General features: G+C 62.8%; 213 protein-coding genes, 7 pseudogenes and 1 riboswitch (2 of these 221 cut by a window edge). Of the genes and pseudogenes, 96 read left to right on the top strand and 124 right to left on the bottom strand.

Going from position 1 to position 227,135, the window contains the following annotated elements:
• From GYA95_RS09110 to GYA95_RS09075, 8 genes are all read right to left on the bottom strand, one after another.
• A protein-coding gene (locus GYA95_RS09110; protein ID WP_015270279.1) for a DUF3618 domain-containing protein crosses the window boundary here: on the bottom strand, positions 1-299 show its start. 508 nt of this gene lie to the left of the window's left edge; 299 of the gene's 807 nt are visible here — the first part of the coding sequence; it begins with the start codon at positions 297-299; its stop codon lies off the left edge, out of view.
• Positions 296-724, bottom strand: a complete 429-nt coding sequence (locus GYA95_RS09105; protein WP_015270278.1) for a phage holin family protein — start codon at positions 722-724, stop codon at positions 296-298. The genes GYA95_RS09110 and GYA95_RS09105 overlap by 4 nt, the downstream gene beginning before the upstream one ends.
• Complete coding sequence (locus GYA95_RS09100) at positions 724-1,311, bottom strand: hypothetical protein (RefSeq protein WP_043935605.1); 588 nt, start codon at positions 1,309-1,311, stop codon at positions 724-726. Before GYA95_RS09100 ends, GYA95_RS09105 begins: the two co-directional genes overlap by 1 nt.
• A 241-nt stretch (positions 1,312-1,552) precedes the next feature.
• The gene (locus tag GYA95_RS09095; RefSeq protein WP_015270276.1) at positions 1,553-2,077 is read right to left on the bottom strand and encodes a hypothetical protein; all 525 of its coding nucleotides are present in this window, start codon (positions 2,075-2,077) and stop codon (positions 1,553-1,555) included.
• Positions 2,078-2,184: 107 nt separating this feature from the next.
• On the bottom strand, positions 2,185-2,481 hold the full coding sequence (locus GYA95_RS09090) for a DUF6555 family protein (RefSeq protein ID WP_015270275.1): 297 nt from the start codon (positions 2,479-2,481) through the stop codon (positions 2,185-2,187).
• A 112-nt stretch (positions 2,482-2,593) separates the two neighbouring features.
• A complete protein-coding gene (locus tag GYA95_RS09085) occupies positions 2,594-3,307 on the bottom strand; it encodes a DUF72 domain-containing protein (RefSeq protein ID WP_015270274.1) in 714 nt (237 codons plus the stop codon).
• Entirely contained in the window at positions 3,307-3,603 is a 297-nt protein-coding gene (locus GYA95_RS09080; RefSeq protein WP_161551374.1) for a hypothetical protein, read from the bottom strand. Before GYA95_RS09080 ends, GYA95_RS09085 begins: the two co-directional genes overlap by 1 nt.
• An 18-nt stretch (positions 3,604-3,621) precedes the next feature.
• Positions 3,622-3,840, bottom strand: coding sequence for a hypothetical protein (locus tag GYA95_RS09075; protein WP_013972583.1), 219 nt, complete (start codon positions 3,838-3,840; stop codon positions 3,622-3,624).
• Positions 3,841-4,080: 240 nt separating this feature from the next.
• Between GYA95_RS09075 and GYA95_RS09070 the strand changes: the two genes are divergently transcribed.
• Entirely contained in the window at positions 4,081-4,947 is an 867-nt protein-coding gene (locus GYA95_RS09070; protein WP_015270273.1) for a patatin-like phospholipase family protein, read from the top strand.
• 30 nt (positions 4,948-4,977) lie between these two features.
• Here the strand turns inward: GYA95_RS09070 and GYA95_RS28155 are convergent.
• From GYA95_RS28155 to GYA95_RS09050, 4 genes and pseudogenes are all read right to left on the bottom strand, one after another.
• Positions 4,978-5,106, bottom strand: a pseudogene (locus GYA95_RS28155) (MaoC/PaaZ C-terminal domain-containing protein); the annotation flags it as partial.
• 405 nt (positions 5,107-5,511) lie between these two features.
• Entirely contained in the window at positions 5,512-6,015 is a 504-nt protein-coding gene (locus GYA95_RS09060; protein ID WP_015270272.1) for a peroxiredoxin, read from the bottom strand.
• 90 nt (positions 6,016-6,105) lie between these two features.
• Entirely contained in the window at positions 6,106-6,525 is a 420-nt protein-coding gene (locus GYA95_RS09055) for a DUF6691 family protein (protein ID WP_015270271.1), read from the bottom strand.
• Between the two features lies 1 nt (position 6,526).
• Positions 6,527-6,964 carry a YeeE/YedE family protein gene (locus tag GYA95_RS09050; RefSeq protein WP_003258763.1) on the bottom strand — a complete coding sequence of 146 codons (438 nt, stop codon included), beginning with the start codon at positions 6,962-6,964 and terminating at the stop codon, positions 6,527-6,529.
• 239 nt (positions 6,965-7,203) lie between these two features.
• Here GYA95_RS09050 and GYA95_RS09045 point away from each other — a divergent pair, with 239 nt between their 5' ends.
• Positions 7,204-7,626: a hypothetical protein gene (locus GYA95_RS09045; RefSeq protein WP_015270270.1), complete on the top strand. Its 423-nt coding sequence runs from the start codon at positions 7,204-7,206 to the stop codon at positions 7,624-7,626.
• A gap of 18 nt (positions 7,627-7,644) precedes the next feature.
• Here the strand turns inward: GYA95_RS09045 and GYA95_RS09040 are convergent, their stop codons facing one another.
• Together GYA95_RS09040 and GYA95_RS09035 are read right to left on the bottom strand one after the other, a co-directional pair.
• The gene (locus GYA95_RS09040; RefSeq protein ID WP_015270269.1) at positions 7,645-8,286 is read right to left on the bottom strand and encodes a dTMP kinase; all 642 of its coding nucleotides are present in this window, start codon (positions 8,284-8,286) and stop codon (positions 7,645-7,647) included.
• A 91-nt stretch (positions 8,287-8,377) separates the two neighbouring features.
• Entirely contained in the window at positions 8,378-9,166 is a 789-nt protein-coding gene (locus tag GYA95_RS09035; protein WP_015270268.1) for a helix-turn-helix transcriptional regulator, read from the bottom strand.
• Positions 9,167-9,328: 162 nt separating this feature from the next.
• Between GYA95_RS09035 and GYA95_RS09030 the strand changes: the two genes are divergently transcribed.
• Positions 9,329-10,150, top strand: coding sequence for a carbon-nitrogen hydrolase family protein (locus tag GYA95_RS09030; protein ID WP_015270267.1), 822 nt, complete (start codon positions 9,329-9,331; stop codon positions 10,148-10,150).
• 99 nt (positions 10,151-10,249) lie between these two features.
• A complete protein-coding gene (locus GYA95_RS09025; protein WP_015270266.1) occupies positions 10,250-11,572 on the top strand; it encodes an APC family permease in 1,323 nt (440 codons plus the stop codon).
• Between the two features lie 260 nt (positions 11,573-11,832).
• On the opposite strand, the gene GYA95_RS09020 is transcribed toward GYA95_RS09025, so the two are convergent.
• The gene (locus tag GYA95_RS09020) at positions 11,833-13,476 is read right to left on the bottom strand and encodes an acetolactate synthase large subunit (RefSeq protein WP_013972567.1); all 1,644 of its coding nucleotides are present in this window, start codon (positions 13,474-13,476) and stop codon (positions 11,833-11,835) included.
• Between the two features lie 170 nt (positions 13,477-13,646).
• Between GYA95_RS09020 and GYA95_RS09015 the strand changes: the two genes are divergently transcribed.
• From GYA95_RS09015 to GYA95_RS08965, 11 genes are all read left to right on the top strand, one after another.
• Positions 13,647-14,528 (top strand): LysR family transcriptional regulator, encoded by an 882-nt coding sequence (locus GYA95_RS09015; protein ID WP_015270265.1) that lies wholly within the window; start codon positions 13,647-13,649, stop codon positions 14,526-14,528.
• An 80-nt stretch (positions 14,529-14,608) separates the two neighbouring features.
• Complete coding sequence (locus tag GYA95_RS09010) at positions 14,609-15,793, top strand: MFS transporter (RefSeq protein WP_043935602.1); 1,185 nt, start codon at positions 14,609-14,611, stop codon at positions 15,791-15,793.
• 387 nt (positions 15,794-16,180) lie between these two features.
• Entirely contained in the window at positions 16,181-16,480 is a 300-nt protein-coding gene (locus GYA95_RS09005; RefSeq protein WP_015270263.1) for a hypothetical protein, read from the top strand.
• 14 nt (positions 16,481-16,494) lie between these two features.
• The gene (locus GYA95_RS09000; RefSeq protein ID WP_015270262.1) at positions 16,495-17,460 is read left to right on the top strand and encodes an endonuclease; all 966 of its coding nucleotides are present in this window, start codon (positions 16,495-16,497) and stop codon (positions 17,458-17,460) included.
• Positions 17,461-17,606: 146 nt separating this feature from the next.
• Positions 17,607-17,915, top strand: a complete 309-nt coding sequence (locus GYA95_RS08995; RefSeq protein ID WP_015270261.1) for a hypothetical protein — start codon at positions 17,607-17,609, stop codon at positions 17,913-17,915.
• 48 nt (positions 17,916-17,963) lie between these two features.
• Entirely contained in the window at positions 17,964-18,515 is a 552-nt protein-coding gene (locus tag GYA95_RS08990) for a YbhB/YbcL family Raf kinase inhibitor-like protein (protein ID WP_013972562.1), read from the top strand.
• Between the two features lie 555 nt (positions 18,516-19,070).
• Positions 19,071-20,126, top strand: a complete 1,056-nt coding sequence (locus GYA95_RS08985; RefSeq protein ID WP_015270260.1) for a 3-deoxy-7-phosphoheptulonate synthase — start codon at positions 19,071-19,073, stop codon at positions 20,124-20,126.
• An 80-nt stretch (positions 20,127-20,206) separates the two neighbouring features.
• The gene (locus tag GYA95_RS08980) at positions 20,207-20,488 is read left to right on the top strand and encodes a peptidylprolyl isomerase (RefSeq protein WP_015270259.1); all 282 of its coding nucleotides are present in this window, start codon (positions 20,207-20,209) and stop codon (positions 20,486-20,488) included.
• A gap of 11 nt (positions 20,489-20,499) precedes the next feature.
• Entirely contained in the window at positions 20,500-22,428 is a 1,929-nt protein-coding gene (locus tag GYA95_RS08975) for an extracellular solute-binding protein (RefSeq protein WP_043935600.1), read from the top strand.
• Entirely contained in the window at positions 22,425-23,483 is a 1,059-nt protein-coding gene (locus GYA95_RS08970) for a microcin C ABC transporter permease YejB (protein WP_015270257.1), read from the top strand. Before GYA95_RS08975 ends, GYA95_RS08970 begins: the two co-directional genes overlap by 4 nt.
• Positions 23,483-24,499 (top strand): ABC transporter permease, encoded by a 1,017-nt coding sequence (locus tag GYA95_RS08965; RefSeq protein WP_015270256.1) that lies wholly within the window; start codon positions 23,483-23,485, stop codon positions 24,497-24,499. Before GYA95_RS08970 ends, GYA95_RS08965 begins: the two co-directional genes overlap by 1 nt.
• On the opposite strand, the gene GYA95_RS08960 is transcribed toward GYA95_RS08965, so the two are convergent.
• On the bottom strand, positions 24,456-25,361 hold the full coding sequence (locus tag GYA95_RS08960) for an RHS repeat-associated core domain-containing protein (protein WP_085986362.1): 906 nt from the start codon (positions 25,359-25,361) through the stop codon (positions 24,456-24,458). The two genes, GYA95_RS08965 and GYA95_RS08960, sit on opposite strands and share 44 nt — an antisense overlap.
• A gap of 143 nt (positions 25,362-25,504) precedes the next feature.
• Between GYA95_RS08960 and GYA95_RS08955 the strand changes: the two genes are divergently transcribed.
• The 6 genes from GYA95_RS08955 to GYA95_RS08930 all read left to right on the top strand — a co-directional run bounded on the left by GYA95_RS08955 (position 25,505) and on the right by GYA95_RS08930 (position 32,444).
• Entirely contained in the window at positions 25,505-26,887 is a 1,383-nt protein-coding gene (locus tag GYA95_RS08955; protein WP_161551373.1) for a sigma-54 interaction domain-containing protein, read from the top strand.
• Positions 26,888-27,156: 269 nt separating this feature from the next.
• Positions 27,157-28,548, top strand: a complete 1,392-nt coding sequence (locus GYA95_RS08950) for a GntP family permease (protein WP_015270253.1) — start codon at positions 27,157-27,159, stop codon at positions 28,546-28,548.
• A 10-nt stretch (positions 28,549-28,558) separates the two neighbouring features.
• On the top strand, positions 28,559-29,329 hold the full coding sequence (gene hbdH, locus GYA95_RS08945) for a 3-hydroxybutyrate dehydrogenase (RefSeq protein ID WP_015270252.1): 771 nt from the start codon (positions 28,559-28,561) through the stop codon (positions 29,327-29,329).
• Between the two features lie 55 nt (positions 29,330-29,384).
• On the top strand, positions 29,385-29,864 hold the full coding sequence (gene eco / locus GYA95_RS08940; protein ID WP_015270251.1) for a serine protease inhibitor ecotin: 480 nt from the start codon (positions 29,385-29,387) through the stop codon (positions 29,862-29,864).
• A 143-nt stretch (positions 29,865-30,007) separates the two neighbouring features.
• Positions 30,008-31,960, top strand: a complete 1,953-nt coding sequence (locus GYA95_RS08935) for an acetoacetate--CoA ligase (RefSeq protein ID WP_015270250.1) — start codon at positions 30,008-30,010, stop codon at positions 31,958-31,960.
• Between the two features lie 208 nt (positions 31,961-32,168).
• Positions 32,169-32,444, top strand: coding sequence for a peptidylprolyl isomerase (locus GYA95_RS08930; RefSeq protein WP_013972552.1), 276 nt, complete (start codon positions 32,169-32,171; stop codon positions 32,442-32,444).
• Here the strand turns inward: GYA95_RS08930 and GYA95_RS08925 are convergent.
• Entirely contained in the window at positions 32,441-33,067 is a 627-nt protein-coding gene (locus tag GYA95_RS08925; protein WP_161551372.1) for a LysE family translocator, read from the bottom strand. The genes GYA95_RS08930 and GYA95_RS08925 overlap by 4 nt on opposite strands.
• Positions 33,068-33,198: 131 nt before the next feature.
• Between GYA95_RS08925 and GYA95_RS08920 the strand changes: the two genes are divergently transcribed.
• Entirely contained in the window at positions 33,199-34,008 is an 810-nt protein-coding gene (locus GYA95_RS08920; RefSeq protein ID WP_015270248.1) for a helix-turn-helix transcriptional regulator, read from the top strand.
• A gap of 210 nt (positions 34,009-34,218) precedes the next feature.
• Positions 34,219-34,833, top strand: a complete 615-nt coding sequence (locus GYA95_RS08915; RefSeq protein WP_015270247.1) for a LysE family translocator — start codon at positions 34,219-34,221, stop codon at positions 34,831-34,833.
• Here the strand turns inward: GYA95_RS08915 and GYA95_RS08910 are convergent.
• A complete protein-coding gene (locus tag GYA95_RS08910; RefSeq protein ID WP_015270246.1) occupies positions 34,799-35,506 on the bottom strand; it encodes a metallophosphoesterase in 708 nt (235 codons plus the stop codon). The genes GYA95_RS08915 and GYA95_RS08910 overlap by 35 nt on opposite strands.
• 75 nt (positions 35,507-35,581) lie before the next feature.
• Here GYA95_RS08910 and GYA95_RS08905 point away from each other — a divergent pair, with 75 nt between their 5' ends.
• The 3 genes from GYA95_RS08905 to GYA95_RS08895 all read left to right on the top strand — a co-directional run bounded on the left by GYA95_RS08905 (position 35,582) and on the right by GYA95_RS08895 (position 37,156).
• Positions 35,582-36,097 (top strand): DUF3016 domain-containing protein, encoded by a 516-nt coding sequence (locus tag GYA95_RS08905; protein ID WP_015270245.1) that lies wholly within the window; start codon positions 35,582-35,584, stop codon positions 36,095-36,097.
• Positions 36,098-36,173: 76 nt separating this feature from the next.
• Positions 36,174-36,917: a carbon-nitrogen hydrolase family protein gene (locus GYA95_RS08900; protein WP_015270244.1), complete on the top strand. Its 744-nt coding sequence runs from the start codon at positions 36,174-36,176 to the stop codon at positions 36,915-36,917.
• Positions 36,914-37,156 (top strand): hypothetical protein, encoded by a 243-nt coding sequence (locus GYA95_RS08895; RefSeq protein WP_015270243.1) that lies wholly within the window; start codon positions 36,914-36,916, stop codon positions 37,154-37,156. Before GYA95_RS08900 ends, GYA95_RS08895 begins: the two co-directional genes overlap by 4 nt.
• Positions 37,157-37,160: 4 nt before the next feature.
• On the opposite strand, the gene GYA95_RS08890 is transcribed toward GYA95_RS08895, so the two are convergent.
• The 8 genes from GYA95_RS08890 to GYA95_RS08855 all read right to left on the bottom strand — a co-directional run bounded on the left by GYA95_RS08890 (position 37,161) and on the right by GYA95_RS08855 (position 48,907).
• On the bottom strand, positions 37,161-37,661 hold the full coding sequence (locus GYA95_RS08890; RefSeq protein ID WP_015270242.1) for a methylated-DNA--[protein]-cysteine S-methyltransferase: 501 nt from the start codon (positions 37,659-37,661) through the stop codon (positions 37,161-37,163).
• Between the two features lie 319 nt (positions 37,662-37,980).
• Positions 37,981-39,621 (bottom strand): fatty acid--CoA ligase, encoded by a 1,641-nt coding sequence (locus tag GYA95_RS08885; RefSeq protein WP_043936142.1) that lies wholly within the window; start codon positions 39,619-39,621, stop codon positions 37,981-37,983.
• Between the two features lie 11 nt (positions 39,622-39,632).
• Positions 39,633-41,411, bottom strand: coding sequence for an acyl-CoA dehydrogenase C-terminal domain-containing protein (locus tag GYA95_RS08880; RefSeq protein ID WP_015270240.1), 1,779 nt, complete (start codon positions 41,409-41,411; stop codon positions 39,633-39,635).
• Positions 41,404-43,869: an efflux RND transporter permease subunit gene (locus GYA95_RS08875; protein WP_015270239.1), complete on the bottom strand. Its 2,466-nt coding sequence runs from the start codon at positions 43,867-43,869 to the stop codon at positions 41,404-41,406. The genes GYA95_RS08880 and GYA95_RS08875 overlap by 8 nt, the downstream gene beginning before the upstream one ends.
• Positions 43,870-43,884: 15 nt before the next feature.
• Complete coding sequence (locus GYA95_RS08870; RefSeq protein WP_100413732.1) at positions 43,885-44,880, bottom strand: WD40/YVTN/BNR-like repeat-containing protein; 996 nt, start codon at positions 44,878-44,880, stop codon at positions 43,885-43,887.
• A 21-nt stretch (positions 44,881-44,901) separates the two neighbouring features.
• The gene (locus tag GYA95_RS08865; RefSeq protein ID WP_015270237.1) at positions 44,902-46,260 is read right to left on the bottom strand and encodes a DUF1329 domain-containing protein; all 1,359 of its coding nucleotides are present in this window, start codon (positions 46,258-46,260) and stop codon (positions 44,902-44,904) included.
• A 38-nt stretch (positions 46,261-46,298) separates the two neighbouring features.
• Positions 46,299-48,254: a DUF1302 domain-containing protein gene (locus tag GYA95_RS08860; RefSeq protein ID WP_015270236.1), complete on the bottom strand. Its 1,956-nt coding sequence runs from the start codon at positions 48,252-48,254 to the stop codon at positions 46,299-46,301.
• Between the two features lie 74 nt (positions 48,255-48,328).
• Entirely contained in the window at positions 48,329-48,907 is a 579-nt protein-coding gene (locus tag GYA95_RS08855) for an RBBP9/YdeN family alpha/beta hydrolase (RefSeq protein ID WP_015270235.1), read from the bottom strand.
• 307 nt (positions 48,908-49,214) lie between these two features.
• Here GYA95_RS08855 and GYA95_RS08850 point away from each other — a divergent pair, with 307 nt between their 5' ends.
• Positions 49,215-50,273 carry an AraC family transcriptional regulator gene (locus GYA95_RS08850; RefSeq protein WP_015270234.1) on the top strand — a complete coding sequence of 353 codons (1,059 nt, stop codon included), beginning with the start codon at positions 49,215-49,217 and terminating at the stop codon, positions 50,271-50,273.
• Between the two features lie 152 nt (positions 50,274-50,425).
• Here GYA95_RS08850 and GYA95_RS08845 read toward each other — a convergent pair whose 3' ends face one another.
• The 7 genes from GYA95_RS08845 to GYA95_RS08815 form a co-directional block, all read right to left on the bottom strand.
• Complete coding sequence (locus tag GYA95_RS08845; protein WP_015270233.1) at positions 50,426-51,436, bottom strand: YeiH family protein; 1,011 nt, start codon at positions 51,434-51,436, stop codon at positions 50,426-50,428.
• A complete protein-coding gene (locus tag GYA95_RS08840) occupies positions 51,433-51,759 on the bottom strand; it encodes a Rieske (2Fe-2S) protein (RefSeq protein ID WP_015270232.1) in 327 nt (108 codons plus the stop codon). Before GYA95_RS08840 ends, GYA95_RS08845 begins: the two co-directional genes overlap by 4 nt.
• Positions 51,756-52,409: a DsbA family oxidoreductase gene (locus GYA95_RS08835; RefSeq protein WP_015270231.1), complete on the bottom strand. Its 654-nt coding sequence runs from the start codon at positions 52,407-52,409 to the stop codon at positions 51,756-51,758. Before GYA95_RS08835 ends, GYA95_RS08840 begins: the two co-directional genes overlap by 4 nt.
• Positions 52,406-53,719, bottom strand: coding sequence for an MFS transporter (locus GYA95_RS08830; RefSeq protein ID WP_015270230.1), 1,314 nt, complete (start codon positions 53,717-53,719; stop codon positions 52,406-52,408). The genes GYA95_RS08835 and GYA95_RS08830 overlap by 4 nt, the downstream gene beginning before the upstream one ends.
• A 194-nt stretch (positions 53,720-53,913) precedes the next feature.
• Positions 53,914-54,963, bottom strand: coding sequence for a beta-keto acid cleavage family enzyme (locus GYA95_RS08825; protein ID WP_015270229.1), 1,050 nt, complete (start codon positions 54,961-54,963; stop codon positions 53,914-53,916).
• Positions 54,964-55,017: 54 nt separating this feature from the next.
• Positions 55,018-55,866, bottom strand: coding sequence for a TauD/TfdA dioxygenase family protein (locus tag GYA95_RS08820; RefSeq protein ID WP_013972530.1), 849 nt, complete (start codon positions 55,864-55,866; stop codon positions 55,018-55,020).
• 13 nt (positions 55,867-55,879) lie between these two features.
• A complete protein-coding gene (locus tag GYA95_RS08815; protein WP_015270228.1) occupies positions 55,880-56,860 on the bottom strand; it encodes a quinone oxidoreductase family protein in 981 nt (326 codons plus the stop codon).
• A gap of 229 nt (positions 56,861-57,089) precedes the next feature.
• On the opposite strand from GYA95_RS08815, the gene GYA95_RS27870 reads away from it, so the two are divergent.
• Positions 57,090-57,296, top strand: coding sequence for a hypothetical protein (locus GYA95_RS27870; protein WP_015270227.1), 207 nt, complete (start codon positions 57,090-57,092; stop codon positions 57,294-57,296).
• 166 nt (positions 57,297-57,462) lie between these two features.
• On the opposite strand, the gene GYA95_RS08805 is transcribed toward GYA95_RS27870, so the two are convergent.
• Entirely contained in the window at positions 57,463-57,882 is a 420-nt protein-coding gene (locus GYA95_RS08805) for a MerR family transcriptional regulator (RefSeq protein WP_015270226.1), read from the bottom strand.
• A gap of 111 nt (positions 57,883-57,993) precedes the next feature.
• Between GYA95_RS08805 and GYA95_RS08800 the strand changes: the two genes are divergently transcribed.
• Both GYA95_RS08800 and osmE read left to right on the top strand, forming a co-directional pair.
• A complete protein-coding gene (locus tag GYA95_RS08800; RefSeq protein WP_015270225.1) occupies positions 57,994-59,229 on the top strand; it encodes an NADH:flavin oxidoreductase/NADH oxidase family protein in 1,236 nt (411 codons plus the stop codon).
• Between the two features lie 80 nt (positions 59,230-59,309).
• On the top strand, positions 59,310-59,666 hold the full coding sequence (gene osmE, locus GYA95_RS08795) for an osmotically-inducible lipoprotein OsmE (protein WP_015270224.1): 357 nt from the start codon (positions 59,310-59,312) through the stop codon (positions 59,664-59,666).
• A 1-nt stretch (position 59,667) separates the two neighbouring features.
• On the opposite strand, the gene GYA95_RS08790 is transcribed toward osmE, so the two are convergent.
• Positions 59,668-59,997 carry a hypothetical protein gene (locus GYA95_RS08790; RefSeq protein ID WP_015270223.1) on the bottom strand — a complete coding sequence of 110 codons (330 nt, stop codon included), beginning with the start codon at positions 59,995-59,997 and terminating at the stop codon, positions 59,668-59,670.
• Between the two features lie 164 nt (positions 59,998-60,161).
• On the opposite strand from GYA95_RS08790, the gene GYA95_RS08785 reads away from it, so the two are divergent.
• On the top strand, positions 60,162-60,383 hold the full coding sequence (locus tag GYA95_RS08785; RefSeq protein WP_080604868.1) for a hypothetical protein: 222 nt from the start codon (positions 60,162-60,164) through the stop codon (positions 60,381-60,383).
• Positions 60,384-60,411: 28 nt separating this feature from the next.
• Here the strand turns inward: GYA95_RS08785 and GYA95_RS08780 are convergent, their stop codons facing one another.
• The 3 genes from GYA95_RS08780 to GYA95_RS08770 all read right to left on the bottom strand — a co-directional run bounded on the left by GYA95_RS08780 (position 60,412) and on the right by GYA95_RS08770 (position 62,802).
• On the bottom strand, positions 60,412-60,834 hold the full coding sequence (locus tag GYA95_RS08780) for an anti-virulence regulator CigR family protein (protein WP_015270222.1): 423 nt from the start codon (positions 60,832-60,834) through the stop codon (positions 60,412-60,414).
• Positions 60,835-61,092: 258 nt separating this feature from the next.
• Positions 61,093-62,361: a cation:dicarboxylate symporter family transporter gene (locus GYA95_RS08775; RefSeq protein ID WP_043936141.1), complete on the bottom strand. Its 1,269-nt coding sequence runs from the start codon at positions 62,359-62,361 to the stop codon at positions 61,093-61,095.
• 27 nt (positions 62,362-62,388) lie between these two features.
• On the bottom strand, positions 62,389-62,802 hold the full coding sequence (locus tag GYA95_RS08770; RefSeq protein ID WP_161551371.1) for a VOC family protein: 414 nt from the start codon (positions 62,800-62,802) through the stop codon (positions 62,389-62,391).
• A gap of 90 nt (positions 62,803-62,892) precedes the next feature.
• On the opposite strand from GYA95_RS08770, the gene GYA95_RS08765 reads away from it, so the two are divergent.
• The gene (locus GYA95_RS08765; protein WP_161551370.1) at positions 62,893-63,750 is read left to right on the top strand and encodes a LysR family transcriptional regulator; all 858 of its coding nucleotides are present in this window, start codon (positions 62,893-62,895) and stop codon (positions 63,748-63,750) included.
• Between the two features lie 9 nt (positions 63,751-63,759).
• Here the strand turns inward: GYA95_RS08765 and GYA95_RS08760 are convergent, their stop codons facing one another.
• The 9 genes and pseudogenes from GYA95_RS08760 to GYA95_RS08720 form a co-directional block, all read right to left on the bottom strand.
• On the bottom strand, positions 63,760-64,947 hold the full coding sequence (locus GYA95_RS08760) for an HlyD family efflux transporter periplasmic adaptor subunit (protein WP_061302352.1): 1,188 nt from the start codon (positions 64,945-64,947) through the stop codon (positions 63,760-63,762).
• A complete protein-coding gene (locus tag GYA95_RS08755; RefSeq protein WP_100413727.1) occupies positions 64,937-67,099 on the bottom strand; it encodes a type I secretion system permease/ATPase in 2,163 nt (720 codons plus the stop codon). Before GYA95_RS08755 ends, GYA95_RS08760 begins: the two co-directional genes overlap by 11 nt.
• The gene (locus GYA95_RS08750) at positions 67,089-68,360 is read right to left on the bottom strand and encodes a TolC family protein (protein ID WP_015270220.1); all 1,272 of its coding nucleotides are present in this window, start codon (positions 68,358-68,360) and stop codon (positions 67,089-67,091) included. The genes GYA95_RS08755 and GYA95_RS08750 overlap by 11 nt, the downstream gene beginning before the upstream one ends.
• Positions 68,360-76,743: pseudogene (locus GYA95_RS28470) on the bottom strand (Ig-like domain-containing protein). Before GYA95_RS28470 ends, GYA95_RS08750 begins: the two are co-directional and overlap by 1 nt.
• Positions 76,744-77,124: 381 nt before the next feature.
• The gene (locus GYA95_RS08740) at positions 77,125-77,436 is read right to left on the bottom strand and encodes a hypothetical protein (RefSeq protein ID WP_015270218.1); all 312 of its coding nucleotides are present in this window, start codon (positions 77,434-77,436) and stop codon (positions 77,125-77,127) included.
• A 129-nt stretch (positions 77,437-77,565) separates the two neighbouring features.
• On the bottom strand, positions 77,566-77,898 hold the full coding sequence (locus GYA95_RS08735; RefSeq protein ID WP_015270217.1) for a hypothetical protein: 333 nt from the start codon (positions 77,896-77,898) through the stop codon (positions 77,566-77,568).
• A gap of 311 nt (positions 77,899-78,209) precedes the next feature.
• A complete protein-coding gene (locus GYA95_RS08730; RefSeq protein WP_158239717.1) occupies positions 78,210-78,365 on the bottom strand; it encodes a hypothetical protein in 156 nt (51 codons plus the stop codon).
• A 410-nt stretch (positions 78,366-78,775) separates the two neighbouring features.
• Positions 78,776-80,587: a DAHL domain-containing protein gene (locus GYA95_RS08725; protein WP_015270216.1), complete on the bottom strand. Its 1,812-nt coding sequence runs from the start codon at positions 80,585-80,587 to the stop codon at positions 78,776-78,778.
• Entirely contained in the window at positions 80,584-81,510 is a 927-nt protein-coding gene (locus GYA95_RS08720) for a cytochrome-c peroxidase (protein ID WP_015270215.1), read from the bottom strand. Before GYA95_RS08720 ends, GYA95_RS08725 begins: the two co-directional genes overlap by 4 nt.
• A gap of 171 nt (positions 81,511-81,681) precedes the next feature.
• On the opposite strand from GYA95_RS08720, the gene GYA95_RS08715 reads away from it, so the two are divergent.
• Both GYA95_RS08715 and GYA95_RS08710 read left to right on the top strand, forming a co-directional pair.
• Complete coding sequence (locus tag GYA95_RS08715) at positions 81,682-83,049, top strand: HD domain-containing phosphohydrolase (protein WP_015270214.1); 1,368 nt, start codon at positions 81,682-81,684, stop codon at positions 83,047-83,049.
• A 130-nt stretch (positions 83,050-83,179) separates the two neighbouring features.
• A complete protein-coding gene (locus GYA95_RS08710) occupies positions 83,180-83,845 on the top strand; it encodes an SOS response-associated peptidase (RefSeq protein WP_015270213.1) in 666 nt (221 codons plus the stop codon).
• Positions 83,846-83,976: 131 nt separating this feature from the next.
• Here the strand turns inward: GYA95_RS08710 and GYA95_RS08705 are convergent, their stop codons facing one another.
• Positions 83,977-84,306 carry a hypothetical protein gene (locus GYA95_RS08705; protein WP_224765924.1) on the bottom strand — a complete coding sequence of 110 codons (330 nt, stop codon included), beginning with the start codon at positions 84,304-84,306 and terminating at the stop codon, positions 83,977-83,979.
• 607 nt (positions 84,307-84,913) lie between these two features.
• On the opposite strand from GYA95_RS08705, the gene GYA95_RS08700 reads away from it, so the two are divergent.
• Both GYA95_RS08700 and GYA95_RS08695 read left to right on the top strand, forming a co-directional pair.
• Positions 84,914-86,500 carry an ABC-F family ATPase gene (locus tag GYA95_RS08700; protein WP_013972511.1) on the top strand — a complete coding sequence of 529 codons (1,587 nt, stop codon included), beginning with the start codon at positions 84,914-84,916 and terminating at the stop codon, positions 86,498-86,500.
• Between the two features lie 184 nt (positions 86,501-86,684).
• Entirely contained in the window at positions 86,685-87,878 is a 1,194-nt protein-coding gene (locus GYA95_RS08695; RefSeq protein WP_015270210.1) for an MFS transporter, read from the top strand.
• On the opposite strand, the gene GYA95_RS08690 is transcribed toward GYA95_RS08695, so the two are convergent.
• Complete coding sequence (locus GYA95_RS08690; protein WP_015270209.1) at positions 87,840-88,886, bottom strand: alpha/beta hydrolase family protein; 1,047 nt, start codon at positions 88,884-88,886, stop codon at positions 87,840-87,842. The genes GYA95_RS08695 and GYA95_RS08690 overlap by 39 nt on opposite strands.
• Before the next feature lie 200 nt (positions 88,887-89,086).
• Between GYA95_RS08690 and yghU the strand changes: the two genes are divergently transcribed.
• Positions 89,087-89,929, top strand: coding sequence for a glutathione-dependent disulfide-bond oxidoreductase (gene yghU / locus GYA95_RS08685; RefSeq protein WP_013972508.1), 843 nt, complete (start codon positions 89,087-89,089; stop codon positions 89,927-89,929).
• Positions 89,930-90,053: 124 nt separating this feature from the next.
• Here yghU and GYA95_RS08680 read toward each other — a convergent pair whose 3' ends face one another.
• Positions 90,054-91,379, bottom strand: a complete 1,326-nt coding sequence (locus tag GYA95_RS08680) for a sigma-54 dependent transcriptional regulator (protein WP_015270208.1) — start codon at positions 91,377-91,379, stop codon at positions 90,054-90,056.
• A 342-nt stretch (positions 91,380-91,721) separates the two neighbouring features.
• Between GYA95_RS08680 and GYA95_RS08675 the strand changes: the two genes are divergently transcribed.
• The gene (locus GYA95_RS08675) at positions 91,722-91,988 is read left to right on the top strand and encodes a hypothetical protein (RefSeq protein ID WP_013972506.1); all 267 of its coding nucleotides are present in this window, start codon (positions 91,722-91,724) and stop codon (positions 91,986-91,988) included.
• A gap of 108 nt (positions 91,989-92,096) precedes the next feature.
• Here the strand turns inward: GYA95_RS08675 and GYA95_RS08670 are convergent, their stop codons facing one another.
• The 4 genes from GYA95_RS08670 to cobW all read right to left on the bottom strand — a co-directional run bounded on the left by GYA95_RS08670 (position 92,097) and on the right by cobW (position 98,621).
• Positions 92,097-92,663, bottom strand: a complete 567-nt coding sequence (locus GYA95_RS08670) for a vWA domain-containing protein (RefSeq protein WP_015270207.1) — start codon at positions 92,661-92,663, stop codon at positions 92,097-92,099.
• Between the two features lie 101 nt (positions 92,664-92,764).
• Entirely contained in the window at positions 92,765-93,787 is a 1,023-nt protein-coding gene (locus GYA95_RS08665) for an ATP-binding protein (protein ID WP_015270206.1), read from the bottom strand.
• Between the two features lies 1 nt (position 93,788).
• Positions 93,789-97,550 (bottom strand): cobaltochelatase subunit CobN, encoded by a 3,762-nt coding sequence (cobN, locus tag GYA95_RS08660; RefSeq protein ID WP_161551369.1) that lies wholly within the window; start codon positions 97,548-97,550, stop codon positions 93,789-93,791.
• Positions 97,551-97,553: 3 nt separating this feature from the next.
• Complete coding sequence (gene cobW / locus GYA95_RS08655; protein ID WP_015270204.1) at positions 97,554-98,621, bottom strand: cobalamin biosynthesis protein CobW; 1,068 nt, start codon at positions 98,619-98,621, stop codon at positions 97,554-97,556.
• Between the two features lie 100 nt (positions 98,622-98,721).
• A riboswitch (cobalamin riboswitch) is annotated at positions 98,722-98,934 on the bottom strand.
• A gap of 473 nt (positions 98,935-99,407) precedes the next feature.
• On the opposite strand from cobW, the gene GYA95_RS08650 reads away from it, so the two are divergent.
• The gene (locus GYA95_RS08650) at positions 99,408-100,427 is read left to right on the top strand and encodes a branched-chain amino acid aminotransferase (protein ID WP_013972500.1); all 1,020 of its coding nucleotides are present in this window, start codon (positions 99,408-99,410) and stop codon (positions 100,425-100,427) included.
• A gap of 230 nt (positions 100,428-100,657) precedes the next feature.
• Here the strand turns inward: GYA95_RS08650 and GYA95_RS08645 are convergent, their stop codons facing one another.
• A complete protein-coding gene (locus GYA95_RS08645) occupies positions 100,658-101,086 on the bottom strand; it encodes a multidrug/biocide efflux PACE transporter (RefSeq protein ID WP_015270203.1) in 429 nt (142 codons plus the stop codon).
• Positions 101,087-101,178: 92 nt separating this feature from the next.
• Between GYA95_RS08645 and GYA95_RS08640 the strand changes: the two genes are divergently transcribed.
• Positions 101,179-102,042 (top strand): LysR family transcriptional regulator, encoded by an 864-nt coding sequence (locus GYA95_RS08640; protein WP_015270202.1) that lies wholly within the window; start codon positions 101,179-101,181, stop codon positions 102,040-102,042.
• Between the two features lie 480 nt (positions 102,043-102,522).
• Here GYA95_RS08640 and GYA95_RS08635 read toward each other — a convergent pair whose 3' ends face one another.
• The 4 genes from GYA95_RS08635 to GYA95_RS08620 form a co-directional block, all read right to left on the bottom strand.
• Positions 102,523-103,563: an RHS repeat-associated core domain-containing protein gene (locus GYA95_RS08635; RefSeq protein ID WP_015270200.1), complete on the bottom strand. Its 1,041-nt coding sequence runs from the start codon at positions 103,561-103,563 to the stop codon at positions 102,523-102,525.
• 237 nt (positions 103,564-103,800) lie between these two features.
• A complete protein-coding gene (locus GYA95_RS08630; protein ID WP_015270199.1) occupies positions 103,801-104,694 on the bottom strand; it encodes a DUF2950 domain-containing protein in 894 nt (297 codons plus the stop codon).
• Complete coding sequence (locus GYA95_RS08625) at positions 104,691-106,148, bottom strand: DUF3300 domain-containing protein (protein ID WP_015270198.1); 1,458 nt, start codon at positions 106,146-106,148, stop codon at positions 104,691-104,693. Before GYA95_RS08625 ends, GYA95_RS08630 begins: the two co-directional genes overlap by 4 nt.
• 189 nt (positions 106,149-106,337) lie before the next feature.
• Positions 106,338-106,997 (bottom strand): VIT1/CCC1 transporter family protein, encoded by a 660-nt coding sequence (locus GYA95_RS08620; RefSeq protein ID WP_015270197.1) that lies wholly within the window; start codon positions 106,995-106,997, stop codon positions 106,338-106,340.
• A gap of 122 nt (positions 106,998-107,119) precedes the next feature.
• Between GYA95_RS08620 and GYA95_RS08615 the strand changes: the two genes are divergently transcribed.
• Both GYA95_RS08615 and GYA95_RS08610 read left to right on the top strand, forming a co-directional pair.
• A complete protein-coding gene (locus tag GYA95_RS08615) occupies positions 107,120-107,371 on the top strand; it encodes a hypothetical protein (RefSeq protein ID WP_015270196.1) in 252 nt (83 codons plus the stop codon).
• 81 nt (positions 107,372-107,452) lie between these two features.
• Entirely contained in the window at positions 107,453-108,172 is a 720-nt protein-coding gene (locus GYA95_RS08610; RefSeq protein WP_015270195.1) for a TorF family putative porin, read from the top strand.
• Here the strand turns inward: GYA95_RS08610 and GYA95_RS08605 are convergent.
• On the bottom strand, positions 108,169-109,041 hold the full coding sequence (locus tag GYA95_RS08605; RefSeq protein ID WP_015270194.1) for a DMT family transporter: 873 nt from the start codon (positions 109,039-109,041) through the stop codon (positions 108,169-108,171). The two genes, GYA95_RS08610 and GYA95_RS08605, sit on opposite strands and share 4 nt — an antisense overlap.
• Before the next feature lie 108 nt (positions 109,042-109,149).
• Complete coding sequence (locus GYA95_RS08600) at positions 109,150-109,560, bottom strand: RidA family protein (RefSeq protein ID WP_015270193.1); 411 nt, start codon at positions 109,558-109,560, stop codon at positions 109,150-109,152.
• Between the two features lie 210 nt (positions 109,561-109,770).
• On the opposite strand from GYA95_RS08600, the gene GYA95_RS08595 reads away from it, so the two are divergent.
• Positions 109,771-110,094, top strand: a complete 324-nt coding sequence (locus GYA95_RS08595; protein ID WP_015270192.1) for a hypothetical protein — start codon at positions 109,771-109,773, stop codon at positions 110,092-110,094.
• Positions 110,095-110,138: 44 nt separating this feature from the next.
• Here the strand turns inward: GYA95_RS08595 and GYA95_RS08590 are convergent, their stop codons facing one another.
• Together GYA95_RS08590 and GYA95_RS08585 are read right to left on the bottom strand one after the other, a co-directional pair.
• On the bottom strand, positions 110,139-110,351 hold the full coding sequence (locus tag GYA95_RS08590; protein WP_013972488.1) for a PLDc N-terminal domain-containing protein: 213 nt from the start codon (positions 110,349-110,351) through the stop codon (positions 110,139-110,141).
• Between the two features lie 224 nt (positions 110,352-110,575).
• The gene (locus GYA95_RS08585) at positions 110,576-111,046 is read right to left on the bottom strand and encodes a hypothetical protein (protein ID WP_015270191.1); all 471 of its coding nucleotides are present in this window, start codon (positions 111,044-111,046) and stop codon (positions 110,576-110,578) included.
• Between the two features lie 160 nt (positions 111,047-111,206).
• Here GYA95_RS08585 and GYA95_RS08580 point away from each other — a divergent pair, with 160 nt between their 5' ends.
• Positions 111,207-112,214 carry a GlxA family transcriptional regulator gene (locus tag GYA95_RS08580; protein WP_013972486.1) on the top strand — a complete coding sequence of 336 codons (1,008 nt, stop codon included), beginning with the start codon at positions 111,207-111,209 and terminating at the stop codon, positions 112,212-112,214.
• A 308-nt stretch (positions 112,215-112,522) separates the two neighbouring features.
• Here the strand turns inward: GYA95_RS08580 and GYA95_RS08575 are convergent, their stop codons facing one another.
• Entirely contained in the window at positions 112,523-113,275 is a 753-nt protein-coding gene (locus GYA95_RS08575) for an anti-sigma factor family protein (protein ID WP_015270190.1), read from the bottom strand.
• On the bottom strand, positions 113,272-113,793 hold the full coding sequence (locus tag GYA95_RS08570) for a sigma-70 family RNA polymerase sigma factor (protein WP_015270189.1): 522 nt from the start codon (positions 113,791-113,793) through the stop codon (positions 113,272-113,274). Before GYA95_RS08570 ends, GYA95_RS08575 begins: the two co-directional genes overlap by 4 nt.
• Positions 113,794-113,917: 124 nt before the next feature.
• Between GYA95_RS08570 and GYA95_RS08565 the strand changes: the two genes are divergently transcribed.
• The 4 genes from GYA95_RS08565 to GYA95_RS08550 all read left to right on the top strand — a co-directional run bounded on the left by GYA95_RS08565 (position 113,918) and on the right by GYA95_RS08550 (position 117,417).
• Positions 113,918-114,970: a catalase family peroxidase gene (locus GYA95_RS08565; RefSeq protein ID WP_015270188.1), complete on the top strand. Its 1,053-nt coding sequence runs from the start codon at positions 113,918-113,920 to the stop codon at positions 114,968-114,970.
• A complete protein-coding gene (locus GYA95_RS08560) occupies positions 114,967-115,500 on the top strand; it encodes a cytochrome b (RefSeq protein WP_015270187.1) in 534 nt (177 codons plus the stop codon). Before GYA95_RS08565 ends, GYA95_RS08560 begins: the two co-directional genes overlap by 4 nt.
• Before the next feature lie 84 nt (positions 115,501-115,584).
• Complete coding sequence (locus tag GYA95_RS08555; protein ID WP_015270186.1) at positions 115,585-116,790, top strand: MFS transporter; 1,206 nt, start codon at positions 115,585-115,587, stop codon at positions 116,788-116,790.
• Positions 116,791-116,871: 81 nt separating this feature from the next.
• Complete coding sequence (locus GYA95_RS08550) at positions 116,872-117,417, top strand: cupin domain-containing protein (RefSeq protein WP_003248033.1); 546 nt, start codon at positions 116,872-116,874, stop codon at positions 117,415-117,417.
• 94 nt (positions 117,418-117,511) lie between these two features.
• Here GYA95_RS08550 and GYA95_RS08545 read toward each other — a convergent pair whose 3' ends face one another.
• Positions 117,512-118,123 (bottom strand): 2-hydroxychromene-2-carboxylate isomerase, encoded by a 612-nt coding sequence (locus GYA95_RS08545; RefSeq protein WP_015270185.1) that lies wholly within the window; start codon positions 118,121-118,123, stop codon positions 117,512-117,514.
• A 31-nt stretch (positions 118,124-118,154) separates the two neighbouring features.
• A complete protein-coding gene (locus GYA95_RS08540) occupies positions 118,155-118,886 on the bottom strand; it encodes an SDR family oxidoreductase (protein ID WP_015270184.1) in 732 nt (243 codons plus the stop codon).
• A gap of 89 nt (positions 118,887-118,975) precedes the next feature.
• On the opposite strand from GYA95_RS08540, the gene GYA95_RS08535 reads away from it, so the two are divergent.
• Both GYA95_RS08535 and GYA95_RS08530 read left to right on the top strand, forming a co-directional pair.
• On the top strand, positions 118,976-119,539 hold the full coding sequence (locus tag GYA95_RS08535; RefSeq protein ID WP_015270183.1) for a TetR/AcrR family transcriptional regulator: 564 nt from the start codon (positions 118,976-118,978) through the stop codon (positions 119,537-119,539).
• On the top strand, positions 119,526-120,119 hold the full coding sequence (locus GYA95_RS08530) for an eCIS core domain-containing protein (protein ID WP_043935589.1): 594 nt from the start codon (positions 119,526-119,528) through the stop codon (positions 120,117-120,119). The genes GYA95_RS08535 and GYA95_RS08530 overlap by 14 nt, the downstream gene beginning before the upstream one ends.
• A 170-nt stretch (positions 120,120-120,289) precedes the next feature.
• Here the strand turns inward: GYA95_RS08530 and GYA95_RS08525 are convergent, their stop codons facing one another.
• On the bottom strand, positions 120,290-121,282 hold the full coding sequence (locus GYA95_RS08525) for a bile acid:sodium symporter family protein (protein ID WP_015270181.1): 993 nt from the start codon (positions 121,280-121,282) through the stop codon (positions 120,290-120,292).
• A 119-nt stretch (positions 121,283-121,401) separates the two neighbouring features.
• Here GYA95_RS08525 and ampC point away from each other — a divergent pair, with 119 nt between their 5' ends.
• Positions 121,402-122,544, top strand: coding sequence for a class C beta-lactamase (gene ampC, locus GYA95_RS08520; protein WP_015270180.1), 1,143 nt, complete (start codon positions 121,402-121,404; stop codon positions 122,542-122,544).
• A gap of 301 nt (positions 122,545-122,845) precedes the next feature.
• A complete protein-coding gene (locus GYA95_RS08515) occupies positions 122,846-123,178 on the top strand; it encodes a hypothetical protein (protein WP_003253895.1) in 333 nt (110 codons plus the stop codon).
• Between the two features lie 46 nt (positions 123,179-123,224).
• On the opposite strand, the gene GYA95_RS08510 is transcribed toward GYA95_RS08515, so the two are convergent.
• The 6 genes from GYA95_RS08510 to GYA95_RS08485 form a co-directional block, all read right to left on the bottom strand.
• Positions 123,225-123,536: a hypothetical protein gene (locus GYA95_RS08510; protein WP_023663278.1), complete on the bottom strand. Its 312-nt coding sequence runs from the start codon at positions 123,534-123,536 to the stop codon at positions 123,225-123,227.
• 140 nt (positions 123,537-123,676) lie between these two features.
• Positions 123,677-123,865: a hypothetical protein gene (locus GYA95_RS08505; RefSeq protein ID WP_003253897.1), complete on the bottom strand. Its 189-nt coding sequence runs from the start codon at positions 123,863-123,865 to the stop codon at positions 123,677-123,679.
• A 138-nt stretch (positions 123,866-124,003) separates the two neighbouring features.
• Positions 124,004-124,324: a YbjQ family protein gene (locus GYA95_RS08500; RefSeq protein WP_015270179.1), complete on the bottom strand. Its 321-nt coding sequence runs from the start codon at positions 124,322-124,324 to the stop codon at positions 124,004-124,006.
• A 114-nt stretch (positions 124,325-124,438) separates the two neighbouring features.
• Positions 124,439-125,323, bottom strand: a complete 885-nt coding sequence (locus GYA95_RS08495) for an O-acetylserine/cysteine exporter (protein WP_015270178.1) — start codon at positions 125,321-125,323, stop codon at positions 124,439-124,441.
• A gap of 140 nt (positions 125,324-125,463) precedes the next feature.
• A complete protein-coding gene (locus GYA95_RS08490; protein WP_015270177.1) occupies positions 125,464-126,219 on the bottom strand; it encodes a class II aldolase/adducin family protein in 756 nt (251 codons plus the stop codon).
• Positions 126,220-126,242: 23 nt separating this feature from the next.
• Positions 126,243-127,286: an ABC transporter substrate-binding protein gene (locus tag GYA95_RS08485; RefSeq protein WP_015270176.1), complete on the bottom strand. Its 1,044-nt coding sequence runs from the start codon at positions 127,284-127,286 to the stop codon at positions 126,243-126,245.
• 176 nt (positions 127,287-127,462) lie between these two features.
• On the opposite strand from GYA95_RS08485, the gene GYA95_RS08480 reads away from it, so the two are divergent.
• The 3 genes from GYA95_RS08480 (at position 127,463) to GYA95_RS08470 (ending at position 131,326) form a co-directional block, all read left to right on the top strand.
• Positions 127,463-129,415, top strand: coding sequence for an oxidoreductase (locus GYA95_RS08480; RefSeq protein WP_015270175.1), 1,953 nt, complete (start codon positions 127,463-127,465; stop codon positions 129,413-129,415).
• Positions 129,416-129,454: 39 nt separating this feature from the next.
• Positions 129,455-130,054: a helix-turn-helix domain-containing protein gene (locus tag GYA95_RS08475; RefSeq protein ID WP_015270174.1), complete on the top strand. Its 600-nt coding sequence runs from the start codon at positions 129,455-129,457 to the stop codon at positions 130,052-130,054.
• 69 nt (positions 130,055-130,123) lie between these two features.
• Complete coding sequence (locus tag GYA95_RS08470) at positions 130,124-131,326, top strand: NAD(P)/FAD-dependent oxidoreductase (RefSeq protein WP_015270173.1); 1,203 nt, start codon at positions 130,124-130,126, stop codon at positions 131,324-131,326.
• 154 nt (positions 131,327-131,480) lie between these two features.
• Here the strand turns inward: GYA95_RS08470 and GYA95_RS08465 are convergent, their stop codons facing one another.
• Complete coding sequence (locus GYA95_RS08465; RefSeq protein WP_003258995.1) at positions 131,481-132,092, bottom strand: FMN-dependent NADH-azoreductase; 612 nt, start codon at positions 132,090-132,092, stop codon at positions 131,481-131,483.
• A 133-nt stretch (positions 132,093-132,225) separates the two neighbouring features.
• Between GYA95_RS08465 and GYA95_RS08460 the strand changes: the two genes are divergently transcribed.
• Entirely contained in the window at positions 132,226-133,128 is a 903-nt protein-coding gene (locus GYA95_RS08460) for a LysR substrate-binding domain-containing protein (protein ID WP_015270172.1), read from the top strand.
• Positions 133,121-133,480, top strand: coding sequence for an MmcQ/YjbR family DNA-binding protein (locus tag GYA95_RS08455; protein WP_043935581.1), 360 nt, complete (start codon positions 133,121-133,123; stop codon positions 133,478-133,480). The genes GYA95_RS08460 and GYA95_RS08455 overlap by 8 nt, the downstream gene beginning before the upstream one ends.
• A gap of 120 nt (positions 133,481-133,600) precedes the next feature.
• On the opposite strand, the gene GYA95_RS08450 is transcribed toward GYA95_RS08455, so the two are convergent.
• Positions 133,601-134,014 carry a DUF1294 domain-containing protein gene (locus GYA95_RS08450; RefSeq protein WP_043935580.1) on the bottom strand — a complete coding sequence of 138 codons (414 nt, stop codon included), beginning with the start codon at positions 134,012-134,014 and terminating at the stop codon, positions 133,601-133,603.
• Positions 134,007-134,837 (bottom strand): undecaprenyl-diphosphate phosphatase, encoded by an 831-nt coding sequence (locus GYA95_RS08445; protein WP_015270169.1) that lies wholly within the window; start codon positions 134,835-134,837, stop codon positions 134,007-134,009. The genes GYA95_RS08450 and GYA95_RS08445 overlap by 8 nt, the downstream gene beginning before the upstream one ends.
• Before the next feature lie 299 nt (positions 134,838-135,136).
• Here GYA95_RS08445 and mcpP point away from each other — a divergent pair.
• The 12 genes and pseudogenes from mcpP to GYA95_RS08390 all read left to right on the top strand — a co-directional run.
• Positions 135,137-135,898 (top strand): annotated as a pseudogene (gene mcpP, locus GYA95_RS28445) (methyl-accepting chemotaxis protein McpP); the annotation flags it as partial.
• A 138-nt stretch (positions 135,899-136,036) separates the two neighbouring features.
• Positions 136,037-136,771, top strand: a complete 735-nt coding sequence (locus tag GYA95_RS28440) for a methyl-accepting chemotaxis protein (protein WP_404940922.1) — start codon at positions 136,037-136,039, stop codon at positions 136,769-136,771.
• Positions 136,772-136,956: 185 nt separating this feature from the next.
• On the top strand, positions 136,957-137,523 hold the full coding sequence (gene pnuC / locus GYA95_RS08435; RefSeq protein ID WP_015270167.1) for a nicotinamide riboside transporter PnuC: 567 nt from the start codon (positions 136,957-136,959) through the stop codon (positions 137,521-137,523).
• The gene (locus tag GYA95_RS08430; protein WP_043935579.1) at positions 137,520-138,089 is read left to right on the top strand and encodes an AAA family ATPase; all 570 of its coding nucleotides are present in this window, start codon (positions 137,520-137,522) and stop codon (positions 138,087-138,089) included. The genes pnuC and GYA95_RS08430 overlap by 4 nt, the downstream gene beginning before the upstream one ends.
• A 298-nt stretch (positions 138,090-138,387) precedes the next feature.
• Entirely contained in the window at positions 138,388-138,822 is a 435-nt protein-coding gene (locus GYA95_RS08425) for a hypothetical protein (RefSeq protein WP_015270165.1), read from the top strand.
• A gap of 1 nt (position 138,823) precedes the next feature.
• Positions 138,824-139,402, top strand: coding sequence for a hypothetical protein (locus GYA95_RS08420; protein ID WP_015270164.1), 579 nt, complete (start codon positions 138,824-138,826; stop codon positions 139,400-139,402).
• Between the two features lie 48 nt (positions 139,403-139,450).
• Positions 139,451-140,902 (top strand): hypothetical protein, encoded by a 1,452-nt coding sequence (locus GYA95_RS08415; protein ID WP_039612960.1) that lies wholly within the window; start codon positions 139,451-139,453, stop codon positions 140,900-140,902.
• 62 nt (positions 140,903-140,964) lie between these two features.
• Complete coding sequence (locus tag GYA95_RS08410) at positions 140,965-141,645, top strand: C39 family peptidase (RefSeq protein ID WP_015270162.1); 681 nt, start codon at positions 140,965-140,967, stop codon at positions 141,643-141,645.
• Positions 141,646-141,691: 46 nt separating this feature from the next.
• Positions 141,692-142,444 (top strand): hypothetical protein, encoded by a 753-nt coding sequence (locus tag GYA95_RS08405; protein ID WP_015270161.1) that lies wholly within the window; start codon positions 141,692-141,694, stop codon positions 142,442-142,444.
• A 46-nt stretch (positions 142,445-142,490) separates the two neighbouring features.
• A complete protein-coding gene (locus GYA95_RS08400; RefSeq protein WP_015270160.1) occupies positions 142,491-143,771 on the top strand; it encodes a transporter in 1,281 nt (426 codons plus the stop codon).
• A 135-nt stretch (positions 143,772-143,906) separates the two neighbouring features.
• A complete protein-coding gene (locus GYA95_RS08395) occupies positions 143,907-146,108 on the top strand; it encodes an LTA synthase family protein (protein WP_015270159.1) in 2,202 nt (733 codons plus the stop codon).
• Positions 146,109-146,201: 93 nt separating this feature from the next.
• Positions 146,202-146,930: a DUF899 domain-containing protein gene (locus GYA95_RS08390; RefSeq protein ID WP_015270158.1), complete on the top strand. Its 729-nt coding sequence runs from the start codon at positions 146,202-146,204 to the stop codon at positions 146,928-146,930.
• Between the two features lie 184 nt (positions 146,931-147,114).
• Here the strand turns inward: GYA95_RS08390 and ureG are convergent, their stop codons facing one another.
• The 9 genes from ureG to GYA95_RS08345 form a co-directional block, all read right to left on the bottom strand.
• Positions 147,115-147,738: an urease accessory protein UreG gene (gene ureG / locus GYA95_RS08385; RefSeq protein ID WP_010953755.1), complete on the bottom strand. Its 624-nt coding sequence runs from the start codon at positions 147,736-147,738 to the stop codon at positions 147,115-147,117.
• A gap of 11 nt (positions 147,739-147,749) precedes the next feature.
• On the bottom strand, positions 147,750-148,424 hold the full coding sequence (locus GYA95_RS08380; RefSeq protein WP_015270157.1) for an urease accessory protein UreF: 675 nt from the start codon (positions 148,422-148,424) through the stop codon (positions 147,750-147,752).
• Positions 148,424-148,969: a HupE/UreJ family protein gene (locus GYA95_RS08375; protein WP_013972451.1), complete on the bottom strand. Its 546-nt coding sequence runs from the start codon at positions 148,967-148,969 to the stop codon at positions 148,424-148,426. The genes GYA95_RS08380 and GYA95_RS08375 overlap by 1 nt, the downstream gene beginning before the upstream one ends.
• 17 nt (positions 148,970-148,986) lie before the next feature.
• Entirely contained in the window at positions 148,987-149,490 is a 504-nt protein-coding gene (gene ureE, locus GYA95_RS08370) for an urease accessory protein UreE (protein ID WP_015270156.1), read from the bottom strand.
• Positions 149,491-149,500: 10 nt separating this feature from the next.
• Positions 149,501-151,204 carry an urease subunit alpha gene (gene ureC, locus GYA95_RS08365; RefSeq protein WP_013972449.1) on the bottom strand — a complete coding sequence of 568 codons (1,704 nt, stop codon included), beginning with the start codon at positions 151,202-151,204 and terminating at the stop codon, positions 149,501-149,503.
• Positions 151,201-151,518 carry an urease subunit beta gene (locus GYA95_RS08360; RefSeq protein WP_015270155.1) on the bottom strand — a complete coding sequence of 106 codons (318 nt, stop codon included), beginning with the start codon at positions 151,516-151,518 and terminating at the stop codon, positions 151,201-151,203. The genes ureC and GYA95_RS08360 overlap by 4 nt, the downstream gene beginning before the upstream one ends.
• A gap of 19 nt (positions 151,519-151,537) precedes the next feature.
• Positions 151,538-151,840: an urease subunit gamma gene (locus GYA95_RS08355; RefSeq protein WP_015270154.1), complete on the bottom strand. Its 303-nt coding sequence runs from the start codon at positions 151,838-151,840 to the stop codon at positions 151,538-151,540.
• Positions 151,841-151,849: 9 nt separating this feature from the next.
• Positions 151,850-152,683 (bottom strand): urease accessory protein UreD, encoded by an 834-nt coding sequence (locus GYA95_RS08350; RefSeq protein ID WP_015270153.1) that lies wholly within the window; start codon positions 152,681-152,683, stop codon positions 151,850-151,852.
• Between the two features lie 555 nt (positions 152,684-153,238).
• Entirely contained in the window at positions 153,239-154,153 is a 915-nt protein-coding gene (locus GYA95_RS08345; protein WP_015270152.1) for a site-specific integrase, read from the bottom strand.
• A 214-nt stretch (positions 154,154-154,367) separates the two neighbouring features.
• Here GYA95_RS08345 and GYA95_RS08340 point away from each other — a divergent pair, with 214 nt between their 5' ends.
• A complete protein-coding gene (locus tag GYA95_RS08340; protein WP_015270151.1) occupies positions 154,368-155,549 on the top strand; it encodes an NnrS family protein in 1,182 nt (393 codons plus the stop codon).
• 172 nt (positions 155,550-155,721) lie between these two features.
• Here GYA95_RS08340 and GYA95_RS08335 read toward each other — a convergent pair whose 3' ends face one another.
• The 5 genes from GYA95_RS08335 to GYA95_RS08315 form a co-directional block, all read right to left on the bottom strand.
• Entirely contained in the window at positions 155,722-157,983 is a 2,262-nt protein-coding gene (locus tag GYA95_RS08335; protein WP_015270150.1) for an ATP-dependent DNA helicase, read from the bottom strand.
• Positions 157,980-159,629, bottom strand: a complete 1,650-nt coding sequence (locus GYA95_RS08330; RefSeq protein WP_015270149.1) for a VRR-NUC domain-containing protein — start codon at positions 159,627-159,629, stop codon at positions 157,980-157,982. Before GYA95_RS08330 ends, GYA95_RS08335 begins: the two co-directional genes overlap by 4 nt.
• A gap of 311 nt (positions 159,630-159,940) precedes the next feature.
• The gene (locus tag GYA95_RS08325; protein ID WP_015270148.1) at positions 159,941-161,296 is read right to left on the bottom strand and encodes an aminotransferase class I/II-fold pyridoxal phosphate-dependent enzyme; all 1,356 of its coding nucleotides are present in this window, start codon (positions 161,294-161,296) and stop codon (positions 159,941-159,943) included.
• On the bottom strand, positions 161,296-162,681 hold the full coding sequence (locus tag GYA95_RS08320) for a hypothetical protein (RefSeq protein ID WP_043935577.1): 1,386 nt from the start codon (positions 162,679-162,681) through the stop codon (positions 161,296-161,298). Before GYA95_RS08320 ends, GYA95_RS08325 begins: the two co-directional genes overlap by 1 nt.
• Positions 162,682-163,193: 512 nt before the next feature.
• Complete coding sequence (locus GYA95_RS08315) at positions 163,194-164,216, bottom strand: zinc-dependent alcohol dehydrogenase family protein (RefSeq protein ID WP_015270146.1); 1,023 nt, start codon at positions 164,214-164,216, stop codon at positions 163,194-163,196.
• Positions 164,217-164,422: 206 nt separating this feature from the next.
• On the opposite strand from GYA95_RS08315, the gene GYA95_RS08310 reads away from it, so the two are divergent.
• From GYA95_RS08310 to GYA95_RS08300, 3 genes are all read left to right on the top strand, one after another.
• On the top strand, positions 164,423-165,337 hold the full coding sequence (locus GYA95_RS08310; RefSeq protein ID WP_013972367.1) for a LysR family transcriptional regulator: 915 nt from the start codon (positions 164,423-164,425) through the stop codon (positions 165,335-165,337).
• A 364-nt stretch (positions 165,338-165,701) separates the two neighbouring features.
• Entirely contained in the window at positions 165,702-166,280 is a 579-nt protein-coding gene (locus GYA95_RS08305; protein ID WP_015270145.1) for an NAD(P)H-dependent oxidoreductase, read from the top strand.
• A 164-nt stretch (positions 166,281-166,444) separates the two neighbouring features.
• Positions 166,445-166,828, top strand: a complete 384-nt coding sequence (locus GYA95_RS08300) for a MerR family transcriptional regulator (RefSeq protein ID WP_003256870.1) — start codon at positions 166,445-166,447, stop codon at positions 166,826-166,828.
• A gap of 69 nt (positions 166,829-166,897) precedes the next feature.
• Here GYA95_RS08300 and GYA95_RS08295 read toward each other — a convergent pair whose 3' ends face one another.
• The 11 genes and pseudogenes from GYA95_RS08295 to GYA95_RS08245 all read right to left on the bottom strand — a co-directional run bounded on the left by GYA95_RS08295 (position 166,898) and on the right by GYA95_RS08245 (position 181,478).
• Positions 166,898-169,507: an efflux RND transporter permease subunit gene (locus tag GYA95_RS08295; RefSeq protein WP_161551368.1), complete on the bottom strand. Its 2,610-nt coding sequence runs from the start codon at positions 169,505-169,507 to the stop codon at positions 166,898-166,900.
• Positions 169,508-169,540: 33 nt separating this feature from the next.
• Complete coding sequence (locus tag GYA95_RS08290) at positions 169,541-170,377, bottom strand: outer membrane lipoprotein-sorting protein (protein WP_015270143.1); 837 nt, start codon at positions 170,375-170,377, stop codon at positions 169,541-169,543.
• A gap of 51 nt (positions 170,378-170,428) precedes the next feature.
• A complete protein-coding gene (locus GYA95_RS08285) occupies positions 170,429-171,712 on the bottom strand; it encodes a DUF1302 family protein (protein ID WP_161551367.1) in 1,284 nt (427 codons plus the stop codon).
• Positions 171,713-171,714: 2 nt separating this feature from the next.
• Complete coding sequence (locus tag GYA95_RS08280; protein ID WP_015270142.1) at positions 171,715-172,479, bottom strand: SDR family NAD(P)-dependent oxidoreductase; 765 nt, start codon at positions 172,477-172,479, stop codon at positions 171,715-171,717.
• Positions 172,476-173,213 carry an SDR family NAD(P)-dependent oxidoreductase gene (locus GYA95_RS08275; RefSeq protein ID WP_015270141.1) on the bottom strand — a complete coding sequence of 246 codons (738 nt, stop codon included), beginning with the start codon at positions 173,211-173,213 and terminating at the stop codon, positions 172,476-172,478. Before GYA95_RS08275 ends, GYA95_RS08280 begins: the two co-directional genes overlap by 4 nt.
• Before the next feature lie 9 nt (positions 173,214-173,222).
• A complete protein-coding gene (locus GYA95_RS08270; RefSeq protein ID WP_015270140.1) occupies positions 173,223-176,093 on the bottom strand; it encodes an aminotransferase class III-fold pyridoxal phosphate-dependent enzyme in 2,871 nt (956 codons plus the stop codon).
• Between the two features lie 43 nt (positions 176,094-176,136).
• Positions 176,137-177,247: pseudogene (locus GYA95_RS08265) on the bottom strand (beta-ketoacyl synthase N-terminal-like domain-containing protein).
• A complete protein-coding gene (locus tag GYA95_RS08260) occupies positions 177,244-178,542 on the bottom strand; it encodes a beta-ketoacyl-[acyl-carrier-protein] synthase family protein (protein ID WP_015270138.1) in 1,299 nt (432 codons plus the stop codon). Before GYA95_RS08260 ends, GYA95_RS08265 begins: the two are co-directional and overlap by 4 nt.
• On the bottom strand, positions 178,539-179,465 hold the full coding sequence (locus GYA95_RS08255; protein ID WP_015270137.1) for a beta-ketoacyl-[acyl-carrier-protein] synthase family protein: 927 nt from the start codon (positions 179,463-179,465) through the stop codon (positions 178,539-178,541). The genes GYA95_RS08260 and GYA95_RS08255 overlap by 4 nt, the downstream gene beginning before the upstream one ends.
• A gap of 157 nt (positions 179,466-179,622) precedes the next feature.
• On the bottom strand, positions 179,623-180,897 hold the full coding sequence (locus GYA95_RS08250; RefSeq protein WP_015270136.1) for a beta-ketoacyl-[acyl-carrier-protein] synthase family protein: 1,275 nt from the start codon (positions 180,895-180,897) through the stop codon (positions 179,623-179,625).
• An 11-nt stretch (positions 180,898-180,908) separates the two neighbouring features.
• Entirely contained in the window at positions 180,909-181,478 is a 570-nt protein-coding gene (locus tag GYA95_RS08245) for an acyl carrier protein (protein ID WP_015270135.1), read from the bottom strand.
• 287 nt (positions 181,479-181,765) lie between these two features.
• Here GYA95_RS08245 and GYA95_RS08240 point away from each other — a divergent pair.
• From GYA95_RS08240 to GYA95_RS08230, 3 genes and pseudogenes are all read left to right on the top strand, one after another.
• Positions 181,766-182,083: pseudogene (locus GYA95_RS08240) on the top strand (divalent metal cation transporter); the annotation flags it as partial.
• Positions 182,035-182,253: pseudogene (locus tag GYA95_RS08235) on the top strand (ATP-dependent zinc metalloprotease FtsH); the annotation flags it as partial. The pseudogenes GYA95_RS08240 and GYA95_RS08235, both read left to right, overlap by 49 nt.
• A 27-nt stretch (positions 182,254-182,280) precedes the next feature.
• The gene (locus GYA95_RS08230) at positions 182,281-182,706 is read left to right on the top strand and encodes a potassium channel family protein (protein WP_015270132.1); all 426 of its coding nucleotides are present in this window, start codon (positions 182,281-182,283) and stop codon (positions 182,704-182,706) included.
• A 140-nt stretch (positions 182,707-182,846) separates the two neighbouring features.
• On the opposite strand, the gene GYA95_RS08225 is transcribed toward GYA95_RS08230, so the two are convergent.
• Positions 182,847-183,401 (bottom strand): Hsp20/alpha crystallin family protein, encoded by a 555-nt coding sequence (locus GYA95_RS08225; protein WP_015270131.1) that lies wholly within the window; start codon positions 183,399-183,401, stop codon positions 182,847-182,849.
• Positions 183,402-183,595: 194 nt separating this feature from the next.
• On the opposite strand from GYA95_RS08225, the gene GYA95_RS08220 reads away from it, so the two are divergent.
• Positions 183,596-184,321, top strand: a complete 726-nt coding sequence (locus GYA95_RS08220; protein WP_015270130.1) for a ferredoxin reductase domain-containing protein — start codon at positions 183,596-183,598, stop codon at positions 184,319-184,321.
• Here GYA95_RS08220 and GYA95_RS08215 read toward each other — a convergent pair.
• Positions 184,296-185,027 carry a helix-turn-helix domain-containing protein gene (locus GYA95_RS08215; protein WP_024086875.1) on the bottom strand — a complete coding sequence of 244 codons (732 nt, stop codon included), beginning with the start codon at positions 185,025-185,027 and terminating at the stop codon, positions 184,296-184,298. The two genes, GYA95_RS08220 and GYA95_RS08215, sit on opposite strands and share 26 nt — an antisense overlap.
• Positions 185,028-185,261: 234 nt before the next feature.
• Between GYA95_RS08215 and GYA95_RS08210 the strand changes: the two genes are divergently transcribed.
• Both GYA95_RS08210 and GYA95_RS08205 read left to right on the top strand, forming a co-directional pair.
• Entirely contained in the window at positions 185,262-185,720 is a 459-nt protein-coding gene (locus GYA95_RS08210) for a hemerythrin domain-containing protein (RefSeq protein WP_015270128.1), read from the top strand.
• A gap of 57 nt (positions 185,721-185,777) precedes the next feature.
• Positions 185,778-186,347 carry a GNAT family N-acetyltransferase gene (locus GYA95_RS08205; protein WP_015270127.1) on the top strand — a complete coding sequence of 190 codons (570 nt, stop codon included), beginning with the start codon at positions 185,778-185,780 and terminating at the stop codon, positions 186,345-186,347.
• A 185-nt stretch (positions 186,348-186,532) separates the two neighbouring features.
• Here the strand turns inward: GYA95_RS08205 and GYA95_RS08200 are convergent, their stop codons facing one another.
• The 3 genes from GYA95_RS08200 to GYA95_RS08190 are packed head-to-tail and all read right to left on the bottom strand — an operon-like array spanning position 186,533 to position 189,481.
• Positions 186,533-187,141, bottom strand: a complete 609-nt coding sequence (locus GYA95_RS08200; protein WP_043935573.1) for a hypothetical protein — start codon at positions 187,139-187,141, stop codon at positions 186,533-186,535.
• 55 nt (positions 187,142-187,196) lie between these two features.
• The gene (locus GYA95_RS08195) at positions 187,197-188,564 is read right to left on the bottom strand and encodes an MBL fold metallo-hydrolase RNA specificity domain-containing protein (RefSeq protein ID WP_015270125.1); all 1,368 of its coding nucleotides are present in this window, start codon (positions 188,562-188,564) and stop codon (positions 187,197-187,199) included.
• A gap of 2 nt (positions 188,565-188,566) precedes the next feature.
• Complete coding sequence (locus tag GYA95_RS08190; RefSeq protein ID WP_015270124.1) at positions 188,567-189,481, bottom strand: universal stress protein; 915 nt, start codon at positions 189,479-189,481, stop codon at positions 188,567-188,569.
• 186 nt (positions 189,482-189,667) lie between these two features.
• Between GYA95_RS08190 and GYA95_RS08185 the strand changes: the two genes are divergently transcribed.
• A complete protein-coding gene (locus tag GYA95_RS08185) occupies positions 189,668-190,216 on the top strand; it encodes a GNAT family N-acetyltransferase (protein ID WP_015270123.1) in 549 nt (182 codons plus the stop codon).
• Between the two features lie 27 nt (positions 190,217-190,243).
• On the opposite strand, the gene GYA95_RS08180 is transcribed toward GYA95_RS08185, so the two are convergent.
• The gene (locus GYA95_RS08180) at positions 190,244-191,170 is read right to left on the bottom strand and encodes a universal stress protein (RefSeq protein ID WP_015270122.1); all 927 of its coding nucleotides are present in this window, start codon (positions 191,168-191,170) and stop codon (positions 190,244-190,246) included.
• A gap of 372 nt (positions 191,171-191,542) precedes the next feature.
• On the opposite strand from GYA95_RS08180, the gene GYA95_RS08175 reads away from it, so the two are divergent.
• The 3 genes from GYA95_RS08175 to GYA95_RS08165 are packed head-to-tail and all read left to right on the top strand — an operon-like array spanning position 191,543 to position 193,658.
• Positions 191,543-191,791, top strand: coding sequence for a hypothetical protein (locus GYA95_RS08175; protein WP_223997932.1), 249 nt, complete (start codon positions 191,543-191,545; stop codon positions 191,789-191,791).
• A gap of 2 nt (positions 191,792-191,793) precedes the next feature.
• Positions 191,794-192,615, top strand: coding sequence for a helix-turn-helix domain-containing protein (locus GYA95_RS08170; RefSeq protein ID WP_015270120.1), 822 nt, complete (start codon positions 191,794-191,796; stop codon positions 192,613-192,615).
• Complete coding sequence (locus GYA95_RS08165) at positions 192,600-193,658, top strand: MgtC/SapB family protein (RefSeq protein ID WP_015270119.1); 1,059 nt, start codon at positions 192,600-192,602, stop codon at positions 193,656-193,658. The genes GYA95_RS08170 and GYA95_RS08165 overlap by 16 nt, the downstream gene beginning before the upstream one ends.
• A 192-nt stretch (positions 193,659-193,850) precedes the next feature.
• Here GYA95_RS08165 and GYA95_RS08160 read toward each other — a convergent pair whose 3' ends face one another.
• Positions 193,851-195,479 (bottom strand): mechanosensitive ion channel family protein, encoded by a 1,629-nt coding sequence (locus tag GYA95_RS08160; RefSeq protein ID WP_015270118.1) that lies wholly within the window; start codon positions 195,477-195,479, stop codon positions 193,851-193,853.
• Positions 195,480-195,840: 361 nt separating this feature from the next.
• On the opposite strand from GYA95_RS08160, the gene GYA95_RS08155 reads away from it, so the two are divergent.
• Positions 195,841-197,166, top strand: a complete 1,326-nt coding sequence (locus tag GYA95_RS08155) for an SDR family oxidoreductase (protein ID WP_015270117.1) — start codon at positions 195,841-195,843, stop codon at positions 197,164-197,166.
• 412 nt (positions 197,167-197,578) lie between these two features.
• Here the strand turns inward: GYA95_RS08155 and hutH are convergent, their stop codons facing one another.
• From hutH to GYA95_RS08135, 4 genes are all read right to left on the bottom strand, one after another.
• Positions 197,579-199,102, bottom strand: coding sequence for a histidine ammonia-lyase (hutH, locus tag GYA95_RS08150; protein ID WP_015270116.1), 1,524 nt, complete (start codon positions 199,100-199,102; stop codon positions 197,579-197,581).
• Positions 199,103-199,114: 12 nt separating this feature from the next.
• Complete coding sequence (locus GYA95_RS08145; RefSeq protein WP_003256804.1) at positions 199,115-199,948, bottom strand: quaternary amine ABC transporter ATP-binding protein; 834 nt, start codon at positions 199,946-199,948, stop codon at positions 199,115-199,117.
• Positions 199,945-200,796, bottom strand: coding sequence for an ABC transporter permease (locus GYA95_RS08140; RefSeq protein ID WP_015270115.1), 852 nt, complete (start codon positions 200,794-200,796; stop codon positions 199,945-199,947). The genes GYA95_RS08145 and GYA95_RS08140 overlap by 4 nt, the downstream gene beginning before the upstream one ends.
• Positions 200,797-200,871: 75 nt before the next feature.
• Positions 200,872-201,840, bottom strand: coding sequence for an ABC transporter substrate-binding protein (locus tag GYA95_RS08135; RefSeq protein WP_015270114.1), 969 nt, complete (start codon positions 201,838-201,840; stop codon positions 200,872-200,874).
• Positions 201,841-202,039: 199 nt separating this feature from the next.
• Between GYA95_RS08135 and GYA95_RS08130 the strand changes: the two genes are divergently transcribed.
• Entirely contained in the window at positions 202,040-202,954 is a 915-nt protein-coding gene (locus GYA95_RS08130; protein ID WP_015270113.1) for a LysR family transcriptional regulator, read from the top strand.
• A 22-nt stretch (positions 202,955-202,976) separates the two neighbouring features.
• Here the strand turns inward: GYA95_RS08130 and GYA95_RS08125 are convergent, their stop codons facing one another.
• Positions 202,977-205,529 carry a bifunctional diguanylate cyclase/phosphodiesterase gene (locus GYA95_RS08125; protein WP_161551366.1) on the bottom strand — a complete coding sequence of 851 codons (2,553 nt, stop codon included), beginning with the start codon at positions 205,527-205,529 and terminating at the stop codon, positions 202,977-202,979.
• Positions 205,530-206,075: 546 nt separating this feature from the next.
• Complete coding sequence (locus tag GYA95_RS08120; protein ID WP_015270111.1) at positions 206,076-206,312, bottom strand: hypothetical protein; 237 nt, start codon at positions 206,310-206,312, stop codon at positions 206,076-206,078.
• 896 nt (positions 206,313-207,208) lie between these two features.
• Between GYA95_RS08120 and pdxR the strand changes: the two genes are divergently transcribed.
• From pdxR to GYA95_RS08080, 8 genes and pseudogenes are all read left to right on the top strand, one after another.
• A complete protein-coding gene (gene pdxR / locus GYA95_RS08115) occupies positions 207,209-208,714 on the top strand; it encodes a MocR-like pyridoxine biosynthesis transcription factor PdxR (RefSeq protein WP_043935571.1) in 1,506 nt (501 codons plus the stop codon).
• 111 nt (positions 208,715-208,825) lie between these two features.
• Positions 208,826-209,896: a sugar phosphate isomerase/epimerase family protein gene (locus GYA95_RS08110; protein ID WP_015270109.1), complete on the top strand. Its 1,071-nt coding sequence runs from the start codon at positions 208,826-208,828 to the stop codon at positions 209,894-209,896.
• 33 nt (positions 209,897-209,929) lie between these two features.
• Entirely contained in the window at positions 209,930-211,195 is a 1,266-nt protein-coding gene (locus GYA95_RS08105; RefSeq protein ID WP_015270108.1) for an MFS transporter, read from the top strand.
• Positions 211,196-211,631: 436 nt separating this feature from the next.
• A pseudogene (locus GYA95_RS08100) lies at positions 211,632-212,122 on the top strand (GNAT family N-acetyltransferase).
• A gap of 478 nt (positions 212,123-212,600) precedes the next feature.
• Positions 212,601-214,010: a circularly permuted type 2 ATP-grasp protein gene (locus GYA95_RS08095; protein ID WP_015270106.1), complete on the top strand. Its 1,410-nt coding sequence runs from the start codon at positions 212,601-212,603 to the stop codon at positions 214,008-214,010.
• Between the two features lie 3 nt (positions 214,011-214,013).
• Positions 214,014-214,964: an alpha-E domain-containing protein gene (locus tag GYA95_RS08090; RefSeq protein ID WP_015270105.1), complete on the top strand. Its 951-nt coding sequence runs from the start codon at positions 214,014-214,016 to the stop codon at positions 214,962-214,964.
• Positions 214,961-215,740 carry a transglutaminase family protein gene (locus tag GYA95_RS08085; protein WP_015270104.1) on the top strand — a complete coding sequence of 260 codons (780 nt, stop codon included), beginning with the start codon at positions 214,961-214,963 and terminating at the stop codon, positions 215,738-215,740. Before GYA95_RS08090 ends, GYA95_RS08085 begins: the two co-directional genes overlap by 4 nt.
• Positions 215,741-215,781: 41 nt before the next feature.
• Positions 215,782-216,501 carry a proteasome-type protease gene (locus GYA95_RS08080; RefSeq protein ID WP_015270103.1) on the top strand — a complete coding sequence of 240 codons (720 nt, stop codon included), beginning with the start codon at positions 215,782-215,784 and terminating at the stop codon, positions 216,499-216,501.
• Between the two features lie 53 nt (positions 216,502-216,554).
• On the opposite strand, the gene aroE is transcribed toward GYA95_RS08080, so the two are convergent.
• The 5 genes from aroE to GYA95_RS08055 are packed head-to-tail and all read right to left on the bottom strand — an operon-like array spanning position 216,555 to position 220,393.
• Positions 216,555-217,373 (bottom strand): shikimate dehydrogenase, encoded by an 819-nt coding sequence (aroE, locus tag GYA95_RS08075; RefSeq protein ID WP_015270102.1) that lies wholly within the window; start codon positions 217,371-217,373, stop codon positions 216,555-216,557.
• On the bottom strand, positions 217,370-218,602 hold the full coding sequence (locus GYA95_RS08070; protein WP_015270101.1) for a CaiB/BaiF CoA transferase family protein: 1,233 nt from the start codon (positions 218,600-218,602) through the stop codon (positions 217,370-217,372). The genes aroE and GYA95_RS08070 overlap by 4 nt, the downstream gene beginning before the upstream one ends.
• The gene (locus GYA95_RS08065) at positions 218,599-219,054 is read right to left on the bottom strand and encodes a MaoC family dehydratase (protein WP_003256790.1); all 456 of its coding nucleotides are present in this window, start codon (positions 219,052-219,054) and stop codon (positions 218,599-218,601) included. Before GYA95_RS08065 ends, GYA95_RS08070 begins: the two co-directional genes overlap by 4 nt.
• Positions 219,051-219,449, bottom strand: a complete 399-nt coding sequence (locus GYA95_RS08060) for a VOC family protein (protein WP_015270100.1) — start codon at positions 219,447-219,449, stop codon at positions 219,051-219,053. Before GYA95_RS08060 ends, GYA95_RS08065 begins: the two co-directional genes overlap by 4 nt.
• On the bottom strand, positions 219,446-220,393 hold the full coding sequence (locus tag GYA95_RS08055; RefSeq protein WP_015270099.1) for a ketopantoate reductase family protein: 948 nt from the start codon (positions 220,391-220,393) through the stop codon (positions 219,446-219,448). Before GYA95_RS08055 ends, GYA95_RS08060 begins: the two co-directional genes overlap by 4 nt.
• Before the next feature lie 93 nt (positions 220,394-220,486).
• Here GYA95_RS08055 and GYA95_RS08050 point away from each other — a divergent pair, with 93 nt between their 5' ends.
• Positions 220,487-221,398 (top strand): LysR family transcriptional regulator, encoded by a 912-nt coding sequence (locus GYA95_RS08050; RefSeq protein ID WP_015270098.1) that lies wholly within the window; start codon positions 220,487-220,489, stop codon positions 221,396-221,398.
• A gap of 226 nt (positions 221,399-221,624) precedes the next feature.
• Here the strand turns inward: GYA95_RS08050 and GYA95_RS08045 are convergent, their stop codons facing one another.
• A complete protein-coding gene (locus GYA95_RS08045) occupies positions 221,625-222,107 on the bottom strand; it encodes a GNAT family N-acetyltransferase (RefSeq protein WP_015270097.1) in 483 nt (160 codons plus the stop codon).
• Between the two features lie 191 nt (positions 222,108-222,298).
• Between GYA95_RS08045 and GYA95_RS08040 the strand changes: the two genes are divergently transcribed.
• The gene (locus tag GYA95_RS08040) at positions 222,299-223,735 is read left to right on the top strand and encodes an IS1182 family transposase (protein ID WP_137137428.1); all 1,437 of its coding nucleotides are present in this window, start codon (positions 222,299-222,301) and stop codon (positions 223,733-223,735) included.
• 348 nt (positions 223,736-224,083) lie between these two features.
• On the opposite strand, the gene GYA95_RS08035 is transcribed toward GYA95_RS08040, so the two are convergent.
• Positions 224,084-224,518 carry a rhodanese-like domain-containing protein gene (locus tag GYA95_RS08035; RefSeq protein ID WP_015270095.1) on the bottom strand — a complete coding sequence of 145 codons (435 nt, stop codon included), beginning with the start codon at positions 224,516-224,518 and terminating at the stop codon, positions 224,084-224,086.
• Between the two features lie 95 nt (positions 224,519-224,613).
• On the opposite strand from GYA95_RS08035, the gene ftrA reads away from it, so the two are divergent.
• Complete coding sequence (ftrA, locus tag GYA95_RS08030) at positions 224,614-225,573, top strand: transcriptional regulator FtrA (RefSeq protein ID WP_043935568.1); 960 nt, start codon at positions 224,614-224,616, stop codon at positions 225,571-225,573.
• A 125-nt stretch (positions 225,574-225,698) separates the two neighbouring features.
• Here ftrA and GYA95_RS08025 read toward each other — a convergent pair whose 3' ends face one another.
• Both GYA95_RS08025 and leuA read right to left on the bottom strand, forming a co-directional pair.
• Positions 225,699-226,415 (bottom strand): SDR family NAD(P)-dependent oxidoreductase, encoded by a 717-nt coding sequence (locus GYA95_RS08025; protein WP_015270093.1) that lies wholly within the window; start codon positions 226,413-226,415, stop codon positions 225,699-225,701.
• 298 nt (positions 226,416-226,713) lie between these two features.
• Positions 226,714-227,135: the 3' end of a 2-isopropylmalate synthase gene (gene leuA / locus GYA95_RS08020; protein ID WP_015270092.1), read on the bottom strand. The gene runs 1,276 nt beyond the window's last position; only the last 422 of its 1,698 coding nucleotides appear in the window; its start codon lies beyond the right edge, outside the window — the gene reads right to left on this strand; it ends in the stop codon at positions 226,714-226,716.

The following is a 227,135-nucleotide window of genomic DNA, read 5'->3' as shown; positions in this document are numbered from 1 at the left end:
GGCCCATGGTGCGCAGGCCCGGGGTTGAAGGGGCGGTTCTGGTTCAGGCCCAGCCAGGCCAGGCCCAATACCGTCAGGGTTGCGGGTACGGGGTTGTTCTTGAGGGTGGTGCCAAGGTTCTCGAAGAACTCGCCGCCATTGCCCTTGGCATAGGCCAGGACCCGGTCGACCATCTGGCCCGGGCTCAGGCGCTGTTCGAGGGCGTCCACCAGATCGCTGATGTGCTCGCGCTTGGCGTTGATTTCCTGCTCGAGCAAGTCAGGGTCTTTGTGCGCTTCATGTTCGAAGGAAGTGGTCATGGCAGTTTCCTCTTCAGCGTGTCCTTGTCCTGCTGCATGGCATGCAAGGTACGGTCAGGGGCCAGGTGCGTGGGTTCGAACCGTTTCTTGCCCGACTGCAACATGATGAACCCGATTACCAAGGTGACCGCGCCCACGATCAGGGCTGCCAGCCAGGGTTCGAGCACCATCGCCAAGGCGTAGACTGCCGCCAGCAACAGCATGACGAAGCCCGCCAGCATCACGATCGCACCCGCTGCCACCGCAGCCGTGCCGGCTTTGAGGGTGGCGAGGTTCTGCTGCAGCTCTGCCTTGGCCAGCGCCAGCTCCTTGGTGAACAGGTCCGGTACTTCCCGCATCAGCTGGCGCAACAAACCGCCAACACCGACGGCGTCGTCTTCCGCCGTGTGCAAGCTCGGGGTGGTATGCAAGGGTTCTTTGTTCATCATTCACCTCCTTTGAGAGGATCGCGTTCGAACGGGCTGCCACTGACCGGCGTGCCTGCACCAGGGCCGACTGGGTCGACTGGGGTGAAAGGTTCACGGGTGGATACGTCGCTACCACGATCAGGCACTGGCTGCGCGGGGCGGGACTGTTGCCAATCACCGGACGACGCAGGGGTGGTGGACTCATGGCTGGTGCTGGCTCGCATGAAACGCGATACGGCAAACCCGATCGCGACGCTACCGGCCAGGAATAGCGCCGGGTTGCTCCTGGCCAACTGAGCACCACGCTGCAGCAGGCTTTCGGCACTTTCATGGCGTACCTGTTCGGCGAACTCACCCACGCACTCTGCTGCCTGGTTCAGGTACTGCGACAGCCCGAGACTGTCCTTGCCTTGCAGCGCAGCTGCCGCCGAACGCGCACCTTCCTCGAGCGAATCAAGCTGATCGGCTGCGTTATCGCGGTAGTGTTCGAACTGCTCGCTGCCTTTGTGCCTGGCCTCGCCAAGCAGCGCACCGGCGTCATCGATCAAGGCATGTTCCTGGGTGCTACCGGGTGGAGACGTCGAGCTTTGATTAGTCTTGTCCATCGTTTCGCCCTCGAAGCTGATTGTTGGGTGGATGCCGTCTTTACTGGGGCATTCATTCGAGGGACGCAGGTGGGGCGGCAGGAGTTCAGCGTTTGTGATCTATGACACTTGTCTGGAGACCCAAAGAAAATGGCGCAATCAAACCTGGTTATTGGTACCGGAGCAAAGGCTTTGAAGGTGGCGGTAATCAGCGTCGACAACGATTGGAGTACCGCTTTGTCTCGGGGTGCAGCCGCGCCGCTCACGCCAGCTGGATGAAGACCGCGTAAATACCGAGAATCATCCAGAAGACCAGGAATATCCAAGGCGTACGCAGCGAAAATAACAACGACTTGCGGTGCCCGGCCAGGGAGGTTTCCGCCTCGCTGAACAGTGGCGATTCGTCATATGCCAGGCCCATCAATGGCTCGCTGCGCAGAAGGTGGCTCTGTTTCAATTGCCAGTGCTCGATGATCTTGTAGGCCGCGCGAATGCCCGGCCAGGCATTGAGTGAACTCAACACGCCCAGCAATGCGAGAAACGGGGGAACCACCAGCGTGAACATCTCGCCCCAGCTCTGGTTGAGGTTACTCATTGACGACACGAAGGCGATCACCAGAAACGACTGGGCAGCTAGATAGGCGTCAGTGCGGTTGGCAAGGATGCTGGTCTCGTACTGGATTTCACGGCGGTAGAAATCCAGGCGTTCCTTTGGCGAGCCGAACATGCGGGCGTTCCGCTCGCTGATCTCGTGTTCAGGGGTGCCTGGAGTGATGATTTGCGGCACGTACTGGCTCCTGAAAGTGAGAGTGATGGTGCCTCGAAACTTGGGAAGCGAACCCATGAGCGCAAGCCTGCCTGAAGACTTCAGGCAGGCCTTGCGCACAACAAGCTTCAGGTATTGCCGGTACCGCTATTGGAAAACTTCTTCACATCAATGGTCGGTGCGACGAACTCCGGCCCGTCGCCCGATACCCGCCAGCGCACATTGCCGATGCCGTAGCGCTCAGCCATTGGCCGGCTGACCTTCTTGATCTTGTGCTGGCCGAACCGTGGAATGATACCCACGCCGGCATCGCAACTTGCCCAGTGCCAGGCTTCGGCGTTGTCCATACGCTCGAGCCGGATGATGAAGGTGCGAAATTCCCCATGAAGCTCGTACTCGATCACATACAACTGCTGTCCAGCCATTGCACTCTCCTTCACCAATTCAGACTAATGGAGCGAGCGACGTGTAAAAAGATTCATTAATTTTGACTGATTGGTCATCGCTCTTTTCCATCGCCATGCTTCCATCACTTCCTCAGCGCAAATGCCGCTCCAAAGCCAGTGCATTGGCTATCGCAGCGCCGGAGGCGGTGTTGTCGAAAATGCACCAGGTGGGCACTCCGGCGGCAAGGCTGTGCTGCAAGCGTTCAGCCAGACGCTGCAGATATTCGTCGGGATACTCGCTGTGGTAGATCCTCGGTTCGCCATGCAGGCGCCAGTAGACCAGCCCCGGCCAACCTCCCGGTTGCGCATCGGTAACGAAGCGCGACGGGCTCGCGGCAACCTGGGCGATGCGCAAATCGACCAGCATCGGCTGCGCCGATTGCCAGCTGGCGTGCCTGGGCTCCAGCGCTACCGGCCCGTCATACCGTTGCCGCAGGCTTTCGAAGAAACGTCGCGCATGCTGGGGGTCATGGCCAAGCGATGGCGGCAGTTGTACCAGCAGGCAACCCAGGCGGTCGCCCAACTGACCGCATTGAGCAAGAAACCTGTCCAGCGCGTCCTCGCACCCGCAGAGCCGCTGCTCATGGCTGATGGCCTTGGGCACCTTCACCGCAAAGCGGAAATGCTCAGGTACGGACGCAGCCCAACGGGCATAGGTTTCCGGGCGATGGGGCCGGTAGAAGGAACTGTTGATTTCCACTGCATTGAAGCGGGTGGCGTAGCGTTGCAGGTGGCTGCCGGGCTGCGCAAATGCCTCGGCGTAACGGCTCGACAGGCTCCAGCCAGCGCAACCGAGATAAATCATCAGCTACCTGCCGGTTCGCCATGCAACGCCTCGCCCTCACCCGCGACGCGTCGGGCATATCCCACACCCCACAGCAACGCACGCCTCATGGTTTCCCCCGCGCGTTGGTCGTAGATCCGTTCGCACAGCACCGAACCGTCGGTGCGATAGACACCAATGAACAACTGCGTGGCGCCTGTGCGTGACAAGCGCGTCTGCACTTCCAGGCAAGTGCCGGTTCCGAGCGTTTCCTCATGGGTTTGATGGTGCAGGATCGGGTCGCACCACTTTCTATAGGTTTCACCTCTTCTTTTCATCTGCCAGCCCTCACCTTTTCATGGTTGCTGATAATGCCCCGGTGACGTGCCTGGCTCATGGTCGTGCTCCAGACGTTGCACCTGCACGTCAGTGAAAGATGACGCTTCGTTGCGGTGCAGGCCTTGGAGGTAATCGCGCGCTGCTTCGCGGCTCAGGTCCTCCTGGTCGCTGCGCAATTCGCAGGTGCCGGGTTGGTTGTCGAGGATGTAGCTGATCAGGTACAGGTACTGGGCCATCGCTGTAACTCCTGCTGGCTGAATGAAATCGGGCGACTCAGCTCGATTGATCCTGGCTTGAGTGCAGCCGTTCAGCAGCGACGACGACCGGCTCAGGTCATCGTGCAGACGGCCAGGCAGGTTCTCGGTTCGGTATTGCCGGGCAAGAAATGAGAGGTGGGCGGCACTGGCAGCACCCAGCCCCGCCGGCACCCGGCCAACTACACTCAGTCGACACACGTCTGTGCAGAGACAGCAATCATGCCTACGCAAACCGCAATCGTGTTCGCTGGCGGCGGCAGTCTGGGTGCGGTCCAGGTGGGGATGCTGCGGGCCCTGGTCGAAGCCGAAGTCCAGTTCGACATGGTGGTTGGCGCCTCGGTAGGCGCCATCAACGGTGCCTACTTTGCAGCAAGGCCCAACGCTCAGGGTGTCGAGACTCTCGCCGAATTCTGGCGAGGCCTGAGCAGAACCGACATCTTTCCGTTGTCCTGGCTCGATACCTGCCGAGGCCTGCTCAAACGGCGTGGTTTCCTGCTGCAACCAGCGGCCTTGCACCGATTGCTTGGCAAGGCGCTGCCGATCCATCGCATCGAGGATGCGAAACTGCCCCTGCATATCGTCACCACCGACCTGCTCAGTGGTGCCGAGACAGTGCTGTGCAATGGCGAACTCGAGCAGGCGCTACTGGCCAGCGCCGCGATACCGCTGGTGTTCCCTTGCGTGCAGATCGGCGGCCAGTTCCTGGTGGATGGCGGTGTGGCAAGCAACACGCCTATTTCGACTGCCGTAGCGCTGGGCGCCAGCAATGTCGTGGTAATTCCCACCGGGCTCAGCTGCGCCTTGACTCAACCGCCCCGCGGCCTTGTCGCCTTGGCCCTGCACACTGTCAACCTGATGAGCATGCGCCAGCTTGTGAGTGACATCGAACACTTCCGCACGCTCACCAGCCTGCATATCGTTCCGCCCTTGTGCCCGGTCGATGTCTCGGTATTCAACTTCGACCAGACCGAGTCGTTGCTGGAGCGGGCCTATGAGCAGACGCTTCGGTGGCTGGACCACGGCGGGCTCGAACGGACCAAGGTGCCGGGTGCCCTGACCGTTCACTCGCATGCCCATGAGCATTGAATGATGTGGACAGTTCGAGGCCTTACGCCTGACTGCGCAGGTATGCCAGCCGCTAGCAGCCAGCCCAGCAAAAAAGGTTTCTTGTGCAGCATCGGGGTCCGTATGGAATGGCTGGGGGTCGAACTCCGAGGCGAAACTCAGGATCCGCTCCTGGGTCATTTCATACGAGCCGCTCATGAAGGACTCACCTACTTGCAAGTCCTCGAAAAAGAGCCTTTCAGGTGCAGAAGCCATGAGTTACCTCCTGGGTATGCAGGCAGCGACGGCAAAGCGAAACGTCTGGAACTGGCGCCAGTTTAGCCCTTCCCTACCTGCCTCCAGAAGACACGTTGTCCTAGTGGCGTGAGGCGCAACACATGAACCTTTGATTTAGCAGGGTCCAGTAGGAGCAGCCTTGTGCTGCGAAGAGGCCGGTATAGGCAACAGATATGCAATGCCAGTACGGGCCTCTTCGCAGAACAAGGCTGCTCCTACAAAGAACGCGTCAAGCGAGCGATATTTGTTTTCTGCGTGATAGCGCATCCCAAAGGGCTAAGCTATCTCCCACATGAACTGTGTATGCCTTCAGAGCTTACAAACAGCCAACATGCTCGCAGCATCGCTGCACTCGAACTTGCCGGGTGCTTCGACCGCGATGTGCCTTACCACCAGATCGTCGACCAGCATGGCATAGCGTTGCGAGCGCCGGCCCATGCCGCGCGCCGAGAGGTCCTGGATCAGGCCCAGCGCCTCGCTGAATTCACCATTGCCATCGCCGATCATCATGACCTCATCGCCCACCTGCAGGCTTACACCCCAGGCATTCATGACGAACGCATCATTGACCGAAACACAGAGAATTTCGGCAACCCCGACAGCGAACAGGTCCTGGGCCGCGGCCACGTAGCCCGGTACGTGCCGCTGCGAACAGGTAGGCGTGAAGGCACCAGGCAAGCCGAAGATAACCACTTTTTTCTGCTTGCAGCGCGCGTGCAGGGAAAACGCGTTCGGGCCGATTGCACAGCCGCCCTCGCCGTTGCTGTACTGGTAAAGCGTTACGTCGGGCAGTGTATCGCCGGTCTTGATCATCGTTTTCTCCGTGGGGCGGTAAATGGCCAGGCATGATGCAGCATCCACCAAGGTGCGTACATACAGCGGCCTGCTCTGGAAAGCTGGATGTCAGCTACCACGACGCGCCTCAAGCCACTGGAACAACCCCATGCCAACCAGCATCGCAGCGACGAACAGCCAGGCCTGCCAGTACCCTGCAGGCAGCAGCACCAGGGCCGGCCCCGGGCAGATGCCCGAAAGCCCCCAGCCAATGCCGAATACCAGGCTGCCGCCGATAAGGCGGCGGTCCACATCACGTCGGCCAGGCAATTGCATCGCCCCACCCAGCAGGGCCGTTGGATGACCGCTCGCCCAGCGCATCGGTATCCATGCTGCGGCAATCGCCCCGATCATCACCAGCGCCAGCGAAGGGTCCCATTGCCCTGCGATGTCGAGAAAGCCGAGCACCTTGGCGGGGTCGGCCATGCCTGCCAGCAACAACCCCACGCCGAACAGCAGCCCGGCGATGAAACCACTGAACACCGGCATTTCAGGCCCCTTGTACGAGATGGCGGACCACATACACCGTGGCAAAACCGGTAGCCATGAAGCACAGCGTTGCCACCGCCGAACGGGGTGACAGGCGCGACAGGCCACAGACGCCGTGGCCGCTGGTACAACCGCTGCCGTAGCGCGTCCCCAACCCTACCAGAAGGCCCGCCGCGATGAGTGTCCAGGATGCCGTGGTGAAACGGGCTGACGGCAGCGTGGCAAATATCCCCCAAAGCAACGGGGCTGCCAGCAGCCCCAAAAGAAAGGCAAGCTTTTCTCTGCGCCCTTCCCCGCCTCGCTGCAGCATCGAACCGAGCAAACCACTGATTCCTGCAATACGGCCATTCACCACCGCGAACAGCCCAGCCCCCAGCCCGATCAACACACCACCGGCCAGCGCGGACCATGGTGTAAAGGCCAGCCAATCAATTGCCATCGTATTTCTCCCGGAACAGGAACAAGAGAACAATTAACGGTTCAGTAAGAAAGTTGAAGAATACCACGACCCCTATGCCGACAATTTCAATGAGATTAGCCAGCCTATTCAAAGTGCATGAAGCTGCACTTGTTTGATGCAGGTCAAATTCGCGACCAGATGGCCGCCTAGACTGCAATCATCCAGGCATACCAAGGCCTTGAGGCACGTCGTATATATCCATAAAAGTGGAGTTCGCCATGCAAACGCAATTGAAGTTGGTTCTTGCTGTTGTTCTGGCCGGTAGTGCATTCATGGCGCATGCCGAAGACAAAAATCAGGCTGGCGACGCCTCCACCAGCGCCCCAGCCGCCAGTACAACTTCCGGGTCGTCCATGCACAAGGCGATGAGCGAGCAAATGCACAAGATGCAGGTTGCTCATGACAAAGCCGCAGCCGCGAAGACCCCTGCCGAGCGCCAGGCCGCCATGCGCGAGGGCATGAAGACAATGAAGGAGAGCATGGCCATGCTGCACCAGCAACATGCTGCGGGCTGCATGGGTTCGGGCATGGGAATGTCGGGAGCCAAGGGTGGCATGGGTATGGGCGACGGAATGATGGACATGATGATGAAGATGATGGATCAGCAGTCGTCGATGATGGATATGCCCATGAAGCAGTAACCAGTACTTGCTGTTGTTTCAGCACTGATCGCACTGCGGTCGATGACGTGGTCGAAGCACGCCATCGATCTCGGCCACTATCTGCCGCGTTGCATCCTCGATGGCCCCTTCATTACGGCACAATACCCAGCCGTGTTCCGCAACCGCACGCTCGAACGCCTCGGTACAGGCAACCTGCTCGTCCAGGCTATGGATCACCGTACTGCCCAGCCCGCGCGTCCGTGCCGCGGCTCTTGCCCATGAAGTACCGGGGGCCGTGACAACGCCGACATGCAAATCGGGCACCTGTACATTTCGTTCGAGGTTCAGGCGCAGAATCTCGTCGAACGCCACGCTGCGGCGAAATGCGGCATCAGACGGGTACCAGCGATCGATCAGGATGATGCTGCCCGCTGGCTGCCTGGGCAGCACGTGTCGGGAAATCCAGGCACGGCTTTCGGCGAAGCGCTCGCATACCCTCAACTCCAGGTCCCGGGAGGGGTTTCTGACCAGTTGATTGACAAGGGCCATGGTTTCCCCCCGGTAGGGGTCGCTTTTTTTCTCGCAAAGCCGGATCACTTTCTTGTTGTCAGCCCGCAAGGCCTTGGTAACCGCCTCCAGAAGCGTGGTCTTGCCAGTGCCCTTGGGCCCATCGATGGAAACAAACAGCGGGCGGGTCATTTTTAATTACCAGTCGAATCTGAAGATGCAGCGCAGGCCTGGGTGCGACAGTATTCATCACAAGCCAGTGGAGCCATGCAGCTAGCCTGAATCAACCCAGCTGGGCCTGAAGAAACAGCGAAAAAAGCTCCGACTGCGATTTGATACCCAACTTGCTGTACATATGCTTGCGGTGCACTTTCACTGTCTCCACGGAGATTTCAAGCTTGCGCGCAATTTCTTTGCTGGAACACCCGCTCAGCATCAGCCGCCCCACCTCCAGCTCACGCCCGGTCAGCGGCGACTCCATCTGCTCGACCCTGTCCTCCATGCGGCTTTGCCAGTGCGGCGCAGGTTTGGTGGCCTCTTCCAGCAACTCCCGCTCGAACGTCATCCGCTGACGCATCAGCGCAGTGACCCATGGCCGCAACAGTTCCAGCAGGGTGACCTGTTCGATGCTGAACCGGCGCTTGCTACCCAACGACAGGCACAGCGTGCGCTGCGCATCCAGCTGCACGTTGAACTGAATTTCATCGGCAACCACGTTAAGCCGGAAATAGCGCTGGTAGTAGTCCGTCTGCTCGAAACACTCAGGGGCCACATCCGACAGGCGCACCAGGCCAGTTCCCCCGGATTCTCGGCTGGCCACGTAGAAAGGGTCCAGCAGGTACAAGCCCTTCAGGTAGTCCTGGAACAGCGGGTCAGGGTTGCCGTCTGCACTGGGGCACTCGGCGAACACCTGCGGGCGCCCTGCGGAAAACAGCAGCGCAACCCAGCTGTCGCAGGCAACGTACTCGTTCAGCAACCGCACCAAGGCTGTCCAGAAGTGGTCCTTGTCGAGGGTTTCGATCAATTGGCCTACCGATCGGTGCCAGGCGATGTCGTGCAGCGTAAAATTCATCCTCTACCCCTGTTGGGTTACCACGTGGGCGTAATACCCCCCGCCATGATGACCACCCCATAATCCGGGCTAGCTTACGCTGAGCGAACCTGTACCGGGATCGTTTTTTACACCCCATGCCGCCAGGGCATGGCGGTCGAAGCTGTTAGTCGAGGATTGGAAATGAAGGTAGAGCTTGTCCAACTGGCCGGTCGCGATGGCGATACCGCGTACAACCTGCAGCGCACCATCAAGGCGATCGGCAACTGCGGCGCCGATACCGATCTGCTGGTCTTTCCGGAAACCCAGCTGATGGGCTTCCCAACCGAAGAAAATATCGGCCGCATCGCCGAGCCACTGGATGGCCCGAGCATCACGGCAGTCCAACAGGCCGCACAAGCGCAGAATGTTGCCGTGGTCGTCGGGATGGCCGAAGCCGCAGACGACGGTCGTTTCTACAACACCACCGTGCTGGTCACGCCTGAAGGCGTAGCGCTCACCTATCGCAAGACCCACCTTTGGGCATCGGACTGCGGGGTTTTCACCCCTGGCGACCGTTTTGCGACAGCCCTGTTCAAAGGCATCCGTGTCGGCCTGCTGATCTGCTTCGACATCGAGTTCCCGGAAACCGCCCGTGCCCTGGGGCAGCTGGGCGCAGAACTGATCATCGTCACCAACGGCAACATGGACCCGTACGGGCCCACCCACAGAACCGCCATCACCGCACGCGCCATGGAAAACCAGGCCTTCGCGGTCATGGTCAACCGCGTGGGTGATGGTGATGGCGGCCTGGTCTTCGCCGGCGGCAGTGCCGTCGTCGACCCGTACGGCCAGTTGCTGTGCGAAGCCGGCCGTGGCGAGTGCCGGATAACCGTCGAGCTGGCCATGGACCAACTGCAGCAGTCACGGCGCGATTACACCTACATCGCCCAGCGCCGCATCCAGCTGCCGGGTGAACAGGTCGAGCACGCCAACGGCCTTCGCGAACTGATCATCCCCTCCTGAAAATTCCACCCTTCCAGGCTCTATTACTGGAATGCAAGGCCGCCAGGGACGGCAGCGTGTTCGACTCTGAATAACAATCACAAGCTGGAGCAAGCAGTAATGGCCACACTCAAGCGAACGCTTTCGCTGGGCTCGGTGGTGCTTTTCGGCATCGCCTACATGACCCCCATCATCGTCCTGGGCACATTCGGTATCCTGGCCGAGACCACGGGAGGGAGGGTACCTGCAGCCTACCTCGCTGCAGCCATCGCCATGCTCTTTACCGCCTTGAGCTACGGCCACATGGCGCGCGCCTTCCCGGTCGCCGGGTCCGCCTATACCTATGTGCGCAAATCGATCAGCCCGCAGCTGGGCTTCATCACCGGTTGGGCGGTGTTGCTCGACTACCTGTTCCTGCCCATGGCGATCTGGCTCATTGGCGCGGCCTATCTGCACTCGGCGTTCCCGGGCGTGCCACAAGCCATTTGGGTGCTGGCATTCATCGGCATCACCACAACGATCAATGTGATCGGCCTGCGGCTGGCCAAGACCGTCAATGGCCTGTTGATGCTCATTCAGCTGCTGGTGCTGGCGGCGTTCGTTGCACTGGCGGTGCACTATGTCTGGGGCGACCCCACGGTACCGCTGTGGACACTCGAGCCGTTCTACAAGGAAGGCACCCAGTTGCCGCTGATCATGAGCGGTGCGGCGATTGCCTGCTATTCATTCCTGGGCTTCGACGCGGTCAGCACCCTGACCGAAGAAACCAAGGAACCACGCAAGAACATCCCGAAAGCCATCCTGCTGATCACCCTGATCGGTGGCGGGCTGTTCATCGCCTGCAGCTACTTCGTTCAGCTCGCTCACCCGTCCACCGACTTTGCCAACGCCGACGCGGCGGCTTATGAAATCGCCCAGAACATCGGTGGCGACATCTTCGTCAGCATCTTCCTGCTGGGGCTGATCGTCGGCCAGTTCACTTCTGGCCTGTCGGCACAGGCCAGCGCCTCCCGGCTGCTGTATGCGATGGGGCGTGACGGAGTGCTGCCCAGGTCATTCTTCGGAAGGTTGAGCGAACGCTTCAGCACGCCGGTGCCCAGCATCATCCTGTGCGGGGTGGTCGCCCTGCTTGCCTTGCGCATGGACGTGACGACCTCCACCTCGTTCATCAACTTCGGTGCATTTCTCGCGTTCAGCCTGGTCAACCTGGCTGTGATCTTCCACTACTGGGTCGCCATGCAGCAGCGTGGTGCGAACGCGCTACTGATGTACCTCGCGTTCCCCTTGGTGGGCTTTGCATCCACGTTGTGGCTGATGGCAAGTCTTGATCACCTGGCGATCTACCTGGGGGCAGGCTGGCTCTGCCTCGGCGTGCTCTACCTGACGGTGATTACCCGTGGTTTCAAGCGCAAGCCCCCGGAGATGCACTTCGAGGAAGCCTGAGCTGTCCACTCTGGTCGATACGGCGCTTTGAGCGATGCTCTGGATGGCACCGGCGGCGCCGGTGTTTGCGGTGGCGGATTCTGAGGCAGGTAGCTAGCCGTGTAGTAGCGGCCTAGCGTCGCGATGGGCTGCATGGCAGCCCCGGCGATTGTTGCGTTGATGCTGAAATCCGGGGGGCCGCTTTGCGGCCCATCGCGACACAAGGCCGCTCCTACACAGGTTCGGCGCCAGCCTTGAGGTGGCGCCGATCCTGTCAGGCCTTACACCGCCAGCGCGCGCTCACGCAGCTCGCTGTTGAGGATGCGGTCGTTCTCGCTGTAATCGACCGGGCAGTCGATCACGTGCACGCCCGGGGTCTTGATGCAGTGCTCGAGCAGCGGCAGCAGGCCTTCGGCGCTTTCCACGCGGTGGCCGTTGGCACCGTAGGCTTCGGCGTACTTGACGAAGTCCGGGTTGCCGTAGTCCAGGCCGAAATCGGTGAAGCCCATGTTCGCCTGCTTCCAGCGGATCATGCCGTAGCCGTCGTCACGCAGGATCACCACGGTGATGTGCATGCCCAGGCGTACCGCAGTTTCCAGCTCCTGGCTGTTCATCATGAAGCCGCCGTCGCCACAAACCGAGATTACCGGGCGGTCCGGGTGCACCAGGTGCGCGGCCATGGCCGATGGCAGGCCCGCGCCCATGGTCGCCAGGGCGTTGTCCAGCAGTACGGTGTTCGGCTTGTGCGCCTTGTAGTTGCGGGCGAACCAGATCTTGTAGATGCCGTTGTCCAGGGCAACGATGCCTTCGGACGGCAGCACGCGACGGATGTCGGCGACCATGCGCTGCGGGTAGACCGGGAAGCGGTTGTCGTCGGCACCTTCGGCGATCTGTGCTTCGTTGGCTTCACGGATCGCCATCAGGCGGGTGAAGTCCCAGTGCGACGTGTCGTTCAGCGCTTCGCTGATCTGCCATACGGCGTTGGCGATGTCGCCGATCACTTCCACCTGCGGGAAGTACACGGCATCGACCTCGGCGGAGCGGAAGTTGATGTGGATGACTTCGGTGCCGCCACGGACCATGAAGAACGGCGGCTTCTCGATCACGTCGTGGCCGATGTTGACGATCAGGTCGGCGGCTTCGACGGCGCGGTGCACGAAGTCACCCGACGACAGCGCGGCGTTGCCCAGGAAGCGTGGATGGCGCTCGTCGACCACACCTTTGCCCATCTGGGTGGTGATGAACGGGATACCGGTCTTGTCGATCAGCTGCTTGAGGACCTTGGCGGTCATCTTGCGGTTGGCGCCGGCGCCGATCACCAGGATCGGGTTGCGGGCATTCAGCAGCTTTTGTACGGCTGCGTCGATCGCCACGTGCTCGGCCAACGGGCGGCGGTGCAGGCTTGGCGGGATCGGCAGTGCGTCGGTCTGCTCGGCGGCGATGTCTTCCGGCAGCTCCAGGTGCACGGCACCCGGCTTTTCTTCTTCAGCCAGGCGGAAGGCTTCACGCATGCGCGAAGGGATGTTGTCGGCGGAAGCGAACTGGTGAGTGTACTTGGTGATGGGGTCCATCATGCCGCACACGTCGATGATCTGGAAACGGCCCTGCTTGGACTTCTTGATCGGCTTCTGGCCGGTGATCATCATCATCGGCATGCCGCCCAGGTAGGCGTAGGCGCTGGCGGTGACCAGGTTGGTGGCGCCAGGGCCGAGGGTCGACAGGCTGACGCCGGTCTTGCCGGTCAGGCGACCATAGGTGGCAGCCATGAAACCTGCGGACTGCTCGTGACGGGTAAGTACCAGCTTGATCTTCGACTTGCGCAGGGATTCGAGCAGGTCGAGGTTTTCCTCACCAGGAATGCCGAACACATACTCGACACCTTCGTTTTCCAGGCATTGCACAACGACATCGGCGGCCTTGGCCATTTGGGGTACTACCTCAAAATCTTTGTGGGATTGCAGATTTATTAAGCTGCGTGACTGAGATGTTGCAGGATGTCTCAGTGGCGCGCATCGTAGGCCCTCTGGTTAATAATAATAAATATATTGTTATGATGCTTGGCATCACAGCTTGTTATGAACGGTAACCCCCCTCAATGAACCTAAAGGCATTGCGCTGCTGCGTCGAGATCGTGCGCCAAGGCAGCTTCACCAAAGCCGCGCAGCACCTGCATATCGCCCAGCCGGCACTTAGCATGGCCGTTACCCGCCTGGAAGAAGAACTGGGCGTCACTCTGTTCAACCGCACCACGCGCAAAGTCATCCTGACAGCCGAGGGCGAACGCTTCCTGCCACGTATCGCATCGGCCCTGCGCGAAATGGATGTGGCGCGGCAAGAACTGCGTGACATGGCCGACCTGAAGCGCGGCGAAGTGCGCCTGGGAATCCCGCCGATGTTCGGCCTGCACTATGTACCCGGCCTGATGAACGCCTTCCGCCAGCTGTACCCGGGTATTGCCATGACCGTGTTCGAAGGCAGTGCAGAGGACATTGGTCATCGCCTGGAACAACGGGAGATCGACCTGGCGCTGCTGGAGTCCCGGCGCGTGCCGCCCGACAAGGAATCGATCCTCTTGGGCAGCGATGAGATGCTAGCGTGCATGCACCCTGACCATCCCTATGCTGGCAAGGCCTTCCTCACAGCCGAGGACCTGCGCAATACCGACATGGTGGTGTTCGACCGCACCTTCGTGCAGCGCCACCTGCTGGATGCGTTCTTCGCCGAACATGGCATCACGTACCAGGTAGCGCTGCAGAGCAACTTCGTATCGCTGGTGGTACAAGCCGCGCTGGACAACATGGGCGTGGCGACCCTGCTGCGCTCGGTGCAACAGCGCACACCGGGCATCGTCGGCGTACCGTTCCAGCCAGCGCAGCAGATGAGCTTCCGCTTGTGCTGGCGCTCGGGGGAATACCTGTCGCTGGCCAGCAAGCGCTTCATCGATTTTGCCGCGCAGACCCATTACCTGGAACGTTGACTCCACCCTGCTCGACGTCACTATCGCGAGTTGACTATGATCCCACCTTGAACGTTTCAGCATGTTTCACAAGGATCCAGATGTCAGTTCAGGAATTACCCCCTCTCTCTAGCAAAAGTACCGTCGCGAAGATGGAAGCTGCCATGGCACTGGGCAGCTTTGCCATTGGCACCGGCGAGTTCGCCATCATGGGGCTGATGCCCGATATCGCCAGCAATCTGCAATTGAGCGAGCCCCAGGTGGGCCATGCCATCAGCGCCTATGCGCTGGGGGTGATGGTTGGCGCCCCGACACTGGCGATCATCGGTGCCAGGCTGTTGCGCAAGCACATGCTGCTGTTGTTGATGGCGCTGTATGCCCTTGGCAACCTGGCTACCGCCTTCGCCCCCTCGTTCGGTGGCCTGGTCGCCTTCCGCTTCATCAGCGGCCTGCCCCACGGTGCCTACTTCGGCATCGCGGCGGTAGTGGCATCGAGCATGGTGGCCAAGGACCAGCGGGCGGGGGCCGTGGCCCGGGTGATGATGGGGCTGACCGTGGCCATGTTGCTCGGCAACCCGGTTGCCACCTTGCTGGGCCAGTACTTCGGCTGGCGCTCGGCGTTCGTGCTGGTCGGCGTGATCGCCCTGTGCACCATCGCCCTGGTTTGGCGCTTCGTGCCCCAGCGCCACGATGAAGTGCGCAGCGACCCGCGCAAGGAACTGCAAGCCTTCACCCTGCCGCAAGTGTGGATGGCGCTGGGCATCGCCTCGATCGGCTTTGCCGGCATGTTCTGTGTGTTCAGCTACCTGGCGCCGACCATGTTGCAGGTGACCCAGGTGTCGCCGCAGTGGATTCCATTCGGCCTGGCGGCATTCGGCGTCGGCGGCATCGTCGGCAACATCGCCGGTGGCAAGCTGTTCGACCGCCTGCAGTTCCGCGCCGTCGGGCTGGTGCTGGTGTGGTCGATTGCCGTGCTGCTGTTCTTCAGCTTTGCCGCACAGGCGCTGTGGAGCCTGCTGCTGGGCATTGGCCTGGTCGGCACCATGATTGCCCTGGCGGCGCCGTTGCAGATCCGCCTGATGGACATTGCCCATGAAGCGCCAAGCCTGGCGGCGGCGTCCAACCATGCGGCGTTCAACCTGGCCAATGCGCTGGGGCCGTGGCTGGGTGGCATGGCGATTACCGCAGGTATGGGCTGGACCAGCACCGGGTACATTGGCGCGGCTACGGCGCTGGTCGGGCTGGGGATCTACCTGGTGGCACGGCGGATGAAGGGTGGGCATTAAGGTTGAGGCCTGACAGATAGCGTGAACGGGGCTGCCATGCAGCCCATCGCCGGCAAGCCAGCTCCCACAGAGACCGCACAATGCCTGAAATTTGTGCGGTCCCGGCGGCACCGCTTAAGAAGCCGGATGGGGCAGAAACCCAGATCTTCCAGTTCTCGCTGGGACAGACCTTCTGATGCCTGACTCCGTGTAGGAGCAGCCTTGTGCTGCGAAGAGGCCAGCACGGCCGACGGAAATGTAGAGGCATGATTGGCCTCTTCGCAGCACAAGGCTGCTCCTACAGAGACCGCACCGAGCTGGCGTTGAGCATTACCCGCTTTTACCCCTTTGACAGTGACCTTGCTTAAGCTGCCTAGGACTCGTACCCCCGCCTAGCAGGACATGCCCATGCCACCCTTCACACCATGCTTCCCCACTTCACTGCGCCCCGACGAAGTCCCGGTCGCGCTACTCGACCTGGTCCAGGAGCGCCTGGCCGGGCAGCTTAGCCCTCGCTTCACCGTGGTACTGGGCGCCGTCGGTACCGGCTTCATCGAGCGCCTGCTGCGCATGGCCACCCAGCTCAAGGCGATGCACGACTCGGCCACGTTCAGCAGCATGGGCAGCGACGACCCGCGCCGCCCACTGGTGTGGATCGGCGAGCTGGCCAGCCCCAGGGAAATGATTACAATGCATGCCCCAACCTGAAATATGTTTTTCCCATGAAATCACTGCTTTACGCCGTATCCTTACTGTTTTCCTTCACCCTCCCTGCCCTGGCCAGCCCGCCGGCGACCTTCACCGAGGCCAAGGTGGTGGCCAAGCAGAAGGTGTACATGGACCAGGCCAGCAGTGCCATGGGCGACCTGTACTGCGGTTGCAAATGGGCCTGGGTGGGCAAGTCTGGCGGGCGTATCGATGCCGCCTCGTGCGGCTACCAGACCCGCAAGCAGCAGAACCGCGCCGAACGCACCGAATGGGAACACATCGTGCCGGCCTACACCTTCGGCAACCAGCGCCAGTGCTGGAAGAATGGCGGCCGCGAACATTGCGTGGATGACGACCCGGTGTTCCGCGCCATGGAGGCCGACCTGTTCAACCTGTACCCGGCAGTGGGCGAGGTAAACGGTGATCGCAGCAATTTCAACTACGGCATGGTTGCTGGCAATGCAGGGCAATACGGGCAGTGCACCACCAAGGTGGACTTCGTGCAGCGTGCTGCCGAACCACGCGACGAAGTGAAAGGCCTGGTCGCCCGCACCACCTTCTACATGTACGACCGTTACAAGCTGAGCATGTCGCGCCAACAGCAGCAGTTGCTGATGGCCTGGGACAAACAGCACCCAGTGTCGGCCTGGGAGAAAGAGCGTGACCGGCGCATTGCCGCGATCATGGGGCATGCCAACCCCTTCGTGACCGGGGAACGCAAATGGACCGCCAACTACAAGCCAGTCGGCAGTGGCGTGGTGCAAGCGGTGCCGGCGAAGGCTGCCAAGCCAGAGGCAAAGCCGAGCCTGGCCAGTGCCGGGTCGGTGGGGGCGGTGCTTGGCAACCGCAACAGCCATGTCTATCACCTTTCCGTCGGCTGCCCAGGCTATACCCAGGTTACCGCGAAGAACCAGGTCACCTTCGCCACAGAGGGTGAGGCGCAGGCGGCGGGTTATCGCAAGGCGGGCAACTGCCGCTGATCGCCTTCCTCGGGGCCTGCGCGGCCCCCTTGCAATCGAGCGGGCTGCACAGCAGCCCGCAACAATGACCATCCGTCGCCCAGACGGCACCTCACTCCCCGCCCCCAGCCCAACGAATGACAGATCATCCGTAAAGGAGAGGTTCCATGATCCGCATTCGCCCACTTTCACTGTGCCTTGCCCTCGCCCTGGTCAGCGTCACTGGCACCAGCTTCGCCGCCACCGACACAGACACCGACAGCCGCCCGCAAACCGACCAGTACGGTGGCAAGACCGCCGGTGAAGACAGCAGCGTCAACAGCCCAGGCAGCAGCGAAACCAATGACAGCAGCGACACCGGCAGCAACAGCGATGCCGCCGACGGCGCCGCTGGCGGCTCGAACAGCACCGGCGAAGCAACCGGCTCCGGCGCCGGGCACACCGGTGGCACCGCCGAGGACCAGGACAGCCATTGAGGCCGGCCTGGGCTACACTGCGCCGGAACGCCCTGCCAAGGATTCACCATGAACCTCAAACCCTGGCTGCTCGCCGCCCTGCTGCCGTGCAGCGCCTTGGCCGTCGCTGGCAGCCAGGGCGCGCTGTCGATCAGCTCATCGTCGTTCACCGATGGCGGCGTGATCGCCTTGCAGCAGGTTGGCCCGGACCCGGCCTGTGGTGCTGGCGAAGAGCGCACCCCGCAACTGAGCTGGGACAACCTCCCCGCAGGCACTCAGTCGCTGGCACTGATCATGTTCGATCCGGACGGCGGCAAGGGTATTGGCGTGGTCCACTGGATCGCCTACAACATCGACCCGGCCCAGGATGGGCTGAAGGAAGGCGTCGCCGGGCTGACCGGGCAAGGCGTGACCGTAGGGCGCAACTCTCGGGGCACGCTCAGCTACCGCGGCCCCTGCCCACCCGCCGGCGACAACCCGCACCACTACGCGCTGACGCTGATCGCCACCGACCTGCCACTGGGTACCCTGCCCGAAGGCCTGGACCGCAGCGGCCTGCTGCAACTGCTGCAAGGCCACGCGCTGGGGGCGCAGAGCCTGGTCGGGCGCTATGGCCACTGAGCCTGGCCGTACCGGAACAATTAAACACCCCCATAGCATTTATCCATTGAATGGCCCAGCCGAACTGAAGTAAGCTCGGGCTCATTCACTGGAGAGCAACATGCCGAAACACACCCGCAACCACGCCAACCACACCGGCCGCACCCTGCGCCCTGTGCTGGCCGTTGCCGGCTGCGTGGCACCTGCCAGCTATTACTTTGGGTATTGGTTTAGCCACTAGGCGCCGATACCCACACGGCGCCCACCTTCGAGGGGCCGCCGAACATGAGAATACTCAAACCCCCGGTCGGCTCCCCGACCGGGGGTTTTGCTTTTCAGGCCTTTGAACAACACCGATTCACATTGAGGACAGATTCATGAACTACGCCACTTATTACTACGCAAACACCTACGCCTGGCGATTTAGCCAATCCCGTTCGGGCCAGCCTGCCGCCTCCGTTCGGTCTTCCACAGGTGGCAATGCAGCAGCCAATACGAATTCAACGATTTGTCGAACACCTCGATAGGGCCGACGACGCGGGCCAGAACCCGCCGTCCGCCCAGGGAAAAAACGCCATGCACGCTTCCAGCCTCGCCCTGACCCAGCCGCAAGCAGCCAACACCACCGTCAGCCAGCGCCTGCCCAGCCCGCACCTGCTCAAGCAGCAAATGCCGCTGTCCAGCGAACTTACCCAGCAAGTCCATGCCCACCGCCAGGCCATCCGCGACATCCTCGAAGGCCGCGACCAGCGCCTGCTGGTGATCGTTGGCCCGTGCTCGATCCACGACCCGCGCTCGGCCCTGGAATACGCCGACCGCCTGGCCGCCCTCAGCCGCGAAGTCGACGACAAGCTGCTGCTGGTGATGCGCGCCTACGTCGAAAAACCCCGCACCACGGTCGGCTGGAAGGGCCTGGCCTACGACCCGCACCTCGATGGCAGCGACGACATGCACGCCGGCATCGCCCTGTCCCGCGGGCTGATGCTGAACATGATCGAACGCGGCCTGCCGGTTGCCACCGAACTGCTGCAGCCAATGGCCGCCGGCTACTTCGATGACCTTCTGGCCTGGGCCGCGATTGGCGCGCGCACCACCGAGTCGCAGATCCACCGCGAAATGGTCAGTGGCCTGGAGCTACCGGTCGGTTTCAAGAACGGCACCGACGGCGGCATCGCCATCGCCAGCGACGCCATGCGCAGTGCCGCCCACTCGCACCGCCACTTCGGCATGGATGCGCAGGGCTACCCGGCCATCATCGAGACCTTGGGCAACCCGGACACCCACCTGGTGCTGCGCGGCGGCCACAAGGGCCCGAACTTCGACGCCAACAGCATCGCCATGGCCCGCCAGGCGCTGGCCAAGGCCGGGTTGCAGGCGCGGATCATGGTCGATTGCAGCCATGCCAACAGCGGAAAGGACCCGGCGCGTCAGCCGGCCGTTTTCAACGATGTGCTGGAGCAGCGCCTGGCCGGCGACCGCTCGATCGTCGGCGTGATGATCGAAGGGCACCTGTTCGACGGCTGCCAGGCGCTGGGCAAGGGCGCGCTGAAATACGGCGTGTCGATCACCGACGGTTGCCTGGGTTGGGCCTCGACCGAAACCCTGTTGCGCGAGGCGGCACAAAAACTCTAGGCAGCGGGACGCAAGCCTGGCGAGACATACCCTGGACAAGTGCGCTAGGCTTGCCTTTTTTACCCCAAGGAGCAGTACCCATGGCCCGTGCAACCGCCCGCCACATCCTGGTCAGCAGCATCGATAAATGCAACGAACTGAAAGCCCAGATCGAAGCAGGCGCCGACTTCGCTGAAATCGCCAAAGCCAACTCCACCTGCCCGTCCAGCCGCCAGGGCGGTGACCTGGGCTCGTTCGGCCCGGGCCAGATGGTCAAGGAGTTCGACACCGTGGTGTTCAGCGCCCCGATCAATACCGTGCAAGGCCCGGTCAAGACCCAGTTCGGCTACCACCTGCTGGAAGTGACCAGCCGCCAGGACTAAGTAGCCAGTAGCTGCTCATGTCCCCTGTGGGAGCGGGTTCACCCGCGAAAGCGCCAGATCAGGCAACGACGTTGCGTGAACGGACGCATTCGCGGGTGAACCCGCTCCCACAGGCCCTGTGTTACCTTTTTCTGCTTTGTTTTTCCTTCAATAGCCAGGCTGCACCCACCCACGCCCTCACCGTCTACGGCGAAGCCCCCCGTTACAGCGCCAACTTCCGGCATTTCGACTACGTCAACCCCGACGCCCCCAAAGGCGGCATCCTGCGCCGCTCGGCCATCGAGATTGGCCAGTTCGACCATATCCTGCCGTACATCGACAAAGGCATCGGTGTCAGCGAGGTCGATGGCCTGCTGTACGCGCCACTGGCCGTGCGCTCGTTCGATGAACCCTACACCGTCTACGGCCTGATCGCCCGGCGCATGGAGCGCGGCCCGGAGGATGCCTGGCTGCGTTTCGAGATCGACCCGCGCGCCACCTTCGCCGATGGCAAGCCGGTGCGCGCCGAGGACGTACGCTTTACCTTCGAGCTGCTGATGAGCAAGGGCAGCCTGAGGTATCGCACCCAGTTCGCCGATGTTGCCACCGTCGTGGTGGAAAGCCCACACAGCGTGCGCTTCGACTTCAAGCCTGACCACGGCCGCACCCTGCCACTGGACCTCGCCAGCCTGCCGGTTCTGCCCGAACACGACTGGCAGCAGCGCGATTTTGCCAACGGCGCCGGCTTCGACAAGCCGGTCGGCAGCGGGCCGTACCGTATCGGGCGCATCGACAACGGCCGCAGCATCACCTTTCAGCGCGATGCCAACTGGTGGGCGCGCGATCTGCCGGTCAGCCGTGGCCGCTACAATTTCGACAAGCTGCGCATCGAGTACTTCGGTGATACCGAAGTGGCGCGGCAGGTGCTCAAAGGCGGCGGCTACGACTACAACCGCGAGTTCTCCGCCACCGCCTACACCCTGGGCTACAACGGCGCGCAACTGGACGACGGCCGCCTGCAGCGCGCCCACCTGGGCCCGGCCAAACCGCAGGTGGCCCAAGGCTTCGTGTTCAACCTCGACCGGCCGCAGTTCAAGGACCGTCGCGTGCGCCAGGCGCTGGGCATGCTGTGGGACTACGAGTGGAGCAACCGGCAGATGATGCGCAACATGTACATCCGCCAGCAGAGCGTGTTCTCCAATACCCCGCTGGCCGCCCGCCAACTGCCGGATGCCGGCGAGTTGAAACTGCTCGAACCGTTGCGCGGCAAGGTGCCGGACGAAGTCTTCAGCACCGTGTTTACCGCCCCGGTCACCGATGGTTCGGGGATAATCCGCAAGCAGCAGCTGCAGGCACTGGCGCTGCTCGAACAAGCCGGCTGGCGCCCCGAAGGCGACCGCCTGGTGAACAGCCAGGGCACGCCGCTGACGTTTACCTTCCTCAACGGCCAGGCAGGCATGGAGCGCCTGCTGCTGCCGTGGAAGCGCAACCTGGCCCAGATTGGCGTGACCCTGGACATCCGCAACGTCGATTCGGCCCAGTACGTCAACCGCCTGATGGCACGTGACTACGACATGATCGTCACCGGCTACCCGGTCACCCTGTCGCCTGGCGCCGAGCTGTACAACTATTTCGGCTCGGCAGCGGCCCACGACCCTGGGTCGAACAACCTGATGGTGCTGCAGGACCCTGCCGTGGACCGCCTGATCGACGGCCTGGTGCGCGCCGACACCCAGGCCGACATGCTGTACCACGCCCATGCCCTGGACCGGGTGCTGCAATGGAACTACTACTGGATCCCCAACTACTACCCACCGGGCAGCTCCACTGTCTGGTGGAACCGCTTCGGCTTGCCCAAGGTCCAGGCTGCCTATGACGAAGGCCTGGACACCTGGTGGGAAGTCAGCCCTGCCGCGCTGACCAACGCGCAAATGGCCGAACGCCGGAAATCCTCGCCATGACCACTTACATACTGCGCCGCCTGCTGCTGATCGTCCCGACCCTGCTGGCGATCCTGTTGGTCAACTTCCTGATCGTCCAGGCCGCACCGGGAGGCCCGGTGGAGCAGGCGGTGGCACGCCTGCAAGGTATCGGCGGTGGCGCTCCCGGTGCCCGGGCCGAGGTGGTGCACGGCGAGTCACGTGCCACCCGTGGCCTGGACCCGAAACTGATCGAGGAGATCAAGCGCCAGTACGGCTTCGACAAGTCCGCCCCCGAGCGCCTGTGGCTGATGCTGGGCCAGTACGCCCGGCTGGACTTCGGCAACAGCTTCTTCCGCGGCGCCAAGGTCACCGACCTGATCCTCGACAAGTTGCCGGTAACCCTGTCGCTGGGCTTCTGGGCCACGCTGATCACCTACCTGGTGTCGATCCCGCTGGGCATCCGCAAGGCGGTGCGCCATGGCAGCCGCTTCGATGCCTGGAGCAGTGCACTGATCGTGGTCGGCTATGCCCTGCCCTCGTTCCTGTTCGCCCTGTTGCTGATCGTGCTGTTCGCCGGCGGCACCTCGCTCAGCTGGTTCCCGGTGCGCGGCCTGGTCTCGGACAACTTCGATGAGCTCAGCCTGCTGGGCAAGGTCGCCGACTACTTCTGGCACCTGGTGCTGCCGGTCGGCGCCCTGGTGATCGGCGGCTTCGCCACCCTGACGCTGCTGACCAAGAACGCCTTCCTCGACGAGATTTCCCGGCAATACGTGGTTACCGCCCGCGCCAAGGGCCTGAGCGAACGCCGGGTGCTGTATGGCCACGTGCTGCGCAATGCCATGCTGTTGGTGGTGGCGGGGTTGCCGCAGGCGTTGATCACGGTGTTTTTCGCCGGCTCGTTGCTGATCGAGGTGATCTTCTCGCTCGATGGCCTTGGCCGCATGAGTTACGAAGCGGCCGTGTCGCGCGATTACCCGGTGGTGTTCGGCACGCTGTTCATCTTCACCCTGGCGGGCCTGCTGATCCGCCTGATCGGTGACCTGTCTTACACCCTGCTCGACCCGCGTATCGACTTCGACGCGAGGGCATACTGATGCTTTCGCCGATCTCGCGTCGTCGCCTGCAACGCTTTCGCCGCAACCGCCTCGGCTGGGTTTCGCTGTGGCTGTTCACCGCACTTCTGCTGCTGAGCCTGTGCGCCGAGCTGGTGGCCAACGACAAACCGCTGCTGCTGGGCTACAAGGGCGACCTGTACGTGCCGGCGCTCAAGCGTTACACCGAGCAGCAGTTCGGCGGCCAGCTGCCGTTCCAGCCAGACTACCGCAGCGCCTATGTACGCCAGTTGATCGAGCAGCAAGGTGGCTGGATGCTGTTCGCCCCCATCCCGTTCAGCGCCGATACCCCCAACTACGACCTGCAGGTGCCCACCCCCAGCCCGCCGAGCGCAAGCAACTGGCTGGGTACCGACGACCAGGGCCGCGACGTGCTGGCCCGGGTGCTATATGGCACGCGGGTATCCTTGCTGTTCGCCTTCGCCCTGACCGTGGTCAGCGTGCTGATCGGGGTGGCGGCCGGAGCCCTGCAGGGCTACCACGGTGGTTGGATCGACCTGGTCGGCCAGCGCCTGCTGGAGGTGTGGTCGGGGTTGCCGGTGCTGTACCTGCTGATTATCCTCAGCGGGTTCGTCGAGCCGGACTTCTGGTGGCTGCTGGGGATCATGGCGCTGTTCTCCTGGCTGACGCTGGTCGACGTGGTGCGCGCAGAGTTCCTGCGCGGTCGCAACCTGGAGTACGTCAAGGCCGCAAGGGCGCTGGGGTTACCAGACAGCCAGGTGATGCTGCGGCACATCCTGCCCAATGCCATGAACGCGACGCTGACCTATGTGCCGTTCATGCTGACCGGGGCGATCACCACCCTGACTGCACTGGATTTTCTCGGGTTCGGCATGCCGGCCGGGAGCGCTTCGCTGGGAGAGCTGGTGACCCAGGGCAAACAGCACCTGGAGGCGCCGTGGCTGGGCTTTACCGCGTTCTTTGCCCTGGCGGTGATTCTGTCGCTGCTGGTTTTTATTGGGGATGCCTTGCGGGAGGCCTTTGACCCCCGGACCTGATCAACGCCTGACTGGCACTTACAGCTTGTGCCAAAGGAATAAGGTCTTGATCCGGCCCAGCCCCCACAAATGCTGTTAGGAAGGCCTTTCGATCCTCCAGCAGACTAATTTGATGTGCATACGAAAATTTTCTTTGCTGCCAATAAAACGGCTCAACACCAATATCCGTAATGATGCCACGATAATCAGAGCCACGCCATGAGATGCCAAAGGCAGTCGAACCGAGCGCTAATACTTCATTTGAGAGTTCATTAAAAGCACGGCGATCCTCACTGAGTTTTCGAAGCGATGCTTTTTGCTGCTCTGAGCCACCCACCAGCGCTTTCGTAACAGCCGCGACGCCCTTGCTCACTTGACGATCGCTGACTCGCACACGTTTTCTGAATGGCCACCTGAAGAGATTAGAAAATTTTAGCCGGCCAATCCTGAACTGTCCGGACGGGTCCACATAGTTTAAAGGGTCGCCTTGGCAATAAGTGTAAGCGTTAATACCTCCGGCCCCAAAGGGGCTTAATGCGTCTGGCGATTCGAAACCCATGCGTTGTGGCTTGAATACGCGATGACCATTCCCTAACAGATACCCACCTGAAGCTGAACACAACCATTCTCCATTATATCCAGGCCTCAACGGATGGATAAGCGCCTGGGCAGAATACCCGAAGGGTAAATACGTATGAATATCAAGCGTGCGATTACACAGAAACGCCAATCCCGTGTGCTTCGCATCACTAACTACCATCGTACACTTCTTGCCGGACAACGTTGCCAAGCATGCAGCCTTCACCTGAAATAGCGAGACTGATTCTCCCGCTACTAAAAGGGTAATCATTTTATCAATTTTGTAAAATCGGCGAGTATGCATTTCCTTCACTTGATATCTGGCCGCACTACCCCAACATATATTTTTTACGCGACAATTAAAACTGGCAGTTTTACTAGTGCCACGCACCATTCTAATGACAAGGGGAACAAGGCATACTCCCTTGTTACTCAAAGGGGAGCCCCATGCACGACAGCGACAGCCTCAAGGATTACCCCCAGGTACGACAACTGGCGATCCGCTCGCTGTTCGAAATCATCGAACAGTCCAGCGAAGGCACGGTAATCGTCGACCGCCAGGCGCGCATCGTCTGGATGAACGAACGCTACGCCCGGCGCTTTGGCCTGGCCGACGCGGCAAGCGCTATTGGCCAACCCTGCGAGGCGGTGATCCCGGGCAGCCTGATGCGCGAGGTGGTGAATAATGGCCGGCCAATCCTGCTGGACATGCTCGACACCCCGAACGAGCCGCTGGTGGTTATGCGCCTGCCCATCCACGACGACCAGGGCGCGCTAATCGGTGCCATCGGCTTTGCCCTGTTCGACGAGTTGCGCAGCCTGTCGCCGCTGCTCAAACGCTACTCCAGCATGCAGCAGGAACTGGCCTCGACCCGCTCGCAGTTGCGCGCTCGCCAGGCCAAGTACAGCTTCGCCCAGTTCGTCGGCAGCAGCGCCGCCAGCCTGGAGGCCAAGCGCCGCGCCCGGCGTGGCGCAAGCAGTGATTCGCCGGTGTTGCTGCTGGGCGAAACCGGCACCGGCAAGGAACTGCTGGCCCATGCCATCCATGCGGCGTCGGCGCGGGCGCACAAGGCGTTTGTCAGCATCAACAGTGCGGCGATCCCCGAGACGCTGCTGGAAGCCGAATTCTTCGGTACCGCCCCCGGCGCCTTTACCGGCGCCGACCGCAAGGGCCGCAGCGGCAAGCTGCAACTGGCCGAAGGCGGCACGCTGTTCCTCGACGAGATCGGCGACATGCCGCTGGCCCTGCAGAGCAAGCTGCTGCGGGTGTTGCAGGAGAAGGAGTACGAGCCGGTAGGCTCGAACCAGATGCTGCGCAGTGATGTGCGCATCATTGCCGCCACTTCCATCGACCTGCAGGCCGCCATCGCCCGCGGGGCATTCCGCGCCGATCTGTATTACCGGCTGAATGTGCTGCCGATCGAGGTGCCACCACTGCGGCAACGGCTGGAGGACCTGCCGGCACTGTGCGAGGCCATCCTGGGCGAACTGGGCAGCCAGTATGAGCTCGAGGCCGAAGTGCAGCAGCTACTGGCGCGGCATGCATGGCCGGGGAACATTCGCGAGCTGCGCAATGTGCTGGAGCGGGCCACGCTGCTGGCGGATCAGCCGCGGCTGGGGGTGGCGGATCTTCGGGCGGCATTGGGGCCGTTGAGCCCGGTGGCGGGTGAACCTATGCGGCAGACTTACCGTGAGGCCTGTGAGGCATTTGAGCGCGAGCTGATTGTCGGGGCACTGGCCGAACATGGGGGAAATGTGCCGGAAGCTGCGTCGGCGTTAGGACTGGGGCGGTCAACGCTATATAAGAAGATGGTAGCGCTCGGTCTCTGAGTGGAGACTTTTGTTTCCATTTAGAGACTGTCGCGAGGGCTTTGCCCTCGATCGCGACACAAGGCCGCTCCTACAGGAGATCGCGGTGCACATGTAGGAGCGGCCTTGTGTCGCGATGGGCCGCAAAGCGGCCCCAAAATCTCAAGACAGAGACAAAAATTCAGAAGAAAACAAAATAACCATATAAATCAATGAGTTAAAAACTGGCACGATTCCCGCTATCTCCTGCTCACCGATAAAAACAAGACTCACCCAGGAGACCCACCCCGATGACCGTGCTCATCGCCCTCGCCGCTCTGGCCCTGCTGATGCTGGCTGCCTACCGCGGCTACAGCGTAATCCTCTTCGCCCCCATCGCCGCCCTCGGTGCAGTAATGCTCACCGACCCGTCCGCCGTGGCCCCCGCATTCACCGGGGTATTCATGGAGAAAATGGTCGGTTTCATCAAGCTCTACTTCCCGGTGTTCCTGCTGGGCGCCGTGTTCGGCAAGCTGATCGAGCTGTCCGGTTTCTCGCGCTCGATTGTCGCCGCCGCCATCCGCGTGCTCGGCACCCGCCAGGCGATGCTGGTGATCGTGCTGGTCTGCGCGCTGCTCACCTATGGCGGCGTGTCGCTGTTCGTGGTGGTGTTCGCGGTGTACCCGTTCGCCGCCGAGATGTTCCGCCAGAGCAATATCCCCAAGCGCCTGATCCCGGCAACCATCGCCCTGGGCGCGTTCTCGTTCACCATGGATGCCCTGCCCGGCACCCCACAGATCCAGAACATCATCCCCAGCACCTTCTTCAACACCACCGCCTGGGCAGCGCCATGGCTGGGCCTGATCGGCACATTGTTCGTGTTCTGCGCCGGCATGGCCTACCTGCAGCGCCAGCGCAACAAGGCCCAGCGCGCCGGTGAAGGCTATGGCAGCGACTTGCGCAACGAACCGGAGACCGCTGCCGACCTGGCACTGCCCAACCCCTGGCTGGCTCTGTCACCGCTGCTGCTGGTGGGGGTGATGAACCTGCTGTTCACCCACTGGATCCCGCAGTGGTACGGCCCCAGTCACAGCCTGCAACTGCCCGGCATGAGCGCACCGGTGCAAAGCGATGTGGCCAAGCTCACTGCCATCTGGGCGGTGCAGGCAGCGTTGCTGGTGGGCATCCTGATGGTGCTGGTGTGTGCCTTCGGCGCCATCCGTGCCCGCCTGGCCGAAGGCACCAAAAGCGCCGTGGGCGGCGCCTTGCTGGCGGCCATGAACACCGCCTCGGAATACGGCTTTGGCGCGGTGATCGCCTCGCTGCCGGGCTTCCTGGTATTGGCCGACGCCCTGCGCGGCATCCCCAACCCACTGGTCAACGAAGCGATTACCGTGACCTTGCTGGCCGGCATCACCGGCTCTGCCTCGGGCGGCATGAGCATCGCCCTGGCGGCCATGGGCGACACCTTCATCGCCGCCGCCAATGCCGCCAACATCCCGCTCGAAGTACTGCACCGCGTGGCCGCCATGGCCAGCGGTGGCATGGACACCCTGCCGCACAACGGTGCGGTCATCACCCTGCTGGCCGTGACCGGGCTGACCCACCGCGAGGCCTACAAGGACATTTTCGGTATTACCCTGATCAAGACCCTGGCGGTGTTCGTGGTCATCGCCACGTTCTACGCCACCGGCATCGTCTAAGGAGCTTTGCATGACCCTCAAAGGCAAGACCGCACTCGTCACCGGTTCCACCAGCGGCATCGGCCTGGGCATTGCCCAGGTGCTGGCCCGCGCAGGCGCCAACATCGTGCTCAACGGCTTCGGCGACCCTGCCCCGGCGCTGGCCGAGATCGCCCGGCACGGGGTGAAGGCAGTCCATCACCCGGCCGACCTCTCGGACGTGGCCCAGATCGAAGCGCTGTTCGCCGTGGCCGCGCGCGAGTTCGGCGACGTCGACATCCTGGTCAACAACGCCGGTATCCAGCACGTGGCGCCAGTGGAACAGTTCCCGCTGGAAAGCTGGGACAAGATCATCGCCCTCAACCTGTCGGCCGTGTTCCACGCTACGCGACTGGCCCTGCCTGGCATGCGCACGCGCAATTGGGGGCGCATCATCAACATCGCTTCTGTGCACGGCCTGGTCGGCTCTACCGGCAAGGCGGCCTATGTGGCGGCCAAGCACGGCGTGGTCGGCCTGACCAAGGTGGTGGGCCTGGAAACCGCCACCAGTAACGTCACCTGCAATGCCATCTGCCCTGGCTGGGTGTTAACCCCGCTGGTGCAGAAGCAGATCGACGATCGTGCTGCCAACGGTGTCGATCCGCTGCAAGCGCAGCACGATCTGCTGGCAGAAAAACAACCGTCGCTGGCCTTCGTCACCCCCGAGCACCTGGGTGAGCTGGTACTATTCCTGTGCAGCGAGGCCGGTAGCCAGGTTCGCGGTGCCGCCTGGAACGTCGATGGTGGCTGGTTGGCCCAGTGACGGGCGGCCTGGGCCTGGCGGCGGTCTTGCATTCGTTTATCTGCAAGGAGGCCCTATGCGCCCAACCCCGATGACCGCGATTCTGGCCCTGACCCTGGCTGCCGCCGCACCCGCGATGGCAGCCAGCCTGAAGGACGTCGCGCCCTACCCCGAGGCGGAAAAAGGCTTCACCCGGCAGGTCATCCACCTGCCGGCCCAGGCTGATGAGTCGGCCTATCAACTGGAAATCCTCGCCGGCAAGACCCTGAAGGTGGATTGCAATCGCCAGCGCCTGGGCGGCAGCCTGGAGGAACGTACCCTGGAAGGCTGGGGCTACAGCTACTACCGCCTGGACAAGGTCAGCGGCCCGGCCAGCACGCTGATGGCCTGCCCCGATGGCAAGAAGACCGAGGCCTTCGTGCCTGTGGTCGGTGAAGGCTTCATGCTGCGCTACAACAGCAAGCTGCCGGTGGTGGTGTATGTGCCCAAGGACGTCGAAGTGCGCTACCGCGTGTGGACCGCGTCGCAGGACGTGCAAAAGGCTAAAGTAGAGTAAAACGCAAGCCTTTGGCCTTGATGGTGCCTTCATCGCCGGCAAGCCGGCTCCCACAGGTTGGTCACTGCACTCAAAACCTGTGAGGTTCCTGTGGGAGCTGGCTTGCCGGCGATGGGGCCCTTGCAGGCAACAGGAGGTTCGGCATGAACGATGTGCTCTGGCGCCCCTCCACGGCGCAGATCGAGGCCAGCCGGATGGATGCCTTCCGCCGCCGGGTCAACCTGCGTTACAACCTGCAACTCGACGACTACCACGCGCTGCACCGCTGGAGCATCGAGCAGCGCCCTGCCTTCTGGCAAACCATTGCCGACTACTTCCACATTCACTGGCATACCCCGCCAAGCCAGGTGCTCAGCGAAGGGCCGCAGATGCCCGATGCCCAGTGGTTCGCCAACGCCACCCTCAACTTCGCCGAACACCTGCTGCGCCGCCGTGACGACCGCCCCGCCCTGGTCGCCGTGCGCGAAGACGGCCAGCGTCAGCTGTTCACCCATGCCCAGCTGGCCGCCCAGGTGGCCGGCCTGCAAACAGCCTTGAAGGCCACCGGCATCGCCCCCGGCGACCGCGTAGCCGCCATCATGCCCAATACCTGGCAGACCCTTGTCGCCATGCTTGCCTGCACAAGCCTCGGTGCGGTCTGGTCCAGCTCCTCGCCCGAGTTTGGCGTGCACGGCATCATCGACCGCTTCGGCCAGATCGAGCCCAAGCTGCTGATCGCCTGCGCCGGGTACCAGTACGCCGGCAAAGCCATCGACCAGGTGGACAAGGTCAACCAGGTGTGCGCGCAGCTGCCCGGGCTGGAACAGTTGATCGTGGTACCCCACACCCGCAGCGGAACGCGTGTCGACGAATTCCAGGCCGCCAATGTCAGCCTGTGGGACGAGTTCTATCAGCCCGGCGGCGAGCCCCGCTTCACCCCGCTGCCCTTCGATCACCCGCTTTACATCCTGTATTCCAGCGGCACCACCGGCGTGCCCAAGTGCATCGTCCACCGCGCTGGCGGCGTGTTGTTGCAGCACCTGAAGGAACATGGCCTGCACAATGACCTGAAAGCCGATGACGTACTGTTCTACTACACCACCTGCGGCTGGATGATGTGGAACTGGCTAGTCAGCGGCCTGGCGGTGGGCGCCACGCTGGTGCTGTATGACGGCTCGCCCTTCCATCCCGGCCCCGAGCGGCTGCTGGACCTGATCGACGCCGAAGGCATCCAGGCCTTCGGTACCAGCGCCAAGTACCTGGCGGCACTGGAGCAGGCGGGCCTGGAGCCTGCGGCAAGCCACCGCCTGGCGCGCTTGCGCCTGCTACTGTCCACCGGCTCGCCACTGTCGCCACACAGTTACGACTACGTGTACCGCAAGATCAAGGCCGACCTGTGCCTGGCGTCGATGTCCGGCGGTACCGATATCGTCTCCTGCTTCGTGCTGGGCAACCCGACCCTTCCAGTGCGCCGTGGCGAGATCCAGTGCAAGGGCTTGGGCATGGCGGTGGAAGTATGGAACGAGCATGGCCAGCCGGTGCTGGGCGAAAAAGGCGAGCTGGTGTGCACGCGCAACTTCCCGTCCATGCCGCTGGGGTTCTGGAAGGACACGGACGGCAGCCGCTATCACGACGCCTACTTCAGCCAGTTCCCGGGGGTGTGGGCCCAGGGCGACTACGCCGAACAGCGTGCCGACGGCGGGCTGGTGATTCATGGCCGCTCCGATGCCGTGCTCAACCCCGGTGGCGTGCGCATTGGCACGGCGGAGATCTACCGCCAGGTGGAAAAGGTCGAGCAGGTGCTGGAAAGCGTGGCCATCGGCCAGGACTGGCAAGGCGACGTGCGGGTGGTGCTGTTCGTTCGCCTGCGTGACGGCCTGCAGCTGGATGAGGCCCTGCGCCAGCACATCCGCCAGGTGATCCGCCAGTACACCACGCCCCGCCATGTACCGGCGGTGATCGCCCAGGTCGATGACATCCCGCGTACCATCAGCGGCAAGCTGGTGGAGTTGGCGATTCGCAATGTGGTGCATGGCTTGCCGGTGAAGAACACCGACGCCCTGGCCAACCCCGAGGCACTGGAGCAGTTCCGGGATCGCGAGGAGTTGCAAACCTGACCCTTGTCACCGTCCCTGTAGGAGCGGCCTTGTGTCGCGATGGGGCGCGAAGCGGCCCCAGGTTTTCAGCTTCGCAGCACAGGTTGCCGGGGCCGCTTCGCGCCCCATCGCGACACAAGGCCGCTCCTACAAGGGACGCGTAATCGCCTCAGCACAAAACTATGAGGCATAATGCCCACTTTTTCCGCCCCAGAAGCACAGGTACCCCATGAAAGCCCAAGCCCGCCACATCCTGGTCAAGACCGCTGACGAAGCCGAAAAGCTCAAGCAGCGCATCGCCAATGGCGAGGCTTTCGACGTGCTCGCAAAAAAGTTCTCCACCTGCCCTTCGGGCAAACGTGGCGGCGACCTGGGTGAAATCCGCCCCGGGCAGATGGTCGGCGCCATCGACCAGGTGATCTTCAAGAAACCCCTGCGCGTGGTGCACGGGCCGATCAAGAGCAAGTTCGGCTATCACCTGGTGCAGACGTTCTACCGCGATTAAGCGCGCCGCGCAGCCAGCAGCCCGAGACCCGCGCAGCCCAGCAATGAGGCGCTGACCCGGTTGAACAGCCCTCGTGGGCCGGGCTGGCTGAACCAGCGTTGCATGTACGCCCCCAGGCCGGCGTAGATGGCGATGGCGGCCCATTCCAGCAACAGGAACAACGCACCCAACCAAAGGAACTGCTCGCCCACCGGAGTGGTACTGCCGACCGAAACGAACTGCGGCAGGAACGCGGTGAAGATCAGGATAGCCTTCGGATTACCAGCAGCCATCCAGAACTCCTGGCGTATCAGACGCCAAGTGCCGTGCGGCTGATCACCTGCAACCGCGGCCTCGCCCACCGGTGCCCGCCACAGTTGCCAGGCGATATAGAACAGGTAGGCCGCCCCCGCCAACTTGATGGCCAGGAACAGGTATTCGCTGGTGTGCAGCACCACTGCCAGGCCCATCGCCGCCAGGGCGATCATGCCGCTGAAGGCGACGATGCGCCCGCCACCGGCCACGCAGGCCGTACGCAGGCCGTAACGGCTGGCATTGTGCAGCGACAGCAGGTTGTTCGGCCCCGGCGCCATGTTCAGGGCGAAACAGGCGGGGATGAAAAGCAGCAGGCTTGAAAGGTCCATTATCGTTTTCCTTTGGCAACAGGCGCCTATTTCGGCGCGTAGCTGGCCTGGTGGTCAAGTTACAGCCAGTGGAAAAAACTGTATGGGTGCGCAGCGCCTGATAAGCTGCCTGGCATATCGAGGACCCTGTGATGCCCCGTTCCCATGCCGCGCTGTGGCGCGACCCGGCCCTGCCGCATGTCGAAAGCCGCCGCGCCTGCCATAGCCGTGCCTGCTACAAGGCCCACAGCCACCCAACGTTTTCCATCGGTGTGGTGGATGCCGGCCACAGTCATTTCACCGGTGCCGGCAACGGCCAGCAACGCCTGACGCCTGGCACTCTGGTGCTGGTCCCGGCCCGCCGGGTACATGCCTGCAACCCCGAACCCGGGCAAGCGTGGAGCTACCAGATGCTGCATGTGGATGCCGACTGGCTGGCACAGCTGCACCTGGAGTCCGGGCTGGATGGTGCCGGGCCCGGCGAGCCGGCACGTATCTGCCAGGAGCCGGAGGTATATCGGCAGTTCTGCGAACTGAACAGTTTGCTGTTTTCCAGCGCCAGCAACGGAGAGAAAGATGCGGCGCTGATTGCCTTTCTGGGTGATCTCGACTTTGCCAGGCACGCGCCGCTGGCGCCGGCGCCGGCTTTGGGGAAGAGCGAACTGAGTGGGCTGATCGCGCACATCGAAGGCCAGGACCCGTCGCAGTTGAGCCTGGCGTTACTGGCCCGGCAGGCCGGGCTTGGGCGCTACCAGTTGATTCGCGCATTTCGCGCGGCCACCGGGTTCACTCCGCATGCCTACCTGCTAAATGCCCGGGTCAACCGTGGGCGGCAATTGTTGGGTGAAGGGCAGGCCCTGGCGGAGGTGGCCTATCGGCTCGGTTTTGCCGACCAAAGCCATTTCCAGCGGGTGTTCAAGGCCCATGTGGGGGTGACACCGGGGCAGTATCGGGGAGGCTGAAGGCCCGCGCGGTCTCTGTAGGAGCGGCCTTGTGTCGCGATGGGGCGCGAAGCGGCCCCAGGTTTTCAGCTCCGCCGCACAGATTGCCGGGGCTGCTGCGCAGCCCTTTCGCGACACAAGGCCGCTCCTACAGGGGCCTGCAATATTGTTCAATACGGCATTTGCGCTGAGGGGCAGAGTCAGGCTTTCCTCCAGAGCAGCCTCACCCCAATGCAACAGTTCCTGATCATCGCCCTCGCCCACTTCCTCGCCCTGCTCTCTCCCGGCCCGGACTTCTTCCTGGTCGCACGCACTTCGGTCAACGCTGGCTGGCGCGTCGCGAGCGGCGCCTGCCTGGGTATCGCCCTGGCCAATGGCGTGTTCATCGCCATGGCTTTCACCGGTTTGTCGGTGCTGCAGGAAGGCAGCCTGCTGTTCACCGCCCTGCAACTGGCCGGCGCCGGCTACCTGCTGTACATCGGCACCCTGTTCCTGCGCCATGCCGGGCAAACCAGCCTGAGCACAGTCGCTGGCAAACAGACCGCCCAAGGGTGGTGGCGTGGATTGGGCATGGGGTTCCTGTCCGGCATCCTCAACCCCAAGAATGCGCTGTTCTATGCCAGCCTGGTAAGCATGGTCGCCAGCGCCAGCTTTGCCTGGAAGGCAACCTGTGCCCTGTGGATGTTCAGCATCGTGCTGCTGTGGGACTTGCTGATTGCCGTGGCCATCGGCAACCCGCTGGTGCTGCGGCGCTTCGCCCGCAGCCTGCCCTGGCTGGAACGGGCCTCCGGGGCCATGCTGGTGCTATTGGCTACGGCACTGTTGTTTCACCTGGCCTGGGGCTGACCAGTTGCAGGGTCCGCATGTCCATCAAGGTGAAATGGCCACTGGCCCAGCCCCCGGTGTCCAGGTGCCAGACGTTGCCCAGCAGCTTGGCTTCCAGTACCGGCGTGTGGCCCACCAACAAGGCACGCAGGCCCTGCACGGGCTCGGTATCACCTACCTTCAACCGCCGCCGCGACCATTGGCACACTTCCCGTACTTGCGGGTCGTCATCCAGTTCCAGCCAGGTCCTCAACACCGTCCAGTCGGCATATGGGCTGTCGGCATGCAGCAGCCCTACCAAGCCCGCCGCACTTTCAACCTCTATCGCAATCGGCAGCTGCTCGAATCGCTCCACGAAACGCAACTGCCGAGCCTTCGGCAGGTCCAGAAACCAGCCACCCCCGGCGGCGCGGTACATGTCCAGATCGAGCCGCCCGCCGCGTACGCGGGTGATTGCCAGGGCCTCGTGATTACCCTGCACGGCATGGAACCAGGGCTGCGCCAGCCATTCCAGCGCCGCCTCGCTGTCCGGGCCACGGTCGACCAGGTCCCCCACGCTGAACAGGCGGTCCACGGCCGGATCGAACCCCACCCCATCCAGGCATTGCTGCAGGCGCTGGAAGTGACCATGGATATCGCCCACCGCCAGGTCACGCCCCCGCAGGTTGGCAATCAGACGCCGAAACCGTGCCATTACAATCTTCCTCTGCTGGCGCCGCCATGCCAGGGGTAAAATGGACGCACACGCAGTCTGCCCCGGAGGTGCATCATGCGTACCGCCCTCGTGTGTGCCGTGCTCATGGCGCTGTCACTGGACAGCATGGCACAAGGCGCCCCGGCCGCGCAGGTCGAGGTACGTTTCGACCATCCGGAAAAATTCCGCGATGCCAGCCTCGACAGCCACGGGTACGAGCGTGGTGCCGACGCCTATGTGATGAAAACCTTGACCCAGTACCTTCAGAAGCTTGGCCAGCGCTACCTGCAACCTGGCCAGCAACTGGTCATCGACATCCGCGACATCGACCTGGCCGGGCGTTTCGAGCCCTGGCACAGCCAGGCCTACGATGTACGCTTCATGCGCGAAATCACCTGGCCGACCATCGACCTCAGCTACACCCTCAGCCAACCGGGCAAACCCGACCAGCAGGCGCAGGAACGGGTCAGCGACAAGATGTACCTCAGCCGCCCGGGCCGGGTCACGAGCAGCAGCGACCGCCTGTATGCCGAAAAGGCCATGCTCGACGACTGGTTCCGCCAGCGTTTCGCCGTCCACCCGGCATCCTGAAAATCCCTTCACTGGTACAGGCGTTGGTGCCGGTAGTATGCTCGGCCCTTCAACCTGTACCAGGGAAGGGTTTTTCATGAAGTTGTGCGCCGTGCAACTGGCATCGCTCAAGGGCGATGTGCAAGCCAACCTCGAACGCCACCTGGCCTGCATCGAACAGGCCGCGGCCCTTGGTGCCGAACTGGTGGTATTTCCCGAACTGTCGCTGACCGGCTATGAGCCAACCCTCGCGCGCCAGGCCGCCCTGCCAGTCAGTTCGGCACGGCTGGACCCGCTGCAGGCAGCCTGCGACCGGTTTGGTATCACTGTCGCAGCGGGCCTGCCACTGCCGACCCCTGATGGCATTCGTATCGGCATGCCAATCCTCAGCCCCGGTGTGGCGCGCCAGGCCTATGCCAAGCGGCGCCTGCATGATGATGAACTGCCCTGGTTCACCCCAGGCGATCAAGCCTTGCTGCTGCAGGTGGGCGCGCACCGGGTAGCGCCTGCGATCTGCTACGAATCGATGTTCATGGCGCATGCGGCAGCCGCGCGGGAACACGGCGCCGACCTGTACCTGGTCAGTGTGGCGAAAACTGCCAACGGCATTCGCGAGGGTTACCTGCACTACTCCGAGGTGGCTCGAGAGCTGGGCATGCCAGTGTTGCTGGCCAACTGCGTGGGGCCGGCCGACACCTTCATCGGCGCTGGCGGCTCGGCGGCGTGGGACAGCCAGGGGCGCTTGCTGGCCAGCCTGGACGACCACAGCGAAGGTCTGATCGTGCTGGACACCGTCAACGCCAGTGCCATGGCAGTGCCCCTGAACCCACACCCGGCATGATCTATCTGTTTCTGGCGTTGCTGAGCTATGCCTGTACCTACTACCTGACGGGTCTGCTCATCCAGGGGCAACTGGCCGATGTGGCCGAGGGTTTGCGCCACCGGCCCGACGCGCCGACACCTGGCGAGTACCTGCGCGCAGTCAAGCCCCATGCGCGCCGGGCCCATCGGCAGTACACCCTGATGGCCGGCTCGGCGTTGGCCGTGCTGGTCTGCCTGGTCGCCAGCTGGTTCTACTGACGCCTTACAGGTCCAGTGCCAGGCTTTGCCGGCCCTCCAGCGCCAGCAGGTACTGCTTGGCCGCCAGGCCACCGGCAAAGCCGGTGAGGCTGCCCGAAGCACCGATCACCCGATGGCACGGGGCGATGATCGAGATCGGGTTGCGGCCATTGGCGGCGCCTACCGCACGCACCGCGCTGGGGTTGCCGATCTGCCGGGCGATGTCGCTGTAGCTGCGGGTTTCACCGAACGGTATCGCCAACAGCGCGGCCCACACCTGTCGCTGGAATTCGGTGCCGGCAAAATCCAGCGCCAGTTCGAAGCGCTGGCGTTTGCCGGCAAAGTACTCGCCGAGCTGGCGGGCGGTTTCCAGCAGTACCGGGCACTGGTCATCGCGGTGCAGGGCGCCAAGGCGCACGCGGTTTTCCCGCTCCTCTTCCCAGAGTACGGCTGCCAGACACTCGCCACGGGCTATTAGGGTCAAGGTGCCGACGGGCGACTGCATGAAGGTGAATGCGCTGGACATAAGCAGGCTCCTGCCAGGTTGCGATCAACCTACTGTACGCATCCCCAGTTCTGCCTGCATCCGCTTTCTTGCTCAGGCAATCACGCAAGCGGAACATCGGCGTCGGCATATTGCCCGGACCAGAGTGCCCTCCACCGCGTCGCCTGCTTCGCGGGTGAACCCGCTCCCACAGGGGCCCCACCAGCTGAAGGAATGCGCCGTACCTGTAGGAGCGGGCGCGCCCGCGAACACCGGCGCAGCCGGTGCCATCCACCGCGTCGCCTGCTTCGCGGGCATGCCCGCTCCCACAGGGACCCCATCAGCCGGGCCCTGCCAGCATTCAGAGAAATGCCTGGCGAATCCGCTTCTTGTCGATTTTGCCAACGCTGGTCTTGGGGATCTCCTCCACGCAACGCAACTGCCGCGGTATCGCCCATTTGTTCAGGTGCCCGCTGTCGACAAACGGCTGCAGATGCCCTGCCAATGCCGCCTGGTCGAATTGCATGCCGTCACAACGGACCACCAAGGCCAAGGGTTGCTCACCCCACTGCGGGTCCGGGATGCCGATCACTGCCACCGAAGCGACAGCCGGGTGCTGGCTGATCAGGTTTTCCAGCGCCACCGAGCTGACCCACTCGCCTCCGGTCTTGATCACATCCTTGATCCGGTCACGAATGCGCACCACACCCGCAGGGTCGATGCAGGCCAGGTCGCCAGTATGCATCCAGCCCCCCAGCCACAACGCGGCACCCTGCTCCGGTTCATGCAGATAGCCCTGGGTCAGCCACGGGGCACGCACCACGATTTCACCCAGGCTTTCTCCGTCGCGGGGCACATCAATGCCTTCAGCGTCGACGATGCGCAGGTCCACCAGGGCAATCGGCACGCCGGCATCGATACGCAGCGGCAACTGTTGCGCCATGGGCAGTGCCAGCAGCTCAGCGCTCAGGTGGGTGATGCTGAGCAGCGGGCAGCTTTCCGACATGCCGTAGCCACAATGCACGCTGATGCCGCGCTCGCTGGCACGCTGCGCCAGGCCCAGGGTCAGGGCGCTGCCGCCCAGCAGCATCTTCCAGCCGCTCAGGTCGGCGCGGCGCCCTTCGTCGCTGTCGAGCATCATCTGCAGCACCGTGGGCACGCAATGGGAGAACGTCACGCCCTCGTCGCGGTACAAGCGCACCAGGCGGTTGGGCTCGTAGCGCCCCGGGTAGACCTGCTTGATGCCCAGTGCCGTGGCCACATAGGGCACGCCCCAGGCGTGCACATGGAACATCGGCGTAATGGGCATGTACACGTCGCCGCTGCGCAGCAGCGGTACCTCGCCGCAGGCAGCCAGGGTGCCCTGCTCGACCAGGGTATGCAGCACCAGTTGCCGGTGGCTGAAGTACACGCCCTTGGGGTTGCCGGTGGTACCGCTGGTATAGAACAGCGTGGCCAGCGACTGCTCGTCGAAATCGGCGAAGTCGAACTGTGGCTCGGCAGCCGCCAGCAGCGCTTCGTACTCACCCAACAACGGCACATCTTGCGTTGCCGGGCCGCCTTCGCCGAGGCGAATGAAACCCTCGACCGTCGGCAAGTCATCGCGCAGTTGCGCCATCAACGGCAGGAAGTCGTCATGCACCAGTACCAGGCGGTCCTCGGCATGGTTCATGGTGTAGCGCACCTGATCGGTGGACAGCCGTACGTTCACCGTGTGCAGCACCGCACCCAGCATCGGTACGGCGAAGAAGCATTCAAGGGCCCGATGGCTGTCCCAGTCGAGCAAGGCCACGGTGTCGCCAGGCTTGACCCCCGCGGCGGTCAGCACATTGGCCAGCCGCTGAACGCGTTCAAGCAGCGTAGTGTAGGTGTAGCGCAGCTTGTCGGCGTAGACGATTTCCTGGTTGGGCTGGTAGCGCACGCCCGACAGCAGCAGGCGCTTGATCAGCAGCGGATAGGCGTAGGCCTGCTCGGCCGCAGGCATGATGCGAGTGGTGATCATGTCGGCGGCCTTCACAGTTGCCCGGCCTCGAGCAGGTACAGGCTGTCGCTACCGGCCCTGACGCTGGCGCTCAGCGAATGAATACGTGGCAGCAGGCGGGCAAAGTAGAAACGCGCGGTGCCCAGCTTGCTCAGGTGAAACGGCTCGGGAGCTGCATGACATTGGCAAACCACGGCCATGCGTGCCCACAGGTAGGCGTAGAAGGTGTAGCCAAACACCTGCAGGTACTCCACCGCCGCCGCGCCCAGCTCACGCGGGTTGCCCTGGGCCCGATCGAGCAACCAGGCGGTCAGCTCGTCGAGGTTGCGCACGGCAGCCAGCAGCGGCGCGCCGAACTCGGCGCACGCCGCGGGCAGCGTCTCGACAAAGGCAGTAATTTCATCGGACACGCTGCGATAGGCCTGGCCGCCATCGGCAAACAGTTTACGCCCCACCAGGTCGAGGGCCTGGATGCCATTGGTGCCTTCGTAGATCTGGGTGATGCGGCAGTCGCGGATCAACTGCTCCTGGCCCCATTCGCGGATATAGCCATGACCGCCCAGCACCTGCTGGCCGTGCACGGTGGTTTCCAGCCCCATGTCGGTGAGGAAGGCCTTGGCCACTGGCGTGAGCATTGCCACCTTGGCCTCGGCCTGGGCGCGTGCGACCGGGGCCTCGCTGTATTTGGCCAGGTCCAACTGCAGTGCCACATAGGTAGAGAAGGCCCGCCCGCCTTCGTTCAGCGCTTTCATGGTCAGCAGCATGCGCCGCACATCCGGGTGGACGACGATCGGGTCAGCGGCTTGCCCCGGCGCTTCGGCACCCGTCGGCGCACGGCCCTGCTGGCGATCACGGGCATAGGCAATGGCGCCCTGGTAGGAGCGTTCGCCCAGGGCCAGGCCCTGGATTCCTACACCAAGGCGCTCGTAGTTCATCATGGTGAACATCGCGTTGAGGCCCTTGTTCGGTTCGCCGACCAGATAGCCGATTGCACCGTCGAAGTTCATCACGCAGGTGGCCGAGGCCTTGATGCCCATCTTGTGCTCGATCGACCCGCAGCTCACCGCATTGGCCTCGCCCAGCACGCCGTCGGCGTCAACCAGCACCTTGGGCACCAGGAACAGCGAGATGCCCTTGGGCCCGGCGGGCGCATCCGGCAGCCGCGCCAGCACCAGGTGGATGATGTTCTCGGTCAGGTCCTGCTCACCGCCAGTGATGAAGATCTTGGTCCCGCTGATGCGGTAGCGGCCATCGGCAACCGGCTCGGCGCGGGTGCGAATCAGGCCCAGGTCGGTGCCAGCGTGCGGCTCGGTCAGGCACATCGAACCGGTCCAGCGCCCTTGGTACATGGGCGGCAGGTACAGCGCCTTCAACGGCTCGCTGGCATGGTTGAGCAGCGCCAGGCAGGCCCCGGCGGTCAGCATCGGGTACAGGCCGAACGACAGGTTGGCGGCATTGAGCATTTCTTCGAGCTGGGCACCGATCACTTTCGGCATGCCCATGCCCCCATATTCCGGGGCACCGGCCACACCCACCCAGCCATCCGCGGCAAATGCCCGGTAGGCGTCGGCGAAGCCATCGGGGGTGTGTACCTGGCCGGCCTCCCAGCGGCAGCCCTGCTCGTCGCCACTGCGGTTGAGCGGCGCCACCACCTCGGCAATCAGCCGGCCGGCCTGTTCGAGCACGGCCCGGGCTGTGTCGCCATCTACCTGCTCGGCCAGCGCGGGCGTTTGCGCCCACCAGGCCGGGATGTCGAACACTTCGTTGAACAGAAAATCCATGTCGCGCAGTGGCGGAAGGTAATCAGACATGAGGCGAACACTCGGTTTCTTGGGTTTGCGGAAGCGACGTGGCCGGGGCCTCGGCAGGCGCCGGGGCGGCCTGGCCACGCAGGAGGAAATGCGACAACGCGGGGATCAACACCAGCGCACCGAGCATGTTCCACAGGAACATGAAGGTCAGCAGCAGGCCCATGTCGGCCTGGAACTTGATCGGCGACCAGGCCCAGCCGACCACACCGGCCGCCAGGGTAATGCCGACCAGCCCGACCACCCGGCCGGTGAAGGCCACGGCTTTCTGGTAGGCCTGGGCCAGGCTCAACCCGGCGCGCTGGTAGTGCAGTTGCACGCTGAGCAGGTACAGCGCGTAGTCCACGCCAATACCTACGCCCAGGGCGATCACCGGCAAGGTGGCGACCTTGACGCCAATGCCCATGGCTACCATCAGCGCTTCGCACAGCACCGAGGTGAGCATCAGCGGCAGGATCGCCACCAGCGTCGCGCGCCAGCTACGGAAGGTGAACAGACAGAACAGCGTGACCGCCAGGTACACCAGCAACAGCATGCGTTGGTTGGCCTCGCGGACCACCACGTTGGTGGCAGCCTCGATGCCGGCGCTGCCGGCGGCCAGCAGGAACTGCTGTTCGGCGCTGCTGTTGGCCTGGGCAAAACGCTCGGCCACGGCGGCAACCTGGGCCAAGGTATCGGCACGATGGTCCTTGAGGTAGGCGATTACCGGCATCAGCGAGCAGTCGTTGTTGAACAACTCGGGGGCGTTGACCGAGGCCTGCTGGGCGGCGTAGTTGAGCACGTCCTGGTTGCGCTGCAGGCTGTTCAGGCGCGGGTTGCCTTCATAGGTGCCGGCGGTGATCTGGCGCACGGCATTGGCCAGCGACACGGTGGTCTGCACACCCGGCAATTGCTGCAGCTCCCAGGCCAGGCGGTCGGCAAGCACCAGCGTCTGGTATTGCAGGCAGCCTTCCGGCGCGGTCTTGACCATGACCGCGAAGGTGTCGCTGGACAGCGCGTAGTGCTGGGTGATGTAGGCGTTGTCGAGGTTGTAGCGGGAGTCGGCGCGCAGTTCGGGGGCACCGCTGTCGAGGTCGCCGATTTTCAGTTGCAGGCTGCCCCAGATGCCAAGGGCGCCCAGGGCCAGCGCCACCAGCACTGCGACGCTGGCCCATTTGCGTTCGGTGAAGCGGTCGAGCAGGTCCCACAGCCGGCCGAAACCTCGGTGCTGGGCTGCGCGGGCGTCGATATGCAGGGCCCGCTCGGCAGCCTTGCGGCCAACACCAACATAAGACAGCGCCACCGGCATCAGCAGCAGCGAGGTGAAGATAAGCACCGCCACGCCGATGCTGGCGGTGATCGCCAGGTCCTGGATCACCGGGATGTCGATCAGCATCAGCACGGCAAAGCCCACCGCATCCGCCAGCAACGCAGTCACCCCGGCCACGAACAGGCGGCGGAAGGTATAGCGCGCTGCCACCTGGCGGTGAGTGCCACGGCCGATGTCCTGAAGGATGCCGTTCATCTTCTGCGCCGCGTGGGATACGCCGATGGCAAAGATCAGGAATGGCACCAGGATCGAATACGGATCGATGGCGTAGCCCAGCCAGGCGACGATGCCCAGCTGCCACACCACCGCAGTCAGCGAACACAGCACCACCAGCAGGGTGCTGCGCACGCAACGGGTGTAGCAGTAGATGATCAGCAGGCTGGTCAGCACCGCCAGGGCGAAGAACGCCATCACCTGGATCAGCCCGTCGATCAGGTCGCCCATCAGCTTGGCGAAGCCGATCACATGGATGCGGTACTGGCCGCTGGCCTGGTACTGGCTGCGCAGTTGTTCGAGCTTCTGCGAGAAGGCGTGGTAGTCGAGGCCTTTGCCGGTAGCCGAATCCTGGTCGAGCAGCGGCACGACCAGCATGCTCGACTTGAAGTCGCGCGCCACCAGGCTGCCGACAATGTTGGCGCGCTCGATGTTCTGCCGCAGCTGCTCGATGTCACCCGCAGCGCCCTGGTAGCCGTCGGGCATCACCGGGCCACCCTGGAAGCCCTCCTCGGTCACCTCGGTCCAGCGCACTGCCGGGCTCCACAGCGATTTCACCCAGGCCCGGTCCACGCCCTGGCTGAGGAACAGCTCGTCGTTGATGTGGCGCAGGGTCTGCAGGTAGCCCGGGTCGAAGATGTCGCCCTGGGTGTTCTCCACCACCACCCGCACCGCGTTGCCCAGACCACGCAGTGATGGGCGGTTTTCCAGGTAGTTCTGGATGTAGGGGTGGCTCTGCGGCAGCATCTTGTCGAAACTGGGGCGCAGCTCCAGGCGGGTCAGCGCCATGTAGCCCAGCACCAGGGTCGCCAATAGCATGCACAGCAGGAACGGCAGGCGATGGTTGAACACCAGGCGCTCCAGGCAATTGCCCGAGCGTGGGTCGAAATCGTCGAGGTTGCGGATTACCGGCAGGGTGTCTTGGCGGGTAGCGGCCATCAGGGTCTTCTCTTGTTATGGGTGCAGCGTGGGGTTACCGGGCTGGTTGCGCACGCCCCGCTCGCCCACCAGTACCAGGCCGTTGCCGGTATCGGTGGCGAGCGCGGTCACCGGGCCACGGGCGCTTTGCGGCACCGGGCTGAAGCTGGCGCCATCATCCCGGCTGAGCAGCAGGTCGCCAGCCTGGCTGGCCAGCCATAGCTGGCCGTCACGGTCGACACCGGCGGCGGTGAGGCTGGTGTTCACACCCGTACTGACCGGTTGCCACTGCCGGCCGCCATCGGTGCTGCGGTAGGCATGCCCACGCAGGCCGTAGACCAGCAGTACGCCGGGCTTGCCGACAGCACCGAACAGTGTGCCGGCGTAGGGTGTCTCGACACGGCTGAAGCGCTCGCCGTCCTGCTTCAGCAGCAGGCCTTGCTCGCCGGTGATGTACAGCTCGTCACCCACCGCGGCCAGGCTGGTCAGGTGCAGGCCTTGCGGGTTGTCGCTGTGGTCGAGCCAGGGCTGCCAGTGCTCGCCGCCATCAACGGTGCGCAACAGCAGGTTGAACACGCCAACCGCATAGCCATTGCGGGCATCGCTGAACCACACGTCGAGCAAGGCATTGTCGCTACCCGTGCCCGGCAGTTGTTCGGCCAGTGCCCGGCCATCCAGCTGCTTCTGCCAGTGCACGCCGCCATCGCGGCTGTGCAGCACCACGCCATCGTGGCCAACCGCCCAGCCCACTTCGGGCGTGGCGAAGCTCACGGCATTCAGGTCGGCGCTGACAGGCACCTGGGCCTGCTGCCAGTGCGCGCCGTGATCGTCGGAGTACAGGATGTGCCCTCGCGGGCCCACCGCGACCAGGCGCTGGCCGGCCAGGATGACATCGCGCAAGGCGCTGCTGGCGACCAGGGCGCTGGGCCTGGCGGGCAGGTCCAGCACATCGGTGAAGGGCGCAGCCTGGGCCGCGCCCTGCAGCGCGGCCAAAGCCAGAACTACCACGCTGCATCGTTTGAAGACAGACATTGCCACCTCTGCTCCGTGCGTTCAGCGAATGCCGTTGCCGGCCAGCGACTCGGGCGACCACTGGGTTTTCGACAGTGGGTCGATATAGCGGATGCCGCCGTAGGCACCGACCACGCCATTGAGGTTGTAGGTGCCGCCGATCAGGTCGTAGATCATGAACGGCGTGGCGTCCGGGGTCTGCTTGTCATAGCTCTGGGTGAGGAAGGCGAACGAGCCGCGGTACAGCTGGCCACGGGCGTCGTACTGGTCCGAGGCCAGGGCGATCCAGCTGTCTTCGTCGAGGTAGAAGCGGCGCTTGTGGTAGATATGGCGCGCACCGTCCTTGAGCTTGCCTTCCACCACCCACACCCGGTGCTTCTCCCAACGCACGAACTGCGGCGCCAGGTGGTTGGGGGTGATCACCTGCTTGACGTCGGTGTTGTAGGTCAGCTGGTAGGTGTTGTACGGCACGTACATTTCCTGCTTGCCGACCAAGGTCCAGTCGTAGCGGTCCAGCGCACCGTTGAAGACGAACACGTCATCGTAGGTACCCGAACCCGAAGTGCCCGGGTTGGGCGTGTCGTAGGCGAGGTTCGGTGCCAGCTTGACCCGGCGCTGGCCCGGCAGGTACTGCCAGGCACTGCGTGGCTGCACCAGCGGGTTGGCGGCATCACGCAGCATCATCGCTTCGCCGGCACGGCGTGCGGGCCCGGTGTACACCAGTTTCATCTGGTAGTAGGTGTCCTTGGCACCGATCGGCTTGGTCATGTCCTCGTAGATCGGGTAGCTGATATTGGCCTGGCCGGTGGTCGACAGCGATGGCTTGCCGGCAGCGTCGACGTTCCACGAGTCGTACTTGGCAGTCATGCTCACGCCCTGATAGCGCAGCAGGAAGTTCCACATGGCCTCGGCGCCGTTCTGCGGAATGGGGAACGGGATACCCGGCAGCACGTTGTCCACCGCCGTACCGCCCTCCTTGCTGTTGGCGGCAGTGGCGTTCTTGCGGGTGTTGTCCAGTACCGCTTGCGGCAGCGCCACGCTACGGTGGGTCGGGTATACATCGACGCGGTAGCTGGGGTATCGCTTGAGCAGTTCCAGGGTGGTGGCAGTCAGCTGGCCCTTGTACTGCTCGGCGTTCTTGCCATCGATGACCAGCAGCGGCTTGTCGCTGGCGAACGGGTCGGGGCGCATGCTGGCGCCGCTCTGGTAGCTGGCTGGCGGCGTCAGCAGGCCGCCCTGGTAGGCCGGGATGGAGCCATCGGCATTGCCGGCCTTTTCCGCGCCGATGGCGGTCAGGCTGGAGCCCAGGCGCGCGGCCTGGTCAGTGGAAACGGCGGCCTGGGCAGCGTTCAGGGCGGCCAGCGACAGGCACGAGGCCAGCAGGGTACGTACGAAATTCATGATGGTTGTCTTCCTGTGTAGGCTGTAGGAAACATGACTCAGAAGGTCGTCTTGACGGTCAGGTACAGGGCGCCACGGTCCTCGGTGGTGGCACCACCGCCGGAGAAGGAGGCGTAGCCGCCGCCGTAGCAGGTGTAATCCTGTTCGCCGTCCAGGGCGTTGGGGGTGCTGCCGTCGGTCTGGCCGTCCTTGCAGGCCTTGGTCTCACCGAAACTGTCGACGTACTTGAGGTCGACGAAGTACTGGTTGTAGATCGCGGCGCTTACGCCCACCGCATAGTTGCCAGTGTTCTCGGCGCCGCCGCCCTGCACCGGCGACACGCCGTCGAGGCCGACGTTGACCGACAGCGGCATGCTCAGGTCCATGCCCGGCAGCACCTGGTACCAGGTAGGGGTGAAGTTGACGGCGATGCCCCAGTTGTCGCGGGTGGCCTTGTCGATGCCGCGGTAGCTGCTCTTGCCCTTGTACAAGGCCTCGTTGTGGCTATCGAGTTTCAGCAGGTTGCTGTAGAACAGCTCGCCAAGCAGGGTTGCCGAATCGAACAGCGGCGTATCGCCAATGGTCATCAGACCGTTCAAGGTCCAGTGCAAGGTGTCGCCGGTGGCGCTCAGGCCGTCGCCATCCTTGGGTACGTCGTAGATCACCCCGCTGCTGGGCAGGCGTGCCGGCAGCAGGCCGAAGCCGCCGCCCAGGCCACCCTGGCCGGGGGCGCTGACGATTGCCGGGATGCTCGCCAGCGGCATGTTGTGGCGGATGTTCAGATCGCTGCCGACACTGATACCACCCACATCCTTGGACAGGCTCAGGCCATAGATGTCGATGTCGTCGGAATAGGCGAACTGGTAGGTAGTGCTTTGCAGCGAGTTGTACAGGTTGCCGACTGCACCTTGGCGGCTGCCCGGCGGGTTGCCGAACGGGCCGTTGGCGACGGTCATGCCGCGCGCGTCGAGCCAGGCCTGCGGGAGGATCTCGGAGGTCTTGCGGTAGTAGAAACCGAGGGTGCCGCCCAGCCACTCCGGCGACCACTTGGCCATGATGCCCCAGTCGCCGCTCTTGCCCGGTTTGAGGTCATGGCCACGGCGGATGGTGGTCAGCGCGCCGCGCACCGGGATCAGCCCCGGGGTGCCGGTGTGGCCGAGCAGGAAGCTTTGGGCGCCCTCGCCTACCACATCCGAGCCGCCATAGTAGGTACCGGCTTCGGGCAGGCGGGCGGCGTCCCAGTCGAAGAAGTACTGGGCCCCCAGGGTCAGTTCGGAGTTGACCAGGAACGAGGTCGACAGCTGGTTGCGCGGCACGAACAGCTCCTTGGCCTCGGTGCCCGGCGAGGCGGCCAGCTTGGCCAGGTCGAGGCCCGACTGGCCGTAGCTCAACGAGTGCACCGGGTTGAGCAGGGTTTCACCCCAGAACAGGTTGTGCTGGCCCAGCTTGGCGCTGACCTGCGAGGCCTCGCCAACTTCACGGCTGAAGAACACGAAGGCATCCAGCACTTCACCGGACGGGCCGCTGTAGTAACGCTGGGCGTAGTTGCTCAGGTGCGGGCTGCCCAGCGGCACACCAGTGCCAGGCAGGCCATTGAGGCTGGGGTTGATGCCGGACTGGTCACCGTTGCCGTTGACGAACGGGTTGCTGTTGGAGCCGGTGTTGTCATAGGCCTTGTCGTACCAGCTGGCGGTGCTGACGCGGAAGCCGGTGTTGCCTTGGTAGACCACATCCAGTTCGGTCAGCAGGTCGACCCGGTTGGTGATGTTGGTGCCGGCCTTGCGGAAGTTGTAGTCACCGTCGTTGCTGTTGGGCGTGCCCAGCATGCGCTTGTCGGCGCTTTCGGTGCGTACGCCGTAGTTGTACTTGACGGTGTTGTCGAAGCGCACGGCCCAGTTTTCATTACCGGTATCGACTTCGAACGCCTGGGCGGCGGGCAGCGTGAGCAGGCCGATGGCGCAGGCAAGCAGGCAGCGCTGTGGTTTCACAGCGCGGTAAATGCGGTGTTCTGGCATTACGATGGCTCCACGTATTGTTATTGTTTTTTTCGCCGCCCGTCTTTTGCGAGCGTGGCTGGGGCGTCCATGCGCTATTGCAGGTTGGGCTGGTCCAGTCGCTGGATGAAGGCCTCGGCCTGCGGCCAGGGGCCGAAGCCGGAGGCCGGGTTGAGGTGGCCGACGGCCCCCAGTGCGACCAGTTCGCTACCCCAGCCATGGGCCAGGGCGCTGGCTGCGGCAAAGCTGGCCAGGTGGTCGTTGCTGCTGGCCGCGACAATGCTGGGGAACGGCAGCAACTGCTGGGGCAATGGCGACCAGCCATGCTCGGCCAGGCTGGCCGGGCTCGGGTAGTGGGCCGGCCATTGCGCGTTCAGGTCGGGCGGCGCCGCCAGCAATGCACCCTTGATCGGCCGCCGGTAGCGCGCCGCCCAGTGGGCGACCATCAGCACGCCAGCGCTGTGCGCCACCAGAATCACTTCACCATGGATCTGGTCCAGCTCGCGCTGGATCGCCTCGACCCGGGCTGTGCAGCTCAGGCCGTCGACCTGCAGCGGCGGCACGCTGCGCACCTTGGCCAGGCGGCCTGCGAGCAGGGTCTGCCAGTGTTCGGCAACATGGTCGCGCAGGCCGGGGACGATCAGCACGGTGGCGGTGGTTTGCAGTTTTTCCACGGTGAACCTCGTGTGCGGTGTAGCTCTTGAGGTTCACAGTAAACAGCCCACCCACCGGGTGCTTCACATTGGGCGTCAGGGGCTTTTCATTTGATGACAATGGCCATGACGGGGCTTTGCTTTTCAATTCATGACACGCAGGCTATAAAACCAATCAGCCGCTCACTTTTTGTAGGAGCAGCCTTGTGCTGCGAAGAGGCCGGTACGACGAACATCACTGTTATGGCCTTTACGGCCTCTTCGCAGCACAAGGCTGCTCCTACAAAAAAGCAGCAGTTAGCCTGGAAAACATGGATAACAACAAAAAATGCCTGCCCTAGTCCGTGCCGCCAGCTTGACCAATTACCTTGAGGTGTCCCGCCACCTGGGCCTCAATCCCCATGCGCTGTTGGCACAGGTTGGCCTCAGCGCCGCGTTGCTCGAAGACCCCAATCGGCGTATTCCGGTTGCCAGCGTCATCGCTTTGCTGGAAGCCTCCGCCAGCGCCACCCGCTGCGAAAGCTTCGGCCTGCGCATGGCCGAGTTGCGGCAACTGTCGGACTTCGGCGAAATAAGCCTGTTGCTCAGCCACCAACGCACCCTGCGTGATGCACTGCAGGTGATCGTGCAGTACCGTCACCTGCTCAATGACGCCCTGGCCATTCATATCGAGGAAGCCGGCAAGACCGTGGTCATCCGTGAGGAGGTGATCAACGAACGCGCGCCCTGCAGCCGCCAGGCCACCGAGCTGGCCATCGGCGTGATGATGCGCCTGTGCGCCGCGCTGCTGGGTGCGCACTGGCACCCGATCAGCGCCAACTTCACCCACGCGCCTCCCGCCGACCTGGCCACCCACCGGCGCATTTTTGGCTGCACGCTGGTGTTCGGCAGCGAATTCAACGGAATTGTCTGCCCGGCCGCCGACCTCGACAGCGCCAGCCCGCAGGCCAACGAGGCCATGGCGCGCCTGGCGCAGCGCTATCTGGACAGCCTGCCGGCGGGCGGCACGCCGTCCCTGGAGCTGGAGTTGCGCAAGACCATCTACCTGCTGCTGCCCATGGGCCGCGCCACCATCGAACAGGTGGCACAGACCCAGGGCATGAACGTACGCACCCTGCAGCGTCGCCTGGAGGAAAGCGGGTTGACCTTCAAGGACCTGATCAACAGCGTGCGCCGTGACCTGGTGATGCGCTACCTGGAGAACCCCGGCTATTCGCTGGGGCGTATCGCCGACATGCTGGGTTATTCGATGCCCAGTTCGTTCACCCGCTGGTTTATCGCCCAGTTCGGCATGCCGCCGGCCAGTTGGCGGGCACAGCGGGCTGGCCCATTGGGGCTGCCATGCAGCCCATCGCCGGCAAGCCAGCTCCCACCTCGACCGTATTGACCTCACGCCATGCGCTATCCCTGTGGGAGCTGGCTTGCCGGCGATGAGGCCAGAACAGGTATGGTACAAACCCTCGACCCAGCGCGGGCCCTGTGGGAGCGGGCCTGCCCGCGAAGCAGGCGCCGCGGAGTGTTGTCACCCACGATCACTTTCTAAAGGCCCCAGTGCATCAACGCCAGCACCAAAAGCACAAGAAACACGCTCTCCCCCACCATCAGCGCAATGGGTTTCACCCCGACCGAGGCCAGCGCCTTGAGTTGGGTTTTCATGCCCAGGGCACTGATCGCCACCACCAGGCAGCCGCGCGACAGGTCGTTGATACCGCCCTGCACCGCGGCGGGTACCCAGCCTGTGCTGTTGACGCACGCCAGCAGCAGGAAGCCGACCGCGAACCAAGGCAGCAAGGGCGGCCGCTGGCCACCGGCCTCGAGGCCCTGGCGCCGGGTGATCATGGCCGCGCAGACAATGACCGGCACCAGCATGGCCACTCGCATAAGCTTGACCACGGTGGCAATGTCGCCGGTCTCGGTAGACATGCTGTAGCCCGCGCCCACCACCTGCGCCACGTCGTGGATGGTCGCACCGAGGAACACCCCGGCTTGCGCTGGGGACAGGTGCAGCCACTGGGCAATCATTGGGTACAGGATCATCGCCAGGGTCGACAGCGCCGACACGCCGATCACGGTGAACAGCGTTGCATGCTCCTTACGCGGGTGCTGGGGCAAGGCAGCTGCCAGCGCCAGCGCCGCCGAGGCACCGCAAATGGCCGTGGCACCGCCGGTGAGCATGCCGAACAGCCGTGAAAACCCCAGCGCCTTGGCCACCACCACCGAAACCAGGATGGTCACCACCACCAGGGTCACGACCAGGGCCACGGGCTTCCAGCCCAGGCTGGCAATCTGGTCCAGGGTGATGCGCATGCCAAGTAACGCCACGCCCAGGCGCAGTACCGTGCGGGCGGTAAACTCGATACCGGCTTTGCAGGGGCCATCGACCGCGAGAAAGTTCAGCGCCATCCCCAGTAACAAGGCAAACAGCATGACCGGCGCTGCGTAATGCTCACTGAGGAAACTGGCGGCCGCACCGACGATAAGGCTGACCACCACCCCCGGGGCGAGGGTGCGGATACGCTGATGGGTAGCGCCAAGTGCTAGTGTATTCATTGCCCCGCTTCCTCACTGTCAAACACGATGTAAAACTGCCCGCCCTGCTGCTCGACCGGGTAGCTGGCAACCTTCAAGGCCCTGGAATTGACCAGGTAGCCGCTGGCCAGGTCAAAGCGCAGGCCATGCGCGCAGCACTGGATGACACGGCCTTCCAGCCGGCCGCCACACAACGACGCGCCCTGGTGCGGGCAGCTGTCTTCGATGGCATAGAGCGAGTCGGCAACATTGAACAGTGCCACGCTGCGCCCTTCACAGGCCAACAGCACACGGCCGTCACGTTCCGGCACCTGATGGGGGGCCAATGCGATGCGCCGGGTCATGCCCTTTCAACCTCTTGCAGCGCTTCGGTCATGGCCGCATACAGCACCTCGGCAGGCTGCGCACCCGCAACGAGCGGCCCCTGATTGAAACGGAAACGCGGCACGGCACTGCCAGCGCGCCCGGCCCCATCGAGGAACGGGCTGCCGTCGTCACGCAGGCAGTCGACCACCTGCGCGGCATCCAGCCCGCAACATTGGGCGATGTCGAGCAAGGTGCGACTATCCCCCAGGTCGCGGCCCTGGTGGAAATAGGCGATGAACAGCTGTGCCAGCAAGGCTTCCAGCTGCGTTGCCTGGAGCAACTGAGCAGCCCGTTGCAGCAACCGATGGGCATTGCCGGTGTTGGGCATGCGGCGAATACGCGAGAAGTCGATGTCCTCGCCCACCACGCGGGCAGCGGCGCGCACCTGGGCCTGGCGCTCACGTACCGCTTCCTCGCTGCCCAGGCGTTGCAGATAGAAGGCATGGAACGGCACGCCACTGGCTGGCAAGCCAGGCAACAACTGCACACCTCGCCATTGCAGTTGTACCTGCACTTGCGGTTGTTCACGCTGCAAGTGCAAGAGCGCGGCCTGCAGGTGTCGCTGGCCAATCAGGCACCAGGGGCAGACGAAATCGAAGAACACTTCGACGGACAACAGCTGTTTCACGGTTTCAACTCCCGGGGTGCGGCAGCGTCGCCTGCCGGTGCATGCAGACGCTCCATGTCGCGGTGGTAATGACGTTTGGCAAGGAAAAACACTGCCGCCGCGCCGATGCTCATCAGCGGTACCAGCTGGAAGGCGGCATGCAAGCCGATCAGGTCGGAAACGCGCCCGGTGATCAGCGGCCCGGTCGCCAGGCCCAACAGGTTGTTGGCCAGGGTCAGGGTGGCAAACGCTGTGCCGTGCACCGAGGTGTGGGTGAGGTTGGCGACCATGGCACTGGACGGGCCGTTGGTGCCGGCGGCGATCATCATGCCCAGGCAGATCAGTACCAGTTGGGCGGTGCCGGCCGGTAGTGCGAAGGCGATGGACAACAGCGCGCAACTGCCCAGGCAGTAGGCGATGGCAAGGCTGATCTTGCGGTCCGGGCGCTGCCGCCCGAGGCGGTCGCAGAGCATGGCGCAGAGGATCATGCCGATGCCGCTGCACAGCACGATGACTGCGGCAATTGCCCCGGCGCGGTCGGTGCCCATGGCGTAATAGCGGTTCAGGTAGCTTGGCATCCACACGATCACGGTGCCGCCGACGAACAGCTGCAGCCCGCTGCCGACGTAGGCCGCGATGACCGAACGGCTGCTGTACAGGGTGCGCAGCGGGCGGCCGGCCTTGCCTTGCAAGTGCTGCGCGCACCGAGGCGCAATACGTGCCTCCTTGACGATCAGCGGGTACAGCATCGCCAGCACCAGGCCGAACAGCGCCATGCCGGCAAATGCCCAGCGCCAGCCCAGGTGCTGGGCCAGTACACCGCCCAGGGCCATGCCCAGCACCGAGCCGAACATGCCACCGGCCATGAACGCCCCGGCCAGGGTCGAGCGCATGTCGCGGGGGAACACGGCGACCACCACGGCGATGCCGACACTGCCGTAGGCAGCCTCGCCTACCCCGACCAGAAACCGCGCGATGAACATTTGCGGGTAGTTTTCCGCCAGGGCGCAGCCGAGGGTGGCCAGGCTCCACAGTACTGCCATCAGCACCAGGCTGCGCACCCGGCCGAAGCGGTCGGCCAGCAGCGACAGCGGGAAGGTCAGCAGGCCGACCATCAGCGCGACGATACCGCTGAGCAGGCCGAGCTGGCTGTCGCTCAATGCCCATTCGCCCTTGAGCAGCGGGAAAACCGCATTGAGCACCTGGCGCGACATGTAGTCGGAGATCAACAGCCCAAAGGTCAGGGCGAAGACCACCCAGGCATAGCGCCGGGGGACGCTGTGGGCGGTGTCGGTGCCGGAATCTTCGGCACTGGCGAGATAGGTGGCCATGTTGCCTCCTTGGGGTGATGTGGGTTTTTCTTGTTCTTATGTATTGGCACGCCCCCTGTAGGAGCGGCCTTGTGTCGCGATGGGCCGCAAAGCGGCCCCCGATTGAAGCGTCAACTCAACTATTGCCGGGGCTGCTGTGCAGCCCTGTCGCGACACAAGGCCGCTCCTACAAAGGCCGGCGCAGGCCAGTGAAGTCAGCGCTGCGGCACGCCCTTCACACCCGGCTGGCGATTCGGCGCCATGCCGTTGGCCTCGAGGGTCTGCTCGATGCTGTCGTACTGCTGCCCGATGCGGTAGATGGCGCGTGCTTCCTTGCCGCTGGCAATCTCGCGGCCCAGCTCATGGGCCACACGCACGGTCTGCTGGATCTGCTGCACCGAGGTGAAGCGCTTGCCATGCTGGTCGATGATGGTGTCTTCGTTACCGCAGCGTGGGTGCAAGCCCATGGCCAGGGCCATGGTGTTGAACGGCAGCACGTTCTTCAGCAACGATTCGGCGGTCAGGGTGCAGCCGTCCGGCGCGCGGTGGATGAAGTTGAAGAAGTTGAACGGGTTGGGGCCGTCGAAACCGCCGCCAATGCCGATCCAGGTCAGGTTCAGCGGGCCCATGTAGTCACCACGGCGGACGATGCGCTCGAGCGTCTCCAGGGCATGCATGCCGGTCAGCTGGAAATGCGGCTGGATGTTGCTGGCCTGCAGGCGGCGCAGGTGCTCGCGGACCCAGGCCGGGCCGGCCGGCACGGTCATTTCGCTGTAGGCGGCATGAATCGCCGGGCTGGCCAGCGAGGTGCCTTCCAGGTACTCGGGGTACAGCAACTCCATGATGTTCATCTGCGTGGTGTTGATGGCCACGGTCACCTGGTCGGGGCGCGGCGTCAGCTCGGCGAGCATGTGCCGGGTGTCGTCCGACAGCCACTTGGCCGCCTCGCCCTCGCTTTCCGGGGCGAAGGAAATCGATCCGCCAACCTGGATGATCATGTCCGGCACCGCTTCGCGCACCCCGGCGATCAGCTCGTTGAACTTGGACAGGCGCTTGGAGCCTTTGCCGTCCAGCTCGCGCACGTGCAGGTGCAGTACGGTGGCACCTGCCTCGTAGCAGTCGACAGCCTTCTGCACCTGCTCGTCCATGGTCAGGGGAATGTCTTCAGGGAAGTCTTCGGGCATCCACTCCGGCCCATAGGGGGCCACGGTGATCACCACCTTTTCCATGTTTTCCGGGTGCAACGAATCGTCGAAGAATTGCATGCTGTAGTCCTCGCTATTGTTATTGTGCGGTTGCCGCCAGCGACGGCGACGAATTCAGAACGTGGGGCTGCCCTTGATCCCGGCGCGCTCCATCTTGCGATGGCACGGCGGGTAGTCCATGACGGCGTAATGCTGTGTGCTGCGGTTGTCCCAGATCGCCACGCTGTTGGGCTTCCAGCGCCAGCGCACCTGGTACTCCGGCAGGTAGGCCTGGCTGATGAGGTAGCGCAGCAGGTCGCTGGCGCCGGGGTTGGCGTCCTGGCCGAAGCGCACCCGCTGCGGGGTGTGGTAGTTGCTGAAATGGGTGGTGAAGGCGTTGACGAACAGCACCTGCTCGCCGGTTTCCGGGTGGGTGCGCACAACCGGGTGCTCGGCATCGGGGAACTGCGCCTTCAGCGCCAGGCGCTTTTCCAGCGGCATGGCGGCGCCAAAGCTCGCCTCGATGCTGTGGCGGGCGCGCAGGCCTTCGATCTTGGCCTTCACATCGCCTGGCAGGTTTTCATAGGCCAGCACCATGTTCGCCCACATCGTGTCGCCGCCCACGGGCGGGCATTCGATGCAGCGCAGCACACAGCCCATCGGCGGGGCCTCGCGCCAGGTGGCGTCGGTGTGCCAGGCATTTTCATAGCGGTCGTTGGGCTGGTCCGGGCGCTTGTAGATCTGTACCAGGCCCGGATGCTCCGGGTCGCTGCCGGCCACCGGGTGGTCCTCCAGGTCGCCGAAGCGGCGGGCGAACGCCACGTGTTCGGCGCGGCTGAAGTGCTGGTCGCGCAGGAACAGCACACGGTGCCGGAGCAACTGCGCGCGAAGCTGGGCGAACAGGTCGTCGTCGTGGATCGCGTCGGCCAGGTTGACCCCACTTACCTCGGCACCGATCGCGCAGGTCAGTTGTTCGATGTGCATGCTGTTGCCCTCTTCAGATGACGAAGATCGACGAGCCGGTGGTCTTGCGCGCTTCCAGGTCACGGTGGGCCTGGACGGCATCCTGCAGTGCGTAGTGCTGATTGATCTCGATACGGATGCGCCCGCTGCCGACGTGATCGAACAGCTCACCGGCCAGGTCGGCCTTTTCCGCCGGGTCGGCGATGAAGTCGGCCAGTGCCGGGCGGGTGAGCTGCAGCGAGCCCTTGATCGCCAGCAACTGCGGGTCGAACGGCGGGATGGTGCCTGACGCCGTGCCGACGCACACCATCAGGCCGCGGCGCTTGAGCGAATCGAGCGAGCCCATGAAGGTGTTCTTGCCAACGCTGTCGAACACCACGTTCACCCCTACCCCGTCGGTCAGCTCACGCACGCGCGTGGCAACGTCCTCGACGCTGTAGTTGATGACGTGGTTGCAGCCATGGGCGCGCGCCACTTCGGCCTTGGCCTCGGTGGACACCGTGCCGATCACGTTAAGCCCCAGCAGCTGCGCCCACTGCGCGACGATCAGGCCGACCCCGCCAGCAGCGGCATGCAGCAGCACGCTGTCGCCGGGTTTGAAGTCATGCAGCCGACGCAGCAGATAGGCCGAGGTCAGGCCGCGCATGGTCATCGCGGCGGCGGTTTCGAAGGCGATGGTATCCGGCAGCTTGATCAGCGCGGCAGCAGGGATCAGGCGCTCGGTGCAATAGGCGCCCAGGGTGTTGAGGAAGCCGGTGTAGGTGACCCGGTCACCGACTGCCACCTGGGTCACGCCCTCGCCCACCGCCTCGACCACGCCGGCCGCTTCCACGCCAATGCCGTTGGGCAGCGGAATCGGGTAGGTGCCGTTGCGGAAATAGGTATCGGCGTAGTTCAGGCCCACCGCCACCTGGCGCAAGCGCACCTGCCCCGGGCCGGGCTCGCCGACCTCGGCGTCCTCGTAGCGCAGCACCTCGGGGCCACCGGTCTGATGGAAACGTACGACTTTGGACATGCTTGTCTCTCCAATCATCGATCTGGACGCATGGCGTCAGTTCTGGGTGATTGGACTGTATGCCCTTGATGTGCGGGGTGCTTCGCATCGGACGACAGCGGGTTTTCATTTGATGACAGGACGGGCGTCGACCTGCCGTTCAACAAAACGAGGTTTTATTCATGAGTATCCTTGATGGTTATCCATGGCCAGACTAATACTTAAGTCTCTGCCTGGGGAGGCACGAAAAATGCAACCAAGATTCGTTATCGTTCCCGCTGTGCCGATCGAAAAGGAGTCATTCCGCGTGGGTAGCCGCTATTACGCCGCTACCGTTTGTGGGGGGTTCGACATTTACGACAACCAAGCGAAGGAGCGGCTCAAGCCCAGCTATCCAAGCAGGTCGGATGCGCAGGTGCAGTGCGAGCAGCTGAACAAGCGCGGTGATGTAGGCTGATCGCGGCCGCAACTGTCTTACCCAGAATCCAGACGCCTGTGCGATCCCTGTAGGAGCGGCCTTGTGTCGCGATGGGCTGCGCAGCAGCCCCCGGATGTTGCGTTGATGCACAGATTGCCGGGGCTGCTACGCAGCCCATCGCGACACAAGGCCGCTCCTACAGGGGTCACGTGTTCGTGGCCTCGCCCTGCTGCCAACCGGCAATCAGGCGCTGGGCATTCTCCTCGCAATCCATCCCCTGCGGCTTGTCTTCCATGCCTGCAATAACCGCCAGCAACTGCGCGCGGTTGTGCGCCAGCCGCTGCTGCATCGCTTCGATCTCCGCCACCTTGCGCTTGAGGCTGCCCAGCAATAAATCATGCCCACCCGCCGCAGCCCCGGAGGCATCGGTTAGTTTGCGCATTTCTTCCAGGCTGAACCCGGCCTGCTGGCCGCAGGTGATGATCTCCAGCGCCCGCACCACCTGCTCCGGGTAATCGCGGTAACCATTGCCCAGGCGCCGCGCAGCAATCAGTCCGCTGGCTTCGTAAAAGCGGATACGCGATGCACTAAGCCCCGTGCGTCGCGCCAGTTCACCAATTTTCATTGCGGCAGCATTCCCCTCTTGACCTTAAAGCTGACTTTAACCTTAGCCTTTTCCCGAACCTAGCCCACGTGCGCAAAAACCGATGCGTGGCAACCCTTTCCGGAGATCGCCATGACGCCGTTCCAGCCCCTGCACCTGCCCAATGGCAGTGTCATCCCCAACCGCATCGCCAAGGCGGCGATGGAGGAAAACCTGGCCAACCCGGACCAGACCCCTTCCGACCAGCTGCTGCGCCTTTACCAGGCTTGGGCCAAGGGCGGTGCCGGGCTGTTGCTGACCGGTAACGTGATGGTCGACCCTGGCGCCATGACCGGCCCGGGTGGCGTGATGCTCGATGCCAGCCAGCCACTGCAACGTTTTCGCGACTGGGCGCGCATCGGCCGCGCCCACGGCGCGCAGTTCTGGATGCAGATCAACCACCCGGGCCGGCAGATGCAGGCCAACCTCGGCCAGCCCACCGTGGCGCCTTCGGCCATTGCCCTGGACATGGGCGATTTGTCAAAGCTGTTCCCCCTGCCCAAGGCACTGGACGAAGCCGAGATCGGCGCGTTGATCCAGCGCTTCGCCCGCACCGCGGCGCTGGCTGAAGAAGCTGGTTTCAGTGGCGTACAGATCCACGCTGCCCACGGTTACCTGCTGAGCCAGTTTCTTTCGCCACTGAGCAACCAGCGCCAGGATCGCTGGGGTGGCAGCCTGGAAAATCGCGCGCGGTTGCTGCTGGAGGTGGTCAAGGCCGTGCGCGAGGTGGTTTCGCCCGGTTTCGCCGTGGCAGTGAAACTGAATTCGGCGGATTTCCAGCGCGGCGGTTTCGAACCGGCGGATGCGCGCCAGGTAGTGCTGTGGCTGAATGAATTGTCGGTGGACCTGGTGGAGCTGTCGGGCGGCAGCTATGAGGCACCGGCGATGCAGGGTGATGCCCGCGATGGGCGTACCCTGGCTCGCGAGGCCTACTTCCTGGAGTTTGCCCGGGAAATCGCCGCTATCGCGAAGATGCCGGTGATGGTCACCGGCGGTATCCGGCGGTTGCCGGTGGTCGAGCAGGTGCTGGCCAGCGGTGTGGCCATGGCTGGGATTGCCACGGCGTTGGCAGTCGAGCCTGCCCTGCCCCGGCGCTGGCAGAACGGCGAGCCGACGGCAACCGCCGAACTGCAGCCCATTCGCTGGAAGCGCAAGGCCTTTGCCGCACTGGCCTACATGGCCCTGGTGAAATTGCAGATGCGCCGCCTGGCGGCCGGCAGCCGGCCCAAGGCGCATGCGTCGCCCTTGCGCGCCTTGTTGCTGGAGCAAGGCTACACGTTACTGCGGGTGCGGCAGTACAGGCGTATGATGAAAAGCCGAGCGGATTGATGGTGTGATCGCAGAGCCAGGCGTCGCACATTCGCGCTGGGAGCACTGCCTTCATCGGCATCCTCTACCGGAGCACTGCCATGAACAAACCCTTTCACGCGCTGATCCTTGCACTGGCAGCGCTTTCTGCCTGCTCGTCCAACTCCGCGCTGTACCACGACCAGCCGCTGGTGGCGAAAGTCACCAACGGCATGAGCAGAGACCAGGTCATGCAGGTAGGCGGCAAGCCCGCTGCGGAGACCGAACGCACCGTGGTGCCCGGCACCTGTTTCGACTACATGCTGACCAAGGCCGACAACCGGCAGCCCTACAGCGTAAGTTTCGACGGCACAGGCAAAGTGGACAATACCGCTTTCATGACCTGCGCCGAGTGGAGCAATGCTCAGCGCAGGGCCCGCCTGCCCAGCATGGGCGGGTCTAGCGGATCGGGTTACTGAATCAGTCCAGGCATTCCCTGGCTGCCTGGCGCAATTTGTCGCCAGACAGGAAGCTGCCCTTGTAGAAAGTCGCGCGGCTGCCCTCGTGGGAATCGACTACGTCCAGCACATCATCGGATGCCACGGGGCTGGGTGCCGTCAGCCGATAGCCGTGGGCGATCGATTTCTGCGTGGCTTGAGGCGCCAGTGCTTGCCATTTGGGTAGTACGCAAGCAGCGTATTGCTGTGGCGATTTGTGAGTCAGTTTGCTGGCAGTGGGTTTGCCTGGGGTTGCGCAGCCGGCAACACCGGTGACCACCACAGCGAAGAGAAAGATACGAAACATAGACATTTGCAATTAGCCATCAAGGATACGCTGCATTCTAACGGGGGTTGTATTGGCTTACCAATCAACCAAAGTCTCGCAGCACAGGCCCACCTGATATTTCTGCCAGTAGCCTGGGTGCGTGAAGGCTGGGAAAGTGAACCCTGCCAATAGCCTTCGGAGCACGCACCATGCAAAAGAACACCAACCGCACGCACTTCTTTTATCAGAATGGAAAACTCATCACCTTGAGTGTTGGTGAACAAGGTCGCAGCATTTTTCGTAATGCAGATATGCCACTGGCCGAACTACAAACAGAGGGCACGCACTCGAGCGAATTGCTGGTGACGGACGACAAAGGCTCAGTACTTAACGTTCTGGAAAATAGTAGCGGCAAGGATCGACAAGAATGAAGGCGCTGGCTGACACCAGCGCCAGGCTTCAATCCAGTGCGCCGTTCAACACCTCGTAGATGATCCCCGTAGCGACTGCCACCAGGATCAGGTCCGCCCCCGCCTGCATCCACTCATAGCCATCATAATGAGGGAGTTGCCCCAGCAGCCTGCCATCCAGCTTCTTGGCGATACCCGGCGGCAGCGGTTTGCCACGGGCCAGGTTCTTCTGAATGCCGGGGGGCAGCGCCGGCCCTGCGCTCCAGTAGCCACGGTGCCCGTCAAGAATGCCAAGCACATCGCCACGGTTTATCGACGGGCCACCATACGAGCCCCCGTGACCTTGACCATGCTGGCCCTTGTCCTTGCCGTGGCCCTGCCCTTTACCATTACCCGGGTCGGCATAAGTGAGCGCCGGCCCCACTGCCAGCGCGATCGAGGTAGCGATAACTGCCCATCGACGCTTTGCCATAGCTGTTTCCTTACACCAGAGACGTCCCAGCACTGTAGACCAAAACCCGGTTCAGGGTGGAAGTCCCCAAACCCGGGTCAGGGCTTGGCACTCCGATAGAGCATGATGGCTGCCACATCAAGGGCCAGCACGCCAATGGCGAAGAGAAACATGAAATAAAGATCTTCTGGAAGCATGGCCGTATCCCCGAATGGGCAGGTTTTCAGGGATGCAGCAATTCCCGTTCCAAACACCTCGCTGAACGAGCCTGCCCATCTGCTATCGAGATGATTGCTCCGTAACCACGACATCAGCCGGTAATGTTCCAGCGCGGCTTTCCCATTTTGCAATCACGATCGGCGCCAGCGCATTGCCGAGCACATTCAGTGCCGTAACGGGCATGTCCATCAATCGATATACCCCTGCAATCAAGGCCACGCCTTCCAAAGGCAAACCTGCCGCCGTCAGGGTTGCAGTGAGAATCACAAACATAAACCCGGGCACTCCGGCAGCGCCTTTGGACGTCAATACCATGATGAATACCAGCATCACCTGGTCTGCCAGGGCCAGTTCAATATTGTAGGCCTGCGCGATAAACAGCGTACCCAGGCCCGCAAACAGCGACGCGCCATCCAGATTGAATGAATAACCCAACGGGATCACCAGCGACGTGATAGCTCGCGGCACACCCCGTGCTTCGGTCTTGGCCATCAATTGCGGCATGACGGTGGCGGAACTCGCGCTGCTGAAGGCCAGTATCAGTTCACCCTTGAAGGCCTTGATGATCTCAAAGATATTCTCTCCAACAGCTCTGGCAACAAGCCCCAGCACGACAATTGCAAAGAACAGTACCGCCACATAAGTAATGGCTATCAGTTTTGCCAGCGGCATCAGTGAATCAATCCCGAAGGTCGACACGGTAACAGCTATCAGGGCAAAGATGCCGATCGGTGAGTAGGCCATGACCATATGAGTGACCTTGAACATGGTATCCACCACCGTCTGCAGCACGGCAACCAACGGCTGTTTCCTGGGTTCATCCAGCGTAGACAGTGCCACCCCGAACAAGATGGCGAAGAACAGTACCGACAACAGCTTCGCCTCTGCCATTGCCGCCACTACATTGTCAGGAATGATGCCCAACAGTACCTTGCCGAGCCCTGCCGAACCATTTTGCACCGGTGGCACTGCTTCACTCGCCGATGAAACGGCGAAGCCCGCACCGGCGCCTGGCTGGAGCACGTTACCGACCAGCAGGCCGAAAATGATTGCGACCCCGGTCACGGCAAAGAAATAGACAAGGCTCTTTGTTCCCAACCGCCCCAGGGCGCGCTTGCCGGAGCCGGCTATGCCTACCACCATGCAGGAAAACACCAGCGGCACGATGATCATTTTCATCAGTTTTATGAACGCATCACCCGCCGGTTGCAGTACTTGCTCGATCCACCAGCCCTTGTAATCGGGAAAATTATTCAATAGCAGGCCAACGCATATACCGACAGCCAGACCAATTGCAATTTGCGTGATTAGATTTATTTTTATTCTCACGGGATTGACCTCTGCTTTTATAAAACACTAGGAGGCAAAGATTGCACTCAAGTTCTTGAACCCCTTGATTTCGATCGGATTACCACTTGGGTCCAGGAAAAACATTGTCCTCTGCTCGCCAGGCTCACCCTCGAAACGTACAACCGGTGGAATTTCGAACTGCACACCCAGAACTTCAAGGCGTTCAGCCAAGGCTTGCCAGCGATCCAGAGGCAATATCACCCCGATATGAGGCATCAGTACAAGGTGCGGGCCGACCTTGCCAGTGCGGCTGGTTTCAAAGGGCTTGCCCACATGCAGAGATATCTGGTGACCAAAGAACTCGAAGTCTACCCACGTATCAGTGCTACGCCCCTCGACACAGCCAAGAACCTCTTTATAGAATTTTCTTGCTTCATCCATATCTTTGACATGATAAGCAACATGAAAGGGTGTCAACATGATGGTACTCCTCGAACGGAGCCACTATCCTCACACCGCCCGGCATTCATGTACACCAACTGACACTTGGTCTGAGCATAAGCATTACTTATGGACATTCAAAATCTGGAAAGCCTCATATCTGTTGTTGAATGCGGCTCCATTGCGGGTGCGGCAAAGAAAGCAAATGTTTCAGCCGCTGCAATAAGTTTGCGCATTCGAAATCTGGAGAAACACTTGGGCTGCACTCTCTTCAATAGAGAAGCACACGCGATAAGGCCGACAGAAAAGCTGCTGGCATTGATTCCACGCATACGTTGCATCGTCGAGCATGCCAATCAGCTCAGGAACGACCTCAACGCCGACACGCTGACCGGGGAACTGCGCATTGGCGCCATATCAACCGCCCTCACCGGCCTTGTACCGCCAGCACTCGAGCATTTGTCATCCTCCGCGCCCGACCTCAAGCTCACCATCACACCCGGTGACTCGAAACTGCTTCATGACAAGCTGATCAATCAGGAGCTGGATGCGGCAATTCTGGTGGCGCCACCCTTCAAGACAGCAAAATCGTTGAGAACGCTCACATTGCGCAGCGAACCGCTGTACTTGTTGGCACCTGTCGCGGCCTCCCGGGCTGAAGCGCAGGCAATGCTGGCCACCGGGCCCTATATCCGATATGCCGTCGATTCCTGGGGCGGCCTGATAACCCAGCGCTATCTGGACGATCTGGGTCTCGCGCCAAGCGTGGCTTGCGACCTGGATGCGCTCGAAGCCATCAGCCTGCTGGTGTCGCTGGGGCAAGGCGTTTCCTTGGTACCGCAATGGCCGTCATTGCTGGAGCAATCGCCAAACGCCCGGATTCTGAGCGAAGAACCAAGGTACTGCCGCGACATAGTGCTGGCCTACAGTGCCGGCCATCACCGCACGTCGGCAATCAAGCTGCTGGCATCCGTACTGATGCCCTGACGCTCCAGCTCAGTACAGACGGGCCTTGATCAGCGGGCGCAGCAAATAATTGAGCACGCTGCGCTTGCCGCTGAGGATATCCACCTCGGCAACCATGCCGGGGATGATCGGCAGCACCTCCTCGCCGCGCTTGAGCTGGCTGCCGTCAGTGCGGATCAGCACCTGGTAGTACGACTCCTTGCCATGGGGCGTGTCCTCCTCGATGGTGTCGGCACTGATCTGCTCCAGGGTGCCCTTGAGGTCACCATAGATGCTGAAGTCGTAGGCAGTGATCTTCACCTTGGCCGGCATGCCCGGTACCAGGAAGGCCACGTCGCGCGGCTTGATCCTGGCCTCGACCAGCAGGCGGTCCTCCACCGGGATCACTTCCATGATCGCTTCGCCGGGCTGGATCACCCCGCCACGGGTGTTGATCAGCACGGTGTTCACCCGCCCACGCACCGGCGAAACGATCCCGGTACGGCGCAGTTGGTCCTGGCGCTGCTGGACGATCGGCTCCAGGGCACTGAGGTCGGCCTTGCGCTGTGAGCGTTCGGTATAGGCATCCTGGAAGTAGCTACTCTTCAGCTCGGTCAGCTTACCGTTGAGGGTAGCGATGTCCTGGCTCAGCCGCAGCGCCTCCATCTGGCTCACCGCACGCTTGGCCACCAGCGGGCGGACCAGGTCGAGCTGGCTCTGGGCCAGGCTGATCTGCCTCTGGATCGCCTGGCTGCCTTCGAGCAGCTTGTCCCGCCGCGACTTGAACAGCTCGCGCTCGGAACGCGCCAGCGGCCCTTGCGGGTCGATGTCCGGCGGGAACTCTATCGCCGCCTTGCCCAGCACCTCGGCGTCCAGCCGGGCGATGGCCGCGCGCAGCACGCCGGCCTGGTTGGCCGACTCCTGGAAGTTGGTGAGAAAGCGCGTCTCGTCCAGGCGCAGCAGCGGCTGGCCGACCTCCACCAGGTCGCCCTCCTGCACCAGCAGGCGGTCGAGAATGCCCCCTTCCAGGCTCTGGATCTTCTGGATGCGGCTGAACGGCACCACACGCCCATCGCCGCGCGTCACTTCATCGAGCTCCGCCCAGGCAGCCCAGGCAACGAACAGCAAGACGCTGCCTAGCAGGGTCCAGAGCAGCGGGCGATAGACCGGGTGAGTGGTCGCCAGCAAGGGGTCGGCCAGTTGCCGGCGCAGCACTACAGAACTTTTTTCAGCTGCCATGGCCGACTCCTTCGGCGACCTGCGGCGCCTGCACCTGGTTGCCCAGCACCACCTGGTTCAGCGGGCCGTCCATGATCACCTGGCCGTTGCGCAGCACCACTGCACGGTCCACCAGCGCCAATACGCTTTTCTTGTGGGTGGTGATGATCAGGGTGCGCCGGCCCAGCCATTTCTGCAGGTAGTCGATGACCTGTTTCTCGCTGTTCTGGTCGAAGGCCGCGGTCGGCTCGTCAAGCAGCAGGATCGGCGGGTCCTGCAACAGTACGCGGGCCAACCCCACCGCCTGGCGCTGGCCGCCGGAGAGGCTGGCATTGCCCTGGATCGGCATGTCCAGGCCCAACGGGTGGGCGCGCACGAAAGTACCCAGCCCTACGCCATCGAGGGCTTCCAGCAATTCCTCGTCGCCCAGCGCGGCGTTGGCCAGGTTGAGGTTTTCCCGCAGGCTGCCGTGGAACAGCGCCACATCCTGCGGCAAGTAGCCGATGCCGCGCTGGCGGTCGGCCGGGTCGAGCTGGCTCAGGGCGATGTCGTCCAGCAGCAGCCGGCCGGATTGCGCGTCGAGCAGGCCGCTGAGCAGCCGCAGCAGGGTCGACTTGCCGGCGCCGTTGCCACCGAGCAGCGCTACCCGCTCGCCGGCCTGGATGTTCAGCGCCTGCACGTCGACCACCGGTGGGCTGTCGCCGTGGGCCAGGCGCAGCGCCTCCAGGCGGTAATGCCCGTGGAGCCGGTCGCGGTGCACGAAGCGCTTGCCGGCGGGCCTCTCCTGCTCGGCGGACATCAGCTGGTCGAGCCCCTCCAGCGCCACCTTGGTATGTTGCCAGCGGCCAAGGATGGCGGCAGCCTGGGACAGTGGTGCGATGGCCCGCGAGGCCAGGATCGAACAGGCCACCAGGGCACCGACGGTCATCGCGCCGTCGCTTATCCGGTAGACGCCGAACACCACCACCCCGACATAGCACAGCTGCTGAACGATACTCGCCGAATAGCTGAGGGTCGAGGCCAACGCATGGGTCTTCATTGCAGTACCGGCCAGTTCCCCGGTGAGCGTCTCCCACTGCTGTTGGCAGCGGCCTTCGGCACGCGCGGCCTTGACCGTCTCCAGGTGTTCGAAGGCTTCCAGCAGCACGCTGTTCTTCAGCGCCCCCTCGCGCAGGTTCTGCCGCGACAGGTGCCCCAGCAGGCGCTGGGTCAGCAGCCCTGGCAGCAGCATCAGCACACAAGCCACCAGCGGCACCCAGACCACATGGCCGCCGATCACGGCAATGATCAACAGGAAGATCGCCACGAACGGCAGGTCGCTGATCAGTGCGGCGCTGGACGAAGTGAAGAACTCGCGGACCGACTCGAACTCACGCACCTGGGTGCTGAACGCGCCCATCGACGCCGGTTTGGCGGCGATCCGGGTACTCAGCACGCGCGCGAACAGCAGGCTCGACAACTGCAGGTCCAGGCGCTTGCCGAGAACGTTCAGCAGGTGCCCGCGAAGGATCCGCAATACCCCGTCGACGATGATCGCCAAGGCCACGCCGCTGGCGAGTATCCACAGGGTATCGAAGGCTGCGTTGGGCACCACGCGGTCGTAAACCTGCATGGCGAACAGCGCCGAGGCGACGGCCAGGACGTTGGCCACCAGGGCCGCCGCCGTGACTTCCGCATAAGAGCGCCAGAGCCGCTTGAGCGGCCCGAAGAACCAGTGCTCCGGCAGGCCGCTGGCGTAGTCGCCCACCCGCCCATCGGGGCGGTAGCGGCACTTGGCGAACACCGCCGTGCCGCTGTAAAGCGCCTCCAGAGCGGGCCGCGCCATGCACTCACGGCCGCCGTCGCTCTGCGGCACCAGCACCTCGTACTGCTCACCCTCGATGCCAACCAGCAGCAGGCTGCGGCCATCGTCGAGCAACAGCAGGGCCGGCAGCAGGTAGGCGTCCATCTGCCGCAACGGCAGCTCCGCGACCCTGGCAGTTATGTCGGCGCGACGCAGGGCGCGGGCTACCAGGCGCAGCGGCAGGCGTCCGTGCTCTATTGCCAGGCCGTCGACCAGTTCGGCGTCGCCCAACGGCCGGCCCAGTTGCCGGCACAGCAGCAGCAGGCCCTGGCGCAGCGGGTCGTCGTGGTTCAGGGTCACGACATTATCCGGGGATTGTTCAACTTCCATGATTCAACCGATTCTCCAGTAATGCCCCCAACAACCCGACCTGCGCGGCCGCTCGATACTCGATACGCTTGCGCTCTATGTGCAGATTGATCAACTGCCGCTCGGCCTCGAAGCGTTCGCGCTGCACGTTGAGCAAGTCGATCACGTCGCGTCGGCCGACCTCGAATTGCTCGCGGTACAGCTCGCCAACCTGCTCCGACTCCGTCACCTGCTGGCTCAGGGACTGTTCCCGCCACCGTAGCGTGTCACCGTTGTCGAACAGCGTCTGCAACTGCCGGCGGATGTCACGCTGCATCGCATCGGCCGTCCATTGCGCCGACTCCAGACGCTGTTGCGCAGCAGTCGGCCGACGGAAGTTGGAAAGCCCCTGGAAGGTATCCATGCGAAAGCGCAGCGACATCACCGAGTCGCTTTCCGGACGACCGCCGATCTCCCGGCGCAACGCTGAGGCCTCCAGGTTCAACTGCGGCAGCAACGAAGCCTTGGCCTCGCGCACTTGCGCCTCGGCGACATTGGCGTCCTCCAGCGCCTTGCGCTGCAACGGCGACTCACGGATCACCCGCGCCACGTCGCTGGCAGCCAGGTAGCGCTGCAGCGACATCGGCTCTGGCTCCACCAGCTCGGAGGGGTCCTGGCCAACCAGGATCGCGTACTGGTTGCGCGCGTCCTGCAGGTTGCCCTTCTCCAGCGACAGCTGTTCCTGGGCACGCGACAGTTCGAGGTTGGCGCGGTCCAGTTCGCTGCGGTCGGCGTAACCATCGCTGCCGCGCGCCTGGGTCATCTCGCGGATGCCGTCCAGACGCTGGATGTGCTGGCGCACCGTTTCCACCCGGCGCTCCGAGGCAAGCACGTCGAGGTAGGTCTCGACGATATCCAGCGCAGCATCGTCGCGCGCCACCAGCACCGCCTCGGACAGTTTGCGCCGGGTGGCGCTGGCGCTGTCGACCTTGCTCGTCACCCTTCCCCAGTCATACAGCATCTGCGATACGGTGACGTCGTAGACGACCTCGCCAACGTCGAACTCCTGCGGCCCCCCGGACATGGTGACGGAGGGGTAGTAACCACCCTTGGCGATCTCTACCTCGGTACCCGCACGGTCCGCTTCGGCCATCGCCGAACGCACCTGCGGGTGGATCGCCAACCCCGCCCGCACCGCTTGGTCGAGAGGAATGGCCGGCGCGGACAGCGGCAGCCCGAAGCACAGGAGCCAAAGGGCTCCCGCGCCACGGCGCTTTCCCTTGAGCACGGACAGGCCGCGCATCAGACCACGACCTGTACCGTGTTGTCCTCGATCAGCAGGGTACTGCTGCCAAAGTTGTAGACATCGTAGGTAATGCCGTTGACCTGCTGGGTGGTTCCTGTGTTCACGGCACCCACCACGTTGAGGGTGTCGTTGCTCTCGCCAGTGATCTGCAGGATGTTGTTGCCATCGGTGATGGCGTCGACCTCCGCCGCAGTCAATGTCAGCACGCTCCCCGAGTCGCCCTTGCCGAGGTCGATACGCTCGATGTTCGAGAGCGTGCCGACGCCGACGGCGTTGTAGTCGAGGTCGATGCCGTCGGCCAGGATCAGGGTGTCGAAGCCCGCACCGCCGTCGATGCTGGTGAAGTCGGTCGCGGTGATCTGGATGGCGTCGTTGCCATCGCCTGCCACTACCTGATCGCCGGTCCCCACGTTGAAGATCAGGTCGCTGCCATCGCCTCCATTGATGTGCTCCGAACTGCCGTCCGCCCCGGACATGACATCGTCCCCCGAGGTGCCGTTGACGTCGATCTGGCCGATATTCAGCGACAGCCCGTTAGGGGCCAGGGTGATGCCGTAGGCCGAGCTGTCGTTGCCGTTGGTGTCGGTGGCGACGATGTTGAACGAGATCTGCGAACCGAGGTTGAGGATATCGGTGATGTTCAACCCCAACTGGGTGAGGACGGTCGGGCTCAGCAGGTTCAGCGAGAAGTTGCCGGAACTGTCCGCCTGGATCGGCAGCAGCTCGACGTTCAGCGCCGGGGTGATGACACGGATCACCACGCTGGAGTCCGGCTCGGTGGTGCCGCTGAAACCGAACCGCGGGTTCAGTGGGTTGAGGCTGACATCGACGCCGAAGTTACCGATGGTCACTGGCTGCTCGATGCTGCTGCCGACGCCGATGGTCGCCACATTGCTCGGGTTGCCGGCAGGGTCCTCACCGGTCACGGAGACTTGGGCATTGAGCAGTTGGTCCAGGGTAAGGTCTATGTCCAGGTCGGTGAGCAGGTTCAGCGAAGCCAGCCCGCTGTTGTCGGCAGTTACCGTGGCGGTGGCAGTGACCCCGCCGACGTCCACGGTGACCGTCAGTTCGGTGCCCGGATCGGTGGAGATGGTCAGGATGCTGCCCACCAGCGACAGCACCGGTGTTGAAGGCGGAATGGTGTCGACGGTGAACGGCACCGGGTTCGACGCGATACCGCCATTGATATCGGCGGTGACGGTCGAGGCGCCCTCCGGGAACGGCCCCATGCCATCGCCAGGGGGTATGGTCACGGTGACGCTGCCGGCCAGGATGTCGCCGGCAGTGATGGTGTGCGTTACCTGCGTCTCATAACCGTTCTGCCCGGCGAACGCGACGGTGATCACCTGGCCGACCTGCATGGTCGGGCGGATCGTCACGTCGACCTGGATGCCGTCGCTGATCTCGGCAGCGTTGATCCAGGTATCGGCTGCCTCCGGTACGCTGATGGTCGGCGGAGCCAGGTCCGGCGCGTTGATCGTTGCCGGGCCGCTGAGGTTGCCGGCAGCGTCGGCGGTGACCCCGCTGATCAGCTCGCCGGTGATCAGCGGTGGTGCCAACGGCAGGCTGAAGTTACCGGCGCCGTCGACATTCACCGTGATCGGGTTGGCGGTATCGCCGTCGATCACGAGGCGCACCTGGCTGTTCGGCTCGGCGGTACCGGTCAGCAGCGCACCGTCGGCACTGATGCTCAGCAGCGGCGCCGACGGCGCCACCGTGTCGACCGTGGTACTGGCCGGGCCACTGCTGTTGCCGGCGGCGTCCTGGGCCACCGCGGTGACCACCGTGCCATTGGCCAGCGGCGTGGTTGGGGTGAAGCTCCAGTCGCCACTGCCGTCGGCGGTCGTCTCGCCGATCGGGTTGCCGCCACCATCGGTGAGGATGACGGTGGCGCCGGGCTCAGCGGTACCCGTGAGGACCACACCATTGCTCGGCTCGATGGTCGGCGCGCCCGGGGCGATAGCGTCAACGGTGACGCTGCTCGGCCCGCTGGCATTGCCGGCCGGGTCCTGGGCCACGGCGTTGACCACTGTGCCGTTGGCCAGCGGGGTTGCAGGCGTAAAGGTCCAGTTGCCACTGCCGTCGGCGGTCGTCTCACCGATCGGGTTGCCGTTGCCGTCGGTGAGGATCACCTTGGCTCCGGCTTCGGCGGTACCACTGATCTCGGTGCCATTGCTCGGCTCGATCGTCGGCTGGCCTGGGGCTACGGCATCAACCGTGGTGCTGACCTGTGGGGTGCTGGTGTTGCCGGCGGCGTCCTGAGCCACGGCGTTGATCACCGTGCCGTTGGCCAGAGGCGCACCAGGCGTAAAGGTCCAGTTGCCACTGCCATCGGCGGTCGTCTCGCCGATCGGGTTGCCGTTGCCGTCGGTGAGGATCACCTTGGCCCCGGCCTCAGCACTACCAGTGATCACGGCCCCGTTGCTCGGGTCGATCGTCGGCTGGCCAGGTGCGACTGAATCCACCGTGGTGCTGCCCTGCAGGCTGGTATTGCCGGCCACGTCCTGGGCAACGGCGATGATCACTGTACCGTTGGCCAGCGGAGTCGCAGGCGTGAAGGTCCAATTGCCACTGCCGTCGGCGGTCGTCTCGCCGATCGGATTACCGCTACCGTCAGTGAGAATCACCTTGGCACCTACTTCGGCGGTACCAGTGATCACCACCCCGTTGCTTGGATTGACGATCGGCGCGGCCGGGGCAATTGCGTCAACGGTGACGCTGGCCGGCCCGCTGGTATTGCCGGCCGGGTCCTGGGCCACGGCGTTGATCACCGTGCCGTTGGCCAGCGGTGTGCCGGGTGTGAACGACCAGTTGCCGCTACCATCGGCGGTCGTCTCGCCGAGCGGGTTGCCGTTGCCATCGGTGAGGATCACCTTGGCTCCGGCTTCGGCGGTACCACTGATCTCGGTGCCATTGCTCGGCTCGATCGTCGGCTGGCCTGGGGCTACGGCATCAACCGTGGTGCTGACCTGTGGAGTGCTGGTGTTGCCGGCGCATCCTGAGCCACGGCATTGATCACCGTGCCGTTGGCAAGCGGAGTTGCAGGTGTGAAAGTCCAGTTACCGCTGCCATCGGCGGTAGTCTGGCCGATGGGGTTGCCGCTGCCGTCGGTGAGGATCACCTTGGCCCCGGCTTCAGCGGTACCAGTGATCACTACCCCGTTGCTCGGGTTGATGATCGGTGCGGCCGGGGCGATGGCATCAACGGTGGCGCTGGTCGGCCCGCTGGTATTGCCGGACGGGTCCTGGGCCACGGCATTGATCACCGTGCCGTTCGCCAGCGGAACTGTAGGCGTGAAGGCCCAGTTGCCACTGCCGTCGGCCGTCGTCTCGCCAATCGGGTTGCCGCTACCGTCAGTGAGAATCACCTTGGCCCCTATTTCGGCGGTACCACTGATCACCACCCCGTTGCTCGGGTTGATGATCGGTGCAGCCGGGGCGATTGCGTCAACGGTGACGCTGGCCGGCCCGCTGGTATTGCCGGCCGGGTCCTGGGCCACGGCGTTGATCACCGTGCCGTTGGCCAGCGGCGTGCCAGGTGTGAACGACCAGTTACCACTGCCATCGGCGGTAGTCTCGCCGATCGGGTTGCCGCTGCCGTCGGTGAGGATCACCTTGGCCCCGGCTTCGGCGGTACCGCTGATTTCCGTGCCGTTGCTCGGTTCGACCACCGGTGCGGCCGGCGCAACGCCGTCCACGGTAATGACCGCTGGCGCACTATCGGTCCCACCGGGGTTACGTGCCACAGCGTTGACCACAGTGCCATCCGGCAGCGGTATACCGGGCGTGAACGACCAGTTGCCGCTGCCGTCGGCGGTGACCTGGCCGATCGGGTTGCCGTTGCCGTCGGTGAGGGTAATGGTGTTACCCGCATCCGCGGTACCGCTGATCACCGAGCCGTTGCTCGGATCGACCTGCGGAATCGACGGCAGCGACGAGTCCACGGTAGTGCTACCGGGGGCACCAGTATTACCGGCGGCATCAGTCGCCGTAGCGTTGACCACGGTGCCGTTGGGCAGTTGCGTGCTGGGTACGAACGTCCAGTTACCGCTACCGTCAGCGGTGACCTCGCCAATGGGATTACCGTTGCCGTCGGTGAGGGTCACGGTGCTGTTCGGCTCGGCAGTACCGTTGATCACGTTGCCGTTGCTCGGATTGACCACCGGCGCGGCAGGTGCGATCGAATCCACGGTGGTGGTGCCCTGTGGGCCGGTGTTCCCAGCCGGGTCGGTCGCCGTGGCGTTGACCACTGTGCCGTTGGCCAGCGGCGTACCAGGGCTGTAGCTCCAGTTGCCGCTGCCGTCGGCGGTGGTTTGGCCGATGGGGTTGCCGCTGCCATCGGTCAGGGTGATGGTACTGCCCGGTTCGGCGGTGCCGCTGATTTCGCTGCCGTTGCTCGGTTCGACCACTGGAGCCGCCGGGGCTACCGAGTCCACCGTGGTGGAGGCCTGCGGACCGGTGTTGCCGGTCGGGTCGGTTGCCGTGGCGATGATCACGGTGCCGTTGGCCAGCGGCGAGCCGGGGGTGAAGCTCCAGTTGCCGCTGCCGTCAGCGGTGACCTGGCCGATCGGGTTGCCGCTGCCATTGGTGAGTGTGACGGTAGCACCCGCTTCGGCAGTCCCGCTGATGGTCGTCCCGTTACTAGGATCGATTACCGGTGCAGCCGGCGCGCTGGAGTCGACCGTGACCGTCGCTGTCGGGCTGGTGTTGCCAGCCGGGTCGCTCGCCGTCGCATTGACCACGGTGCCATTGGGCAGTGGTGTGGCTGGGGTGAACGTCCAGTTGCCGCTACCGTCGGCAGTGGCTTCGCCAATCGGGTTACCACTGCCGTCAGTGAGGGTCACGGTGCTGTTCGGCTCGGCAGTACCGCTGAGGCTGCTGCCGTTGCTGAGATTGATGGTGGGTGTACCCGGCGCCACGCCGTCTACGGTGGTGCTGCCCTGCCCGCTGGTATTGCCAGCCGGGTCGGTCGCCGTGGCGTTGACCACGGTACCGTCGGCCAGCGGCGTACCAGGGCTGTAGCTCCAGTTGCCGCTGCCGTCGGCGGTGGTTTGGCCGATGGGGTTGCCGCTGCCATCGGTCAGGGTGATGGTACTGCCCGGCTCGGCGGTGCCGCTGATTTCGCTGCCGTTGCTCGGTTCGACCACTGGAGCCGCCGGGGCTACCGAATCCACCGTGGTGGCGGCCTGCGGACCGGTGTTGCCGGTCGGGTCGGTTGCCGTGGCGATGATTACGGTGCCGTTGGCCAGCGGCGAGCCGGGGGTGAAGCTCCAGTTGCCGCTGCCGTCGGCGGTGACCTGGCCGATCGGGTTGCCGCTGCCATTGGTGAGTGTGACGGTAGCACCCGCTTCGGCAGTCCCGCTGATGGTCGTCCCGTTACTAGGATCGATTACCGGTGCAGCCGGCGCGCTGGAGTCGACCGTGACCGTCGCTGCCGGGCTGGTGTTGCCAGCCGGGTCGCTCGCCGTCGCATTGACCACGGTGCCATTGGGCAGTGGTGTGGCTGGGGTGAACGTCCAGTTGCCGCTACCGTCGGCAGTGGCTTCGCCAATCGGGTTACCGCTGCCGTCAGTGAGGGTCACGGTGCTGTTCGGCTCGGCAGTACCGCTGAGGCTGCTGCCGTTGCTGAGATTGATGGTGGGTGTACCCGGCGCCACGCCGTCTACGGTGGTGCTGCCCTGCCCGCTGGTATTGCCAGCCGGGTCGGTCGCCGTGGCGTTGACCACGGTACCGTCGGCCAGCGGCGTACCAGGGCTGTAGCTCCAGTTGCCGCTGCCGTCGGCGGTGGTTTGGCCGATGGGGTTGCCGCTGCCATCGGTCAGGGTGATGGTACTGCCCGGCTCGGCGGTGCCGCTGATTTCGCTGCCGTTGCTCGGTTCGACCACTGGAGCCGCCGGGGCTACCGAATCCACCGTGGTGGCGGCCTGCGGACCGGTGTTGCCGGTCGGGTCGGTTGCCGTGGCGATGATTACGGTGCCGTTGGCCAGCGGCGAGCCGGGGGTGAAGCTCCAGTTGCCGCTGCCGTCGGCGGTGACCTGGCCGATCGGGTTGCCGCTGCCATTGGTGAGTGTGACGGTAGCACCCGCTTCGGCAGTCCCGCTGATGGTCGTCCCGTTACTAGGATCGATTACCGGTGCAGCCGGCGCGCTGGAGTCGACCGTGACCGTCGCTGCCGGGCTGGTGTTGCCAGCCGGGTCGCTCGCCGTCGCATTGACCACGGTGCCATTGGGCAGTGGTGTGGCTGGGGTGAACGTCCAGTTGCCGCTGCCATCGGCAGTGGCTTCGCCAATCGGGTTACCACTGCCGTCAGTGAGGGTCACAGTGCTGTTCGGCTCGGCAGTACCGCTGAGGCTGCTGCCGTTGCTGAGATTGATGGTGGGTGTACCCGGCGCCACGCCGTCTACGGTGGTGCTGCCCTGCCCGCTGGTATTACCAGCCGGGTCGGTCGCCGTGGCGTTGACCACGGTACCGTCGGCCAGCGGCGTACCAGGGCTGTAGCTCCAGTTGCCGCTGCCGTCGGCGGTGGTTTGGCCGATGGGGTTGCCGCTGCCATCGGTCAGGGTGATGGTACTGCCCGGCTCGGCGGTGCCGCTGATTTCGCTGCCGTTGCTCGGTTCGACCACTGGAGCCGCCGGGGCTACCGAATCCACTGTGGTGGTCGATGGAGCACTGGTGTTGCCGGCTGCGTCCCGCGCCACCACGTTGACCACAGTGCCGTTTGCCAGCGGCGTGGTCGGGACATAGCTCCAGTTGCCACTGCCATCGGCTACTACCTGGCCGATCGGATTACCGCTGCCGTCGGTGAGGGTCACGGTGCTGTTCGGCTCGGCAGTACCGTTGATCACGGTGCCGTTGCTCGGATTGATCGTGGGTGCCGAAGGTGCCACGCCATCGATCACGGTGCTGGCGGGCGGGCTGCTGTTGCCGGCGGCATCCGTGACCACCGCATTAACCACTGTTCCATCAGGCAGTTGGGTATCCGTGGGATATGACCAGTTGCCATTGCCATCGGCTGTAGCGTGGCCGATTGGGTTGCCGTTGCCGTCGGTGAGGACCACGGTACTGCCTGGCTCGGCTGTACCGCTGAGGCTGCTACCGTCGCTCAGGTTGATGGTGGGCGCACCCGGCGCCACGCTATCCACGGTGGTGCTGCCCTGCCCGCTGGTATTACCGGCCGCATCGGTCGCGGTGGCGTTCACCACGGTACCGTCTGGCAGCGGTGTCGCCGGGGTGTAGCTCCAGTTGCCGTTGCCATCGGCAGTCACCTGGCCGATCGGGTTACCGCTGCCATCGGTGATGGTCACGGCGCTGTTCGGCTCGGCGGTACCGCTAAGCTCGGTACCGTTGCTCGGATTGATCACGGGTGCCGCTGGCGCCACACCATCAATAATGGTGCTGGCGGGCGGGCCGCTGTTACCGGCGGCATCCACGACCACCGCTTTGACCACCGTGCCATCGGGCAGTGGGCTATCGGGTGTGTACGACCAGTTGCCGTTGCCGTCGGCGGTAGTCTGGCCGATGGGGTTGCCGTTGCCGTCGGTAAGCAGCACGGTGCTGCCCGGCTCGGCGGTACCGCTGAGGCTGGAGCCGTTGCTCGGGTTGATGTGCGGCGCATCAGGGAAGTCAGGGGCCTGCACGGTAGCGGGCGGGCTGCTATTGCCGGACGGATCGGTCACCACCACGGAAACCGTTTCGCCGTTGGTCAGTGGCGGATTCAGCGGAATCTGGAATTTGCCGTCGGGGCCGACGACCACGCTGACGTCGGTTTCTCCATCGCCATTGCTGTCGATGCCCACGGTGGCGCCCGGCTCGGCCGTGCCGCTGATGCTGCTGCCATCCGGGGCAATTTGCAACCCGCTGGCCGGCGCCGGGGCCGAAGTATCGGGCGGCACACTGCTGTCACCGCCACCACCACCGCCACCACCGCCATTGCTGTTGGCGATCGCGACGCCGCCACCAATGATCGCAGCGCCAGCCAGAAGTGCAGCACCGGGGCTGAGCCCGCCAATGGTGCTGTCGGCGCCAGTGAGTGACTCGAACCCGGCCGGCGTTTCCTGGGGTACATAACCCGCCACCAGCGGCCCATCGGCAGCGACCGGCGGCAGGTCGACGGCCAGCAGCTTGTCCCGGTCTACCAGGTACAACTGGCTTGCAGGCTGCCCCTCGACATAGAAGTTGGCAATGCGCAGGCTTTCGCCACTCTTCAGCTGTACGATCAGATCGGCACCGCTCTTCGTGTAGCCCGACACACCTTCCGGAGCAATGTCCAGAACAATGTTACTGCTCTGGGTAAGAGTCAGGATTCCGTTGTTGGGGATTGCGATGGGGGCGGCAGAAGTAACACTTTGAGCGAGGGGAGATACCTTGGCCTGAATCGACATACCTGACAGTCCTTTTGTCTACAGCACGACTGAGCGGTCGCGCTCATATCTCCAGAAATAGCACGCTGCTCATAAAACGCCAGCCGGTTTATTACAAATAACTTGCGAGCCCTCCCAACTTTGACGAGAACGCCAGTCGCAATTGATTTCTTGATCGAAAGTAGAAGCTTATTTTGGATTAATACGAATGGAGAGTAACCCCCCATTTTGATAGATGCGATTGGATGACACCCCACTGCCGCCCCATCCAATTGAACATGGGCATGTAAACTCGCCGGCAATGGAGATGAGGAAATCGCGATGAACGACTTGGAAACCGAGCCGCCCCGAGACGAGATACCGGCATGCACCACTCATCGAGCGGCTTGTTCAGTATTTGCTCTAGTTGAACTTGAGATTGGCCACCTTGCTCAGTGCCCACCCACTGAACACGTAGAACGCATCCAGGTAGAAGCGCCCTTCGTAGTTGGGCAGCGGCTCACGATTCAACAACAGTTCGGGCATGTCGGGCGAAGGGGGAAACAGCGCATAGAAACCGTTGGGCAACACCGCCAACGCAATGAGCAGCAGGTAGGTCACGGCCCGCAGCATGCTGGCGTGGCTATCGGACTGTTCGGCCCATTTCAGGCCGAACCAGGCGATCAGGCCGGCAACGGGCAACACCCAGAAATGCGTGGGCATCCCAATGAACATCTCAGCAACAACGCTTCTGGTTTCCAACTTGGTGTTCTCCGTTCAAATGAGCGGATTATTGCGGCTGGGGGCGGCAAATGCAAAAAGCCCGCTCTCGAGGGCGGGCCTTTTGCATCAAGGGTCAGATGATCATGCTTTCGAACACATCAGCGCGGCGTCCAGCAGCCTGCCATGGTCGTACCAGGCATCACGTTGATAGGCCGCGAACTGGCGCCGGGCTCCCGTGCCCCGCACCTCGACCAGGCCACCCGCCGTGTCGGGGTCGGTGCTATCGACAAACAGCCTGACCGAGTTATCGCCATCGACCTGGTAGGTTTTCACATTCCCTTGAAGCTCGCTTTTGACGCACCCCAGGTACGCCGGCGTACTTCTTTCCGTGGCCCCGGCTGCATACCCATGGCCTTGACGCACATCGGGGTCATGCGCACAGCCTGTCATGAACAGTGTGGCGAAGGTGGACATCAATATTGCACCTGCTACCGATCTTGAACTTTTCACGCGACACGCTCCTGCCACCCCATCGAGTAACTTGGGAAGTGTTGCCGAACTGCATGCCCCTTTTTTTGTTTTAGTTTGGCCATGTTACTGCTCAATTTTAGCCGGGCAATATGCCTGTTTGCTATATCGGCTCCAGGGCGGGCTTTACCCGCGAAGTTAAACTTCGTTCATGGATCAGCGGGCAAGTTGCAGGCAAGCCAGCCTGGGCGAGCATGCGTTGTCTTGCAGTGTGTTCGCACAGGCGTGGCCGCAAGCGGAAGGGATTACTGGGTGCATCAATAGCGGCGGTAGTCCTGACCACCATGGTAGCCGTCGTTGAAATGCCGGTGATGGCCGCCGCCGTGATGCCCACCGTGGTGCCAATATGGCCAGCAACCACCGAGCAGCAGCAACCCTGACAACACTACGACCCATACAGTCTTGCGTTTCATGTGCGTACCTCCGGCCAGGTGAAACCAGGCCTTGCTTACGTTGGACCGCACAAAGGTGGGATGTTCAGGCAGAGGTACGCCGCTGGTGATCTTGCGGGCAAGAGTTCAGCTGGCGGTCGACTCAAAGGACGTGCAGCGCCATGTGGCCATGAACCAGACAGTGGGCGGACAAAATTTGTCCCAAAACCGGGTAGTCTCTGCAGATGACCCCGATTTCGGGTACAACCAGGCCCACAAATGGGGGTCAGGCGATGGCCTTGAGAAACACAAATGTCGCCGCCAGATCCAGGACCAGCACAGCAACCACAACGAAGATCATGTAGTAGCGGTCATTCTGAGTCATTTCTGCGTACTCCGCATGATCGATGCCCCAGGGTCGCAGCAATTTGCATTCCACTTCCCTGGTGCTCTCAGGCCAACCGGGCCTGATGGATGGGCAGTTCGACCCTGAATGTCGTACCGACTCCCACCTCGCTGTCTACGCGGATCTCGCCACCATGACGCTTGATGATTCCGTACGAAAGTGACAATCCCAGCCCGGTGCCCTGGCCGATGGGCTTCGTCGTGTAGAACGGATCGAAGATCTTTTGCAGGCTTTCGCCAGGAATGCCACAACCATTGTCTGCGACTTCGATCCATACCCACTTGTCACTGGCACCGGTTCGCAGGGTAATTCTGCCACGCTCGGCCCCCATCGCCTGGGTGGCATTGACCAGCAGATTCATGATTACCTGATTGATCTGTGAAGGCAGGCATTCGACCGGCGGCAATGGGCTGTAATCCTTGACAAGGTCCGCCTTGTGCCTGAGTTCGCTGGCAACGATGTTCAGCGTTGACTCTATGCCTTGATGCAAGTCTGACACTTGCCAGTCATGGCTGGTCTCTACTCGCGAAAAGTCCTTGAGGTCCTTGACGATCCGCGCAACGCGGCTGATACCGTCCTTGGATTCGCGGATCAGCGCCGGAATATCCTCCAGCAAGTAATCCAGCTCGATTTCCGTGCGCAACTTCGCCAGCTCCGCGCCGAGCGCGTTCGGAACCAGGGTATTTTCCGCGTCAGCATATGCCTTCAGCATGTCCTGCAAACGGCCGAAATAGTCGTCCAGTGCACCGAGGTTGGAAGAGACAAACCCAATCGGGTTGTTGACTTCATGGGCTACGCCGGCTGCCAGTTGACCGAGCGAGGCGAGCTTTTCGGACTGGACCAACTGGTTCTCGAGCAATCGGCGTTCATCCACCTCGCGCTGCAGTGCTGCGCTGGCTTGGGTAAGTGCCTGGGTACGCCGTTCGACCCGCTGTTCCAATTCGTCGTTGGCACTCACCAGCGCTCGGTTTACACGGTTTATTTCGGCGTAGCTACGCATCAGCCACATCCCCATGTACAGCAATAGCAATACCAGCAGGGTGGAAAACACCAACAGGTAGAAATGGTATCGCTGAGCCGTCAGCGCTGCTGCTTGCTCGTCACGGTCCAGCATCAGCGCAATGGCGTCCAGACTCTCGGCGATCGGAACCGCCTCGATCGCTTCAAGTAGTTGATCGACCTTGGGTTGCTCACGAAGAATCAACTCAATGTGTTTGCTGATGGTATCGATGGGCACCTGAAAATTGACAGGCAAGCGCTCCTTGTTGACCGAAAGGTTGTTCAGTCCGACAAGGATGTCGGCAGCTTTTTCATCTGTTGTGGCATGGGCAAACTCAAGGCTGCTCAGCATCAGGTCGTAGGTATCGCTGGTGATTCTGCGCAGACGCACTGTATCGGCATCAACCAATCGACGAAGGTGCACCTGTATCACATCGGCCGCAGCCGGGAGAAAAGCCAGGGAATTTCGCAGGATCGCATTGTGCGTCTTGAAGCGCGAGACCAGCAGGACCTTGTCGTCAAAGGCCTGTTGGTAATCGCGAAAAGCCTTTTGCCAAGCGAGCATTTCTGTTTTTTGATGACGCCCTTCCAGCGTGCCGAACTCCCGCCATAGGCGCTTCATTTCAATCAACGGCAGCACCAGCGGGTCGTAGTTGTAATTGGTGGTGGTGCGCGCCTTGAGCACTGCCCCCTCCCACTGTGCATCGTACTGCTTGATCTGGCGAATCAGATCGCGCGCCTGGGCGTAGTTGCCACTCTCATCGGACCTGGACATCCAGTACAGGTAGACCAGCACGGAAGCCAGCGACATGGCGCACGCAGCCAACAGCAGCAGACTGCGCCGAGCGTTCAACCTCATAGCGGTTTACCCTCCCATTGGCCGGTGAGGGTCTGGAGAAACTTGATGATCAGCGCTTTATCATCGTCGCTCGGCGTACGTCCCAACTGATAATGAAACATGGCATCGACGGCTGCTTCCAAGGTGGGCGCCGAACCATCATGAAAGTAAGGGGCAGTCACCTCCACGTTTCGCAGGCTTGGAACTTTGAACAGGTGGAGATCGTCCGGATCACCTGTCACGTTGTAGAGCCCCTGATCTGCCAAGGTAACACTGCCACGGTTGGTGAAATAATCATCGAAAACACCGAACTTCTGCAGCATGTTGCCGCCGATATTCACACCCTGGTGGCAGGCTATACAACCGTACTCCTGGAAGCGCTGATAGCCATGCTTCTCTTCCAGGCTGAGGCTGCTGGTATCTCCTTTCAGATAGCGATCGAAGCGTGAATCGGGTGTCAGCAGGGTACGCTGGTACGTAACCAGGGCATCTTTGACATCGATGGCGGTCACTGGTTTGCCATAGGCTTCGGCGAACCCCGTCTGGTAAGCCGGATCGTCAGCAATTCGTTGGACCACGGTAGCCCAGCCATCTTCTTTGCCGTCCGTATTACCGGTTGCCAGGTGCACCAGGCCGTCAAACGATTGCGCGCGCCCATCCCAGAACTGCAGGAAGTTCAGGCTGGCGTTGAAGACGCTGGGTGTGTGAACTGGCAAGGGTTTGCCATCTGCACCAGGCGAGCGCGCCTGCCCGTCCGCGCCACCACGATCCAGGCGATGGCAATCAGCACAGGACTGGCTGTTATCGAGGGACAATCGCGAGTCATTGAACAGTTTGCGCCCCAGTTCCACCCGGGCAGGGTCAAGCTCAGGCACCGCCGGCAATGGCGTGAGCGGCCCACCAATGCTCTGGGCCAGCACCCATGCCGGCAAAACCACAAGCATCGAGACAACGATGCGAACCTGCAGACAAGTCGGCACAGCACAACCCTCCCTGGCGAGATGCACCTGCCTCCGAGCATAGTGAGGCCAACAGACAAAAGCTAACGGCGGGGGCAAATATCATCTAGGCTGTGGCCAGGGAGTAGTCTGGCCGAGACCGGCAGGGAGGGACCCATGGAGCTACCCGTTACCGATGGCGCAGCAGACAAGCCGGTGATACTTCTGGTTGACGACGAGCCCTCGATTCTCAGCAGCCTTCGTCGTCTACTTCGCAACCAACCCTACGAACTCCTCCTTGCCGAAAGCGGTGCCGACGCCCTGCAACTGCTCCAACAACGCCCGATCAATCTGGTGATGAGTGATGCGCGCATGCCAAACATGGACGGGGCAACACTGTTGGCCCACGTACATGAGCGTTTTCCCGACACGTTGCGCATTCTGCTTACGGGGTACGCTGACACGGACACCATCGCAAAAGCCATCAATGATGGGCACATCTATCGTTACATCAGCAAACCCTGGAATGATGAAGAGCTGTTGGTCACCTTGCGCCAGGCATTGGCCCACCAACATTCGGAAAGCGAGCGAAAACGCCTGGAACAGCTGACTCAGGTTCAGATCACGCAACTCAAGGCGCTTAACGAAAGCCTTGAACAGCGTGTAGCGGCGCGCACCGCCGAACTGCAGCAAACTGCCGACATGCTTGACCTTGCCTATGAAGAACTCAAGCGCAGTTACGTGACCACCACCGAGTTCTTTTCGCAGTTGGGCAACATGCGTCTGCCCAAGGCCAAGCAGACCAACCGGCAAGTCATAGAATTGATACGGGTGTATTGCACCAGCCATGGACTGGACGAAGGTACCTGTCGCAACCTGACCATGGCTGCAGCCCTCTACAACATCGGCAAGATGAGCTGGACCGACAACATGCTCACCTGCCCCGCCGATCTCATACCTTCACAAGAGCGCGAACTGTACCGGTCGTACCCGAAACAGAGCGAAGCGCTGGTCATGACCCTGGAGCCAATAAAAGAAGCCGCACAACTCATACTTCACCACCAGGAGCGCTGGGATGGCAGCGGTTTTCCGGATCACCTGAAGGGAGTGGCAATTCCACTGGGCGCCCGCTGGTTGAAAATGGCTGTGGATTTCATCGAATTGCAGCGCGGACTGGTTCTGGATCGCCAGCTCAATAGCGATGAGGCACTGCTCTACATACGCAAGCATGCTGGAAAGCTGTATGACCCAGATCTGGTGGAAGACTTCGTCAATGTCTGTGCCGCGTACATGCGCGACATTACCTTGACCGACCCGGCGATCAAGGTGTTGAGCACGCACGAACTGGCAGAGGGCATGATACTGGCCCGCAACCTAAATGCCGACAATGGCATGCTGCTATTGAATACCGGCAAGGTACTGAGCGGTCCGCTGGTGAAAAAACTGATTGCCTTCGAAGAAATGGAAGGTGGCAGATACAGCGTGTTCGTCAGGGTTCCCGAGCAGGCAGGCAGCCTGCAGCCATCGCCCGCAACGGCAGGCTGACCCCGTTGCGGGCAGGTGCTGAAATCCGTTCGTCATGCATCGTGGCAAGCGGGGTGCCTGGCCGTCCCCGTATGACTGCCGGCACGACTACCAGCCAACGGCTATCCTTCAGGTTTCGGTAGGAGGGCGTATGTGCGGAAGGCTCAGCCAGTACCGTGGCATACATGACTTCGTTGAAACCCTGAGCCTGCCAGAGGCCTGGCGGAACAACGTCGGCGACCAGCCGCTTGGCCGGTACAACATCGCGCCGACCACGCCGGTGGCAGTACTGCGGATGGATGATGCAGGCCCACGAGCGGACCTGGTGAAGTGGGGATGGCGGCCGCACTGGGCGAATGATCGCGCTGCGCCGATCAACGCCCGCGTCGAGAAGGTGGCGCATGGTCCATTCTTCCGGGAGATCTGGCCACACCGGGCCATCACCCCAATCGACGGCTGGTACGAATGGGTTGATGAAGGTGGGCCGAAGAAGCAGCCGTACTACATCCGCCGCCAGGATGGGCGCCCTGCCCTTTGTGCCTCGATCGGCCAGTTCACCGGCACAGAGCGCGACGGGTTCGTCATCATCACCGCCGACGCTCAGGGCGGAATGGTCGACGTTCACGACCGCCGGCCTGTCGTGTTGTCGCCAGAACTGGCGTACGAGTGGATCGCGGCAGCAATGCCGAGCGAGCGCGCAGAACAACTGGTGCTCAACCTGGGTGAGCCGGCCGAAGCCTTCGACTGGTACCGGGTGGGTATCGCCGTGGGGAATGTGCGTAACCAAGGTGCCGAGCTGATAAACCCGCTTCAATGAATGGAGGCAAATCCTTTCCGCGCGCTTTGGTATCAGAAATCGACCTGTACGGAACCCGTTTGAACAGCTTGGACAGAAACCACGGGCCAATCACCACTTTCGGGCGACTGCTCATTCCCCCATCACCAACGTCAATCCCGCTCGGCTCTTTGGCTGGCCTCCGGAGGGGAGTACGCCATGCGATACTCGCCAAGTCGACGAAAAGGTGACTGCTTTATCCAGGGCTGAGCCTTGTGCAGAATAAACAGCTGTAAAGCCCAGAAGCCAAGGCAGAAGGTTGTTCTTCCGCCATTCTCCAACGGCATTTCATAAGACAGTGCCACGCCAGCGAACATGATGCTGACAAAGAAGAAACCGCTGGCCAGGGCATTCGCCAGAAAATTGAGCCTGGGCCATTGTTCTGGCAGCAGCTCCAGCGGCCCCAGCGCGATCAGAGCAATGCCGAAAGGCACCGAATACATGATAAATGACGCGGATGGGTCCCCGTATCGCAGGATCGCTATCCACATCGCCAGGCAAACGAACGCTGCCGTCGGAGATCTAGTCGGCTTTATTCGTAAGCCAAACGTCCTGAACCTTCGCAACAAACCCATTACCAATCTCCCTGTTTGGTAAGCGGAGGAAGCATATCACCCCCTTTCAACCAATGACTCCTCCCCGATCAGGCCAACACCTGGAGCATCCATGACGATTGAGTGGACCGCGCGCCAAACGGCGTGCTCAAGGCAAAGCGCATTTCGCCGAATCGCCATTGGTCATCCCGCCCGGGAAGAACGGTGAGCACGTAAAACCAGCACCATCAGTAGCGCCCGATCGTCAAGGGTCCGGGGATCAGATACCGCCCCCGTATAACTGCCGTCGCACCTATGCGACAATGTGCTCAATGTCTGGTCTCAATCCCGCATTCATCGCCCATCAGCTCGGGCATAGCGTGCAGATGCTCTTATCGACTCATGCGCGCTGGATTAACTCGTCCAACGACTGGCAGCAGCTGGAAAAGCTCCTGATTGGTCCGAAATGGGTCCGACGCTGCGAAGTAGTCACGTAAGTTATTGATAGGTAAGCCTCTTGATCTCCACCGCTAACATCACCATGCAGTTCGGCTCCAAGCCGCTGTTCGAAAACGTTTCCGTCAAATTCAACAACGGCAACCGCTACGGCCTGATCGGCGCCAACGGTTGCGGCAAGTCGACCTTCATGAAGATCCTCGGCGGTGACCTCGAACCGTCGGGCGGCCAGGTCATGCTCGAGCCGAACACGCGCCTGGGCAAGCTGCGCCAGGACCAGTTCGCCTATGAGGAATTCACCGTGATCGACACGGTGATCATGGGCCACGGCCAACTGTGGAAGGTCAAGGCCGAGCGCGATCGCATCTACTCGCTGCCGGAAATGACCGAGGAAGACGGCATGGCCGTCGCCGAGCTGGAAACCGAATTCGCCGAGATGGACGGCTACACCGCCGAATCACGCGCCGGTGAACTGCTGCTGGGCCTGGGTATTCCGCTGGAACAGCACTTCGGCCCGATGAGCGAGGTGGCTCCGGGCTGGAAGCTGCGTGTCCTGCTGGCCCAGGCGCTGTTCTCGGACCCGGACGTACTGCTGCTCGACGAGCCGACCAACCACCTGGACATCAACACCATCCGCTGGCTGGAGAACATCCTCACCGCGCGCAACAGCACCATGGTGATCATTTCCCACGACCGGCACTTCCTCAACAGTGTCTGCACCCACATGGCCGACCTGGACTACGGCGAGCTGCGCGTGTTCCCGGGCAACTACGACGAGTACATGACCGCTGCCACCCAGGCCCGCGAGCAGCTGCTGTCGGACAACGCCAAGAAGAAAGCCCAGATCGCCGAACTGCAGACCTTCGTCAGCCGCTTCTCGGCCAACGCCTCCAAGGCCAAGCAGGCCACCTCGCGGGCCAAGCAGATCGACAAGATCCAGCTGGCCGAGGTCAAGCCGTCGAGCCGGGTGAGCCCGTTCATCCGCTTCGAACAGACCAAGAAGCTGCACCGCCAGGCCGTCACCGTCGAAAAAATGGCCAAGGCCTTCGACGACAAAGTGCTGTTCAAGGACCTGGGCTTCACCATCGAGGCTGGCGAGCGCGTGGCGATCATCGGCCCCAACGGTATCGGCAAGACCACCCTGCTGCGCACCCTGGTCGGTGAAATGACCCCGGACAAGGGTGAAGTGAAGTGGACCGACAGCGCCGAGGTGGGCTACTACGCCCAGGACCACGCCCACGACTTCGAAGACGACATGACCCTGTTCGACTGGATGGGCCAGTGGACCTCCGGCGAGCAGGTGATCCGCGGCACCCTCGGGCGCATGCTGTTCTCCAACGACGAGATTCTCAAGTCGGTGAAGGTGATTTCCGGTGGTGAGCAAGGCCGCATGCTGTTCGGCAAGCTGATCCTGCAAAAGCCGAACGTGCTGGTGATGGACGAGCCGACCAACCACCTGGACATGGAATCGATCGAAGCGCTGAACCTGGCGCTGGAGAACTACCCGGGCACCCTGCTGTTCGTCAGCCATGACCGTGAGTTCGTGTCTTCGCTGGCCACGCGCATCATCGAGCTGTCGGCTGATGGCGTGGTGGACTTCAGCGGTACCTACGACGATTACCTGCGTAGCCAGGGTGTGCTGGTCTGATTGATGGAGCGGCCTGGCCATCTTGTATGGCTGGGCCGGCCTCTTCGCGGGCACGCCCGCGAAGAATTCACCGCCGATCCACGGGCTGGCACTGCCCGACGAATAATTCGTTAGCCTGCTTTCATTTCTTTCGCGCAACGGCCATGATGGGGCCACGCCCAACCGCCCGCCCGCGAACGAGCCCATGACCGCGCAACAGCCTGCTCCCGCCAGTAACACGCTGCAAATCACTCTGCAGATCCTGTCGATCGTTTTCTACACCTTCATCGCCTTCCTCTGCATCGGCCTGCCGATCGCCGTGCTGCCCAGCCATGTGCATGACCAACTGGGGTTTGGCGCGGTGGTCGCCGGGCTGACCATTGGCCTGCAATACCTGGCCACGCTACTCAGCCGCCCGTTTGCCGGGCGCGTGGCCGATACCCTGGGGGGCAAGCAGGCCATTCGCTTCGGCTTGCTGGGGATTGCCGGCTGCGGGGTGTTGACCCTGCTCTCGGCCTGGACCCTGACGCTTCCGCTGCTGAGCCTGGTGCTGTTGCTCGGCGGGCGCCTGCTGCTGGGCATCGCCCAAGGGCTGATCGGCGTAGCCACGCTGAGCTGGGGCATCAGCCAGGTCGGCCCCGAACACACCGCCAGGGTGATTTCGTGGAACGGTATCGCCTCCTATGGCGCCATCGCCATTGGTGCCCCCTTGGGTGTACTGGCCGTCGACGGGCTGGACTTCAGCGTGCTGGGGCCGGCATTGCTGGTGCTGGCGGTATCTGCCCTGCTGGTACTGCGCAAGCGGCCGGACGTGGTGGTGGTGCGCGGCGAGCGCCTGCCCTTCTGGTCGGCCTTCGGCCGGGTCTCACCGTGCGGTCTGGGCCTGACCCTTGCCTCTATTGGCTACGGTACCCTGACCACCTTCGTCACCCTGTATTACCTGGAGCGCGGCTGGGTGGGCGCAGCCTGGTGCCTGAGTGCCTTTGGCGTGTGCTTCATCATTTCCCGGCTGCTGTTCGTCAATGCGGTCAACCGCTTTGGTGGCTACAACGTGGCGGTCGCGTGCATGGCCACCGAAGTGCTCGGCCTGAGCCTGCTGTGGCTGGCACCGTCGCCGCCGTGGGCGCTGATCGGTGCCGGGCTTACCGGTTTCGGGCTGTCGCTGGTCTACCCGGCGCTGGGGGTTGAAGCGATCAAGCAGGTACCCAGCAGCAGCCGTGGTGCAGGGCTGGGGGCCTACGCCGTGTTCTTCGACATGGCCCTGGCCATCGCCGGGCCGGTGATGGGCGCAGTGGCCGCACATCTGGGCTATGCCTCGATCTTCTGTGTGGCCGCGTTGCTCGCCCTGGCCGGTGTCGGTCTAACGCTGTTGCTGGCGCGGCGCGCCACTCGCGGCTGAACGCTCGGCCGGCTCCGGCGCGCCCAACGCCTGGCTGAAGAACACCGCGGCTTCCTGCTGCAGGGAATGGTGGATGTGCCGACGATCCACACCTGCGGCGTCCTTGCACAGCGCCGGCATCCGCACGGACTGCTCGGCATCGCAATGGGCCATGAACACGAAGTGCCCGGCGCCGGCCAGCAGGCGATAGTCCGGTGTCACCGGCAACTTGCGGGCCAGGGCTTCGGCGTTGCGGTCCACCGCCACCAGCTGGTCGCTGTCGCCACTGTAGATCAGCGCCGGCACCTGCACCCCGGCCAGGGCATGGCGCCCGAACAGCAGGCTGAGCGGTGCCATGAGCATCACGGCCCCCACCCGCTGGTCGGCCTCTGGCACCAGCTCGCTGCGGTCGGCAATCAGTACACCGTGGGTCTTGCAGGCGTCGGCGTCGTCAGGGCGCTCCAGGCAGTACTTGCGCAGGCGGTCCAGGTCTGGGCGCGCGCCTGAGAGGATCAAGGCAGTTTCACCACCGGCCGAGTAGCCGATCACCCCAACCTTGCCACCGTTCAGATAAGGCCCCAGCAAGGCATCATCGCGGGCGGCCGTAATTGCGGCACTCACTTGCAGCGGCCGGCCGTACAGGTTGCTCAGGGTGCCCAGGCGGCTGTGGTCGCGGGCGTTGTCGCCGGGGTGCACCACCGCCACCACGATAAAACCCTGGCGCGCCAGCGACGTCGCCAGGTAATGCAAGGCCAGCGGGCTGCCGGTATTGCCGTGGGACAGCACCAGCAACGGGAACTGGCCCAATGCTACCGGCGCCTCTTCACTCACGTCGACCGGGTAGCCGTCTATCCGGCTGCTGCGGGTCTTGCCAATGGCCGGGTAGAACGCCAGCGCCTGCATGGGCCGGGCATCGACCGGGTCGGCCAGAGTCATGTGGTGCAGGCCGACAACCCAGGGTGCGGCCTCGGCATGGGCCAGAAGGCTACCGAGCAGGGCCAGCGCCAGCATGCAGCGAGAAAGAGTCATCGGCCGGCGGTTCCTTGCAGGGCGAAGAGATAGCCCAGCATAGAACCGCCCTGGGCTGCACAGGATGAAACCTGAATGAAACCGAAGTCATGCACTTCACGCCCGCGCCCTATGCATTTGCGCTTTTCGTCGAACCCGTGGCATAGATGCAGGTCCACGTTTCTACGTGACCGTTTCGCGCCATTTAAGGAGATTCACGCATGAGCAAGCCCGCCTACGTGCCACCCAAGGTCTGGCGCAACGACGCCGCGTCCGGTGGCCAGTTCGCCAGCATCAACCGCCCGGTTGCCGGCCCGACTCACGACAAGGACCTACCGCAGGGCAAGCACCCGCTGCAGCTGTACTCCCTGGCCACGCCCAATGGCGTGAAGGTCACCATCGCCCTCGAAGAGCTGCTTGCCCTGGGCCACCTTGGTGCCGAGTACGATGCCTGGTTGATCCGCATTGGCGAGGGCGACCAATTCTCCAGCGGCTTTGTCCAGGTAAACCCCAACTCGAAGATCCCCGCCCTGCTCGACCGCAGCGTCGAGCCGCCGGTGCGGGTGTTCGAGTCGGGGTCGATCCTGCTGTACCTGGCGGAAAAGTTCGGTGCCTTGCTGCCGAAAGCGCCAGCTGCACGCACCGAAAGCCTGAACTGGCTGTTCTGGCAAATGGGCGCGGCGCCATACCTGGGCGGCGGCTTTGGCCACTTCTATGTGTATGCGCCAGAAAAGTTCGAGTACGCGATCAACCGCTTCACCATGGAAGCCAAGCGTCAGCTGGATGTGCTCGACCGGCGCCTGGCCGAAAGCCGCTACCTGGGCGGCGAGGAATACAGCATCGCCGACATTGCCGTGTGGCCTTGGTATGGCCAGCTGGTACGCGGCAACCTGTATGGCGCGGCGGAGTTCCTGGCGGTGGACGAGTACAAGCATGTGCAGCGCTGGGCCGAGGAGATTGCCTTGCGCCCGGCGGTGCAGCGTGGCACACGGGTGAACCGGACCTGGGGGGATGAGGCCAGCCAGGTGCCGGAGCGGCATGCAGCGGCAGACCTGGACGAATAACACGGCCTCTTGTGGGAGCGGGTTTACCCGCGAATACCGGCGTAGCCCGGTGCCATCCACCGCAGCGCCTGCTTCGCGGGCATGCCTGCTCCCACAAGGCTCGGGCACGGCCGAGGGCTGCTGCTCAGCGAATCTGGTGCTTGTGCAGCAACCGATAGAAAGTCGGCCGCGATATACCTAGCACCTTGGCCGCCACACTCATGTTGTCACTGTGCCGGCTGAGTACATCGCACAGCGCCTGGCGCTCGGCTCGGTGCTTGTACTCTTCCAGCGTGCCCAGCGGTTGCTGTACCTGGTCCAGGGGCTGCAATCCAAGGTCCTGTGCCTCGATTTGCCGGCCTTCTGCGAGCACCAGCCCGCGCCTTACCCGGTTGGCCAACTCGCGGACATTGCCCGGCCAGTCATGCCGGCCCATGGCCGCCAAGGCATGCTCGCTGAACGAGCGCGGTCGACGCCCGGTTTCAAGACTGTAGAAATGGGCAAAATGACTGGCCAGCATCGACAGGTCGCCATGCCGGTCTCGCAGTGGTGCGGTCACTACCTGCAACACGTTCAGGCGGTAATACAGGTCTTCGCGAAAGCGCCCTTGCTCGATGGCCCTTTCCAGGTCCACGTGGGTAGCCGCCAGCACCCTGACATCCACCGGGATCGGCTGGCTGCCCCCCACGCGCTCGATGTGCTTTTCCTGCAGAAAGCGCAGCAGGTTGGCCTGCAACTCCAGCGGCAAATCGCCAATTTCGTCGAGAAACAGCGTGCCACCATGAGCCGCTTCGATGCGCCCGGCCTTGCGCTGATGAGCACCCGTGAAAGCGCCCTTTTCATGGCCGAACAGTTCCGACTGGATCAGGTGCTCGGGGATTGCCCCGCAGTTGATGGCAATGAACGGTTGCTCGCTGCGTTGCGACTGGCGATGCAGGGTGCGGGCCACCAGTTCCTTGCCGGTGCCGCTTTCTCCACAGATCAGCACCGGCGATTCAGTGGGCGCCAGCTTGCCCAGCAGCTTGCGCAGTTCACGGATCGGGCGGCTATCACCGAGCAGTTCGTGGCTCGTTTCATCCACCCTCGCCATCCCTTTGCCGCGCAGGCGCGCCATACCGAAGGCCCGGCCCAGCGTGACCTGAACGCGGGAAACGTCGAACGGCAAGGTGTGGAAGTCAAAGAACCATTCACAAACAAAATCGCCGACGGCCGGCATGCGCAGTTGTTCGGCGCTGAGCACGGCAATCCATTCGGTGTTGCTGCGTTTGATCAAGTCCTTGACCCCGTCCGGGCGCCTCAGGTGCGACGCCTGCAAGCGCAACAGGCCCACATCGCAGGGATGATCCAACGCGGCGTCGAGCATGCAGCTGTGCACATCCCAGCCTGCGCTGCGCAATCCGGGTAACAAACGATGGCAGTCATCGCAGGGGTCGACGATGAGCAAACGGCGTTGGGCGGCAAGCTGCTGCATGACCAATCCTTGGCGCCAGTTTTCAGTTTTTTGAAATAAAACAGTAAGTTGTGGCGCCCGATTAACAGTAGCAACTAAGTTGACGGTTCCCAGTACCGTCTGTCTGCCGAATCATTTTTTTACAATGCGTGACGGGAATTTTCGCACTTTATCGACATCACATGGCGGCATGGGCAAGAACGGATTCGACCTTGGCAAATTTTTTTACAACCAATGTGTGACTCGCCCCCGGACAACGAGCATCAGTACACATAACCCCGCGCTGCACTTCGCGATAACCGAGGCGACTTCGAAGCAACGCGGACTTTAACTGGATGTTTGGGACCATAGAGAGACCGAACCATGAATGCCCCGCTCCGTGTCAACGAAGCACTGCTGATTGCCGACCACGCCTTCGAACCTTTCCAGTGCGTAGCCTGGGATGCACCCAACGGTACTGGTGAACTGAGCCTGGCAGTGATCGACCGGACCAGCACCCGCATCGGCAGCAAGCAAGTGTCTTCGCGCATCTATTCCGACCCGGCCCAGTGGGCCAGCCTGATCGAGGAAGTGCGCGCCGAACTGTGCGAAAAAGGTTACGACCTGCAGCCGTGGTCAATGCCGAAATAATATCGGCCAGCAAACCAAGTGCGTGCGTCGCCACGCACTTGTACAACTTCCGGGTTGCTGTTCTGGCAACTTTTTCTTATTGCGGCATAGTGTCGCACCGGTGCTTTTTCAATCCACCAATCTGAACTGTTGCAGGTGCTGGTAATCCGCCTGAAGTTGCTGCGCCAGGCGCTGCGCACGGCCCAGGCGCACCGGCGCCAGTTCCATGTCCACCAACAGAGTGGCGCACGGCATCGGCTGCACGGTATTCCAGTGTTGCAGGCGACCATCGGTGAACACCAGGCAGCGTAACCCTTCTTCGGGGTGGGCCCGTTGCCGATCCTGCAACCAGTGCCGAGCCTGCTCCAGTGCAGCGATCAACGGCGTGCCACCACCAGCTCCCAAGGCTTGCAGCCACGGTTGCAAGGCGGCCGAGGCCTTCAGGCCGTGGCGCTGCCACTGCGGTGAGCGCCCGCTGGCGGTAAGCAGGGCCAACCGGGCACGTTGGCGGTAGGCTTGGTCGAACAGCGCCGCCAGCAGCCCTTTGGTTTGCGCCAACGCCTGGTGGCGACGGGTCGAGGCCGAAGCATCGACGATTACCAGCCACAGTTCTGCGGGCCTGGCCTGGCGTTGCTGCCAGCACAGGTCCTGGCGCTGGCGTGGCCGGCCCTTGAGCAGGGTCGGCAGCCAGGCCACCCGCCCGGCCGCAGCACTGCGCGCCCGGCCTCGGCTGGCACCGTATTGCTTACCTGCGCCTGCTTTGGCATCCGCCCCTTTGGCAGGTGACTGGGGGATGCTCAGGGCTTTTTTGCCCAGTTCGGCACCTCGCGGCGCGCGCCGCTGGCCACAGGCTGCGCCGGCATTGCGCCCCAGTCGCCCTGCCCGCCCTGTTCGCCAGGGTTGCCCGCGTCTTGTCGACCGGGTTGCTGTTCAGGCTGCTGCGGCGCCGCAGGCGGGTTGGCCTGGGGCGAAACGCGGCGGCGATGGCGCAAGGCGAACTCGGCCACTGCATCGACATCGGCCTCCTCGATGGCCTCGCCACCACGCCACGCACAGTGGGCGCGTGCGGCGCGCAGCCAGACCAGATCGGCGCGCAGCCCGTCGACCCCAGCGGCATAGCAGCGTTCGGTGATCCAGGCCAGCGCCTGGTCGTCCAGGGCAATGCCGGCCAGGGCCTGACGCGCCGCCTGGCAGCGCTCGCGCAATTGCGCCTGGGCCTCGGCCCATTGCGCGCAAAAGGCCTGCGGGTCGCTGTCGAAGGCCAGACGGCGGCGAATGATCTGCTGGCGCGCCTCAGGCTCGGGCAAGCCTTCCAGGGCCACATTGAGGCCAAAGCGGTCGAGCAACTGCGGGCGCAGTTCGCCCTCCTCCGGGTTCATGGTGCCGATCAGTACGAAGCGGGCACTGTGCCGGTGCGAGATGCCGTCGCGCTCGATGCGGTTGGTGCCGCTGGCTGCCACATCGAGCAGCAGGTCGACCAGGGTGTCGGGCAGCAGGTTCACCTCATCGACGTACAGCACGCCACCATCGGCCTGGGCCAGTACTCCTGGGGAGAACTGCGCCTTGCCCTGCCCCAGTGCGGCATCCAGGTCGAGGGTGCCGACCAACCGCTCTTCGCTGGCGCCCAGTGGCAGGGTCACGAACGGCCCCTCACCGAGCAGGTCGGCCAAGCCACGGGCCAGGGTACTCTTGGCCATGCCACGTGGCCCCTCGATCAACACGCCGCCGATCTTCGGGTCGATTGCGGTCAGGCACAGCGCCAGTTTCAGGTCATCGGCACCGACCACGGCCGCCAGTGGAAATTGCACGGGTTCACTCATTTCAAGCCTGTTCCTCGCCGTCGAGCAGTTGTTCCTCGAGGGCTTCACGGTAGTCGCCCGGTGCCTGCCACAGACCGCGCTGCTGGGCCTCCAGCAAACGCTCGGTAAGGTCGCGCAGGGCCTCGGGGTTGTGCTCGCGCATGAAGTCGCGGGTCGCCGGGTCGAGCACGTAGGCATCGGCCAGCGCCTGGTAATGATGGTCGTCGATCAGTTCCGTGGTGGCGTCGAAGGCGAACAGGTTGTCGACCGTCGCCGCCATCTCGAAGGCGCCCTTGTAGCCGTGGCGCTTGGCCCCGTCGATCCATTTCGGGTTCAGCGCCCGGGCGCGGATGACCCGGTTCAGCTCTTCCTTGAGGGTACGGATGCGCGGCCGGTCGGCCTGGCTATGGTCGCCGTGATAACTGGCAACTGTCGCACCGGACAAGGTTTCCGACGCCGCCAGCATGCCACCCTGGAACTGGTAATAGTCGTTGGAATCGAGCAGGTCGTGTTCGTGGTTGTCCTGGTTCTGCAGCACCGCCTGCACCTTGGCCAGGCGCTGGGCGAACTGGGCTCGGGCCGGGGTTCCGTCGTCGCTGGCGCCGTAGGCATAGCCGCCGTGATTGAGGTAGACCTCGGCCAGGTCGTCGCGGCTGTGCCACAGGCGCCCGTCGATGGCGTTCTGCACCCCGGCGCCGTAGGCCCCGGGCTTGGCACCGAACACCCTCCAGCCAGCCTGGCGCGCGGCCTGCTCGGCGTCCACGCCCTGCGCCTGCAGCGCGGCACGCTCGCTACGCACGCGGGCGGCCAGGGGGTTGAGATCCTCGGGTTCATCAAGTGCGGCTACCGCCTGCACTGCGGCATCGAACAGGCGGATGAGGTTGCCGAAGGCATCACGGAAAAAGCCGGAAACGCGCAAGGTCACGTCCACCCGCGGGCGGTCGAGCAGGCTGAGCGGCAGGATCTCGAAATCGTCGACCCGCTGGCTACCAGTGGCCCACACCGGTCTCACGCCCATCAGCGCCATGGCCTGGGCGATATCATCACCGCCGGTACGCATGGTTGCCGTGCCCCACACTGAAAGGCCGAGTTGGCGCAGGTGATCGCCGTTGTCCTGCAGATGGCGCTCCAGGATCAGGTTGGCGGAGGCGAAGCCCAGGCGCCAGGCGGTGGTGGTGGGCAGGTTGCGCACGTCCACGGTATAGAAGTTGCGACCGGTGGGCAGCACGTCCAGGCGACCACGACTGGGTGCGCCACTGGGGCCGGCGGGCACGAAACGCCCGGCCAGCGCCGCCAGCAGGCCATCCATTTCGGCGCTGCCGCAAGCGTCCAGGCTGGGTGCCACCGATTCTCGCAGCGTCCGTACCACATCGTGCACAGGCTGCCATTCGCTCTGGGCAGGTAAATGCACGGTGCCGCACAGCGCCTGGTCGATCAACTGCAGCGCCAACAGTTCGAGGCGTTCGCGGGTATCGCCAAAGGTGCGCCAAGGCTCGCTGCTCATGGCCTGCAGTTGTTCCGGGCGTGGCCCTTGCCACGGCTGGCCTAGTTCGCAATCGAGCGGATCGAAGCCTGGCACCAGCGCCTTGGCCAGGGCCCGCAACAGGCTGGCATTGCCACCGCGACCGTCGCCACGCTCGACCCTTAACAGCGCCAGCAAGGTATCCAGCCGCAGCCGGCCTTCCGGGGACTGGCCGAACACATGCAGGCCATCGCGAATCTGCGATTCCTTCAGGTCGCACAGGTAGGTATCCAGGCGTGGCAGCCACACGGCGGCATCGTCCAGCTGGCCTACCAGCTGCAGTTCACGGTCAATGTGATTGGCCTTGACCAGTTCGAGAATGTCGCGCTGCAACTCGCGAGCGCGCCGCGGGTCGAGCAGCTGCGCTTCGTAGAACTCGTCGGCCAATTGCTCCAGGTGGCGCAACGGGCCGTAGGTTTCGGCACGGGTCAGCGGCGGCATCAGGTGGTCGATGATCACCGCCTGGGTGCGGCGCTTGGCCTGGGCACCCTCGCCCGGGTCGTTGACGATGAACGGGTAGATGTTCGGCAACGGGCCGAGCAAGGCGTCCGGCCAGCACTGCGCCGACAACCCGACGCCCTTGCCGGGCAGCCATTCGAGGTTGCCGTGCTTGCCGACATGGATCACCGCGTCGGCGGCAAAGGCATGGCGCAGCCAGAAGTGAAATGCCAGGTAGCCGTGGGGTGGTACCAGGTCCGGGTCGTGGTACACCGCGCTGGGGTCCACCTGGTAACCGCGCGCCGGCTGGATGCCGACAAAGGTCAAGCCAAAGCGCAGGCCGGCCACCATCAGCCGGCCACTGCGGTACATCGGGTCCTGCTGCGGCGGCCCCCAGCGTTCCAGCACGGCCTGGCGGTTTGCCTCTGGCAGGCGCTCGAAGGCGGCCTGGTAGTCGGCCAGGCTCAGGCTCTGCGCGCAGGGGCGCAGGTCCAGCTGGTCGAGGTCGTTGGTCACGCCACCGAGCAACTGATGGATCAGCTGCGTGCCGCTGCCCGGCAAGTCGGCCAGCGGATAGCCTTCGGCCTGCAGGGCCTTGAGTATGTTCAGCGCGGCCGCTGGCGTGTCCAGGCCAACGCCATTGCCAATACGGCCGTCCCGAGTCGGATAGTTGGCCAGCACCAGGGCTACGCGCTTCTGCGCATTCGGCAGGCGCGCCAGCTCGACCCAGCGGCGGGCCAGTTCGGCGACAAAGTCCATGCGCTCGGGGTGGGCGCGGTAGCAGACCACATCGGACTGGCTGCGTTCGCTGCGCCAGGCCATGTCTTTGAAACTGACCGGGCGGGTGATGATGCGCCCGTCCAGTTCGGGCAGGGCAATGTGCATGGCCAGGTCACGCGCCCCCAGGCCCTGCTCGCTGGCTTCCCAGCCAGGCTGGTTGTCTTGTGCGCAGATGGCCTGCAGTACCGGAATGTCACGACGGAACGGGCGCAGGTTGGGGCGCTCGGGGCTGGACAGGGCAAAGCCGGTGGTGTTGACCAGCACTTCGGCCCCCGCCTCGTCCAGCCAGGCTTCGACCTGCTCCAGGCAGGCACTTTCCTTGAGGCTGGCCACGGCGATCGGCAATGGGTTGAGCCCGGCCGCCTGCAGGCGCTGGCAGAACACATCGATGAACGCGGTATTGGCCGCCTGCAGGTGCGAGCGGTAGAACAACAGTGGCGCCACCGGCTGCTCGGGGTGCCACTGCGGGTACCAATCCTCCAGCGTGGCGCTGCCCTTGGCCGGGTGATACACGGCAGTGCGCGGCAGCGGCTGCGGCTCGTCCCAGGCATAGTCGCGGCCCAGCCACTGGCTGGCCAGGCAGTTGAACAGGTTGATGGCGTTGGCCTTGCCGCCCTGGCGCAAGTAGTGCCAAAGGCGTTCGGCCTGCTCGCCGCTGACACTGCCCAGGCTGGTCAGCTCCGGGTCCGGGCGGTCGTCACCCGGCACCAGGATCAGCTGCACGCCACGGCCGGCCAGCTCGACCAACTGCTCGACGCCATAGCGCCAGTAGCCGACACCACCGTGCAGCGACACCAGGATGACCTTGGCATGGCGCAGCACCTGGTCGACGTACAGGTCGACCGAGGCATGGTTCTGTACCTGCATCGGGTTGGCCAGGCGCAGGCTGGGGTAATCCTCGGGCAATTGCTCGGCGGTATCGGCGAGCAATGCCAGGTGCGAATCGCCGCTGCAGAGAATCACCAGCTCGGCGGGCGTCTGGCCGAGGTCGGCAATGCTGTCATCCGGCACGAAGCCGCCGGGCTGGGTCCGCAGCAGGTGCATGGGTCAGGCGCCCAGTGCCTGGCGTAGGCGCGCTTCCAGCTGGGCGGCGTCAAGGTCCTGGCCAATCAGCACCAGGCGGGTGATGCGCGGCTCGTCGGCGCGCCAGGCGCGGTCGAAGTGCTTGTCGAAACGGGTACCCACGCCTTGCACCAGCAGGCGCATCGGTTTGCCCGGGATGGCAGCGAAGCCTTTGGCGCGCAGGATGCCGAACTCCACCACCAGCTGGGTCAGGGCATCGAGCAGCAGGCTTTCGTCGGCTTCGGGCAGGTCGATGGAGATGGAGTCGAAGGCGTCGTGGTCATGATCGTCATGGTCATCACCGTCATGGTGGGAATCATGGTGGGTACGGCGACCATCGATGTGCGCCTCGGACTCGGCGCCCACACCCAGCAGCACCTCCAGCGGCAGCTTGCCGCTGCTGGCCTCGACAACCTTGACCGCCGGAGGCAGTTCTTCGGCCACCTCGGTGCGGACCTTGGCCAGGCCTGCAGCGTCGATCAGGTCGGCCTTGTTCAGCACCACCAGGTCGGCGCTGGCCAACTGGTCGGCGAACAGTTCGTGCAGTGGCGACTCGTGGTCCAGGTTGGGGTCGAGCTTGCGCTGGGCATCGACCTGGTCCGGGTAGGCGGCGAAGGTGCCGGCGGCCACCGCAGGGCTGTCGACCACCGTGATCACCGCGTCGACGGTGCAGGCATTGCGGATTTCTGGCCACTGGAAGGCTTGCACCAGCGGTTTGGGCAGGGCCAGGCCGCTGGTTTCGATGAGGATATGGTCCAGGTCGCCACGGCGTGCCACCAACTCGCGCATCACCGGGAAGAACTCTTCCTGCACGGTGCAGCACAGGCAGCCGTTGGCCAGCTCGTAGACGCGGCCGGTGGCTTCTTCTTCGGTGCAACCGATGCTGCACTGCTTGAGGATTTCGCCGTCGATGCCCAGCTCGCCGAACTCGTTGACGATTACCGCAATGCGGCGGCCCTGGGCGTTGTCGAGCATGTGGCGCAGCAAGGTAGTCTTGCCCGAGCCGAGGAAGCCGGTGACGATGGTGACGGGGAGCTTGGCCAGTGTTTTCATGTCGCATTGCCCTTGGCAGATTGGCGCGGGCATGCAGGACGACAGCCGCAGGCCAGGCCGGCCGGGCTTGTTCGCCACCGGATCACCCCGCCCGGTTGAAAGTCGAAAACGTGACGAGGCAGGTCTCCTGGCTCGCACCGTTCCATGTGCCCGCTGGTGCAGCGGGCTGGCGGGATGACGCCTTCCCGCGCGCGGGCGCAGTGGCTGTGTCGATCCGTTGTCGGTGCTTACAGTTGCGGGGGCAGCCGCGGCTTGTACCGCGTTCCCGTCTTAGCTTCGGCCTGGCCGAAGAACCTCGGAGTGGCAAGGCTACGCAGTGGCTGGCGGGTGGTCAACCATTGGCTCGCCTCGATTCTTGTAGCGCCTGTGAGATCGAGCGCCGCCCGCGCGGCGCTTCGCAGCACAAGGCTGCTCCTACATCTGTTTCGGGCCAATTATTCCTGAGGCAAAGGCGCGCGGCCCCTTGGTGTCCACCTCGATATCGTGCCGGACAAACAAGGCGGTCGCGCGCATTGGTACAGGCGTTACTGGCCCGAAACAGATGTAGGAGCAGCCTTGTGCTGCGAAGCGCCGCGCGGGCGGCGCTCGATCTCACAGGCCCTGAAAATGTTGTGGCGAGCACCTCGCAGCCCCACTGCAATACCTGCGCCGTGCCGCAATAAATGCATTGCAGGCTATCAATTCGTGACTGGCCGTTCCCGATCTGCCACGGATGTATTATGGTGGCGTGGTGCGCATATAACAGCAGCCCGAGCAATCGGGCACTTGCAAGACAATGAGGGTGTCATGAGCAACGAAAGCATTAATTGGGACAAGCTGGGTTTCGACTACATCAAGACCGACAAACGCTACCTGTCCGTATGGCGCAATGGCGAGTGGGACAAGGGCACCCTGACCGAAGACAACGTACTGCACATCAGTGAAGGCTCCACTGCCCTGCACTACGGCCAGCAGTGCTTCGAGGGCCTCAAGGCCTACCGTTGCAAGGACGGTTCGATCAACCTGTTCCGCCCGGACCAGAATGCCGCCCGCATGCAGCGCAGCTGCGCCCGCCTGCTGATGCCGCAGGTGCCGACCGATGTGTTCATCGAGGCGTGCAAGCAAGTGGTCAAGGCCAACGAGAAGTTCGTGCCACCGCATGGTAAAGGCGCCCTCTACCTGCGCCCGTTCGTGATCGGCACCGGTGACAACATTGGCGTGCGCACCGCCCCCGAGTTCATCTTCTCGATCTTCGCCATCCCGGTTGGCTCGTACTTCAAGGGCGGCATGAAGCCGCACAACTTCCAGATCTCCAGCTTCGACCGCGCAGCCCCGCAAGGCACTGGCGCGGCCAAGGTCGGTGGCAACTACGCCGCCAGCCTGCAGCCGGGTGCAGAAGCGAAGAAAGCCAACTTCGCCGACGCCATCTACCTCGACCCGCTGACCCACACCAAGATCGAGGAAGTCGGTTCGGCCAACTTCTTCGGCATCACCGCCAACAACGAGTTCGTCACCCCGAAATCGGCTTCGGTGCTGCCGGGCATCACCCGCCTGTCGCTGATGGAACTGGCGCAATCGCGCCTGGGCCTGACCGTGATCGAAGGCGATGTGGAAATCAACAAGCTGGACCGCTTCATCGAAGCCGGCGCCTGCGGTACCGCTGCGGTGATCACCCCGATCGGCGGCATCGAGTACAACGGCAAGCTGCACGTGTTCCACGACCTGGAAAAGGTCGGCCCGGTTACCCAGAAGCTCTACAACGAGCTGACCGGTATCCAGAGCGGTGACGTGGAAGCACCGGCTGGCTGGATCGTCAAGGTTGCCTGAGGCGCTTTAACGTTTTGAAAAACGGGGCATGCCAGCGATGGCATGCCCCTTTTTATTGGGTGCACCGGCTGCACCGGTGTTCGCGGCTAAAGCCGCTCCCACAGGTACAGCGCAAGCCTGAAGCCTGCGCCATCCCTGTAGGAGCGGCCTTGTGTCGCGAAAGGGCTGCGAAGCAGCCCCAGGATATCCGCGCAATGCACAAATCGAGGAGCAGCGCAGGCTGGTGGTTTTCATGCAAGGCGACGCTGCAACAGCAGGTGCCGGGCTTTGTCGAAGGCCCAGTTGTACAGCACGGTGTAGGGCAGGATGATCACGAAGAAGCCCAACTCCACCATGAACGCCTGCAGCAACGAAATCTCCAGCATCCACGCCGCCACCGGCAGGCACCACACCACCAGCCCGGCTTCGAAGCCCAGGCCGTGTGCAAAGCGTGCGCTGGCCTTCCAGTGGATGCGCTCGGCTTGCACGTAGCGGTCGACCAGCGCGTTGTAGACCATGTTCCACAGCATGGCGATCACCGAGAGGGTCACCGCCAGCGCCCCCGCCGTCGCCAGCGACTTGCCCATGATCCAGGACAACAGCGGCGCACACAGCAGCACGGCGAACACTTCATAGCCGACGGCGTGAACCAGGCGTTCGCTGAAAGAGACATTTTTCATTGCAGATTCCATCCAGTGCGTGAGTCGTGCTTCCTATTTTCTTTGATAGAACTGATACTCGCGACATAGCTACCATCGATTTTATCAATACCATGCGCTACTCACCCGAAGCTCTGGTCGCCTTTGTCGAAGCCGCATCGCTGGGTTCGTTCTCCGCTGCGGCGCGCAAGTTGCGCAAAAGCCAGTCCACCATCAGCATTGCCATCGCCAATTTCGAGGCCGATGTGGGTTGCCCGTTGTTCGAGCGTGGCGGTCGCCACCCTACACTGAACGAGGCTGGGCGGCAGGTGCTGAGCCATGTGGAGGCGATTCTCGATGCCAGCGCCCAGCTCGATGCCCTGGCGGTGCGGCTGGCGGAAAACATCGAGGCACTGGTCTCGGTGGTGATGTCGGACAGCTACAGCGTGACCTTCCAGGGCGCGGTGATGGCCCGCTTCGCCCAGCACTACCCGCATACCGAGCTGCGCTGCGGCCCGTCGGAAGATGCCGATGTGATCGAGCTGATCCAGCAGGGCCTGGCACACGTCGGCATTCTTGCCACCCAGCCCAGCTACCCCGCTGACGTTGCCGTGGCACGCTTGCCCGAGCAGGCAGAGTTTGGGGTGTACGTGGCCAGCGGGCATCCGTTGGCGGCTTTGCCCCAGGTGCAGACGCAGCACCTGGAGAACGTCCGGCAGCTGTATATCAAGACCTATGCTCCCAGCCTGCACCACGGTCGTGGCCAAGCCTGGTCGGCACCGGACTACCTCACCTTGCTGGAGTTCGCCGTGCGCGGGTTCGGCTGGGCCGAACTGCCCAGGGCGCTGGTGGCACGGTTTGGCAGTGGGCTGGTAGAGTTGCAGGTCGCGGGCTATCCACGGCGAGTGAATATGGACGTGGCCTGGTCCAGCCGGCGCGCGCTGGGGCCCGCGGGGCAGTGGCTGGTGCGGCAGATGCTGGAAAATAGTCCGCAATGAAATTCTATTCAGAAGCAATATGAAACATGGAACTACTCGCAAACAAATTATTGACCCAATACAAATATCTATTCATTGAATGAAGTCCGCTTAATTGTTCTCACCGCCACTTTCTTGATGAAGCCAACTGCTGCCCGTGGAATGCTCGGAAAACAGATTTTAATGCAAATGCGATACTGCTCCGCTCTGCCTTGCGCCCATTCCCACTTGGCACGCGATTCTACCTTCTTCAACCGTCATATCGGGAAACCTATACTCGTTCATCTCGTTCAGCACGGCGAACTTGACCCGCACAGCTTGGTCAGCCTGCTTAGCTCTCCCCAAGTGATTTCCAGGCAGCCGCATGCTTAACGCCACTGGAGTCCTGCATTGGATGAAGACGACTCTGTAACGTGTGTCACCCATGTACAATCCGGGGGAGATGGAGGCGAAATTTATCACCTGAAATGTTTCACCAGACACATAAAAAGATCGTTTAGTCTAGCCAGGGCGTTTACGGCGGTACCGATCGAGTACGCCCCTCAAACCCTGCCGAATTCTCTCCACCTGAGTTAGTGAAAGATCAGGATTCGCACGGTTAATAGATGCTTGTACATTGCCACCGACAGCAAAAGCTTCCACTGCAACTCTGCGCAACTCCCTAGTCTGCTCAGAGCTTAATCCTTCTATAGCATGATTACTCTTATTAATAAATTCAAGAAGCTTTTCAAATTCACCAGCCTTCAACTTGTCACGACGCAATGTCCAGCTATCTACTGTGTGCACCGCACCTACCGTCCCCGCCGATGACGCGACCGAATAAACAGCAGAGTCTGCAATAGGCGACGACTGACTTTGAGCTGTGGTTATTGCCAAGGGCTGCGAACTGCTTTGCCCAGGCGCACCTGAGTCCTTCCTACCCGTTTGGGTACTCATAACCTCTTGCCCGACTCTTCGCTCAGTCGGCGACGACAGCCTTCGCCTTTTTCCACCTCCAGCCTCCAAACCTGTCTTTATTGCGTCCATTAATACTTCATGTTGGGTTGCTGGCGATATACTTCGAATCTGAATAGGGCGTTTTGTAGGCATATGCCCGCTGGGATCACTGAAATTGACCGGATCACCCGCACAATAGGCATAACAGTTCAAGCCCCCCGCACCAAATGGGCTTTGGCTATCGGGACTCTGAAAACACATCAAGACCGGATTGAAGGCACGATAACCATTTCCGAGTAAATAGAGGTACCACAGCAGCAGGTGGCCATTGAATGCCGGTCGATGCAAGGGAATGTCATTGGGATTGTGATACCCATAGGCATTGTAAGTCACCGCCTCCGGCTGCCCCTGAGATCGGACACCTACCACTGAATCCCCACTGTCTGCAGCCAGTAGTGCCGAGCGCGCTGTTTCCTGCTCCAGCCTGGTTTCTGCCAGGACGCCTGCCTGCCCTCTCATGCATACCACGGCAGCGTTGCCTGACAAAGCGGTGTGAACCCTGTCGTGCTGCATGAAAAAGCGCGTGTACTTCATTGGCGAGGTCATATCTGGCTCCCGTGGATGAGGTAGCCATATTTTCGCGTCGAACCCCATCAAACAACTGTCAGAAATGACAGGTACGGCTTTCGTGGAACGCCCACTGGCGGTATGAAAGCCAGGGCTACCTTGCAGTTCATAGGGACGAAGCGCCGTGAGAATTGCGCCACCTTCTGCGTAGCGCAGTTTCAGTCGTCGGCTTCCATACCCGCAAACGAAACGATGCGGCTCAAAGGCCCTGCAGAGTCAGTCATCCACCGGCACATCCACCACCTTCCAACTGTCATCCGGATCGAAGCGTTTCATCTCCTTGGCCAGCTTGTCGCCGTGCGGCCCGAGGTCTTTCTCGAACACCTCGCCGTCATGGCTGATCATGAAGCTCATCACCCCGGTGTCATCGTACCTGGCCGGCCAGGCGACCATGGCGAAGCCACGGCTCATCTGGTTGCCGATCAGGTAACTGTAGGCACCACCAGGGGCGGATGGGCCCTGAGCATCGAGGATACGAAAGTGGTAGCCATACCAGTCGTCGCCAACCCGGTCCTGGCCGAACAGCGGGCCCAGCGGGCTGACCTGGCCATCGCCATCGTCGTCCCAGTACAGCCCGTCATGCTTGCCGGGCTCGCTGAATATCTTCTGCGCGTATTCCAGCGCACCGTTGCCGTTGTGGTCCTGGGTGGCGTACTCCATTTGCGCATCGTGATAGGCCAGCATCGACTGCATGGCACCCAGCTCGTTGCGGCCAATGCGCCGGGCGCGGATTTCGGCGCTGCCGGCCTTGAGGTCGAAGCGCCAACCCTGGTCGCCTTTGGTCAACGGAATAGGCAACGTCCAGTGATCACTGCCCACCGCGAGGATGGCCTTGTTTGTACCCGACAGGTTGATGCTGTGCTGCGCGCGATATTGCGCAAGGAACGTGTCCACATCACTGCGTTGCACACCGCCGCGAGGTATGTAGGTACGCCAGTCATCACCCAGCAACCGGGCCAGGCGGGCTTCATCAGGTTTCTCCTCGCCCAGCGCCGCAACAAAGGATTCCACGGCCTTCTCCGGTGTCGGGAAGGCTTCCTGCGCAGCGGCCAGGGATGACCATGTCATATCGGCTGCGATTACCAGTGCCGCTATCGTTTGACGTTTCATCGACGGCCACCTCCCCCGCGGCGTGCGGGCGCACTGGGCCGGGAAATCTGGTGCCCGGCGGCACGCGATGCGTTCGGGCGCTGGGCGAACGACTGGCTGGTGCGGCCACGGCTGGCCTGCGCGCTGGTGCGCGAGGGTGAACGCACGCCGTCGAAGGCATTGTTACGCGCGCGGCCAGCGGTATTGGAAGGCCGATTTTGTGCCAGCTGCCGCCCCTGGCCTTCGCCCTGCCTGCGCTGGTTCACCTGGCTGTTCTGCTGGCGAGCCTGGGTGTTGCGGGTTTCCTGTCGACGGTCGGTTGCCCTGGGGTTGTCGCTACGAGGCTGCATGCGGTTGCCGACCGAATTGCCTGCCTGCGCCTCGCGCATCTGCTGGCGTGCCTGGCGGTTGCTGGTGGCTGGACGTTCGATGCCGGCCCGGTCCATCGACGCCCGGGCCTTGTCCCGCGCCTGGGCGCGTTGGGCGTCGTCACCGCGGAAGGCAGTACGCTGGGTGGCACCGTCCAGCTGGCGACCGTACTGCTGGCGGCTGCGAGAGTCGCGGTATGGCACGCCGTCGCGGTTGGCGGCGTTGTGCTGCCATTTGTTCTGGTTGTTGGTGATGCGGTTGTTGGCGTTGATGTTGTTGTAGCGGTTGACGTCGATGTCGATGTCGTTGTTGCCCCAGTCACAGTCGCCCCACAGCGAGGCTACGATCGCCACGCCGGTCCCGAAGGCCAGGCCCGCCACCAGTGCAGAACCAGGGTAATACATGGGCGGTGGCGGGTAATACACCGGCGGCGAGGCCGGGTAGGCCCAGGTGCCGTAGCTGGTGGTCGGGTTGTAGCTGGGCACGTACACCACTTGCGGGTCGGCTGGCTCGATGATGATGGTGGTGGGCGGGCTACTGGCCGTAACCACCTGAGTACTGCTACCACTGGAGGCCGGTGCCGGGGCGGTCTGCACGGTCACGTTCTGGTACTGGTTGCTCTGCAGGTTGCCGGCGGCCTGGGCCTGGTGGCGCAGGCGCTGCACGCCGCCCATGACATCGTCGGGCTGCGCAAGGAAGGCGTCACCCAGGCGCTGTACCCAGACCGGGTCTTGCCCCAGGGTCGCCAGTACCTGCGGGAAGGCCACCAGCGCCTGTACACTCGGGTCCCAGGGCTGGTTCGCCACCTTCTTGACGGCATCGTCGCCGGTGGCCTTGGGGTTGGCCTTGGACCAGGTCACCGCTTCGCTCACCTGCCCCGGATAAGTGGAGGCCATCAATACCTGGGCCAGCAGCGCATCGGGGTACAACGCGATGGGCGCGAGCATCTGGTCCAGTTGCTCCTGGGTGAACACCGGGTCCTTGGCCGCGACCGTGTCGGTTTGTGGTGCCGGGTCGGGGGCCGGTACATCCTCTGCCAGCACCAGGCCGGGCGTGGCACTCAGATACAGGATCACCGACAGGACCGCTGACAATGGCATGCGCATCGCATCTCTCCGTGAGATCAGGCCGCGTGGGTTAAGGGTAGCAATGGCGCTGCTTTTGGCCAGATACGGGGGCGCGAACTTTTCGCGCTCTAAGGGTGCGGTGGTTGCTGCTTTTGAATCTATATCAGGGTTGGGCTGAGAACTGTAATTGCTGTACCGGCCCTTTCGCGGGCACGCCCGCGGCGGTGTTCAACCGCCCAGGGCGATGATCGCCACGATCAGCGACGCTCCAACTACTGCCAGAACCACGCCGGTCAACAGGGTGCGGCCACCGGAATAGCGTGCCAGCAGCCAGCCCGCAAGGAAGAGCATGGCCAGGGCGACCAGGTTCGATACACGGATGGCCGTACCGGTGGTCTCGATCAGCAGGAACGGAATGACCATCGGGAAAGTTGCCAGTACCACCAGCAGGAAAGTGGCCAGGGCAGCCTTGAAATCATCCAGCCCCAGGCGTGCCGGCAGCGGGCGGCCAGCATCACGCAGCATGCGCCCGCGCAACATCTCCAGCCCGTCTTCATCCAGTGCCAGGCCGATGCGCTCTGGCAACGTATCGGCAATCAGCCTGCGCCCCTGGTTGATATCACCTGCTTGCAGGCGGGCCAGCAAGGTCCGGCTGCGGGTGCGTTCGGTCCAGGTACGCAGCAGGTAGATGACGGCATCGGCCAGGCCCCAGGCCAGGTTGCAGCCGAGCGCGGCAATCAGCATCAGCCGCGCGTCTTCGCGCCCTGCCGTGGCCACGCTCAGCGAGCCGATGAAGGTCATCGCCATCAACAGGCCGAAGATGACTTCGGTGATCCGGTCGATCGGTTCCAGCACGCCCCATTTTCGCGGTTGCTCGTCTTGCCCCATCGCACCCTCCCAGGAACCATCGATAGTCACTATCGAGAATGGCAATTTCTGCCGAACGACATGGCCGAATAACCTAGCTCCATCGACTCGCCGCCCACCACCCCGGCCCCTGGAGCTACCTGATGAACACCTTGGCCCGCCTGCTGTCCGCCACCCTTGCCGTCATTGCCATCGCCATCACCAGCGGCTGTGCCAGCCACCCCGAACTGCGTCCCTACACCGCCGAAGAAACCCGTCAACTGCAATTGGAAGCCTTGCAACGCCGTGGCCTGTCGCTGGACGACTACGAGCAGCAACGGCGGGTAATCCAGCGTGCCGGCAACCTGCCCGTAGTGACCGAAGCTGCAGACGCCGACCGTTCGACCAAAGGCTGAATGGGCTAGCCGGCGGTTCCCTCACGTTACCTGCACAGGTATGCTTTACCGCTCAACCGCAAGCCTTCCAGGACGGAGACCATGACCAGGCCCCTTCTGTTGCTGAGTGCTGCACTGCTGTTCAGCCCCATGCTGCTGGCCCAACAGATCAAACGCGAACTGGGCGACTTCGACTTTACACTCGGCACCACCCCCTCACGCAGTATGGCCCAGGGGCTGATATCGCCCAGCGCCATCGGCGCGTTCCACGGTGGCCTCGACTTCAGCCACCCCAGCGGCTGGTACCTTGGCCAGTACGCCCCGAGCATGGGCGTGACGCCCGACTCCACCCTGCGGCTGGACAGTTACCTGGGCTACAAGCACCGGTTCGACACTAGCCTGGGCTACGAGGTGGGGTTGATCCATTATAGTCAGCCAAACATTGCGGGCCCCGACAGCTATGCCCTGTACGGCGGTGTTTCGGTGCTGGGCAGCCGTTTCGGTGGAGCGCTGCGCGACAATCCCGACAACCGCACCGCCACGCTGTTCGCCGACTTCGGCCAACTGCCGCTGTTTGATGTCGACCTGAGCGTCAAGCTCGCCCATCACCGCCTGGGTACGCCATTCACCATTCGTGATGGCAGCGAGGTGAATGCCTTTTCCGATTGGTCGCTGGAACTATCCCGGCCTTGGCTCGGCATCGACCTGAACCTGGTCTACAGCAACTCAAACCTCAATGGTGGCGGGTGTGATGCGTATTCGGGCATCAACACTTATTGCGACAGCATGGTCACGCTCAAGGCGCAACGCCGTTTCTTTTAACGGCGCGGCGCCAGCGCCAGGGCGATACCGCCCAGCACCACCACGCAGGCCACCAGCAAGCGCAACGACAATGGCTCGCCAATCAGGCCAACCCCGCCCAACGCCGCGATCACCGGGACGCTGAGCTGCATGGTCGCCGCCTGCTGCGCGCTGACTTGCCTGACCACGCCGTACCACACGGCATAGCCAGCACCGGACGCCAGCACACCAGAACCCAGCGCATACAGCACGCCGAGCGGGCTCAGGTGCAAGCCGGCGCCCAGCAACAGCATCGGCGCCAGCAGCACCAGGCACGGCAGGCTCCTGGTGAAATTGCCGGCAGTGTCGGCCAGCGGCCTGGGTGAACCTTTGCCCAGCAGCGTGTAAACGCCCCAGGCCACGCCAGACAGGGTCATCAGCAAGGCACTGGCAAAAGGTGGCGCCGCAGTACCGGGCAACAGCAGCACCAGCAGGCCGACGAAGGCGATCAGCATGCCCAGCAGCATCCGCGCGGTGATTTGTTCGCCTTTGTACCAGGCGAAGCCGAACATGGTGATCTGCACCGCGCCAAACAGCAGCAACGCACCCGCGCCTGCGCCCAGTTGCAGATATGCCGCAGAAAACAGGAATGCGTAGAGGAACAGGGCCAAGCCGCCGCGCCAGCTCCCCCCCATGGCAAGCGCGGGTTTGCGCAGGCGGATCAACAGCAGCAGGAACAGTGCACCACTGGCCAGGCGCACCACGGTGAAGGATGCCGGGTCGATGGCCCCATCCTTCAGCGCGAGCCGGCAGAACACCGAGTTGGCAGCGAAGGCCACCAGGCTGAAAAGTGCCGGCCAGACCCAGGCCCGGGCCTTGGGGTCGGTAAGCGTGGTGGTGCCGGTGCTCATGGTGTGGTCACCTTTGAGGTCAATTGTTGTTATAGCGGCCATGCTTGTTGGGCCAGCACCGATATACAACATAGTGTTTATCTGCCGCCACCACCGAATCGCCCGGGCCTATACAGCCGCCACTGCCTCGATCTCCACCAACATGCCGTCCAGCGCCAACCGGGGTACCGGTATCAGCGTGCAGGTCGGTTTCATGCTACGGCCCCAGGCCCTGTCAGCCTCGGCTACCCATTCATGCAGTCGCGTTTCGGAATGCTCGACGATCAGCAGGGTCAGCTTGAACACCTGGGCCAGGCTGGCGCCTTTCGACGCCAGGGCAATCTCAAGGTTGGCCAGTGCCTGGCGCGCCTGCCCGGCGAACAGCGGCGACAGCTGCCCGTTGCGGTCCTCCCCGCCCTGGCCGGCGATGAACAACAGGCGGCTGTCGGCATGAACCTCGGCGACATGAGAGTAGGCATTGCCGCTGGGGTCGTACAGGCCTTCGGGGTTGCTCAGCTGGAACGCGGTTGAATGGCTCACGGTAAACCCTCGATCAGTTGGAAGAGGGACGGAGTATCGAACCTTGAGTTAACTCGAGGTCAAGCATGCATCGTAAAACGGGCTTGTCTGCGTAGGACGTTTCGCACAGCGCACTGGCTTGCGTGAACCACGCGTTTGTATGCGCGGTGGCTGCCAGGCGCTAGATTGCGAGGCCCGGCATGGAGGCCTGCACGTACCAAGGATAAAGCGATGAGCAAATATGATTTTCAGCTGGCTTATACCATCAAGCCCAAAACCGCACGAGATGAAGACGATGCGGCAAAGGCGCGCCTGCACCTGCGCGAAAAAATTGGCCTGGACACCGTCGAACACATTGAAACCACCTTGCTCGGGGTGATCACTCTCAGCAGCACCACGCTCGCAGACCGCAGGCGCGATGCCGAAAAGCTGCTTCACGATTACATCCATGAAGCGCTCAAGCATCTGTGTGTGCTGTCGACCGTGAAGTTCTATGGTTGCCTGATGGTGGACGGGCTGGGGTCAGCCATTCGCTTCGATATCCTGCCCAAGTGAACATCGACGGCCTCAGGCGTCCCCGCGCCTGAGGCCGTTCGCCATCATTTTTCCTGCAGTACCGCCCTGCCCTTCACTGCCCGAGGCCCGCGCCAGGCCCAGAACAGCAAACCGGGGAAAGGTGCGTAGACCACGAAGACGATCCACAGCATCTTGCGCTCGGCGCGCCGGTCACTGCCGATGATGTGCCAGATGGCCCAGATTTCCAGCAGGATCACAAAGGCCGCGACGATTATCCAGATCGTTCCGATTTCCATGAGCGCTCTCCCATTTGGCATGTAATGGGTTGGGTTGCAGAGGCTGCCGAGGGTTCAGATTGATTTGGCTGGCGGCATGGCACCACGGCCCTTTGTAGGAGCGGCCTTGTGTCGCGATGGGCTGCAAAGCAGCCCCCTGCGGTCTTTCGTAGGGCAAAAATCCTGGGGCTGCTGCGCAGCCCATCGCGACACAAGGCCGCTCCTACAGGGAGTAGTGACGGCCCTCAATGCCGTGGTGCAGTCTCCAACGCCGCCTTCAACGCCGGCGCATCGGCAAATGCCCGCAGGCTCACCAGCTTGCCCTGTTCCAGTTGCAACCACTGCACCTGGCCATCCTGCCCTGGATAACGGCTGGCCACGCGCCCGTCGCGGTCGAGCAGCACGCGGTAGTTGTAATCGCGCATGGCGGGGATGGCGAACAGCTTGCTGATCAGCGCCGGCATGCGCTGGATGTCGGCAACGAACACCGCATCGCGCGCCTCCAGGTAACCCTTGGGCTGTTCGGCCAACGCCGCCTTCACCAGCTTGGCACCGTCCATGTCGCGTGCCACCAGCAGGATGTGCGTGCCGGCGGCGAGGCTATAGGCCTGGTCGTACTGGTCGAGCAGCGTCCACGGGGCGAGCTTGTCGCCCTGCTCCAGGGCATTGGCCAGCAATGGCATCAGGCAAAGCAACAGGGCAGCGGCGTACTTCATCAAGGTATCCTCAGTGACTGGAGCATCAGCATAGCGGCAACGGGCCAAGCCAGACAGGTTGCCTGAACACGACCTGGAATACGACACGGCCACCCGGGAGATTGTCTTTCCCCCGGCCACCCGCCACACTCTCAAGGCCAGCCAGGAAGCGGAGTCCAGAGTGCCCACGCCACGCCAGTTCAGCAAGAAGACCAGTACCAGCAACATGCTGCGGCTGAAGTCCACCAGCGCCAATGCCCAAGCCCCCTATCGGGTCGATTTCGTATTGCTCGAACACTTCTCCATGGCCAGCTTCACCGTGGCCATGGACGTGCTGGTCACGGCCAACCTGCTGCGCGCCGACAGCTTTCGATTCACCCCACTGTCGCTTGCAGGCGACCGCGTGCTCAGCGACCTGGGGTTGGAGTTGGTGGCTACCGAGTTATCCGCCGAGGCCCTGAAGGAGTTGGACCTGCTGGTGATCTGTGGCGGCCTGCGCACGCCATTGAAGTACCCCGAGCTTGACCGCCTGCTGGGCGATTGCGCGGCCCACGGCATGGCCCTGGGCGGGTTGTGGAACGGCGCGTGGTTCCTCGGCCGCGCAGGGGTGCTGGACGACTATGGCTGCAGTATCCACCCTGAGCAGCGCGCCAGCCTGTCCGAGCGCAGCCCGCAGACGCGGATCACCCCGGCCAGCTTCACTCTCGACCGCGACCGCCTCAGCGCTGCCAGCCCCAATGGTGCCATGGAGCTGATGCTCGGCCTGGTGCGCCGGCTGTATGGCGACGGCCTGGCCGAAGGCGTCGAGGAGATCCTGTCGTTCTCCGGTGCCCGCTATCGTCAGGTCGGCCCGGGCGCGAAGAAGTCCATGAGTTTGCACCTGCGCACCATCGTCGAGCTGATGGAGAACAACCTCGAGGAAACCCTCAGCCTCGACCAGTTGGCCGCCTACAGCGGGCGCTCGCGCCGACAGATCGACCGCCTGTTCCAGGCCCAGTTGGGCACTTCGCCGCGGCGTTACTACATGGAGTTGCGCGTCACCAAAAGCCGCCGCCTACTGCAGTATTCCGACCTGTCGGTGATGGAGGTGGCAGTGGCCTGCGGGTTTGTTTCGGTGTCGCACTTCAGCAAATGCTATGCGGCTTACTTTGGCTACCCGCCGTCGCGTGAGCAGCGGTTGGGCGAGTGAACAGGGAAAAGTGGCAGGAATGTGTGGCCTGGCGAGGCCTCTTCGCGGGCGCGCCCGCTCTCATAGAACAACACATGACTCATTGGTTCGGCGAGGTCCTGTAGGAGCAGCCTTGTGCTGCGAAGAGGCCGGGGCTGACAAAGCCTGTCTATTGGCTGTACCGGCCTCTTCGCAGCACAAGGCTGCTCCTACAAAGGACGCGTCAGACGAGCGATATTGGTTCTCTGCGCGACAGCGCAGCCCAAAGGGCTGGGCAATCTCCCACAGGATCACCAAAGCATCCACGTGCGATCCCGGCGAGAGCGGGCTCACAAACCCAAGCGCAACGCCTCCCCCACCCCCGCCCCACGCAAATCGTCCACCGCGCTGACCAGAGCAAAGTTGTAGGCCCCATGCGACCAGTACCGCGCCTCCAGCTGCCCGTCCACGCGCTGCCCGTCCGGCATGCGCCGATAATGATCACCTGGTGAGCGCAGGAACAGGCTGATGCGCTGGCCCTTGCCATCCTCGAACACCAGCAACGCCGCCGGCCCCTGCTCATTGCTTAGCAGGCGCGCGCCCACCGGTTTGAAGCCGTAGCCCGCCAGGTCCGGCAGGTGGCCAACGCGGCTGAAGTGGCGCCCCAGCCAGTCGCGCAACTGGCCTGGGTCGCTGGCCTGGATATCCAGCGCCTGGCTACCGGCAAACAAGCGGTGTGCCTGGACAGCATCGGCCATCGGCAGGTCGGCACGCGCCAAGGTCGCGTCGCGCACCTGCCAACCGCCCAGGCCACCCACGCCCAATGCCAGCAGCAACACCGCCGCCGTGGCCCAGCGGCGCTGGCGGCGTTGGCGCAATTGCCGGCGCAACTGCCCCAGGTCCAGCTGCGCCGCCCCGGGCACTTCGCCAAACCCGGCCAGTGCCGTACGCAGGCGGCGGGCGTCGGCACGCCAACCCTCGACCTTGGCCGCGGCCTGCGGGTTGGCCGCCAGCCAGGCCTGCACCTCGGCCCGGCGCGCAGGCTCCAGGCGCTCGTCGACATAAGCGTGCAGTTCGTCTTCGCTGGGGATCAGGCGCGTCATTTCAGTCTCCGCAAGGCCGGGGGCTGGGGGCTGCCCTCGGTCAGTTCGCGCAAGGCATTGCGGGCGCGCGACAGGCGCGACATCACAGTGCCGATAGGGATGCCCAGGGCCTGGGCGGCCTCCTTGTAGCTCAAACCTTCAATGCTGACCAGCAGCAACAACGCACGCTGTTCTGCCGTGAGCCGGGCGAAAGCCTGCAGGTCGGCCTGGGCCAGGACAATGGCCTCGAGGTTGCCACCAACCGGCTCGTCATCGCGCTCGCCGCGGCCGAACCAGGACAGCCATCGCGCGTGCAGGCGCTCGCGGCGCTTTCCATCGAGGAACAGCCGATAAAGGATGGTGAACAGCCAGGCCCGCAGGGCATCGGCATCACGTTGCTGGTCGCGCCGGCTCAAGGCCCGCTCGACCGTTGCCTGTACCAGGTCGTCGGCGCTGCCCGGCTCGCGGGTCAGCCACACGGCAAAGCGGCGCAGGCGGTCCAGCAGCTCGCGCCACTGGTGGTCGTCCAGATCATGCATGGCAAGGTCCCGGCCTCTGGGGTTGTCAGTGTAAGAGGCAGACGCCTGTGAGGAAAATCTATTCCCGGCAAGGGAATAAGTTTTTCTCTGCGCCGTCGTACCGGCACCTTCACTGAACCGGACAATGACCATGAACTCACCCCTGCACGGCCCGGCCAAGGCCCTGCGCCTGGCCGCCATCGGCGTCGTGATGCTGGGCGCGGGCGCCGCCTTTGCCTATGCCGCCGGCTGGGTTGGCGATACCCGCCTGACCCCACAACGCATCATCGACACCTTCGAAGCCCAGGCCGGGCATTACCCGGGTTACCGTAAGAACCACGCCAAGGGCCTGTGCGTCAGCGGCTACTTCCAGCCCAGCGGGCAGGCCGTCAGCCTGTCCACGGCGCGGGCGTTCAGCCAGCCGCGGGTGCCAGTGATCGGCCGCTTCGCCATCGGCGGCGCCAACCCGTTCGCGCCGGATACCGGCATACCGGTGCGCAGCCTGGCCATCGAGTTGAGCACCGACGACGGGCAAGTCTGGCGTACCGGCATGAACAACCCGCCGGTGCTGGCGGTAAGCACGCCACAAGCCTTCTATGAACAGGTACTGGCGGGGGCACCCGACCCGGCCACCGGCAAACCGGACCCGGGCAAACTGCAGGCGTTTTTCGCCGCCCACCCGGAAAGCGCGGCGTTTCGCCAATGGGCGGCGGGGTACAAGCCCAGCAACAGCTTCGCCAGCACGCAGTACCACAGCATCAACGCCTTCCGCCTGATCGACGCAAGCGGCGCGTCCCACCCCGTGCGTTGGCAACTGGAGCCGCAGACAGCGTTTGCCGCCCTGCCTGCCCAAGTCGATGACAAACAGTTCCTGCAGCACGACCTGCAGCAACGGCTGGCCCAGGGCCCGCTGCGCTGGACGCTGCGCCTGGTACTGGCGGAACCCGGCGATGCAGTGGACGACCCTGCCAGCCCGTGGCCTGCCGAACGACGCAGCGTGGACGCCGGCACGCTGGTACTGCAGCAGGTCGACGGCCCCGAACAAGGAGCCTGCCGCGACCTCAACTTCGACCCGCTGATCCTGCCCCGGGGCATCCAGGCCTCCGCCGACCCGATCCTCGCCGCCCGTTCGGCCGCCTACTCGGAATCCTTCAACCGCCGCAGCCGCGAATCGCTCGGCACCGGAGCCCACCCATGAAAACCGACGCCTTCCACCCCCTCGCCCGCCTGTTGCACTGGCTCATGGCCGTGCTGATCCTGGCCATGTTGTTCATCGGTGTGAGCATGGTCGCCGACCTGTCGCCGCGCCACCCCGTGCTGATCGGGTTGCACAAGGCAACCGGCCTGGCCCTGCTGGTGCTGGTGCTGCTGCGCATCGCCGTTCGCCTGGCCCTGCCCCACCCAGCCCTGCCGCGCGACCTGCCTGCACTGCAACGCTGGGCCGCCGGGGCTTCGCACCTGGTGCTCTACGGACTGATGCTTGCCATGCCGCTGCTGGGCTGGGCCATGCTGTCGGCCGGTGGCTACCCCCGCCCCTTGGGCTTGCCGGCCATTGCCCCCCATGACCTGCAACTGTATGCAGTGCTGCGCCAGGCCCATGGCTGGGCTGGCTACTTGCTGTTCGCCACGGTGCTGGTGCATGTGGGTGCGGCCTTGATGCACGCTTGGGTGCGCCGCGATGGCGTGTTGCGTAGCATGTGGCCTGGCCCGCTGCGCCGCAGCCAATGACGCTCGGCAGGCCGGGGGCTCGACACCGATAACGATTCCCAACAAGATCGGCTTTCTATTTGCCGTACCGCCCTGGACTGCCCTATGAATGTCGCAAAGGATCCTGCCACACTCGCACCCGCCAATACCCTGGACTTGCGCCCCCTGCTGCTGGCCAACATGGCCTGCACCATGTCGATGATGGCCTTCGTCGCCCTGATCGGCCCGATCGCCCGCCAGCTCGGCATGGCCACCTGGCAAGCCGGTGCCGCAGTGACCGTGGCGGGCGTGGTCTGGGTGCTGCTGGCCCGGCCTTGGGGGCGCGCCGCAGACCGTCTGGGCCGTCGGCGCATCCTGCTGCTGGGCAGCGCCGGCTTCACCCTGGCCTACTGGCTGCTGTGCCTGTTCGTAGAAGGTGCGCTGCGCTGGCTACCGGGAGCGACCCTGGCCTTCATCGGCCTGATGGTCGCGCGCGGCTGTATCGGCGCCTTCTATGCTGCCATCCCGGTGGGCTGCAATGCGCTGATCGCCGACCATGTCGAACCGCAACGCCGGGCCCGGGCCATGGCCTCGCTGGGGGCGGCCAACGCCGTCGGCCTGGTGGTGGGGCCGGCGCTGGCAGCGCTGCTGGCGCGGCATAGCCTGAGCCTGCCGTTCCATATCATGTCGCTGCTGCCGGCCAGTGCCTTTCTGGTCCTGCTGTTCACCCTGAAGCCGCAGGCGCTGCCGCACAGCCATGCTCCCAGCCCGGTGCGCCTGAACGACCCACGCCTGCGCCGGCCTTTGCTGGTGGCGTTCAGCGCCATGCTCAGCGTCACGGTATCGCAGATCATCGTCGGCTTCTTTGCCCTCGACCGCCTGCACCTGGGCCCTGCCGAGGCTGCCCAGGCTGCCGGCATCGCCCTGACCACGGTAGGCGTTGCACTGATCCTGGCGCAGGTGCTGCTGCGCCAGCTGGAATGGCCGCCGTTGAAGATGATCCGGGTCGGCGCCACGGTTTCGGCCCTGGGCTTTGCCTGCGGCTCGCTGGCCACCACGGCTCCATGGCTGTGGGCTTGCTACTTTGTCGCGGCGGCTGGCATGGGCTTTGTCTTCCCGGCCTTTTCGGCGCTGGCGGCCAATGCCATGCACGCCTCCGAGCAAGGCGCGACGGCCGGGTCCATCGGTGCTGCGCAGGGCATGGGTGCAGTGATCGGGCCGCTGGCCGGCACCTTGGTTTATGCCGTCGATCCACGCTTGCCATTCCTGGCGGTGGCGGCGCTGTTGCTGCTGGTGGGGTCATGGCCAATGCCCCGCGATCAGCGGGCCTGACAAGCACAGCGCGCAAGCGCGCAGAGTGTGTTTTAATGCGCATCGCTCATTATTATTGACACCTCTGATTACAAGGCGGCTATGGACACGGGGACGCGACTCAAACTGGTGCGTGAACGCAACAACCTCTCCCAACGGGAACTGGCCCGCCGCAGCGGGCTGACCAATTCGACGATCTCGCAGATCGAGCAGAATCGCGTCAGCCCTTCGGTCAGCTCCCTGAAAAAACTGCTCGAAGGCATTCCGATGAGCTTGGCGGAGTTCTTCAGTTTCGACGAGCCGGTGCGCGAAGAGCGCTACGTGTTCCGTGGCGGCGAGCAGCCAGATCTGGGCCGCAACGGCCTGCGCATGCTGCTGGTTGGCGCCAGTGTCGAAGGCCGGCAGATGCGCATGCTGCGTGAACTGTATGCACCGGGTGCCGATTCGGGCGAGCCGATCGTGCATGCCGAGGGTGAGGAGTGTGGCCTGGTCACACGCGGCACCGTCGAGTTGTGGGTCGATGGCCAGGTGAGCGTGCTCAACTCGGGCGACGGTTACTACATCCCCACTACCCTGCCGCACAGTTTCAAGAACATCGGCCCGGACGAGGCCGAAATCATCAGCGCCAACACCCCGGCGAACTTCTGACTGCTTTATGCATGGAGATGGCACCGGCTTTGCCGGTGTTCGCGACTGAAGCCGCTCCCACAGGAAACGCGCCAACCCTGTGGGAGAGGCGCCTTCAGGTAAGGCTGTCGACACCCTGGCGCAGGGCCTCTTCGACAAAGTCCAGGCGGTCCTGCCCGAAGAACATCTCGCCACCGACAAAACAGGTCGGCGCGCCGAACACCCCGCGCTCCACTGCAACTTCGGTCGCGTGCCTGAGCGCGGACTTCACCTCGTCATCACCCGCCAGCGCGCGAAATGCCTGCGGGTCGAAGCCGCCCTGGCTCAGCGTGTCGTCGAGGACGGCGTTGTCGCCCAGGTTGCGGCGCTGCGCAAACAGACCATTGAACAGCACCGCCAGCAACGCCTCGAACCGCTCCGGCGAACGGAGCTGGGTGCCCACTGCCCCGCGCATCAGGGTCAAGGTATTGACCGGGAACCCCGGCGGCAACCCGAACGGTACCCCGTAGCGCGCGGCGAAGCGCGCCAGGTCGGTGAACATGTAGCGGCCCTTGGCCGGGATCATCACCGGCGAGGCGTTGCCGGTAGCCTGGAAAACCCCGCCCAGCAGCATCGGCCGGTAACGCAGCGTGGCACCCTGGCGGGCACACAGCCCCGGCAGTTGAGTCCAGGCCAGATAGCTGGCCGGGCTGCCCAGGTCAAAAAAGAAATCGACAGTCTTGTTCATGTGGTTACGGTCCTTGCTCGGTGAAAGGGGCTTACCAACGTTCCATCCAGGGGCGCAGGTCCAGCTCGAAGGTCCAGGCGTCGCGGGGCTGGGCATGCAGGAACCAGTAGCTGTCGGCGATGTGGGCCGGATCTAGGATGCCATCCTGGCCCTTGAGGGCGTAGCGCTCGGGGAATGTGTCACGGATGAAGGCGGTGTCGATGGCCCCGTCAACCACCACGTGGGCGACATGGATGTTCCGCGGCCCCAGCTCGCGCGCCATGCTCTGGGCCAGGGCGCGCAAAGCGTGCTTGGCCCCGGCGAATGCCGCAAAGCCCGCCGCGCCACGGGTGCCAGCAGTGGCACCCGTGAACAGGATGGTGCCACGCTCGCGCTGGACCATGCGCCGGGCCACCGCCTGGGCGGTAAGGAAACCGGCAAAACAGGCCATCTCCCAGATCTTGAAGTATTTACGCGGGGTTTCCTCAAGAATGCTACAGGGCACATTGGCACCGATATTGAACACAAACGCTTCGATCGGGCCGATATCACGCTCGATGGTTTCGACCAGCGCCGCCACCTCCTCCTCCTTGCGCGCATCGGAGCCAAACCCGTGGGCCTGGCCGCCGGCAGCACGGATTTCGTCCAGCAGCGGCTGCAACTTGTCAGCCTGGCGCCGGGTGACACAGGCAATGTAGCCCTCGCGGGCAAAGCGCTTGGCGATCTCGCCGCCGGTAGCATCCCCCGCGCCAATCACGAGCACCACTTTTTGTTGTTCTGTCATGCCTGTCTCCATTGGTGAATGATCGTTTAGTAAACGAACGCTATGTTATGATCGCCGCCACCGTCAAGCCCGCCTGCAGAGGCAACTGAATGCGCTACACCAACGAGCACAAGCAGCAAACCCGCGAGCGGCTGCTGGCCAGCAGCGGCGCGCTGGCCAAACGCGGGGGTTTTTCCAGCACTGGCGTAGCCGGGCTGATGAAGGCGATCGGCCTGACCGGCGGCGCCTTCTACAACCACTTCCCATCCAAGGACGACCTGTTCACCGAGGTAGTGCGACAGGAACTGTGCAACAGCCCGCTGGCGCGCCTGGCCAACCAGGGCGCCAGTCGCGAACGCCTGGGCCGTTGCCTGCAGCAGTACCTGAGCCTGGCTCACCTGCACAATCCCGAAGGTGGCTGCCCGCTGCCGCCATTGGGGGTGGAGATTGCCCGGGCCGAAGCACCCGTGCGCGCCGTGGCCGAGCATTGGCTGGTGGAGCTGCACCAGGCCTGGAGCGCGACCCTGGAAGACAGCGAATTGGCCTGGGTGCTGATCAGCCAGTGCGTCGGTGCCTTGCTGGTCGGGCGCATGCTGGCCACGGAAAGCGTGCAGTCGCAGGTACTGGAGGCCAGCCGCCACTTTGTCGAGAAGGCCCTGCATGAAGCGGATTAGTCTATTGCTGGGGCTACTGCTGAGCTTGCCTGCACTCGCCGAACAGGCCTGCCCGCCAGGGCAATACCAGGTGTGCCTGATGGGATGTTTCTGTGCGCCCATCGACCCCGGCCAGGCCGGGCAGATTTTCAAGGACGTGGAAGTACTGGCTTCGTCCAGCCTGACCTACGCCTTGCAGCAGGCCCGCGACGAAGCCACCGCCAGCGGCGTCGAGCCGATCCCGTTGCATATCCGTGCGCAACTAGAACCCTGGTACGACTTTGCCGTGCTCGACGCGGCGCGCTTCCGGGTGGGTGACGAACAGCAGATGAGCGCGGCCAATGCGCTGCTGCAGAACCCCGATGTGAACGCCGTGACGCTGATCGACACGATCATCTTCCGCCGCCCCGCCGACGCCGAGGACAACGTGGCGTTGTGGGCACATGAGCTCAAGCATGTGCAGCAGTATCAGCAGCTGGGTGTAGAAGAGTTCGCCCGGCGCTACACGCGCAACTACGACGACCTGGAAGCGCCGGCCTACAAGATCGAGGCCGAGGTAGGCAAGGCGCTGCGCGAGCGTGGTTCAGGGCAGGCCAGATAATTTCTGGTCATTTCGCGGTCGCCGTGTAGGAGCGGCCTTGTGTCGCGAAAGGGCCGCAAAGCGGCCCCGGCAATATCTGCTCCAAGCTGAAATCGAGGGGCTGCTGCGCAGCCCTTTCGCGACACAAGGCCGCTCCTACACGGCGACCGCATCAGTGGCCAAACCAGGTGTCAGGACGCCGCCGAAGCTTCTTCAGCCACCTGCTCACGGCTGGCATAACGTTGCGCCAGCACTGCACAGACCATCAGCTGAATCTGGTGGAACAGCATCAGCGGCAGGATCATCGCGCCAATGCCACTGCCGACGAACAGCACCTGCGCCATTGGCACCCCGGTAGCCAGGCTCTTCTTCGAACCGGCGAACAGGATGGTAATGCGGTCCTCCAGGTCAAAGCCCAGCAGCTTGCCGAGCAGCCGGGTACCGTACAACACCACCGCCAACAAGATTCCGCACACGGCAAACAACCCGGCCAGGTGCTGCGGCGATACCGTGTGCCACAGCCCGGTGACCACCGCCTCGCTGAACGCGGTGTAGACCACCAGCAGGATCGAACCCTGGTCCACCACCTTGAGCCAGCGCGCATTGCGCTTGACCCAGGCACCGATCCAGCGCCGGGCGACCTGCCCGGCCACGAACGGCACCAGCAGCTGCAGGGTGATCTTCAGCACCGCATCCAGACCAGAACCGGTATCACCGCTGGCCCCCAGCAACATCATTACCAGCAACGGCGTGAGGAAGATACCCAGCAGGCTGGATGCCGCCGCACTGCAAATGGCCGCCGGCACGTTACCACGCGCCAGCGAAGTGAAGGCGATGGCCGACTGCACGGTAGCCGGCAAGGCACACAGGTAGAGCACGCCCAGGTAAAGTTCGTTGCCCACCAGCGGCACGAACAGTGGCTTGAACGCCAGGCCCAGCAGCGGGAACAGCACGAAGGTGCAGGAGAACACCAGCAAGTGCAGGCGCCAGTGCCCCGCTCCGGCAATGATCGCCTCGCGCGACAGCTTGGCGCCGTGCAGAAAGAACAGCAGGCCGATGGCCAGGTTGGTCAGCCAACCAAAATACACTGCGCCGTCGCCCGAGCAAGGCAGCACGGTGGCAATCAGCACCACCCCGAGCAAGGCCAGGGTGAAATTGTCGAATAACATGCGCAAATACTTCATCACAGTTTCCGTCTTGTCATTGTGCAAGGGCAGACGATAAGGTCTTCGGCTTTTCGCCGCTAACGCCGGAACCCCCACCGGTGTCGCTCAACGGACACGCTCCAGCACAGGACTCGCTCATGCCCCTCTCCCGCCTGGCTGCACTTGCAGCCGCCATCACTCTCACCCTGGGCTACAGTGCCGCCCAGGCCGACGACCAGTTGCAGGCCAAGGTCGACCAGATCATCCGCCCGCTGATGCAAGAGCAAGGCATCACCGGCATGGCCGTGGCTGTCTATGCTCGCAACCACGCGTACTACTTCAGCTATGGCGTGGCCAGCAAGGCCGACAATGTGCCGGTCAGCCGCGACACGCTGTTCGAGATCGGTTCGCTGAGCAAGACCTACACCGCCACCCTGGCCGCACTGGCCAGTGCCGAAGGCAAGCTGGACCTCGATGCCCCGGCCAAGCGCTATCACCCGGCCCTTGCCGGCGCCCCCATCGGCGACGCAAGCGTGCTGGAGCTGGGCGCCTATAGTGCCGACTGCCTGCCGTTGCAGTTCCCGGATGCGGTGCAGACGGCGCAGCAGGTGGTCGATTTCTTCCGTCACTGGCAACCCCGCGCCAAACCCGGCACCCAGCGCTGCTACTCGAACCCCAGCCTGGGCTTGTTCGGTGACCTGGCCGCCCGAGCGCAGCATCAGCCATTTTCCACGCTGATGAGCGAGGGCCTGCTGAAACAGATGGGCCTGGAAAACACCTATCTGCAGGTCCCGGCCAGCGCCCAGGGGTTGTATGCCCAGGGCTACGACAGTGCCGACAAGCCGGTGCGTGTCGGCCCCGGCCCTTACGCCGACGAAGCCTACGGCATCAAGACCAGCGCCAGCGACCTGCTGCGCTATGTGCGCCTGCACATGCAGCCGGAGCGGCTGCCACCGGCGCTGGCACAAGCCACGGCCATCACCCAGCGGGGCTACTTCCAGGTCGGCGCCATGACCCAGGGCCTGGGCTGGGAGCGTTACCCCTACCCGGTCACGCTGGCCACACTGATCGATGGCAACGGCCCGCAGCTAATCCGTGAACCGCAGGCAACCACACGCTTGCAACCAGCCCTGCCGCCGCTGCCGGCAGCCTGGTACAACAAGACCGGCTCGACCAATGGCTTCGGCGCCTACGCCGCGTTCGTGCCCGCCGAACAACTGGCCGTGGTGTTGCTGGCCAACCGAAACTACCCGAACGAAGCCCGGGTGCGCGCAGCCTTCGACATTCTCTCCGGGCTGTAGTGCGGGCAGCGATTGTCGAACAAAACGACACAATGTAGTGAGCAAAAATATTCACTACAAAATGGTTGACGCCGTTCATCGCCCTTGGGCATGATGAAGCCGTCTCCCTGATCGGGAGCGGTGGCAAGGGTGTTCCAGACGGCCTGCGCGGTAACGCAGGCCGTCCGTGGAGAGGGAAACTGTCCAAAAGGCAGCGTGAGAAAGCCCCTGTTGCGATGCTGCTGTAGCAGCCTTGGTAGTGCGCTACACCGTGGTAGCGCCAACTGTGAAAAATCACCTACGAATGGGTAATGGGGGCTTTATGATGAACTTGAACAACAATCCGACTATCGACCAATTGGCCCAGCTGTTCGCCGTACGCAAGGACAGCCTTGACGACCATCTGCTGTGGGTAAGCCAGACCGGTGAAGTGCGCCTCGACCGCCTGCCACCGAACACCGTCGAAGATGAATTCGAAGAGCACCTGCCCAGCATGCGTGCCCGCTTCAAGGTCTACCGCCGTGGCCAAGGCTACGTCGGCAAGAAGGCCGCCGCCGATACCGAGTTCGTCGGCCGCGTCCTGCAGACCCTGCAACAAGAATGGCCCGCTGCCCGTGAGCAGCAGGCAGTCAAGGTGATCGAACCGCTCAACTGAGGGTTCCCACCTTTATCTGAGCCCGGCCCGCACAGGCCGGGCTTTTTCATGCCTGGCGCCGCTGGCTGCGGGGCTCCGGCAGCGGCAAGGCGCCGGTTGCCATCGCCCGGGCGCGGTCTACACCCCACACCAGGGCGCGAGTCATGGTCTCGCCTGGGCGTGCGGGGTAATACTCCTCCAGCAACGCTCGCCCATCACCGGCGTACAACCCCAAAAACAGTTGGGTCGCCCCCAGGCGCGACAGGCGCACCTGCACGTCCAGCGTGGTGCCGTCACTGAGTGCTTCGTCGTGGCAGCGGCTGTGCAGCTGTGCGTCGGCCCATTGCCAATAGGTCTCTTCCCTGACTCGCATGAGCATTCAATCCTCCGTTGCTGGAATGCCGCGCAAGAAAACCACAGCCTTGGCCATCCTGCGAGTGCTACCCGGCAATGCCATGAGGCGGATCAAGAAATGGCAATAAAAACCCCGCCATTCGGCGGGGTTGTGCTGGAGCGGGATCACTTCTTGAGCGGAACCCGCGGCATGAAGCGGCCTTTTTTGCTGCGCTGCAGATGTGCAGGCTGGAGCTGTTCGGAATCATCCAGCGTCATGTGGGCGAAGCCCAGGCGAAATGCCGCTTGGCCGCAACGCACCTGGCTGTTGATCGGGAACGCGTCGTTCAGGTCTTCGAAAAAGGATTCGCTCATGCCCTGTCTCCCTCCAGTGGCGGACGCGTCGGCAACCAGAACAGTTGCTCTACCAAACGCGACCTGTGAAAGTGAGACTAGCCGGTCATTTGCGGACCGCCCAGACCGAAGCCTTGGACCCGACCAGCGGCAGACGCTCTACTTCAGGCGCACCGCTGTACCGGTAGCAAATACCACGACCATGCCGCCCTGTACCGACGGCATGCTGATCTCGAAATCCACACCCACTACCGCATCGGCCTGCAACTGGCGTGCCCGCGCCTTCAGTTCTTCGGTGGCCTGCTCCCGGGCTTGGCGCAGTGCGCTTTCCAGGGTTTGCGAACGCCCGCCGAAGAAGTCGCGAAAACGTGCAAAGAAATCGCGCACGAAATTGATGCCCTGCACCGATTCGGAGCTGACCACACCCAGGTATTCAGCAATCGGGCGGCCTTCGAGCTGGCTGGTGGTTGAAATGATCATGGGTGCGCTCCATTGGCCTGGCAAAAGAGGCCGATTCTAACAGAGCGCCCTGTTTGCAACGCGCATTTGTGGGAGCGGCCCTTTCGCAACGCAAGTCCGCTCCCACAGAGTCAGCTACGCGCTGACAGCCCTTAACCGGCGCCCAAGCCTTGCGCCAAACACGTTCACCAGCAACCCTGCCATCACCAGCAATGCGCCCCAGCCCTGGGTCGCAGTCAGACGCTCGCCCAGCAACAACGCCGACGAACTCAGGCCAATCACAGGCACCAGCAGCGAGAACGGCGCCACCTTGCCGGCCGGGTGGCGCGACAGCAGCTTGCTCCACAGGCTGTAGCCGAGCATGGTGGCGACAAACGCCAGGTAAGCCAGGGCCAATACCGAACTCCAGATGATATTGGCAATGGCGTGGCCGATGCGCTCCGGCCCCTCCAGCCACCAGGACAACGCAAGGAACGGCAGTGGCGGGATCAGCCCGCCCCAGATAACCAGCGCCACCAGGTCAACCGAGCCAAAGCGCCGGGTGATGATGTTGCCCATGCCCCACATGGCGCCGGCACACAGGGTCAGCACCAGCGCCAACATCGGTACATGGCCGCCGTCTTCGCTGCCGATAAGCGCCAGGCCGCTGGCGGCCACCAGCAGCCCCAGCACGCTGGCCAGGCGCAGCCGCTCGCCGAGGAACAACGCGGCGAAGCCGAGGGTGAAGAACGCCTGCGATTGCAGGATCAGCGAGGCCAGCCCTGGCGGCATGCCGCTGTACATGGCCTGGAACAGGAAAGCGAACTGGCCCAGCGAAATGGTCGCGCCGTAGGCGATCAGCCAGCGCCAGGGCAACTTCGGCCGCTTGACCAGCAAGATCGCCGGGAATGCCACCAGCAAGAAGCGCAATGCCCCCAGCAACATCGGCGGCAACCCATCGAGGCCAACCTTGATGACCACGAAGTTGACTCCCCAGGCGACAATCACCACCAGGGCGATGAGCAGATCCTTGAGTGGCATTGCGACATCCTTCTTCAAGCGTTCTAGACATATTTCGTTACAGCATAAGGCTATTCCTTTGACAGGGACCAGCACAGTTGCGGCCCAGAGGTGCGCAACAGTGACTGTTATCGTGCAAGGGTTGCCGAGGTGGCGGAGCGTCAGCTCCGGTATCCAGGTGCGACCTTTTCCAGCATCCGCAACAGTGCCGCCCATGCCAGCTGCAACGCATCCGGATCCGCCAGTTCGCCCTGTTTCAACCCTCGTCCAGGCTCATTGAACTGCCGCTCGGTATGCGCGCACACTTCGGCCGGCGGCAAAATCACCTGCCCGGCACTCTGTGCCGCCAACTGGATCTCGCACGCCTTCTCCAGGTAGTACATGCGCAGGAATGCTTCGGCCACGCTGCGCCCAGTGGTCAGCAGGCCATGGTTGCGCAGGATCATCACCGGCTTGTCGCCTAGGTCGGCTACCAGCCTTCGCTGCTCATCCATGTCCAGCGCAATCCCTTCATAGGCGTGGTATGCCACCTTGCCATAAAACTCCATGGACATCTGGTTGAGCGGTAGCAGCCCACATTCCAGCGCCGCCACCGCACAACCTGCCCGGGTGTGGGTGTGCAACACACAGCGGGCATCCTCGCGGGCAGCATGGATGGCGCTGTGGATGACGAAACCGGCCGGGTTGACCGGGTGCGGCGTCGCTTCAACCGGCCGGCCCTGCAGGTCGATCTTCACCAGGCTGGAGGCCATGATCTCATCGAACAGCAAGCCGTACGGATTGATCAGGAAGTGGTGCTCCGGCCCCGGCAGGCGCAGGGAAATATGGGTGAAGATCAGGTCGCTCATGCGGAAATGGGCGATCAGCCGATAGCAGGCGGCCAGCTCCTGGCGCAGGCTTTGTTCCGTTGTGGTCATCATCGTTATACCTTTGCAGTACGCTATTTGCTGGCCCACGCATTGAAGCGCTGTTCCAGCTCTTCGCCATGGTCGACCCAGAATTCCACATTCATCGCCAACGCCCCCTGCAGGTTCTGCGGCGAAGTAGGCACCCAGCTGGCCAGGGACGGGTCTAGCTTCGCCGCCGCCTGGGTGTTGGTTGGCCCATAGGGAATCTGCTGCACATAACGCACCTGGGTGTCCGGCTGGTTGGCGTAGGCAATCAGCCGCTTGGCCTGGTCGACATGCCGCGAGCCTTTGATGATCGCCCAGTAATCCATGCCATACAGGCTGCCAGGCCAGACCACCGCCAGCGGGCTGCCCTGCTGGGCCGCCACGGCGATGCGCCCGCTATAGGTCGAGGTCATCACCACGTCTCCCGCCGCCAGCCACTGGGCAGGTTGGGCGCCGGCGTCCCACCACTGGATATACGGCTTGAGCTCGCTGAGCTTGGCAAAGGCACGCTCGACCCCTGCCGGGGTGGCCAGGACCTGGTACACATCCTCGACCTTCACCCCATCTGCCATCAGGGCGAACTCCAGGTTGTACACCGCACGCTTGCGCAGGCCGCGCTTGCCCGGGTACTTGCTCACGTCCCAGAAGTCGGCCCACGACGCAGGCGCCTGTGCCAGCTTGCTGCGGTCATAGGCAATGGCCACGCTCCATACCAGCGCGGCCGAGCCACAGGCTTGTGCCGCGTCGGTAATCAGTTCACCCGCATGGCCCATGCGCTGCCAATCCAGCTGCTCGTAGATGCCCTCGTCGCAGCCGCGCATCAGGTCAGGCCCTTCTATCTGCACCACGTCCCAGTCGACATTGCCGGTCTCGGCCATTACCTGGATCCGTGCCATCTCGCCGTTGTACTCACTCTGGATCAGCTTGCTGCCATCCTGGGCACTGAACGGTTTGAAGATCGACTCGTCCTGAGCTTTCTGGCCGGCACCACCATAGCCGACCACGACCATCTGCGGTGCCGCTTGCGCACTGCCCAGGCCCATGGCCAGCAACGCTGCGCAAAGGCTGCTTACACGTGGGAATACCTGCATCGTAGTTGCCTCCTGCCGGTGCCCGAGGGGCCCGTTTTCTTGTTGTTGTGAGGTCACGCCCTCGCCACGAGGGTGAGGAAAACCTAGTCGCCGACCAGTAAAAAAACAAGTTGATTTTTTACTGTCGCTACACTTTTATAAAAGAACAAGAACAACATCGCACCGGAGCCGCCTGTATGCAGACCGCCTTCCCTCATCTGTTCGAAGCCTTGCAGATCCGCGGCAAACGCTTGAAGAACCGCATCATGTCCACCGGCCACGACACCTGCCTGCCTACCGACAACCTGGTCAACGACAAGCTCATCGCCTACCAGCGCGCCCGCGCCGCCGGTGGCGTGGGCCTGATCGTGCTGCAGGTGGCCGGGGTGCATGACAGCGCTCGCTACACCTCGCATGTGCTGATGGCCACCGACGATGCCTGCATCGACGGCTACCGCCAGCTTGCCGAGGCCTGCCATGAGCATGGCACCGTGGTGCTGTCACAACTGTTCCACCCCGGGCGGGAGATCATGGAGTCGGCGGACGGTTTGCTGGCGGTGGCCTACTCGGCGTCCGCGGTACCCAATGAACGCTTCCGGGTGATGCCGCGCGCACTGGACCAAGCGATGATCGACGAGATCGTCCAGGGCTATGCCAGCGCTGCCCGCCGCCTGCACCAGGCCGGGCTGGATGGCGTTGAAGTGGTGGCCAGCCATGGCTACCTGCCTGCGCAGTTCCTCAACCCGCGGGTAAACCAGCGCTCGGATGGCTACAACGGTGAGCTGGAGCAGCGCCTGCGGTTCCTGCGCGAAGTGCTGGCCGCCGTACGCGCGGCTACCGACGAACAGTTCATCATCGGCCTGCGCATCAGTGCCGACGAGCGCGACAGCCAAGGGCTGAGCGAGGATGAATCGCAGGCCGCAGCGGTTGCCTTGCAAGGCCAGCTCGACTACCTGCACATCGTTGCCGGGACGTCGGCGTCCCTCGGCGGCGCCGTGCATATCGTGCCGCCGATGGCTATTCAACCGGCCTACCTGGCCCGTGAGGCCGGCACCTTCAAACAACACCTGGGCATCCCGCTGTTCGTCACCGGGCGTATCAACCAGCCCCAGGAAGCCGAACTGATCCTGGCCCGTGGCCAGGCCGACGTCTGCGGCATGACCCGCGCGCTTATATGCGACCCGCAGATGCCCAACAAGACCGAGCATGGCCAGGTCGAAGACGTACGTGCCTGTATCGCCTGCAACCAGGCCTGCATCGGCCATTTCCACCGCGGCCTGCCCATTTCCTGCATCCAGCGACCGGAGACTGGCCGCGAGTTGCAGTACGAGCAACTGCCACCCACCACCCGCCCCAAGCGCATCCTCGTGGCCGGTGGCGGGCCCGCCGGCATGAAAGCCGCCGCCGTGGCCGCTGCGCGCGGGCATCAGGTCACGCTGTACGAGGCTGGCCCGCAGCTCGGTGGCCAGGTGCTGCTGGCCCAGTTGCTGCCACGGCGCAGCGAGTTCGGTGGCGCCAGCACCAACTTGCAACGGGAAATGGCCCTGGCGGGCGTGGAAGTGGTGCGCAACACCCGGGTCGACCGCGCACTGGTCGAACGGGAACGCCCCGACCTGGTGATCGCCGCCACCGGTGCCACCCCCTACTGGCCGGCCTTCGAGCGCACCGGTGATCTACAGGTGGTGGATGCCTGGCAAATACTGCGCAGTGAAGCAAAACCGGGCCGCTCGGTACTGGTGATCGACTGGCGCTGCGACTGGATCGGCCCCGGCATCGCCGAACGCCTGGTACGCGACGGCCACCAGGTGCAGCTGGCGGTCAATGGCACCCATTGCGGCGAAAGCCTGCCGCTGTACGTGCGCGACCAACTGGCCGGCGAGCTGCATCGCCTGGGTATTCCCATCACACCGTATGCCCGCCTGTATGGCTGCGACGACAACACGGTGTACCTGCAGCACACCGCCAGCGGCGAACCGATGATCTTCGAAGGCATCGACACCCTGGTACTGTGCCAGGGCCATCAACCGGAAGACCGCCTGGCAACGGAGCTGGCTGGCCTGGTCGAGGTGCGCCGCATTGGCGACTGCCTGGCGCCGCGTACCGCCGAAGAAGCGATTCACGATGGCCTGACGGTTGCCTGGGCGCTCTGAGGCTGTACATACTGCGGCTTTTACGATGGACCGACGTGCATGAGCCAACTCCCCCAGCCCCCCGCCAGCGAAGCCGGGGGCGCCGCGCCGCAGTTTCTCGGCAGCCGCATTCGCGGCCTGCGCAAGCGCCGTGGCATGACCCTGGCGGAGCTGGCCGCGCACAGTGAGCTGACCGCCGGCTACATCAGCCAGCTGGAGCGCAACCTCTCCTATCCATCGATTCCGGCGCTGTTCAACATCGCCCGCAGCCTGGGGGTGACCATCCAGTGGTTCTTCGCCAGCGAAGCCATCACTGCGCCCGAAGACCAGGGCTATGTGGTACGACGCAACAGCCGCCTGAGCGTGCATTACGAAGACGGTATCGTCGATCAACTGCTCACGCCCCAGCCCAACCGTCAGCTGGAAATCCTGCATTCGCGCTTCCCTCCGGGCAGCTACAGCCAACAGAGCTACAGCCACGACGGTGAAGAGGCCGGCTACATCCTTAGCGGCAGCTTCGAGCTGTGGGTGGGCGAGCGGCATTTCCAGCTGGGTGAAGGAGACAGTTTCAGCTTCTCGAGCCAGGAACCGCACCGCTACGGCAACCCCGGTGAAGTCGATGCCGTGGTGATCTGGGTGATCACGCCGCCAACATTCTGAAGCATGCTCGCTCCCCAATATCCAGCAACAGGGTCTACCTTGTTAACCGAACTTTAGAGGAGCACAACCATGAAGCAGATCCTGATCATAGGCGCGGGCTTTGCCGGCCTGTGGAGCGCGCTCAGCGCCGCCCGCCAGCTTGACCTCCATGGCCGCAAGGATGTCGAGGTCACCTTGCTTGCACCCCAGGCCGAGCTGCATGTGCGCCCGCGCTTCTACGAACCCGACGTACATACCATGGCCGCGCCGTTGCAGGAGCTGTTCGATGCCGCCAACGTCCGCTTCGTGCAGGGCACGGCCTTTCATATAGATGAAGCGGCCCGCCGTGTGGGCTATCGCACCCGCAGCGGAACCCAATGCACCCTGCCCTACGACCGCCTGATCATGGCCTGCGGCAGCGTGCTCAACCGGCCCGACATGGTCGGCATCGAGCATGTGTTCGATGTCGACAAGCTCGACAGCGCCGCGCGCCTGGAAACCCACCTGAAGTCACTGGCCAACCTGCCCGACACACCGGCGCGCAATACCGTGGTGGTGGCCGGTGGAGGTTTTACCGGCATCGAGACCGGCACCGAACTGCCGGCCCGCCTGCGCGAAATCCTCGGCGAGGACGCAGCGTTGCGCGTGGTGGTGGTCGACCGTGGGGCGAGGATTGGCGCGGCCCTGGGTGACGGCATCCGCCCCGCCATCGAGCAGGCCTCCGAGGCCCTGGGCGTGGAGTGGATCTGTGGCGCCACGGTAGCCTCGGTCGACCCTGCCGGCGTGGTGCTGGACAACGGCCAGCGCATCGACGCCAGCACGGTGATCTGGACCGTGGGCTTCAAGGCCAACCCGCTCACCGAACAGATCAGTGGCGAGCGCGACCGCCAGGGCCGCTTGCATGTCGATGGCAATCTCAAGGTGAAAGGCAATGATGCCGTGTACGCGGCGGGTGATGTGGCCTACGCCGCCTGCGACGAGGCTGGCAATCATGCGGTGATGTCCTGCCAGCATGCGATTCCGCTGGGGCGTCATGCGGGCAACAATGCGGCGGCCGAGCTGATTGGCGTGGCACCGAAGACCTACAGCCAGCCCAAGTACGTGACCTGCCTGGACCTTGGGGCCTGGGGGGCGGTGTATACCGAAGGGTGGCAACGCACGGTGTCGCCACCGGAGGACAAGGCCGAAGCCAAGGTTTTGAAGGCGCAGATCAATACCGTGTGGATCTATCCACCGGCGGCCGAACGTGCTGCGGCGCTGGCAGCGGCTGACCCGGCTATTCCAGTGGCCTGACACCAGGCCGACGCGATCACTGTAGGAGCGGCCTTGTGTCGCGATGGGCCGCAAAGCGGCCCCAGAATTCTCGGCGTCAACGCTGAAACCCTGGGGCCGCTTCGCGGCCCATCGCGACACAAGGCCGCTCCTACATTCGATCGCGTACCTTCGATCAGGCAGCAGCAAACAGCTCGTTGGCAATCTGCGCCTGGGCAGCATCGATCGCCTGGCTGCGGTGCTCAGGGCCATAGGCCAGGCCATGGGCGCGGACGATTTCCAGGTCGGTGATGCCGATGAAACCCAGGAATACCTTGAGGAAGTCCTCATGCCCGGCGCCAGTCGGCTGGCCAGCGTGCAGGCCACCGGCGGTGGACACCAGCACTACCTTCTTGTTGCCGCACAGGCCTTCCGGGCCGGCTTCGGTGTAACGGAAAGTCTTGCCGGCGACGGCAACGCGGTCGATCCAGGCCTTGAGCTGGGTCGGCACGGTGAAGTTGTACATCGGCGCACCAATCACCACGGCATCGGCAGCCAGGAACTCTTCCAGGGTTTCCGCGCTCAGCTTAGCTTCGAAGGCCTGGGCTGCGTCACGCATGTCTTCCGGGGTGCCAGCCGCTACCAGGGTTGCCGCGGAGAAGTGGGCGATGGCGTCAGCGGCCAGGTCGCGGTACACCACTTCCACGCTCGGGTCGGCGGCTTTCCAGGCTTCGACCACTTCACGGCTCAGTTGGCGGGAGGCGGAATTGTCGCCCAGGATGCTGGAATCGATGTGCAACAGTTTCATGGGATTCTCCTGTGAATGAAGACCGCGACATTGGGCGATCACGATGGGGAGAATCCTACCGACATCAACAATGGCTGATAAGGCAGCAAAAATGCGTTAGTTTGTCCTACTGGTGGAACAGTGAGACATTCCCATGCAAGACCTCAACGACCTTTTCTACTTCGCCCGCGTGGTCGAAGCCGGCGGTTTCGCCGCAGCGGGCCGCCAGCTGGGCATCCCCAAATCGCGCCTTTCGCGGCGTATCGCCGAGCTGGAAGAACGCCTGGGCACGCGCCTGCTGCAACGCACTACACGGCAACTGAAGCTCACCGCGGTGGGCGAGCGCTACCTGCACCACTGCCAGGCCATGCTGCTGGAAGCCGAAGCCGCCGACGAGGCCGTGGCCAGCATGAGCAGCGAACCGCGCGGGCGCTTGCGGGTGTCGTGCCCGGTGGCATTGGCCCACGCCTTTCTGCCGGATGTGATCAGCCGCTTTCTTGCGCAGTACCCGCTGGTGCAACTGGACATGGTGCTGCTCAACCGCCGGGTAGACCTCATTTCCGAAGGTATCGACGTGGCCCTGCGCGTGCGCGATCTGGGCGATGAAGACCCGGCCCTGGTCACCCGCCGCCTGCGCCAGGCGCAGATGCAACTGGTTGCAGCGCCCGGTTTCGCCGACCACATCCGCGAACCGGGCCAACTGGCATCATTGCCGGTGCTGGGCGCTGCCGAGGCGGACCGGCTGGTACACTTCCGGCTGTTCGGCCCCCACGGCAAACAGCAGGAAATCGCCCTGGAACCGCGCCTTGCCATCGATGATTTCGTAGTACGTAATGCTGCTGTACGGGCAGGCCTCGGGTTTACCGCGCTGCCCAGCATGTTCTGTGAAGAAGAACTGGAGCGTGGCGAACTGGTGCGCCTGCTGCCGGACTGGTCGCTGCCGGGTGGCTACCTGCAGGCGGTGTACCCGCACCGGCGCGGCTTGCTGCCTGCGGTACGGGTATGGATCGACCACCTGGCGGCGTCGTTCGAGGCCTGTGGAGAAAAGTATGTCTGAGCGGAACATGAGCGAAGCCCAGGTGGCAGCGTTCTGCCTGAGCCTGCCGGGTGCGCGGGAAGACTACAAATGGGGCGGCATCCGGGTGTTCTCCGTAGCAGGCAACAAGATGTTCGCGGTGCTCGACCTGGCGGGTGCGGGGTTGTCGTTCAAAGTGGCCGACGAACTGTTTCTCGGCTATTGCGATCGCCCGGGGGTGCGGCCTGCGCCGTATCTGGCACGGGCGCGGTGGATCAGCATGGCATCGCCCTACCCCATGGGGCGTGAGGAGCTGTGTGATCTGTTGCAGCGCTCGCACCAGCTGGTGGTGCGGCGGTTGCCGAAGCGGTTGCAGGTGGGGTTGGTAATCTAGCTAGCCTGTGCCGGCCTCTTCGCGGGCTTGCCCGCTCCTACAGGTACTCCACAGGCCTTGAGGGCAGTGAAAATCCTGTGGGAGCGGGCAAGCCCGCGAAGAGCCCGGCACAATCACATATCAACTGAAGGGCAGATACCGCCCGCCAAGAAACAGCCAGTCCGCCCAGAACACCTGGTGCACCAGCACAATCCCCCAGAACACCAGCTGGTACGAAACCTTGCGAGTCTTGTGTCGATACAGCTGCTGCGCCAGCAGTGCCCCCGGCCAGCCGCCCAGCAGCTCACTGGCATGCAGCACCTTCTCGGGCGTACGCCAGGCCTGGGTACGCGCCTGCTGTTTATCCTGCCAATACAGCAGCAGGCTGATCAGGCTCATTGCCGGGTACAACGCCAGCGGCCACCAGGCCTGGTCGACCCAGGCCATGCGCGCCGCGCCCAGGGCGGGCAGCAGGCACAGCAGGCCCAACAGCAGCAGCTTCAGGCGCACATTACGTACGCCCTCCACCCTTTGTCCCCGTGACGCCTCAGCCATGGGCCGTCGCCCAGTCAACCCAGCCGAACTGCCAGGTCGCCAGAATCAGCAGGCCAAAGGCAATGCGATACCAGGCGAACGCCGCGTAGCTGTGGTTGGCAATGAACTTGAGCAGGCCACGCACGGCGATCATGGCAAAGATGAACGAAGTCACGAAGCCAATGGCAAATACCGGCAGGTCACCAGGCTGGAACAGGTCGCGGTACTTGTAGCCCGAATACACTGCCGCACCGACCATGGTCGGCATCGCCAGGAAGAACGAGAACTCGGTCGCCGCCTTGCGCGACAGGCCGAACAGCAGGCCACCGATGATGGTCGAACCGGAGCGCGAAGTGCCCGGGATCATCGCCAGGCACTGGATGAAGCCGATCTTCAGCGCGTGGCTCCAGCGCATGTCGTCCACGTGGTCTACCTCCACACGGTGCTCGCGGCGCTCGGCCCAGAGCATGATCACCCCGCCCACCACCAGCGCAGCCGCCACGGTGATCGGGTTGAACAGATATTCGTGGATCAGGTCGGCGAACAGCACGCCCAGCACCACTGCCGGCAGGAAAGCCAGCAAAAGGTTACCGGTGAAACGCCGCGCCATGGGCTGGCTGGTCAGGCCGAAGACCACGTCGAAGATCTTGCCGCGAAACTCCCACACCACCGCCAGGATCGCCGCCAGCTGAATGATGATGTTGAAAGCCATGGCCCGTTCGCCACCAAACCCGATCAGGTCGGCGACGATGATCTGGTGGCCGGTACTGGAGATCGGCAGAAACTCCGTCAGCCCTTCGACCACGCCTAAGATGATTGCCTGGAAGGCAGTCCAAAAATCCATCGTTCCCCCGATGGAGCACTGCTCGTTGCAGGCCCCTTGTTCTTGATTTGCTTGAAATTGCCGCGCGCGGCCCGGCTGTTTTACAGCGACTGTTGGGCGTAATGCCAGTAGAAAAGTTCACGCCGCCTAAAGGTTTCATCTTGCGCGGCCGAAATCCTAGCAGAGCGCCTTCGCAATCACCTTGTACAAACTGCTGCAGACTATTGAATGGATAGCACTTAGCCATTAGTCGTGTGGGGGCCTCGCGCAAAGCATGCTTGGATGCGCCTGAATAAAAAGAACAATGCGGGAGCTGTGGTATGAAAACCCTGAGATCGATGTCTATCAGCCGCCGTCTGTGGCTGATCCTTTTGGTGGCGGTGGCCATGCTGGTGGTATTGGGCCTGCTGATGCTGCGCCAGATCCACGGTGACCTGTACCAGGCCAAAGCGGAGAAAACCCGCCACGTGGTGCAGACCGCAGCCGGTGTGCTGGCCTATTACCAAGAGCTGGAGGCAGCCGGCACGCTCAGCCGTGAAGCGGCCCAGCAACAGGCGCTGCAAGTGGTGCGGGCGCTGCGCTACGACCACGATGACTACTTCTGGATCAACGACCTGGGGCCGAAGATGATCATGCATCCGGCCAACCCCAAGCTCGACGGCCAGGACCTGTCGGCCATCCGCGACCCCGACGGCTTTGCCGTGTTCAACGAGATGGTCGCCCTGGCTCGGCAGCAGGACGCCGGGCCGGTCAACTACCGCTGGCCCAAGCCCGGTGCCAGCGAGCCGGTGGCCAAGACGTCCTACATCCAGCTGTTCAAGCCCTGGGGCTGGATCATCGGCTCAGGCGTGTACGTCGATGACGTGCAGGCCGAATTCACCCGCCAGTTGCGCGACGCCTCGCTGGTGGGCGTGGCCATCGCCCTGCTGATGGCGCTGGTGGTCATGCTGATTGCGCGCAGCATCGCCCGCCCGTTGCAGGAAGCAGTGCAGGCCATGGGCAACATCGCCAGCGGCGAAAGCGACCTGACCCGGCGCCTGGACACTCACGGCCGGGACGAAATCACCCACCTGGGCGAGCACTTCAACCGCTTCAATGGCAAGCTGCAAGGCGTGGTCGGCCAGTTGCAAGGCGCGGCCCATGCCCTGGCCCGATCCGCCGGGCATGTCGGCGACAACGCCGGTGCCGCGCAGCAGCACAGCGCCCAGCAATCGCTGCAGATGGACCAGGTGGCCACCGCGGTCAACGAAGTGACTTACGCCGTGCAAGACGTGGCCAAGACCGCCGAGCAGGCCGCCGGTGAAATGCGCACCGCGCAACAGCAGGTGGCACACGGCCAGGAGGCCATTCACGGCAGCCTGGCGCAGATCGACCGGCTGTCGCTGACCATCGACCAGGCCGTGCAGGTGATCCGTGAACTGGCCGGGCACAGCACGCGCATCGGTGGTGTACTGGATGTGATCCGCTCCATCGCCGAACAGACCAACCTGCTGGCGCTGAATGCGGCCATCGAGGCGGCGCGGGCCGGCGAGCAGGGCCGTGGCTTTGCCGTGGTCGCCGACGAGGTGCGCCTGCTGGCCCAGCGCACGGCGCAGTCGACGGCCGAGATCCATACCATGATCGAGCACCTGCAAAGCCAGTCGGACGCTGCGGTCAAAGCCATCGACACCAGCAGCGAGGCCTCGCGCCAGACGGTCGAGCAGGCCCGCGAGGCCGGTGCCAGCCTGGATGCCATCAACCAATCACTGAACAACCTCACGGCGTTGAATGCCTCGATCGCCAGCGCCACCTTGCAGCAGTCGCACGTGGTAGAAGAGATCAACCGCAACGTGCTGGATACTGCCGGGTTGTCTCAGCAGACCGCCGATGCAGCGCGCCAATCCAGCGATGCCGGGATGGCGCTGGGGCAGCTGAGCGAAGAGCTGGAGCAGCTGTTGCGGCAGTTCCGCGTATAATGCCGGGGGCGCTTTGCGCCCTTTCGCGACACAAGGCCGCTCCTACAGACGATCGCGTCCCCCTGTAGGAGCGGCCTTGTGTCGCGATGGGCTGCAAAGCAGCCCCAAAGACCCCAACGCCCTACACCTTCCCCGGCCGACCCGCTACAATCGCGCCCTTCCCCCGCAGTCTCCAAGGATCGCCGATGTCCGGCCTTGAACTCATCGCCGCCGTCCTCGGCGTCACCGCTGTCTGGCTCACGGTCAAGCAGAATGCCTGGTGCTGGCCCATCGGTCTGGTCATGGTGCTGATCTATGGCTGGCTGTTCTACGAGGTGAAGCTGTACTCCGGCATGTTGCTGCAACTGGCCTATGCCATCCTGCAGGTCTACGGCTGGTGGCAATGGAAGCGCCCGGGCCATGCTGAAGACGCCCGCCAGGTCACCCGCCTGCAGCGCCCGGCATTGCTCGTCGGTTTGGCCGGCGGGGTGCTGTTGAGCGCCACCTTGGGCGCGGCGATGGCCACCTGGACCGACGCCGTCCTGCCCTGGCTGGACGCTACCCTGACCGGCTTCAGCCTGGTGGCACAACTGTGGATGGCGCAGAAGCGCCTGCAGTGCTGGCCGCTGTGGGTAGTGGTAGATATCGTCTACGTGGGCCAGTACCTGCACCAGCAGTTGTACTTCACCGCCGGTTTCTTCGCCGTGCTCACCCTGATTGCCGTGCGCGGCTGGCTGGAATGGCGCCGTGACCCGGCGTTGGTGCAGCCATGAGCGAGGCACAATCCATGAAAGTACTGGTGCTGTGCGGCCCGGAATCCAGTGGCAAGAGCTGGCTCAGCGGTGTGATCCAGGCGCATTTCGGCGGCGTGGTGGTGGCCGAATACGTGCGCCACTTCATCGATCAGGAACGCCGCGACACCTGCTATGCCGATATCCCTGCCATCGCTCGTGGTCAGCTGGCCTGGGAAGACCAGGCCCGTGAGCAGGCACCGTCGCTACTGATTCTCGACACTCACCTGCTCAGCAACATGCTCTGGAGCCACGCCCTGTTCGGCGACTGCCCGGCCTGGCTGGAACAGGCGTTGCTGGCGCGGCATTACCACCTGCACCTGCTGCTGAGCCCGCAAGGTGTGGATTGGGTTGCCGATGGCCAGCGCAGCCAGCCCGAACTGCGCGACCGCCAGCGCTTTTTCGACGACAGCCTGCACTGGCTGCAACGGCATGAGCAGGCGTACAAAATAATTGAGGGCAATTGGCCACAACGCCAGTTGCTGGCACTGCAAACAGTAGCTAAGCTCATTGATAGCAATACGCCATCCTACCCCACCGAGTGTTAACCCACTGACACACCCTTGTGGGGCGAAGCCCCTGAAAACATGAGGTCTTGCGGGGCATCGAAAGTAATGTCAAGGCGCTGAAACACTCCTGCAAAAACCCTTCCAATCAAGGCCAACACTGGCTCTGCCTGCACCACTCGCGGCTGCCTGTTTCAGCCCTGAGACAGAATATGCCGCAGCTTGTCATGGTGCCTACCTTAACCTTTTGATCTGAAACCGCTTCTCGAAAGCGGCACACCTTCTGCTCCCTCGTTCACATCGCTGAACAGGGCCAGCGCTCATTGAAGGAGTTGCCGTCGTGAGGAAAACTGACAAACGCCTTTATCACCTGCTGCTGATGGGCTATGTGCTGGGTTCGTTGAGCCTGACGGCCCAGGCCGACAACGGCATCATCGTGATAACCCGTGATGTGCAGACACGCAACGCTGTGGTCCCGCCGTTAAGACCCGACCCCAACCCCACCACCGTCAATGCCAATCCTTCCGCTCACATCCTCAAGCAAACCAACGAACTGAGTGATGGCGACTTCGCCAACATCAGCAGCGGTGCGGGCATCAGCACCCTGATTACCCAGCAGACCAACAACCTGGGCGGCAACCTCAATAACCAATCCCAACTGCCCAACCTGGCCGGTGGCCGCGGTACAGGCTCGGGAAATGGCATCTCGAACATGGTCAACTCGAGTGTGCAGCGCGGCCTGGCGCCGCTGCAGATCCTGACCGGAGGCAAGTGAGATGAAGCACACGCTGCTGATCCTGGTCACGCTGTGCAGTACATCGGCCTTCGCGCAATCCCCGGTCCCCGTGATCAACAATGCCGACATCGACAGCTCGGGCAGCCGTTACCAGGGCAACCTGTCGGTCAACCAGGCAGCCGGCGACCAACAGCAACAGGCCAACGCGCGCGCCTTCGCCGCAGGGCCCGAGGCTGGCGCCACCACGCAAATCCGCCAACGGCTGAACGCCCCCGCAACTTCCGCGATGGACGCGCGCGCGACCATACAGGGCGACGCCTTCAGCAACGGTAGCGGCGCCCTGGGGGTCAACCAGAGCGCCGGCGCCAACACCCAGCAAGCGAACGCACTGAGCATCAGTCTCGGTGCACAGCCGCAAAGCATCGACGACAGCGTCCTCATGCAACAGAACGTGGCGCTGCTCAACAACTCCGGTCCGATTGACACTTCAACTGGCCATCGCCTGGTCACCACCAGTGACCAGGCCTTCACCGGTAGCCGTGGAGTGATTCAGTTGAACCAGAGTGCCGGGGTGGGAAACCGAATGGCCAACACCTTGAGCATCCGGGTCGCGGATTGACCCATCCAGTTAAGAACAACACTTAACCTAAAAGTACGGAGAATCACCATGAAACCCTCGATGGCAATCAAGCCTCTGGTTTTCGCAATTGCTGCGGTCATGGCTGTTGCTGTACAAGCTGATCAGAACGACCGGCGTGGCGGGCACCACAATGGTCACCACAATAACGGGCATCACACCCCTCCTCCCACCCGGATCCCTGTGTATGCCACAGCCAACGCCATGGACAGCCAACGCAGCACGGGTAACACCATCACCAACCAAGGCACCATCAACGAAGCCGAAATGAGCAGCTCGGCCACGGGTGCAAGCGGCAACGTGGGTGTCAACGTGGCAGCCGGTAACGGCAACCAGCAGGACAATGCTGCGGCTATTGCCAATGCATCGTCCGAGTCCAGCCTGGACAACAGCTTCGTGTTCGGCACCGCCGAAGCCACCGCTGACGTTCGCCAGTTCAGCAACAACAACCGTGTCGACAACTGGTCCACCCAGAACTCGGCAGTCATGACCGGCTCGGCCGATGGTGCCGAGGGTAACGTCGGCATCAACATCGCTGGCGGCGACCTGAACCAGCAGAAGAACACCATGGCCATCGCCAACACCGGTGCCCCGCTGGGCAATGCCACTGCCACCGCCTCTGCCGACCAGAACGGCCCAGGCCTGACGGTGAACAACGGCGCCGACCGCACCTACCGGGTGGATACGCTGACCATCACCACCACCAAGAGCGGTTCCAGCTCGCGTGAGGGCACGTTCAATTCGACCGACGACCGCAGCTCGTCATCGAGCTTCAGCGTGGCCGGCTCGCGAAGTGCCAGCTCCAGTGGCTCCAGTGGCTGGAACTCCAGCGGTTCGAGCAGCATGAACGCCAGTGGTTCGCACAGTTCCACTGCCAGCGGCTCCAACAGCTGGAATGCCAGTGGTTCGATGTCCGGCAACGCCAGTTCGTCCAGCAGTGCCAGCCTGAGCGCCTCCCTGGCTGCGGCAGCCGATGCGACCCGCACCACGAGCACCGATTACGGCCGTCACGAGCGCACTCGCACCGACAGCTTCGATGCCTCGCTCAATGCATCGCTCAATGTGGATGTCGACCACTCGCGGGAAAGCTCTTACGACAAGTCGTTCGAGAAGGCATTCGACTCGTCGTATGACAAGGCTCGCCAATCGAGCTACGAGAAGTCTCGCGACTCCTCGTATGAGAAGGCTCACGAGTCGTCCTATGCCAATGCATCGGAATCGGCGTTTGAAAAGTCTGGCGAGAAATCGTCTCAATCGTCGAACGACGTGTCGAAGAGCTACAGCGAAAGCAGTGCCTACGACTTGAGCAATACCGTGTCCTTCCAAGTGCTGACCCCGACCGGATGGGCAAACCCTGTTACCAACACTGCAACCCTTAGTGGTTCGGTGAATGGCGGCAGTGGCAACCTGGGCGTGAACGTGGCAGCCGGTGTGGGCAACCAGCAGAGCAACTCGCTGGCCATCTCCAACACCTCGTTCTGATCGCTGTGCTTGAGGCCCCCTTCGGGGGGCCTTTCTTCAACAGAACCGGAAGGCATCCGATCATGCGCATCATTGCCCTGGCGTTTTTGCTGTGCCTGGCCAGCATGAGCGAAGCTGCACAAATGCCGCTGTCCGTCCTGCCGGGCGGCGCCGTGGTGTTCAAGCCCATCCAGAGCGTACGCGAGCGCAAGTTCGCTGACCTGGTGCAACAGAAAACCGACTTCAGCTGCGGCGCCGCCGCGCTGGCCACCATCCTGCGCCAGGCCTACTGGCTGGATGTGGACGAGCAACAGATCATCGAAGGTATGCTGGCCCACGCCGACCAGGACCTGGTGCGCACGCAAGGCTTCTCGATGCTCGACATGAAACGCTACGTGGAAAGCCTGGGGATGCGTGCCCGCGGCTACCGGGTGGCACCCGAGACCCTGCACAGCGTGCGCATCCCGGTCGTGGTGCTGATGGACGTGCGCGGCTACAAGCACTTCGTGGTCATGCAGAAGGTCGACAAGGGTTGGGTGTATATCGGTGACCCGGTACTGGGCCACAAGCGTTACAAGGTCGATGATTTTCTCAAGGGCTGGAACGGCATCATCTTCGCCGTCATCGGCCAAGGCTACGACAAGCACAACATCCTGCTCGACCCGCCCCTGCCGCTGACCGCCAAGGGCCGGGTGAACAACTTCACCCCGGTGCAGGATGCAGAGCTGCTGGACTTCGGTTTCATCAAAAGCGACTTCTTCTAACGACTCTTGCAACGACAAGGAGCACGAGGCTCCGGGGAGCACCCCAATGAAGAACCCATTCTGGCTCGCGATCGCATGCCTGGCCGTCAGCCTTCCCACCCATGCCGAAACGTTCAAGCCCATCGAGCTGAAGGACCATGAGTTGGCGACCCTGCGTGGCCGCTACGTGATGCCGGGGCGGATCGTGAGTTTCGGTATTGTCATGTCCAGCACCTGGCAGAATGCCAAAGGGGACGTGATCGGTGCCACGAGCACGATGCAGATTCAGCAGTCAACCATCAAACCGCAATTCTATGTGTCGTTGATCGACGAAAGCGGCACCGGCACAACGTCAGCTGGATCCACCGCACCAGGTACCGGTACCGTCACGGGCGGTGCCGGCCTCAACACCACAGAGGGTGTTACCCAGGTGGTACGCGCCGCTGGCGACAACAACACCGCCTACAACGATGTCGCCGTCAATGTCTCCAAGGCCAACCAGGCGCCCGCCATGCAGCCGCAGGGCCAAGCACTGGCCAACGGCCAGACGCTGACGGGCGAAAACGGCGCGGGTGCGCTGAGTGTGTCTGCCAGCGGCGTAGGGGTGCAGTTCAATATCAATGCCAGTAACAACCAGGGCAGCAGCGTGCAGCGTCTGGCGCAGGGTGGCTTGATGCAGAACTCGACGCTGCTGGGCAATGGCAACAGGGTGAACAACGTCACCACGCTCAATGTGGTGATGCGTGAAAGCGTGCCAACAGCCGCTTCGCTGAACGGTAGCCTTGATCAGCTCAAAGGACTTCGCACATTCGGATACTGATCTACGCTCAGTCTCATCAAAAGAAGTCGGCAGGGACGGCAATTCCATGCACCGATCTTTATCGCTCAAAGTTTTTGTGTGTTTGACCACCTTGGCCCCGGCCACATTGCTCTACGCCGCCTCCGACCCGCAGGTTGAGGCTCTCAAGCAGGAACTGATGGAGCTGAAACGTCGCTACGAAGCCCAGCAGCAAGCGCTGATGGTGCTGGAGCAGCGCGTACGCCAGGTCGAGGAAACCCCGGCAGCACCACCGCCCAAACGCCTGGTCAGGTCCCCGGCCGAAGGGGTCAAGGGCGCACAGACGGTGGCATCGGGTGCACCGGGCACCACCGGCAGCTCCTATGGTCAGGCGCTGACCGCCGACGCCGAACCGGCACAGAGCGTGTCCAACCTGTATGACGAGGCCAGCGGCTTCTTCGGCGGCGGCAAGTTCAGCTTCGAGACCGGTGTCACCTATACCCACTACGATACTCGGGCGCTGGTGCTCAACGGCTTCCTGGCACTGGACTCGATCTTCCTCGGCAGTATCAACCTTGACCGGGTGAAGGCAGATAACTGGACCCTGGACATGACTGCCCGCTACAACCTCGCCCAGCGTTGGCAGTTCGACATCAACGTCCCGGTGGTGTACCGCGAATCCACCTACTCTTCCGGCGGTGCGGGGGGAGCCGGGGCGAGCACCTCGGACGAAACCGTAACCCGCGACCCGGAAATTGGCGACGTCAACGTCGGCGTCGCCTACAAGTTCCTCGACGAAGACGAGACCTGGCCTGACGCCGTCGCTACCTTGCGCATAAAGGCACCGACCGGCAAAGACCCCTATGGCATCAAATTGCGCCAGGTCGAGGGCAACGACAACCTGTCGGTACCGGAAAGCCTGCCGACCGGCAACGGCGTCTGGTCGATCACGCCGGGCATCTCGCTGGTCAAGACGTTCGACCCGGCCGTGCTCTTCGGCAGCCTGTCCTATACCTACAACATGGAAGACTCGTTCAGCGACATCAGCCCACAGGTCAACAGCAAGGTACCCGGCGACGTGAAGCTGGGCGACTCCTGGCAGATCGGCGGCGGTATCGCCTTTGCCCTGAACGAGAAGATGAGCATGTCGTTCTCGGTGTCCGACCAGTTCGCCCGCAAGAGCAAGATAAAGCCGGATGGTGGTGACTGGCAGTCGATCTCCAACAGCGACTACAACGCAGCCAACTTCAACATCGGCATGACCTTCGCCGCCACCGACAACCTGACCATCGTGCCCAACCTGTCCATTGGTCTGACCGATGACGCACCGGACTTTTCCTTCAGCCTGAAATTCCCCTACTACTTCTGATACTTGCCATCGGCCGGGCCCGCGCTAAAGGGCCCGGTTTTGGTTACCAGCCTTGTCCCGGACCGCCTTCCATGTCACGGCCTGTTATCATCAAGCACAGTTGCATGACGATTTAATGGCAAAAGGGATGTTTTCGTGAAGAACCTGTCAGACCACCCACGTACCCGGCTTGTCGCCCTGGCGACCCTGGTACTGGTGATCCCACTGGGTACGCGCGCCATGCTGGGTTGGTCCAACCCGCTCGGTTACCTGTCCGACCTCGCACTCGGCAGCCTGCTGGTCTTGCTGCTGCACCGTCGGCCGTGGTGGTTGGCGCTCCCCGTATTGCTGGCCTGGGCGGCCCTCTGGGTGGCTTCGGCCGAACTGGTCAGCGCGGTTGGCCGTTTGCCCACCAGCGCTGACCTGACATACCTGCTCGACCCGCAGTTCATGGAAAACTCGACCGGTGGTGGCCTGGCCCATGCCTGGCTGCCCTTGATCATGGGCACCGGCCTGCTGGGCTGGCTGGCCATCGCCTGGCGCAGCCGTAGCCAACGCAGCCAGCCGGTGCCACGCAAGGCCTGGGCCATTCCGCTGCTGCTGTTTGGCGCCCATTGGGGCAGCCAGCAACTGGTACCTTCCGACGCCGACCAATGGCGGCAATACAACCTCACCCACCAGTTGCTGTCGGCCGGGGCCGGCAACCTGCAGCGCCAGGTCGAAGGCTGGATGGGCCGCACACATACCTTCACCCCTCTGGCCAGTACCGGCCTGACCCAGTCCGACCTGCATGGCCAGCGGCTGCTCGCCGGGCCAGGCAACGCCCGCAACCTGCTGATCATCACCGTGGAAGGCATCCCCGGGGCCTACCTGCGGCCCAACCGCCAGGCCCTGCACAGCCGCTTCGACGAAGAGCTGATGCCAAAGCTCAGCCAGTGGGCCGAGCGCGGCATGAACACCCCGGACTACGTGCTGCATACCCACCAGACCATCCGTGGCCTGTACGCGATGCTCTGCGGTGACTATGACAAGCTGGCCAACGGCACGCCCAAGGGCATGGAGCTGCTGACCCAGAACGATCGCAACCAGGCCTGCCTGCCAGCGCAGTTGCGCCAGGCCGGTTTCACTACCCACTACCTGCAGGGTGCCGGCCTGCGCTTCATGGCCAAGGACCGCATCATGCCGCACATCGGCTTTGACTCGGTGCACGGCCAGGAGTGGTTCCGCAACAAGAACTACCTGGACTTCCCCTGGGGCAAGGATGATCGCTCCTTCTTCGAGGGGGCGCTGAACTACGTCGGCCAGCTGCAAAAGCAGGACAAGCCATGGATGTTGACCCTGCTCACCGTGGGCACCCACCAGCCCTACTCGGCGCCGTTCGAGTACATGGAGCGCTACGACACGCCGAAACAGGCGGCAGTCGCCTACCTGGACGATGCGCTCGGTGCATTCCTCGACAACCTCGAACGCCAGGGCGTACTCAAGGACACCCTGGTGGTGGTGACTTCCGACGAGTCCCACGGCATCGACGGTGTGCGCCTGGCCTCGTCCTGGGGCTTCAACCTCACCCTGGCGCCGGAGCAGGCGCAGTTGCCACGGATCAAGCGGGGCACCTACGGCCATATCGACCTGGCCACCTCGCTGCTCGACTACTTTGCGCTGCCCATCCCCATGGCGCTCGGCGGTCGCTCGCTGTACCGCGATTACGACAGCGGTCGTGAAATGATCTCCTACACCAACGGCATGCTGCGCTATCACGACGGCCGGGGTGTGTTCACCGAATGCGACTTCCAGCAGCGCTGCCGGCGTTACGCCAGCGAGGGCTTCATCGCCGACCAGGCACGTTACCTTGGCCTGGGCGACAGCCTGCTGGGCCAGCAGATCGGTGCCCTCGCCGGGGTGCTCGACCAGTCCCTGCTGCAGACACCGCTCAACCTGCGTTACCAGTTCGGCGGCCCATCGCCGATCCAGCTGCGCAAGCGCATCAAAGATGACTGGGCCGACAACCTGATCGGCGCCCAGTACCTGGAAATGCCCGAGGGTTCGCATACCCGCGTACGGGTCAAGGTACGTTCGCTGGACCCCAAGCGCGCAGCCTATATCCAGCTCAAGGCCAAACAGCTGGAGCAGGACGTACCGCTGGGCTTGCCTTACGAAGTGAAAGTGACCGCCGAAGAGCCGCTGGAAATGGAGTTCAGCTTCGACAACCCGACCGCGCGCAAAGCGTTTTCCTTCCATTTGCTGGGCTATGGTGGTGGTCAGGTGGAAATCAGCGACTTCAGTGTGATAACCGCGCTGCCAGGGGAAGATGAAGCAGCGGATGAGCTGACCGAAGGGCATATCGCCCATTCGGGCTGAACGGTACCACTCATCGCTGGGCCGCCGCGACCTGTCGATTTAACCCGCCCGTGCTCGACTAGTGTGTGAATCACCCAATGTGGAGATAACACCATGAGCACGAGCGAAAGCAGGCACCCGGTGGTTTCCCGCAGCCAGTGGCTGGCGGCCCGCCGGCAGCTGTGGCTGCACGAAAAGGCCTTCACCCGCCACCGCGACGCGCTGTCCGCAGCCCGTCGCGCCCTGCCCTGGGTCAAGGTGGAGCACGAGTATCGCTTCCAGGGGCCGGACGGCGAACTGAGCCTGGCCGACCTGTTCGCAGGCCGCAGCCAACTGCTGGTTTACCACTTCATGTTCGCCGAAGGCTGGAGCGAAGGTTGCCACGGCTGCTCATTCCTGGCCGACCACTTTGACGGCGCCAACCTGCACCTGGCCCATCACGACGTGTCGCTGGTGGCGGTGTCGCGTGCGCCGTATGCCGAGTTCCAGGCATTCCGCCGGCGCATGGGCTGGCAGTTTCCCTGGTATTCGTCACATGGCAGCGGCTTCAACGAGGACTTTGGCGTCAGCGTCGGCAGCGAGGGCCAGCGGCAGTACAACTATGAGCCATATGAGGGCGATGAAAGCGAGCTTCCCGGGCTGAGTGCGTTCTACCGCGAGCCGGACGGCAGCGTGTACCACACCTACTCGACCTATGCCCGCGGGCTGGACATCCTGGTCAACACCTACAACTTCCTCGACATCGCGCCACTGGGGCGCAACGAGGCCGGGACCATGGACTGGGTGCGGCACCACGACCGTTATGAAGGGCAGCCGGACAAGCCCAACTGCTGCCACAAATAACGAGAGGCAATACATATCGCTTATCACTCGCTTGGCACGTCCTTTGTAGGAGCAGCCTTGTGCTGCGAAGAGGCCGGTACAGGCAACAGATCTGCATAGCCAGTACGGGCCTCTTCGCAGCACAAGGCTGCTCCTACAAGGGGCCGCGCAGCGGCCAAGCATCCTCAAGTGCAGCACATAGTCTTCAGCCGCGCACACCCAACATCCCGCGCTCGACGATGAAGTCGATCACCGCCTGCAGCCCCTCGCCCTTCTTCAGGTTGCTGAAGGTCCATGGCCGCTGCGGGCGCATGCGCTGGGTATCGCGCTCCATCACTTCCAGCGAAGCCCCCACATAGGGCGCCAGGTCGGTCTTGTTGATCACCAGGAAATCCGACTTGGTAATCCCCGGCCCACCCTTGCGCGGGATCTTCTCGCCTTCGGCCACGTCGATCACGTAGATGGTCAGGTCGGCCAGCTCCGGACTGAAAGTGGCACTCAGGTTGTCACCGCCGCTTTCGACGAAGATCACCTCGAGGTTGCCAAACTTGCGCGCCAGGGCTTCGACCGCCGCCAGGTTCATCGAGGCATCTTCACGTATCGCCGTGTGCGGGCAGCCGCCGGTTTCCACACCGACGATGCGCTCCGGCTCGAGGGCCCCGGCTTCGGTGAGGATACGCTGGTCCTCCTTGGTGTAAATGTCGTTGGTGACCACTGCGATCTGGTAATGGTCGCGCATGGCCTTGCACAGGGCTTCGAGCAGCGCCGTCTTGCCGGAGCCGACCGGGCCGCCGACACCGACGCGCAGTGGTTGTTGATAGCTTTGCATGCAGGCAGTCCTCAGGAACGGAACAAACGGGTGTATTGGGTTTCGTGTCGCGATGAGGCAATGGCCAGCAACGGCAGGCCGCCGCCAAGCTGGTCATCGCCCAGGCCCAGTGCCTGGTCGAGGGCCGCGGGCAGCCCTGCCCCCAGGTCGCGCAGCAAGGTCTGGGCGGCCTGCTGGCCGAACGGCACCAGCTTGACCCCGGCCATTACCGCGCCCTCCAGCCAGGCAAAACCATGGCCCAGGGCCAACTGGCGCAGTGGGATCGCCCAGTGCGCAGCCAGCCAGGCCATACCGCCCAGCTGGGTGAGTTCTAGGCTGGCCCGCCAGGCTGGCGCCTGGCCCAGTTGCCAGCCGTCCAGCAGCCGTGCCAGCGCCGCGCCGCGCTGCTGTTCTTCCAGACGCAGCTCGGCGGTTTCACGGTTGGCCAGCAGAAAGCGGCTCCAGTGGCCGAAGGCTTCGGCGTCCTCGGCCTGGCAGGCGTGGTACAAGCGCGCCAGCACCGGCCAGTCGAGGCAGGCCAGGGTGTCGTCGATCTGCTCGCGCTGCCAGGCAGCGAAACCGTCCACGTCCCGTACCCAGCCCGCCTCGACCGCCCACTCCAGGCCTTGCGAGTAGGTGAAGCCACCCACCGGCAAGCCAGGGCTGGCCAGCTGCAGCAGGCGCAACAGCGCCAGGTCGCTGCCCATCAACCAGCCAGTACCAGCGCGGCGCCGGCCAGCAGGCCGCCGCCAAAGGCCTTCTGCAGGCCGCTATGCCTGCGCAACAGGCAACCGACCGCAAAGCCGGCCGCCAGCAACAGGCCGCTGACCGTGACGAAGCCGGCGCTGAACTGCCAGAACGCGCTTGGCGTGGCTTCCACGCCATGGGCCCAGCCATGGAACAGGGCGAACACCGGCATGGCCATTGCCAGCAGCAGCTGGCGGCTGGGCAGCAGCACGGCACCGGCAGCCACCAGCAGCGACAGGGCGATCAGGGTTTCCATGCCCAGCACATCGCCGAACAGGTGGCCGCATACCGCGCCGCCGAACATCGCCGCCAGGGTTGCCAGGGGTAGCGTCAGGCTGCGCCGGGTCAGCGCGGCGAGCACACCGGTGCCCAGCAGCATCAGCAGGTGGTCAAGACCGGTCAGCGGGTGCAGCAGGCCGTCCTGCAGCGGGTTGGCGTCGTGCCCGGGGTGGGCGAAGGCAGGCAGAGCCAGCATCAGCAGAAACAGGGCGAAAGTCTTTTTCATTGGTTGCTCCAGGCAGTTCAGGAATGGGCAGGCAGGCGCACGAACGGGTGATCGTGGCCGTGGGCATGGCTATGGCTGTGGCTGTGCGGTGCGCTCTGGTAGGCGCCCGCTTCAGGCTCGAACGGCGCCTGTTCGGCCTCTACCGTCAGGCCCAGGCCACGCAACATGTCGTCCAGCACGTGGTCGTGCTGGAAGCGCAGCAGGCCGGGTTCGATCTGCAGCGGTACATGGCGGTTGCCAAGGTGATAGGCCGCGCGGGCCAGCAGGTGCGGGTCGGCGCAGCGCACCGTGGACACCGCCTCGGGCGCCGCCAGCACACGGATCAGCTGGGTGCCCTCGGCATCGGCCAGCAGTTCGCCTCCGCGCAGCAGGTGGCCGCGTTCGAGCATCAGCCCGGCCTCGCGACCATCATCCAGGGTCACCCGCAGGCGGCTCTTTATGCGGCTGTCCACGTCCAGGGTAACGGTGCCGGTTTCGCCCAGCTGGCCGGGCTCGGTGATACGGCGGGTCAAGACAATCATCGGTGCTCCTTCAGAACAGGAAGTAACGCTGGGCCAGCGGCAGTTCGCGGGCCGGTTCGCAGACCAGCAGTTCACCGTCGGCACGCACCTGGTAGGTCTGCGCATCGACCTCGATCAGCGGCTGCAAGGTGTTGTGGACCATGTCGGGCTTGCGCACCCGGCGGCAGCCGTGGGCCACGCCGATCAGGCTGCGCAGGTTCAACTCCTCGGCCAGGCCACGGTCCATCGCCGCCTGGGGCAGGAAGGTCATGCGCGTGGCATGCCGCGCCGCGCCCAGGGCGCCGAACATCGGGCGGTAATGCACCGGTTGCGGCGTGGGGATGGAACCGTTGATGTCACCCATGGGCGCGGTGACGATCATCCCGCCCTTGATGACCAGGGCCGGCTTGACCGCAAAGAACGCCGGCGCCCACAGCACCAGGTCGGCCAGTTTGCCGACTTCCACCGAGCCCACTTCGTGGCCGATGCCGTGGGTCAGGGCCGGGTTGATGGTGTACTTGGCGATGTAGCGCTTGACCCGGAAGTTGTCGCTGTAGCTGGTGTCCGGCGCCAGTGGCCCGCGGCGCAGTTTCATCTGGTGGGCCACCTGCCAGGTGCGCAGCACCACCTCGCCAACCCGGCCCATGGCCTGGGAGTCGGACGAAGTCATGGCAAAGGCGCCCATGTCGTGGAGAATGTCCTCGGCGGCGATGGTTTCGCGGCGGATGCGCGACTCGGCAAAGGCCACGTCTTCGGCGATGCTCGGGTCCAGGTGGTGGCAGACCATGAGCATGTCCAGGTGCTCGTCCACGGTGTTGACCGTGTACGGCAGGGTCGGGTTGGTCGAGGACGGCAACACGTTGGCCTGGCCTGCCGCGCGGATGATGTCCGGGGCGTGACCGCCACCAGCACCCTCGGTGTGGAAGGTGTGGATGGTGCGGTCGCCGATCGCCGACAGGGTGTCTTCGATGCAGCCGGACTCGTTGAGGGTGTCGGTGTGGATCGCCACCTGGATGTCCATTTCCTCGGCCACGCCCAGGCAGCAGTCGATGGCTGCTGGTGTCGAACCCCAGTCTTCGTGCAGCTTGAGGCCCACGGCGCCGGCTGCGATCTGCTCGCGCAGCGCTTCCGGCCGCGAGGCGTTGCCCTTGCCCAGCAAGCCGATGTTGATCGGCAGGCTGTCGGCAGCCTGGAGCATGCGTGCCAGGTACCAGGGGCCGGGCGTGCAGGTGGTGGCGTTGGTGCCGGTGGCTGGCCCGGTACCGCCGCCGATGAAGGTGGTGACACCGCTGTTCAGCGCCTCGTCCACCTGTTGCGGGCAGATGAAATGGATGTGCGAGTCGACACCACCGGCGGTGACGATCTTGCCCTCGGCCGCGATCACCTCGGTGCCGGGGCCCACTGGCACGTTCACGCCCGGCTGCACATCGGGGTTGCCAGCCTTGCCGATCACCGCGATACGCCCGTGCTTGATACCGATATCGGCCTTGACGATGCCCCAGTGGTCGATGATCAGGGCATTGGTCAGTACCAGGTCCATGGCTTCGGCAGCCAGCATCTGGCCCTGCCCCATGCCATCGCGGATGACCTTGCCGCCACCGAACTTCACCTCTTCGCCATAGATGGTGAAGTCGTGCTCCACCTCGACCCACAGCGCGGTGTCGGCCAGGCGCACGCGGTCGCCCACGGTGGGGCCGAACATGTCGGCATAGGCCTGGCGGGAAATGCGGCTCATGCCCTGCCCTCCAGCGCGCCCATCACCTTGCCCTGGAAGCCGTAGACCTCGCGCTTGCCGGCGTATGCCACCAGTTGCACGGTACGCGCCTGGCCAGGCTCGAAGCGCACGGCGGTACCCGCGGGGATGTCCAGCCGAAAGCCCAGCGTAGGCGCGCGCTCGAACACCAGCGCCTCGTTGACTTCGTAAAAGTGGTAGTGCGAGCCGACCTGCACCGGCCGGTCGCCATGGTTGGCCACGCTGACGCTGACTGTCGCGCGGCCGCTGTTCAGCTCGATGTCGCCGGCGGCGACCTGGATTTCACCTGGGATCATGCGGGGCTCCTGGGCAATTTCAGACGATAGGGTCATGCACGGTCACCAGCTTGGTGCCATCCGGGAAGGTCGCTTCGACCTGCACGTCGTGGAGCATTTCGGCAATGCCAGGCATTACCTGCTCGCGGCTCAATACTTCACGCCCCAGGCTCATCAGCTCGGCGACGGTGCGGCCATCACGGGCGCCTTCGAGCACGGCGGCAGTGATCAACGCCACCGCTTCCGGGTAGTTGAGTTTCAGGCCACGGGCCAGGCGCCGCTCCGCCAGCAGCGCGGCGGTGAACAGCAGCAGTTTGTCTTTCTCTCTCGGGGTCAGCTCCATGGCGCTCTCTCAGGTGGCCCAGATACGCGGTGGGCAGGCCGGCAGGCCGAGGACGGCCGGGCGCAGCACATGCCACAGGCGTTGCAGGGTGCGTTGCAGGTGTTGGTTGTCATGGTCGAGCACGCGGATCACCAGCAACGACCCGAGCAGGGTCGCGCCGGCCGGGTTGGCCATCTCGTCGAGCAGCGGGCGCACCAGATCCAGCACAGCCTGGTCGGCGGGTGCGGCGCAGAAGGTGGCCAGCAGCGGATGCCCGCCAAGCTTGCTCAGGCGCCCGCCTTCGACGCGCAGGCGCTCGTGCAGGCCCACTTCGTCGGGCAGTTCGATGTGCAGGCGGCTGTCGAGGGCACCCTGCTCGAAACGCTCGTTCATCACCGGGCGCCCCAGGCACAGGGTTTCCCAGGCCAGCAGGCGCGCGCCCGGTTCGAGGGTGAAACGGCTGTCGAGGCTGGCGCGGGCACCGGAGAAGAAGATGCTGTCCTGCGGCAGCCACTCCAGGGTGCTGTCGGCGGCCAGGTGAAAACGCTGGACCAGCCGCGCGGTCGGGCCGATGCTGCGGTAGAACTTGCTGGCGCCCGGCATGGTCAGCAGCGCGTGGCTGCCCGGCTCCACCTGGATATCCAGCTCCAGACGGTCGCCAGCGACGATCCCACCAGGAGGGTGCAGCACGTAGACATGGCACGGTGCACCTTCGGGATAGAATGGCCGCTGCACCAAAAGAGGTCCGAAATGCCGCCACGCACCAAGGCGGGTCACCTTGTCGCGTCTGACGAAGCGCAACTGCAGGTGAGCGCTCCAGCCGGCATCGTCGTGTTGTTGTTCGATCTGCTCCGCGAGCGACATCCTGCGGCCCCTGAAATCCGTGGCCTGCTGGCCGTTTAGAGTGGCAGGCACGCACGGCTATGGCGTGCGCGCCCTGACCACTCGATCAAATTCGCAGGCTGGATATAGCAGGTTGCGGGCCAACTCCGCAGGTGAACGAAGATGAAGTTTTTGCCATGGCCGCTCTGGCATCGGGCATAGAGGGAGATGGCGCACAAGGCAGGGGCGTGCTTCGGCCCTGTTTCGGTGCCGAAGCAAGGTGAAAATGGGGCTGCGTTGCAGCCCTTCGCGGGCGCGCCCGCTCCCACAGGTACCTGGAGGACTTTGCTGGTACCTGTGGGAGATTGCCCAGCCCTTTTGGGCTGCGCAGTCGCGCAGAGAACAAATTTCGCTCGTTTGAAGCGTCCTTTGTAGGAGCAGCCTTGTGCTGCGAAGAGGCCGGTACAGACAATAGACAGGCTTTGTCAGTACCGGCCTCTTCGCAGCACAAGGCTGCTCCTACAGTACCTCGCCGAACCAATGAGTCATGTGCCGTTCTATGAGAGCAAGGTGCAAAGCGGCCCCAACTATCAAAACTCAGTAATCGAAGCGGTCCACCGCACGCCGGCGTTCGTTGTCGTCACGCCGGTCATAGATGGCGGTGGTCTGGATATTGGCGTGATGCGCCAGCTTCTGCGCAATGGACAGGTCGTGCTCTTCGATCACCCGGGTGATGAACGCGCGACGGAAGTCGTGCGGCATGATCTTCACGCCCACCTGCGCACCACGCTGGCGGGCGATGTAGTAAATGGCATGCTTGGTGATGCGCGCTCGGGTTATATGGCTGCCACGGCGGATGCGGTTGAACAGGAATGGGTCGTCTTCGGCCCCTGCGGGCAAGTCCTGGCGGCGCAGGTCCAGCCACGCCTGCAACTTCTCGAACGCCCATGGCGGGGCGTACTTGATCAACTGGCGGTTGCCCTTGCCCAGCACCTGCAGGCTGCGCGCCTCGAAGTCGACCTGGTCCAGGTCGATGTCCACCGATTCCGACTTGCGCATGCCAGTGCCGTACAGCAAGGCGATGATCGCCGCGTCACGCACACCCTGCGGCCGTGGGTCGGCCGCGCACACATCCATCAGCTCGCGAATCAGGCTGCGGCGCAGGTTGCGCCCCGGCGGCAGGCGGCTGCCGGTGGCCGGCTTGACTTCGCGAATGCGCAGCAACTGCTCGTGATCGATCAGGCCCTGGCGCCAGGCTTCGTTCATCACACCGCGAATGGCGTTGACGTACAGCGACGAGCTGTTGGGGGCGTAACCGTCCGCACGCAGCGCCGCCACCAGGGCGATCACATGGCCGGGCTCGAGCCGATGCCAGGGCACATCGACGATATTGCAGTCGACAAAACCCAGCCGATCGGCGGCGTCCTGAAGGATGTAGCGCATGGTTTGCTGGCTGGATGGGGCCAGGCGGGCCATGTACTGCAGCAGCGGATTTTTCGAGAGATCGGACAAAACGTGAATCCTGTAGCGAAGCGTTGGCCAGCGGCGAACCGGCCAGACCCTGAAGCAAGTCAATACGACATACAAGCAGGTCCAAATAACAGCGGAATACACATGTCATTCGGACCCGGAGAAGTGCCATCACCTTGATATACAAGGGGTTCGGAGCTGGCACGGATCGTGATCTTACCCCAATTGAGCCCACTGAACGAACGAAGGTCAGCCCATGCTTGTGCAGCCGATCGATTCACGCCCACGCCAGGCCGTCTGGGGCCTGGGTTTCCGCCCATTCTTCCTGGGTGGCAGTTTGTTTGCGCTGCTCGCCTTGCTGTTGTGGGGCGGCGTACTGGCCGGTGCGCTGGAGCCCACGCCCCCCGGCGGCATGCTCGCCTGGCACCGCCACGAAATGCTCTATGGCTTTGCTGCTGCCATCATCGCGGGTTTCCTGCTGACCGCCGTGCAGAACTGGAGCGGCATCCCAGGCTTGAACGGGCGCGCGCTACAGGGTTTGTTCCTGCTTTGGCTGCTGGGCCGGGTGAGCTGGTTCCTGCCACTACCGGACAGCTTGCTGGTAGTGATCGAGGGCAGCTTCCTGCCGCTGGTGGCACTAGCCCTGGCACGGCCGATCGTGCAACGGCGCTTGCGTAACAACTACCCGATCGTCGGCCTGGTGCTGTTGATCGCCGCCTGCCAGTGGCTGACCCTGGTCGGCTGGCTGCGCCAGGACGAACTGTGGCAGCGCCGCGGGCTGTTTGCCGGGTTGTGGTTGGTGGCCACGATGATGACCGTGCTTGGCGGGCGGGTGATCCCGTTCTTCACCCGGCGCGGCCTGGGCAACATGGCACCGGCCCCTGCCCGCCCTTGGCTGGACCGCGCCTGCCTGCTACTGAGCGTGGCGGTACCGCTGGCCTTTGCCGCGGGTTTGGCCGATACGCCGCGTATCGACCTGGCCGTGCTGTTCGGCGCCTTGTTCGCTCTGCATACGGCCCGCCTGGCCTTGTGGCATGACCGCGGCCTGTGGCGTGTGCCCCTGCTGTGGTCGCTGCATCTGGCCTATGCCTGGATCGCCATTGCCTGCCTGGGCATGGCGCTGTGGCATGCCGGGGTGGCGCTGAGCCCGAGCCTGGTGACTCACGCCCTGACCGTGGGAGCCATGAGCGGCCTGATCCTGGCGATGATGGCACGGGTCAGCCTGGGCCACACCGGCAGGCCGCTGCAGGTGCCGACCAGCATTGCCTGGGCCTTTGCCTTGATCCAACTGGCGACGCTGGCGCGGGTGGTGCTGCCGCTTTTAACGCCGCTGGGGGTGAGCCTTTCAGTAATGTGCTGGAGCCTGGCGCTGCTGCTGTTCCTGCGCCACTACCTGCCCATCCTGCTGCAGCCACGGGCTGACGGTATGCCGGGCTAGCCTTGATGCCTAGATTGGGGCCGCTTTGCGGCCCATCGCCGGCAAGCCAACTCCCACACCGACCGCGCCGACCTCAAGGCCTGCGCTGTACCTGTGGGAGCTGGCTTGCCGGCGATGGGCTGCGAAGCAGCCCCAAGGTTTCAGCACAGATGCACAAATTGCCGGGGCCGCGTTAACCTCCCGGCGCCGGCCACCACCCCGGGAACATCTGCTGCACCCGGGGTTCGGCGAAGCGCTCGTCGATCAAGACCAGAACGCCACGGTCCTGGTCGCCCCGGATGACCCGGCCTGCCGCCTGGATAACCTTGCGCACGCCCGGGTAGAGATAGGCGTAATCGAACCCCGCACCAAACTGCCGCCCCAGGCGCTGCTTGAACTGCTCGTTGACCGGGTTGACCTGGGGTAGCCCGAGGGTGGCGACAAACGCGCCGATCAGCCGGGTACCCGGCAAATCCACCCCTTCCCCGAATGCACCGCCCAGCACCGCAAAGCCCACCCCGCGGCCATCCGCCACAAAACGCTCGAGAAAGCCCTGCCGGGCCGCCTCGTCCATGCCTGGTTCCTGGGCCCACATGGGTATCTGGGCATGTCGCTCGGCCAGCAGCCCGGCCACCTGTTGCAGGTACTCGAAACTGCTGAAGAACGCCAGGTAGTTGCCCGGCATGCGCTCGTACTGCCGGGCAATCAGCTCGACGATCGGCGCCAGCGAAGCCTGGCGTTGCTGGTAGCGGGTGGATACCTGGCTGGCGATGCGCACTTCCAGCTGTTCGGCGCGAAACGGCGCGGCCACTTCCAGCCAGGCGGTATCGGCCGGCATACCCAGCAGGTCGCTGTAGAAATGCCGTGGGCTCAGGGTTGCGGAGAACAGCGTCACGCAGCGCGCCGCCTGCATGCGTGGGCCCAACAGGCGCGCCGGGGTGACATTGCGCAGGCACAGGGTGGCCAGCCGCCGCTTGCGTGGCCCCTGGCGCTGGCTGATGTCGAACAGGAAGTGCTCGTCGAACAGCTCGGCAACCCGGCTGAACTGCAACGCCTGGTAGAAGAACTGCAGCACCTGCGGGTCCATTTGCGCAGGCGTCTGGTTCATTTGTTCCTGGATCAGCCCGATGCATTGCTGCAGGGCGCGCAGCAAAGCGTCCGGCAGCGACTCGCTGGCCTGGTACGGCGCGCGCTGCTCCTTGTAGAGGGCGTTCCACTGCCGATTCAGCCGGTCCAGCGCACTGACCAGCCCGGGCGGTTTGCTCTGGCGCAGGGCCTGCAACTGCCCCTGGTCGAGGCTGGCGCTGTACATGCCGCGGCCGCGCTCGACCAGGTTGTGCGCCTCGTCCACCAACACCGCGACCCGCCACTGGTTGGCCTGGGTCAGGCCAAACAACAAGGCATGGGCATCGAAGTAGTAGTTGTAATCCGCTACCAGCACGTCTACCCAGCGCGCCATCTCCTGGCCCAGGTAATACGGGCACACCTGGTGCGCCAAGGCCACTTCGCGCAGCTGGGCGCGGTCAAGCATGGGCAACGCTGCCGCCGCAGCGCGCGCGGCCGGCAGGCGGTCGTAGAAGCCTGCGGCCAAGGGGCAGGATTCGCCATGGCAGGCCTTGTCGGGGTGCTCGCAGGCTTTGTCGCGGGCGATCAGCTCCAGCGTGCGCAAGGCCGGCTGCGGCGTGGCATCGGTGATCTGGCGCATGGCATCCAGGGCCAGGGCCCGGCCCGGGGTCTTGGCCGTGAGAAAGAACAGCTTGTCCAGTTGCTGCGGCACCATGGCCTTGAGCAGGGGGAACAAGGTACCGAGGGTCTTGCCAATTCCGGTACTGGCCTGGGCCATCAGGCAACGGCCGGTACTGACCGCCTTGTACAGGGTTTCTGCCAGTTGTCGCTGGCCCTGGCGGAACGCCGGATAGGGAAAGCCCAGCGCTTGCAGGCCCTGGTTACGCTCGGCCAGGCGCTGCTCCTGCCCTTGTGCCCAAGCCAGAAAGCGTTGGCACTGGGTTTCGAAGAAGGCCTGCAGTTCGGCTGCCGTGCAGTGTTCACTGATCAGCGTCTGGCCATCGCTGTCCACGTCCAGGTACACCAGCGCCACCTCGATGTCCGGCAGTTGCCGTGCCTGGCACATCAACCAGCCATAGACCTTGGCCTGCGCCCAGTGCAACTGGCGATGGTTGGCCGGCTGGCGCGACAGGTCGCCACGGTGGGTCTTGATCTCTTCCAGGCGGTTGCAGGTGGGGTCGTAACCGTCGGCGCGGCCACGCACTTTCAGGGTTTCGAACTGGCCTTCGAGGGTAATTTCCGACTCATAGCCCGCAGCGCGTCGCGCCACCACCCGACGGTGCCCCTCGATCCCCTCCTGAGCGGTGGGTGATGGGGTGAAGCGCAGGTCCAGGTCGCCGACCTTGGCGCTGAACTCGCACAAGGCCCGTACCGCCACGCTATAGCTCAAGGCGTTTCGCTCCAGCGTACATGGCACACCGCGACAGGCAAACCGTGCGCCCGGCAGAACTCCAGCCAGCGCAACTGGTTGTCCTGCAGGCGGTCGCCAGGGCCCTTGACCTCGACCATGCGGTAGCGGCCTTGCTCGGGCCAGAACTGGATCAGGTCGGGCATGCCGGCGCGGTTGTTGCGGATGTCCTGCAGCAGGCGCAGGAAGCACTGTTTCAAATGGACCGCCGGCAGGCAGGCCAGGGCTTGCTCAAGCAACTCTTCGCTGAGCACGGACCAGAACACGAACGGCGACTGCAGGCCTTGCTTGGCGGTGTAGCAGTCGAGAATCGCGCTGTGATGGCTGCCATCGTCGAGTCGCCCCAGGCAACGGTCGAACAGAGCACTGCGGCGTTGCTGGAAATCACCGTCGTGCAGGTCCTGCGGGGCGGCCTGGAATGGGTTGAAGAAGGCGCCAGGCACCGGGGCGAAGATCGCCTCCCAGCACAGCAGGCCGAACAGGCTGTTGAACAGCGTGTTCTCCACGTAATGCACCGGCCCACCGGCTTCGGCCAGGTACTGGCGTACCGCCTCCTCCACGCCCAGCGCTGCCTGTTCCCGGGGCAGCTCCAGCTCGATCAGTTCCAGCGGCGCGACACGCTGGCGCCGCTGTGGCGGGCCACCGAGCTTGCGTGCCAGGCGTGGCAACATGCGTTCCAGCGCCTGCACTTCCAGGGCGTTGGCCGGTGCCGCGGCCAGTTGCAGCGCCAGCGCATGGGCTTGGTGCCACTGCTCGCTGCGCTCCAGCACCCGCACCTGGCGGATGCGCGCCTGGGCGTGGCTGCACTGCGTGTACACAGCCATGGCCTGCGCCCAGTCGCCCAGACGCTCGCATTGCTGGCCCAAGGCGAATTGCAGGCGCGCATGGCGCCGGGCCAGCCATGGGTTGTCGCTGTGCAGGTCCTGCATGGCTGCCAGGATCGACAGCGGGTCGTCGCCTTGCTCAAGGCGCTCGGCGCAACGGTGCAATGCCATGGCCAGGTCGACTTCGGCACGTTGTTGAAGGGCACGCGAATCGGGGCTGAACGGCACCTGTTCGTAGCGCAACAAGCCAAGGTCGGCGAGAACGAAGTCCGACCAGTCCTGGTACAGGTTGCCGAAGAACAGCAGGCGCATGCGGTCGCACAAGGGTTGCAGGCACCAATGGAGGATGCGCATGCCACTGTCCGGGAACCACTCGGCCAGTGACCGGCCTTGCAGGCCCAAGGGTTGTAGTTGTGCAAGCAGGTCATGCTTGGCGGCGCGAGGGCGGCTCAGCTGCGGGGCAAAACAACGGGCAAGTTCGTCCTTGCGCAACAGGGCGAACAGTTGCTCCAGTTCCAGTTGCGCGGGCTCCCGTACCCAGCCGAGGGCCAGCAACGGTTGCAGGGCCTGCCCGGTATCGCCGATTTCGGCATAGTCGAGGCGGTCGCTGCGAAACAGCTCGCCCTTGCGCATGACCATGCGCACCATCAGGGCCTGCGCCGGGGCGTCCAGTTGGCTGAAGGTGTGAATGAAAGCGAGTTCCTGATCGTCGAGCAGGTCTTCGTAGCGCTGTTCTACCCACAGCAGCACCTGGCGGAAATTGTGCAGGTAGTAGAACGGGTCGTCGACGGAATGGGCGATCACGGGCTGGGGTCAGGCGGCTGGAATGGATACTGGTTATACATACAGACCAGTAAGCCTGGCAAGTGCCGTGGGTCAGTTCGGTGGCGCTGTCTGTGGAGCGGCCTTGTGTCGCGATGGGCTGCGCAGCAGCCCCGGCGAACTGGCCCGCACGGCGGCGGTGTCGGCCTGTGCGAATACGTGCAGAACATTGCCCTGTTCGACTACATCGCGGTGTCGGCCTCATCACAGCACAAGGCTTCTCCTACAAAGGATGCGTCAGGCGAGCGATATCTGTTCTTTGCGCACAGCACCGCCCGACATCCCCCGACGGCTCAAGGTGTAACCCCGGCGGGCCGGCCACAGCGTAGTTCCAGCACCTGGGCCAGGCGCTCTACCGCCTGTTGCAGCTCCCCCGGGTGATCACCCAGCCACGCCATCGCCAGGCACTGCTGGTAGCGCCCCTGCAAGCTGAACTGCTCGCCCGGCAATGCATGCAGCGCTGAACCCGCCAACGACGCGGCAATATCCGCCCATGGCAGTGGCTGGCGAAAGCGCACCCACAGGGTCCGACCGCCCTCCGGCGTTTCCAATGCCACCCGCTGGCCGAACTGCAGCTGCAGCTCACGCGCCAGGCATTGCATACGCTTTTGCAGGTCCGTACGTAGCCGCACCAGTTGCGTCTCGATCTCGCCTTTGCCCAACATGTGCGCCAGCGCTTGCAGGCGAAGCGGTGCAAGCCGAAACGCACGCTCCGCGAAAGCCTTGGCCAGCCCGGCATCATGGCCCAGCAAGTAGGCATAGGGCGCCTCGCTCCCCACTGCGGCATCGAACGCCCCCATCACCAATAACCAGCGGGGGTCGACCCAATCGCGCAGGCGCATATTCGGCGGCCCGCTGTAACAGTGCTCACTGTCCAGGTCGTTTTCCAGCACCCATACAGAGTGCTGCCCAAGCATCTGGCCAAGCTGCTGCTGATAGTGCGGTGATACCAGCCGCCCCTGCGGCATGCCAAGGCACGACGGCATCACGAGCATGCACACCGGCTCGTTATCCAGTAGCCAGGCCAGGGCGCGCAGGTCCGGGTTGCCGCAGGTATCCAGTGGTACCTCCAACACTCGCATGCCGGCGCGGGCCAACGCGCGCAGTACCTGCCAGCAACAGGGCGAGTGCACCACCACGGTTCCTCCTTGCACGGCCAACGCCGCCAGCAAGGTCTCCAGCAACGCCTGCACATCCGGAGCCAACTGAACGTCCTCGGCACGCCAGTACCGGTTGGAGGAACGGGTATAGCGTTCTGCGACGGCATTGCGCAGGCGGGCGCTGCCGGGCGCGTCCCAAGGGGCACCATTGTGCGTGCGCTGACGTGCCAGGCGCCGTTCGTGGCTGAGCAGGATTCGCTCCAGCATCGGCTGTGCCGGCAGGGGTGCCTGCAGAGGCATGGCCGCGGCAGCATCCTTGACAGCGCCCTGTACGTAATAGCCCGACCTGGGCAGGCATTGCACGCGGCCCTCCTCTTCCAGCAGGCTGTAGGCACTCTGTACGGTGGCCAATGACACCCGCAACCGCCGGGCCAACTCGCGCAACGACGGCAAACGGCAGGGGCCAACTTGTGGAGCCTGGTCGATCAAGGCTTCCAGGTAGCGATAGACCTTGCGATAGGCGAACTCTCCGGCGCCCGATTGCTCCATCAAGGCGGCCCCGCATGACCACGCCGCCGCCCCGCTGCCCGCCGCGGCAGCAACCTCAGCTGTACATCGCGACGGGCCAGATGGCTCATCAGGCGCCAGGAGGCCAGCGGCAGGCCCCCGCCATAGATCAACCTGAGTTGCCCCAGCGGCAGGCCGCTGGTGTTCACCAGCCAGTTTTTCACCGCTTCAGGGCAGGGTTTACCCTGCAAGGCCCGATGCAGGTATGGCAGCGCCACCAGCATGTCGGCATGCCAGCACTGCAGAAAACGCTCCAGGTTCTTCCCCTGCCTGGCAAACGGGCTGAACAGCAGGCACACCTGTTGGATCTGGTTGATGCCGTATGCCCTGCCGAACTGCAGTTGATGCACATCGCGCCGCTTGTTGGCGCCCGGCTGGCCAGCCAGCCGCAATGCCGGGCGACTTGCCTGCGGTTCGAGACTGCGCGCGTGCAGTTCCTGCAACTGCGCCGGGGCCAACGGCTCGACGAACGCGGCCAATGGCCAGGCGTCCTGCCCCCCCTCAAAGCGGCAACCGAGCATGAGGTCAAGCTGCTGTTCTTCGAGCAACGGCGGCAGCAGGTCGTCAATGGCAATCAACCGCACCGGCGTATTCTGCGGCACCGCCCCCACGGCCGGTTCCGCCAGGGCGCTCGATGGGCCCCCGATGCTGCCGTGCAGGCTACTGAGCCCCTGTGCCAGCGTCGCCAGGCACTGGTGCACCGCATGCGAACCCCGCTCCCCTGCCAGGCGCAAGCTGCGCCGTGCCCAGGCAAGGTACCGGCGGCGCTGGCACGCCGGGATGGCGGTGATCAATACATCCGCAGGGGTATGGGCCTGCAGCGCAAAGCCCACCGCGGCCGCCAACTCCAGGTGCAGGCGACTCCCTAGCAGCGCTTCGGGGCTGGCGTCGACCAGGTGACCGAACATCAGCATGGCGTCCCTCGCCAACAGCCAGCTCTCGGGCGCGGCAGGGGCATGCCGGCTGAACGGCACTACTTCACGCCCCTTGATCATCTGCAGTTGCACCCGCGGGTCATCCTGCAAGAACAGCGCATTGAAGCCGCGCTCATGGCATTCGAGCGTGGCACTGTCAGCCACGGGCAGGCTCACTACCAGCACCCGCAGCTGGAAGGTTACCGGCGCACGCAGGGCGATACTCAGTTGTGCGGCACGCAGCATCGCCAGCAGCCGGGCGCTGCGGTGATCGTTGCCTTGCAGCACCAGCAAGCGGTAGGTGCCGATGTATTCTGGCCCGCCTGCAGCAACCAGCAGCCGTTGTATCAACAACTGCAAGGAAGCACGCTGCGCCTGTGACATATGACTGAGCAAGCGCTCGAGTACTTGCTGGTAGATATAGTGCATTGCCTGGTCGTGAATAGCAGTCACGAAATCACCTCATCAACTTCATGCAGCCAGCGCAGGTTGATCAGAGAACCTGAACATCAACATGCCCTGAACTTTTCCAGAAGAAATTTCCTACAACTAATTGGAAGTAATGACGTAACCAGTCACTGTCGCCAAGACATCGAGAAAAACGCATCGTAGCGACGCCCCGCCGCTGCCATACACCGCCCTGGCCTGGGCATAGCCATGCTCATTCCACGCTCCTTGCGCAAACTATCATTGAGCCATTATCGAGGGATGCAAGGCGAATAGAAGATACAGATCAGGGTAAAAAAACCATTCAGAAGAAGTGAGAAAACACATTGACCTCGAGGGAATAACAATTCAAGGCAAAAAGCTTGGCGGAATATTTCGACGAACCTCTGAGTGATCGTTTAAATATAATCCGAGTCTCCTTTTATTGTAGGAAAATTCTTTTTTAAACATCAATCATTCTGTACCGGGCACAAAAAACCCGGGACTCTGCCCGGGCTTCCTGATGACGCAGACCGCTGTCAGTGTTGCGCCATGTCCAGCACCACGCGCCCGCCGCATGGGCATTGGTCCATGTAGCGATGCGCCTCGACCACCTGCTCGAACGGGTAAACCTTGATGATCTGCGGTGTCAGCAACTGGTCGGCAGTGAACTGGTTGATATCGCGCAAGGCGCGCTGCAGCGCCACCTGGTCCTGGCTGATACCCAGCTCCGGCTTGCCGGTGAAGTTGCCGATGCAGTGCACATAGAACTGGATGTTCTTCTGGAACGCCGCGCAAGCCGGGAATGGCGTCTGATTGCCGCCTTGCAGGCCATACAGCACCAGGCTGCCGCGCGGTGCCAGCACATCGCCGAGCAGCGACATCTGCGGCCCACCCATGCCATCCAGGACCATGTCCACACCACGGCCATCGGTGTACTTGCCAACCTGCAGCAGCAGGTCCTGCTCTTCGGTGACAATAACCTTGTCGGCGCCCAGGCCCAGCAGGTACTCACGCTGTTCCGGCTCCTTGGTGGCGGCGAACACCTTCAGCCCCAGGGCCTTGCCCAGTTGCACGAAGGCAGGGCCCGCGCAATGGCTGGCATCGGTGACCAGCGCCGTCTGCCCGGCTTTCGCCCGGGCCAGGTCGACGTAGGCGAAATAGGCGATCAGCAGCGGCGTGTAGTGCACGCTGGCCTCGATCGGGGTAAGCACATCCGGATAACGGGTAATGGCCGAACGCGGCAGCACGATGACATCGCCATACACTGGGTGGTCGTTGGCACTGGTGGCCGGGAAGCTGGCAACCCGGTCACCCACCGCAATATCCTCGACCCCTTCACCGACCGCGGTCACCACCCCGGCCATCTCGTGGCCGATCCCCGCCGGCAGGCGCGCCTGGGACGGTGCCAGGTTCTGGCGCCAGAGCACGTCATACCAGCTGACGCCAACCGCCTCGACGCGGATTTGCACCTCGTCGGCAGCAGGTGACGGTTCGGCCTGCTCCTCGCAACGGAGCACATCGGCAGCGCCGAACTTGTGGAAACGGATCATGCGGGACATCGCATACCTCGCCTTTGTGAACCTCTAATTACCACGGACTTTATCCGGGCTTTGCCGGTTAGACCATCAGTGGTCATTAATAGTCGACATGCCTGTCATCGATTGGGCACCTGACTTTCCCTGCGATTGGTTCCCCTAAACCCGTGCAGGGTACCAGCCTTTGGCCTTAAGATTCACCTCTGCCCCACTTCAGGCGAAGCTCACCGATGAATCGAAACGACCTGCGTCGCGTAGACCTCAACCTGCTGATCGTGTTCGAAACGCTGATGCACGAACGCAGCGTGACCCGTGCCGCGGAAAAACTGTTCCTCGGCCAGCCCGCCATCAGCGCGGCGCTGTCGCGCCTGCGCAACCTGTTCGACGACCCGCTGTTCGTGCGTACCGGCCGCAGCATGGAGCCCTCGGCCCGGGCCCACGAGATCTTCGCCCTGCTGTCCCCGGCGCTGGACTCGATTTCCACCGCCGTCAGCCGCGCCGCCGAATTCGACCCGGCCACCAGCAATGCGGTGTTCCGCATCGGCCTGTCGGACGACGCCGAATTCGCCCTGCTGCCGCAGCTGCTCAAGCGCATACGCGCCGAAGCGCCGGGTATCGTGCTGGTGGTGCGCCGGGTCAATTACCTGCTGATGCCGACGCTGCTGGCTTCGGGCGAGATCTCGGTGGGGGTCAGCTACACCAGCGAGCTGCCAGCCAACGCCAAGCGCAAGGTGCTGCGCCGCAGCATGCCGAAACTGCTGCGCGCCGACAGCGTGCCCGGCGCCATCACCCTGGACGACTTCTGCGCGCGGCCGCATGCGCTGGTGTCGTTTGCCGGGGACCTGTCGGGGTTCATCGACGAGGCGCTGGAAGAGATTGGCCGCAAGCGCCATGTGGTGCTGGCGGTGCCGCAGTTCAACGGGCTGGGGAGCTTGCTGGCGGGCACCGATATTGTCGCTACGGTGCCGGACTACACGGCGGATGCGTTGACCGCGGCGGGTGGGTTGCGGGCCGAGGATCTGCCGCTGGATGTGCGCAGTTTCGAACTGCACATGGCCTGGCGCGGGGCGCAGGACAATGACCCGGCAGAGCGGTGGTTGCGGTCGCGGATTCAGATGTTCTTCGGCGACCCTGATAGTCTTTAGGGAAATCCGAACAAGTCACCCGACACCCGACAATGGCTGACTTCCGGGCTCAGAAAAGCTCGATTTGCAGGCGCGGATTATTGAAAACCAGGGCAGCCCCTTGGTTTTCTGGCCTTACAGGCGCACCTCTCCGGCAGCAGCCAGTAAATGCCGGCGCACCCTCCATGATCCGGGCTTGATCTGGCGCGATCTGCCGGCCCCCTGGGCGCAACGCATATTGCGGATCTGCGCCCGCTCATTCGACGGTTTGCCGGGTTACACCCGAGCGCTGCTGGACTGTTTGTCTCCACCGGTAACCGGCAAGGCTTGACTCTACCGTTAGGGGCAGACTTTACCCTTGGCACTTCATTATCTGGAGTTCGTCATGAAGAGCAAACGCATGCTCGTAATCCTCGGCCACCCTTCGAACGCCAGCTTTTGCGGCGCCGTGACCGACCGTTATGTCGAGGCGGCCACGCAAGCAGGCCATGAGGTGCGTCTGCTGCGCCTGGACACCCTGGATTTCGATCCGGTCCTGCACGATGGCTATAACCAGGTCCAGTTGCTTGAGCCCGATTTGATCGCCGCACAGAACGACATTACCTGGGCCGAACACCTGACATTTGTGTACCCGATCTGGTGGGGCGGCATTCCGGCGTTGCTCAAGGGGTTCTTCGACCGCGTGTTTCTGCCCGGTTTTGCCTTCAAGTACCGCAAGGGCTCGCCCTTCCCGGATAAGCTGCTCAAGGGTCGCACGGCTCACCTTTTGGTGACCATGGACACGCCGCCGTGGTACTACCGATGGGTGTATCGCATGCCGGGCCTGCACCAAATGCGCAAGACCACCCTGGAATTCTGCGGCATAAAGCCCCTGAAAACCCTGACCTTCGGTCCGGTATTGGGCTCCAAGCCGGAACAGCGTGAAGCCTGGCTCAAACAAGTCCAGGCAGTCGCCAGCCGCTGATCGGCCCCGGTCGTGCCGTGCCCCTGCACTGCCCAGCCGAGCCTACCTGCTGCGACACCTTGTCCAAACTGGCTTCCAACCCCCTGACGCTTGTGCAAAGATGTCGCGCGCCTGTGCGAGCGCGCGACATCTTTTCGCTTCTGATGCGTCAAAAAGGGATTTTCATGTACATCGGCAAAGCCGCCCAGCTGTCGGGCACCACCGTCAAAAGCATTCGACATTACGAAGAAATCGGCCTGTTGCCCCCCCCGCAACGCGAAGGCAAGTACCGCATCTACAGCCAGCAAAGCGTAGAGCTGCTGACCTTCATCAAATGTGCTCAACAACTCGGTTTCAAGCTCAAGGAAATGCAGGCCATTCTGCAGGATCATCGCGGCCAGGAGCTGCCCTGGGATCTGGCCATGCAGGCCATCGATAACAAAAAGCAGGAATTGATGGGGCAGATCCAGGCGTTGCAGAAAGTGCATGACGGCTTGGTCGAGTTTGAGCTGAGCCTCAAAGATGCTCAGATGCAATGCCAGTTCGAACACCTGGAAAAAGCCCGCTGAATCCGCACCGCCGCCGCTGAACGGCCATGGCGCCCCGTGCCGTTTTCAACACGCAGGCGCCCCGGCGATTTAGCCTGGCACAGCCTCACCCCGCGGCTGCTCGCCCTCTTGCACTGCTGGCTGCGGCACAATCGAGGCAAAGAACCACGGCGAAATCAGCGTGACCAACAAAATGGTCATGAAGCCACTGGATGACAGCGCCAGTATCACCAGTACACCCAGGTCAATGACGGGTTTGTAGGCGGAGAACAGCAGCGCGACAAAGCCCATCGAGAAGATCACGACATTGACCACCGTCGAACGCCCGACGCCCTGCATGGCCGCCAGGATGGCCTCGTCGATCTCGGCGCCCTTCTGCACCAGCATCTTGATCCGTGACAGCAGGTGAACGGCGTAATCCACGACGCCCACCACCAGGAACGTCACCAGTGTGGTACCGATGTTCAACTCGATATCCAACAGGTACATGCTGCCGTACACCGTCACCGACGTGGTCAGCAACGTCAGCATGCCGAGGATGCCCAGGCGTACTGACTTGAGCCAGAACATCATCATCAAGGTCACGGCCAGCAACGCCAGCGAGAAGCTCAGCACCTGACCCTGGGTGATTTCCTGCAACACCCCGGTCCATATGTACGGCGTACCGGCATGGGTGACTTGCAGGTTGGCCGGTTTGCTGATCGCCAGCCAGGCGTCCAGTTTATCGAGCATCGCCTGGTAATCGCCCGCCACAGAGGAGGTCATGGTGAACAGCGTCACCGCCTTCGAGTAATCGGCATTGAGCACGTTCTGCAAGTCGGTGCCGCCACCGTTCTCGAACATCATGATGTGTTGTTCGATGAGCGAGTTGCCATCGACTTCGAAGGTCTCCGGTTTCCCGTCATCATCGACCACCGTCACCTGCTCCACCGCCTGCGGCACCCGCAGGAAAGCAGGGTTCATGTCATTGAGCACGAGGTTCATGCGCTTGATGTAGGTCGCCACCGAATAGGTGTAACTCACGTTCGGCTGGGCCCTGATGAACTGGTCCAGACGTTCCAGGAACTGCACGGTTTCAGTGGTCAGCGCGCCACGCGGAGTCTTGGTGTCGAAAGCGATCCAGCCCGGCGACGTACCCGCGACTCCGGCCCGGTTGATGAACTCGTCGGACATCCGCACCGGGCTGTCCTTCTTGAAGTAGGCAATACCCGAGTCTTCGATATCCACCTTGAACGTGAACACCGTCATCATCGCCAACAACGGCAGGGTCACCAGCAATACCGGCTTGCGCCAGCGAATCAGCCAGGCACAGAACACTACCAGATAGTGGGAGATCAGCGACTCTTTGAGTTGCACTTTGCGCGGGACGGCATCTTTGCCCCAGATCGAAATCCACGCCGGGATCAGTAGCAACGAAATGATCAGCGCCGCCGTCAGGCCGATGGACATGAACACGCCAAAGTTGCGGATGCTGACAATGTTGTTGGTGGTGGAAATCAAGAACGTCGCAATAGTCGTGACCGTTGTCAGAACGACGGGCGTGACCATCAGGCGCTGGGTTTCTCGGTTGGCTTCGCGGAAAGACTTGCCCGAATTGAGCTGTTCGTAATACTCGGCCATGACGTGGATCGCGTCGGCACAACAGATGGTGAACAGGAACACCGGCAACACACTGGTGAGCAAGTCCATCGGTACACGCAGCAACGCCATCAGGCCAAGGGTCCAGATGGTGCAGAACAGGATATTGAACAGCGGCAGCACCACGCCAAGTGGTTTGCGAAAGAAGAAAACCAGCAGAGAAGTCACCAACAGGAACACGATCGGGAACAGCATCGCCAGGTCGTGATCGATGATCTCCTGCTGGGCCGCAATGAATATCGGCATGCCGGCGATGAATACCTCATCGGTGAACTCCGGGTGAGCGGCCTGGTACTTCGCGATGATCTCGCGGACCTGGTGATAGGCACGCAACTGGGCCTGAGCGTCGTCCTGTTTGGTACCCAGTTCGGCGACGACCATGGCGACTTTCTTGTCCGCCGAGACGACGCCACCAACCATCTGCTCGTTGCCCATGATCTGCGCTTCGACCTTGCTCGGGTCCATATCCAGGGCGTGCAGGGTCTTGTGGATCCACAACTCGCCATCGGCACTCAAGCTGATGTTTTCCAGGTCAGCCATCGAGGCCATTTCCTGGATCGGGTTGAGCCGCTCGGCAAGAAAGCTCAGGAACTGCAGGTCGTGGCTGTCCCAGTGCCGGGCAATCCCATGGTCGCGCAGCGCTTTGGCGGCAGCGTAATCGTTCTGCGAAAAACCTTCGGCGAGGATCTGCACCAGCAAGGCCTGGGCATCGGGATCGCCACTGTGGAGGCCAACGATGCGCTGCAGTTCTACACGGTCCTCATCGTTCGCCAGCATCAGCCGGCGTATGGCCTGGGACAACTCGAACTGCGCGTTCAGCGACGTGGTGTTGAAGACACTCTCGGGGTTGCTCAGCGCCACCATGACCGAGTCATATGTGCCGGTGAACTCGCGCTGCAAATCAATGATCGTCTTGCGCGCCGGGTGAGTGTCCTTGAGCAGATACGGATTGGTGTCCGACATCAGCGCGCCGAGGGTGTAGGTGAAGTAGGCGGTGATCGCCACCAGCACGAACACAATTGCCCGCGCATAGCGCTCGACGAAGTTCAGGTATCTTTCCATGAATGAGGGTTCCAGATGAATCGAGCGCGGCGCTTAGCGGGCAGACACGGTGTATTCGGGCAAGTCGCCGGCTTTCAGCCCACGCTTGATCGCGGTCTGCGTGAACAGGCGGTCGTCCAGCGCGACGTTGTACTGCAACTGGTTGAAGCGCAGCTGAGAGCGCGTACCGGCGATGAAGTCTTCGGTTTCGCTGAAGGTAATGCTGTCGATCTGGTCGATGGTTTCAGTCTTCAGAGTGCGCATCTGCTTGAACATCACTCCTTTTACATCGAAGAAGTCCTGGCGCAGCACCAGTGAGTTTTTCTTGTCAACCCAGACCTTGAGCTTGTTGTAGCCGGTCTTGGCCAGCACGGCAGGCGTCGCCGGCTCACGCTCGATCACGTAGCAATCGCGGCCCTGCAACTGCTCTTCGCCAACCAGCGTTTGGCGATAGTCTTCGGCGCGAATCTTGTCGAGGTCGGCATAGGAGTAGTCGCTACCCATGAACGCCCCGCGTTTGTCGGTGGTGGAAATCCTTCGGGTCTGTCGGCTGACCGGCAAATACATCCATTGGCTGTCTTCGAGGCCCAGGGCCTCGCGCGGGTTTTCGATGTGGAAGGCGACGTCACGCACATCACTCGGCGCGGAGAAATACATGGTGAATTTGTCGCTGTCCGGGTAATCCTTTTGCAGGTAGCTGAACTCGCGGATGCGGCTGTTACCTTGCTTGTCGATCAGAATCAGGGACACCTGGGACATGAAGCTCTTGCCGTCATCGCGGTCCCGGGCCTGGCGAATGATGTCGTCGGCCGTGCGTGTTTCAGCTGCCATGGCGGCAGCGGTGCTCAGCAACAGTGCGCTTACAGTCAGGGTCTTGAAGATGGGCATCATTGCGATTTCCTTTTCATTGTTTGAGTGGTTCGCACACCGGCACCGGTGTGGTCAGAACAGATAACCCGCGGACAAGCGCACCTGATCGCGGTTGGCGTAAGCACCGAACTGGCGGTCGGGCTTGCCGAAGAACACATCGACTTCGAGCCCCAACTTGAGCCAGTCCACCGGTTTGTAGGTGAAGATCCCCTGAACGAAGCTATCGTCCTGCGCTGGCGGCGACATGCCGAAAACCAGACGAGTCTTGAGGCGATCCTGGAACTGCGAGCCCTCGGCAGACACGGTGAACAGGTCGTCGCGTTTGTCCTGGACCATGCCGGGCTGCCAGTCGAGCAGCCGCTGATGTTGCCACTGCGTCGAGATCAGCCAGTCCCGCAACAGGTAATCGACGCCCAGCAGCGACTTGGTCATCGCCGTCTGGTCGCTGCCGTAAGCGCGGTAAGGATTGGTGACGCGCCAATTGTCGAAGTAAGCGACTTCACTGCGTACCACGATGCTGTGGCCGGCATCGATGGCCACACTGGCGCCGCCCATGGAATAGCGCGGGAATTGCCGTTCGAGGCGAATCAGGCCCTCTTCGGTCTGGCCTTCGACGGCGTAAACCGGGTCCTGCTGGCGGGCGTTGAGGGCAACGAAGCTGACATCCACCGTGCCGACCCGGCCGTTGGCACTGGCGCCATAACCGAAGCCACTGTGACCGTCATAACCGGGCCGCGAATCGACCACAAACATCTGCGGATCGGGTGTGGCAAAGATCGGTGCATCGAACTCGCTGCCGACGGCCGGCGCCTGGTTTTTCACGAAATCAGTGATCACCAGCGCTTCGAGCTCCCACTCGGCGACCGGCTGCACCAGGCGAATCATCGGCACCGCGATGCGGCTGTCTTCCAACAGACCGATCACACCCTCGCGATAGTCCAGCGGATTGATCTGGTCGAGCACTCGTAATTCATCTGCACGCCCCCACACCACCTGCTGCCAGCCCACCGTCAGCTCGCCGTCGCCAACGTAGAGCCCCCAGTAAAGGTGCCGCCAATCGGCGGTCGCCCGGTAATCGTCCCGGGCTTGCGCACTGTAGGGATTGTTGCCGTCGTAACGGAAGTCATAACGGGCTCGGCCCTTGGCCTTGTAGTAGCCGCTGTCCCAGGCATCCTCCAGGCTGAACTTGAGGTACACGGCCTTTTGCGTGACCTGGTCGTCACCGTGCAGACGCACGGCCGTGGCTACGCCGATCTCCGCTTCATGATGCTCCGGCAACCACTCGGCGATCGCCACCGGCGAGCCGAGGCTGACCAGCGCGGCCAAAAGGCCGCGGTTCAATCCCAGTCGAGCCATGGCTACATTCCCAACCCGGCACCGCCGTCGATCATCAGGCTTTGCGCTGTGACACCACTCGCCTGCGGGCTCGCCAGATAACGGACCATGGCCGCCACTTCGTCGCCCTGAATGAAGCGCCGCAGGGGCAACTTCTTCTTGGCATTGCGCAGGATTTGCTCATGGGTGATTCCGGCGATGCGCGCCTGAGCCGCCAATTCGCCTTGCAGCATCGGGGTATCGATCCAGGCGGGCAGGATGGCATTGACGGTGATTCGCCGTGGCGCCAGGTCCAGCGCCAAGGCCTTGGTCATGCCGATGATGCCGTGCTTGGAGGCGCAGTAAGCGGTGTTGCGGACCTTGCCCGCTCGGCCGAGGATCGACGACATGTTGACGATCCGCCCACCATCCGCCATCAGTGGCAGGCACAACGAGGTGACGTAAAAAGTGCCGTTGAGGTTGATCGAAATCACCTTGTGCCAGTTGTCCAGGTCTTCGGGCTCGTTCTCGTCGCAGACACCGGCGCTGTTGACCAGCACATCGACAAAGCCGACCCGGTTGGCCAGGCCCTTGAACAGAAGTTGCAGGCTGGCCAGATCGGCGATGTCCGCTTGATGGGTTTCGATGCGAGCGGCAAATTCGCCCTCGGTGACCCACCGCTGCAAGGTTGCCAGATCCCGATCAAGCAAGATCAAAAGGTGCTCGGCCTGGGTTGCAAAACTTTCCGCGACGGCGCGGCCAATACCATTGGCCGCGCCGGTAATCACAATCGTGCGTGCCTGGCTCATAGCATTTTCAATCCGCCGTTGACGGGCAAGACTTCGCCCGTGACGTACAGGCCGCGCTCGGCCAGATACAGTACCGCGTCGGCAATTTCTTCAGGCCGGGCGAACCGTTTGATCAACAGCCGCGACTGGATTTCCTGCTCATGGGCGCCGACCAGGGCTTCGCTCATGTCGGTGCTGACGATGCCGGGCGCCACCGCGTTGACCCGGATGTTGCGCGGCGCCAACTCCACCGCCAGTGCGCGCGTCAATGCTTCTACACCGCCTTTGGCCGCGGCGTAGTTGCTCTGGCCCTTGCCGGGCTTTTGCGCGGCTACCGAACTGAGGTTGACGATGCACCCGCTGCGTTGGCGCATCATGCAGGGCAGCACCTGCTGACAGCACAACAACGTGCCGATCAGGTTGGTCTGGATGACCTCGGTGATGTCGCTCAACGACTGCGTGGCGAGCAAACCGTCACGGGTAATACCGGCGTTGTTGACCAACAAGTCGATACGCTCGAAACGCTGCTCGACCCGTTCAAAAAACGCCTGAATGCTCTGCGCATCCTTGACATCACACTGCACAGCCAGGCACTCCCGGCCGAGCCCTTCGACCTGTGCCTGCAAGGCAGCAGCTGACGCCTCGTCACGGACATAACTGAAGGCAACCTGATAACCCGCGCCGGCCAGGGCCAGCACGACGGACTTGCCAATGCCGCGACTGCCGCCGGTCACGACAGCTATTTTCTGAGTCATGACCGCTCCTTAAAGCGAGTTTTGAGTTTTGAATTGCGCGAGGGTGAAGCCGTGGGTCGCGGCCAGTGCGCGGACCTGCTGAACTTGCTCACGGCTGATATCGCCGTAGGAGCCGTGCTGGCTCATGCCAGACAAGCCCATCAACACCGACTCGGCCATGCACGCATACAGCTGACCTTTTTTCAGGTAGGCCCGCACGTTGGGCGCCAGGCCGTCGTCGAACGGCGTCTGGACGATGCCGCCGTGCATGTAGAGCACGTCCTCGCGTTGGCTCGGCATGTCTTGATGAACGTTCAGCGGCACGGCGATATCGCAAATCACGCTGCGCTCGGCGAAATGTTCGGCGCCGAGGAATGGCTGAGGCGCATTGGCCGCGCACAGGACAACCCGTGCGCCCTTGAGGGCGTCGAGATCGTTGGTGACCGTGATGAAAGCGTTCGCGCCAAGGCGCTCATCCACCAGACGGGCGATGTGCAAACCGAGGTCGGCTTTTTGTCCATGTGAGCGCAACAAGTCACAAAAACCATCAAGGCTCAGCAGTCGCTGCGCCAACCGGTCGTTTTCGGCTGTGCCCTTGAGGATCGAACGGGCCGCGTCGGCGTAAATCAGTTGGGCAGTTTTCTCCAGGCGCCGAACCGAGCCGTCACGACCGCTGCCAATCAGAATCAGGTGATCGACGGTGGCGGACAGCACCGAGGCATAGGTCGAGGCAACGTTACCGGCGGCACCAACAACGGCAGCGGTTTGCTCGCGCAGTGCCAGGCCTTGCTGAACACAGCCTTGCTCGATGGCTTCGAGCCCCATGCCGATGGTCAGGGCATTGCCGGACGTCAGCGCCATGTCGGCAATCTTCAGCGCCTGACAATTGTTGGTGACGATCGAGGTGTACATCCCGAGACCGGCGATGCTGCAGCCGTCGGCGCGGGCATCGGTGACACGCCTGCCGACTTCTTCGCGAATGCTGTCCAGGTCACCGCTGAGGATGTACTCGGCCATGGCATCCGAATCCATGCACAGCGGGTACAACGTGAACTCCACCGCCATGCCGAGGCGCGACCGAATGATCACCGGGCCGACTGGCGCAGCGCGGCGTTCAGGCTTGGTGCGGTTGATGAACGTGCGTTTCTGTTCCGGGCTCAGGGCTGCCAGCGAGGGATCGACGTCACCGAGGATATCGGCATCGATCAGGTGGTTGATGAACGCTACCCGAGCGACGACTTCGACCTTGGCATCGATGTTTTCAACGGGCTCGGCCATCCGAAAATCGTCCTGACGGGCTGGCACAGCGGGAATCGAGTCCGCGCAGATACCCGCCGCCAACGGCAACGCATCGCCACGGCGCAGCATGTCACAGACCCGTTGCAAGGCACCGATCAGCCCGTCGATTTCGCCCAGGGTGATACAGGCTGGAGGCTCCAGGCGAATCACGTTGGAGTTGCTGCCCGACGGTGCTACCCGCAACGCTTCGAATTGCAACAGGTAGCCGGCGATCAAGTAACCCAAGGCATCGTTGTACTGGGCCGACGCCTGTACCAGCGAGCTGCTGACACTCAGGTCGTGCAATTCCAAACCCACCAGCAAGCCGCGCCCGCGCACATCGGCGATCACATCCGGATAGGCCATCTTCAGTTCATTGAGCGAGGCTTTGAGGTAGGCGCCCTTGGTGCGTATGTCTTTGAGCATCGCGTCGTCATTGGCGAACAACCGGCGCAATGCCGACAGCGCGATATGGCAGGACGGATCGTCCTCGGCGAAGGTCGAGCTATGGATGTAGCTGAACTCGCCTTCGTAGTGGCTGCTGCGGATCACCGTCGCGGCGATTTTCATCAAGCCGCCGCCGAGGGCCTTGGACAGGCAGTAATAGTCGCCTTGCAGGTTGAACTGGCTGCTGGCAAGAAACGTCCCGGCGCGACCAAAACCTGACTGCACTTCATCGATCACCAGCGGGCACTGTTGCTCGTTACACAGCTTGCGCAGCCCCAGGTAGAACTCGGCCGCGAACTCGTTGATACCGCCTTCGCCCTGAATCGGCTCCATCAACACGGCGGTAATCGCGCTGAACGGCAGTTTCAGCACGTTCAGGTGTTCGCCGTCCCATTGCAGGCTCAGCCAATGGTGCGTGTGCCGGGCCGGCAATTCCTGCAACTGATGGGGCTGCTGGGGGTCGATGAACTCGACGTTCAGACCAAAACGGGCAAACGGCGCGCGGTACTGACGGCCATAGGTCAGTTGCACGGTATTGACCAATTTGCCGTGGAAGCTGCCGCGCAGGGCGATGAATACCGGTTCGATGTGCAACTGCGCCAGGTTGTGTTGGCGAACGGCTTCAACCACCTGACGCAAGGTCACGCTGTTCAGAGTGGCTGGCAGGACACCTGCAGGCAGGTCGAGGTCGGCCACATCCAGCTCGCGATAAGCGCGTTCGCTGGCGGTCAGGCTGGCCAGGGTGAAATCGATGTCGTCGAACTGCTTTTGCAGGCTCTTCTGGCGACGGAACTCCGCGTGCTTGACGGCGATTTCCACCGCCTCCGCCCCACTGTTGGAGAATGTCGAAATGTAACGTTCGGTGTTCTTCAGTTCGCGATTGAAGGCGTCACTGAGCTCTCGCCCCAATTGCCCGGCCGCACCGCGGATCGACATTTGTGCGTTGAACGGCACGTCGCTGCGCAGCAGCGCACAGAGCTGATCGACAAACTGTGGGTCGTTGTGGCCGAACAGTGCCGCACCGTAACCGCCGAGAAAGTCGGTGACCGTGACCATGTCGCCCTTGGGGTTGCGGTAGAACAACTGGCTACCGAGGGCGCGCTGAAACTCACACTCCAGGCCCAGTGCCTGGAGCAGGCCGACGAATTTGGGCCGAACGAAATCGCGATAATCCATGACTGTCATATCCCTGAAAGTAAAAAATAGGCGGTAGTCAGCGTCAGTCTTGAGTGACCTTTGCGCTGTAGAGCACTTGATAGGCGGCGCTGAATCCGTTGTCGTCGCGGTTCAGCACCAGGCAATGCTCAAGGCTCGCGGCGTGGGGCGCGCCCTGAATAAACGGCAGGTTTGCCACTGGCTGCTGCAAACCGGCAATCGGCGGCACGCTTTGGGCCTGCAATGCGCAACGCGCAAGCATCAGATCCACCAGGCTCGGCGCTGCGCTGAGAATGCCGTTTATCGCCAACCCGCTGGTGATGTGCGAGGCGCGCGCAAGGGCCAGCGTCTGGCACAACACGCGGTCTTTGTGCGCATCGCCGGTGCCGCTGCACACCAATAGATCGGTTGGGCTGTCGGGCAGGCTCAAGCGACCGAGGGTGGCATGGGCCGTCATGTCGGCGAGGCACGCCTGAGGGCCGGCCGGCAGGTCTTCGCGCCGGCGCAGCACCAATGCTGCCGCGCCCTCCCCGGCAATGCCGCCGGTGCCCCGAAGGTCAAACGGCAGCAGAGTGTTCGAGCCGTTGGCGCTGATGACCCCCGCCTGGACCAACCCGGACAGCGCCAGGGCGTCCAGTTCGCTGCCCGCACCGACAACGATTGCCGCGTCGATTCGGCCATCCTGCAAAGCGGCCGTAGCCTCACGCAAGGCTGCCAGGTTGCCGGCGACACCTTGCATATAGGCGTTGCACTCACCCACCAGTTTCAGCGCCAGGCTGGTGACACCCAGCAAGCAGTTGCTCAAGCCTTTGAGCACCAGAAAAGGATCCTGGGCACGGTCTTGCAGGATCCGTTTGGCGAACGCCGCCATGTCGGCGACGCCGTCCTGCCGACAGCCGAGCAACAACTCGGCATAGGATTCCAGAGACGGGTGGGTGTAGCCGCCCTGACAGCAATACAAACCGAAACGGACATCCGGCTGCTCATCGGCCAGGCCTGCTTCTGCCAACGCCTGACGTACCGCGCTGACGCCCCAGATCTTCGCTGCTGAACCTTCGGGCGTTCAGCGCCGTAATTGCACTGCGCCCTTCGGTCGCAGCCGCCCAGAAAGACTCGACACCCCAGCCGCTGGGCAACACGCAGCCCGCACCGGCAATCGCGACCGCCTGTTTCATCGCGGCGCCTCCCGGTACTTGCCCAGCGCCAGTGAAGTGTTGAGGCCGCCGAAACCGAAGGAGTTGCTCAGGGCAACGTCGACCTTGCGCTTGACCGCTTGATGGGCGCAGTAGTCGAGGTCGCATTGTTCATCGGCATCATGCAGGTTCAGGGTCGGCGTGACCCGATCATCCCGGCAGGCCAGGGCCGTGAGCATGAACTCTGGTGCTCCGGCGGCCGCAATCAGGTGGCCGAACTGGGATTTGTTGGCCGTCACCAGCAACCGCCGATAATGTTCGCGCTCGGCGAACAGGGTCTTGATCGCCAGGGTTTCGGCGGCATCGTTGAGGGGTGTCGACGTACCGTGGGCATTGATCAGATCGACCTGTTGCGGCTCCAGCCCGGCATCTGTCAGGGCCGCCTGCATCGCCAGCACCGCTCCCCGGCCCTGCGGGTCGGGTGCGGTGATTTTGTAGGCATCCAGGCTGCTGCCGAAACCCAGCACTTCGGCGTACGGCGTTGCCCCTCGGGCGAGCGCCCGTTCGAGGGTTTCGAGCACGACAAAACCACCGCCCTCACCCGCAATCAAGCCACTGCGATGGCGGTCGAACGGCCGACACAGTTCGGTGCCCCAACGCTGCTCGCTGCTGGCGGCGCCGAGCAGATACAGCGCGGTCATGGTGTCCAGGCTCAGCACCGAATCGGCGCCCCCGGCAATGGCCAGCTCGACCTCGCCGCGACGGATCATCTGGAATGCATTGCCGATGGCCTGGGATGCTCCCGCGCAAGCGCTGCTGATATTGATCACCGGGCCTTCACTGCCGATGCCATCGGCAATCACCCGCGCAAGGCGGTCGTTGCTCTGACACAGTGAACTGTCAGGATCGACCTGCGCCTGTCGCGCCATCAACTGAGCCCAGGACGGTGCCTGCGCCGGGTTATCCGCCAGGCTGAGCAGCATGTCCTGCAAACGATGAGCAGGTGCGCCGGACGCTGACAATACCGCCGCGCCACGCAACTGTTCGGGGCTCAGGCCACCGTCGGAAATGGCTTGGGTGGCCGCGACCCAACCAAAGCGGGTGCGTTTTTCCAGCGACAACCCCCAGGCCGGATGGTCTTTCAAGTGTGCCGGCATCAAGCCCATATCCACGGGCGCTGCGTAACGCACAGGGAACGCACCCGCCTCGACGCCTTCCGGTTGCCATGGCCGAATGCAATGCTCGCCGGCCAACATTCTTTGCCACATGGACTGCCACTCGAAACCGAAGCCGGTGACGGCGCCCATGCCCGTGATCACGATCCGTCTGGGGCTCATGGGTAACTCTCCATTGTCTCTGTGTCCGACGACGTTCTGGCCAGCAGCACCGCGCCCCAATGCCCACCTCGGCTATGTTCGAGCAACAGCGTGTAACGGCTGCAATCCAGTGCCCAGGTCACAGCGATTTCGCTGAGCAAGGCGCTGGCGCCCAAGTCACCTACCAACGCCTTGGAGTGTTCGAGGGTGTGCCCCGATAGGGTGAACAATGCGGCAATCTGCGGGTCCTGTGCATCGGCGACGACCTGCCCGACATCGCTGAGGCATAGTTTTTCGTTGCTCAAAGCACGCTCGATGACGTCGCGACCAACCGCCAGCCCACGCTCGGGTTGCGCGCTGTAACCACGGGCAAACCCGGCAATGCGCAACGCAGATTGAGCACCACGACCCGGCTTGGTCGTCAGCAACAGTGCCGCAGCACCTTCGCCGAAAACCCACGGGCCGGGGTTCACAGGTGGGTGTGTAGCGTCACGCAGGTACAACGCCGGGGTGATGTTCGGGCTGCTACTGACGACGACGGCAGCATCGGCACGGCCTTCGCTCAGATGGGCGGCGGCCTCCATCAAAGCATCCAGTCCTGCATTGCCCTGGGAGCAAAAACCGCCCATGGGGCCCTTGCAATGCAAGGCCTCAGCCGCGTGGGCCATAACGCTGCTGTTGAGCATCATCAGCGCATGCAGCGGCGGTGTGTGGGCAAAGAATTGCGCCAACAGATCCGCCGGTTGTGCGCCAATGGCCTGCACGGCATCCCAGCACGAGCTGGGGCCATCCACTTCCGGAATGGCAGCGGTCAATGCGATCCGCTCATCGGGCAGTTCCAGCTCACGCAAGGCCTCGGCGAGGCGGCCGGCGCAATACAGCAGGCGCGCGCCCTGAGGCTCGAGGCTGCGGGACAATTTGCGGTCATACACACCAGCCGGCAAGGCGGGCGCTGCGACGCAACGGGCCAGGCGTGCCGGGTCGAAATCCAGCGGTTGCGCGGCCTGAGGTTGACTGTCACGAGGCGCACATTCAGTACCGGCGGCGTTGAGTACCGACGCTGCAGTGATATAAACAGCAGTTGAATTGGATCTGGTCATGTCATGCCCTGCCCAGCACCAACGAACTGTTCACGCCACCAAACCCGAAGGAGTTTGAGAGCACGACATTGATCGGTTGCTGCAACGGTTCGCAAAGGAATTTCAACTCCGGAAATTCGGATTTTTCCGGCTGAAAATTGAGGGTCGGCAAGGCCACGCCCGACTGAATGCTCATCAACGACAGCACCGCCTCAATGGCACCACTGCCGGCCAACGAGTGCCCAACGGCAGATTTGTTGGCGGTGAACGTCATCTGCTCCAGGGTTTCGCCGAACACCTGCGCCAGGCCCAGGGCCTCGCAACGGTCATTGGCCTGTGTCGACGTACCGTGAACATTCACATGGTCCACAGCCGCACTGGGCAGTTCGGCATCGGCCAGTGCCGCGGTCATGCAGGCGGCGTACTTGCTGCCATCGCGGCTGCTGGAAGTGATTTTCTCTGCCTCGCACAGATTCGCGTAACCCAGCACCCGGCCCAGCGAGCGGGCCTGACGACGCTCGGCATGCTCGCGGGATTCCAGCACCAACAGCGCCGCCCCCTCACTCAGCACAAAACCGCAGCGGTCTGGCATGAACGGTCGGCTCTGTTCTTGTGGGGAAAAGTCCACTCGCTGGCAGAGTGCGCCCAGCCCATCAAAGCTGTAGTAAGACAATTCATGGGCCATCAACTCCACCGCGCCACACAATGCCAGGTCGATCTCGCCACGGGCGATCGCTCGATAGGCGCTGCCGATGGCCATGGTGCCAGCGGCACAGGCATCGGAATGTGTGGAGATATGGTCACGTACACCCAGCCATTCGGCGAGATGGCGGGTTTGCTGATCAACCCGCCGGGCGAACGCCCCACCGCTGAGGGTGTGGTTATCCAGGTACTGGTCAAGATCGACCCGCCCCTGATCGTCCATGTAACGGCTGGCGTCCCGCAAATCACCGCTCATGCAGTATTTATTGGCCCCGACGAAAATACCGCTCGCGACTCGGGCAAATGCGCCGTCGACCAACCCGGCATGGGCCAACGCCTGACGGGCCACGTAATGCGCCAGCCATTCCTGGCGGGAGGTGGTCTGCAGATCGCCCGGAAAGGCCGCAGCGATCACCTGCCATTGTTGCTCATCGATAAATCCGGCCGCCGGGTTCGCAAACCCCAGGTCGACGAACGCCGGGTGCTGGCGAATGCAGGAACGGTTTTCGCTGATCGTCGTGAACAGCGAGGCTGCATCCAGTGCCGTGGGAGCCACCAGGCCATAGCCGGTGACCAGAACCTCTCGGGCCTGCATCAAGGCAACCCCTACACCGAAGCCTTCAACTGGTTGGCCGCGTACTGCTCAACCAACAGACGCGAGATCGAGTCACCGTCCAGAGGGGTCAGACGAGCACTGCAACCGCCACACACCACTTGTTTGCGTTCATTGAGTTGGGCATGCACCGCCCCACACTCAGGGCAGGTCTCGGGGAGGTAGTTGAAAACGTTATGGCATTGCTGCGCCCAGTTACGCACGGTGGTGGCCGAGAAGACTTCGCCCGGCTGCATGCCCGCGTGCAACTGGCCCGGCGCATAAGCGCTGAGGCTCTGTTCCAGCAAGGCCACGCCGTCCTGCGTGATTCGGCCTTTTTCGACAAACCGGGTGGCGTCGCCGAACACCGCTACCGCGTGATCCAGCACGCTGGTTTTCGGCAAGGTGCAACCGTACTGACGGCCCAGCTGGAAGCTCAGGTCGACGATATCCAGCGAGTCGGCGCCGAGGTCGTCAACGATACTGCTGTGCTCTGCCACGTCGGCCCGGTCCAACACCAGCAACTGCGCAAGAATCTCCTGTGTACTGCTGATAACGCTGTCCAATTCCAAGGGATTGTTCATTGATTGTTTCCCTACAAAAGCCGCATTGAATGAATAAATTCATCGGGCCAAAAAATGCTGTTTTCAGGCCAGATATATCGAGGGCCGGGAGTCTAAAGTCTCCCCCTAAGGGGAGAGTCAACGTGCCATCATCGCTTTTTGCGAGAAATCCCGACGCGCCCTGGAACCTTTGATTTATGCAGTTCAATGGTGCTTGGAGAGGGATCGTAAAATGACAAAATCGATTGCTTGAAACAGCACGATAGTTCCAAAAGTGGGATATAACCGTGCCCGCAAGCACCAGAGGCATCATGCGCAACGACCTGCTGTTTGCGGTATTCGTCGCTATCGTCATCAACCTGGCGATCTGGATCGTCGGCGCGGAAATCCTGCAGCCCAACGGCATCGAGGTGAAAACGCTCGGCGACCCGGGCAAGGCGTTGGAACTGTTCTTCGGCCCGATCGGCTGGTACATTTTCTTCGTAGGCGTATTCGCCACTTTGTTCGCCAGCATGAAATACCGCAAAGCGCGGCAAGAGTTGATAGCCAGGGCCAGCGCGCATTGGGGACTACCTGTACAGAGCAGACCGCGCGCGAAATCGACCTGGGTATTCGAGGCCTGCTGAAAGACGCTTACGCCCGTGCCCGGACCTTGCTCGAGCAACGACGCGCCGACCTGGACACTGGGGCACGCCTGTTGTTGGCCAGGGAAACCATCACCCCGGAAGAATTCCCGGCGCTGCTGCCGGTGGCCAAGGAGCCTGCCACCTATAATCTGGTCGATGCGGCCAAATGACACTCCGATCCAGTCCGAGTACCGACCATGCTCACCGTCACATTGATCAACATGCTGGTGGTGATCCTGGTGGTGATCATCCACTACGAATGCCTGCTGCGCCTGAACGACTGGCTACCGCGGTTGAAACTGTGGAACCGATTCCGGATCGTCGCAGGCGTATTCGGCGCGCTGCTGGCTCATGCGCTGGAGGTCTGGTGTTTCGCCCTGGTGTATTACCTGATGATTCACGCCGAAGGCTGGGGCACGCTCAGTGGCAACTTCGACGGCAGCTTCCTGGATTGCGTGTACTTTTCCTTCACCACCTACACCACGATAGGCTTTGGCGACATAGCGCCTAACGGCCATCTGAAGTACCTCACCGGCCTGCAAGCGTTGACAGGCCTGGTGCTGATCACCTGGACCGCGTCGTTCCTGTTCCTCGAAATGCAGAAATACTGGAAAGCCAAATAGCGCCTGTTCAGGCGTCTGGGTGTGGCGTCCAGTGCCACAAGTAGACGGCTTGCGAAGGTCACCTGGGGCAGTTGGTTGGAGCACCGTTGCGCTGTAACACGAAAAGGGAGCGTCCATGCTCCTGAACGCGGCCGGGTCGCTCATTTGGTGATGGGAATCACTTTTTCAGGGTGAATCGCTTCGGCGCGCTTGGGCAAGTGCACCAGCAGCACACCCTTGGCAAACTGGGCAGTGATCTTTTCAGCGTCGACTTCACGGGGCAACTGGAAGACCCGCTCGAAGCTGCCGTAGTGACGCTCTGACAAGTGGTACTCCTTGCGTTTTTCGTCAACCTCTTCCTGCTTCTCGCCGCGGATCACAACGTTGCCATTGACCAGCTTGATCTCGATGTCCTTGTCGTCCACTCCAGGCAGTTCGGCGCTGATGCGAAACTCATCGGCCAGTTCGCTGATATCCATCGCCGGCATGCCATGGCTGAACAGTTCACGGCGCCAGAATGGCTCGACATCGAACGGGGTATGGCTGAACGGCATGCGCAATGGCCGGCGACCGAAATCGTCGAACAGGCTGTCGATCTGACGCCGCAACTGCTGGAATGGGTGCCACAGGTCCGATGGCTCGGTACTTGGCGGCGTAGCCTTGGCAGGTTGGGTGGTTGCGGAAGTGACAGGTACTTTCTTCGCTGTTTCGGACATGGCGACCTCCTCTAATGAGTAATGCCTCCCTGGGAGACGCCTCGATATTGCGCTGGCAGGCAAGCCCCCGTTTGACCTTTATCAATCAGGATGCGGCCACCATCCTCTGTCGGTTTGATCCTGATCAAAGTGTTGCCATCGCAGGGGCTTAGCTTATATGGAACGTGGCCCGCCCAAACCTGTTCGAGGCGCATATGGACCAGGATGACAGTGAGTGTGTCCGTTTGCTGGAAACATTGCCGGGGCCCGGCATACAGTACCTTCGCCTGATGCTGTGCAACCCGCAACGCAGCGAGGCGATGCCAGGCCAGTATTGCCAACTGGCGAATCAAACCCAGCGCTGGACCTGCAACTACATCAGCATGCCTGGCGCAGCAGGTCGGTTCATGGTCGCCACCCGCAGCGTCCTGGCATTGAAGGTCGGAGATCTGCTGGAGTACTCAGGCCCTCTGGGCAGCGCCTGGCCGGTGCCCTTGCAGAGTGTGCGACTGCTGGCTATCACTCACGGCGAGGGGGTTTTGGCGCTACTTTGCACACTGGATGAGGTTCGCTGTTGGCTACCTTGGGTAGAGGTGAGGCTGTTGCACGAAAGCTTTGAGCAGGAGCAACTGCCCGCTGAATGTAAGCCATGGATCTCAGCGTTTACCTCGGTGCCGCGCAACAGCAGAAGCGTTTGGAGTCAACTGACTGAACAGCTGGAGGATTTCAAGCCGGACACTGTCTACTGCTGCGCGCCATCCTTGGTGGCAAGGCATGCCGCGCGCATCTGTTGGCAAAAAGGGGTCCCGATACAGCGTATCTGGTTGCGGGCAGACCATGTGTCGCGTCCATCCTGGAATTGTCAATTTCCTCTGAATGGGCCTGTGCAACGTTATGACAGGATTCTCGAGGCCCTCAATTCGGCTCCTCCATCCGACTGAGCTTGAGCAGGCCCTGTTGATCGATGAGTCGGACTTCCCGGCCAACGCATTGCAGGAGCCCAGCCTGATTGAACCGGCTGAAAAGCCGGGAGACAGTTTCCAGGGTAAGGTCCAGGTAGTTTGCGATATCTCCTCGCGACATGGGCAGATTAAGGACGTCTGCACGCAAACCTCTTTCTTGATAACGCGCCGCCATGCCCAACAGGAAAAGCGAAAGGCGCTGCTCGGCTCGTCCGTGGCAACAGCGCAGGTGTTCGTCCTTGCCTTGAATACCCAGGCTGAGCATGTGCAACAGTTGATAGCGCAATCCGGGTATCTGCCCCGACAGATCAACCAACTGGTCCAGCCGGATCGAGCAGACCAGCGAAACGTCCAGCGCCAACGCATAGCTCCGATAATGACTTGCCCCGATAGCGTCCAGCCCCAAGATTTCGCCCGGCAGAACGAAGCCGGTGACCCGCTCGTTGCCCTCGGTATCAATCAGAAAATTCTTGATGACTCCTGAGCGCAGGGCAAACACATGCTCCATGGGCTCATCGGCCTTGAACAGATACTCGCCCCTCTTCAAAGGGCGGTTACGGCGAATGATACGCTCCAGCTTTTCCACTTCATCGACGCTTAGGCTGGCGGGCAGGCAAAGTCGGCTCAAAGAGCACGCAAGGCACTTTACCTGGGGCTTTATACCCATATCTTCAGGGCCTGACATGACGATGTCTCCGCTTTTTCTTGCGGGCTCTATAAACGCTAGCCGCTTCGCCCGAAGTTTCTGAGGCAACTGACCAAGGGTCATGGCTGTGCCCCACTAAAGCTTGATCAAGATCAAGTCAGGCCAGTGCGCTGCCCTCATGCTCGACTTAGACAGCCTTCAACCCGTGTTCCTGTCTGAAGGCCCCTGGGCCTTATAAATCTGCATTGTCTGGTAACGTGTAGAGGATGTGTCATGAATACCTTACTGAACGAACTTCACGCCTATCACCATGACATGGCCAATAAGATAAGCCAGATCAGGAAGTTGCTGAAAAAGCTAAAGCATGAACCCGATGCCACTGATGACTGTAAGCTTTTGTTCGAAATGTTGGAGGCCTTGCACAGCAATGCAGAGCGGCACCACCATGAGAATGAAGAAATCATTCGGCGAGCCTTGCTGGCCACGGAGGCGCCGATCCACCCGCGGATCCTGGATATCGAGCGAGATCACCAGGCATTTGCGCGCATTGCTGGGCAATTGAAAACATTAGCGGCTACGACAAAAGACACGAAAGTAATCGCTGACACTGTCGATGACTATATCGAAAAATATTACGACCACATGGAGTCGGAGGAAAACATATTCTTTCCAGCTGCAGACAAATGGCTTTCAAACAGTCAATGGCTGGAAATAAAACATCAATGGCATTAACTGGAGTGCAAATTCAAGCGCCCAACCGCCCCATCTCAATCACACGAGGATACTGCCATGGCTTCTGCTGATACTTCCCGTCAACATACCGCGCCCTCGTTTCCCAAGCCTGCGGGCGAACATTGGATCGAAGCCCTCGACAATGGCACCCATGTACTGATCAGGCCGCTGCAAGCCAAGGACCGGGAGCGCGAGAGGGCCTTCATCGAACGGCTGTCACCGCAGTCGCGGCATTTTCGCTTCCTGTGCCAGATCAAAGAGCCCGGTGAGGCGATGCTCGACCAGTTGATGGCGGTCGACCAGGACCGACAAGCGGCTTATGTCGCCCTCGCCCATGTGGACGGCGAGCTGCAGGAGGTGGGCATATCGCGTTATGCCGCCATTGCCGGCAAGGATGAATGCGAATGCGCCGTGACAGTACTCGACAGCTGGCAGCACCATGGCCTGGGCCGCCTGCTGCTCAAGCACCTGACCGATCATGCCCGGGCAAAGGGCCTGCGGCAGATGTACTCGATCGACTCAGCCGCCAACCTGGCGATGCGCGACCTGGCCAAGGCGGCAGGATTCACCACCACTACCGATCCGGATGATCCGGCCCAGGTCATCCATCGCCTCAACCTGACCTGAAGCGCCGCTGCGCCAGCGCCTGGGGCAGCCACCGTGCTGCCCCGCCCGCTGCAAGCCCCGCGACCTCCGGCCCTATCCGCACGAGGAGGTATCCGTGAACAAAGAGCAAGATCATGCGACATGGAAACCTCCCGCGCCGCGACGGGCGCCTGTCGTTTCAGCTACTGGCAAGCACTACATAACATTCAAGGCAGCGTCGCCCGGGCCTCTTCAGGCAGCAGGTCGAACTGCTCGAGGCAGCGCTGTTCATCGTCTGCCGTCAACGCCTTGTATGCGCTCACTTCCCGCATCGGCGTTTCGAACAAGGCCAGGCGTATCACCCCATTACGGTCGAGAAACGTCTGCGCCAGGCAGGTACACACCGGCTTGCCGACCAATGCCGTGAGCTTTTCATCCTCAGGGGTGTTCACCCGGGCCTGCAGGCTGTCTGTGCAATTTTCCACGATTCGGTCCACCGAGCGCCCCGCCAGCCAAACCGTGCCGCCAGCGAGCAACGCCAGGAACAGCAACATGCCCAAGAGCACGTTCGACTCCTGGGTGACCGAGCGCAGGAAGGCAAGCCGAGCCTGCCAGCCCGTGGCCTGGCCGTTGAATATGGTCTTGCCTACCGTGCGTTTCACGCCACGCTGCACCACCCACCCCAACGCCACGCACAAGGCGAGCAACGCCAGCAGCATAAGTGGATGTTGCATCGGCAGGCGCCAGTTCGGGTTCAACGACCGGTAGGCAGCGACCACGACGAGCAGTGCGAAGATTGCCACGATAAACCCCAGGCTACCCCGTGGCCGATGCATCCAGGCCCGGAGTTTCGCCCTTGCTTGTGTATCCATGACAGCCTCCCGGCCCAGGCTAGCGCACTGGGTCAATAGCAACCGTTTCGTGGTACTCGGGTACGTACACCTGCCAACCGAGCTCGATGCTGATCCGCCGCCGCAACGTGTCGGCGGCGTGCGGCTCACCATGGATGACATAGGTCTGGCGTGGCGGGCGGGCGAAACCGCGCAACCACTCCATGATCTCGTCGGCATCGACGTGCGCAGAGAGATTATCCATCGCATGCACCTGGGCCCGGATAGGCACGTCTTCACCGTGCAGGCGGACACTGCGCGCACCGGCGACGATGTCGGCGCCGCGCGTACCGCCGGCCTGGAAACCAGAGAACAGAATGCTGTTGCGTGGGTTGGGGGCCAGCGCCTTGAGATGGTGCAAGACTCGTCCACCGGTCGCCATGCCACTGGCGGCGATAATGACCGCGGGCTCACGCAGCTGATCCAGATGCCGGGATTCATCGACGGTACGGATGATATGCGTGTCCCTGCACATGTCGGCGCATTCCGCCAACGTCAGGCGATGCTCGCTCCGGAACTGCTGGTAAAGGGTGGTTGCGTCTGTGGCCATCGGGCTGTTGAGGTAGACCGGAATGTCGGGTATCAGGCCATCGCGCTTGAGCTTGTACAGGTAATACATCAGCAACTGGGCCCGGCCAACCGCGAATGAGGGCACCAAGGTGATGCCGTGGCGCAGGAGGGTCTGGTTGATGACCTGGGTCAGAAACTGTTCGGTCGATTCGCTTGGATGCTGGCGATCGCCATAGGTGGACTCCACCAGCAGCACGTCTGCCGTCCTGATCAGTTCCGGCGCGCGCATGATCGGGTCTTGTGGCCGACCCAGGTCGCCAGAGAAGACCAAGGTCTGGCCGTCGACCTTGATCTGTACCGTCGCCGCGCCGAGTATGTGCCCAGCCGTGCGCAACAGCAGCTCCATCCCTGGCGCAATCATGGTCGGGTGATGCAACTCCACAGGGCGCAACAATGCCAAGGCACGCTTTGCATCCTGTTCGGTGTAAAGCGGGCGTGCCGGCGAATGCTTCGAGTAGCCGTGCCGGTTGGCATGCTCTGCCTGCTCTTCTTGCAGCCGGGCACTGTCGAGCAACAGGATTTCGGCCAAGGCACAGGTGGCCGGTGTTGCGTAGATCGGCCCGGTATAGCCTTCCTTCGCGAGCACCGGAAGATAACCGCTGTGGTCGAGGTGGGCGTGGGTCAGCACCACGGCATCGAGCGCGCGCAGCGCCGCCGATAGCGGTTCCCAGTTGCGCAGGCGCAGTTGCTTGTAGCCTTGGAACAGCCCGCAGTCGATCAGCACGCGGCTGCTCTCGTGGGTCAATAGGAACTTGCTGCCCGTCACGGTCCCGGTACCACCGAGGAATGTCAGTTGCATGGCTAGGGCTCCAAGGTTTCGGCCGCTTGAGGGTGAACCGCAAGGACGCTGCACGGCGGGCGGCTGACGATGCGTTCTGTGGTGTCGCCGAGCAGTTTGTCCAGGCCCTTTGGCTGCACGACGCCCATGACCACCGCGTCGATATCCAGCACAGCGACTTGCTCGCGAATCACCTGAACCGGGCCACCTTCCAGGAAGTGGCGGCAATCGGCCGGGACCCCCTCGGCGTCCGCCAAGGTGTCGAACGGCTCCTTCAAGGCATTGCGCATCTCATCGATCCACGCCTGGGTAACGTTCATGTCCGAGGCGAACACGCCCGCCAGGTTGTAGGCCGAGAGCAGGTGCAGCTGTGCATCGCATTGCAGTGCCAGCGCCTGCGCTGCACGAATCAGCCTGCGGTTGAAGGACGCCTGGTCCTCGGGGGTTTCGCTGAAGGAGGTGTCCACGGCGACCAGCACGCGCCGGGGCAGCGACACCGCCGCCTCCGGTACGAAGTGCGTGATGCCCTTCAAGCCCCGCATCAACGCGCAATCCAGGGGCGTGCTGAACAGGCGCATCATGGTTGGCGTCACTTCGCTGTCCTTGATGACCATATCGGGGTGCAGTTCGCTGATGTAGTCGATGGCCTGGCTGCGGATGTCATCTGCCTGCAAGGTGTCGACCGTCAAAGCGGGGCCGCTGCCACGGTGACGCTCGACCAACCCCGCCAGCCGCAAACCGTAGTGGTCGAACTGACGCTGGATATCGGCCTCGTTCAATCGCTCTTCGCGCAGCAGGTGCTCCTGCGTCGGTTCGAACAAGCCCAGTACATGCACACTGGCACCACTGACATGCGCCAGGGCCAGGGCCCGGCGCAGCGCGGCCGAATGCGGATCGAGCTCGGTGAGCAGCACCAGCAGTTGACGATATTGACCCATGGCGAACCTCCGGGCTTGCGCGGCTGGCGTGATGATGTAGGCGATTGTCCGAAAGCAGGCCTGTTCGCGCTTGATGCAGATCAGAAAACCACCATCCGAGCCGGAACTTGACGATTGTCAGAACCGGCGCCGCCCAGCACGGTACAACAGCTCTGGCAAGCATCGACCAGGTGACCGGGAGGCGACATGAACAGGCAGCAGACTGAAAAGCCAGACGCGTGCGAGCATTGGATCGACAAGCTTTCTGATGGCTCTGCCGTACTGATCCGCCCCCTGCGCGAGGAAGACCGCGAAAGGGACCGCCGCTTTCTCAGCACGATCGCCTTCGAGGCCCGGCGTTTCCGCTTCATCGCCGGGCTCAGTGGCGGTGTGCCGAGCCTGGATGCGCAGCATATGCCGGTGGATCATCACCAGTGCGAAGCCTACGTTGCCCTGGTCCATGCAGATGGCCAGTTGCGCCAGATCGGGGTCAGCCGGTATGCCAGTGTTCCCGGCAGCCTCCAGTGCGAATGCGCGGTAGCCGTAAATGAAGAATGGCAACGCAAGGGGCTGGGCCGGCTGCTGATGCAGCACCTGATCGCGGCCGCGAAGCGCAATGGCTTCCACTGCATGATCTCCAGGGACCTGGCGAACAACTACGCCATGCACCGGCTGACCAAGACCCTGGGGTTCACCTCCCGCTACCTGGGTGGCGATGTCAGCGAAATCCTTCACGAGCTCGATCTTCACGCCTGAAAGCAAGGCCCTTTCGGGCCTTGTCTCTCAGCCTTGGGAATGCTCTGGTGATATCACCAGCACGCTGCTGGACAACCGATGCAATACCCGCTCCGCAGTGCTACCGATGAACCAGCCAATGCCGCGATGGTGGTAACTGCCCATGACCAGCACATCGATATCATTGTTCTCCATGAACAGCGCCAGCACCTTGGCCGGGTCTCCCAGCCGCAGGTGGCGGTGTTCGGCGGCGATACCGTTACGTTCGGCCAGTGCCTGGAATGCCTCGCTTTGCGCCTCGTGCAGCGTCTGGGCGAGGTTGGAGTCGAACAGAAACGAATGCTCGCGGCTGCCGCCTGAGTCCAGGTACATGGACCCCAGGTCGTAGGCATATAGCAGTTCGATCTGGGCGTTGCACTGTAATGCCAGTTTCAGCGCTTCACTGATGATCTGGTCATTGAACCCCTCAAACTGGTCCTCGGGGCGGGACAGGTCCACGGCAGCCAGAATCTTGCGCGGCAGCGCGTGGCTGGCCTGATGCACCAGGTGCAGGGGGATGCGGGTTTCCCGCAGCAACTGAATGTCGAGCGAGGTGAACATCGCCCGCGCCCACCAGGGTTCATGCTCGAAGGCTTTGATCAGCATGGCGAACGGCTGCTCGCGCAGGTGGACGAGGATCTCGTCCAGCGGATGCTGCACCCATACCACTTCGGTGGTGACCGTGACCCCGTTACGGCGCATCGAAAGCGCTTGGGTTTCCAGCCATTCACGGTGTTGCTGTACATAACCTTCACGCATCACAGCCAGTGTCTGGTCGTTGACCAGGCCCGCCGTGGCAAGGCCTTCGAGATAGTCGAAAGCAACGATATGCAGGGCCATGCCCTTGGCCTTGGCCAGCGCAGCCGCACGGTCGTAGACCGGGGTGCGCCGCATCAGGGGCGAGGCGATCAGCAAGAGTCTTTGCGGGTTGTCCATGGCGCACCTCAGCGGTTGGGAAGTGTTCCTGGATCATCCATCACCCGCACCTGGCGGATTTGATGTTTATCAACTGAACCACTGGGCGGACAAACGGCAACGCCCGCGGCGCGGAAATTTGATACTGGTCAAAGCTCTTGGCCGTTAACGGCGCAATCTGACCCTACACCAACAACAATCATCGAATGCCCCGGAGGCGTGCCATGGCGCTCATGAAAACCATCGAACGTCGCCTATGGTCGTTCGCCAACCAGCGCGATAGCGCGATGAAAATGGCAATCACGCCCTGAACACCCCTGTTGCCGGCAGGGATGCCTTCGTTTTCGCATGGATTTGCAGTTGGTTTGCTCATGCATGCTTTTGGAGGCTTCCATGAACATCTACGTCGAAAATAGCCCTCAGCAGAACCGCTGGTGGGTCCGCATGGACGACTGCCGGGTGAGCTTCGTTACGTCCACCGAAGCGCAAGCCTTTGTCGACCGGTTGAATGCGCGCCTCAACGCGCCCCACTCGCGGGACATGCTCGCCGACTGGTCACCACGCCCAGGTATGGGCAGCGTTGGCAAAGCTAATGCAGGGATGGCAGCCCAGGCAGGTCTCCGATGCGCGAAGGAGGCCTGAAAATGACTGGCCTACTGAAAGTGACCTTGCTCGACCAACCTGCAGCGTCGAGCCCGGCAACCCCGATTCACCTGAAACCGCTGACGACCCTGTGCACAGAGTGCCGTGTCAGCGGGCTGTGCCTGCCCACCGGTCTGCCCGTGCATGACAACAGTTGCCTGGGCGCACTGATCGGCCCGCGCATGCGTATTCGCAAAGGCGCCGCGCTGTTCAACGCCAACGATCCGCTGACGACGCTTTATGCCGTGCGCTGTGGCAGCTTCAAGACCAGCCTGAACAGCGCCGAAGGCCAGGGCGTGGTGATCAATTTCTGGATGCCGGGCGATGTACTTGGGCTCGACGCCATCGCCACCGAACATCACGTATGCGATGCCATTGCCCTGGAAGACAGCGAGGTGTGCCCTGTCCCCTATCGCCGGCTGCAGGCATTGGCGCGTGACTTTCCCGTCCTGCAGCAAAGCCTGAACCGTTTGATGAGCCGAGAAATCGTGCGTGAGCATGAGCGGGTGCTGATGCTGTGCAACCTCACCGCCGAACAGCGCCTGGCAAGCTTCCTGGTTGGGTTGTCACAGCGCTTCGTCAGCCGCGGCTACTCTGCCCACGGCTTCATGCTGCGCATGTCCCGGGAAGACATGGCTTCGTACCTGGGCCTGCGCCTGGAAACCGTGTGTCGCTCAGTCGCCCGCATGCGCGCGCTGGGCATCGTCAGCATGCGTGGCAGGCTTGTCGAGATACTCGATCTGCCAGCCTTGATAGCCCTTGAGCAAGGCGGCGCGGAAGTCAGCCCCAAGGACACCCCGAAGGCGCCATGCTCGACGCGGTAAATGTCAGCCACGGTGCCGTCGCGCTGGGCATCGGCATGTTGGTGGGGCTTGAGCGCGAGCGCAAGAAAGGCCGCAATGAAGATCATGCCGCTGCCGGCCTTAGGACCTTCGCCATCACCGCCCTGCTGGGCTACGTCAGCATGTTGCTGGCCGGGCCGGTACTGGTCGGGGTCGCCAGCCTGAGCCTGGTTCTGATGCTGTGCATGCATTACCGCAAACACGCCGACAAAGACCCCGAAGTCACCAGCGAAATCGCCCTGCTACTGGTGCTGACGCTGGGCGCACTGAGCCTTGACGAGCCAGAACTTGCCACGGCGGTCGGCGTGGTGCTGACCGTGCTGCTGGCACTGCGCCGCGAGCTGCACCATTTCGTGCTCCAGCAACTGAGCGAGGAAGAGCTGCGCGATGGTTTGATGCTGCTGACGGTAGCGCTGGTGGTGCTACCGTTGACACCGGACAGGTTCATGGGGCCGTATGGCGCACTCAACCCTCGCACCATCTGTACGCTGGTCGTCCTGCTGATGACCGCCGGTGCACTGGGGCATATCGCAATGCGTCTGGTGGGCCCACGCTACGGCTTGCCCCTGAGCGCGATCGCCTCAGGTTTCGCCTCCGGCACGGCAACCATTGCGCTGCTTGCCCATGAGGCACGTCGGCAAGTCACAGCCGTGAGGCCCTTGGCCGCCGCAGCCGTACTGTCGAACCTCGCCAGCATCGCGCAATTCGCCCTGGTGCTAGGCATCGTCGACCGACACCTGTTGAAGCCTTTCGTGGCCTCGATCGGGCTCGGTACCGTGGGTACGGTGGTTTACGGCACTTTGTTGCTTGCCCCCTGGCGTAGCGACCAAGGCACTTCAACAGCGCATCAGGGCGATGGTGCCTTCGATCTCTTCACAGCGCTGATCATCACCGTCGCCCTGACCGGCAACACCTTGACCAAATGCATTCTGTCCCTCGGTAGCGGCGGCTGCAGCTTCGGGAGATACCTTGTTCCCGGCCAACTGGTCATCCTCGGTGCAATGTGGCTGGGGCTTTTGATATGAGGTTGTATCGGCAACCTCTACCCCCTGGATGAGGACAAGCTTGAGGAACTGAAAAGCTACAGGGACCATGACCACGACATATCCAATCAACCTTGCTCAAGAGTTGGTGCCGCGCCCATCTGCGCTGGTTCGACATGACGCCACTGGAGCACCGTCGGCAGCATGGCGACCCTGTGATCGCCGGTTATGACGCTATTCCCCCGGCTGGCCAACCTCAGGTTTCCGCGCAGGTGCCGTGAACCAGCGCTCGTGCGGCACCCACTTTTCCTGCGCGGGGTCGCCCAGGTAATGCGGCGACATGATCTGCACCCCGTACTCGTTGAACACATCCTGAATGTTGCCGTGCAACAGGCTCAGCAGTTCTGCCCGTGGCCGTGGCTCACTCGGCACCGCCTGCGCCACCAGGCGATACTCGGGGTAGAAATCCGAAAGCCCGGTCTGAAACACCTGCGGCCTGGGTTTTTCCAGTATGCCGTCGGTACGCTTGGCCGCCTCCACCAGCATCGCCTCCACTTGGCGCCACGGCGTGTCGTAACCGATGGTGACCACAGTATCGACGATGTAGCCCTGCCCCTGTACAACACGTGAAAAATTGCGTGTCACCGAGCCGGTGATCATCGAGTTGGGCAAGGTCAACACTTCGCCCAGTCCAGTGCGGATCGTGGTGTTGAACATGCCGACTTCGGTCACCGTGCCCTCGTGGTCACCTACCCGCACATACTCGCCAGCCTTCAAGGTGCGTGAATAGGTCAGGATCAGGCCCGCTGCCGCCTGCCCGACAATGCTGGAGGCGCCGAGAGAAATCATCAGCCCGAGCAGCACCGACAGCCCCTTGAAGGCGTCGGTGCCGGAACCCGGCAGGTACGGGTACGCCATCACCAGGGCGAACAGCCAGATGGCAAGTGAGGTCAGGCGTGTGGTTGGCTGCAGGGTTTCCTCGGTCAGCCACTTGAGGGTGCCCGGCCGAGCCATGCGCTCCAGCAGGCGCCGACTGAAGCCACTGATACCGCGGGCGATGAAAAAAATGATGATAGCCACGGCGATGCCGGGAATTGCCTGCAAAATGCCGTCGAGCAGATAACGTAACAGGTCGATCAAGTGGACGTTGAGGCTTTCCCCCCAAGGCCGGGTGTAGGGGAATTGCGACAGCACGAAGCTCAGCCACTGGTAGCTCAGCAACAGTACTACGCCCCAGTGCAGCAGCCGCAACAGGCGTTCGATCACGGTGTAGACCAGCTGCATGTCCAACAGCGGCATCTGCCCGAGCCGTATCTGCCGGGCGCGCTCGCGCATCAGCTGCGGCAACAGGCCTTGGAGCTTGCGCCGAGCCAGGTTGGTGCCCTTGATGAGCACCACGTAGATCAACGTGGCCAGCGCCGAGTAGCCTGCTGCCTTGAGCAGAAAGCGCAGGCTGCGGGCCTGACCGGTCTCGTCGACCACCAGGCGCAGCATAGCGGCTGCCTGCTCGGCGGCTTCGCGAGTGTCGCCACCGGCCAGGCCCAGGTCCTGCGGCGCAATGATGAAGGCACGCCGCCCTCCCAATAGCACCAGGTGGCTATTCAGGATGGGGTCGACGCTGACCTTCAGCTCATCAGTCCCGCGCAAGGCCTCTTCGATCACGGCTGTGGCCCGTTGCACCCGCGCCGCCGGCGTTTCCCCCAGCAAGGTGGCGTGGAAGATGAAGATGCTGCGATTGGCGATGGTCAGCTCGGCCGGCTCACCGGGCACGCCATCTGTGGCACTGCCTGCAACCTCGATACCGTGCCCGGCCATGGGCTGCAGGGTGAAAAGAATCAACAGCAGGCAATAAAGGCGCTTCATCATGAGATCCCCGGGCCCCTATGGCGAAAACCATGCAGGTAGTGATAGCACAGCGTTTACTGCCCAGGGCTGAGGAACCAGCGGAAATACGGGCGCGGCGGTTCAGGACATCATCCTGTGACACACGGATGCAGCGAAGCACCGTTTGGTACCACCGGACTTGTTGGTCTGAACTTTGCGGTCCGCCCTGGCTTCCCCTGCATATCCAACACGCAAAGATGCGCCTGCCGGGGCAGGTGCCAACGAGCGCTTTGGTATCCGGAGCGTTGCTGGCCCGCGCAGCGTCAAGCGCACCGGGCCTGCTTCTGACTAGCACAGCAAAGGCTGGCATTTCCGAGGTCCAACTACAGGGGTTCGCAAAATGATCGATCAAGCGACAGGTATGAAACCAGGTGAACGCTATCGCGTGGAAAACGTGGAGCGGGCTCATCAGTTCCCTGGCTTCTTTCAAGACGGGAAGTATTATCTCGGCCCTGAGCTTTTGACCGCCGTGGGGTGGATCGAAGGCACGCGCTTCATCTACGACAGCGTGGATGCCGAGGGTGAACCCGTGTTTCCGAACCGGGAGGCTGGCACGATTGAAGGGCTGAGGTTGACCCTGGTCGATGGCACCGCTCTTGAGCTTTCTCGGATCGAGGCCAGCGAAACGATCGCGCCACTTGACGACCACAAGAAATCTGGCACAGAACAGGAAGCGCCCCGCGGGGGCGTTCCGAGCAGAGGGCCACTGCGCGGCAAAGTCGTGGTGATCACTGGCGCTTCCAGCGGTATCGGCCGTGCCGCCGCGCACGCATTTGCCTGCAAGGGCGCTCGCCTGGTGCTCGCTGCGCGCGACGAAGAGGCGTTGTTCGACGTGCTGGATGAATGCACCGACTGCGGTACCGATGCCATCGCGATCACGACCGACGTCACCCGCAACGACCAGGTGCAAGCGCTGGCCGCACAGGCAGCAGAATTCGGCCACGGGCGAATCGATATCTGGATCAACAACGCCGGCGTCGGGGCGGTCGGCAATTTCGAGGAAACACCGCTGGAGGCCCACGAGCAGGTCATTCAGACCGACCTGATGGGTTACCTGCGCGGTGCGTTCGTAGCCCTCCCCCTCTTCAAAGCCCAGGGCAGCGGCATCCTGATCAATACACTGTCACTGGGCAGCTGGGTGGCCCAACCCTATGCAGCCGCGTACTCTGCGAGCAAGTTCGGCTTGCGCGGCCTGACCGAGGCGCTGCGGGGGGAATTGACGGAGTTTCCCGATATCCACGTGTGCGATATCTATCCGGCCGTCATGGACACACCGGGCTTCCGAGACGGCGGCAACTACACAGGCCATGCGCTGACGCCTCCGGGCCCTGTATATGATCCCGAACTTGTGGCGAAGGCCATGGTGGCCTGCGCAATCTCACCACGCGCTCACACCACGGTCGGTGCCACGGCCCGCCTGGCGCATCTGGCCAGCTACCTGGTACCGGGCCTGCCTCTGTTATCGGGGTGGCTGACGCGTCGGGGGATAAACCGCAGCCCGAAAGCCGAAACATCATCAGGCAACCTCTTTGAGCCGCCGAGTGGCAGGAGGAGTATCGACGGGGGTTGGAGGAAGTCAAAAGACAAGACGCCTCTACTGATAGGCGCAGCGGCGCTTGGAATGATCGTGGGTTTTGCAATCACCCATTCACGACGCAGGAGCTGAACGACCGTGCCGTCAAAGCCGATGCAAGCCAGATCCTTCCCAAAGGTTGGCGAACAAAGCTCTGCTGCACCACCGGCGCCCGCACGGGTTCTTTCGCGCAACCCGTCGGGCCGAGCAAAATGCAGTAGAGCAAACGCCCCTCTGCCTGACGTCCGAGTTGAACACAGACTTTCCTGTGTGACGACATGAGGTGATGAACGCGACTCTGAGGCTGGACGTAAAGGCGGACAGGACAGCCACGGCGGCGGTCGTGGTAGCGAAAATCGCTAACTTGAAATGAGCTCGGCCAGGGTGCATGGCACCCTGGCCTTTTTTCTGAATATTGGTCGTTCACAATCAAGGGGGCATTTGCCCCCCGATTGCACAGGTCTTGCGCCTCAGGAGCCGAAGCCATGAGCGGCCCTTGCATCGCTCATAACAGCTCGGGGAATGCAGCGCCAAGCAGGCCCGGATCCTTCAGGATCGATGCGCTGCTGGCGATATCCGGGGCCAGCCAACGGTCCTGGGCATACGCCGGGACCCGTTCGCGCAACAACCGCCAGGCAACGCTGGTACCCGCGCCAAAGCGCTGCTCCTTGAGGAACTCGAATGCCTGGGCCGCCAGCAGGTATTCGATGGCGAGGATCTGCGTGCAGTTCTCCAGGGCGCGGTGCAGCTTCAACCCGGCATTGGTGCCCATGCTCAGATGGTCCTCCTGCAGGCCGGAAGTGACGTAGTTGTCGACGACTGCCGGTTGTGCCAGCTGACGGTTTTCTGCACACAGTGAAGCAGCCACGTACTGGACAATCATCATCCCCGAATTAACTCCCGGCTGGCTGACCAGGAAAGCCGGCAATCCGCTGACCAACGGGTTGATCAGGCGATCGAGACGACGCTCGGCAATCGCCCCGATCTCGGCCACCGCGATGGCCAGCAAGTCAGCCGCCATGGCCACCGACTGGCCGTGCGGATTCGCCTGGGAAACCACCCGATACGACTCGGGCGTACCCAGCAGCATCGGGTTGTCCGTGGTGGAGTTGAGTTCGGTTTCGATCTGCCGCGCAGCGTGGTCTAGCTGATCGCGGGCGGCGCCATGAACCTGCGGAATCGAGCGAATGCTCAAGGCGTCCTGGGTGCGTATGCCTTGGCTGCTGGCAATGATTTCGCTGCCGTCGAGCAGGCGTCGCAGGTTACTGCCCACGCGCTGCATGCCGGGGTGCGGTTTCATCGCGATGATTTCAGGGTCGAAGGCATCGAGCTGGCCGCGCAGGGCCTCGAAGCTCATGGCACTGATGACATCCGCCCATTGGCTCAACCGAGTGGCGTCGTCCAGGGACAGGCAGCTAAGGCCGGTCATGCAAGGGGTACCGTTGACCAGGCACAGGCCATCCTTGGCACCCAGTTTGACCGGCGCCAGGCCGACCTCGGCCAAGGCCTGCTGCGCCGGCATGATCTGGCCGCGATAGCTGACCTGGCCGACGCCCAGCAAGGTGATGCTGATATGCGCCATGTGGGTCAGGTACCCCACCGACCCCTGCTTCGGCACCTGCGGCGTGATGTGCTGGTTGAGCAAGGTCAGCAGCGCCTCGACCACCTTGCGCTGCAGGCCGGAACGGCCCTGGCAGAAATTGATGATCGCCGCGCACATGATCGCCCGGGTCTGTTCGTCCGACAGCGCCGTACCCACGCCACAGGCATGGCTGAGCAAGGTGTTGTGCGACAGCTGGCTGAGTTGTTCATCCTGCAACGAGACATTGCACAAGGCGCCAAGCCCGGTGTTGACGCCATAGGCGCGGTCACCGCTGGAAACGATGCGCTGGACAATCGCCTGGGCGTTCTCGATCCGGGCCCAGGCCGATGGGGCCAGCTCAAGCTTCGCGCCATGCCGGGCCACTGCCACCACGTCCTGCCAACGCACTGGCGCGTCGGCGATGATGATTCTTTCGGCAAACGACATATACCCGGTTCCTTAAAGCGAAGCTACGCGACGCTGCACGAAACGATCTACATATTCGTCCGCAGGTTGGTAGAGGATTTCTTTCGGCGTACCGACCTGGACCAGGCGACCGTCCTTGAGAATGGCAATCCGGTTACCGATACGCACCGCTTCGTCCAGGTCGTGGGTGATGAAGACGATGGTCTTGTGCAGTGTCTTCTGCAGCTCCAGCAACTGGTCCTGCATTTCGGCGCGAATCAGCGGGTCGAGCGCACTGAAGGCTTCGTCCATCAGGATGATGTCGGTGTCGGCTGCCAGGGCGCGGGCCAGGCCGACGCGCTGACGCATGCCGCCCGACAACTGGTGCGGGTACGACTTTTCGTAACCCTTGAGGCCCACGGTGTTGATCCAGTGCAGGGCACGCTCTGCGCACCTGGCCTTGCTCTCGCCACGGACTTTCAGGCCGTAGGCGACGTTGTCCAGCACGGTGCGGTGCGGCAACAGGCCGAAGCTCTGGAATACCATGCTGATCTTGTGCCGGCGGAATTCGCGCAGGGCGTCCATGTCGTACTGCAGAATGTCTTCGCCATCGACCAGGATCTGGCCGCTGGTCGGGTCGATCAGGCGGTTGAAGTGGCGCACTAGGGTCGACTTGCCCGAGCCCGACAGCCCCATGATCACGAAGATCTCGCCGCTGCCGATGGACAACGAGAGATCGTTGACCCCAACCACGCAGCCGGTTTCGGCCAGGACCTGATCCTTGGCTTTTTGCTGGCGGATCAGTTTCAGGGCATCTTCGGCGCGAGCACCGAATATCTTGAAGACATTCTTGACTTCGATCTTGTTCATTGTCTGTTTGGCGCTCATTTGCCCACCCCATGCCGTGGTCGGCCATAGGCCTGGGTAATACGGTCGATCACGACCGCCAGAATCACGATGGCCAGGCCCGCTTCGAGGCCGCGGCCCACATTCAGGGTCTGGATGCCGACCAGGACGTCTTCACCCAGGCCGCGGGCACCGATCATCGAGGCGATGACCACCATCGACAGGGCCATCATGGTGGTCTGGTTGATACCGGCCATGATGCTCGGCAACGCCAGTGGCAGCTGCACACCGAACAGTTGTTGCATGCGATTGGCACCGAAAGCGTTGATCGCCTCCATGACCTCGCCATCCACCTGGCGAATGCCCAGGTCGGTCAGGCGAATCAGCGGCGGCGCGGCATAGATGACGGTGGCAAAGATCGCCGGCACCTTGCCCAGGCCGAACAGCATCAGCACCGGTATCAGGTACACGAAGCTGGGCATGGTCTGCATGATGTCGAGCAGCGGCATCAACACCGCCCGAAGGCGATCGTTGCGCGCCGACAGCACACCCAGCGGAATGCCGACCAGGACCGATATCAGCGTTGCGACCAGCATCAGCGCCAGGGTCTGCATCAGCTTGTCCCAGAGGCCGACCGCGCCGACCAAAAAGAGCAAGCCGACGATCACGGCAGTGGTCACGACTTTGCGGGTGGCGTGCCAGGCGATACCAGCAACAATGGCCAGCATCAGCCACCAGGGTACTGCGCGCAGCAGGCCTTCGAGGTTGACGATGGCCCACAGCAGGGTGTCGGAGATGTGCCGGAACACGTCACCGTAGTTGGTTACAAGCGCATCGACCCAGCCATTGACCCAGTCGGCAATGGAAAACGTGAAGTTCTTGGGAAACATGGAATTCTCTCGAGCAAGTGCATGAAACGGACTGTCGCGTGCCTTGTCCGGCAGGAGCCGGACAAGCCCATACGCTCAGAGTGCCGCGTCCACCTTTTTGGCTGCGTCTTCGCTGACCCAGCTGTGCCAGACCTCGGGGTGCTCCTTGAGGAACAACTTGGCCAGTTCCGGCGACTCGATGCGATCTTTGCTCATGCGCGCCAGGTTCTGGTTCAGCAGGTCGATCGGCAGATTGACCTTTTCCAGCACTGCCACCAGTTCCGGCGCCTGCTCGTGGAAGGCCTTCGACAGGCCCACCTTGATGGTCAGGGATTTATCCACGCCTGGCTTCTCGTCCAGCTTGACCAGGTCGACCAGGCCCATCAGCGGCGTCGGCGACCAGTAGTAGAACAGGATCGGCTCGCCACGCTTGTAGCTCGACAGCACGGCGGCATCCAGTGCCGGGCCGGTGCCCGGGCGGAAGTTGGTGTAGCTGCTTTCCAGGCCGTAGTGCTTGAGCATCTCGCTGTTGTCCAGCTCGCAGGTCCAGCCGGCCGGGCAATTGTAGAAGCGCCCCTTGTCCGGTTCTTCCGGGTCTTTGAATACCTGGGCGTATTGCCCAAGATCGGCGATGGTCTTGAGGTTCGGTGCCTTGGCTTCGAGTTTGCGCTTGGGGTCGCCTTCGATCACGTAACGCGGCACATACCAGCCTTCGACTGCGCCAACGACCGGCGCGCCGACGCCAACAACCTTGCCGGCGGCCGCCGCCTTGTTCCAGACCTCGCTGCGCCCTACCCACTCTTCGGCAAACACCTGAATGTCGTTGCTGCTCAGGGCGTTTTCCATGGAGATGGAGTTACCCGGCAGGCTGTCGGTTTCACAGCCATAACCATTTTTCAGCACGAACTGCATCACGTCCGTGAGCAGCATCCCGCTTTCCCAGTTCAATCCGGCGAATTTCACCGGTTTGCCAGACTCGCACCAGCCGGCCGCCTGGCTGGCACCAGCGGCCGCCAGCAGCCCGAAAGATAGTGTGGTGGTCAGCAGAGCCTTTGTAATTTTCATTGTGACGCTCCCAAACAAGAACATGGATTGCAGTAGTCGAGGGCATCCGGCCCAAAGAGGGTCGCCAAACTGGCTGATCAGCCTTGCAATCGGCATCGGCGTGGCACCTGTGATCGGTGGCCACTGCACAGAGGAAATATTTCACAACCTCAAAAAAGGATAAAATAATATGTCCTGATGTATCACAACGGAAAAACCTATGAAGTTCACACTGCGACAACTGCGCTACGCGCTCGCAGCGGCCAAGCACGGGAACCTGACGACTGCCGCCATGGAGCTTCATGTTTCACAGCCCTCCATTTCGGCGGCCATCAGCGAATTGGAAGAGGTGCTGGGCCAATCGATTTTCGTGCGCCAACGTGGCCTCGGCATATCGCTGACCCCGTTCGGGCGTACCGTCATGGTCCAGGCCCGCCGCGTTCTGAGCGAAGCTCGGACCTTTGCCGAGATCAATGCCAATGCAGGAGAGTGTGTCGGAGAGTTGGTGGTCGGATGTTTTGAAGACCTGGCGCCCTATTGCCTGCCACAAATTGTGCGACGGATGCAGGAGTCCTGCCCGAGGGTCACGGTCGATATGCGCGAAGGCAGCTTCGATTATGTTGGCAAGCGGCTGAGTGAGGGTGCGATAGAGCTGGCGATCACCTACGATCTGGGTCTGCCGCCGAACACTCAATGCACCCAGTTGTGCCAGCTGACCGCTCAGGTACTGCTGGCTGCCGATCACCCGTTGGCCAAGGAATCGCGCGTCAGCCTCAAAGCGCTATCCGAATACACATTGGTAGTCACCGATCAGGTCCACAGCTGGCAGCATGTGCTGGATCTGTTCAGCTTCTACGATCTTTCGCCCGCCGCTGTGCACCGTGTGCGCACCTTCGAGATGCAGCGTAGCCTGGTCGCCAACGGGTTTGGCGTGGCGCTGATCTACACCCGGCCATTTGGTGACCGCAGTTATGATGGTCAAGCGCTGGTATGTCGGCCGACCGAGGAGAAATTGCCAACGCACAGCATCGTGCTGGCGCATGATCAACGCTATCCGCTGACGCCTTCGGCTGAGGCGTTCAAGGAGCTGGCGGTGGCATGGTTCGCGGAACGGCCGTCGTTTGCATCCGAATGAAACTGCCCTCCTCTGCGAGGTGTCATTGCGCTAACGACACCTGGTCTTTCATCATCCCCATCAGTGCCTCGTTTTCCAGCGGTTTGCTGAGCAGGAAGCCTTGTACTTCATGGCATTGGTCATCGCAGAGCAAGGCCAATTGCTCGGCGGTCTCGACACCTTTGGCAGTCACCGTCATGCCCATTGCATTGCCAAGGTTGATGATGGCCTGGACCACGCTACGGTCGCTGCCACTCTTTCCCAGGTGCTGCACGAAGCGCTTGTCGATCTTGATGCTGTCGAACGGGTAGGTACGCAGGTAACCCAACGAGGAGTAACCGGTCCCGAAGTCGTCCATGTTCAGGCGCACGCCCAGCTCTTTCAGTGCAAGCATGGTGTGCAGTGCGCCTTCGACATCGTTGAGCATGACGTTCTCGGTAATTTCCAGCTCCAGGCGGTGGGCTGGCAGCCCGGTGGCGCGCAACGCGTTGCCGACGTCGCGGACCACATCGCTGCGGCTGAACTGGGCCGGCGACATGTTGACCGAGACCATCACCGCCTGCGGCCAGCCCCGCGCCTTGGTACAGGCTTCCTGCAGCACCCAGTTGCCAAGCAGCACGATCAGGTCGGACTCTTCGGCAAGCGGGATGAAACGATCCGGGCGGAGCAGGCCCAGGCGCGGGTGTTGCCAGCGCACCAGGGCCTCGGCCGATGCGATCGAGACCCCATCGACCTTGAAGCGCGGCTGAAAATGCAGCACCAGCTCGCCACGCGGTATGCCCTCGCGCAGCTCGCTTTCCAGCACACGCTTCTCCATCAAAGCGGCGTTCATCTGTGCCGAAAAGAAGCGCCAGGTGTTCTTGCCCGCCTGCTTGGCGCTGTAAAGGGCCACGTCGGCGTGTCGGATCAGGTCGCTCGGCGTACCAGGGTACTCGGCCGACAGCACTACACCCAGGCTTACCCCCACTTGCACGACATGCCCTTCGACCTGAATGGGGCGTTTGATCGCCTCGATCACGCGCATGCAGAATCGGTCCATGTCCTGGTGATCGCCTGGCCGGGTCAGTACGACGATGAACTCATCGCCTCCCAGACGGGCGACCAGATCACTGTCACGGGTAACTTGACCGAGGCGGCTCGCTACCTCGAGCAGCACCGCGTCGCCGGCCGGATGCCCAAGGCTGTCGTTGATTGGCTTGAAGTTGTCCAGATCGAGCATCAACAGCGCCACCTTGGGTAGCTCAGCGCCAGGGGCTGATTGTTCGAGGAAACGGAACAGCTTGTTGCGATTCGGCAGGCCGGTCAGGGCGTCGTGCAAGGAGAGGTGCTGAATCTGGGCATGGGCGGCCACTTCGTCGGTGATGTCGCTGCACGTGCCACGAAAGCCGGTACACACGCCCTCGGCCACGATCGCGCGCGAAGCGATCCTGCAGATACGCTGCTGGCCTAGATGGTCCTGGTATTGGCAGCGCAGCGTGCCGGAGGAGCCTGTCGCGGCCAGGCTGTGCAGCGAGGTCCGGAGGTTGCTGGTATCACACGACAGCAACTCGGTAATCGGGCGCTGTCGCCACGCTTCGACGGGGTGCCCGGTGAGTTCGGTGAACCGGTCCGAAAGGTAGGTCAGGCGAAGGAGCACATCCGTTTCCCAAATCCAGTCCGAGGCAGCTTCGGCCACTGCCTTGAAGCGCTCTTCACTTGATTGCAGGGCAACCCTGGAAGTCACCAGAGCACGGTGGCTGCGATCGATCCTGCTGCTGGCGCGGATCGCGTAGCGTGCAAACAATGCCATGCTCAGTGCGATGAATAGAACGGCGATAGCCAAGGGCACGATTACCGTGTGGATCAGTTCGGTGCCGGGCTGCGGTATATCCCATGTCAAGGTGTGGCCGCTGCCTTCAAGTGGCAGGGCACCGCGCCCTTGGCGCTGATCGGCCGAATCGCCCACGGCCAGGCCTAACAGCCCCGCCGCCTGGCCCAGCGGCAAGAGCACCTGTGGCGATAGAACCCGAATGAACACCAAAACCGCAGTTGGTCCCGGCGGGCGGGCCGGCTGGGTCTGCGGGCGGATCAGTGCAGCGACGTACACCGCCGGCTGGCCACGAAAGACCAGATAGCCTGAAGACGCCTGATCGTGCTGCGCTGCTTGCCGAGCCTCCTGCAGGATCTTGCCGGCACTGACGGTATGCTGCTCCAGGCCCAGCTGGCTGAGCTTACCGTCCAGTATTGCGTACCGCGTACCGTCGTCATCGAGCACATATACGCCTTCGTACCCATCGGAGGTATAGAGCGTGGCGCCGACATTGTCCTCGTCGTATGCCCAATGTGCATCGACCTGCCCGCCCAAGTGATCATAGGCGGCCTGCCAGTTGGCATGGGTCAGCAGGAACGTCCTGTCGTTCTTCTGCAGCTGGGCCATGGCGGATTCAGCATAGAAGCGGCTCTGCTCCACTTCTCGGGCGTCCAGCGCCCCGGCGAGGCGGTAGAGGGAGAACAGCCCCAGCAACAAGGCCAACAGCAGAATCAGGGAAAACGCCACGATCAGTTGCCCGACCACATCACTGCGGGTCGACATTTCATTGTCAGCAAAGACGTCCATTGGTTCACCATCGCGGCCTAGGGTCTCCCGGTTGACCGGGCGGCGGGCTTGGAGGTCGATGGAGCTGACGATCGGTGGTTGGCGAAAGGCAACCTAGAGCCTGATACGGGGCTATGGTCAGTACAGCGCGGGGGCCTGCCAGCGGTGAACGACTGCCAGGTTGGATAACGGTTCTGGTGCGTTCCGCGGATAACGACCCATAGCTGTCGTTTTGCCCAACGGCGATCATTGTGGGAGCGGGTTTACCCGCGAACACCGGCACAGCCGGTGCCATCCACCGCGGCGCCTGCTTCGCGGGTAAACCCGCTCCCACAGGGCCGGCGTCGCACTTGAGATCCCACGGTACCTGTGGGAGCGGGCATGCCCGCGAACACCGGCAAAGCCGGTGCCATTCACCGCGTCGCCTGCTTCGCGGGCGCGCCCGCTCCCACAGGTACTGCGCTGGCTTCGAGTTGGCGCTGAACCTGTGGGAGCGGGTTCACCCGCGAAGAGGCCCTCAAGGTCAATCACGGCTGCCGCTTGAATCAAACAAAGCCCAAGCGCCCGTCAGACACCCGGCACCGTCTTCCGCCCAACCAGTTGCTGCCTCTCCACCCCATCCAGCAACGCCTCCACCACCGCCTTGGCCGAATCCAGCCCATGGTCATTGCTCAACAACAGATCACGACAGGTTCCCTTGGCCAGCTCCAGTGCCTTGAGATTGGTCGCAAACGCGCCTTTGAGCAGCGTGGACAGATGCACCAGCGCATCGTCGTAGTCCACCCCAGAACGCACGGCAAACAACGGTGGGTGGCTGCATTCGCACGTGGAGAAACTGGAGGACGCCGTGGTGGCGCGTACGGGAGGATCGGGTAAGCCTTTTGTCATTGTGTCGCTCCTTGATTCACTGGAGCCGCCACACAACGTGACCAAACGAATGGGTGGCGACTGTACGCGGGTTGGTCAACCGGGAATCAAGGAAACCGGCGCGCACGGAGGCGCCCCACGCACAGCCGCCATAAAACGAAACAGCGGGCACAAAAAAGCGCCAACTGTATCGCAGAGCGGGCGCTTGTGCGCCTTGATGATTGCGGGTGACCAAACCCGGCCGCTGGACTTACAGCAGCGGGCAAAGACTACCGGTGTCAGGGAAGCGTTTCAAGCGAAGGGAATGTGCAGTAACACTTCCGTTGGCGCCTCTCACTCATCACCTGCTGGCCAATCAGCAGTGATCACCATGTTGTGTCGCCTGCACCGGCCTCTTCGCGGGTAAACCCGCTCACAAAGGGACGGCGTCGCGCTTACGAAACCAGTTATCCTTTAGCGTCCGCCTTGGCCAAAAGCGATCGACCGCGAATGGCGGCTAACGACCCACGGCGGACACTGATCCAAAGCTCTGTAGTCAGTACCGGCCTCATCGCCGGCAAGCCGGCTCCCACAGGAATATCACCAGCCTTCAGGCATGCGCTGTACCTGTGGGAGCCGCGCTTGCCGGCGATGGGCCGCGAAGCGGCCCCGGTCACAGATGTCCGCTTTGGGTCGTTTGTAGCCATTCGCGACTGGGCACTATCTACCCAAAACGGACGCTGCGCCGGACATCAAAGCCGGACGGATGACTTATCGGGTATCGCTCGCTACCCTGAAATCCCGTCGCCTGACGGTTCCCGGGTCAAATCCCGTTTCACCCAGACGAGCATGTCATGAAATCCCCCACAGGTTTGCTGCTGTCGGCTATCGAACTGGACCGTGCCAGTGCCATACCTCTGTACCGTCAGCTGTATCTGCAAATTCGCAAACAGATACTCAACGGCAGAATTCAGGGGGGCGTGCGCCTGCCGTCGACGCGGACCTTGAGCATCGAGTTGGGGCTGTCGCGGATCACCATCCTCAATGCTTTCGATCAGTTGATTGCCGAAGGTTTTCTGGCCTCGCGCACGGGTGCAGGTACGTATGTCGGTACTGAGTGGGAAAACCGGAGTATCGAGGACGAGCAACCGCGCCAGCCACCGCGCCTGTCCGAACTGAGCCAGTCGATGCTGTCGCTGCGCAGCGATCATTTTCGCGGGGTGTCCTATACCGACTGGGATCCGGCGACGCCGACCTCCTTCCTGCCCAGTCACAGCACCTATGAAGGGTTTCCGCAAGCCATCTGGCGGCGCCTGATGAACCGTCATTTGCTAAAGCCAACCAAGGCGATCCTGGGTTATGGCGAGTTGCAAGGCTTGCAGGCGTTTCGCACAGCGATTGCCGAGTATGTCTTCGATGCGCGAGGTATCGACTGCAATGCCGGCCAGGTAGTGATCGTTTCCGGCGCGCAGCAAGCATTCAACCTGCTGGGCATGCTGCTGCTCAATCCGCAGGACAGTGTCTGGATGGAAGACCCTGGGCACATCGCCGCGCGAATTGCGTTGCAAGCCCAGGGGGCCCGGATCATTCCGTTGCGTATTGATGAACAGGGGATCGATGTCCAGCAAGGCCTTGCCGAGTGCCCTGATGCGCGCCTGGTATTCTGTACGCCTTCGCGTCAGCATCCTTTGGGTGTCACCCTGAGTTATGTGCGGCGCCAGGCACTCATCGACTGGGCTGCGAAGCATCAGAGCTGGATCATCGAGGACGATTGCGACAGCGAGTTTCGCTACAGTGGTCGACTTCTTCCGGCACTGTATGCCATGGACCAGATGGCCCGAGTGATCTACGTCGGCACGTTCAGCAAAGTGCTCTTCCCGTCACTGAGACTGGGCTACGTGATTCTGCCGCAGGCTCTGGTCGAGCCCTTCTGCACCCTGCGCGCGGTCATGGATCGCAGCCCGCCCACACTGCTTCAGGCCACAACGGCCGACTTCATGAGCGAAGGCCACTTCCTGGGGCACATCCGCCGCATGCGTGCACTGTACAAGGCGCGCCAGCAGGCGTTGATCGAACAACTTGAAAAGCAGATCGGCAGCTTTTTCAGGATCACTCCGACGGATGCCGGCATGCACCTGATCGCCTGGCTGCCCCCCGAACTCAGTGACACTGAAATCGCCCGGCAACTGGCCCGACACAACATCCACACCTACGCCTTGAGCGACTACCGCATCAAGCATGACCTGCCGCCTGCCCTGTTGATCGGCTTTGCCGGCACGCCTGAAAAGCAGGCCCGGGAGCGTGTCGAGGAGCTGGCCCAGGCTTTGCGCACGCTGGGTTATCTTCCGCCGACCACTTGATGCGTGGAAAGTGGCCTTATCAATTAATTGATAATGGATCTATCGAGAGTTCCTGGCTGGCGCGATAAAGGCTGCGCCGGTAGACCGGTGCCTGAACCAGGAACAACTCTAATGAACAACAAGATCCAGGAACGATTCAACGCCTTGCTGAGCCACAAGGTGGTCGAACACGTGGCTGCTCCAGTGCTGACAGAGGCACTGGCCCAGCGGCTGCTTGAGCGTCTCGGGCAATTGCGCCTGTTTGCCCACGCCTACCCGCTACTGACCAACCTCACCCACGGTCGTGTCACACCCGCGGACATGCTGGACTTCGCCTATCGCCACGAGCTGCAAGGCCTGAGCCTGCACTTGCTCGACGGCGAGGAAAACAGCCTGAGCCAGATGTCGCCAGAGCAGCTCCAGGTGTTTGCCAGCAAGGCCAAGGCGCTGGGGCTGGATGTGCATCTGGAAATCAGCAGCACGCTGAAAAAGGATGTCGACCAGGTGATCGCCATCGCCAAGGCACTGGGGGTGCGCAACATCCGTGTCTACTCACGTTACGAGGGTCCGCTGTCGCGGGTCATGGACGTGATCGAGACCGACCTGCACTACCTCGCACAACAGGCCGATGCCAACGATCTGTACTTTGACTTCGAGCAGCATGAAGAACTCAAGAGCAGCGAAATCGCGCAGCTGCTCAACCGTGTCAACCACCCTCGCCTGCATGCCCTGTTCGACTTCGGCAACATGATCAATGCCTGCGAACAGCCCCTGCAGGCCCTGCACAACCTGGCGCCGCACATCCGCCAGGCTCACCTCAAGGGCGTACGCATCGTCCCCGAACAAAACGGCTTCGGCCATTACGGCGTGTTGCAAGGCAGCGACGAAGACGATCTGCCCAGCGCCCGCATGCTGTTCGAACTGTTGATGCTGGGCGAAGCAACCCCGCAAGTGATCGCGTTCATTCTCGAGCAGGAAAATCACTACGTGGCCCCGGCCTTCCGGCAGAGCCTCGAAGCAGCCGATCCATTCATTGCTTACCGGGAGATGAGCGAAACGCCGCTCCCGAAAGGCTACTCGCTCGAGCGCATGCTGGCCGACGAACACCGCTGGGCGAACAATCAGGTGGCCTATGTCCGAGGTTTGCTGGGCGAACTGCGCACCTTGGCTGAACTGACCCTGGCCGCTCCTTCCAACGCCTGAACCTGACGACCCGATTACGCCCGGAGAACAATAATGACAACTCAAAACAAGGCCAAATGGCTCAGATTCCTGATTCTCATCCTTGGTGGCGGCACCATTTACAAGCTGGCGAACCTCAAGGACGCCTTCTATGTCCCCATGCAGGAATTCATGGGCCTGAGCCACACTGAAATCGGCATGCTGTTGAGTGCCAACGCGATCATCGCGACTGCACTGTTCGTGGTTGGTGGCCTGCTCGCCGATCGCTACGACACGCGCAAACTGATCCCCCTCGGCCTGATCGGGACCGGGAGCCTGGGGTTGTACCTGGCGACCTTTCCGCCCTTCAGCAGTTTGCTGATCGTGTTCAGTCTGTTGGCCGTCTGTGCCGACTGCCTGTTCTGGCCATCGTTGCTCAAGGCCATCCGCAATCTGGGTGACGATCAGGAGCAAGGCCGGTTGTTCGGCCTGCTGGAAGGCGGGCGTGGCGTGGTTGATACGCTGGTGGCCTTTTCCGCACTGGGCGTGTTCGTCGCCATGGGCTCGGGGGAAGCCGGCCTGAAATCGGCGATCCTGTTCTACTCGGTCATCGACATTCTGGCTGGCACCCTGACCAGGGTCCTGCTCAAGGGCGGTAATGCGCAATCGGCCACCAAGCCGAAAAACGGTCTGGCAAACCTGATGGAGGCTATCAAGGTACCCGGTATCTGGTTGGTCAGCCTCAATGTGTTCATGGTCTACATCGTCTACTGCGGCCTGACCTATTTCATCCCCTACCTCAAGGAAATGTACGGGTTGCCAGTAGCGTTGGTAGGCGCCTACGGCATCATCAATCAATACTTCCTGAAAATCCTCGGCGGGCCTGCCGGCGGTTTCATTGCCGACAAGCAGTTCAAGAGTACCAGCCGTTACCTGAAGTGGGCATTTCTGGCGCTATTGCCGCTGATGGCCGTGATCATGCTGATTCCTAAAAGCCCGGGCTTCATCTATGCGGGGATGGCGGCCACCCTATCCTTCGCCCTGATTGTTTTCTCGATGCGCGGCGTGTTCTGGGCCCCCATGGGCGAAGTCGGCATTCCCCAGCACATCACCGGCTCGGCCTTCGGCATCGGTTGCCTGATCGGCTATGCCCCCGGCATGTTTGCCTACGTCATCTATGGCGCGATCCTCGACCACTTCCCTGGTCAACAGGGCTACAACTATGTGTTCATTCTGATGAGCATGCTGGCCATTGCAGGCTTCATGGTGTCCAGCCTTCTCTATCAAGCGGTACGCAAAAAATCCGTGCTCTCTGGCGGGGCCGACGCGGTACAAGCCTGATCGTCGCCATGGGCTTCAGGAGGAGGGTTCGTCCATCATGCCGAGCCCTCCTCCGCCCACAACGCCGGTGTTCGCGGCTAAAACCCCACAGGTACAGCGTTGCTCTCGAGGTTGTGGCTGTACCTGTAGGAGCGGCCTTGTGTCGCGAAAGGGCCGCATCGCGGCCCCAGGATTGATGCGCAACAGTTGAAATTGCCGGGGCCGCTGCGCGCCCCATCGCGACACAAGGCCGCTCCTACATGGGCCCTGCTGATTCAATGAGTTATGTGCAGTTCCATGAGAGATGACAAAAGCTGAGTTGCTTGCCAAGGTCGATCGTTAGCCATTGGATCTTGTTTCGTCTGGCGGGCCAGGCGTTGAACCAAGCCATTGCAAGCAGGCCTGAAGAGGCCATAGGCTGCCTTCTCATGAATCGGCCACTTACGTTGGATAAACGATGATCGAGCTACAAGGATGTGGAGCGTCTTCAGGCCTGGAGTGTCGGCCAGTCGGGCCCGCTGACGCAGCAATGATCTGCTCGCATCGCCAGGAGATGTTTCTTGAGGCAGGTGGCGACCCTGAAAAACTGCAAGTCATGACTCAGCACTTTCGCCCATGGCTGGAAGAGCGGCTCGGTGACGGTCGGTATTACGGTTTCAAGCTCCTGGATGGCGACCAACCGGTTGCAGCCATCGGCCTGATGAGCATTGACTGGCCTCCCCATCCATCGCACCCAACCCTGGACAAACGTGGGTACGTGCTGAATGTGTTCGTCCAGCCGGCCTACCGCCGCCGCGGCCTGGCTTCGGCCTTGATGCAGGCTGCTGACGCCGAGTTCGCTCGCCGAGGTATCACCTTCGCTGTCCTGCATGCCACCGAGACGGGTAAACCGGTCTATGAGCAGACCGGCTGGATGGAACGTCGGAAATGGCCAAATCCATTGAATGATAGTGACCGTTTTCGATCTGCAAGCGACGCCCAGAGCATTCTGCGTCGGTGACTGCGTCATAACCTGACACTTGGAACGAAACGCACTACTCCTTGCTTGCGCGGCCGGAGTGCCGCCTCGCCATGGACTCGCTCCAATTCGGAGCAAAAGCTGCAGCTCGGTGCATAGCGCGCCTTTTTTCGAGGCGCGCCTGCTCCCCCCTCCCGACGTTCCCGCACGGCTGCATGCGGCGCAGTCAGCGAATTCAGCAATAAAACCCAAGAGTTTCAAGGTGTTACCGCCAGCCCGTTGCCACTCCAGAACTGTGCCTGGCTTTCGGCACCTTCATTGCAATGGCCTCTTGCGTGCATAACGCACAGCAATTGATCGGATTCGAGGCTCACCGCAGACAAAACACCCACCGACCCGCAAGGCCGCACCCTGAAACACGTAGATGAACCGCAATGAAGCTGCCGGCAACGGTGGCAAGGAGTGGGTATGTCCCGGGCATTTTTCAATGAAATGTATGATACGAACGGAAGTTGCCGCCCGCATTACCAGGAGTTCGCCCGCTGGTTGGCAAACACCCCGCTGGAGTTGCTGGAGCAACGCCGACGCGAAGCTGACCTGCTGTTTCACCGCGCCGGTATCACCTTCACCTTGTACGGTGACAAAGAGGACACCGAGCGCCTGATCCCCTTTGACATCATCCCGCGCAGCATTCGCGCCAGCGAATGGCGCATGGTCGAGCGCGGCTGTATCCAGCGGGTTCAGGCGTTGAACCTGTTCCTGCAGGACATCTACCACGACCAGCGCATCCTAAAGGCCGGCATCATCCCGCCGGAACAAGTGCTGGCCAACGAAGGCTACCAGATCGCCATGCAGGGCCTGGGCCTGCACCGTGGGCTCTATGCCCATATCGCTGGCGTCGACCTGGTCCGTGACGGGGATGGCAGCTACTTCGTGCTGGAGGACAACCTGCGCACCCCCAGCGGGGTCAGCTACATGCTCGAAGACCGCAAGATGATGATGCGGCTGTTCCCCGAGCTGTTCGCCGCACAGCGTATCGCGCCCATCGACCACTACCCCAACCTGCTGCTGGACACGCTCAAGAGCGCCAGCCCACTGGACAACCCCACTGCCGTGTTGCTCACCCCTGGCCGCTTCAACAGTGCCTATTTCGAGCACGCCTTCCTGGCCCGGGAAATGGGCATCGAACTGGTCGAGGGTGCGGACCTGTTCATCCGTGACGAGCACGTCTACATGCGTACTACCGCTGGTCCAAAACAGGTGGATGTGATCTATCGCCGTCTGGACGACGACTACCTCGACCCGCTGTCGTTCAACCCTGACTCGATGCTGGGCGTGCCGGGGCTGATTTCGGTGTACCGCGCTGGCAACGTGGTGCTGGCCAATGCGGTAGGCACCGGGGTGGCAGACGACAAGTCGATCTACCCCTATGTCGACGACATGATCCGCTTCTATCTGAGCGAAGAGCCGGTCCTGAACAATGTCCCTACCTGGCAGTGCCGCAGGCCTGCAGAGCTTTCCCATGTCCTGGCCCACCTGCCCGAGCTGGTGGTCAAGGAAACCCAGGGGTCCGGTGGCTACGGCATGTTGGTCGGGCCTGCGGCGACCAGCGCACAGATCGAGGACTTCCGCGCCCGCATCAAGGCCCGCCCGCACGCCTACATCGCTCAACCTACCCTGTGCCTTTCCACATGCCCGACCTTCGTCGACAGCGGCATCGCGCCGCGCCACATCGACCTGCGCCCGTTCGTGCTGTCCGGCAGTGAAACCCGACTGGTGCCAGGCGGCCTTACCCGCGTGGCCCTTCAGGAAGGTTCGCTGGTGGTCAACTCGTCGCAAGGCGGCGGTACCAAGGACACCTGGGTGGTGGAGGACTGAACCATGCTTTCGAGAACTGCTTCCGACCTTTACTGGATGTCGCGCTACCTGGAGCGTGCAGAAAACCTTGCGCGCATGCTCGAGGTCAGTTATTCGCTATCGCTGATGCCCCAGGCTGGCCGCAGCGACGGCCATGCCGAGCTGGCCATGTCACTGCTGGCATCCGGAACGCTGGACGACTACCGCCGCCGGCACACCGAGCTGGACACCGAGCGCATGCTGCACTTCTTCGCCCTCGACGCGACCAACCCCGGCAGCATCTATTGCTGCCTGCAGGCGGCCAGGACCAATGCCCACGCAGTGCGTGGCCGCATCACTGCCGACATGTGGGAGAACATCAACGCTACCTGGATCGAGATGCGCAACATTGCCAGCAATGGTCTCGGCCGTTATGGCATCAGCCAGTTCTGCGACTGGGTCAAGGAACGCTCGCACCTGTTCCGCGGTGCTACTTCAGGCACCATCATGCGCAACGACGCTTACAGCTTCATCCGCCTGGGGACCTTCCTGGAGCGGGCTGACAACACCCTGCGCCTGCTCGATGCACGCTATGAAATGTTCGGGGAGGCCTCCGAGGAAGTCAGCGATGATTCTGCCCGCGGCTATTACCAATGGAGCGCCTTGCTGCGCGCGCTGACCTCCTACGAAGCCTTCAACGAACTGTATCGCGCCGCACCCAGTGCACGACCGGTGTCCGAGTTGCTATTGCTGCGGGTCGATGTGCCCCGCTCGCTGCATGCCTGCATCGAGGAGCTGGACCAGATCCTTGCCAGCCTGCCGGGCAGCACCGGGCGCGCCGCCCAGCGCATGGCCGCCGAACTCAACGCTCGCCTGCGCTACACCGCGATCGACGAAATACTCGAAGCAGGGTTGCACCCGTGGTTGAGCGACTTCATTGGGCGCATCAATCAACTGGGCCAGGCGGTCCACCACTCCTATCTGGAGGTCGTATGAAACTGTCCATTCGCCACGACACTACCTACAGCTATGCAAGCGATGTGTGCAACAGCATCCAGTTCCTGCGCCTGACGCCACGCAGCAGCGAGCGCCAGCGCATCACTGAATGGCAACTCGACCTGCCCTGCAAGGTCAAGGGCCAGATCGACCCGTATGGCAACATCCTGCATGTACTGACCTTGGACAAACCCCATGGTCACCTGGCACTGACCGCCAGCGGCCAGGTAGAAATCGACCCGGATCGCGAGCAGGAGGCCGGCGAACATTCACCCCTGCCCTTCCTGCGCGGCAGCCACCTGACCCAGGCCGATGACACACTCAAGGCCTTCGCCAGCCGACATTGTGGCGAGCACCGCGACCGGGCGGCGCTGATCGGGCTGATGCAAGGCCTGGCCGAGCACATGCCATACAGCCCCGGTGCCACATCGGTGGGCACCACTGCCATCGAAGCGTTCAGCGGCGCTGCCGGGGTGTGCCAGGACCATACCCATGCGTTCCTCGCCTGCGCGCGCAGCCTGGGTATTCCGGCACGCTATGTGTCCGGTTACCTATGTACCGAAGACGAGCAGCACCTGGCCAGCCATGCCTGGGCGGAAGCCTGGGTCGATGACGCCTGGTACAGCTTCGACATCACCAACCGCCTGACCCGGCCAGAACGCCACCTGAAGCTGGCAGTGGGCCTGGACTACCTCGATGCCTGCCCGGTCAGGGGCGTGCGCCGCGGGGGCGGCGCCGAATCGATGCAGGCCAGCGTACACGTGCACCGCCAATGACAGGTGCGGCATCCGTTCATGAAAAAAACAAGGGAAACAGCATGACCTATTGTGTCGCCATGCACCTGGCGGACGGGCTTGTCTTCATCAGCGACTCACGCACCAATGCGGGCATCGACCAGATCGCCAGCTTTGCCAAGCTGTTCGTGTTCGGCGTGCCGGGGGAGCGCCTGATCGTCCTGCAGACCGCTGGCAACCTGGCGACCTCGCAATCGGTGGTGAACCTGCTCCAGCAACGTACGAAGGGCCCCGGCCCCCACCTGTTGAACGTTGCGACGCTCTACGATGCAACGGTACTGGTCGCCGACACCTTGCGCGAGGTGGTCAGCCGTGATCGCAGCAAGCTGTCGGCCGGAATCGACCTGAGCAGTTCGTTCATCGTCGGCGGCCAGATTGCCGGCGGCCCCATGGGCATATACAACGTCTATGCGCAGGGCAATTTCTTCCAGGCCACGCCGGACACCCCGTTCCTGCAACTGGGCGAAAGCAAGTACGGGCGGCCGATTCTGGACCGTAACCTCGGCTACCATATGCCACTCGATGAAGCATTGCGCTGCGGCCTGATCTCGTTCGACTCGACCATTCGCAGCAACCTGTCGGTGGGCATGCCGTTGGACTTGCTGGTGTATCAGAAGGACAGCCTGGAAACACCGAAACGCCAGCGTATCGCCAGCGACGATGTGTATTACGAGCAGATACGCAGGCAGTGGAGCGACGGGCTCAAAAGACTGTTGGCCGAACTGCCAGCGCCGCCGTACTGATTGGCAGGGCCACTGTGGAAGCGGGCATGCCCGTTCCCACTGTGGCCTTGGTCCTACTCCAGCGGAATAGTCAGGCGATCGATGACGGCGCGGGTTTCTGGCCGTACCCCGCGCCACCAGGCGAAAGCCTCCGCCGCCTGCTCGACCAACATACCGACACCGTCGGCCAGGCGCACCACCCCCTGCGCCTGGGCCATGCGCAGGAACGGCGTAAGGCCTTTGCCATACGCCAGCTCGTAAGCCAGCTGCGTCGCGCCCAGCACGCCTTCAGGCAGTGGCGGCAGCTCGCCGGTGAGGCTGGCAGAGGTGGCGTTGACCACGATGTCGAAGGACTGTCCCTCCAGTTCCTCATAACGGCTGATGCGCAGCCTTGGATGATCCAGTTCGTTGCGCAGGGCGAGCGCCTTGGCCATGTCACGGTTGGCAAGCACCAGCTCGCTCGGCCCCGCCTGCAGGAACGGCAGCAATGCACCGCGTACCGCGCCACCGGCGCCGAGCAACAGTACCCGTCGATTGGCCAGCGGCTCACCGAGGTTTTCCTCGATATCCCGCAGCAAGCCGATGCCGTCGAAATTTTCGGCAAAGATACGGCCATCCTCGAACTTCAACGCATTGGCCGCCCGCGCCAACTGGGCGCGCTCGCTGCGCTGGTCGGCCAGCTCGAAGGCTCGCAACTTGAACGGCGCGGTGATGTTCATGCCCAACCCACCATCACTGCGAAACTGCAGTACCTGAGCCTCGAAGCCCTCGAGCTCGCCCTCCAGCGCGCCATACTCCAGGCACTGGCAGGCGACCTGGGCGAACAGGCCATGAATCAACGGGGACTTGGTGTGGTTGATCGGCCGGCCGATCACTGCATAGCGGTCGCTCATCGTGCATCTCCGTGGGTGAACAGCACACCGTCTGCCTGCATGGCGGTGATTTCTTCAGGGGTGAAACCTAGGCCGGCGGCCACTTCGGCATTGTGCTGACCGAGGTCCGGGGCCACCTGGTGGATCGTGGTGTCACAGTCGGAAAAGCGGAACGGCAGGTTGGGCAGGCGCAAGGTACCGTAGCGCGGGTGCTGCTGCTCGATGACCATGTTGCGCGCCTTAATCTGCGGGTCGGCCACCACCTCGTCGATGCGCTGCACCTTGGCGCTGGGGATGTCGATGTCATCGAGCAACTGCAGGATATCCGCCACCAGGCGCGCGCCGACCCAGTCGCGAACCACGGCCAGAATCGCCTGGCGATGGGCGTTGCGGCCATTGAGGCTGTGGTAGCGGCTGTCGCTGCCGAACCCGGCCGGGCCACCGTTGGCTTCCAGCATCGCGGCAAAGCGCTTCCAGGCATCGTCGACCTGGGCGGCGATTACCAAGTCGCCATCGGCCGCGCGAAACACGCCGTACAGGGTGGAGGTGGGCATGTCATGGCCGGTCTGCTCGGGCAGGACGGTGCCGTCGGACAAGGTGTAGCACTGCACCGCATATTCATGCATCGACACCAGCGTGTCGTACAGGGCCATGTCGATGTGCTGGCCGCGTCCACTGTTCACCCGGCCCAGCAATGCCGCATTGATCGCCGCCACGGCATGAATGCCGGTGTACATGTCGCCAAGGGAAATGCGCAGCAACGGCGGCGCTTCGCCCGGCACGCCGACCATCTGCATGATCCCGCTCTTGGCCTCGGCGATCAGCCCGAAACCGGCGCGGTGGGCATCCGGCCCGGTATGGCCATAGGCGGAGATGGAGCAGTACACCAGACGCGGGTTGCGCGCCGACAGCTCGGCATAGCCCAGGCCCAGCTTGTCCAGGGCGCCGGGGCGATAGTTTTCGATGAACACATCGGCCGAGTCGGTCAGGCGCTGCATGAACGCTTTGCCACGCGGGTCCTTCATGTTCACGCTGACGCCCTGCTTGCCCATGTTCAGCTGCAGGAAGTAACCGCTCTGCTGCTCATCAAGGGTAAATGCATGCTGGCGCCCGGCATCGCCGCTGCCCGGCCGTTCGACCTTGATCACCTCGGCGCCGAGTGCTGCCAGGCAGCGGCCCACATAGGGCCCGGCGAGGAAGTGGCTGTAGTCGATGACGCGGATACCTGCCAATGGCAATGCCTGGCTCATGCCTGCACCCTCCGGGGCACCATCAGCCGGTGCTCGCCACGCTGCACGACTTCGCCGTGCTGGTTGATCAGCTCCGACGGCAAGACCACGATGCCCCAGCCCGGTCGACTGTTGCTCGGGCGCATCGCCCCCACGCGCATGCGCACGTGCAGCACATCGTCGACCTTGATCGGCAGCACGAAGTCCCAGGTCCAGCCCAGCGACATGCCCGGTACAAAGCGGTATTCGCACTGGGTCTTCAGGCCGTCGGCGATCGACAGGCCGAACAGGCCGTGGGCAACCAGGCAGCCGAAATGACTGGCGTTGGCGTAGGCCTCGTCGACATGCACCGGGGTGTGGTCGCCGGTGAGGTCTGCGTAGGCCAGGATACGTTCGCGGGTCACCGTGTAGGTGGGGCTGATGCATTCATCGCCTTCGCGGGCATCGTCCCAGTATCTTTCCACTACGCTCATGCCACCACCTCTGCACGTGGGTCGATGGCCAGTGCCTGGGCGACGCATTTCGCCGGCGATGCCTGAATGAACTCGACCGCAAGGCCGTCAGGCAGGCGCAGCCAGTTGCGGCCCTGGGGCATTTCGCTCACGCCGAAACGCTGTGCGGCGGCCAGGGTAGCTTCGAGGTCCTCGCACATGATGCCCAGGTGCGCCATGCGCCCTTCCGGGCCGGCAAAGTCCGGTTGGTGGATGAACTGCAGGCCACCAAGGGTCCAGTACTGTGCAGGCTGCTCGACGTCACCCTGTATTTCACGCATGGTCATGCCACACACCTCGCTGAAAAAGCGGATGTGCCACTGGATGTCGCGCACCCAGAACGCCACGTGTTCAAGGTAGGCTTTCGGCTGGCTCATGGATTACTCCCCTTCTGCTGATCGGCCATGGCGCGTTCGATGCCCTTGATGCAGGCCACCAGGGTCGCGTTGACCGGCGTGGCCACGCCATGGCGCTGGCCCCAGCGCACGACGGAGCCATTGATGAAATCGATCTCGGTGACCGAACCCTTTTCCAGGCTCTGCAGCATCGAGGTACGGAAGCTTGCCGGCAGGCCTTCGGCGGCCAGCCGCCATGCAGAATCCGGGCTGGTGAGGCTCAGGCGGATGCCTGCTCGTTCAGCGACGGCAATGGCTTCAGCCACCGCTGCCTTGGCGGTGCTTTCCAGCAGCGGCTCGCTGTACAACTGGCCATAACCGAGCCTGGTGATGCCGCTGAGCGCGCCTGTCGCGACGTTGACCAGCAGCTTGTCCCACATGGTGCCGAGAATGTTGTCACTGACCGTGGTGGCGAGCCCGGCGCCATTGAAGACCTCGGCGATGGCCTGCACACGCAGCGTCCTTTGGCCGTCGAGCTCGCCGATGAAAGTCTGCTTGCCCGCAACACCGGCGCGGATCGAACCCGGCGCCAGCAGCACGCCACCGACGTAGGTCTTGCCAGCCAGCACCCGCTCACGGCCCACGGCCTCGGCCAGGATGTCTTCATGGCCAAGACCGTTCTGCAGTGACAGCACAAGCGTCTGCGGCCCGATCAGCGCCTTGGCCCCGGCAATCGCCTCGCCGGTGTGGAATGACTTGACCAGCACCACCACCAGGTCGGCCACGCCCACGGTTGCCGCGTCGCAGGCTGCCTTCACCGGGACCTGCCGCTCGCCGCGTTCGTCCTGCACCCGCAGCCCGTGCAGGTTCATCGCCTCGACATGTGCATGGCCACGGTTCAACAGCCAGGTTTCGTGCCCCGCTTCGCTCAAGGCCGCACCGATGGCACAACCCAGGGCGCCGGCGCCCAGAATGCAGATTTTCAAATCGCTGACCTCCTGTGGTTTGCGACTACCTTATGCAGCGAGCCTTATTTCGGCTATACAATGGACTCAATACACTTATTGGATTTCGCAATAATGAGTGCGCTCGACGCTTTGCCCGACCCCAAGCTGCTGCAACTGTTCGATGTGCTGTATCAATGCCGCAGCGTCACTCGCAGTGCTGAACAGCTCGGCCAGAGCCAACCTACCGTGAGCATCTGGTTGGGGCGCTTGCGTGAAGAGTTGAACGACCCACTGTTCGTGCGTACGCCAGGCGGCATGGCGCCAACCCCGCGGGCAGACCAGCTGATCGGGCCATGCCGCGAGGTGCTGGAATCGCTGCGGCGCCTGACTACCTGGGAGCCGCAGTTCGTTCCGGCCACGGCGCAGCGGCGCTTTCGCCTGTGCGTCAGTGATGCCAGCCATATCACCCTGCTGCCCAGCATCCTCAACCACCTGCGCACCCACGCGCCGGGTATTCGCCTGGAAGCTGCACGCATCGATGGCAATACCGAGAGCGCGCTGGAGTCGGGCGAGGCGGACCTGGCCATCGGCTTCGTGCCCTGGCTGGGTGCGGGGATGTATCAGCAAGTGTTGTTCGAGCAGGACTGGGTCTGCCTGAGCAACCCGCTACACCCTCGATTGAGCAACGGCATGAGCGTGGCGGGTTACCAGGCCGAGGGGCATGTACAAATCAGTGCCGGGACCGGGCAGAAGTTACTGGAGGCTGGCCTGGCGCGGGCCGGCATCGAACGCAGGATCATGCTGGAGCTGCCGGCGTTTCTGGGGTTGGGGATGATTGTCGGGTCGACCGACCTGGTGGCTACGTTGCCACGGCACATCGGCCAGACACTCGCCGACATGCATGGTTTGCACGTGCACGATTGCCCGTTTGCAGTGGAAGGTTTCACGGTCAAGCAGCACTGGCACGCACGGTACCAGCAAGACAGCGGGAATCGCTGGATCAGGGAGGTGGTGCGGGGCTTGTTTCAAACAGGGGCCGGTTAGCACACACGGCGAAACCTTCGCTCGCCTCATCGCTCCATGGATCTGGGCTGACCCGCCGTTCAACGGGCATAGCGTGCCGCCTATTTGCCGACCGCGCCGGGCGCGGGTCGAAGGCGACGGGGCCGCGAAGCGGCCGGTCTCTGGGCCGACAGCAATTGTCCACGAACGGCGACTAACGACCCATTACGGCCCTTGGCGCAAGGCCCCTAACGGCCATTTGAAGTCATTAAGAACAGCAGCCTGGGTCGTAGACGGCGCTTGAAATGGTCAACCACTTCTCCATCGGTTGGTAGATCAGCCCGGCAAGCTCGCCCACTTCCCCTGCCAACGCAAAACCGTAACGTTCATAAGCGGCCACTGAAGATAGCGACGCTCTAACTGTTACTACATTGGCCCTGGCCTGCTCCAGAGCCGCATTCATCAAGCGCCTCCCAACGCCGTGGCGCTGCCAGGCCGGCGCAACGAACAGCATCGCCACATGGCGCCCTTCCTTCAGCTCGATCAGCCCGACCAGGGTTCCCTCCGCGACACAAACCAGCATCAGGTTGTCACTTACCATTCGTTCGGCAAACGCCTTCTGAGCAACCACCTTTGCGAAGGTTTCCACGCCCTGGGCAGACAGCGATGGCGCAACCGCTAGCATGAACGCCTCCAAGCACAGGGCGTTGGCGCTTGGCAGGTCTTCCTGAGTCATCTTGCGTATCTGCATGGTCGTCGTCCGTGACTTGGGTAGGGGTATTTTTATACCAGAACATCCGACTTAGAGATATGCAACAACGCCTCTGCTAACAGACACTTCCATGCGCGAGACGTTATAGACCGGCAGCTTCGGGTCCAGGCTGTGAAAAAACCCTGCGATTATCTAACCTTCTGATCGTCGAGATCGTGGCGGGGACGATCATGAAGCGGTTCATTGAGGGTGAGGCCCGGACGCAAGTCACGCTGCTGCCGGAGTGCCTGGATGATTACATCACCGAAGAAAACCCTGTTCGGGTGGTTGACGTTTTCGTCGATGAACTCGACCTCGGAGCGCTCGGATTCGAGGGTGTCGATCCGGCTGCTACGGGTCGTCCGGCCTACCATCCAGCAGTCCTGCTGAAAATCTACATCTATGGCTACCTCAACCGGATTCAGTCCAGCCGCCGGCTTGAGCGCGAGGCAGAGCGCAACGTCGAGCTGATGTGGTTAACGGGCCGGTTGGCTCCTGACTTCAAAACGATTGCTGACTTTCGGCGAGACAACGGTAAAGCTATTCGCGGCGTGTGCCGGCAATTCGTAGTGCTGTGCCGCAACCTCAATCTTTTCTCCCAGTCGATCATTGCCATCGACGGCAGCAAATTCAAAGCCGTAAATAACCGCGACCGCAACTTCACCCAGGGCAAGATCAAGGCGCGCATGCAGCAGATCGAGCAGAGCATTGACCGCTATCTTGCGGCGCTGGATTCGGCGGATCGGGCGGCGCCCGAGGTCGCCGAGGCCAAGGCTGAACGGCTGAGCGAAAAAATAGAAAAGCTGAAACAGCAGATGACAAAGCTAAAGGACATTGAAGCGCAGCTTCACGCCAGCCCAGATCAGCAAATCTCTCTTACCGATCCTGATGCACGCTCAATGGCCACGAGTGGCCGAGGTACTGGCACGGTTGGCTACAACGTACAAACAGCAGTCGATGACAAATACCATCTGATCATTGCTCATGAAGTCACTAATGTTGGCAATGACCGAACGCAGCTGAGCAATATGGCGAACCAGGCACGCGAAGAGATCGGCGCTGAGTCGCTGACAGTGGTCGCCGACCGAGGCAATTACAAAGGTCCGGAGATACTTGCTTGCGAGCAGGCAGGGATCACCACTTTTGTCCCGAAGCCGCTGACATCAAGCAGCAAAGCGGAAGGCCGATTCGGCAAGCAGGACTTCATCTACATCGCTGCATCGGATGAATACCGATGCCCTGCGGATCAACTACTGACCCGCAGGCATTCTTCGGTGAAAGACGGTATGTTGCTGCACTCCTACTGGTTCTCTGGCTGCCAAAGTTGCTCCATGCAGAAGCAGTGTACGACGGGTAAGGAACGCCGATTGAAGCGCTGGGAGCATGAAACGGTAGTCGAAGCCGTGCAGATCCGATTGGAGCATGACCCAGGAAAGATGAAGGTTCGTCGGCAGACGGTGGAGCATCCCTTCGGAACGCTCAAATACTGGATGGGAAGCACTCACTTCCTGACCAAAACCCTACCGAGGGTAAGCACCGAAATGAGCCTTCACGTGCTTGCCTACAATCTCAAACGAATGATGAGCATCTTTGGCATTGCTGGGCTGATTGAAGCGATCAGGACTTGAGGTCACGCATTTTTTGCGTCCGTATACGGCTATTCGGGCTGCTGCCGCGGCCCAAATAGCGCAGGCCGCGTCCGGGCCCGACTGAGGTAGATCAGCACTCAGATCTGCTGAATTGACAGGGTGCCCCAGCTTCTTTCGCTACTCGACGTACTTATTAGCGTTTTCACACAGCCTGGCCCCATTGCGGACATTCAACAGAGGCTAGCGAGATAACACTATCTGTGGGAAGGCTCATCAATGCAGAGAGAGCTGCTCATCGATATTCGGAAAAACTTTCCGATGCTCGCATGTGCTCGATCAGGCCGGGTACGTCCTCGGGTGATGCCGCTCGAACTGTGCCCTCTCGACTCAACATGCACATGAAACGCCGTTACCCTGTGCAGCAACGTCCGCACCCTCCAACGAAAACCCTTCGTCAAGCCAGCCGGTAACCCCGCCAATCATTTCTTTCACCGGAAAACCCAGCTCAGCCAAACGAACCGCCGCCCGATGTACGCCATTGCAATGCGGCCCCGCGCAATAAACAACGAAAAGCGTCTGGCGCGCATAGTCAGCCATGCGTTCTGCGCTGATGGTGCGGCCAGGAATATTGATCGCGCCCGGCACATGGCCTTGCGCAAACGCCTCGCTGCTCCTTACATCTACCAGCACATAGTCGACATCACCCGACCGCTGGCTACGTTCAACATCCGAACAATCCGTCTCGAACGCCAGACGGCGGCTGAAATGAAGCAGGGCTTCGGATGGGCTTGCGGCAGGATATTCGCTGACCAGGCTTGGCATGGATTTCACTCCTCGGTTGAAGGTGCGCCCATTGTAGGAAGCCCGCCTGTACCGCTACAGTGGCGCACTCGACAGTCACCGGTAGTTTTCCGCCAATGCTCACGAACCCTGGTTTGGTCGCCGTGCTGGCCTATGACGGGCTGTGCACCTTCGAGTTCGGCATTGCCGTGGAGATCTTCGGGCTGCCACGCCCGGAGTTCGAATTCGCCTGGTACACGCATCGCATCGTCGCCGTCGATCCCGCACCAATGCACGCGGCAGGTGGCATGCAGGTCATTGCCGAGTTCGGCTTGGAGTCGCTCGTTGATGCCCATACCATCATCATTCCGGGCTGGCGTAGCCGCGATGAGCGCCCGCCGCAGGTGCTGCTGGACGCCTTGCGCGCCGCGTATCAACGCGGGGCGCGGTTGCTTTCCATCTGTTCGGGGGTGTTCGTGCTCGCGGCTGCGGGCCTTCTGGACGGCAAGCGTGCCACCACCCACTGGCGCTATACGGACGAACTCGCGGCACGCTATCCACTCATTGAAGTAGACCCAGGCGTGCTTTACGTAGACTGCGGCCAGCTGATTACCTCGGCAGGCAGCGCTGCCGGTATAGATGCCTGCCTGCACCTGGTGAGTCGAGACTTTGGTACGCAGGTTGCCAACACCGTTGCCCGTCGCCTGGTTATGGCACCCCAGCGTTCCGGAGGGCAAACACAGTTCTTCCCCGCACCCCTTGCCCAGAAGCCTCGCGATGATCTTGCCGCGGTGCTGGAGTGGGCGACCTTGCATGTGGGCAGGCCGCTTACGGTCAAGCAGCTGGCAGCGAAGGCACTGATGAGCGAACGAACCTTCCTGCGACGCTTCATCGAAGCGACAGGCATCACGCCGAAAACCTGGCTGCTTCAGGTGCGCATGAACGTGGCGCGTGAGTTGCTGGAAAGCAGCCCATTGAGCAATGAGCAAATCGCCGAACGCTGCGGGTTCGCCTCGGCGGAAAGTTTCCGGGCAGCATTTCGCAAGATCGTGGGGTTGGCGCCCATGAGGTATCGTGCGCAGTTTGGCAACCACTGACCGTTCAGCGGTACCTTTGGTACACCGTTTCTGCCAAGGAAGCAGAAACACGTGCATGTCGATTCTGTCGCGCCCTGGTACGCGTCAGCTGCTATCCGGACTCAGGGCGACTGACCGTTGTGGCGTCAGAAGCGCTCATCCCCGATCGCGGGCAAGATCAACTCCCGTACGAATGAAGCCCCTGACAGGCGCAACAACGCATCGACCATGGTGACCACATCATGTACCGGTACCCAACGCCGCTCACCTCGCGCAGCAGCCTGCACCAATGGCGTGGACAGGGCGTCATCGGTATTCAGGTAACCCAGCTGAAGCACGGTCACCGCCAGGTTGTCATCCCTGAAGCCTTCGCGTAGCGCATCAGCCATGCCGTTGAGGGCGAACTTGGAGGCACCGAACGCTACCTCCGGGCGCCCGCTCTGGCGAAGAGCCGAAGTCGAGCCGGTGAGGATCAACTGCGGCCGGGGAGCACCGAGCAACCTGGGTATCAGGCGTTTGAGAAGAAGCAGCGTGGCGGTGACGTTCACCTCGACCAGCCGGGTGATCGATTCGTCGCTGTCTTCGGAGAATGCATAGTGCTCGCTGAAGGCATGCTCTTCCCAGATGCCGACGTTGTATATCAGTACGTCCAGATCGGCAGGTGTTCGGTCCGCGATCCGTGCTACAGCCGCCACTGGCTCGGAAAGGTCGGCATCGATCCAGTACAGGTCGATGCCCGGCGCAAGGGCCAGATCTTTCGGCTGTTTGCGTGATACGCCAATCAGCGTGTCCCCGGGCTTGCCGAGGCCTTCGAGCAAAGCCCGCCCCAGGCCTCTGCTGGCGCCTACGATCATCGTCTTCACATGCTGTTCCTCTTTCCCTGATCCGCTCCAGGCCTCACTGGATCGGTCATCGCCTTCGACAGGCCCAAGGCGATGAAGCCGATAATCTGGAAAACCAGCAGTGAAGTCGGAGTGTCCATTTCTGGTGCTTGCGAGTTCGTTTGCGCAAGCAGCGAGTGTGCCGCCACGCCACTCTAAAACCTTGAGTTAACTCGAGGTCAATAGCGGTTCAGGGTTACAAGGCTGGCATTTCACCTTTTCCGCCGTGGCCGCAGCAGCATTGGTCACCACACCGCCGAACAGCGCCAGCCAGTATCCCTCAAGCCGTGGCGACCGTGCTTTTCACTGTATCGAGCAGCCCCAGGCGCGTGGCCCGGCAGACAGCACTCACCACAGCCTTGAGTGATGCCTGGAGTGTGCTGCCGTCCCTGCCCACGCCAAACAGCAACTGGTTCTTGACACGTATTTCGATGTAGGCAATGGCTTCGGCCTCAGCACCATCACGCACGGCGTGCTCGTGGTAATCGGCAATATCGAAGACCAGCCCCTGCTGGGCGAACGCATGGACCAGTGCGGCCACTGGGCCATTACCCTTGCCAGCGAACGCCAGGCGTTCACCCTCGACCAGCAGTTGAGCGTCAAGGTAAGTGCAGGCTTCGTCAGTGGTGACCATGGGGTGCAGCAAGGCGTAGGGATTACCCTGCTCCAGGTAGTTTCTGGTGAAGCACGACAAGATCATTT

Source organism: Pseudomonas asiatica (assembly GCF_009932335.1).
Classification (GTDB): domain Bacteria; phylum Pseudomonadota; class Gammaproteobacteria; order Pseudomonadales; family Pseudomonadaceae; genus Aquipseudomonas; species Aquipseudomonas asiatica.
Note: the sequence above shows the minus strand (reverse complement) of the source record. Positions and strands in the feature narration are given on the sequence as shown.

Bases quoted from the DNA above. Each gene is read 5' to 3' on its own strand.
- GYA95_RS09105 (WP_015270278.1), bottom strand. From the start codon at position 724: ATGAACAAAGAACCCTTGCATACCACCCCGAGCTTGCACACGGCGGAA.
- GYA95_RS09100 (WP_043935605.1), bottom strand. From the start codon at position 1,311: ATGGACAAGACTAATCAAAGCTCGACGTCTCCACCCGGTAGCACCCAG.
- GYA95_RS09090 (WP_015270275.1), bottom strand. From the start codon at position 2,481: ATGGCTGGACAGCAGTTGTATGTGATCGAGTACGAGCTTCATGGGGAA.
- GYA95_RS09085 (WP_015270274.1), bottom strand. From the start codon at position 3,307: ATGATTTATCTCGGTTGCGCTGGCTGGAGCCTGTCGAGCCGTTACGCC.
- GYA95_RS09080 (WP_161551374.1), bottom strand. From the start codon at position 3,603: ATGAAAAGAAGAGGTGAAACCTATAGAAAGTGGTGCGACCCGATCCTG.
- GYA95_RS09075 (WP_013972583.1), bottom strand. From the start codon at position 3,840: ATGGCCCAGTACCTGTACCTGATCAGCTACATCCTCGACAACCAACCC.
- GYA95_RS09070 (WP_015270273.1), top strand. From the start codon at position 4,081: ATGCCTACGCAAACCGCAATCGTGTTCGCTGGCGGCGGCAGTCTGGGT.
- GYA95_RS09060 (WP_015270272.1), bottom strand. From the start codon at position 6,015: ATGATCAAGACCGGCGATACACTGCCCGACGTAACGCTTTACCAGTAC.
- GYA95_RS09055 (WP_015270271.1), bottom strand. From the start codon at position 6,525: ATGCCGGTGTTCAGTGGTTTCATCGCCGGGCTGCTGTTCGGCGTGGGG.
- GYA95_RS09050 (WP_003258763.1), bottom strand. From the start codon at position 6,964: ATGGCAATTGATTGGCTGGCCTTTACACCATGGTCCGCGCTGGCCGGT.
- GYA95_RS09045 (WP_015270270.1), top strand. From the start codon at position 7,204: ATGCAAACGCAATTGAAGTTGGTTCTTGCTGTTGTTCTGGCCGGTAGT.
- GYA95_RS09040 (WP_015270269.1), bottom strand. From the start codon at position 8,286: ATGACCCGCCCGCTGTTTGTTTCCATCGATGGGCCCAAGGGCACTGGC.
- GYA95_RS09035 (WP_015270268.1), bottom strand. From the start codon at position 9,166: ATGAATTTTACGCTGCACGACATCGCCTGGCACCGATCGGTAGGCCAA.
- GYA95_RS09030 (WP_015270267.1), top strand. From the start codon at position 9,329: ATGAAGGTAGAGCTTGTCCAACTGGCCGGTCGCGATGGCGATACCGCG.
- GYA95_RS09025 (WP_015270266.1), top strand. From the start codon at position 10,250: ATGGCCACACTCAAGCGAACGCTTTCGCTGGGCTCGGTGGTGCTTTTC.
- GYA95_RS09020 (WP_013972567.1), bottom strand. From the start codon at position 13,476: ATGGCCAAGGCCGCCGATGTCGTTGTGCAATGCCTGGAAAACGAAGGT.
- GYA95_RS09015 (WP_015270265.1), top strand. From the start codon at position 13,647: ATGAACCTAAAGGCATTGCGCTGCTGCGTCGAGATCGTGCGCCAAGGC.
- GYA95_RS09010 (WP_043935602.1), top strand. From the start codon at position 14,609: ATGTCAGTTCAGGAATTACCCCCTCTCTCTAGCAAAAGTACCGTCGCG.
- GYA95_RS09005 (WP_015270263.1), top strand. From the start codon at position 16,181: ATGCCACCCTTCACACCATGCTTCCCCACTTCACTGCGCCCCGACGAA.
- GYA95_RS09000 (WP_015270262.1), top strand. From the start codon at position 16,495: ATGAAATCACTGCTTTACGCCGTATCCTTACTGTTTTCCTTCACCCTC.
- GYA95_RS08995 (WP_015270261.1), top strand. From the start codon at position 17,607: ATGATCCGCATTCGCCCACTTTCACTGTGCCTTGCCCTCGCCCTGGTC.
- GYA95_RS08990 (WP_013972562.1), top strand. From the start codon at position 17,964: ATGAACCTCAAACCCTGGCTGCTCGCCGCCCTGCTGCCGTGCAGCGCC.
- GYA95_RS08985 (WP_015270260.1), top strand. From the start codon at position 19,071: ATGCACGCTTCCAGCCTCGCCCTGACCCAGCCGCAAGCAGCCAACACC.
- GYA95_RS08980 (WP_015270259.1), top strand. From the start codon at position 20,207: ATGGCCCGTGCAACCGCCCGCCACATCCTGGTCAGCAGCATCGATAAA.
- GYA95_RS08970 (WP_015270257.1), top strand. From the start codon at position 22,425: ATGACCACTTACATACTGCGCCGCCTGCTGCTGATCGTCCCGACCCTG.
- GYA95_RS08965 (WP_015270256.1), top strand. From the start codon at position 23,483: ATGCTTTCGCCGATCTCGCGTCGTCGCCTGCAACGCTTTCGCCGCAAC.
- GYA95_RS08960 (WP_085986362.1), bottom strand. From the start codon at position 25,361: ATGCATACTCGCCGATTTTACAAAATTGATAAAATGATTACCCTTTTA.
- GYA95_RS08955 (WP_161551373.1), top strand. From the start codon at position 25,505: ATGCACGACAGCGACAGCCTCAAGGATTACCCCCAGGTACGACAACTG.
- GYA95_RS08950 (WP_015270253.1), top strand. From the start codon at position 27,157: ATGACCGTGCTCATCGCCCTCGCCGCTCTGGCCCTGCTGATGCTGGCT.
- hbdH (WP_015270252.1), top strand. From the start codon at position 28,559: ATGACCCTCAAAGGCAAGACCGCACTCGTCACCGGTTCCACCAGCGGC.
- eco (WP_015270251.1), top strand. From the start codon at position 29,385: ATGCGCCCAACCCCGATGACCGCGATTCTGGCCCTGACCCTGGCTGCC.
- GYA95_RS08935 (WP_015270250.1), top strand. From the start codon at position 30,008: ATGAACGATGTGCTCTGGCGCCCCTCCACGGCGCAGATCGAGGCCAGC.
- GYA95_RS08930 (WP_013972552.1), top strand. From the start codon at position 32,169: ATGAAAGCCCAAGCCCGCCACATCCTGGTCAAGACCGCTGACGAAGCC.
- GYA95_RS08925 (WP_161551372.1), bottom strand. From the start codon at position 33,067: ATGGACCTTTCAAGCCTGCTGCTTTTCATCCCCGCCTGTTTCGCCCTG.
- GYA95_RS08920 (WP_015270248.1), top strand. From the start codon at position 33,199: ATGCCCCGTTCCCATGCCGCGCTGTGGCGCGACCCGGCCCTGCCGCAT.
- GYA95_RS08915 (WP_015270247.1), top strand. From the start codon at position 34,219: ATGCAACAGTTCCTGATCATCGCCCTCGCCCACTTCCTCGCCCTGCTC.
- GYA95_RS08910 (WP_015270246.1), bottom strand. From the start codon at position 35,506: ATGGCACGGTTTCGGCGTCTGATTGCCAACCTGCGGGGGCGTGACCTG.
- GYA95_RS08905 (WP_015270245.1), top strand. From the start codon at position 35,582: ATGCGTACCGCCCTCGTGTGTGCCGTGCTCATGGCGCTGTCACTGGAC.
- GYA95_RS08900 (WP_015270244.1), top strand. From the start codon at position 36,174: ATGAAGTTGTGCGCCGTGCAACTGGCATCGCTCAAGGGCGATGTGCAA.
- GYA95_RS08895 (WP_015270243.1), top strand. From the start codon at position 36,914: ATGATCTATCTGTTTCTGGCGTTGCTGAGCTATGCCTGTACCTACTAC.
- GYA95_RS08890 (WP_015270242.1), bottom strand. From the start codon at position 37,661: ATGTCCAGCGCATTCACCTTCATGCAGTCGCCCGTCGGCACCTTGACC.
- GYA95_RS08885 (WP_043936142.1), bottom strand. From the start codon at position 39,621: ATGATCACCACTCGCATCATGCCTGCGGCCGAGCAGGCCTACGCCTAT.
- GYA95_RS08880 (WP_015270240.1), bottom strand. From the start codon at position 41,411: ATGTCTGATTACCTTCCGCCACTGCGCGACATGGATTTTCTGTTCAAC.
- GYA95_RS08875 (WP_015270239.1), bottom strand. From the start codon at position 43,869: ATGGCCGCTACCCGCCAAGACACCCTGCCGGTAATCCGCAACCTCGAC.
- GYA95_RS08870 (WP_100413732.1), bottom strand. From the start codon at position 44,880: ATGTCTGTCTTCAAACGATGCAGCGTGGTAGTTCTGGCTTTGGCCGCG.
- GYA95_RS08865 (WP_015270237.1), bottom strand. From the start codon at position 46,260: ATGAATTTCGTACGTACCCTGCTGGCCTCGTGCCTGTCGCTGGCCGCC.
- GYA95_RS08860 (WP_015270236.1), bottom strand. From the start codon at position 48,254: ATGCCAGAACACCGCATTTACCGCGCTGTGAAACCACAGCGCTGCCTG.
- GYA95_RS08850 (WP_015270234.1), top strand. From the start codon at position 49,215: ATGCCTGCCCTAGTCCGTGCCGCCAGCTTGACCAATTACCTTGAGGTG.
- GYA95_RS08845 (WP_015270233.1), bottom strand. From the start codon at position 51,436: ATGAATACACTAGCACTTGGCGCTACCCATCAGCGTATCCGCACCCTC.
- GYA95_RS08840 (WP_015270232.1), bottom strand. From the start codon at position 51,759: ATGACCCGGCGCATCGCATTGGCCCCCCATCAGGTGCCGGAACGTGAC.
- GYA95_RS08830 (WP_015270230.1), bottom strand. From the start codon at position 53,719: ATGGCCACCTATCTCGCCAGTGCCGAAGATTCCGGCACCGACACCGCC.
- GYA95_RS08825 (WP_015270229.1), bottom strand. From the start codon at position 54,963: ATGCAATTCTTCGACGATTCGTTGCACCCGGAAAACATGGAAAAGGTG.
- GYA95_RS08820 (WP_013972530.1), bottom strand. From the start codon at position 55,866: ATGCACATCGAACAACTGACCTGCGCGATCGGTGCCGAGGTAAGTGGG.
- GYA95_RS08815 (WP_015270228.1), bottom strand. From the start codon at position 56,860: ATGTCCAAAGTCGTACGTTTCCATCAGACCGGTGGCCCCGAGGTGCTG.
- GYA95_RS27870 (WP_015270227.1), top strand. From the start codon at position 57,090: ATGCAACCAAGATTCGTTATCGTTCCCGCTGTGCCGATCGAAAAGGAG.
- GYA95_RS08805 (WP_015270226.1), bottom strand. From the start codon at position 57,882: ATGAAAATTGGTGAACTGGCGCGACGCACGGGGCTTAGTGCATCGCGT.
- GYA95_RS08800 (WP_015270225.1), top strand. From the start codon at position 57,994: ATGACGCCGTTCCAGCCCCTGCACCTGCCCAATGGCAGTGTCATCCCC.
- osmE (WP_015270224.1), top strand. From the start codon at position 59,310: ATGAACAAACCCTTTCACGCGCTGATCCTTGCACTGGCAGCGCTTTCT.
- GYA95_RS08790 (WP_015270223.1), bottom strand. From the start codon at position 59,997: ATGTCTATGTTTCGTATCTTTCTCTTCGCTGTGGTGGTCACCGGTGTT.
- GYA95_RS08785 (WP_080604868.1), top strand. From the start codon at position 60,162: ATGCAAAAGAACACCAACCGCACGCACTTCTTTTATCAGAATGGAAAA.
- GYA95_RS08780 (WP_015270222.1), bottom strand. From the start codon at position 60,834: ATGGCAAAGCGTCGATGGGCAGTTATCGCTACCTCGATCGCGCTGGCA.
- GYA95_RS08770 (WP_161551371.1), bottom strand. From the start codon at position 62,802: ATGTTGACACCCTTTCATGTTGCTTATCATGTCAAAGATATGGATGAA.
- GYA95_RS08765 (WP_161551370.1), top strand. From the start codon at position 62,893: ATGGACATTCAAAATCTGGAAAGCCTCATATCTGTTGTTGAATGCGGC.
- GYA95_RS08760 (WP_061302352.1), bottom strand. From the start codon at position 64,947: ATGGCAGCTGAAAAAAGTTCTGTAGTGCTGCGCCGGCAACTGGCCGAC.
- GYA95_RS08755 (WP_100413727.1), bottom strand. From the start codon at position 67,099: ATGGAAGTTGAACAATCCCCGGATAATGTCGTGACCCTGAACCACGAC.
- GYA95_RS08750 (WP_015270220.1), bottom strand. From the start codon at position 68,360: ATGCGCGGCCTGTCCGTGCTCAAGGGAAAGCGCCGTGGCGCGGGAGCC.
- GYA95_RS08740 (WP_015270218.1), bottom strand. From the start codon at position 77,436: ATGTTCATTGGGATGCCCACGCATTTCTGGGTGTTGCCCGTTGCCGGC.
- GYA95_RS08735 (WP_015270217.1), bottom strand. From the start codon at position 77,898: ATGTCCACCTTCGCCACACTGTTCATGACAGGCTGTGCGCATGACCCC.
- GYA95_RS08730 (WP_158239717.1), bottom strand. From the start codon at position 78,365: ATGAAACGCAAGACTGTATGGGTCGTAGTGTTGTCAGGGTTGCTGCTG.
- GYA95_RS08725 (WP_015270216.1), bottom strand. From the start codon at position 80,587: ATGAGGTTGAACGCTCGGCGCAGTCTGCTGCTGTTGGCTGCGTGCGCC.
- GYA95_RS08720 (WP_015270215.1), bottom strand. From the start codon at position 81,510: ATGCTTGTGGTTTTGCCGGCATGGGTGCTGGCCCAGAGCATTGGTGGG.
- GYA95_RS08715 (WP_015270214.1), top strand. From the start codon at position 81,682: ATGGAGCTACCCGTTACCGATGGCGCAGCAGACAAGCCGGTGATACTT.
- GYA95_RS08710 (WP_015270213.1), top strand. From the start codon at position 83,180: ATGTGCGGAAGGCTCAGCCAGTACCGTGGCATACATGACTTCGTTGAA.
- GYA95_RS08705 (WP_224765924.1), bottom strand. From the start codon at position 84,306: ATGTATTCGGTGCCTTTCGGCATTGCTCTGATCGCGCTGGGGCCGCTG.
- GYA95_RS08695 (WP_015270210.1), top strand. From the start codon at position 86,685: ATGACCGCGCAACAGCCTGCTCCCGCCAGTAACACGCTGCAAATCACT.
- GYA95_RS08690 (WP_015270209.1), bottom strand. From the start codon at position 88,886: ATGACTCTTTCTCGCTGCATGCTGGCGCTGGCCCTGCTCGGTAGCCTT.
- yghU (WP_013972508.1), top strand. From the start codon at position 89,087: ATGAGCAAGCCCGCCTACGTGCCACCCAAGGTCTGGCGCAACGACGCC.
- GYA95_RS08680 (WP_015270208.1), bottom strand. From the start codon at position 91,379: ATGCAGCAGCTTGCCGCCCAACGCCGTTTGCTCATCGTCGACCCCTGC.
- GYA95_RS08675 (WP_013972506.1), top strand. From the start codon at position 91,722: ATGAATGCCCCGCTCCGTGTCAACGAAGCACTGCTGATTGCCGACCAC.
- GYA95_RS08665 (WP_015270206.1), bottom strand. From the start codon at position 93,787: ATGAGTGAACCCGTGCAATTTCCACTGGCGGCCGTGGTCGGTGCCGAT.
- cobN (WP_161551369.1), bottom strand. From the start codon at position 97,550: ATGCACCTGCTGCGGACCCAGCCCGGCGGCTTCGTGCCGGATGACAGC.
- cobW (WP_015270204.1), bottom strand. From the start codon at position 98,621: ATGAAAACACTGGCCAAGCTCCCCGTCACCATCGTCACCGGCTTCCTC.
- GYA95_RS08650 (WP_013972500.1), top strand. From the start codon at position 99,408: ATGAGCAACGAAAGCATTAATTGGGACAAGCTGGGTTTCGACTACATC.
- GYA95_RS08645 (WP_015270203.1), bottom strand. From the start codon at position 101,086: ATGAAAAATGTCTCTTTCAGCGAACGCCTGGTTCACGCCGTCGGCTAT.
- GYA95_RS08640 (WP_015270202.1), top strand. From the start codon at position 101,179: ATGCGCTACTCACCCGAAGCTCTGGTCGCCTTTGTCGAAGCCGCATCG.
- GYA95_RS08635 (WP_015270200.1), bottom strand. From the start codon at position 103,563: ATGACCTCGCCAATGAAGTACACGCGCTTTTTCATGCAGCACGACAGG.
- GYA95_RS08630 (WP_015270199.1), bottom strand. From the start codon at position 104,694: ATGAAACGTCAAACGATAGCGGCACTGGTAATCGCAGCCGATATGACA.
- GYA95_RS08625 (WP_015270198.1), bottom strand. From the start codon at position 106,148: ATGCGCATGCCATTGTCAGCGGTCCTGTCGGTGATCCTGTATCTGAGT.
- GYA95_RS08620 (WP_015270197.1), bottom strand. From the start codon at position 106,997: ATGGGGCAAGACGAGCAACCGCGAAAATGGGGCGTGCTGGAACCGATC.
- GYA95_RS08615 (WP_015270196.1), top strand. From the start codon at position 107,120: ATGAACACCTTGGCCCGCCTGCTGTCCGCCACCCTTGCCGTCATTGCC.
- GYA95_RS08610 (WP_015270195.1), top strand. From the start codon at position 107,453: ATGACCAGGCCCCTTCTGTTGCTGAGTGCTGCACTGCTGTTCAGCCCC.
- GYA95_RS08605 (WP_015270194.1), bottom strand. From the start codon at position 109,041: ATGAGCACCGGCACCACCACGCTTACCGACCCCAAGGCCCGGGCCTGG.
- GYA95_RS08595 (WP_015270192.1), top strand. From the start codon at position 109,771: ATGAGCAAATATGATTTTCAGCTGGCTTATACCATCAAGCCCAAAACC.
- GYA95_RS08590 (WP_013972488.1), bottom strand. From the start codon at position 110,351: ATGGAAATCGGAACGATCTGGATAATCGTCGCGGCCTTTGTGATCCTG.
- GYA95_RS08585 (WP_015270191.1), bottom strand. From the start codon at position 111,046: ATGAAGTACGCCGCTGCCCTGTTGCTTTGCCTGATGCCATTGCTGGCC.
- GYA95_RS08575 (WP_015270190.1), bottom strand. From the start codon at position 113,275: ATGACGCGCCTGATCCCCAGCGAAGACGAACTGCACGCTTATGTCGAC.
- GYA95_RS08570 (WP_015270189.1), bottom strand. From the start codon at position 113,793: ATGCATGATCTGGACGACCACCAGTGGCGCGAGCTGCTGGACCGCCTG.
- GYA95_RS08565 (WP_015270188.1), top strand. From the start codon at position 113,918: ATGACCATGAACTCACCCCTGCACGGCCCGGCCAAGGCCCTGCGCCTG.
- GYA95_RS08560 (WP_015270187.1), top strand. From the start codon at position 114,967: ATGAAAACCGACGCCTTCCACCCCCTCGCCCGCCTGTTGCACTGGCTC.
- GYA95_RS08555 (WP_015270186.1), top strand. From the start codon at position 115,585: ATGAATGTCGCAAAGGATCCTGCCACACTCGCACCCGCCAATACCCTG.
- GYA95_RS08550 (WP_003248033.1), top strand. From the start codon at position 116,872: ATGGACACGGGGACGCGACTCAAACTGGTGCGTGAACGCAACAACCTC.
- GYA95_RS08545 (WP_015270185.1), bottom strand. From the start codon at position 118,123: ATGAACAAGACTGTCGATTTCTTTTTTGACCTGGGCAGCCCGGCCAGC.
- GYA95_RS08540 (WP_015270184.1), bottom strand. From the start codon at position 118,886: ATGACAGAACAACAAAAAGTGGTGCTCGTGATTGGCGCGGGGGATGCT.
- GYA95_RS08535 (WP_015270183.1), top strand. From the start codon at position 118,976: ATGCGCTACACCAACGAGCACAAGCAGCAAACCCGCGAGCGGCTGCTG.
- GYA95_RS08530 (WP_043935589.1), top strand. From the start codon at position 119,526: ATGAAGCGGATTAGTCTATTGCTGGGGCTACTGCTGAGCTTGCCTGCA.
- GYA95_RS08525 (WP_015270181.1), bottom strand. From the start codon at position 121,282: ATGAAGTATTTGCGCATGTTATTCGACAATTTCACCCTGGCCTTGCTC.
- ampC (WP_015270180.1), top strand. From the start codon at position 121,402: ATGCCCCTCTCCCGCCTGGCTGCACTTGCAGCCGCCATCACTCTCACC.
- GYA95_RS08515 (WP_003253895.1), top strand. From the start codon at position 122,846: ATGATGAACTTGAACAACAATCCGACTATCGACCAATTGGCCCAGCTG.
- GYA95_RS08510 (WP_023663278.1), bottom strand. From the start codon at position 123,536: ATGCTCATGCGAGTCAGGGAAGAGACCTATTGGCAATGGGCCGACGCA.
- GYA95_RS08505 (WP_003253897.1), bottom strand. From the start codon at position 123,865: ATGAGCGAATCCTTTTTCGAAGACCTGAACGACGCGTTCCCGATCAAC.
- GYA95_RS08500 (WP_015270179.1), bottom strand. From the start codon at position 124,324: ATGATCATTTCAACCACCAGCCAGCTCGAAGGCCGCCCGATTGCTGAA.
- GYA95_RS08495 (WP_015270178.1), bottom strand. From the start codon at position 125,323: ATGCCACTCAAGGATCTGCTCATCGCCCTGGTGGTGATTGTCGCCTGG.
- GYA95_RS08490 (WP_015270177.1), bottom strand. From the start codon at position 126,219: ATGACCACAACGGAACAAAGCCTGCGCCAGGAGCTGGCCGCCTGCTAT.
- GYA95_RS08485 (WP_015270176.1), bottom strand. From the start codon at position 127,286: ATGCAGGTATTCCCACGTGTAAGCAGCCTTTGCGCAGCGTTGCTGGCC.
- GYA95_RS08480 (WP_015270175.1), top strand. From the start codon at position 127,463: ATGCAGACCGCCTTCCCTCATCTGTTCGAAGCCTTGCAGATCCGCGGC.
- GYA95_RS08475 (WP_015270174.1), top strand. From the start codon at position 129,455: ATGAGCCAACTCCCCCAGCCCCCCGCCAGCGAAGCCGGGGGCGCCGCG.
- GYA95_RS08470 (WP_015270173.1), top strand. From the start codon at position 130,124: ATGAAGCAGATCCTGATCATAGGCGCGGGCTTTGCCGGCCTGTGGAGC.
- GYA95_RS08465 (WP_003258995.1), bottom strand. From the start codon at position 132,092: ATGAAACTGTTGCACATCGATTCCAGCATCCTGGGCGACAATTCCGCC.
- GYA95_RS08460 (WP_015270172.1), top strand. From the start codon at position 132,226: ATGCAAGACCTCAACGACCTTTTCTACTTCGCCCGCGTGGTCGAAGCC.
- GYA95_RS08455 (WP_043935581.1), top strand. From the start codon at position 133,121: ATGTCTGAGCGGAACATGAGCGAAGCCCAGGTGGCAGCGTTCTGCCTG.
- GYA95_RS08450 (WP_043935580.1), bottom strand. From the start codon at position 134,014: ATGGCTGAGGCGTCACGGGGACAAAGGGTGGAGGGCGTACGTAATGTG.
- GYA95_RS08445 (WP_015270169.1), bottom strand. From the start codon at position 134,837: ATGGATTTTTGGACTGCCTTCCAGGCAATCATCTTAGGCGTGGTCGAA.
- GYA95_RS28440 (WP_404940922.1), top strand. From the start codon at position 136,037: ATGGACCAGGTGGCCACCGCGGTCAACGAAGTGACTTACGCCGTGCAA.
- pnuC (WP_015270167.1), top strand. From the start codon at position 136,957: ATGTCCGGCCTTGAACTCATCGCCGCCGTCCTCGGCGTCACCGCTGTC.
- GYA95_RS08430 (WP_043935579.1), top strand. From the start codon at position 137,520: ATGAGCGAGGCACAATCCATGAAAGTACTGGTGCTGTGCGGCCCGGAA.
- GYA95_RS08420 (WP_015270164.1), top strand. From the start codon at position 138,824: ATGAAGCACACGCTGCTGATCCTGGTCACGCTGTGCAGTACATCGGCC.
- GYA95_RS08415 (WP_039612960.1), top strand. From the start codon at position 139,451: ATGAAACCCTCGATGGCAATCAAGCCTCTGGTTTTCGCAATTGCTGCG.
- GYA95_RS08410 (WP_015270162.1), top strand. From the start codon at position 140,965: ATGCGCATCATTGCCCTGGCGTTTTTGCTGTGCCTGGCCAGCATGAGC.
- GYA95_RS08405 (WP_015270161.1), top strand. From the start codon at position 141,692: ATGAAGAACCCATTCTGGCTCGCGATCGCATGCCTGGCCGTCAGCCTT.
- GYA95_RS08400 (WP_015270160.1), top strand. From the start codon at position 142,491: ATGCACCGATCTTTATCGCTCAAAGTTTTTGTGTGTTTGACCACCTTG.
- GYA95_RS08390 (WP_015270158.1), top strand. From the start codon at position 146,202: ATGAGCACGAGCGAAAGCAGGCACCCGGTGGTTTCCCGCAGCCAGTGG.
- ureG (WP_010953755.1), bottom strand. From the start codon at position 147,738: ATGCAAAGCTATCAACAACCACTGCGCGTCGGTGTCGGCGGCCCGGTC.
- GYA95_RS08380 (WP_015270157.1), bottom strand. From the start codon at position 148,424: ATGGGCAGCGACCTGGCGCTGTTGCGCCTGCTGCAGCTGGCCAGCCCT.
- GYA95_RS08375 (WP_013972451.1), bottom strand. From the start codon at position 148,969: ATGAAAAAGACTTTCGCCCTGTTTCTGCTGATGCTGGCTCTGCCTGCC.
- ureE (WP_015270156.1), bottom strand. From the start codon at position 149,490: ATGATTGTCTTGACCCGCCGTATCACCGAGCCCGGCCAGCTGGGCGAA.
- ureC (WP_013972449.1), bottom strand. From the start codon at position 151,204: ATGAGCCGCATTTCCCGCCAGGCCTATGCCGACATGTTCGGCCCCACC.
- GYA95_RS08360 (WP_015270155.1), bottom strand. From the start codon at position 151,518: ATGATCCCAGGTGAAATCCAGGTCGCCGCCGGCGACATCGAGCTGAAC.
- GYA95_RS08355 (WP_015270154.1), bottom strand. From the start codon at position 151,840: ATGGAGCTGACCCCGAGAGAGAAAGACAAACTGCTGCTGTTCACCGCC.
- GYA95_RS08350 (WP_015270153.1), bottom strand. From the start codon at position 152,683: ATGTCGCTCGCGGAGCAGATCGAACAACAACACGACGATGCCGGCTGG.
- GYA95_RS08340 (WP_015270151.1), top strand. From the start codon at position 154,368: ATGCTTGTGCAGCCGATCGATTCACGCCCACGCCAGGCCGTCTGGGGC.
- GYA95_RS08325 (WP_015270148.1), bottom strand. From the start codon at position 161,296: ATGGAGCAATCGGGCGCCGGAGAGTTCGCCTATCGCAAGGTCTATCGC.
- GYA95_RS08315 (WP_015270146.1), bottom strand. From the start codon at position 164,216: ATGTCCCGCATGATCCGTTTCCACAAGTTCGGCGCTGCCGATGTGCTC.
- GYA95_RS08310 (WP_013972367.1), top strand. From the start codon at position 164,423: ATGAATCGAAACGACCTGCGTCGCGTAGACCTCAACCTGCTGATCGTG.
- GYA95_RS08305 (WP_015270145.1), top strand. From the start codon at position 165,702: ATGAAGAGCAAACGCATGCTCGTAATCCTCGGCCACCCTTCGAACGCC.
- GYA95_RS08300 (WP_003256870.1), top strand. From the start codon at position 166,445: ATGTACATCGGCAAAGCCGCCCAGCTGTCGGGCACCACCGTCAAAAGC.
- GYA95_RS08295 (WP_161551368.1), bottom strand. From the start codon at position 169,507: ATGGAAAGATACCTGAACTTCGTCGAGCGCTATGCGCGGGCAATTGTG.
- GYA95_RS08290 (WP_015270143.1), bottom strand. From the start codon at position 170,377: ATGATGCCCATCTTCAAGACCCTGACTGTAAGCGCACTGTTGCTGAGC.
- GYA95_RS08285 (WP_161551367.1), bottom strand. From the start codon at position 171,712: ATGGCTCGACTGGGATTGAACCGCGGCCTTTTGGCCGCGCTGGTCAGC.
- GYA95_RS08280 (WP_015270142.1), bottom strand. From the start codon at position 172,479: ATGAGCCAGGCACGCACGATTGTGATTACCGGCGCGGCCAATGGTATT.
- GYA95_RS08275 (WP_015270141.1), bottom strand. From the start codon at position 173,213: ATGACTCAGAAAATAGCTGTCGTGACCGGCGGCAGTCGCGGCATTGGC.
- GYA95_RS08270 (WP_015270140.1), bottom strand. From the start codon at position 176,093: ATGGATTATCGCGATTTCGTTCGGCCCAAATTCGTCGGCCTGCTCCAG.
- GYA95_RS08260 (WP_015270138.1), bottom strand. From the start codon at position 178,542: ATGAGCCCCAGACGGATCGTGATCACGGGCATGGGCGCCGTCACCGGC.
- GYA95_RS08250 (WP_015270136.1), bottom strand. From the start codon at position 180,897: ATGCAGGCCCGAGAGGTTCTGGTCACCGGCTATGGCCTGGTGGCTCCC.
- GYA95_RS08245 (WP_015270135.1), bottom strand. From the start codon at position 181,478: ATGAACAATCCCTTGGAATTGGACAGCGTTATCAGCAGTACACAGGAG.
- GYA95_RS08230 (WP_015270132.1), top strand. From the start codon at position 182,281: ATGCTCACCGTCACATTGATCAACATGCTGGTGGTGATCCTGGTGGTG.
- GYA95_RS08225 (WP_015270131.1), bottom strand. From the start codon at position 183,401: ATGTCCGAAACAGCGAAGAAAGTACCTGTCACTTCCGCAACCACCCAA.
- GYA95_RS08220 (WP_015270130.1), top strand. From the start codon at position 183,596: ATGGACCAGGATGACAGTGAGTGTGTCCGTTTGCTGGAAACATTGCCG.
- GYA95_RS08215 (WP_024086875.1), bottom strand. From the start codon at position 185,027: ATGTCAGGCCCTGAAGATATGGGTATAAAGCCCCAGGTAAAGTGCCTT.
- GYA95_RS08210 (WP_015270128.1), top strand. From the start codon at position 185,262: ATGAATACCTTACTGAACGAACTTCACGCCTATCACCATGACATGGCC.
- GYA95_RS08205 (WP_015270127.1), top strand. From the start codon at position 185,778: ATGGCTTCTGCTGATACTTCCCGTCAACATACCGCGCCCTCGTTTCCC.
- GYA95_RS08200 (WP_043935573.1), bottom strand. From the start codon at position 187,141: ATGCATCGGCCACGGGGTAGCCTGGGGTTTATCGTGGCAATCTTCGCA.
- GYA95_RS08195 (WP_015270125.1), bottom strand. From the start codon at position 188,564: ATGCAACTGACATTCCTCGGTGGTACCGGGACCGTGACGGGCAGCAAG.
- GYA95_RS08190 (WP_015270124.1), bottom strand. From the start codon at position 189,481: ATGGGTCAATATCGTCAACTGCTGGTGCTGCTCACCGAGCTCGATCCG.
- GYA95_RS08185 (WP_015270123.1), top strand. From the start codon at position 189,668: ATGAACAGGCAGCAGACTGAAAAGCCAGACGCGTGCGAGCATTGGATC.
- GYA95_RS08180 (WP_015270122.1), bottom strand. From the start codon at position 191,170: ATGGACAACCCGCAAAGACTCTTGCTGATCGCCTCGCCCCTGATGCGG.
- GYA95_RS08175 (WP_223997932.1), top strand. From the start codon at position 191,543: ATGAACATCTACGTCGAAAATAGCCCTCAGCAGAACCGCTGGTGGGTC.
- GYA95_RS08170 (WP_015270120.1), top strand. From the start codon at position 191,794: ATGACTGGCCTACTGAAAGTGACCTTGCTCGACCAACCTGCAGCGTCG.
- GYA95_RS08165 (WP_015270119.1), top strand. From the start codon at position 192,600: ATGCTCGACGCGGTAAATGTCAGCCACGGTGCCGTCGCGCTGGGCATC.
- GYA95_RS08160 (WP_015270118.1), bottom strand. From the start codon at position 195,479: ATGAAGCGCCTTTATTGCCTGCTGTTGATTCTTTTCACCCTGCAGCCC.
- GYA95_RS08155 (WP_015270117.1), top strand. From the start codon at position 195,841: ATGATCGATCAAGCGACAGGTATGAAACCAGGTGAACGCTATCGCGTG.
- hutH (WP_015270116.1), bottom strand. From the start codon at position 199,102: ATGTCGTTTGCCGAAAGAATCATCATCGCCGACGCGCCAGTGCGTTGG.
- GYA95_RS08145 (WP_003256804.1), bottom strand. From the start codon at position 199,948: ATGAGCGCCAAACAGACAATGAACAAGATCGAAGTCAAGAATGTCTTC.
- GYA95_RS08140 (WP_015270115.1), bottom strand. From the start codon at position 200,796: ATGTTTCCCAAGAACTTCACGTTTTCCATTGCCGACTGGGTCAATGGC.
- GYA95_RS08135 (WP_015270114.1), bottom strand. From the start codon at position 201,840: ATGAAAATTACAAAGGCTCTGCTGACCACCACACTATCTTTCGGGCTG.
- GYA95_RS08130 (WP_015270113.1), top strand. From the start codon at position 202,040: ATGAAGTTCACACTGCGACAACTGCGCTACGCGCTCGCAGCGGCCAAG.
- GYA95_RS08125 (WP_161551366.1), bottom strand. From the start codon at position 205,529: ATGGACGTCTTTGCTGACAATGAAATGTCGACCCGCAGTGATGTGGTC.
- pdxR (WP_043935571.1), top strand. From the start codon at position 207,209: ATGAAATCCCCCACAGGTTTGCTGCTGTCGGCTATCGAACTGGACCGT.
- GYA95_RS08110 (WP_015270109.1), top strand. From the start codon at position 208,826: ATGAACAACAAGATCCAGGAACGATTCAACGCCTTGCTGAGCCACAAG.
- GYA95_RS08105 (WP_015270108.1), top strand. From the start codon at position 209,930: ATGACAACTCAAAACAAGGCCAAATGGCTCAGATTCCTGATTCTCATC.
- GYA95_RS08095 (WP_015270106.1), top strand. From the start codon at position 212,601: ATGTCCCGGGCATTTTTCAATGAAATGTATGATACGAACGGAAGTTGC.
- GYA95_RS08090 (WP_015270105.1), top strand. From the start codon at position 214,014: ATGCTTTCGAGAACTGCTTCCGACCTTTACTGGATGTCGCGCTACCTG.
- GYA95_RS08085 (WP_015270104.1), top strand. From the start codon at position 214,961: ATGAAACTGTCCATTCGCCACGACACTACCTACAGCTATGCAAGCGAT.
- GYA95_RS08080 (WP_015270103.1), top strand. From the start codon at position 215,782: ATGACCTATTGTGTCGCCATGCACCTGGCGGACGGGCTTGTCTTCATC.
- aroE (WP_015270102.1), bottom strand. From the start codon at position 217,373: ATGAGCGACCGCTATGCAGTGATCGGCCGGCCGATCAACCACACCAAG.
- GYA95_RS08070 (WP_015270101.1), bottom strand. From the start codon at position 218,602: ATGAGCCAGGCATTGCCATTGGCAGGTATCCGCGTCATCGACTACAGC.
- GYA95_RS08065 (WP_003256790.1), bottom strand. From the start codon at position 219,054: ATGAGCGTAGTGGAAAGATACTGGGACGATGCCCGCGAAGGCGATGAA.
- GYA95_RS08060 (WP_015270100.1), bottom strand. From the start codon at position 219,449: ATGAGCCAGCCGAAAGCCTACCTTGAACACGTGGCGTTCTGGGTGCGC.
- GYA95_RS08050 (WP_015270098.1), top strand. From the start codon at position 220,487: ATGAGTGCGCTCGACGCTTTGCCCGACCCCAAGCTGCTGCAACTGTTC.
- GYA95_RS08045 (WP_015270097.1), bottom strand. From the start codon at position 222,107: ATGCAGATACGCAAGATGACTCAGGAAGACCTGCCAAGCGCCAACGCC.
- GYA95_RS08040 (WP_137137428.1), top strand. From the start codon at position 222,299: ATGAAGCGGTTCATTGAGGGTGAGGCCCGGACGCAAGTCACGCTGCTG.
- GYA95_RS08035 (WP_015270095.1), bottom strand. From the start codon at position 224,518: ATGCCAAGCCTGGTCAGCGAATATCCTGCCGCAAGCCCATCCGAAGCC.
- ftrA (WP_043935568.1), top strand. From the start codon at position 224,614: ATGCTCACGAACCCTGGTTTGGTCGCCGTGCTGGCCTATGACGGGCTG.